Origin of the sequence: Marinobacter sp. NFXS11 (genome assembly GCF_040148675.1) — a bacterium.
In the GTDB taxonomy this organism is placed as follows: Bacteria; Pseudomonadota; Gammaproteobacteria; order Pseudomonadales; family Oleiphilaceae; genus Marinobacter.
The window spans coordinates 113,589-336,274 of the sequence record NZ_JAGDDV010000001.1; the positions used below are offsets into that span (position 1 = coordinate 113,589).

233 protein-coding genes (2 of these 233 cut by a window edge) are annotated in these 222,686 nt (G+C 56.6%); 134 read left to right on the forward strand and 99 right to left on the reverse strand.

Annotation, left to right across the window (positions count from 1 at the left end; translation table 11 throughout):
• Positions 1–859 carry the 5' end (the start) of a methyl-accepting chemotaxis protein gene (locus J3362_RS00535; RefSeq protein WP_349517623.1) on the reverse strand. The gene continues 1,157 nt to the left of window position 1, outside the view, so the window shows 859 of its 2,016 coding nt (coding positions 1–859); its start codon is at positions 857–859; its stop codon lies beyond the left edge, outside the window.
• A gap of 286 nt (positions 860–1,145) precedes the next feature.
• Here J3362_RS00535 and ubiU point away from each other — a divergent pair, with 286 nt between their 5' ends.
• The gene (gene ubiU, locus J3362_RS00540) at positions 1,146–2,141 is read left to right on the forward strand and encodes a ubiquinone anaerobic biosynthesis protein UbiU (protein WP_349517624.1); all 996 of its coding nucleotides are present in this window, start codon (positions 1,146–1,148) and stop codon (positions 2,139–2,141) included.
• Positions 2,142–2,154: 13 nt separating this feature from the next.
• On the forward strand, positions 2,155–3,045 hold the full coding sequence (locus J3362_RS00545) for a U32 family peptidase (RefSeq protein ID WP_349517625.1): 891 nt from the start codon (positions 2,155–2,157) through the stop codon (positions 3,043–3,045).
• A gap of 10 nt (positions 3,046–3,055) precedes the next feature.
• Here J3362_RS00545 and J3362_RS00550 read toward each other — a convergent pair whose 3' ends face one another.
• A complete protein-coding gene (locus J3362_RS00550; protein ID WP_349517626.1) occupies positions 3,056–3,523 on the reverse strand; it encodes a hypothetical protein in 468 nt (155 codons plus the stop codon).
• An 89-nt stretch (positions 3,524–3,612) separates the two neighbouring features.
• Here J3362_RS00550 and J3362_RS00555 point away from each other — a divergent pair, with 89 nt between their 5' ends.
• Both J3362_RS00555 and J3362_RS00560 read left to right on the forward strand, forming a co-directional pair.
• The gene (locus J3362_RS00555) at positions 3,613–3,975 is read left to right on the forward strand and encodes a DUF488 domain-containing protein (RefSeq protein WP_349517627.1); all 363 of its coding nucleotides are present in this window, start codon (positions 3,613–3,615) and stop codon (positions 3,973–3,975) included.
• Positions 3,976–4,087: 112 nt separating this feature from the next.
• On the forward strand, positions 4,088–5,179 hold the full coding sequence (locus J3362_RS00560) for a methyl-accepting chemotaxis protein (protein ID WP_349517628.1): 1,092 nt from the start codon (positions 4,088–4,090) through the stop codon (positions 5,177–5,179).
• A 65-nt stretch (positions 5,180–5,244) separates the two neighbouring features.
• Here the strand turns inward: J3362_RS00560 and J3362_RS00565 are convergent, their stop codons facing one another.
• From J3362_RS00565 to J3362_RS00585, 5 genes are all read right to left on the reverse strand, one after another.
• Positions 5,245–5,958 (reverse strand): succinate dehydrogenase iron-sulfur subunit, encoded by a 714-nt coding sequence (locus J3362_RS00565; protein WP_349517629.1) that lies wholly within the window; start codon positions 5,956–5,958, stop codon positions 5,245–5,247.
• A 128-nt stretch (positions 5,959–6,086) separates the two neighbouring features.
• Positions 6,087–6,566 carry a hemerythrin domain-containing protein gene (locus J3362_RS00570; protein WP_349517630.1) on the reverse strand — a complete coding sequence of 160 codons (480 nt, stop codon included), beginning with the start codon at positions 6,564–6,566 and terminating at the stop codon, positions 6,087–6,089.
• A gap of 274 nt (positions 6,567–6,840) precedes the next feature.
• Entirely contained in the window at positions 6,841–7,332 is a 492-nt protein-coding gene (gene ubiT, locus J3362_RS00575; RefSeq protein WP_349517631.1) for a ubiquinone anaerobic biosynthesis accessory factor UbiT, read from the reverse strand.
• Between the two features lie 68 nt (positions 7,333–7,400).
• Positions 7,401–8,060: a two-component system response regulator NarL gene (narL, locus tag J3362_RS00580; protein ID WP_349517632.1), complete on the reverse strand. Its 660-nt coding sequence runs from the start codon at positions 8,058–8,060 to the stop codon at positions 7,401–7,403.
• 17 nt (positions 8,061–8,077) lie between these two features.
• A complete protein-coding gene (locus J3362_RS00585; protein WP_349517633.1) occupies positions 8,078–9,937 on the reverse strand; it encodes an ATP-binding protein in 1,860 nt (619 codons plus the stop codon).
• A gap of 181 nt (positions 9,938–10,118) precedes the next feature.
• Here J3362_RS00585 and J3362_RS00590 point away from each other — a divergent pair, with 181 nt between their 5' ends.
• The 15 genes from J3362_RS00590 (at position 10,119) to J3362_RS00660 (ending at position 29,337) form a co-directional block, all read left to right on the forward strand.
• Positions 10,119–11,387 carry an MFS transporter gene (locus tag J3362_RS00590; protein WP_349517634.1) on the forward strand — a complete coding sequence of 423 codons (1,269 nt, stop codon included), beginning with the start codon at positions 10,119–10,121 and terminating at the stop codon, positions 11,385–11,387.
• A 122-nt stretch (positions 11,388–11,509) separates the two neighbouring features.
• A complete protein-coding gene (locus J3362_RS00595) occupies positions 11,510–15,253 on the forward strand; it encodes a nitrate reductase subunit alpha (RefSeq protein ID WP_349517635.1) in 3,744 nt (1,247 codons plus the stop codon).
• Positions 15,250–16,824 carry a nitrate reductase subunit beta gene (gene narH / locus J3362_RS00600; protein ID WP_349517636.1) on the forward strand — a complete coding sequence of 525 codons (1,575 nt, stop codon included), beginning with the start codon at positions 15,250–15,252 and terminating at the stop codon, positions 16,822–16,824. The genes J3362_RS00595 and narH overlap by 4 nt, the downstream gene beginning before the upstream one ends.
• A 10-nt stretch (positions 16,825–16,834) precedes the next feature.
• On the forward strand, positions 16,835–17,575 hold the full coding sequence (gene narJ, locus J3362_RS00605) for a nitrate reductase molybdenum cofactor assembly chaperone (protein ID WP_349517637.1): 741 nt from the start codon (positions 16,835–16,837) through the stop codon (positions 17,573–17,575).
• 23 nt (positions 17,576–17,598) lie between these two features.
• On the forward strand, positions 17,599–18,276 hold the full coding sequence (narI, locus tag J3362_RS00610; RefSeq protein WP_349519229.1) for a respiratory nitrate reductase subunit gamma: 678 nt from the start codon (positions 17,599–17,601) through the stop codon (positions 18,274–18,276).
• A gap of 190 nt (positions 18,277–18,466) precedes the next feature.
• The gene (locus J3362_RS00615) at positions 18,467–19,273 is read left to right on the forward strand and encodes a peptidylprolyl isomerase (protein WP_349517638.1); all 807 of its coding nucleotides are present in this window, start codon (positions 18,467–18,469) and stop codon (positions 19,271–19,273) included.
• 343 nt (positions 19,274–19,616) lie between these two features.
• Entirely contained in the window at positions 19,617–20,366 is a 750-nt protein-coding gene (locus J3362_RS00620) for a Crp/Fnr family transcriptional regulator (protein ID WP_349517639.1), read from the forward strand.
• A gap of 41 nt (positions 20,367–20,407) precedes the next feature.
• Positions 20,408–20,794 carry a putative zinc-binding protein gene (locus J3362_RS00625; protein ID WP_349517640.1) on the forward strand — a complete coding sequence of 129 codons (387 nt, stop codon included), beginning with the start codon at positions 20,408–20,410 and terminating at the stop codon, positions 20,792–20,794.
• A 36-nt stretch (positions 20,795–20,830) separates the two neighbouring features.
• Positions 20,831–21,232, forward strand: a complete 402-nt coding sequence (locus tag J3362_RS00630) for a ribonucleotide reductase subunit alpha (RefSeq protein ID WP_349517641.1) — start codon at positions 20,831–20,833, stop codon at positions 21,230–21,232.
• Positions 21,233–21,388: 156 nt separating this feature from the next.
• Positions 21,389–23,488, forward strand: a complete 2,100-nt coding sequence (nosR, locus tag J3362_RS00635; protein ID WP_349519230.1) for a transcriptional regulator NosR — start codon at positions 21,389–21,391, stop codon at positions 23,486–23,488.
• Positions 23,489–23,552: 64 nt separating this feature from the next.
• Complete coding sequence (nosZ, locus tag J3362_RS00640) at positions 23,553–25,448, forward strand: TAT-dependent nitrous-oxide reductase (protein WP_349517642.1); 1,896 nt, start codon at positions 23,553–23,555, stop codon at positions 25,446–25,448.
• 307 nt (positions 25,449–25,755) lie between these two features.
• A complete protein-coding gene (locus J3362_RS00645) occupies positions 25,756–27,024 on the forward strand; it encodes a nitrous oxide reductase family maturation protein NosD (RefSeq protein WP_349517643.1) in 1,269 nt (422 codons plus the stop codon).
• A complete protein-coding gene (locus tag J3362_RS00650) occupies positions 27,021–27,953 on the forward strand; it encodes an ABC transporter ATP-binding protein (RefSeq protein WP_349517644.1) in 933 nt (310 codons plus the stop codon). The genes J3362_RS00645 and J3362_RS00650 overlap by 4 nt, the downstream gene beginning before the upstream one ends.
• A complete protein-coding gene (locus tag J3362_RS00655) occupies positions 27,950–28,780 on the forward strand; it encodes an ABC transporter permease (protein WP_349517645.1) in 831 nt (276 codons plus the stop codon). Before J3362_RS00650 ends, J3362_RS00655 begins: the two co-directional genes overlap by 4 nt.
• Positions 28,781–28,794: 14 nt before the next feature.
• Entirely contained in the window at positions 28,795–29,337 is a 543-nt protein-coding gene (locus tag J3362_RS00660) for a nitrous oxide reductase accessory protein NosL (RefSeq protein WP_349517646.1), read from the forward strand.
• Between the two features lie 51 nt (positions 29,338–29,388).
• Here J3362_RS00660 and moaA read toward each other — a convergent pair whose 3' ends face one another.
• From moaA to J3362_RS00675, 3 genes are all read right to left on the reverse strand, one after another.
• On the reverse strand, positions 29,389–30,381 hold the full coding sequence (moaA, locus tag J3362_RS00665; protein ID WP_349517647.1) for a GTP 3',8-cyclase MoaA: 993 nt from the start codon (positions 30,379–30,381) through the stop codon (positions 29,389–29,391).
• A gap of 97 nt (positions 30,382–30,478) precedes the next feature.
• Positions 30,479–30,964, reverse strand: coding sequence for a hemerythrin domain-containing protein (locus J3362_RS00670; protein WP_349517648.1), 486 nt, complete (start codon positions 30,962–30,964; stop codon positions 30,479–30,481).
• A gap of 64 nt (positions 30,965–31,028) precedes the next feature.
• Positions 31,029–33,320, reverse strand: coding sequence for a nitric-oxide reductase large subunit (locus tag J3362_RS00675; RefSeq protein WP_349517649.1), 2,292 nt, complete (start codon positions 33,318–33,320; stop codon positions 31,029–31,031).
• Between the two features lie 261 nt (positions 33,321–33,581).
• Here J3362_RS00675 and J3362_RS00680 point away from each other — a divergent pair, with 261 nt between their 5' ends.
• The 3 genes from J3362_RS00680 to J3362_RS00690 are packed head-to-tail and all read left to right on the forward strand — an operon-like array spanning position 33,582 to position 34,688.
• Positions 33,582–33,806, forward strand: a complete 225-nt coding sequence (locus tag J3362_RS00680; RefSeq protein WP_349517650.1) for a hypothetical protein — start codon at positions 33,582–33,584, stop codon at positions 33,804–33,806.
• 23 nt (positions 33,807–33,829) lie between these two features.
• Positions 33,830–34,222 carry a YbaN family protein gene (locus tag J3362_RS00685; RefSeq protein WP_349517651.1) on the forward strand — a complete coding sequence of 131 codons (393 nt, stop codon included), beginning with the start codon at positions 33,830–33,832 and terminating at the stop codon, positions 34,220–34,222.
• Positions 34,223–34,250: 28 nt separating this feature from the next.
• Complete coding sequence (locus J3362_RS00690; RefSeq protein ID WP_014578197.1) at positions 34,251–34,688, forward strand: RrF2 family transcriptional regulator; 438 nt, start codon at positions 34,251–34,253, stop codon at positions 34,686–34,688.
• 43 nt (positions 34,689–34,731) lie between these two features.
• Here J3362_RS00690 and J3362_RS00695 read toward each other — a convergent pair whose 3' ends face one another.
• Positions 34,732–35,805: a fatty acid desaturase family protein gene (locus J3362_RS00695; protein WP_349517652.1), complete on the reverse strand. Its 1,074-nt coding sequence runs from the start codon at positions 35,803–35,805 to the stop codon at positions 34,732–34,734.
• A 54-nt stretch (positions 35,806–35,859) separates the two neighbouring features.
• A complete protein-coding gene (locus J3362_RS00700; protein WP_349517653.1) occupies positions 35,860–36,969 on the reverse strand; it encodes a ferredoxin reductase in 1,110 nt (369 codons plus the stop codon).
• A 190-nt stretch (positions 36,970–37,159) separates the two neighbouring features.
• Between J3362_RS00700 and J3362_RS00705 the strand changes: the two genes are divergently transcribed.
• Positions 37,160–37,786, forward strand: coding sequence for a TetR family transcriptional regulator (locus tag J3362_RS00705; protein ID WP_349517654.1), 627 nt, complete (start codon positions 37,160–37,162; stop codon positions 37,784–37,786).
• Between the two features lie 12 nt (positions 37,787–37,798).
• Here J3362_RS00705 and J3362_RS00710 read toward each other — a convergent pair whose 3' ends face one another.
• Complete coding sequence (locus J3362_RS00710) at positions 37,799–39,268, reverse strand: WS/DGAT/MGAT family O-acyltransferase (protein ID WP_349517655.1); 1,470 nt, start codon at positions 39,266–39,268, stop codon at positions 37,799–37,801.
• A 216-nt stretch (positions 39,269–39,484) separates the two neighbouring features.
• On the opposite strand from J3362_RS00710, the gene J3362_RS00715 reads away from it, so the two are divergent.
• From J3362_RS00715 to J3362_RS00735, 5 genes are read left to right on the forward strand one after another with little or no spacing between them, the layout of a single operon-like run.
• Positions 39,485–40,369 carry a bile acid:sodium symporter family protein gene (locus tag J3362_RS00715; protein WP_349517656.1) on the forward strand — a complete coding sequence of 295 codons (885 nt, stop codon included), beginning with the start codon at positions 39,485–39,487 and terminating at the stop codon, positions 40,367–40,369.
• 15 nt (positions 40,370–40,384) lie between these two features.
• Positions 40,385–40,765, forward strand: coding sequence for a CidA/LrgA family protein (locus J3362_RS00720; RefSeq protein WP_349517657.1), 381 nt, complete (start codon positions 40,385–40,387; stop codon positions 40,763–40,765).
• On the forward strand, positions 40,758–41,495 hold the full coding sequence (locus tag J3362_RS00725; RefSeq protein ID WP_349517658.1) for an LrgB family protein: 738 nt from the start codon (positions 40,758–40,760) through the stop codon (positions 41,493–41,495). The genes J3362_RS00720 and J3362_RS00725 overlap by 8 nt, the downstream gene beginning before the upstream one ends.
• A 24-nt stretch (positions 41,496–41,519) precedes the next feature.
• Positions 41,520–43,595 carry a TonB-dependent receptor family protein gene (locus tag J3362_RS00730; protein ID WP_349517659.1) on the forward strand — a complete coding sequence of 692 codons (2,076 nt, stop codon included), beginning with the start codon at positions 41,520–41,522 and terminating at the stop codon, positions 43,593–43,595.
• Positions 43,596–43,633: 38 nt separating this feature from the next.
• Positions 43,634–44,992, forward strand: coding sequence for a TrpB-like pyridoxal phosphate-dependent enzyme (locus J3362_RS00735; RefSeq protein WP_349517660.1), 1,359 nt, complete (start codon positions 43,634–43,636; stop codon positions 44,990–44,992).
• Here J3362_RS00735 and J3362_RS00740 read toward each other — a convergent pair whose 3' ends face one another.
• From J3362_RS00740 to tmpT, 5 genes are all read right to left on the reverse strand, one after another.
• On the reverse strand, positions 44,993–46,924 hold the full coding sequence (locus J3362_RS00740; RefSeq protein ID WP_349519231.1) for an alkaline phosphatase D family protein: 1,932 nt from the start codon (positions 46,922–46,924) through the stop codon (positions 44,993–44,995).
• Positions 46,921–48,480, reverse strand: a complete 1,560-nt coding sequence (locus J3362_RS00745) for a SpoVR family protein (protein ID WP_349517661.1) — start codon at positions 48,478–48,480, stop codon at positions 46,921–46,923. Before J3362_RS00745 ends, J3362_RS00740 begins: the two co-directional genes overlap by 4 nt.
• Positions 48,477–49,766 carry a YeaH/YhbH family protein gene (locus J3362_RS00750; RefSeq protein ID WP_349519232.1) on the reverse strand — a complete coding sequence of 430 codons (1,290 nt, stop codon included), beginning with the start codon at positions 49,764–49,766 and terminating at the stop codon, positions 48,477–48,479. Before J3362_RS00750 ends, J3362_RS00745 begins: the two co-directional genes overlap by 4 nt.
• Positions 49,767–49,805: 39 nt before the next feature.
• Positions 49,806–51,728, reverse strand: a complete 1,923-nt coding sequence (locus J3362_RS00755) for a PrkA family serine protein kinase (protein ID WP_349517662.1) — start codon at positions 51,726–51,728, stop codon at positions 49,806–49,808.
• A 405-nt stretch (positions 51,729–52,133) separates the two neighbouring features.
• Positions 52,134–52,787, reverse strand: coding sequence for a thiopurine S-methyltransferase (tmpT, locus tag J3362_RS00760; protein ID WP_349517663.1), 654 nt, complete (start codon positions 52,785–52,787; stop codon positions 52,134–52,136).
• 93 nt (positions 52,788–52,880) lie between these two features.
• Here tmpT and J3362_RS00765 point away from each other — a divergent pair, with 93 nt between their 5' ends.
• The gene (locus J3362_RS00765; protein ID WP_349517664.1) at positions 52,881–53,816 is read left to right on the forward strand and encodes a D-2-hydroxyacid dehydrogenase; all 936 of its coding nucleotides are present in this window, start codon (positions 52,881–52,883) and stop codon (positions 53,814–53,816) included.
• 48 nt (positions 53,817–53,864) lie between these two features.
• Here the strand turns inward: J3362_RS00765 and J3362_RS00770 are convergent, their stop codons facing one another.
• Complete coding sequence (locus J3362_RS00770) at positions 53,865–55,118, reverse strand: OmpP1/FadL family transporter (protein ID WP_349517665.1); 1,254 nt, start codon at positions 55,116–55,118, stop codon at positions 53,865–53,867.
• A 201-nt stretch (positions 55,119–55,319) separates the two neighbouring features.
• Between J3362_RS00770 and J3362_RS00775 the strand changes: the two genes are divergently transcribed.
• Positions 55,320–56,681 carry a YihY/virulence factor BrkB family protein gene (locus J3362_RS00775; RefSeq protein ID WP_349517667.1) on the forward strand — a complete coding sequence of 454 codons (1,362 nt, stop codon included), beginning with the start codon at positions 55,320–55,322 and terminating at the stop codon, positions 56,679–56,681.
• On the opposite strand, the gene J3362_RS00780 is transcribed toward J3362_RS00775, so the two are convergent.
• The 4 genes from J3362_RS00780 to J3362_RS00795 all read right to left on the reverse strand — a co-directional run bounded on the left by J3362_RS00780 (position 56,664) and on the right by J3362_RS00795 (position 61,442).
• Positions 56,664–57,713: an HDOD domain-containing protein gene (locus tag J3362_RS00780; protein ID WP_349517668.1), complete on the reverse strand. Its 1,050-nt coding sequence runs from the start codon at positions 57,711–57,713 to the stop codon at positions 56,664–56,666. The genes J3362_RS00775 and J3362_RS00780 overlap by 18 nt on opposite strands.
• A gap of 110 nt (positions 57,714–57,823) precedes the next feature.
• A complete protein-coding gene (locus J3362_RS00785; RefSeq protein ID WP_014578176.1) occupies positions 57,824–59,053 on the reverse strand; it encodes a DUF445 domain-containing protein in 1,230 nt (409 codons plus the stop codon).
• A 272-nt stretch (positions 59,054–59,325) separates the two neighbouring features.
• On the reverse strand, positions 59,326–60,060 hold the full coding sequence (locus tag J3362_RS00790) for a 16S rRNA (uracil(1498)-N(3))-methyltransferase (protein ID WP_349517669.1): 735 nt from the start codon (positions 60,058–60,060) through the stop codon (positions 59,326–59,328).
• A gap of 29 nt (positions 60,061–60,089) precedes the next feature.
• Positions 60,090–61,442: an adenosylmethionine--8-amino-7-oxononanoate transaminase gene (locus tag J3362_RS00795; RefSeq protein ID WP_349517670.1), complete on the reverse strand. Its 1,353-nt coding sequence runs from the start codon at positions 61,440–61,442 to the stop codon at positions 60,090–60,092.
• A gap of 251 nt (positions 61,443–61,693) precedes the next feature.
• Between J3362_RS00795 and J3362_RS00800 the strand changes: the two genes are divergently transcribed.
• The 7 genes from J3362_RS00800 to J3362_RS00830 all read left to right on the forward strand — a co-directional run bounded on the left by J3362_RS00800 (position 61,694) and on the right by J3362_RS00830 (position 66,159).
• Positions 61,694–63,430, forward strand: a complete 1,737-nt coding sequence (locus J3362_RS00800) for a type VI secretion system PAAR protein (RefSeq protein ID WP_349517671.1) — start codon at positions 61,694–61,696, stop codon at positions 63,428–63,430.
• Positions 63,427–64,035: a DUF2931 family protein gene (locus tag J3362_RS00805; RefSeq protein WP_349517672.1), complete on the forward strand. Its 609-nt coding sequence runs from the start codon at positions 63,427–63,429 to the stop codon at positions 64,033–64,035. Before J3362_RS00800 ends, J3362_RS00805 begins: the two co-directional genes overlap by 4 nt.
• Positions 64,036–64,120: 85 nt before the next feature.
• Positions 64,121–64,513 carry a hypothetical protein gene (locus J3362_RS00810; protein ID WP_202347840.1) on the forward strand — a complete coding sequence of 131 codons (393 nt, stop codon included), beginning with the start codon at positions 64,121–64,123 and terminating at the stop codon, positions 64,511–64,513.
• Positions 64,514–64,576: 63 nt separating this feature from the next.
• The gene (locus J3362_RS00815) at positions 64,577–64,933 is read left to right on the forward strand and encodes a hypothetical protein (RefSeq protein WP_349517674.1); all 357 of its coding nucleotides are present in this window, start codon (positions 64,577–64,579) and stop codon (positions 64,931–64,933) included.
• Positions 64,930–65,313, forward strand: a complete 384-nt coding sequence (locus J3362_RS00820) for a hypothetical protein (protein WP_349517675.1) — start codon at positions 64,930–64,932, stop codon at positions 65,311–65,313. The genes J3362_RS00815 and J3362_RS00820 overlap by 4 nt, the downstream gene beginning before the upstream one ends.
• Before the next feature lie 62 nt (positions 65,314–65,375).
• A complete protein-coding gene (locus tag J3362_RS00825; RefSeq protein WP_502882395.1) occupies positions 65,376–65,645 on the forward strand; it encodes a hypothetical protein in 270 nt (89 codons plus the stop codon).
• Complete coding sequence (locus J3362_RS00830) at positions 65,527–66,159, forward strand: hypothetical protein (protein WP_349517677.1); 633 nt, start codon at positions 65,527–65,529, stop codon at positions 66,157–66,159. Before J3362_RS00825 ends, J3362_RS00830 begins: the two co-directional genes overlap by 119 nt.
• Before the next feature lie 72 nt (positions 66,160–66,231).
• Here the strand turns inward: J3362_RS00830 and J3362_RS00835 are convergent, their stop codons facing one another.
• The 7 genes from J3362_RS00835 to J3362_RS00865 all read right to left on the reverse strand — a co-directional run bounded on the left by J3362_RS00835 (position 66,232) and on the right by J3362_RS00865 (position 73,447).
• The gene (locus J3362_RS00835; protein WP_148609100.1) at positions 66,232–66,978 is read right to left on the reverse strand and encodes an amino acid ABC transporter ATP-binding protein; all 747 of its coding nucleotides are present in this window, start codon (positions 66,976–66,978) and stop codon (positions 66,232–66,234) included.
• Positions 66,979–66,991: 13 nt separating this feature from the next.
• A complete protein-coding gene (locus tag J3362_RS00840) occupies positions 66,992–67,663 on the reverse strand; it encodes an amino acid ABC transporter permease (RefSeq protein ID WP_014578168.1) in 672 nt (223 codons plus the stop codon).
• Between the two features lie 91 nt (positions 67,664–67,754).
• Entirely contained in the window at positions 67,755–68,513 is a 759-nt protein-coding gene (locus tag J3362_RS00845; protein WP_349517679.1) for a transporter substrate-binding domain-containing protein, read from the reverse strand.
• A 252-nt stretch (positions 68,514–68,765) separates the two neighbouring features.
• Positions 68,766–69,635, reverse strand: coding sequence for a methylenetetrahydrofolate reductase [NAD(P)H] (gene metF, locus J3362_RS00850; protein WP_349517680.1), 870 nt, complete (start codon positions 69,633–69,635; stop codon positions 68,766–68,768).
• Positions 69,636–69,647: 12 nt separating this feature from the next.
• Positions 69,648–71,042, reverse strand: coding sequence for an adenosylhomocysteinase (gene ahcY, locus J3362_RS00855; RefSeq protein ID WP_349517681.1), 1,395 nt, complete (start codon positions 71,040–71,042; stop codon positions 69,648–69,650).
• 63 nt (positions 71,043–71,105) lie between these two features.
• A complete protein-coding gene (gene metK, locus J3362_RS00860) occupies positions 71,106–72,296 on the reverse strand; it encodes a methionine adenosyltransferase (RefSeq protein ID WP_349517682.1) in 1,191 nt (396 codons plus the stop codon).
• Between the two features lie 149 nt (positions 72,297–72,445).
• Positions 72,446–73,447: an ArsR/SmtB family transcription factor gene (locus J3362_RS00865; RefSeq protein ID WP_349517683.1), complete on the reverse strand. Its 1,002-nt coding sequence runs from the start codon at positions 73,445–73,447 to the stop codon at positions 72,446–72,448.
• Between the two features lie 236 nt (positions 73,448–73,683).
• On the opposite strand from J3362_RS00865, the gene tkt reads away from it, so the two are divergent.
• The 4 genes from tkt (at position 73,684) to fba (ending at position 79,293) form a co-directional block, all read left to right on the forward strand.
• Positions 73,684–75,684, forward strand: a complete 2,001-nt coding sequence (gene tkt / locus J3362_RS00870; RefSeq protein ID WP_349517684.1) for a transketolase — start codon at positions 73,684–73,686, stop codon at positions 75,682–75,684.
• Positions 75,684–76,718 (forward strand): type I glyceraldehyde-3-phosphate dehydrogenase, encoded by a 1,035-nt coding sequence (gene gap / locus J3362_RS00875; RefSeq protein WP_349517685.1) that lies wholly within the window; start codon positions 75,684–75,686, stop codon positions 76,716–76,718. Before tkt ends, gap begins: the two co-directional genes overlap by 1 nt.
• A 115-nt stretch (positions 76,719–76,833) precedes the next feature.
• Positions 76,834–77,994 carry a phosphoglycerate kinase gene (locus tag J3362_RS00880; RefSeq protein ID WP_349517686.1) on the forward strand — a complete coding sequence of 387 codons (1,161 nt, stop codon included), beginning with the start codon at positions 76,834–76,836 and terminating at the stop codon, positions 77,992–77,994.
• 234 nt (positions 77,995–78,228) lie between these two features.
• Positions 78,229–79,293 (forward strand): class II fructose-bisphosphate aldolase, encoded by a 1,065-nt coding sequence (gene fba / locus J3362_RS00885; protein ID WP_349517687.1) that lies wholly within the window; start codon positions 78,229–78,231, stop codon positions 79,291–79,293.
• Between the two features lie 2 nt (positions 79,294–79,295).
• Here the strand turns inward: fba and J3362_RS00890 are convergent, their stop codons facing one another.
• Positions 79,296–80,504, reverse strand: a complete 1,209-nt coding sequence (locus J3362_RS00890; RefSeq protein ID WP_349517689.1) for an MFS transporter — start codon at positions 80,502–80,504, stop codon at positions 79,296–79,298.
• A 224-nt stretch (positions 80,505–80,728) separates the two neighbouring features.
• Between J3362_RS00890 and J3362_RS00895 the strand changes: the two genes are divergently transcribed.
• Together J3362_RS00895 and J3362_RS00900 are read left to right on the forward strand one after the other, a co-directional pair.
• Positions 80,729–81,700, forward strand: a complete 972-nt coding sequence (locus J3362_RS00895) for a DnaJ C-terminal domain-containing protein (RefSeq protein WP_349517690.1) — start codon at positions 80,729–80,731, stop codon at positions 81,698–81,700.
• 13 nt (positions 81,701–81,713) lie between these two features.
• On the forward strand, positions 81,714–82,070 hold the full coding sequence (locus J3362_RS00900; RefSeq protein ID WP_349517691.1) for a chaperone modulator CbpM: 357 nt from the start codon (positions 81,714–81,716) through the stop codon (positions 82,068–82,070).
• On the opposite strand, the gene J3362_RS00905 is transcribed toward J3362_RS00900, so the two are convergent.
• The gene (locus tag J3362_RS00905) at positions 82,055–82,837 is read right to left on the reverse strand and encodes a substrate-binding periplasmic protein (protein ID WP_349517692.1); all 783 of its coding nucleotides are present in this window, start codon (positions 82,835–82,837) and stop codon (positions 82,055–82,057) included. The two genes, J3362_RS00900 and J3362_RS00905, sit on opposite strands and share 16 nt — an antisense overlap.
• Positions 82,838–82,906: 69 nt before the next feature.
• Entirely contained in the window at positions 82,907–83,083 is a 177-nt protein-coding gene (locus J3362_RS00910) for a DUF6435 family protein (RefSeq protein WP_108017796.1), read from the reverse strand.
• 205 nt (positions 83,084–83,288) lie between these two features.
• Between J3362_RS00910 and J3362_RS00915 the strand changes: the two genes are divergently transcribed.
• The 5 genes from J3362_RS00915 to J3362_RS00935 all read left to right on the forward strand — a co-directional run bounded on the left by J3362_RS00915 (position 83,289) and on the right by J3362_RS00935 (position 89,716).
• Positions 83,289–84,752 carry a DUF5666 domain-containing protein gene (locus tag J3362_RS00915; RefSeq protein ID WP_349517693.1) on the forward strand — a complete coding sequence of 488 codons (1,464 nt, stop codon included), beginning with the start codon at positions 83,289–83,291 and terminating at the stop codon, positions 84,750–84,752.
• Between the two features lie 82 nt (positions 84,753–84,834).
• A complete protein-coding gene (locus J3362_RS00920) occupies positions 84,835–85,683 on the forward strand; it encodes a DUF6502 family protein (protein WP_349517695.1) in 849 nt (282 codons plus the stop codon).
• A gap of 5 nt (positions 85,684–85,688) precedes the next feature.
• Positions 85,689–86,090 (forward strand): hypothetical protein, encoded by a 402-nt coding sequence (locus J3362_RS00925; RefSeq protein WP_349517696.1) that lies wholly within the window; start codon positions 85,689–85,691, stop codon positions 86,088–86,090.
• Between the two features lie 40 nt (positions 86,091–86,130).
• The gene (locus J3362_RS00930; RefSeq protein ID WP_349517697.1) at positions 86,131–87,648 is read left to right on the forward strand and encodes a DUF5666 domain-containing protein; all 1,518 of its coding nucleotides are present in this window, start codon (positions 86,131–86,133) and stop codon (positions 87,646–87,648) included.
• A gap of 127 nt (positions 87,649–87,775) precedes the next feature.
• Positions 87,776–89,716, forward strand: coding sequence for a methyl-accepting chemotaxis protein (locus J3362_RS00935; RefSeq protein WP_349517699.1), 1,941 nt, complete (start codon positions 87,776–87,778; stop codon positions 89,714–89,716).
• On the opposite strand, the gene J3362_RS00940 is transcribed toward J3362_RS00935, so the two are convergent.
• Complete coding sequence (locus tag J3362_RS00940) at positions 89,713–90,687, reverse strand: NAD(P)H-dependent flavin oxidoreductase (RefSeq protein WP_349517700.1); 975 nt, start codon at positions 90,685–90,687, stop codon at positions 89,713–89,715. The two genes, J3362_RS00935 and J3362_RS00940, sit on opposite strands and share 4 nt — an antisense overlap.
• Positions 90,688–90,813: 126 nt before the next feature.
• Between J3362_RS00940 and J3362_RS00945 the strand changes: the two genes are divergently transcribed.
• From J3362_RS00945 to J3362_RS00955, 3 genes are all read left to right on the forward strand, one after another.
• Positions 90,814–91,545: a DsbA family protein gene (locus tag J3362_RS00945; protein ID WP_349517701.1), complete on the forward strand. Its 732-nt coding sequence runs from the start codon at positions 90,814–90,816 to the stop codon at positions 91,543–91,545.
• A gap of 135 nt (positions 91,546–91,680) precedes the next feature.
• The gene (gene trhO / locus J3362_RS00950) at positions 91,681–92,700 is read left to right on the forward strand and encodes an oxygen-dependent tRNA uridine(34) hydroxylase TrhO (protein ID WP_349517703.1); all 1,020 of its coding nucleotides are present in this window, start codon (positions 91,681–91,683) and stop codon (positions 92,698–92,700) included.
• A gap of 21 nt (positions 92,701–92,721) precedes the next feature.
• Positions 92,722–93,453 carry a DUF481 domain-containing protein gene (locus J3362_RS00955; RefSeq protein ID WP_349517704.1) on the forward strand — a complete coding sequence of 244 codons (732 nt, stop codon included), beginning with the start codon at positions 92,722–92,724 and terminating at the stop codon, positions 93,451–93,453.
• Positions 93,454–93,518: 65 nt separating this feature from the next.
• On the opposite strand, the gene J3362_RS00960 is transcribed toward J3362_RS00955, so the two are convergent.
• The 5 genes from J3362_RS00960 to J3362_RS00980 form a co-directional block, all read right to left on the reverse strand.
• On the reverse strand, positions 93,519–94,466 hold the full coding sequence (locus J3362_RS00960) for a YbgA family protein (protein ID WP_349517705.1): 948 nt from the start codon (positions 94,464–94,466) through the stop codon (positions 93,519–93,521).
• A gap of 103 nt (positions 94,467–94,569) precedes the next feature.
• Complete coding sequence (locus J3362_RS00965; protein WP_349517706.1) at positions 94,570–96,813, reverse strand: glycosyltransferase; 2,244 nt, start codon at positions 96,811–96,813, stop codon at positions 94,570–94,572.
• Complete coding sequence (locus J3362_RS00970; RefSeq protein ID WP_349517707.1) at positions 96,810–97,868, reverse strand: lysylphosphatidylglycerol synthase transmembrane domain-containing protein; 1,059 nt, start codon at positions 97,866–97,868, stop codon at positions 96,810–96,812. Before J3362_RS00970 ends, J3362_RS00965 begins: the two co-directional genes overlap by 4 nt.
• A 65-nt stretch (positions 97,869–97,933) precedes the next feature.
• Positions 97,934–98,956: a DUF6160 family protein gene (locus tag J3362_RS00975; RefSeq protein WP_349517708.1), complete on the reverse strand. Its 1,023-nt coding sequence runs from the start codon at positions 98,954–98,956 to the stop codon at positions 97,934–97,936.
• 324 nt (positions 98,957–99,280) lie between these two features.
• Positions 99,281–99,940: a GntR family transcriptional regulator gene (locus tag J3362_RS00980; RefSeq protein WP_349517709.1), complete on the reverse strand. Its 660-nt coding sequence runs from the start codon at positions 99,938–99,940 to the stop codon at positions 99,281–99,283.
• 251 nt (positions 99,941–100,191) lie between these two features.
• Between J3362_RS00980 and J3362_RS00985 the strand changes: the two genes are divergently transcribed.
• Positions 100,192–101,328 (forward strand): alkane 1-monooxygenase, encoded by a 1,137-nt coding sequence (locus tag J3362_RS00985; RefSeq protein WP_349517710.1) that lies wholly within the window; start codon positions 100,192–100,194, stop codon positions 101,326–101,328.
• Positions 101,329–101,681: 353 nt separating this feature from the next.
• Positions 101,682–102,230: a lactoylglutathione lyase gene (gene gloA, locus J3362_RS00990; protein ID WP_014578143.1), complete on the forward strand. Its 549-nt coding sequence runs from the start codon at positions 101,682–101,684 to the stop codon at positions 102,228–102,230.
• Positions 102,231–102,236: 6 nt separating this feature from the next.
• Here gloA and J3362_RS00995 read toward each other — a convergent pair whose 3' ends face one another.
• The 7 genes from J3362_RS00995 to atzF all read right to left on the reverse strand — a co-directional run bounded on the left by J3362_RS00995 (position 102,237) and on the right by atzF (position 109,480).
• On the reverse strand, positions 102,237–103,190 hold the full coding sequence (locus J3362_RS00995; protein ID WP_108017784.1) for a DMT family transporter: 954 nt from the start codon (positions 103,188–103,190) through the stop codon (positions 102,237–102,239).
• Entirely contained in the window at positions 103,187–103,840 is a 654-nt protein-coding gene (locus J3362_RS01000; RefSeq protein ID WP_349517711.1) for a LutC/YkgG family protein, read from the reverse strand. The genes J3362_RS00995 and J3362_RS01000 overlap by 4 nt, the downstream gene beginning before the upstream one ends.
• On the reverse strand, positions 103,837–105,276 hold the full coding sequence (locus J3362_RS01005) for a LutB/LldF family L-lactate oxidation iron-sulfur protein (RefSeq protein ID WP_349517712.1): 1,440 nt from the start codon (positions 105,274–105,276) through the stop codon (positions 103,837–103,839). The genes J3362_RS01000 and J3362_RS01005 overlap by 4 nt, the downstream gene beginning before the upstream one ends.
• Positions 105,273–106,052, reverse strand: coding sequence for a (Fe-S)-binding protein (locus J3362_RS01010; protein ID WP_273044517.1), 780 nt, complete (start codon positions 106,050–106,052; stop codon positions 105,273–105,275). Before J3362_RS01010 ends, J3362_RS01005 begins: the two co-directional genes overlap by 4 nt.
• A gap of 151 nt (positions 106,053–106,203) precedes the next feature.
• Positions 106,204–106,473: a ComEA family DNA-binding protein gene (locus J3362_RS01015; protein ID WP_014578138.1), complete on the reverse strand. Its 270-nt coding sequence runs from the start codon at positions 106,471–106,473 to the stop codon at positions 106,204–106,206.
• Positions 106,474–106,928: 455 nt separating this feature from the next.
• Complete coding sequence (locus tag J3362_RS01020; RefSeq protein WP_349517713.1) at positions 106,929–107,621, reverse strand: GntR family transcriptional regulator; 693 nt, start codon at positions 107,619–107,621, stop codon at positions 106,929–106,931.
• 44 nt (positions 107,622–107,665) lie between these two features.
• The gene (gene atzF, locus J3362_RS01025; protein WP_349519233.1) at positions 107,666–109,480 is read right to left on the reverse strand and encodes an allophanate hydrolase; all 1,815 of its coding nucleotides are present in this window, start codon (positions 109,478–109,480) and stop codon (positions 107,666–107,668) included.
• Positions 109,481–109,832: 352 nt separating this feature from the next.
• Here atzF and urtA point away from each other — a divergent pair, with 352 nt between their 5' ends.
• The 19 genes from urtA (at position 109,833) to J3362_RS01120 (ending at position 127,894) form a co-directional block, all read left to right on the forward strand.
• Positions 109,833–111,140, forward strand: coding sequence for an urea ABC transporter substrate-binding protein (urtA, locus tag J3362_RS01030; RefSeq protein WP_349517714.1), 1,308 nt, complete (start codon positions 109,833–109,835; stop codon positions 111,138–111,140).
• A 108-nt stretch (positions 111,141–111,248) separates the two neighbouring features.
• Complete coding sequence (urtB, locus tag J3362_RS01035) at positions 111,249–112,847, forward strand: urea ABC transporter permease subunit UrtB (RefSeq protein WP_349517715.1); 1,599 nt, start codon at positions 111,249–111,251, stop codon at positions 112,845–112,847.
• A 3-nt stretch (positions 112,848–112,850) separates the two neighbouring features.
• Positions 112,851–113,975: an urea ABC transporter permease subunit UrtC gene (urtC, locus tag J3362_RS01040; protein WP_349517716.1), complete on the forward strand. Its 1,125-nt coding sequence runs from the start codon at positions 112,851–112,853 to the stop codon at positions 113,973–113,975.
• Positions 113,972–114,796: an urea ABC transporter ATP-binding protein UrtD gene (gene urtD / locus J3362_RS01045; protein WP_349517718.1), complete on the forward strand. Its 825-nt coding sequence runs from the start codon at positions 113,972–113,974 to the stop codon at positions 114,794–114,796. The genes urtC and urtD overlap by 4 nt, the downstream gene beginning before the upstream one ends.
• Entirely contained in the window at positions 114,796–115,494 is a 699-nt protein-coding gene (urtE, locus tag J3362_RS01050; RefSeq protein WP_088827170.1) for an urea ABC transporter ATP-binding subunit UrtE, read from the forward strand. The genes urtD and urtE overlap by 1 nt, the downstream gene beginning before the upstream one ends.
• A complete protein-coding gene (locus J3362_RS01055) occupies positions 115,491–116,387 on the forward strand; it encodes an urease accessory protein UreD (protein ID WP_349517719.1) in 897 nt (298 codons plus the stop codon). Before urtE ends, J3362_RS01055 begins: the two co-directional genes overlap by 4 nt.
• A 124-nt stretch (positions 116,388–116,511) precedes the next feature.
• Positions 116,512–116,814, forward strand: a complete 303-nt coding sequence (gene ureA, locus J3362_RS01060; protein ID WP_088827172.1) for an urease subunit gamma — start codon at positions 116,512–116,514, stop codon at positions 116,812–116,814.
• A gap of 156 nt (positions 116,815–116,970) precedes the next feature.
• Complete coding sequence (locus J3362_RS01065; protein WP_008175206.1) at positions 116,971–117,288, forward strand: urease subunit beta; 318 nt, start codon at positions 116,971–116,973, stop codon at positions 117,286–117,288.
• Positions 117,285–118,988 (forward strand): urease subunit alpha, encoded by a 1,704-nt coding sequence (gene ureC / locus J3362_RS01070; RefSeq protein WP_349517721.1) that lies wholly within the window; start codon positions 117,285–117,287, stop codon positions 118,986–118,988. Before J3362_RS01065 ends, ureC begins: the two co-directional genes overlap by 4 nt.
• 48 nt (positions 118,989–119,036) lie before the next feature.
• Entirely contained in the window at positions 119,037–119,579 is a 543-nt protein-coding gene (gene ureE / locus J3362_RS01075; RefSeq protein WP_014578127.1) for an urease accessory protein UreE, read from the forward strand.
• Positions 119,551–120,264: an urease accessory protein UreF gene (locus J3362_RS01080; RefSeq protein ID WP_349517722.1), complete on the forward strand. Its 714-nt coding sequence runs from the start codon at positions 119,551–119,553 to the stop codon at positions 120,262–120,264. The genes ureE and J3362_RS01080 overlap by 29 nt, the downstream gene beginning before the upstream one ends.
• Before the next feature lie 22 nt (positions 120,265–120,286).
• Positions 120,287–120,925 (forward strand): urease accessory protein UreG, encoded by a 639-nt coding sequence (gene ureG, locus J3362_RS01085; protein WP_349517724.1) that lies wholly within the window; start codon positions 120,287–120,289, stop codon positions 120,923–120,925.
• Positions 120,926–120,968: 43 nt separating this feature from the next.
• Positions 120,969–121,544 (forward strand): HupE/UreJ family protein, encoded by a 576-nt coding sequence (locus J3362_RS01090; RefSeq protein WP_349517725.1) that lies wholly within the window; start codon positions 120,969–120,971, stop codon positions 121,542–121,544.
• A gap of 170 nt (positions 121,545–121,714) precedes the next feature.
• Positions 121,715–122,512: a nuclease-related domain-containing protein gene (locus tag J3362_RS01095; protein ID WP_349517726.1), complete on the forward strand. Its 798-nt coding sequence runs from the start codon at positions 121,715–121,717 to the stop codon at positions 122,510–122,512.
• A gap of 243 nt (positions 122,513–122,755) precedes the next feature.
• Positions 122,756–123,949 carry a phosphoribosyltransferase-like protein gene (locus J3362_RS01100; protein ID WP_349517727.1) on the forward strand — a complete coding sequence of 398 codons (1,194 nt, stop codon included), beginning with the start codon at positions 122,756–122,758 and terminating at the stop codon, positions 123,947–123,949.
• Positions 123,950–124,157: 208 nt separating this feature from the next.
• On the forward strand, positions 124,158–125,300 hold the full coding sequence (locus tag J3362_RS01105; protein WP_349517728.1) for a reverse transcriptase family protein: 1,143 nt from the start codon (positions 124,158–124,160) through the stop codon (positions 125,298–125,300).
• A gap of 175 nt (positions 125,301–125,475) precedes the next feature.
• Positions 125,476–126,447, forward strand: a complete 972-nt coding sequence (locus J3362_RS01110) for a hypothetical protein (protein WP_349517729.1) — start codon at positions 125,476–125,478, stop codon at positions 126,445–126,447.
• A gap of 78 nt (positions 126,448–126,525) precedes the next feature.
• Positions 126,526–126,909, forward strand: coding sequence for a TIR domain-containing protein (locus J3362_RS01115; RefSeq protein WP_349517730.1), 384 nt, complete (start codon positions 126,526–126,528; stop codon positions 126,907–126,909).
• A gap of 10 nt (positions 126,910–126,919) precedes the next feature.
• Positions 126,920–127,894, forward strand: coding sequence for a caspase family protein (locus tag J3362_RS01120; RefSeq protein ID WP_349517731.1), 975 nt, complete (start codon positions 126,920–126,922; stop codon positions 127,892–127,894).
• A gap of 135 nt (positions 127,895–128,029) precedes the next feature.
• Here J3362_RS01120 and J3362_RS01125 read toward each other — a convergent pair whose 3' ends face one another.
• Positions 128,030–128,461, reverse strand: coding sequence for a tautomerase family protein (locus J3362_RS01125; protein ID WP_349517732.1), 432 nt, complete (start codon positions 128,459–128,461; stop codon positions 128,030–128,032).
• Between the two features lie 329 nt (positions 128,462–128,790).
• Here J3362_RS01125 and J3362_RS01130 point away from each other — a divergent pair, with 329 nt between their 5' ends.
• Positions 128,791–129,297, forward strand: a complete 507-nt coding sequence (locus tag J3362_RS01130; protein ID WP_349517734.1) for a hypothetical protein — start codon at positions 128,791–128,793, stop codon at positions 129,295–129,297.
• Positions 129,298–129,432: 135 nt separating this feature from the next.
• On the opposite strand, the gene J3362_RS01135 is transcribed toward J3362_RS01130, so the two are convergent.
• Together J3362_RS01135 and J3362_RS01140 are read right to left on the reverse strand one after the other, a co-directional pair.
• Complete coding sequence (locus tag J3362_RS01135) at positions 129,433–129,894, reverse strand: RDD family protein (RefSeq protein ID WP_349517735.1); 462 nt, start codon at positions 129,892–129,894, stop codon at positions 129,433–129,435.
• A 198-nt stretch (positions 129,895–130,092) separates the two neighbouring features.
• Positions 130,093–130,839, reverse strand: a complete 747-nt coding sequence (locus J3362_RS01140) for an NYN domain-containing protein (protein ID WP_219120611.1) — start codon at positions 130,837–130,839, stop codon at positions 130,093–130,095.
• 176 nt (positions 130,840–131,015) lie between these two features.
• Here J3362_RS01140 and J3362_RS01145 point away from each other — a divergent pair, with 176 nt between their 5' ends.
• From J3362_RS01145 to J3362_RS01170, 6 genes are all read left to right on the forward strand, one after another.
• Entirely contained in the window at positions 131,016–131,306 is a 291-nt protein-coding gene (locus tag J3362_RS01145; RefSeq protein WP_349517737.1) for a hypothetical protein, read from the forward strand.
• Between the two features lie 68 nt (positions 131,307–131,374).
• The gene (locus tag J3362_RS01150) at positions 131,375–132,037 is read left to right on the forward strand and encodes a hypothetical protein (protein WP_349517738.1); all 663 of its coding nucleotides are present in this window, start codon (positions 131,375–131,377) and stop codon (positions 132,035–132,037) included.
• A gap of 243 nt (positions 132,038–132,280) precedes the next feature.
• Positions 132,281–133,246 (forward strand): CsgG/HfaB family protein, encoded by a 966-nt coding sequence (locus J3362_RS01155; RefSeq protein ID WP_349517739.1) that lies wholly within the window; start codon positions 132,281–132,283, stop codon positions 133,244–133,246.
• Positions 133,243–133,566: a hypothetical protein gene (locus J3362_RS01160; RefSeq protein ID WP_349517740.1), complete on the forward strand. Its 324-nt coding sequence runs from the start codon at positions 133,243–133,245 to the stop codon at positions 133,564–133,566. Before J3362_RS01155 ends, J3362_RS01160 begins: the two co-directional genes overlap by 4 nt.
• Positions 133,559–133,906: a DUF4810 domain-containing protein gene (locus tag J3362_RS01165; protein WP_349517741.1), complete on the forward strand. Its 348-nt coding sequence runs from the start codon at positions 133,559–133,561 to the stop codon at positions 133,904–133,906. Before J3362_RS01160 ends, J3362_RS01165 begins: the two co-directional genes overlap by 8 nt.
• Positions 133,903–134,571: a DUF799 domain-containing protein gene (locus tag J3362_RS01170; protein ID WP_349517742.1), complete on the forward strand. Its 669-nt coding sequence runs from the start codon at positions 133,903–133,905 to the stop codon at positions 134,569–134,571. Before J3362_RS01165 ends, J3362_RS01170 begins: the two co-directional genes overlap by 4 nt.
• 285 nt (positions 134,572–134,856) lie before the next feature.
• Here J3362_RS01170 and J3362_RS01175 read toward each other — a convergent pair whose 3' ends face one another.
• A complete protein-coding gene (locus J3362_RS01175) occupies positions 134,857–135,066 on the reverse strand; it encodes a hypothetical protein (RefSeq protein WP_349517743.1) in 210 nt (69 codons plus the stop codon).
• Between the two features lie 62 nt (positions 135,067–135,128).
• On the opposite strand from J3362_RS01175, the gene J3362_RS01180 reads away from it, so the two are divergent.
• Positions 135,129–135,440, forward strand: coding sequence for a type II toxin-antitoxin system HigB family toxin (locus J3362_RS01180; RefSeq protein WP_349517744.1), 312 nt, complete (start codon positions 135,129–135,131; stop codon positions 135,438–135,440).
• Between the two features lie 5 nt (positions 135,441–135,445).
• Entirely contained in the window at positions 135,446–135,862 is a 417-nt protein-coding gene (locus J3362_RS01185; protein WP_349517745.1) for a helix-turn-helix domain-containing protein, read from the forward strand.
• Between the two features lie 23 nt (positions 135,863–135,885).
• On the opposite strand, the gene J3362_RS01190 is transcribed toward J3362_RS01185, so the two are convergent.
• Complete coding sequence (locus tag J3362_RS01190; RefSeq protein ID WP_349517746.1) at positions 135,886–136,428, reverse strand: nucleoside 2-deoxyribosyltransferase; 543 nt, start codon at positions 136,426–136,428, stop codon at positions 135,886–135,888.
• Positions 136,429–136,576: 148 nt separating this feature from the next.
• Here J3362_RS01190 and rho point away from each other — a divergent pair, with 148 nt between their 5' ends.
• Complete coding sequence (gene rho, locus J3362_RS01195) at positions 136,577–137,620, forward strand: transcription termination factor Rho (RefSeq protein WP_349517747.1); 1,044 nt, start codon at positions 136,577–136,579, stop codon at positions 137,618–137,620.
• An 87-nt stretch (positions 137,621–137,707) separates the two neighbouring features.
• On the opposite strand, the gene J3362_RS01200 is transcribed toward rho, so the two are convergent.
• Both J3362_RS01200 and J3362_RS01205 read right to left on the reverse strand, forming a co-directional pair.
• Complete coding sequence (locus tag J3362_RS01200; protein WP_349517748.1) at positions 137,708–138,220, reverse strand: MOSC domain-containing protein; 513 nt, start codon at positions 138,218–138,220, stop codon at positions 137,708–137,710.
• Positions 138,221–138,257: 37 nt separating this feature from the next.
• Positions 138,258–139,007 carry an SDR family NAD(P)-dependent oxidoreductase gene (locus tag J3362_RS01205; protein ID WP_349517749.1) on the reverse strand — a complete coding sequence of 250 codons (750 nt, stop codon included), beginning with the start codon at positions 139,005–139,007 and terminating at the stop codon, positions 138,258–138,260.
• Between the two features lie 281 nt (positions 139,008–139,288).
• Between J3362_RS01205 and J3362_RS01210 the strand changes: the two genes are divergently transcribed.
• Positions 139,289–139,732: a DUF4174 domain-containing protein gene (locus J3362_RS01210; RefSeq protein WP_349517751.1), complete on the forward strand. Its 444-nt coding sequence runs from the start codon at positions 139,289–139,291 to the stop codon at positions 139,730–139,732.
• 51 nt (positions 139,733–139,783) lie between these two features.
• On the opposite strand, the gene J3362_RS01215 is transcribed toward J3362_RS01210, so the two are convergent.
• The 3 genes from J3362_RS01215 to pyp all read right to left on the reverse strand — a co-directional run bounded on the left by J3362_RS01215 (position 139,784) and on the right by pyp (position 141,235).
• On the reverse strand, positions 139,784–140,218 hold the full coding sequence (locus J3362_RS01215; RefSeq protein ID WP_349519235.1) for a DUF3010 family protein: 435 nt from the start codon (positions 140,216–140,218) through the stop codon (positions 139,784–139,786).
• A gap of 27 nt (positions 140,219–140,245) precedes the next feature.
• Positions 140,246–140,590 carry a PBPRA1643 family SWIM/SEC-C metal-binding motif protein gene (locus J3362_RS01220; protein ID WP_219120594.1) on the reverse strand — a complete coding sequence of 115 codons (345 nt, stop codon included), beginning with the start codon at positions 140,588–140,590 and terminating at the stop codon, positions 140,246–140,248.
• 231 nt (positions 140,591–140,821) lie between these two features.
• A complete protein-coding gene (gene pyp, locus J3362_RS01225) occupies positions 140,822–141,235 on the reverse strand; it encodes a photoactive yellow protein (protein WP_349517752.1) in 414 nt (137 codons plus the stop codon).
• Between the two features lie 209 nt (positions 141,236–141,444).
• Between pyp and J3362_RS01230 the strand changes: the two genes are divergently transcribed.
• The 3 genes from J3362_RS01230 (at position 141,445) to J3362_RS01240 (ending at position 143,889) form a co-directional block, all read left to right on the forward strand.
• Positions 141,445–142,611 carry an AMP-binding protein gene (locus J3362_RS01230; RefSeq protein WP_349517753.1) on the forward strand — a complete coding sequence of 389 codons (1,167 nt, stop codon included), beginning with the start codon at positions 141,445–141,447 and terminating at the stop codon, positions 142,609–142,611.
• A 173-nt stretch (positions 142,612–142,784) separates the two neighbouring features.
• Positions 142,785–143,078 (forward strand): hypothetical protein, encoded by a 294-nt coding sequence (locus tag J3362_RS01235; protein WP_349517754.1) that lies wholly within the window; start codon positions 142,785–142,787, stop codon positions 143,076–143,078.
• 178 nt (positions 143,079–143,256) lie between these two features.
• Positions 143,257–143,889, forward strand: coding sequence for a DUF1294 domain-containing protein (locus J3362_RS01240; protein WP_349517755.1), 633 nt, complete (start codon positions 143,257–143,259; stop codon positions 143,887–143,889).
• 49 nt (positions 143,890–143,938) lie between these two features.
• On the opposite strand, the gene J3362_RS01245 is transcribed toward J3362_RS01240, so the two are convergent.
• The 3 genes from J3362_RS01245 to J3362_RS01255 all read right to left on the reverse strand — a co-directional run bounded on the left by J3362_RS01245 (position 143,939) and on the right by J3362_RS01255 (position 145,226).
• Positions 143,939–144,619: a flagellar basal body-associated FliL family protein gene (locus J3362_RS01245; RefSeq protein ID WP_349517756.1), complete on the reverse strand. Its 681-nt coding sequence runs from the start codon at positions 144,617–144,619 to the stop codon at positions 143,939–143,941.
• Between the two features lie 30 nt (positions 144,620–144,649).
• Positions 144,650–144,817, reverse strand: coding sequence for a hypothetical protein (locus tag J3362_RS01250; RefSeq protein WP_349517757.1), 168 nt, complete (start codon positions 144,815–144,817; stop codon positions 144,650–144,652).
• A 121-nt stretch (positions 144,818–144,938) separates the two neighbouring features.
• Entirely contained in the window at positions 144,939–145,226 is a 288-nt protein-coding gene (locus J3362_RS01255; protein WP_349517758.1) for a YHS domain-containing (seleno)protein, read from the reverse strand.
• Between the two features lie 171 nt (positions 145,227–145,397).
• Here J3362_RS01255 and J3362_RS01260 point away from each other — a divergent pair, with 171 nt between their 5' ends.
• The 3 genes from J3362_RS01260 to J3362_RS01265 are packed head-to-tail and all read left to right on the forward strand — an operon-like array spanning position 145,398 to position 146,232.
• On the forward strand, positions 145,398–145,619 hold the full coding sequence (locus J3362_RS01260) for a DUF4177 domain-containing protein (protein WP_014578093.1): 222 nt from the start codon (positions 145,398–145,400) through the stop codon (positions 145,617–145,619).
• A 3-nt stretch (positions 145,620–145,622) separates the two neighbouring features.
• The gene (gene yidD, locus J3362_RS19800) at positions 145,623–145,880 is read left to right on the forward strand and encodes a membrane protein insertion efficiency factor YidD (protein WP_502882398.1); all 258 of its coding nucleotides are present in this window, start codon (positions 145,623–145,625) and stop codon (positions 145,878–145,880) included.
• Positions 145,858–146,232: a TM2 domain-containing protein gene (locus J3362_RS01265; protein WP_349517759.1), complete on the forward strand. Its 375-nt coding sequence runs from the start codon at positions 145,858–145,860 to the stop codon at positions 146,230–146,232. Before yidD ends, J3362_RS01265 begins: the two co-directional genes overlap by 23 nt.
• Before the next feature lie 91 nt (positions 146,233–146,323).
• Here the strand turns inward: J3362_RS01265 and J3362_RS01270 are convergent, their stop codons facing one another.
• Both J3362_RS01270 and J3362_RS01275 read right to left on the reverse strand, forming a co-directional pair.
• Positions 146,324–146,530, reverse strand: a complete 207-nt coding sequence (locus J3362_RS01270) for a cold-shock protein (protein WP_104322724.1) — start codon at positions 146,528–146,530, stop codon at positions 146,324–146,326.
• A gap of 287 nt (positions 146,531–146,817) precedes the next feature.
• Positions 146,818–147,039: a tautomerase family protein gene (locus J3362_RS01275; RefSeq protein WP_070964573.1), complete on the reverse strand. Its 222-nt coding sequence runs from the start codon at positions 147,037–147,039 to the stop codon at positions 146,818–146,820.
• 174 nt (positions 147,040–147,213) lie between these two features.
• Between J3362_RS01275 and J3362_RS01280 the strand changes: the two genes are divergently transcribed.
• Complete coding sequence (locus J3362_RS01280) at positions 147,214–148,815, forward strand: winged helix-turn-helix domain-containing protein (protein WP_349517760.1); 1,602 nt, start codon at positions 147,214–147,216, stop codon at positions 148,813–148,815.
• 154 nt (positions 148,816–148,969) lie between these two features.
• On the opposite strand, the gene yfiB is transcribed toward J3362_RS01280, so the two are convergent.
• A complete protein-coding gene (gene yfiB, locus J3362_RS01285; RefSeq protein ID WP_349517761.1) occupies positions 148,970–149,779 on the reverse strand; it encodes an outer membrane lipoprotein YfiB in 810 nt (269 codons plus the stop codon).
• Between the two features lie 27 nt (positions 149,780–149,806).
• Positions 149,807–150,193: a DUF4398 domain-containing protein gene (locus J3362_RS01290; protein WP_088556500.1), complete on the reverse strand. Its 387-nt coding sequence runs from the start codon at positions 150,191–150,193 to the stop codon at positions 149,807–149,809.
• Positions 150,194–150,421: 228 nt separating this feature from the next.
• Between J3362_RS01290 and radD the strand changes: the two genes are divergently transcribed.
• The 5 genes from radD (at position 150,422) to J3362_RS01315 (ending at position 155,084) form a co-directional block, all read left to right on the forward strand.
• A complete protein-coding gene (gene radD, locus J3362_RS01295) occupies positions 150,422–152,179 on the forward strand; it encodes a DNA repair helicase RadD (protein WP_349517762.1) in 1,758 nt (585 codons plus the stop codon).
• Between the two features lie 89 nt (positions 152,180–152,268).
• Complete coding sequence (locus J3362_RS01300; protein ID WP_349517763.1) at positions 152,269–152,751, forward strand: FKBP-type peptidyl-prolyl cis-trans isomerase; 483 nt, start codon at positions 152,269–152,271, stop codon at positions 152,749–152,751.
• Between the two features lie 17 nt (positions 152,752–152,768).
• Entirely contained in the window at positions 152,769–152,891 is a 123-nt protein-coding gene (locus tag J3362_RS01305; RefSeq protein ID WP_349517764.1) for a hypothetical protein, read from the forward strand.
• Positions 152,892–152,981: 90 nt separating this feature from the next.
• Positions 152,982–153,971, forward strand: coding sequence for an aldo/keto reductase (locus tag J3362_RS01310; RefSeq protein WP_014578084.1), 990 nt, complete (start codon positions 152,982–152,984; stop codon positions 153,969–153,971).
• A 198-nt stretch (positions 153,972–154,169) separates the two neighbouring features.
• A complete protein-coding gene (locus J3362_RS01315; RefSeq protein WP_349517765.1) occupies positions 154,170–155,084 on the forward strand; it encodes a DUF4124 domain-containing protein in 915 nt (304 codons plus the stop codon).
• On the opposite strand, the gene J3362_RS01320 is transcribed toward J3362_RS01315, so the two are convergent.
• Both J3362_RS01320 and J3362_RS01325 read right to left on the reverse strand, forming a co-directional pair.
• Entirely contained in the window at positions 155,079–156,080 is a 1,002-nt protein-coding gene (locus tag J3362_RS01320) for an MBL fold metallo-hydrolase (protein WP_349517766.1), read from the reverse strand. The two genes, J3362_RS01315 and J3362_RS01320, sit on opposite strands and share 6 nt — an antisense overlap.
• The gene (locus tag J3362_RS01325) at positions 156,070–156,669 is read right to left on the reverse strand and encodes an NUDIX hydrolase (RefSeq protein ID WP_349517767.1); all 600 of its coding nucleotides are present in this window, start codon (positions 156,667–156,669) and stop codon (positions 156,070–156,072) included. Before J3362_RS01325 ends, J3362_RS01320 begins: the two co-directional genes overlap by 11 nt.
• An 83-nt stretch (positions 156,670–156,752) precedes the next feature.
• Between J3362_RS01325 and J3362_RS01330 the strand changes: the two genes are divergently transcribed.
• The 3 genes from J3362_RS01330 (at position 156,753) to J3362_RS01340 (ending at position 158,071) form a co-directional block, all read left to right on the forward strand.
• Positions 156,753–157,055 (forward strand): hypothetical protein, encoded by a 303-nt coding sequence (locus tag J3362_RS01330; RefSeq protein WP_349517768.1) that lies wholly within the window; start codon positions 156,753–156,755, stop codon positions 157,053–157,055.
• Positions 157,056–157,105: 50 nt separating this feature from the next.
• The gene (locus tag J3362_RS01335) at positions 157,106–157,573 is read left to right on the forward strand and encodes an AtaL-like protein (RefSeq protein WP_041645499.1); all 468 of its coding nucleotides are present in this window, start codon (positions 157,106–157,108) and stop codon (positions 157,571–157,573) included.
• Between the two features lie 63 nt (positions 157,574–157,636).
• Positions 157,637–158,071, forward strand: coding sequence for an SRPBCC family protein (locus J3362_RS01340; protein WP_349517769.1), 435 nt, complete (start codon positions 157,637–157,639; stop codon positions 158,069–158,071).
• A gap of 42 nt (positions 158,072–158,113) precedes the next feature.
• Here J3362_RS01340 and J3362_RS01345 read toward each other — a convergent pair whose 3' ends face one another.
• From J3362_RS01345 to J3362_RS01355, 3 genes are all read right to left on the reverse strand, one after another.
• Positions 158,114–158,566: an MgtC/SapB family protein gene (locus tag J3362_RS01345; protein WP_014578074.1), complete on the reverse strand. Its 453-nt coding sequence runs from the start codon at positions 158,564–158,566 to the stop codon at positions 158,114–158,116.
• A gap of 51 nt (positions 158,567–158,617) precedes the next feature.
• Positions 158,618–158,794 carry a DUF1328 domain-containing protein gene (locus J3362_RS01350; protein WP_349517770.1) on the reverse strand — a complete coding sequence of 59 codons (177 nt, stop codon included), beginning with the start codon at positions 158,792–158,794 and terminating at the stop codon, positions 158,618–158,620.
• 108 nt (positions 158,795–158,902) lie between these two features.
• Positions 158,903–159,106, reverse strand: coding sequence for a hypothetical protein (locus J3362_RS01355; protein WP_349517771.1), 204 nt, complete (start codon positions 159,104–159,106; stop codon positions 158,903–158,905).
• 72 nt (positions 159,107–159,178) lie between these two features.
• On the opposite strand from J3362_RS01355, the gene J3362_RS01360 reads away from it, so the two are divergent.
• Complete coding sequence (locus J3362_RS01360; protein ID WP_349517772.1) at positions 159,179–159,508, forward strand: rhodanese-like domain-containing protein; 330 nt, start codon at positions 159,179–159,181, stop codon at positions 159,506–159,508.
• A gap of 80 nt (positions 159,509–159,588) precedes the next feature.
• On the forward strand, positions 159,589–159,747 hold the full coding sequence (locus J3362_RS01365) for a PFL_1563 family small protein (RefSeq protein ID WP_349517773.1): 159 nt from the start codon (positions 159,589–159,591) through the stop codon (positions 159,745–159,747).
• A gap of 8 nt (positions 159,748–159,755) precedes the next feature.
• Here J3362_RS01365 and J3362_RS01370 read toward each other — a convergent pair whose 3' ends face one another.
• The gene (locus tag J3362_RS01370; protein ID WP_014578070.1) at positions 159,756–159,941 is read right to left on the reverse strand and encodes a hypothetical protein; all 186 of its coding nucleotides are present in this window, start codon (positions 159,939–159,941) and stop codon (positions 159,756–159,758) included.
• Between the two features lie 164 nt (positions 159,942–160,105).
• Here J3362_RS01370 and J3362_RS01375 point away from each other — a divergent pair, with 164 nt between their 5' ends.
• Together J3362_RS01375 and J3362_RS01380 are read left to right on the forward strand one after the other, a co-directional pair.
• Positions 160,106–161,245 carry a mechanosensitive ion channel family protein gene (locus tag J3362_RS01375; RefSeq protein WP_349517774.1) on the forward strand — a complete coding sequence of 380 codons (1,140 nt, stop codon included), beginning with the start codon at positions 160,106–160,108 and terminating at the stop codon, positions 161,243–161,245.
• 225 nt (positions 161,246–161,470) lie between these two features.
• Positions 161,471–162,778 carry an ATP-grasp domain-containing protein gene (locus J3362_RS01380; RefSeq protein ID WP_349517775.1) on the forward strand — a complete coding sequence of 436 codons (1,308 nt, stop codon included), beginning with the start codon at positions 161,471–161,473 and terminating at the stop codon, positions 162,776–162,778.
• Positions 162,779–162,838: 60 nt separating this feature from the next.
• On the opposite strand, the gene J3362_RS01385 is transcribed toward J3362_RS01380, so the two are convergent.
• Complete coding sequence (locus J3362_RS01385; protein WP_349517776.1) at positions 162,839–163,570, reverse strand: SDR family oxidoreductase; 732 nt, start codon at positions 163,568–163,570, stop codon at positions 162,839–162,841.
• Positions 163,571–163,592: 22 nt separating this feature from the next.
• Entirely contained in the window at positions 163,593–165,206 is a 1,614-nt protein-coding gene (locus J3362_RS01390; protein WP_349517777.1) for a GMC family oxidoreductase, read from the reverse strand.
• 186 nt (positions 165,207–165,392) lie between these two features.
• Here J3362_RS01390 and J3362_RS01395 point away from each other — a divergent pair, with 186 nt between their 5' ends.
• Positions 165,393–166,193 (forward strand): alpha/beta fold hydrolase, encoded by an 801-nt coding sequence (locus J3362_RS01395; RefSeq protein WP_349517778.1) that lies wholly within the window; start codon positions 165,393–165,395, stop codon positions 166,191–166,193.
• 46 nt (positions 166,194–166,239) lie between these two features.
• Here the strand turns inward: J3362_RS01395 and J3362_RS01400 are convergent, their stop codons facing one another.
• Together J3362_RS01400 and J3362_RS01405 are read right to left on the reverse strand one after the other, a co-directional pair.
• Complete coding sequence (locus J3362_RS01400) at positions 166,240–166,908, reverse strand: glutathione S-transferase family protein (RefSeq protein ID WP_008172445.1); 669 nt, start codon at positions 166,906–166,908, stop codon at positions 166,240–166,242.
• Between the two features lie 90 nt (positions 166,909–166,998).
• Positions 166,999–167,892 (reverse strand): patatin-like phospholipase family protein, encoded by an 894-nt coding sequence (locus tag J3362_RS01405; RefSeq protein ID WP_008172443.1) that lies wholly within the window; start codon positions 167,890–167,892, stop codon positions 166,999–167,001.
• Between the two features lie 154 nt (positions 167,893–168,046).
• Here J3362_RS01405 and J3362_RS01410 point away from each other — a divergent pair, with 154 nt between their 5' ends.
• On the forward strand, positions 168,047–169,642 hold the full coding sequence (locus tag J3362_RS01410) for a BCCT family transporter (RefSeq protein WP_349517779.1): 1,596 nt from the start codon (positions 168,047–168,049) through the stop codon (positions 169,640–169,642).
• Between the two features lie 71 nt (positions 169,643–169,713).
• Here J3362_RS01410 and ltaE read toward each other — a convergent pair whose 3' ends face one another.
• Positions 169,714–170,724: a low-specificity L-threonine aldolase gene (ltaE, locus tag J3362_RS01415; protein ID WP_349517780.1), complete on the reverse strand. Its 1,011-nt coding sequence runs from the start codon at positions 170,722–170,724 to the stop codon at positions 169,714–169,716.
• 134 nt (positions 170,725–170,858) lie between these two features.
• On the opposite strand from ltaE, the gene J3362_RS01420 reads away from it, so the two are divergent.
• The 5 genes from J3362_RS01420 to J3362_RS01440 all read left to right on the forward strand — a co-directional run bounded on the left by J3362_RS01420 (position 170,859) and on the right by J3362_RS01440 (position 174,498).
• The gene (locus J3362_RS01420; protein WP_349517781.1) at positions 170,859–171,314 is read left to right on the forward strand and encodes a GatB/YqeY domain-containing protein; all 456 of its coding nucleotides are present in this window, start codon (positions 170,859–170,861) and stop codon (positions 171,312–171,314) included.
• 116 nt (positions 171,315–171,430) lie between these two features.
• A complete protein-coding gene (locus J3362_RS01425; RefSeq protein ID WP_008172436.1) occupies positions 171,431–171,859 on the forward strand; it encodes an organic hydroperoxide resistance protein in 429 nt (142 codons plus the stop codon).
• Between the two features lie 296 nt (positions 171,860–172,155).
• Positions 172,156–172,851 (forward strand): VWA domain-containing protein, encoded by a 696-nt coding sequence (locus J3362_RS01430; RefSeq protein ID WP_349517782.1) that lies wholly within the window; start codon positions 172,156–172,158, stop codon positions 172,849–172,851.
• A 46-nt stretch (positions 172,852–172,897) separates the two neighbouring features.
• Positions 172,898–173,617, forward strand: coding sequence for a DnaJ domain-containing protein (locus tag J3362_RS01435; RefSeq protein ID WP_349517784.1), 720 nt, complete (start codon positions 172,898–172,900; stop codon positions 173,615–173,617).
• Between the two features lie 191 nt (positions 173,618–173,808).
• On the forward strand, positions 173,809–174,498 hold the full coding sequence (locus J3362_RS01440) for a transporter substrate-binding domain-containing protein (protein ID WP_349517785.1): 690 nt from the start codon (positions 173,809–173,811) through the stop codon (positions 174,496–174,498).
• 53 nt (positions 174,499–174,551) lie between these two features.
• On the opposite strand, the gene J3362_RS01445 is transcribed toward J3362_RS01440, so the two are convergent.
• From J3362_RS01445 to J3362_RS01460, 4 genes are all read right to left on the reverse strand, one after another.
• Entirely contained in the window at positions 174,552–176,450 is a 1,899-nt protein-coding gene (locus J3362_RS01445) for a PHA/PHB synthase family protein (protein WP_349517786.1), read from the reverse strand.
• Positions 176,451–176,475: 25 nt separating this feature from the next.
• Positions 176,476–177,219 carry a 3-oxoacyl-[acyl-carrier-protein] reductase gene (gene fabG, locus J3362_RS01450; RefSeq protein ID WP_349517787.1) on the reverse strand — a complete coding sequence of 248 codons (744 nt, stop codon included), beginning with the start codon at positions 177,217–177,219 and terminating at the stop codon, positions 176,476–176,478.
• A 108-nt stretch (positions 177,220–177,327) separates the two neighbouring features.
• Entirely contained in the window at positions 177,328–178,545 is a 1,218-nt protein-coding gene (locus J3362_RS01455) for a polyhydroxyalkanoate depolymerase (protein ID WP_349517788.1), read from the reverse strand.
• Positions 178,542–178,871 (reverse strand): 2OG-Fe(II) oxygenase, encoded by a 330-nt coding sequence (locus J3362_RS01460; RefSeq protein WP_008172419.1) that lies wholly within the window; start codon positions 178,869–178,871, stop codon positions 178,542–178,544. Before J3362_RS01460 ends, J3362_RS01455 begins: the two co-directional genes overlap by 4 nt.
• A 110-nt stretch (positions 178,872–178,981) precedes the next feature.
• On the opposite strand from J3362_RS01460, the gene mtgA reads away from it, so the two are divergent.
• Complete coding sequence (gene mtgA / locus J3362_RS01465) at positions 178,982–179,674, forward strand: monofunctional biosynthetic peptidoglycan transglycosylase (RefSeq protein WP_148609226.1); 693 nt, start codon at positions 178,982–178,984, stop codon at positions 179,672–179,674.
• A gap of 96 nt (positions 179,675–179,770) precedes the next feature.
• Positions 179,771–180,250, forward strand: a complete 480-nt coding sequence (ybiA, locus tag J3362_RS01470; protein ID WP_104270624.1) for a riboflavin biosynthesis intermediates N-glycosidase — start codon at positions 179,771–179,773, stop codon at positions 180,248–180,250.
• 40 nt (positions 180,251–180,290) lie between these two features.
• On the opposite strand, the gene tenA is transcribed toward ybiA, so the two are convergent.
• From tenA to J3362_RS01485, 3 genes are all read right to left on the reverse strand, one after another.
• Positions 180,291–180,959 (reverse strand): thiaminase II, encoded by a 669-nt coding sequence (tenA, locus tag J3362_RS01475; protein ID WP_349517789.1) that lies wholly within the window; start codon positions 180,957–180,959, stop codon positions 180,291–180,293.
• Between the two features lie 24 nt (positions 180,960–180,983).
• Positions 180,984–181,196, reverse strand: coding sequence for a hypothetical protein (locus tag J3362_RS01480; RefSeq protein ID WP_008172415.1), 213 nt, complete (start codon positions 181,194–181,196; stop codon positions 180,984–180,986).
• A 110-nt stretch (positions 181,197–181,306) separates the two neighbouring features.
• Positions 181,307–182,209 (reverse strand): DMT family transporter, encoded by a 903-nt coding sequence (locus J3362_RS01485; RefSeq protein WP_349517790.1) that lies wholly within the window; start codon positions 182,207–182,209, stop codon positions 181,307–181,309.
• Positions 182,210–182,321: 112 nt separating this feature from the next.
• On the opposite strand from J3362_RS01485, the gene J3362_RS01490 reads away from it, so the two are divergent.
• From J3362_RS01490 to J3362_RS01500, 3 genes are read left to right on the forward strand one after another with little or no spacing between them, the layout of a single operon-like run.
• Entirely contained in the window at positions 182,322–183,185 is an 864-nt protein-coding gene (locus J3362_RS01490) for a LysR substrate-binding domain-containing protein (protein WP_349517791.1), read from the forward strand.
• 57 nt (positions 183,186–183,242) lie between these two features.
• Positions 183,243–183,890 carry a DsbA family oxidoreductase gene (locus J3362_RS01495; RefSeq protein WP_349517792.1) on the forward strand — a complete coding sequence of 216 codons (648 nt, stop codon included), beginning with the start codon at positions 183,243–183,245 and terminating at the stop codon, positions 183,888–183,890.
• Positions 183,891–183,910: 20 nt separating this feature from the next.
• On the forward strand, positions 183,911–184,366 hold the full coding sequence (locus J3362_RS01500) for a DUF4112 domain-containing protein (protein ID WP_349517794.1): 456 nt from the start codon (positions 183,911–183,913) through the stop codon (positions 184,364–184,366).
• Between the two features lie 14 nt (positions 184,367–184,380).
• Here J3362_RS01500 and codA read toward each other — a convergent pair whose 3' ends face one another.
• Genes codA through codB form a run of 3 tightly spaced genes read right to left on the reverse strand, consistent with a single transcriptional unit; the run spans position 184,381 to position 187,574 of the window.
• Positions 184,381–185,637, reverse strand: a complete 1,257-nt coding sequence (gene codA, locus J3362_RS01505; RefSeq protein WP_349517795.1) for a cytosine deaminase — start codon at positions 185,635–185,637, stop codon at positions 184,381–184,383.
• Positions 185,638–185,666: 29 nt separating this feature from the next.
• Positions 185,667–186,290, reverse strand: coding sequence for a PucR family transcriptional regulator (locus J3362_RS01510; RefSeq protein WP_349517796.1), 624 nt, complete (start codon positions 186,288–186,290; stop codon positions 185,667–185,669).
• Complete coding sequence (codB, locus tag J3362_RS01515; protein ID WP_349517797.1) at positions 186,291–187,574, reverse strand: cytosine permease; 1,284 nt, start codon at positions 187,572–187,574, stop codon at positions 186,291–186,293.
• 262 nt (positions 187,575–187,836) lie between these two features.
• Here codB and J3362_RS01520 point away from each other — a divergent pair, with 262 nt between their 5' ends.
• The 3 genes from J3362_RS01520 to J3362_RS01530 all read left to right on the forward strand — a co-directional run bounded on the left by J3362_RS01520 (position 187,837) and on the right by J3362_RS01530 (position 192,203).
• The gene (locus J3362_RS01520) at positions 187,837–190,344 is read left to right on the forward strand and encodes a hypothetical protein (RefSeq protein ID WP_349517798.1); all 2,508 of its coding nucleotides are present in this window, start codon (positions 187,837–187,839) and stop codon (positions 190,342–190,344) included.
• Between the two features lie 13 nt (positions 190,345–190,357).
• Positions 190,358–191,002: an OmpA family protein gene (locus tag J3362_RS01525; protein WP_349517799.1), complete on the forward strand. Its 645-nt coding sequence runs from the start codon at positions 190,358–190,360 to the stop codon at positions 191,000–191,002.
• 121 nt (positions 191,003–191,123) lie between these two features.
• Positions 191,124–192,203, forward strand: coding sequence for a GGDEF domain-containing protein (locus J3362_RS01530; protein ID WP_349517800.1), 1,080 nt, complete (start codon positions 191,124–191,126; stop codon positions 192,201–192,203).
• Here J3362_RS01530 and J3362_RS01535 read toward each other — a convergent pair.
• The gene (locus tag J3362_RS01535) at positions 192,200–192,943 is read right to left on the reverse strand and encodes a maleate cis-trans isomerase family protein (RefSeq protein ID WP_349517801.1); all 744 of its coding nucleotides are present in this window, start codon (positions 192,941–192,943) and stop codon (positions 192,200–192,202) included. The two genes, J3362_RS01530 and J3362_RS01535, sit on opposite strands and share 4 nt — an antisense overlap.
• An 80-nt stretch (positions 192,944–193,023) precedes the next feature.
• On the opposite strand from J3362_RS01535, the gene J3362_RS01540 reads away from it, so the two are divergent.
• The gene (locus tag J3362_RS01540) at positions 193,024–193,416 is read left to right on the forward strand and encodes a DUF2784 domain-containing protein (RefSeq protein ID WP_349517802.1); all 393 of its coding nucleotides are present in this window, start codon (positions 193,024–193,026) and stop codon (positions 193,414–193,416) included.
• A gap of 13 nt (positions 193,417–193,429) precedes the next feature.
• Here the strand turns inward: J3362_RS01540 and J3362_RS01545 are convergent, their stop codons facing one another.
• The 3 genes from J3362_RS01545 to pdxR form a co-directional block, all read right to left on the reverse strand.
• On the reverse strand, positions 193,430–193,633 hold the full coding sequence (locus J3362_RS01545) for a DUF3185 family protein (RefSeq protein WP_349517803.1): 204 nt from the start codon (positions 193,631–193,633) through the stop codon (positions 193,430–193,432).
• 201 nt (positions 193,634–193,834) lie between these two features.
• A complete protein-coding gene (locus J3362_RS01550) occupies positions 193,835–194,563 on the reverse strand; it encodes a class I SAM-dependent methyltransferase (RefSeq protein WP_349517804.1) in 729 nt (242 codons plus the stop codon).
• A complete protein-coding gene (gene pdxR / locus J3362_RS01555; RefSeq protein ID WP_349517805.1) occupies positions 194,560–195,993 on the reverse strand; it encodes a MocR-like pyridoxine biosynthesis transcription factor PdxR in 1,434 nt (477 codons plus the stop codon). The genes J3362_RS01550 and pdxR overlap by 4 nt, the downstream gene beginning before the upstream one ends.
• Before the next feature lie 107 nt (positions 195,994–196,100).
• On the opposite strand from pdxR, the gene J3362_RS01560 reads away from it, so the two are divergent.
• Positions 196,101–196,703 carry a pyridoxamine 5'-phosphate oxidase family protein gene (locus tag J3362_RS01560; protein ID WP_349517806.1) on the forward strand — a complete coding sequence of 201 codons (603 nt, stop codon included), beginning with the start codon at positions 196,101–196,103 and terminating at the stop codon, positions 196,701–196,703.
• Between the two features lie 20 nt (positions 196,704–196,723).
• On the opposite strand, the gene J3362_RS01565 is transcribed toward J3362_RS01560, so the two are convergent.
• The gene (locus tag J3362_RS01565) at positions 196,724–197,188 is read right to left on the reverse strand and encodes a hypothetical protein (protein WP_053112824.1); all 465 of its coding nucleotides are present in this window, start codon (positions 197,186–197,188) and stop codon (positions 196,724–196,726) included.
• Between the two features lie 133 nt (positions 197,189–197,321).
• Here J3362_RS01565 and J3362_RS01570 point away from each other — a divergent pair, with 133 nt between their 5' ends.
• The 3 genes from J3362_RS01570 (at position 197,322) to J3362_RS01580 (ending at position 200,666) form a co-directional block, all read left to right on the forward strand.
• The gene (locus tag J3362_RS01570; RefSeq protein ID WP_062781459.1) at positions 197,322–197,645 is read left to right on the forward strand and encodes a hypothetical protein; all 324 of its coding nucleotides are present in this window, start codon (positions 197,322–197,324) and stop codon (positions 197,643–197,645) included.
• Positions 197,646–197,719: 74 nt separating this feature from the next.
• Positions 197,720–199,750 carry an alkyl/aryl-sulfatase gene (locus tag J3362_RS01575; RefSeq protein ID WP_349517807.1) on the forward strand — a complete coding sequence of 677 codons (2,031 nt, stop codon included), beginning with the start codon at positions 197,720–197,722 and terminating at the stop codon, positions 199,748–199,750.
• A gap of 10 nt (positions 199,751–199,760) precedes the next feature.
• Positions 199,761–200,666 carry a homocysteine S-methyltransferase family protein gene (locus tag J3362_RS01580; RefSeq protein WP_349517808.1) on the forward strand — a complete coding sequence of 302 codons (906 nt, stop codon included), beginning with the start codon at positions 199,761–199,763 and terminating at the stop codon, positions 200,664–200,666.
• Here J3362_RS01580 and J3362_RS01585 read toward each other — a convergent pair.
• The gene (locus J3362_RS01585; protein ID WP_349517809.1) at positions 200,663–200,938 is read right to left on the reverse strand and encodes a hypothetical protein; all 276 of its coding nucleotides are present in this window, start codon (positions 200,936–200,938) and stop codon (positions 200,663–200,665) included. The two genes, J3362_RS01580 and J3362_RS01585, sit on opposite strands and share 4 nt — an antisense overlap.
• Positions 200,939–201,129: 191 nt before the next feature.
• On the opposite strand from J3362_RS01585, the gene J3362_RS01590 reads away from it, so the two are divergent.
• The 6 genes from J3362_RS01590 to J3362_RS01615 all read left to right on the forward strand — a co-directional run bounded on the left by J3362_RS01590 (position 201,130) and on the right by J3362_RS01615 (position 209,345).
• Complete coding sequence (locus J3362_RS01590) at positions 201,130–201,990, forward strand: LysR family transcriptional regulator (RefSeq protein ID WP_349517810.1); 861 nt, start codon at positions 201,130–201,132, stop codon at positions 201,988–201,990.
• Positions 201,991–202,058: 68 nt separating this feature from the next.
• A complete protein-coding gene (locus tag J3362_RS01595) occupies positions 202,059–203,942 on the forward strand; it encodes a monovalent cation:proton antiporter-2 (CPA2) family protein (RefSeq protein WP_349517811.1) in 1,884 nt (627 codons plus the stop codon).
• 52 nt (positions 203,943–203,994) lie between these two features.
• A complete protein-coding gene (locus J3362_RS01600; RefSeq protein WP_349517812.1) occupies positions 203,995–205,695 on the forward strand; it encodes a BamA/TamA family outer membrane protein in 1,701 nt (566 codons plus the stop codon).
• A gap of 84 nt (positions 205,696–205,779) precedes the next feature.
• Positions 205,780–206,619 carry a hypothetical protein gene (locus J3362_RS01605; RefSeq protein WP_349517813.1) on the forward strand — a complete coding sequence of 280 codons (840 nt, stop codon included), beginning with the start codon at positions 205,780–205,782 and terminating at the stop codon, positions 206,617–206,619.
• A 153-nt stretch (positions 206,620–206,772) separates the two neighbouring features.
• Complete coding sequence (locus J3362_RS01610) at positions 206,773–208,152, forward strand: lipoprotein N-acyltransferase Lnb domain-containing protein (RefSeq protein WP_349517814.1); 1,380 nt, start codon at positions 206,773–206,775, stop codon at positions 208,150–208,152.
• Positions 208,152–209,345, forward strand: a complete 1,194-nt coding sequence (locus J3362_RS01615; RefSeq protein ID WP_349517815.1) for a hypothetical protein — start codon at positions 208,152–208,154, stop codon at positions 209,343–209,345. Before J3362_RS01610 ends, J3362_RS01615 begins: the two co-directional genes overlap by 1 nt.
• Positions 209,346–209,354: 9 nt before the next feature.
• On the opposite strand, the gene J3362_RS01620 is transcribed toward J3362_RS01615, so the two are convergent.
• A complete protein-coding gene (locus J3362_RS01620; RefSeq protein ID WP_349517816.1) occupies positions 209,355–212,630 on the reverse strand; it encodes a carboxyl transferase domain-containing protein in 3,276 nt (1,091 codons plus the stop codon).
• Positions 212,631–212,758: 128 nt separating this feature from the next.
• Positions 212,759–213,658: a DMT family transporter gene (locus J3362_RS01625; protein WP_349517817.1), complete on the reverse strand. Its 900-nt coding sequence runs from the start codon at positions 213,656–213,658 to the stop codon at positions 212,759–212,761.
• A gap of 134 nt (positions 213,659–213,792) precedes the next feature.
• Here J3362_RS01625 and J3362_RS01630 point away from each other — a divergent pair, with 134 nt between their 5' ends.
• The 3 genes from J3362_RS01630 (at position 213,793) to J3362_RS01640 (ending at position 216,531) form a co-directional block, all read left to right on the forward strand.
• Positions 213,793–214,689, forward strand: a complete 897-nt coding sequence (locus J3362_RS01630; RefSeq protein ID WP_349517818.1) for a LysR family transcriptional regulator — start codon at positions 213,793–213,795, stop codon at positions 214,687–214,689.
• 133 nt (positions 214,690–214,822) lie between these two features.
• On the forward strand, positions 214,823–215,449 hold the full coding sequence (locus J3362_RS01635) for an NAD(P)H-dependent oxidoreductase (RefSeq protein WP_349517819.1): 627 nt from the start codon (positions 214,823–214,825) through the stop codon (positions 215,447–215,449).
• Positions 215,450–215,565: 116 nt separating this feature from the next.
• A complete protein-coding gene (locus J3362_RS01640) occupies positions 215,566–216,531 on the forward strand; it encodes a zinc-binding metallopeptidase family protein (RefSeq protein WP_349517820.1) in 966 nt (321 codons plus the stop codon).
• A gap of 20 nt (positions 216,532–216,551) precedes the next feature.
• Here the strand turns inward: J3362_RS01640 and J3362_RS01645 are convergent, their stop codons facing one another.
• Entirely contained in the window at positions 216,552–217,121 is a 570-nt protein-coding gene (locus J3362_RS01645) for an NnrU family protein (RefSeq protein WP_349517821.1), read from the reverse strand.
• 125 nt (positions 217,122–217,246) lie between these two features.
• Here J3362_RS01645 and J3362_RS01650 point away from each other — a divergent pair, with 125 nt between their 5' ends.
• The gene (locus J3362_RS01650; protein WP_349517823.1) at positions 217,247–217,660 is read left to right on the forward strand and encodes a hypothetical protein; all 414 of its coding nucleotides are present in this window, start codon (positions 217,247–217,249) and stop codon (positions 217,658–217,660) included.
• A gap of 34 nt (positions 217,661–217,694) precedes the next feature.
• Here J3362_RS01650 and J3362_RS01655 read toward each other — a convergent pair whose 3' ends face one another.
• Positions 217,695–218,228: a prepilin-type N-terminal cleavage/methylation domain-containing protein gene (locus J3362_RS01655; protein WP_014578008.1), complete on the reverse strand. Its 534-nt coding sequence runs from the start codon at positions 218,226–218,228 to the stop codon at positions 217,695–217,697.
• Between the two features lie 72 nt (positions 218,229–218,300).
• A complete protein-coding gene (locus J3362_RS01660; protein ID WP_349517824.1) occupies positions 218,301–219,227 on the reverse strand; it encodes a helix-turn-helix domain-containing protein in 927 nt (308 codons plus the stop codon).
• 119 nt (positions 219,228–219,346) lie between these two features.
• On the opposite strand from J3362_RS01660, the gene J3362_RS01665 reads away from it, so the two are divergent.
• On the forward strand, positions 219,347–220,213 hold the full coding sequence (locus tag J3362_RS01665) for a DMT family transporter (RefSeq protein ID WP_108017681.1): 867 nt from the start codon (positions 219,347–219,349) through the stop codon (positions 220,211–220,213).
• Here the strand turns inward: J3362_RS01665 and J3362_RS01670 are convergent.
• From J3362_RS01670 to J3362_RS01680, 3 genes are read right to left on the reverse strand one after another with little or no spacing between them, the layout of a single operon-like run.
• On the reverse strand, positions 220,183–220,674 hold the full coding sequence (locus J3362_RS01670) for a nucleoside deaminase (RefSeq protein WP_227499637.1): 492 nt from the start codon (positions 220,672–220,674) through the stop codon (positions 220,183–220,185). The two genes, J3362_RS01665 and J3362_RS01670, sit on opposite strands and share 31 nt — an antisense overlap.
• A complete protein-coding gene (locus J3362_RS01675; protein ID WP_349517825.1) occupies positions 220,658–221,188 on the reverse strand; it encodes a hypothetical protein in 531 nt (176 codons plus the stop codon). Before J3362_RS01675 ends, J3362_RS01670 begins: the two co-directional genes overlap by 17 nt.
• Before the next feature lie 10 nt (positions 221,189–221,198).
• A complete protein-coding gene (locus tag J3362_RS01680) occupies positions 221,199–221,774 on the reverse strand; it encodes a demethoxyubiquinone hydroxylase family protein (RefSeq protein ID WP_349517826.1) in 576 nt (191 codons plus the stop codon).
• Between the two features lie 190 nt (positions 221,775–221,964).
• Between J3362_RS01680 and J3362_RS01685 the strand changes: the two genes are divergently transcribed.
• Entirely contained in the window at positions 221,965–222,414 is a 450-nt protein-coding gene (locus J3362_RS01685; RefSeq protein WP_349517828.1) for a pseudoazurin, read from the forward strand.
• Between the two features lie 48 nt (positions 222,415–222,462).
• On the opposite strand, the gene J3362_RS01690 is transcribed toward J3362_RS01685, so the two are convergent.
• Positions 222,463–222,686 carry the 3' end of a GGDEF domain-containing protein gene (locus J3362_RS01690; protein WP_349517829.1) on the reverse strand. 715 nt of this gene lie beyond the right edge of the window, so 224 of the gene's 939 nt are visible here — the last part of the coding sequence; the start codon falls outside the window, past its right edge; the stop codon is at positions 222,463–222,465.

The window sequence follows — 222,686 nt, forward strand, 5'->3', positions numbered from 1 at the left end:
CTCCAATTCGCAGGGTTGTGGTTGCGAACCAGTCAGAAGCGTCCAGTGCATACATGCCTGATGGGCTGCTGAACAGGGTTTCACGACGCTCCGCCAGGGCTTGGCTAGCCGCGCTCAAATGCTGATTCTCAAGGGCTTGTCGGGTCCTGTCGTCGGAGGCCAGCATCGCTAAAGCCTGGCTCAAGTAAGCTTCCTGTTGTCCGCCTAGTCCCGCAATGCGGGCGACAGAGGGCAAGTCGAATTCACCGCTCCGGATCATGGATGCGCCTGCGGCCCTCTCGCGCCCGGCCATCTCTACGACTTTGGCGAGGGCGTAATAGCCGTTTACCTCACGGGTTAATTCCGGATCGGTTGAGCGCCTGACAATAAGGCCAGTCCGCTCGATTAATCCCATAATCAATAACGTGTAGCGGGGGCCGGCGTTGCTTCGGTTGTCGACCGAGCGGCGCAGAGCATCCAGGTTGTCGAGCTCCCGGCGAACAGACTGAATGCTTGTTTCAACTGCCTGGTCGAAGGCTGTATTGGCCATCAGAGCCTCGATATCACGGTAGTAGGCTGAAACCCGGGTATCGGTTTGGCGCCGTTGTTCCGCAAGATCTTTCTCAGCCTGGCGGGCGACATCGCTTCCCGGCTTGCTGGCAATGAAAACCGCAGATCGACCACGCTCCTTCTGAAGGGCTTCGGTCACGGGATCACCGGCTTCAGCCAGTTCCACCATGGAGCGCAGTTGTTGCATGTCATCAAGCTTACCTTGATTCAGGACGATGCTTTCCGCTGCGAAAAACAGAATAACAAGCAGAGCCGGTACCACCAGTGTGATCAGCTTGCCCCGCATGGAGAGATTGTTGATAAGGTTCATAGTGAAGCCTGGGTTGGTCGGAAATTGTTTCCATTATCCAGATGTCGGGGGGGCTTTAGCTATTGGCGCGAGGAGGTATCTGTAGGGGTAGTTTCCGGGTTGTAAGCTGTTGTAAGCGATTGTTATCTGGTTGCTATTGAAGAGATTTATGGTGGGTGAGTAATGACACGTAGAGTACTACCTCAGAGGTATCAAGAAGTTTATGGAAGGCCTGCTGACAAAGGTCAAGGTGGCGTTTCGAGTTGCCGCGTAAGGTTGCGCTTCACATTGGCAATCGGAGAGCTCCATGGAACTCGTGTGCCCGGCCGGCAGTCTCCCGGCCCTGAAAACTGCGGTGGATAACGGCGCAAACGCGGTGTACTTCGGCTTCAGGGACAGCACCAATGCGCGACAGTTCGCCGGCCTGAATTTCAACGACAAACGCGCCGCCGAGGGCATTGAATACGCCCATCTCCGCGGTGCGCGAGTGTTCTGCGCGATTAACACCTACCCACAGCCGGATGGCTGGGCACATTGGAAGGGCGCGGTGGATCGCGCAGCGAGTCTGGGCGTGGACGCCATCATCCTCGCTGACATGGGCCTGCTGGATTACGCCGCCAACAAGTACCCGGATATCCCCCGGCATCTGTCGGTGCAGGGCTCAGCCACCAGCCATGAAGCGCTCTCATTCTACAAAGACAACTTCGACATTCGCCGGGCAGTGCTGCCCAGAGTTCTGTCGCTGGACCAGGTGCGTGGCGTTGCCAAGCACAGCCCGGTGGAGCTGGAAGTCTTTGCATTCGGCAGCTTGTGCATCATGGCCGAAGGCCGGTGTTATCTGTCGTCCTACCTTACGGATGAATCCCCCAATACCCGGGGCGCCTGCTCGCCGGCAAAGGCCGTTCGCTGGCAGGAAACCCCACAGGGGCTTGAGTCCAGATTGAATAATGTCCTGATCGACCGTTACGGCCCGGGTGAATCTGCCGGCTACCCAACCCTGTGTAAGGGCCGTTTCGAGGTGGACGGCAGCATTTACCACGCCATTGAGGAACCGGTCAGCCTGAACACGCTAGACCTTCTGCCCGACCTCCAGGAATTGGGCATAAGTGCCGTAAAAATCGAGGGCCGCCAGCGCAGCCCTGCCTATATTGCCGATGTGGCCCGCACCTGGCGCCATGCGCTTGATGATCTCGCATCCAGCCCGGACGGGTTTACGGTTGATCGTCATTGGCAGAATACCCTGGCGGGTCTTTCCGAGGGAGGCCTGACAACGCTGGGCGCCTACCACCGTAAGTGGAAATAGGGTTTTACCATTTATGATGAAACTATCCCTGGGGCCAATCCTGTGGTTCTGGTCCCGACAAACCGTATTTGATTTTTACGCCAACGCCGCCGAGTGGCCGGTGGATACCATTTATCTCGGCGAAGCCGTGTGCAGCCGTCGCCGCGAGTTGAAACCGGATGACTGGTTCGACCTTGCCCGTGACCTGAAAGCCTGCGGCAAGGACGTGGTGCTTTCCACCCAGACTCTGATTGAGTCTGAGGCTGACCTGCGCCGCCTGCGCCGAATCTGTGATCAGAACGAGTTTGCTGTGGAAGCGAATGATCAAAGTGCCTTGCAGGTGGCGATTCGTAACAACCTGCCCTTTATTACCGGCCCGTCCATGAATATCTACAACGTGGCCACGCTCAAGATACTGGCAAAACAGGGACTGAAGGGCTGGAACCTGCCGGTGGAACTTGGCAAGGAAACCCTGGAGCAATTGATCAGGGGCCTGGAAAGCGAAGGTCTGGACGTACCGTCAGAAGTGTTCGCCTGGGGCTTTCTGCCCCTGGCCTGGTCATCCCGTTGTTTTACGGCCAGGCATTACAATCTGCCCAAAGATAACTGTGAGTTTCGCTGCATCGAGCATCCCGATGGCATGGAATTGCGCTCGCGCGAATCCGAGGAACTGTTCAGGATCAATGGCATTTCCACCCTGTCCGGCTCGCGCTACGACCTGATGCGGGAGTTGCCGGACATGCAGCGCATGGGGGTGTCCACCGTGCGCTTGAGCCCGGAGCATTTGGACATGGATGAAGTGGTGAACCGCTTTGATCAGGCACGCCGGGGTGAGACGCCGGCGTCCGACCCGTTGCAGCTGGTGGAAGCGCCACCCTGCAACGGTTACTGGTACGGCAAGCCGGGAATGGAGCTGGTTGGCTAGCGCCAATCAGTCATTCAGGGGCTGAAACGCCGGGGAAGCGATCCGATACATACGTGCTGTGGCATTGAACGCAGTTGCCTGTCATTTCTGTGAACAGCCTGAGCTGTTCATTTGTGTTTTTACCCCTGCCGGCCTCAGCCAACGATGCAGAAAGTTGGTGGAATTCCTTGTCCAAGTCGATAAACCCTTTGGGTACTGTGGACATCAGGTCTTCGCGATCCTGTTCAGTCAGCTTCTGTTGCAGAATGAAGCTGTCGTGAATCTGCTCGGCATGGTTCGCAACAATACCATGTTGCCCCATGACGATGGCCGAATGGATCTGGCCCATGGCCGACTGAATGGATCGCATTTCTTCCCGTAGCAGGCGATCCAGTTTCTCGGTCAGCTTGGGAGTAACCGGTTCCGCTGCCGCGGCGGCGAATGACACGGTGAGACTCAGGATCAGTATGCTTAGCAGTGAGCCGCTTGTTTTTGTCATGATGATACACCTCGATCAATAAATGGCGAGTCGAATCCAAGCTAACATAGCTATAAATAGAATACATTTTTTCAGGGAGGTTAGAGATTATGGAAATCCGCCTGAAACGCGCCTATGAAGAGCCCGCCCGCTCTGACGGGCCGCGAGTGCTTGTCGACCGGATCTGGCCTCGTGGGGTGGCCAAACGCGATGCCGACATAGCCCATTGGCTGAAAGGACTGGCGCCCTCCACCGAACTGCGCAAGTGGTTTGGGCATGATCCCGAGAAGTGGCCGGAGTTCCGGGAGCGGTATCTGGAAGAGCTGAAATCAGACGACGCCGGCGAAGATCTTGAAGCGCTCAAAAAAGTGCTTGGAGAGCATGACCGCATAACGCTGGTATTTGCCGCGAAAGATACCGCGCACAATAACGCCGTTGCACTTCGGGATTTTGTTTTGAACGGCCTGTTCTGACCTTTTAGATCACCGCATTACCTCTCTTGATGCGTTGTTATTACAAATCCGTACAGCTTCACCTTTAAACATGTATAAAATATAAATCAAAATGATGAGCCGGAGTAACCTTATGAGTTTTTGGCCGTCCACAAAGCGTGCAGAGGCGCTGGAAGCGGAGCTGTCGGCATTGAAGAAGGCGTTTGCTGAGGTCAGTGAACAGAACAGAAGCCTGAACGCAGGGCTGGTAGATGAGCAGCGTGCTCTGGAGCAGAGCAGGGCGGAACTTCAGCTCAGTCGGCGCTTGATGGCCGGGCTCGGCCAGTTTGGCTCATCGTTGACAGAGCTAAAGGGGTCATTCAACCAGTTATCGGACCTGCTGGGTTCACGTCGCACCGAGGCACTGAAAACCCGGGATGAATCCGGCAGCGTCCGCGACAGTATGGCCACGCTGATTCAGAAACTCGGTGGTGCCCGGCAAAGAGCGGTGAATTCCGCAGGACAGATCGGGGCCCTGGAGGAAGAGACCGGCAGTATTACTTCGCTGGTGGACGTTATTGATGGTGTTTCCGATCAGACCTCACTGCTGGCACTCAACGCTAGTATAGAAGCGGCCCGGGCCGGCGAGCATGGCCGGGGATTCAGCGTGGTGGCAACGGAGGTCCGGAACCTGGCCTTTCGGGCCGGGGATGCGACCCGGCAAATCGACGATGCCATCAGCCGTATTCGCGCGCAGACTGCCGCCGTATCCGGCGCCAGCAAGGCAAACAGTGAGGAGATGGAAAAGCTTGCGGAAGAGGCTGAAACCGCAAGGGATCGACTCATGTCACTGATTGATCTGGCAGGCACTTCGTCGACCGCATTGGGGCGCGCCGCGTTGCTGGCGGAGATTGAGCTGGCTAATCTCGAAGAGCTGGAAATCAAGCTGACGGTTTATCAGATTCTTGCCGGGTTATCTGATCGTAAGGCAGATACTTTACCGCCGGAAACGGGGTGCCGGCTTGGTCAGTGGTACTATCAGGGTGACGGTAATGAACAATACGCCGGCCGGATGGATTTCCGGGCCATTGAGGAGCCTCATCGGCTGGTTCATGTCTATGCGATTGAAGCGGTGAAAGCGCACCATGAGAGTCGGCCCGAAGATGCACTAAGGGCACTGGAGGCCATGGAAATCAACAATCTCGATGTCATGACACGGCTGCGCCGGTTGGTGTCTCAGCCCTAGCGCCGAACCTGCGATCGATGGATCTGCTTCACCCTGTCGGGCTTTGTCATGGTTGGGGCTGGCGCTCAGACCTGTTCACGTAACAACATGGTTTTGATGTGACCGATAGCTTTCATGGGGTTGAGCCCCTTGGGACAGTATGCGGTGCAGTTGCCAATGCCCCGGCAGCGAAACACGCTGAACGGATCTTCCAGTTTCTCCAGGCGCTCCCTTGTGGCCGTGTCCCTGGAATCCACCAGAAATCGGTATGCCTGCAGCAGTCCCGATGGCCCGATGTACTTTTCCGGGTTCCACCACCAGGATGGGCAAGCGGAGGTGCAGCAGGCACAGAGAATACATTCGTACAATCCATCCAGCTTTGCGCGATCCTCCGGGCTCTGCAACCTTTCGATCGCCGGATCTGGCGTGTCGTTGATCAGCCAGGGCATGACACGCTCGTATTGTTTGAAAAACAAGGATTGGTCCACCACCAGATCCCGAATTACAGGCATGCCGGGCAGTGGGCGGATCTCCAGTATGTCTTTCTTGCCAAGAGCATCGGCTACCCGGGTAATGCAGCCCAGGCCGTTGCGCCCATTGATGCTGAGCCCGTCTGAGCCACAAACGCCCTCCCGGCAGGAGCGCCGGAACACCAGCGTGGTATCCCGGGTTTTCAGGTGCTCCAATACGTCCAATACCATGCGGTTCCGGAATTCGTCGCCAACCTCGACATCCTGGCTGTAAGGTACTTCGTCCTGTTCAGGGTTGTAGCGGTAGAGTCGAACAGTGAAGTTGGCCATGACATTACCTTTGCGCTGAAAAAGGGTATGAAATGAACCTTAGCAGAGGGTTGCTGCAGTGCTAATCCCGCTTGATTGGCATAGGTCATTCAGCGGGAAAGAAAACAGCATGGTCTGCACCTCTGCCCTCAGAACTGAAACCTCGGAAATAACACATCCCGTTCCAGGTAGATCTGCTCGGACAAGCTGAAATCCAGGGCTTTCAATTCCCGGTAGAACCGCTGCCAGGAGCGGCAGGCAGAGTCTGGAGCGCGGTAGTTGCACGTCATTCTGCGCAGGCTGTTCAGCTGCTCTTTGAGAAAGGAATGCTCTTCGTTCATTTGTGCGATCGGTGTGTCCGGGCGCGGTGGCTGGTCATGTTCCATGCGTTTAAGAACGTAGGCGTTCTCCCGCTCAATATGGTCGGTAAGACTGTGCTCCATTTTCTTGATGGCCAATGTAATGCCTTTGGGAACCTCAGGATTCGCCCTGTGAACTGCCTCAATCTTGCGAGCGAGACGGTGAAGCTCGGGCAGCTTTGCCAGATGTGCGGCATCGTAGCCTTGCAATATAAGTTCCAGCAGCACATCCGTATCCAGCTCTTCCATTGATGTTTGTTGATCATTCATTGCCGATCCTCCTCTCTTGCTTTAAGATATTTATAAAATACATGTTAATGAGTGTCAAGAACTGTTCTCATTTTAAAATGCGCGGAGAGGTAGCGATGACAAGTAATAAGCCTGAGCCTGTGAAAGACGAGATCTGGCAACAGCACTTGAGGTGGTTGGACCTTGTAAGCAATGAGTGCAAATCCAACCAGATTAAGCGGACACGTGAAAAACGCAGAAAAGATGGGGTAACTCGCGAACAGTAATGCGGAAGATGGCCACCCCCGGGCCCCTGTCAGATCAAAAACGCCTGTCGCAAGCTGAACTGCCATTCCAGACTGTCCAGCAGGTTCTTCAGACCGAGCCCCAGCTCAGTGTCTCCTTCAATGATCAGGCGTCGCTGGAAAAACAACTGGTCGGGATCCTGTCGGCGTTCCGCGAGCGTCCTGAACGCAGCCAGTGAACCGCGAATGGTTGCCTCGCCGGGGCCGTCGATCACCCGGAGGCGCCCGGCCCAGAAGCCGATTGTGATACCGGGTTGCCCGCCGTTCACCTCCAGGCGAATGCGGCGGCCCTCGAAGTCATCGAATTCTCCCTCTCTGATCGCCTGGGCAAACAGGCGATTCAGGGGCGCCTCGGCAGCCAGTTGCTTGAGGGGCACCGGGATTCTGCGATCAATGGCACCAAGCATCGGCGCGGGGGAGGGCAGGTACTCCCGAAGAACCAAAAACGTTTGCCGAATCAGGGGAGAGTCCAGGGAGGCAATTGAAGGTAGTGAAAAAGCCATGCTTTACTCCGGGCGGTCAGAAACCCGCACAGAGTAAAGCAAAGTGCTCTGGAACGATTTGATATAACTCAGCCTTTGTGGAGGCCTTCCTCCACCGCCCAAACGGCCACTTCCACCCGCGAGCGCAGGTTCAGTTTCTTCAGCAGGTGCTTCACATGGACCTTGACTGTTCCGTCACTGATGTCGAGCTTGCGACCAATCATCTTGTTCGAAAGGCCCTCGGCAATCAGACGCAGAATATCCTTCTCCCGCGGTGTCAGGCTGTCGAAATCCGGGCGTGATGCCTGCTGGGGTTTGTTGGAGCGCAGCGCTTCGGCCAGCAGAGTGGTCAGTCGGTCGCTGATCACCATCTTGCCGACCGCCGCCTGATGGAGCTGGTTGATCATGTCTTCCGGTTCCATGTCCTTCAGCAGGTAGCCGTCTGCACCGGCCCGGAGTGCGGCTACAACATCGTCCTCCTGATCCGACACGGTGAACATTACAATGCGGGAGCTGATGTTCTGTTCCCGCAGTTTCTTCAGGGCCTCAATGCCGTCCATTTCGGGCATGTTCAAGTCCATCAGGATCAGGTCGGGCTCCAGTTCAGTGGCCAGCCGAATGCCGTCGGCGGCGTTGCTGGCCTCCCCGGCCACGACTATATCGTTTTCCATGTCGATCAGCTGTTTGATGCCCTGGCGAAGAAGCGGGTGATCGTCGATCAACAGAATACTTGCGGGTGACTCAGACATCGGGTTCTCTCTTGTTGTCAGGCGTTTGATGCTTCTGTGGGAATCAGGTTACGGCTTTTGGGAACAAATCCCAGGGTGACTTCCACGCCCCCTTCATCCCGATTGCTTACCTCGACCTTACCGCCCAGCGTTCGGGCGCGGTCCTGCATGATGATCAGGCCGTAATGATTGACGGGCTGGTCGCTACCGGGCAGGCCCTTGCCATTATCCCGGATTCGTACCCGTACTTGCGGGGATTCGAACAGAACATCCACGGTTATATCCGTGGCATCTGCGTGTTTGACCGCGTTGGCAAGGCCTTCCCTGACAATCTGCAGGGTATGGATCTCTTCATTTGGTGACAGGGTCTGGGGCGGCAAATTGTACTGTAGCTCAACCGGCTTACCCAGCCGCTCGGAAAACTCTTCAATGGTTTTTTGCAGGGCAGTGGCAAGATCCGGCGTGTCCAGCTTCAGCCGGAAGGTGGCCAGCAACTCCCGGAGCTGGCGGTAGGCACTGTTCAGGCCGGTGCTAAGTTCATCGAGAATGGCCTCGTGGATTTCCCGCTGCTCGCCTTCGATGTTAAGGCGGCGCAACCGGGCAACCTGCATTTTCAGGTACGACAGTGACTGTGCCAGGGAATCATGAAGTTCCCGGGCGATCACTGTGCGTTCTTCAGCAAGGGTCTGCTGCTGCTCCTCGGTAATCTGCCGTTCCAGGAAAATGGCCGTGGCCAGCTGGTCGCTGAGGGTTTCCAACAGCCGACGAGAAGTTTCCGAGAGACCTTCTTCGGCCGGGTACCAGACTTCCAGCGTGCCCAGCAGCTGTCCGGGTGTCCGGATCGGCAGCAGGAGCCGACGACCGTCGTTGGATTCCACGGGCAGCTCGTCATAGGCCTCCGGCGTAACCAGGCAGGCATTGCAATGATGGTCGCGACAGTAGAAGGGCCGCTCTCGGCTGGCGGTCGTGATGGCTTGAATTGGCTCCGAGGACTCCTTGTCATGGAGATAGAGACGGATCGGGCCAATGCCAAGTAGCTGCTCAAGCTCCTGAAGCATGGGGATCGCCCCATTGCACAGATCGTGTTTGGCAAACAGGTCCCGGCTTGCGGAATGAAGGAGCTGAAGGGCCGCGTGGCTCCTTTCAAGCTCTTCCGTTTTCAGCCGGGCCCTCTCTTCCAGTTCGTGGTAGGTCAGAGCCAGCTCGCTGGTCATCTGGTCAAAGGCCTGGCCAAGCTGTGCCAGCTCGTCGGAGCCGCCCAGGTTGGCCTTGCGGGAGAAGTCCTGATCGCCCACGGCGATGGCGATACTGACCAGTTTGCGCAGTGGTCGCAAAATACGGTTTTTCAGATCAATGAACAGCGCCACGATGATAAGAATGGAGAAAGCCAGGCTGATGATCTGAATCAGGTGCAGCAGGTCGATACGAGCTTCGGTTCGCTGTTCAAGCATTTTCACCAGCTGGTCTACGTTATCAACGTATTGCTGTGTTGAGGCAAGCATGGCCGCTGAAACAGGCGTGCCCTGGTCGTGTTCCTGAAGGGCAGGCCGAAGCATGGTTTCCCAGGATTCCAGAATGATCTGGTACTGGGCGGCGAGCGGATGGTCGCGGCTCTCAGGGATGGCGTCGGTAATGCTGGTGTCAGCCAACTTGGTCTCATAGCCCTCCAGCATCGTCATGACCGAGTCTTCCACGGTCTCTGGAACGGCAGGTCCCGCGCTCCGGGCAAGCAACTGGAAGGCCCCCATGCGAAGGGCGCCCGCCAGATTGATCGCGGTGGCATTGCCTTCGATGCTTTTCGACACCGCAAGCGTGGTTGCCATGCTGACAAGGGCTGTCACCACCACTGCGCCGACGACGATTGCGATTCGGTTTACAAGCGGGCTTCTGGATTTCATTCGATCTCGTGCGCGTCAATGCGTTTGGCGGGGCAGAGTGGATTATGCCTCGCACCGGGATTCCGTGATACCTCCTTGAGGATAGTCAATTACCCCAATGGTTGGTAACCCATCATAATCTTTGACCCTTTTATGATCAAAAGATGAAACTTAAAAGCAGGTTTCCAGAAGAGCGACAGTAATGAAGTCCGAAACGGATCGTGCAGATGACCGGCTGGCGTCATTGGCAGTGGTGCTGCCGTTGGCGGTGGCGGGCTTTGTTGTTGCTGCCGGGTGCTGGACCCTGTTTGCGGTGGCCGGGGTCCATCTGCGTTCGGAACTGGATCTAAGCAACCTGCAGTTTGGATTCCTGCTGGCGATGCCGATGGCGGTAGGCGCGGCCCTGGCAGTTCCGGCTGGCCTGGCGGCGCAGAAGTTCGGTGCCCGCCGGATTATGCTGATCTGCCTGGCGGGACTGGCAGCCTGCATGGTAATACTCCTGACTACCGATACCTTTCCCGGCTATCTGATTGCCGCCGGCGGCCTCGGCCTGGCTGGCGGTTTCTACAGTGCCGGGCTGCAGTTCGTGACTGGGCACTGTGAATCCAGGCGCCTGGGCCTTGTGCTGGGGGTGTTTGGCGCTGGTGTGACCGGCGCGGGATTCAATTACTACCTGGTACCACTTTTCCATGAGGCCTTTTCCTGGCACGGGGTTCCGCTGGCCTATCTGATCGTGCTGGTCCTGGTGCTTGCGCTGCTTGTCATGCTCACCGATCCGGAAGACGCCGAGGCGGACCCGACTGCCGAAACATCGGTCAGGGTATTGCTACACCGCCTGCAGACGAAGCGGGCCGGTCAGCTTTGTGGCTATTTTGGCGTTGTCGCCGGCAGCTTCTTTGCGTTGGCCTTGTGGTTGCCGGATTATCTGTCTTCACAGTTCGATCTGTCAGTGGATTCCGGTGCGGGCCTGGCTCAATGGTTTGTTATTCCCGGAGCTCTGGCCCAGATCGTGGGGGGAGGGTTTTCCGACCGCTTCGGCAGTGCAAGGGTTGTCAGTCGCGCACTGATGGTCTGTCTGATGGCGCTGTTTGTTTTGTCCTACCCACCCATGACACTGTTTATTCAGGGCGTTGACGCCACAATCCGTGTTGAATTTGCTCTGCCCATGCAAGTAGAGGGTGTGTTTGTCGTTGCCCTCGGGCTGGCCATGGGCTGCACCATGGGTAGCCTCCAGCGGCTGGTTATTGTTGAAAATCGTTCGGTGGCGGCCTTTGTCGCCGGGCTGCTTCTGGTGAGCGCATGTTCGGTAGCCTTTGTGCTGCCGGTGATTTTCAGCAGCGTTAACCACTGGCTGGGTATCCGCAGTGCGGTCTTTATGATCCTCTTTATGCTTCTGCTTGGCTGTCTTTTCCTGTTTGCCCGGGAACGCCGCCGGCACGAGCGTGAACACCTTCTCCACACGGGGATATAAGCCGCCTACCACCAGGGTGGTAGAAACGGGTTATGAGGTAGTAACCACGCAGATTTCGCGGTTTTTCTCACACACAATGGTCTCAAATCGGAGAAACGATCCGGCAGACGGAGAGAGAGACCATGAGTCATTTGATCGATAAACTTAGTTACTTCAGGAAGAAGCGCGAGCCGTTCTCCAACGGCCATGGCGAAACCCACGAAGTCAGTCGCGAATGGGAAGACAGCTACCGCCAGCGCTGGCAGCACGACAAGATCGTGCGTTCTACCCATGGGGTAAACTGCACCGGCTCCTGCAGCTGGAAAATCTATGTCAAGAATGGTCTGGTTACCTGGGAAACCCAGCAGACCGACTACCCCCGTACCCGCCCGGATCTGCCCAATCATGAGCCCCGCGGTTGCCCCCGTGGCGCCAGCTATTCCTGGTACATGTACAGCGCCAATCGCCTGAAGTACCCGCTGATGCGCAAGCATCTGATGAAACTCTGGCGCGCGGCCCGGATGCAGTTCAACGATCCGGTCGAAGCCTGGGCTTCCATCGTCGAAGATCCGAAGAAAACCGCTGAATACAAACCCCGGCGCGGCATGGGCGGCTTCGTGCGTTCCAGCTGGGACGAAGTCAACGAGCTGATTGGCGCCTCCAACGTCTACACCGCCAAGACCCACGGCCCGGACCGGATCCTCGGCTTCTCGCCGATTCCGGCCATGTCTATGGTTTCTTACGCCGCTGGCAGCCGCTACCTGTCCATGATCGGTGGCGTATGCATGAGCTTCTACGACTGGTACTGCGACCTGCCGCCGGCCTCTCCCCAGACCTGGGGTGAGCAGACCGACGTGCCGGAATCCGCCGACTGGTATAACTCCGGCTACATCATTGCCTGGGGCTCCAACGTACCCCAGACCCGGACCCCGGACGCCCACTTCTTCACTGAAGTGCGCTACAAGGGCACCAAGACTGTTGCCATCACCCCGGACTATGCTGAAGTTTCCAAACTGTCTGACGAGTGGATGAACCCCAAGCAGGGCACTGATGCGGCTCTGGGCATGGCCATGGGGCACGTGATCCTGAAAGAATTCCACGTCGACAAGCCCAGCGAGTATTTCACCGACTACGTGCGTCGCTACACCGACATGCCCTACCTGGTCATGCTGGAAGAGAAAGACGACGGCAGCTTCGTGCCTGGCCGCTTCCTGCGCGCCAGTGACCTGGTGGACGGTCTGGGTGAAGAGAACAACCCCGAGTGGAAAACCATCGCCATTGATGAAGCTTCCGGTGAGCTGACTGCGCCTAACGGCTCTATTGGCTATCGCTGGGGAGAGAAGGGTAAGTGGAACCTGAAGCAGACCGCCAAGGGCTCCGACGTCAACCTTCAGCTGTCCATGGTTGAGAAGCACGACGACGTTGTGGACGTTGCCTTCCCGTACTTCGGTGGTATCGAGCACGATCACTTCAAGCACGTGGAAATCAAGGACATCCTCAAGCACAAGCTGGGCACCCGCAAGGTCCAGCTGGCGGATGGCTCCGAAGGTCGCGTGGTCACCGTCTATGACCTTATGGTCGCCAACTACGGTATCAGCCGTGGTCTGGGCGAGGATGACGGCGCCACCTCCTATGATGAAGTGAAGCCGTATACCCCTGCCTGGCAGGAAAAGATCACTGGCGTTCCTGCAGACAAAGTAATCCGTATTGCCCGCGAGTTCGCGGACAACGCTGACAAGACCAAAGGGCGTTCCATGGTCATCGTCGGTGCCGGTATGAACCACTGGTACCACATGGACATGAACTACCGTGGCCTGATCAACATGCTGATCATGTGTGGCTGTATCGGCCAAAGCGGCGGTGGCTGGGCCCACTACGTTGGCCAGGAGAAGCTGCGCCCGCAGACCGGCTGGCAACCGCTGGCATTCGGTCTGGACTGGCAGCGTCCTCCCCGGCACATGAACTCCACCTCCTTCTTCTACGCGCACTCAGGGCAGTGGCGCTACGAGAAGCTGGGTGTCGACGAGATCCTGTCGCCGCTGGCGGACAAGTCCAAATTCGGTGGCAGCCTGATCGATTACAACGTTCGCGCCGAGCGCATGGGCTGGTTGCCGTCTGCTCCACAGCTGAATCGCAACCCCCTGGGCATTGCCGCGGAAGCTGAAAAGGCGGGCATGGAAGTGTCGGATTACGTGGCGCAATCCATGAAAGACGGCTCCCTCGCCTTTGCCAGTGAGGATCCGGAAGCACCCCAGAACCATCCGCGCAATATGTTTATCTGGCGCTCCAACCTGCTGGGCTCTTCCGGCAAGGGCCACGAGTACATGCTCAAGTACCTGCTGGGTACCAAGAGCGGTCTGCAGGGCAAGGATCTGGGCCACGAGGGCGGTGCCAAACCGAAAGAGGTCAAATGGCATGACGAGGCGCCGGAAGGCAAGCTCGACCTGCTGGTGACCCTGGACTTCCGTATGTCCACCACCTGTCTGTATTCCGACATCGTTCTGCCGACGGCCACGTGGTACGAGAAGAACGACCTGAACACATCGGACATGCACCCGTTCATCCACCCGCTGACCGCAGCCACCGATCCGGCCTGGGAAGCGCGCAGTGACTGGGAAATCTACAAGGGCATTGCCAAAGCCTTCTCCAAGGCGACCGAAGGCCACCTGGGTGTCGAGAAAGACGTGGTTACCCTGCCGTTGCTGCACGACGCACCGGCGGAGCTTGGCCAGCCGTTCGATGTGAAGGACTGGAAGCGCGGTGAGTGCGACCTGATCCCGGGCAAGACCGCGCCCAACTTCATCACCGTTGAGCGGGACTACCCGAACACCTACGCCCGCTTCACCTCGCTTGGGCCGCTGCTCGACAAACTGGGTAATGGTGGCAAGGGCATCAACTGGAATACCGAGAAAGAAGTGAAGTTCCTGGGTGAACTGAACTACAAGCACATCGACGGCGCCAACGCGGGCCGTCCGAAAATTGAAAGTGCCATTGATGCCGCGGAAGTGATTCTGACCCTGGCGCCGGAAACCAATGGCCAGGTTGCGGTGAAGGCCTGGGCTGCGCTGTCCGAGTTTACCGGGCTGGATCACACCCATCTGGCGAAGAACAAGGAAGAGGAAAAAATCCGCTTCCGGGATGTTGTGGCGCAGCCGCGCAAGATCATCTCAAGCCCGACCTGGTCTGGTCTGGAAGACGAGCATGTGTCCTACAACGCCGGCTATACCAACGTTCACGAGCTGATCCCCTGGCGCACCCTCACCGGTCGGCAGCAGTTCTACCAGGATCACGAGTGGATGCGCGCCTTCGGTGAAAGCCTGCTGGTCTACCGTCCGCCAATTAACACCAAGACGGTCAGCAGCATGCTGAACCAGCGCAGCAACGGTAACGCCGAGAAAGCGCTGAACTGGATTACACCGCACCAGAAGTGGGGTATCCACAGCACCTACAGCGACAACCTGCTGATGCTGACTCTGTCCCGCGGTGGCCCGATTGTGTGGTTGAGCGAGGACGATGCGAAAGAACTGGCTATCGAGGACAACGACTGGATCGAGCTGTTCAACGCCAACGGTGCTATCGCAGCGCGGGCCGTGGTGAGCCAGCGGGTCATGCCCGGCATGGTGATGATGTACCACGCTCAGGAGCGGATCGTGAACATTCCGGGGTCCGAAATCACCGGCACCCGGGGCGGTATTCACAACTCGGTTACCCGGGTCTGCCCGAAACCGACCCACATGATCGGTGGCTACGCCCAGTATTCTTATGGGTTCAACTACTACGGCACCGTAGGCTCCAACCGCGATGAATTCGTGGTGGTCCGCAAGATGCACAACGTCGACTGGCTCGATGGCGAAGGCAATGACACTGTTCAGGAGGCTGTAAAATGAAAATCCGTTCCCAAGTCGGCATGGTACTGAACCTGGACAAGTGCATTGGCTGCCATACCTGTTCAGTGACCTGCAAAAACGTATGGACCAGCCGTGAAGGCATGGAGTACGCATGGTTTAACAATGTCGAGACCAAGCCCGGTATCGGCTACCCGAAAGAATGGGAGAACCAGGACAAGTGGAAGGGCGGCTGGATGCGCGACAGCTCCGGCAAGATCCGCCCGAAAATCGGTGGCCGTTTCCGGGTCCTGGCGAACATCTTCGCCAACCCGGATCTGCCCCAGATCGACGACTACTACGAACCGTTCGATTTCGATTATCAGCATTTGCACACGGCGGGCGACAGCAAGCATCAGCCGGTTGCACGGCCACGCTCGCTGATCTCTGGTCAGCGCATGCAGAAAATCGAATGGGGCCCGAACTGGGAAGAGATTCTCGGTACCGAGTTCGCCAAGCGCCGCAAGGACAAGAACTTTGATCAGGTTCAGGCGGACATCTACGGCCAGTTTGAAAACACCTTCATGATGTATCTGCCGCGGCTGTGCGAGCACTGCCTGAATCCGACATGTGTTGCCAGCTGTCCAAGTGGTGCTATCTACAAGCGGGAAGAAGACGGCATCGTGCTGATCGACCAGGACAAGTGCCGAGGCTGGCGGATGTGTGTTTCCGGCTGCCCGTACAAGAAGATCTACTTCAACTGGAAGACCGGCAAATCCGAGAAGTGCATTTTCTGCTACCCGCGGATTGAAGCCGGTATGCCCACCGTTTGCTCCGAGACCTGTGTCGGCCGGATTCGCTACCTGGGCGTGCTGCTGTATGACGCAGACCGCATCGAGGAAGTGGCGAGCACCCCGGGTGAGCACGAGCTGTATGAGAAGCAGCTGGAAATTTTCCTGGACCCGTTCGACCCGAAAGTGATCGAGCAGGCGAAGAAAGACGGCATTCCGATGAACGTGATCGAAGCTGCCCAGCAAAGCCCGGTGTACAAGATGGCCGTGGACTGGAAACTGGCCCTGCCGCTGCACCCGGAATACCGCACCCTGCCCATGGTCTGGTACGTGCCGCCGCTGAGCCCAATCCAGTCTGCGGCGGAAGCCGGCAAGGTCGAGTTCGACGGCATACTGCCGAAGATCGAAAGCCTGCGGATCCCGGTCAAGTACCTGGCCAACCTGCTCACCGCAGGTGACGAGAAGCCGATCGTGCGTGCCCTCAAGCGGATCATGGCCATGCGTCTATACAAGCGTGCCGAAACCGTAGAAGGCAAGGAAGATCTGCGTGCCCTCGAGGAAGCTGGTCTGACCAAGGCCCAGGCCGACGAGATGTACCGCTACCTGGCCATCGCCAACTACGAGGACCGCTTCGTGATTCCCACCAGCCACCGCGAGCTGGCGAAGGAAGCCTTCCCCGATGCCACCGCCCATGGCGAGCGCAACGGCTGTGGCTTCAGCTTCGGCGAAGGCTGCAACGGCGATAGCAAATTCAACATGTTCGGTGGCCGCAAACAGACCACCAGCATGGTCCAGAAGTTGTCGACCGTTAAGCAGGTTGACCCGAAACAGCTGCAGGAATAAGGAGGCCGACATGCAACTTTTAAAAGTACTGGCGCGGGTACTTGAGTACCCCACTGAAGAGCTCCAGGCCTCCAAAGATGCCCTCATCGCCGCTGTCCTTGAGGACAGCCGACTGCCCCGGCAGAACAAGGAGCAACTGCTGCGCTGCGTCGAGATGCTGTGCGATGGTGACCTGCTGGATATGCAGGAGAACTACGTCGGCATGTTCGACAAAGGCCGGGCCACGTCCCTGCTGCTGTTCGAGCACGTGCACGGCGAATCCCGCGACCGCGGTCAGGCCATGGTGGACCTGATGGAGGAATATCGCACCAACGGTCTGGAAATCGACGCCAGGGAACTGCCGGATTACCTGCCGCTGTTCCTGGAATACCTCTCCACCCGCCCCTGGGACGAGATCCAGAACTGGCTGGAGGACATCCACCATATCCTGGGCTTGCTGGGTGAACGCTTGTACCAGCGGGAAAGCTTCTATCACGTGGTGATGGATTCGCTGCTGAATCTGTCCGGACGCGCGGCAAACCGCCAGGAGCTGGCCCGGATCGTCGCCTCGGAAGAACGCGACGACACCCCGGAGGCACTGGACAAAGTCTGGGAAGAGGAAATGGTGAAGTTTGTTGATGATCAGGGCAGCTCCTGCAGTACCGGAAGCGTTGTAGGTCAGCGCCGCCGCGAACTGGAACAGACCCAGACCATCCACCTGAGTGATCAGCTGATGACGGACGCAACACCCCGTCAGGCAGGGCGCGCCTGACGGCGCAGGAGGAAACGGAAATGATGTCCTATCTGAATACATTGCTGTTCGGGGTTTATCCCTACATTGCCATCGCGATCCTGGTGATTGGCACCTGGGCCCGCTATGACCAGGGCCAGTTCACCTGGAAAGCCCATTCCAGCCAGATGCTGCGCAAGAAAAACATGGTGATGGCCAGCGTGCTGTTCCATGTTGGCGTACTGGTGATCTTCTTCGGCCACCTGGTGGGCCTGCTGACACCGCACGCGCTCTATGAGCCGTTCATGACCCCGGGCACCAAGCAGGTGATGGCAATCGTGGTTGGCGGGATCGCCGGCGTGATGGCGATTATCGGTGGCGGCATGCTCGCCTGGCGCCGGCTCACTGACCCGCGCGTGAAAGCCAGCAGCACCTTTGCGGATAACATGATTATCGTCATCCTGGTGATCCAGCTGGCACTCGGCCTGCTGACCATTCTGCCCACGATGGGTCACCTGGATGGCAGCACCATGCTCAAATTCTCTGCCTGGGCCCAGGGCATTGTCACCCTCCAGGGCGGCGTGGCTGGCTACATCGCCGACGTGCACTGGATCTACAAGACCCATATCTTTCTGGGCCTGACCATCTTCGTGCTGTTCCCGTTCACCCGCCTGGTGCATATGCTCAGCGTGCCGGTGGAGTATTTCGGACGGAAGTACCAGGTGGTTCGCAAGCGGGCGTGATCGGGTTTCAAAAGTGTCGGATTACGCGTGGCGGGGCCACGCTAATCCGACCTACATGACCCCGGTTCCAACTTTAGGCCGGGTTAGACGAAGTCGTAATCCGACAGCCAGCGGCCTAAGCCCCAAGCATTTCAAGTAGGTCGGATTAGGCGAAGCCGTAATCCGACAACCGAATCAAAAGGTGATCACAATGCAACTCATCCCCGTCGGCGAAGCCGAAAAACCCAGAAACCAGTTCCCGCCGGTCTACGTGGGTGAAACCCTCATCGGCGAAGACGACATCGCCCGCGAAATGCAGCACCACCCGGCCGAAGAAGTCGCCGAAGCCTGGCACGAAGCCGCCAGAAGCCTCGTGATCCGCGAATTGCTCCTGCAGCAGGCCAGCCGCCTCAAGCTTGAAGACATCGCTGACGAAGAAGACCGCATCGCCAGGGTGCTGGAACTCGAACTCAACGTTCCGGACCCCAGCGAAGAGGACTGCGAACGCTTCTACACCGCCAACCCGGGCCGCTTCCGCAGCCCCACACTGATGGCTGTCAGCCACATCCTTCTCGCCGCGGCGCCGGACGATGTTCAGGAACGCATCCGCCAGGAAGAGGCAGGCCACCAATTGCTGTCATCCCTAATCGACGGCCGTTCCCAGTTTGCTGGGCTGGCCAAACAATACTCCGCCTGCGAATCCCGCCACCAGGGCGGCAGCCTCGGCCAGATCAGCAAGGGCCAGACAGTGGAAGAATTCGAGCGCCCCGTCCTTTCACTGGAAGAGGGCCTCAACCCGGAACTGATCGAAACCCGCTACGGCTGGCACATCGTCCGCGTCGACCAGCGAATCGATGGCCAGCAGCTCCCGTATGAGCACGTCAAACCCCAGATTCGGCAGTACCTGAGCGAGAGCGTCACCAGACGGGCGTTTCGCCAGTACCTGCAGGTTCTGGCAGCGGAAACTGGAGTGGAAGGTGTGGATCTGGAGTTGCCTGACTCGCCGCTAATGCAGTAAAAGGCGCGCGATTAAAACCTGGAGACTGGCAGGAACCCCCTTTCCAAAACTGTCTGCAGCCATGGATGGCTGCAGTCAAGCGCCACATGGATGTGCCGCAAGGAGCGAGTTTTGGAAAGGGGGTTCCTGCCAGTCTGAGCTCCATATCAAATGCGCCAGGAACCCGGCATTAATGGATGCCTGTTTAACTCAAATTAGGTGGCAACAGAACACTTTGAGTTAGATCAATTACTCCCGAATAACCCCCCCAAATACCCCCATGGGGGGAGCGATTTTCACCCCGTATCCTTCTACTATGTAAATCATGATTTCGAATGCATGAATATGCAAAGAGGATAGCCCCATGGCACTGACCCAAGCAGCCCAAACCCGGTATACCAAACCCGTGCTTGTCGCCATCAACAAACCATTTGACGACGAAGACGGCCTCGAGGCCCTGCGCAGTCATCCATTGTTCTCGGAACTTACCGGAAAGGACCTGCAGCACCTGATCCAGCAATCCCGAAGAGTCCGTCTTGGCCATCACCAGTTGCTTTATCGTCAGGACATGCCGGCCCACAACTTCTTTTTCGTGCTCTCTGGCCGCTTGCGACTTTACCGCCTGGACTCCTCCGGCATCGACCGAACCCTCGATAGCATCGCCCCAGGCGACTGCTTCGCCGAAGTCATGATCTACGCCGATCCGCCGCGCTACGCCTGCTACGCTGAGGCGCTGAAATCCAGCGAAGTGCTGATGATCCCGGTCAAAGCCTACCAGGACATGCTGGAAAGCAATCCCCGATACGCCCAGGCGGCGCTTCGGCACTACGCCAAACGCGCGGTTTCCCGGTTCCACGACCTGGAGATCATGACCGTTCAGAACGCCCGGGACCGGCTGATCCGTTACCTGATCGACCTGCTGCCCAACGGAGCAGAAGAGGGCGGTGAAGTGGAGCTGCCGCTACCGAAGTGCCTGGTGGCTTCCAGGCTGGCCATGCAGCCGGAAACCTTCTCCCGGATTCTGGCGGACTTGAGATCCAACGGCCTTGTGCGGGTCAACCGCAGCCGGCTGTTTATCTCCGATCCCCGTCGCCTGATCGAGATCAGCCAGTAACCGCCAACTATCCACCCTCCAGGCTCCCAAAAGGAGGAAGCGTGAAAGCAAGAAAGCAGCGACCGCTGATCTACTCCTGTTCTGGCTGCTCCGATGTCGCACAGCTGGCCAACAATGCAGCAGTGAAGCTCGATCACGCCGGTGAGTTCGAGATGTCCTGCATCTCGGGCGTGGGGGGCAAGGTGGCCTCCCTGGTCAAGACCGCCAGATCCGGGCGCCCGATCACGGTGATCGATGGCTGCCCACTGCATTGCGCCCGCGCCTGTCTGGAGAACATCGGAGTAGAGCCCGATGAACATGTCCGCCTCTACGAATTCGGCTTCAAAAAACATTATGGACAGAGCTACGGCAACGACGCCGTGGAAGAAGTGTGCGACGAAATTCGCAGGCTTGCCTCGTCCAACCAGCTCATTGCCCGCCAGGCGTAAAGCGCAGCGGCCCGGAACCAGCAAGGATTCACCAGCATGATCAGCAGTTACAGTGACCTGATTCAGGCCTCCTACAGCCAGCAGGAACCCCAGCGCCTGCTATTCGTTTTCTGTCGGGCCGAGTTGCCGGACGAGGCTTCGCTGGAAGAAAAAGCCGCCTTTGAGCGCGGCGAGGGTGGCGCCCTGACGCCGGTAGTCTGCGTCGACAAAACGCCCGATGAGGCACCGGATTTCAATGTCCTTTCTGAGGAATCCCAAGCTACGGGCCAGGCCTGGGATGTGGTGTTCGTCGCCGCTATGTCCGGGCGTGGTGGCACGCCCCCGTCCACCGATGAGGCTCAGCAGCCGCTGACCATGATGGTGGAGTCCATTCGTCTTGGCCATATCAACAACTACCTCCCTCTCGATTCACAGGGAAACGCTGTCAGCCTGGGCTGACAGCGTTTATGGGATGGAACCATCCGCCGGGTGTATTCAATAAGAGGTATTTGATTTTCCTCTACTTCACCTAGGCTGAAGCAATAGGGCGTTTTTCTTCAGGAGTCTTCTGTGTCCGCTTTTTTCCGCCTCGTTTTCCTCTTGTTTGCCTCCGTCATGGCTCTGACTCTGGAGGCTGCGCCACTGTCTGAATACGAACCGGTGGCCGGTCGCCAGGTAATACAGCAAACGTTGCCCGGTGTAGATGCCGTGGTGCCCCGTGAGGGCAACCGGGCGATTCAGGAGCTGTATGCGGGAGATGAGCTCAAAGGGTATGCCTATCAGTCCCTGGATTTTGTCCAGACACCGGCCTATTCCGGTAAGCCTCTGAATATCGTCGTGGTCCTGGATACCGAAGGGAACATCGTCAATACCCGTGTTATCGAGCATCACGAACCGATTCTGCTTGTTGGTATTCCCGAGATCAAGCTGCATCAGTTTACCGACCAGTACGTGGGTCTGAAGGCAGATCAGCGGGTGACTGTTGGTGGAACCTCCACGGAACGCAAGGTGGCCGTGGACGGCCTGTCCGGCGCTACCGTCACGGTGATGGTAGTGAATGAGGTCATCATGAAGTCGGCCCACCGCGTTGCGGCTGAACTGGGCCTGGTTGAGAGCCTGAGCAATGCCCGTCCGTCACCCGCCAACATTCAGACCGACACCTTCGAGGAGAAAAGCTGGCAGACGCTGCTGGGTGAAGGTTCTGTACGCCGGCTCAAGCTTACCAGGGGGCAGGTGGATGATGCTTTCAAGGGCACTGCTGCGGAAGGCATTGATACCACGCCGAAGAAACAGCGTGGCAAGCCTCTCATCGACCTGTACACCGCTTATCTGGATGTACCCAACATTGGTCGCAACCTGCTGGGCGAGAGCCAGTTCCAGTGGCTGACCGGTGAGCTGAAAGAGGGCGAGCATGCGATCGCGGTCATGGCCAGGGGTGACTACTCCTTCAAAGGATCGGGCTACGTTCGCGGCGGCATCTTCGACCGTATCCAGATTCGCCAGTTTGGTGACACCTTTAACTTCCGTGACCTGGATTTCTACCGGTTGAGTGACGTTTATGCCGAGGGCATGCCGGAGTTTTCCGAGATGGCGATTTTCATTATTCGCCAGCAGTACAATTTTGACCCTGGCACCGAATGGACTCTGGAACTCACGGTCAAGCGCCAGACCGGTCCTTTGGACAGTGAGTTTCAGGTTTTCCCGCTCACTTACCAGTTGCCGGACCAGTACTATACCCGACCCGCACCAGTCATGACCGAAGAGGAAATGCTGGCGGACCAGCCCATGTGGGTGCAGGTCTGGTACCAGCGTGAATTCCAGATCACGGTATTGGGCATTGGCATCGGCGTGCTGCTGTTTATCCTGTTTTTCCAGGACTGGCTGGTCAAGAAGCCGAAGATGATGCGCTGGATCCGTCATGCGTTTCTCACCTACACCCTGGTTTTCATTGGCTGGTATGCCATGGGGCAGCTGTCCATCGTTAACGTGCTGACGTTTGCCAACAGTCTCATCAGTGGCTTCAGTTGGCAGACCTTCCTGATCGACCCGGTGATTTTCATTCTATGGGCCGTGGTGGCAGGCATCATCCTTTTGTGGGGCCGTGCGGTGTACTGCGGCTGGCTGTGTCCGTTCGGGGCGCTGCAGGAATTGCTGAACGAGATTGCCCGCAAGCTCAAGGTGCCCCAGTACACCGTGCCATTCGCTTTGCACGAGCGGCTTTGGGCCATCAAATACATCGTTCTTCTGGTGCTGTTCGGGGTGTCCCTGGACTCCATGGCAACCGCCGAGCGACTGGCCGAGGTTGAGCCCTTCAAGACCGCTATCACCCTGAAATTTGATCGGAGCTGGCCATTTGTCACCTATGCCGCCCTGCTGCTGGTGGTCAACCTTTTCACCCGCAAGGTGTTCTGCCGCTACATGTGCCCACTGGGCGCAGCGCTGGCGTTGCCGACCAAGCTAAGGGTGTTCGACTGGCTCAAGCGGCGCAAGGAATGTGGCAATCCCTGCCGGTTGTGTGATCACGAGTGTGAGGTACAGGCCATCCACCCGGACGGGCACATCAATTACATGGAATGCCATTACTGCCTGGATTGCCAGATGACCTATTTCGATGACCACAAGTGCCCGCCGCTGATCGTGAAACGACGCGGCAAGCGCCGGGGTCATAACGCACCGGGCCATCCGGAGGAGATTCCGGTGGTTCAGGTGACTTGAGCAGTCTCATAAAAAGAAAGCATGAGAAGTAAAACCGCCATTACCAATAACGGAGTTGGATGTTATGAAAAAGAAAGATGATCTGACCAAGTCTACCCCGGAACTTCCGGAAAGCGGCCAGAGCCGTCGCCGGTTCATGGGCGCAGCGGCACTGGCCGGCGTGGCTGGTGCAACGGGGCTTGGAGGTGCAGTGATGTCCCGGGAGTCGTTCGCTGCAGCCGCCGAAGAGGCCCGTAATAACTTTATTGTGCATCCCGGCGAGCTGGATGAGTACTACGGGTTCTGGAGTGGTGGTCATTCTGGTGAAGTACGAGTTCTGGGGGTGCCCTCCATGCGCGAACTCATGCGGATTCCGGTTTTCAACGTGGATTCGGCTACGGGCTGGGGTCTCACCAACGAAAGCAAGGATGTACTGGGGCACGATAACACCTTTCTGAACGGTGACTGCCACCACCCGCACATTTCCATGACCGACGGTCGTTACGATGGAAAGTACCTGTTCATCAATGACAAAGCCAACACCCGGGTGGCCCGTATCCGTCTGGATATCATGAAGTGTGACAAGATCACCACCATTCCCAATGTTCAGGCCATTCACGGCCTCCGGCTTCAGAAAGTTCCCAAGACCAAGTACGTGTTCTGCAACGCCGAGTATGTCATTCCCCATCCGAACGATGGCAGCGACACAACCCTTGAAAGCAGCTTCACCATGTTCAACGCGGTGGATGCGGAGACCATGGAGGTGGCCTTCCAGGTGATTGTTGACGGCAACCTCGACAACACCGACGCGGACTATACCGGCAAGTACGCCTGCTCCACCTGCTATAACTCGGAGAAGGCCCTGGATCTGGCCGGCACCATGCGCAACGATCGGGACTGGGCGGTAGTGTTCAACATCGAACGCATTGAGCAGGCGGTCAAGAACGGCAACTACAAGACCCTGGGTGATTCCAAGGTGCCTGTGGTAGACGGTCGTGCAGGCTCGGAACTGACCCGTTACATCCCGGTTCCCAAGAACCCGCATGGTCTCAATACCTCTCCGGACGGCAAGTACTTTATTGCCAACGGCAAGCTGTCACCGACGGCCACCATTATTGCGATCGACAAGCTGGATGATCTGTTCGATGGCAAGATTGAGCCGCGGGATACTGTGGTTGGCGAACCGGAACTGGGCCTTGGGCCCCTGCACACAACCTTCGACGGCCGGGGTAATGCTTACACCACGCTGTTTATCGACAGCCAGGTGGCCAAGTGGAACATTGCCGATGCCATCAAGCACTACAATGGCGAAAAGGTAAACTACATCCGCCAGAAGCTGGATGTTCACTATCAGCCGGGTCACAACCATGCCTCCCTGACCGAATCACGAGACGCCGATGGCAAGTGGCTGGTGGTGCTGTCGAAGTTCTCGAAAGACCGCTTCCTGCCGGTGGGGCCTCTGCATCCGGAGAACGACCAGTTGATCGATATTTCCGGCGAGGAGATGAAACTGGTTCACGATGGCCCGACCTTCGCCGAGCCCCATGACTGCATCCTGGTGCGTCGTGACCAGATCAAGACCAAGAAGATCTATGATCGTGACGACCCTTATTTTGCCTCGGCCCGCGAGCAGGCGAAGAAGGACGGCGTTACTCTGGAGGCCGACAATAAGGTTATCCGCGACGGCAACAAGGTTCGGGTCTATATGACGTCCGTGGCGCCAATGTACGGTATGACCGAGTTCAAGGTGAAGCAGGGTGATGAGGTGACGGTGTATGTGTCGAACCAGGACACCATTGAGGATGTCACTCATGGTTTCTGTATGGTCAACCATGGGGTGAGCATGGAGATCAGTCCTCAGCAGACGTCTTCGGTGACTTTTGTGGCGGATAAGCCGGGGGTTCACTGGTACTACTGCAACTGGTTCTGTCATGCGCTGCATATGGAAATGCGGGGTCGCATGATTGTAGAGAAAGCCTGATCCATTGAGGTTCCTGTCAGGGCTCCTGTATGGGTCCTGGCAGGCCTGCTGGTTGGGTGCGGCAAACCGATGGAACAGGGCTTTCCGAAACACGCCCGCAAGTACCCGCAAGCGGGTCCGGCCCGCAATCATAGATTGCGGTCGTGAGTCTGTCGCATGAAGCTTCGCTTCATAAGCGCTCGGCCTCACCCATGTAGGGCTCGGATCGGGCCATCCATGGCCCTCTACGGTTTCGGAGAGCCCTGTTCCATCGCTTTGCTCGAGGCAAGGTGTAGTTCTCCAAATTCCTTACTTTTGAGAAAAATTGATGTATCGAACCATGCGGTATGGAGTGGCTCTGACCGTCGCTCTGTTTTCGCTGACCGCGCAAGCGGACCTGCAAGAACGGCTTGATGCCCTGGAACCGGGCGCGAGCTTTGAGCTTCCTCCTGAGCAGATTTCGTCTCTGGCTATTCGGGTGCCCGGGGTGACTGTGTCTTGCCACCCAGAGACGGTGATTGACCCGGGCGGGCAGGGGAATGCGGTGGATATCGTCGCCGAGGAGGTGACATTTTCCGGTTGTGCTTTGCGCAACTGGGGCGGCAATCTGAATGAGCTGGATGCGGGGATTTTTGTGGCCCGGGAGGCCCGGGGCGCAGTGGTTGAGAACAACCATCTGCGGGGGCCGGCGTTTGGGGTCTGGCTGGATGCGACGCCGGATGTGACGGTGCGGAGTAATACGATTCGCGGTGATGACAGTCTGCGTCCGAATGACCGGGGTAACGGGATTCACCTGTTCAACACCACCGGGGCGCTGATTGAGGGCAATGATATCCGTCAGACCCGGGATGCGATTTACATCGAGACGGCGAATAACAACACGATCCGGGGCAATGAAATGGCGGATCTGCGTTATGGCATCCATTACATGTACTCGATGAACAATCTGCTGGAGAACAATGTCACCCGTAACACTCGAACCGGCTATGCGCTGATGCAGAGCAAGCGTCTGAAGGTAATCAATAACCGGTCTGTGAATGATGAGAACTACGGGATTCTGATGAATTTCATTACCCAGTCGGAGCTGCGGGGCAATGTGGTGACCGGGGTTTCCCAGGGCAGGACTGGCGGAGTGATGATTGAGGGAGCCGAAGGTAAGGCGGTGTTTATCTACAACTCCCTGTACAACACGTTCGAGGGCAATCTGTTTGCGGATAGCAATATCGGTATTCACCTGACGGCCGGTTCTGAAGACAACGAGGTGTTCGGTAACGCCTTCGTGAACAACCAGAGGCAGGTGAAGTATGTGGCCACGCGGACCCAGGAGTGGTCCAGGGATGGCAAGGGTAATTACTGGAGCGATTATCTGGGCTGGGATCGCAATCAGAATGGGGTTGGCGACGTGCCCTATGAGCCCAACGACAATATTGATCGGCTGCTGTGGAAGTATCCGGAGGCGAAGATTCTGATGTTCAGCCCGGCAGTGGATACCCTGCGCTGGGTGCAGGATGCGTTTCCGGTGGTGAAAGACGCAGGAGTTGCCGATTCCTATCCCCTGATGCGAATTCCCGCCGACCTGAAAACGGAGATCCGATGAGCTGTTTTCGTCTTGAAAATGTGAGTTACCGGTACGACAAGAGCCCGGTGCTGCAGGGCATTGATCTGAGTCTGGAGCCCGGTGAGATTCTGGGTCTGTTCGGCCACAACGGCGCCGGAAAGACCACATCGATCAAGCTTATCCTCGGCCTGATGCAGCCGACCCAGGGCGCGGTATCCGTGCTTGGTGGCCATGCCGGAGATCCTCAGGTTACCCAGCACATCGGTTACCTGCCGGAGAATGTGATGTTTTACCCGCAGCTGACCGGTCGGGAGATTCTGAGCCATTTCGCGCGGCTCAAGGGCGCTTCGTTAAGGCAGGTACCGGAGCTGCTGGAGCAGGTGGGTTTGAGCGATGCCATAGATGCCCGCACCAAAACCTATTCCAAAGGCATGCGGCAGCGTCTCGGGCTGGCCCAGGCGCTCTTGGGCAAGCCGAAGCTTCTCATGCTTGATGAACCGACCGTGGGGCTGGATCCGGTGGCCACGGCCGACCTTTACCGGCTGCTCCGGGATTTGCGCGATGGGGGCGCGGGGATTGTTTTGTGTTCCCACGTTCTGCCGGGTGTCGAGCCCTACATTGACCGGGCGGCGATTCTGACTGAGGGCGCACTGAAAGCGGCCGGTGATCTGGCCGCGCTCCGCAGGCAGGCGAACATGCCGGTAACACTGTCGCTGGATCCGGCCAACAGTGTTCGTGCACTTGAGAAGGTTGTCGATCGCTCGGCAAGTCGCAATGGTCTGATGGTGAAAGCCGACAATGGCCGGCTGAGGGTGGATGTACAACCGAGGGAGAAGATGGCTCTGCTGCAAACACTGTTCGAATCGGGTGAACTGGCTGATGTGAGTATTCACCAACCCAGCCTGGAGGATGTCTACGTGCACTTTATCGGTGCCGGTGGTCTGGCCCACAGGGGAGGCAGTCAATGAACAGCATCTGGACAATTGCCCGGAAGGAACTGAGTGACAGCCTGCGCAATCGCTGGCTGATGGCGATCTCTCTGGTTTTCGCCAGCCTGGCCCTCGGCATTGCCTGGTTTGGCGCCGCGGCCTCCGGTCAGGTTGGCTACGCTTCGACGCCAGCCACCATCGCCAGTCTCGCGAGCCTTGGAATTTTCCTGATTCCTTTGATCGCACTGCTCCTGGCATACGATGCCATCGTCGGCGAAGAAGAGGGTGGGACGCTTCTGCTGCTGCTGACGTACCCGCTGAGTCGAAGCCAACTGCTGCTCGGCAAGTTCCTTGGCCACGGCCTGACCCTCGCTCTTGCCACTGTGATCGGTTTCGGTGTCGCTGGCGTTGCCATTGCCGTGCTGGTGGAAGACGTTGCTATTGCCAGCCTCGCGGCAGCCATGCTGAGGTTTATTGGCTCCACCGTGCTGCTGGGATGGGGTTTTATTGCCCTTGCCTACGTGATCAGTGTTCGGGTCAGCGAAAAGCCCATCGCCGCCGGCCTGGCTCTGGCGATCTGGTTTTTCTTTGTGCTGATCTTCGACCTGATGCTGTTGGGGACCCTTGTGGCCAGCGAAGGCCAGTTCAGCGCGGAACTGCTGCCCTGGCTGTTGATGCTCAATCCCACCGACATCTACCGCCTGCTCAATATTGTTGCCTTCGGCGACAGCGCACAGCTCAGTGGCGTTCTCAGCCTGGGAGCCGACCTCCCCATTGGGGCCACCGGGCTGTGGATAGGTCTGGTGTTCTGGTTTGTCATCCCGCTGGCAGGCGCCCTGTTACTTTTCCGAAACCGCCGTATCTGAACGGAGCTGTCCCGATGAACACAAGAAAACTCAACTGGCTCCTTGCCGCCTTCGCAGTTGTTACGCTCACCGCCTGTTCAGGTGCCGAGGAGCAGTCCACCGGCAAGCCTGCCGCGGTCCATTTCGAAAGCGGCGACGAATGCCACGTCTGCGGCATGGTTATCGAGGGTTTTCCCGGCCCCAAAGGCCAGGCTTTCACTGAAAAAGACCACCAGGTTAGAAAGTTTTGCTCCACTCGAGACATGTTCGCGTGGTTCTTGCAGCCAGAGAATGCAAACCGTGATCACACCCTTTACGTGCACGATATGGGACAGACAGATTGGCAAAGCCCCACGGACGCTACCCTGATTGATGCCCGTGACGCTTTCTATGTGGTTGGTTCCAGTCGTACGGGCGCCATGGGGCCAACGCTTGCTTCATTTTCAGCAAAGGCCGAGGCCGAGAAATTCGCAGGACAATACGGCGGTAAGGTGTTGGCTTTTCAAGAAATCACCATGGACCACCTTAATAGCGGCATGGCAATGCATAGTATGGATGGAATGGACCGCCAGAAATGAAAAAGGGGTCAGATGAAAGTCTTCATCTGACCCCTTCGTTGTACTTGCCGCTTAGCCGCCGGTCATGTTCATGAAGCGGAGAATCTGCACATCACCATTCGCTGAAAAGTGATGCCGCTCCGGCTTCAGATCCATGGCGTTGATGATGGTCTCACGCAGTTTGTCATCGGTCACCGGGTTTCCACGCAGCACGCGGCGCAAATCCACCGAGTGCTCATTGCCGAGGCACAGAAGCAGCCGCCCCTCAACGGTTACCCTGACCCGGTTGCAGGTAGAGCAGAAGTTGTGGGAGTGGGGAGAAATGAAACCCACCCGCGTTTCGCTATCTTCCATCCGGTAGTAGCGGGCTGGACCGCCGGAATCCTCGGTTGCCGGAACCAGCTCGTGGTGCTTGCGGATAATGTCCCGAACCTCTTCGCTGGTGCACAACGCCAGGCCGCGATCGTGCTCGGAAATCTCGCCCAGGGGCATCTCTTCAATAAAGGTGATGTCCACCTGCTTTTTCCGGGCGAACTCGACCAGCTCGGGGACCTCTTCATCATTGCGGCCTTTCATGACCACGGTATTGATCTTGATGCCCCGGAAGCCGGCCTCCCGGGCAGCATCAATACCGTCCAGAACCTGCGAGAGTTTGCCGGTGCGGGTGATGTTGCGGAATTTCTCGGGGTCCAGAGAATCCAGGCTGATGTTCAGGCGGTGCATCCCCGCCTTGCGCAGCGGCTCTGCCATGGTGGCGAGCTGGCTGCCATTGGTGGTCATGGCGAAGTCGCGCAAGCCGTAGGTACCGATTTCCTTGACCAGCTCCAGAATGTCCTTTCGTACCATCGGTTCGCCGCCGGTCAGACGGATTTTTTCGGTACCGAGGTCGACAAAGCTACGGGCAACGCGAGCGATTTCTTCGAGGGTGAGAACCTGCTGACGGGGCAGGAAGGTCATATCCTCGGCCATACAGTACACGCAGCGGAAGTCGCAACGGTCAGTGACGGACAGACGCACGTAGTTGACAGTGCGACCAAAACGGTCTGTCAGCTTGTTCTGGGGCATCGGAAGGGTCCTGTTGCCGATTGTTTTTTAACCTGAGTATAGCCCAAGTATTGCAGATTGGATCACCAATTCCGATACCCCTCGGGAGGTAAGCCCATTACCCTTGGGCAGTCAGGCCGTCTATCCGGGCAAACAGCACCGAGTTTTCCAGAGCAATGTGCTCCTTCAGGTCTTCACGAAAAACAGCAATCTTTTCATAGAGCCTGCGCCAGGTGTTGCAGGCACCCTCGGGGAGGCTCAGATTATTGGTGAGCGTATCCAGGCGGATCAGGGCCGAATCGTGGCTTTCATGCTCTGCGCGCATGACGGAGATTGGACCCAACGCCATGCCGGATATGCCGCGGGAGATCATCGGGAACAGAATCTGCTCTTCCTTCGCCATATGGGTCTCCAGTTCCTCGGCCATCTGCGCAAGGTGAGCCGAGAGGCCTGCAGGGCAGTCGGTATGGCCGCCGTGGACCCTTTCCACCCGCTCGGAAAGCCGAACCAGTTCCGGTAGCTGGTCCCGGTGAGTGTCGTGATAGCGGGTAAGGATATGTTCGATCAACTCTTCATTGGATGCCTTGGTTACAGGTTCAGTCATTGTCATGACAGTACTCCTTGGTTGAGGTTCAGAAAGAGGGGCCATCCCTGGCCCGCACTCTCTATCAGGCGCTCAGCTCGCTGGCTGTTCCGCTCTCATCAGTTTCGAGGGCAACCGGCTCCAGGTCCGGGAAGAAGACCCCTTTCACCACTTGCCAGGTGACGGCGAGGGCACCGACGATGAAGACCACGTCGCCAATGGTTCTGACCCAGCGCAGGGTCTGCAGGATATCGCTCTGCATGAAGGCCTCACTGCGTGCGTACCACAGGCCCTCGCTGGCGCTGGCAATGAACTGGATGAAGCCGACCGGCAACAGACTGGTAAACAGCATCATTACCAGGCCAATGTTCAGCCACCAGAAGCCGACTTTCATTAGACGCTCGTCAAAGACAATGCGCGGGCGAATGTAGCGCAGGATCATCAGCGCGAAGCCCAGGGCCAGGAATCCGTAAACACCGAACAGGGCAGCATGGGCGTGTGTCGGCGTGGTGTTCAGGCCCTGGATGTAGTACAGAGCGATCGGTGGGTTGATCATGAACCCGAGTACGCCGGCACCCAGCATGTTCCAGAAGGCAACCGCCACAAAGAACGTCAGTGGCCAGCGGATGTTTTCCATCCACGGTGCACGGGACTTCAGGCGCCAGTTCTCCCAGGCTTCGTAACCGAGTACCACCAGCGGAACCACTTCCAGCGCACTGAAGGTGGCGCCTACCGCCATCACAGGCGTGGTGGTGCCGGCGAAGTAAAGGTGGTGGAAGGTGCCGGGCACGCCGCCCAGCATGAACAGGCTGGCGGATGCCAGGCTGGCCGATGTTGCCACGGTGCGGGACACCAGACCCATGCTGCAGAAGATGAAAGCCAGGGCAGCGGTAGCGAACACCTCAAAGAAGCCTTCGACCCAAAGGTGAACGATCCACCAGCGCCAGTATTCCATGATCGAGATGTGAGTGCGCTCACCGTAGAAGAAACCAGCGCCGTAGAACAGGCCAATGGCAACGACCGAGGCAGTCAGCAGGGCCAGCAGATTCTTGTCGCCAGGCTGGCGCAGGGCGGGAACGATGCCGCGGAGCATCAGCAACAGCCAGAACACGATGCCAAGGAACTTTCCGATCTGCCAGAGGCGGCCAAGATCGACATACTCGTAACCCTGGTGGCCCAGCATGAAGCTGAGGTTGGCCGGCATGATCTGGTTGATAGCAAGGAAGTTGCCAATAAAGGAGCCGACAACCACCGCGACCAGAGCCCAGAACAGGATATCTACACCGAGCTTCTGGAACTTCGGGTCCTTTCCGCCATTGATGATGGGGGCTAGGAACAGGCCGGCGGCGAGAAAACCGGTCGCAATCCAGAACATGGCGGACTGAATATGCCAGGTACGCATCAGGGAATAGGGGAGCCACTCGGAAGTATTGATTCCGTAGAAGCTTTGTCCTTCAACCGTATAGTGCGCAGTAAAGCCGCCCACCATGACCTGGAACGTGAACAGACCTACAACCAGCAGAAGATATTTGCCCAATGCTTTCTGGGACGGCGTGAGCCCGACTGCAGCCAGCGGATCCTTGAGCGGCGCTTCGGGTTCTTCATCCTCTTTGCGCAGGAAGGCCCAGGCCCAGATCAGGCCGCCAACGCCTGCAATTAAAAGCACCACGCTGATGAGCGACCAGACTATATTCTCTCCGCTCGGCCTGTTGTCGATCAGGGGCTCGTGCGGCCAGTTATTGGTGTAGGTAACGTTGCTGTCCGGCCGCTCGGTGGCGGCGGCCCAGGCCGTCCAGAAGAAAAACTCGGTCAGCCTTTCCCGCCGTTCCGGGTCCGGCAGGGTGTTTTCCTTCATGGCATAGTTTTCCCGCGTGGACTGCAGCAGAGGGTCAGCACCGAACAGGTTGTGATAGTAGTCGGCGGTCTGCTTTATCGCTTCTGCGCGCCGCTCCGAGACTTCTGCGGTGCCACGACTACTGTCGTAGGTGTTGGCGCGATACTCGGTTTTCAGTTCGTATTGCAAGGCGTTCTGTTGTTGCGCGCTGAGGCTGTGCCAGCCCTGTCCGTATTCTTCCCGGGCGCCTATTTCCAACCAGTTTTCCAGCTCCCTGTGCAACCAGTCGGCGGTCCAGTCCGGCGCCTGGTAGGCGCCGTGACCCCATATCGAGCCCAGTTGCATGCCGCCAACGGACTGCCAGGCCGTCTGCCCGTCAAGAATGCTTTTCTCCGTCATCAGGGTGTCGCCGTTTGCTGACACAACCCTGTCTGGAATTGGCGGTGCCGCGCGATAGACCTCGGCTCCGAAATAGCCCAGCAATGTGAATGTTGCTGCCAAGATCCCGATCAGCAAAAACCATAGGCGGCGGTATTTAGCCATGGTGCGCTCCCCCTGTTTTGCTCCGGTTGACGTGTTCTGATTTCATAGTCATTTCTCCTTAAACATTCATACAAAATATGTCTTTAATGGCGAAATATTGAATTGATGTATTTCAGGTGTCAACTTTTTCTAGGGGTATCCCCGAATGCGTAGGTGATTTAGAGGCGTTCGTGCAGAACAGCGCAATCTTTATGGTTGATTTCTTACGAGGGTGCGGCTATCTTAAAAAAGTAAATAAAAGATATGTTAAGGGGTGTGATTATGGATGACTTCGAAAAATGGCTGTTCGCGGCGAACAGCGCTCTGGGACTATCGGTGCTGGGTTTACTGATCACAATTGCGTGTGCCTACCCTCTGGCAGGTGCACTTGCGATGCCCGTTCAGATTGCGGCGCACATCGGGACGCTGATTTTCGCGGTCGGCATCAAGGTGGCCTATGTGGCACGACTCGTATTTCTTAGCCGTTTGGGCAGACCTGTTCATTGAATCCCGGTAGAATAGATGTAGTTATGAACCTTGGTGAGAACCCCGTGATGGGCGACCGTTTTGGGAAAACCGGATTTCGCATTCTTGCGTATATATCAATCGGTCTGGCATTTGCCGGGGTGATTTTGCCGCTTATGCCCACGACGATCTTTGTCCTGTTGGCCGCTTTTTTTGCCAGCAAGGGATCGCCAGCCTTTGCGCAGTGGCTTGAAGATCATCCGAGGTTCGGGCCGGCCATTGATCAGTGGCGCACACGCAGGGCGGTGCCGGCAAGGGCAAAGGTGTTGGCGTGCAGCATGATGACGCTTAGTTGGGGCATGCTGTTTGCGTTGGGCGCTTCCGGTTTGGTGCTGTTGATTTCTGGCGTATTTTTATGCGGCACCGCATGTTACTTGGTGACCCGCCCTTCTTACTGAACGATTGTCATAACGACTGGAGCTTTGAATGCACATCACCCGTTACACGGATTATTCACTTCGAGTACTGATTTATCTGGCGGTACAGGGTGATCGTCTGGCGACCATACAGGAAATCGCTGACAGTTATGATATCTCCAAAAACCACCTTATGAAGGTGGTGCACCAGTTGAACAAAAAAGGCTACATCGAGACTATCCGTGGCAAAAAGGGTGGCATGCGTCTGCACCGGTCCCCTTCGGATATCAGCATCGGCATTCTGGTGCGGGAAACCGAACAGGATCTGAGCATCGTTGAGTGCTTCTCCTCCAAGAATGCGTGCAAGATAACACCGGTCTGCGGTCTTAAATCCATGTTTGGGGAAGCACTGAAAGCTTTTCTGGAGGTGCTCGACAAGTACACGCTTGCCGACGTCATTCAGGAACAGCACAGACCCCAGCTTTTGAGATTGCTTCAGATAGCCTGAACCGGCCAGGTCCTCTTTCGCTTGCCTGGCCGGTTCGACCCGGTCAGGCCGCTCTGGCAAGCCCAGCCATTTTTCCGGGCAGGGAGTGCCTCAGTATCCTTTTGATGACTGTTCCGTACTGACTGGCAAAACTGCCGGTGTTGTAGTGTATGCCGTGCTTTTGACACACCGCCTGCACCTTTCCGGAAATTTCCGGATATCGGTGGGCAGGCAGGTCGGGAAACACGTGATGCTCTACCTGGTAACTGAGGTGACCACTCAGGATGTGAAGCCAACGGCCACCGGTGAAGTTTGAAGACCCGGTGAGTTGGCGCAGATACCAGTGGCCTTTGCTTTCGCCCTCGCACTCCTCCTCGGTAAAAGTTTCCGCATCCTGTGTGAAATGGCCGCAGAAAATCACGGTGGATGACCAAAGGTTGCGGATCAGGTTGCTGCCAGCATTTCCCGCCAGAACAATGGGCGCCACCGGTAAGGTGAGCAGCGGAAAGAACACGTAATCCTTGAAGGCCTGGCGGCCACCCTTGCGGGCGAACTCCTTCAGAAACGGCAGTTTTTCCCGCCAGCTGATTTCCCGGCTCCGCAGCTTCTCGGTTTCAAGTTCGTGCAGGCCCACGCCCCACTGGAAGAACACGCTCAGCAGGATGTAATTGATGAACTGCAGCGTGTGCCAGGGTTTCCAGGGTTCGTCATCGGTCAGTCTTAAGACTGCGTAGCCGTAGTCACGGTCCTTGCCGATGATGTTGGTGTAGGTGTGATGTTCATAGTTATGGGTGCGGCGCCAGGAGTCTCCTGTGCAGACCGTATCCCACTCGTAGGTCTGGGAGTGCAGGCTCGGGTCGTTCATCCAGTCATACTGGCCGTGCATCACATTGTGCCCAATCTCCATATTTTCCAGGATCTTGGCAATGCCCAGGGTTGCCGTGGCAGCAACGAACACCGGCGGCAGGAACCCGAACGGCATCATGATCCGGCCACCGGCTTCGAGACTCCGGTGTAGCCGGACCATCCTCCGGATGTAACGTGCGTCCCGCTCTCCGAGGTCCGCCAGAACCTCATCCCGGATCGCGTTCAGATCTGTTTCAAGTTCTGCAAGTTGCGCTTCGGTCATTTTTTTCATGGTCATACTCCCTGCGGTGCACTGAGGCTCCGCGATAAAATCGGGTGTTGGTTCTTAAAGGTCGATTGAGACCGGGCCCCGGGGTACGGAGATACAAAGCTGGACAGTCTCCTCGCCGGGGCCGGAAGCGTGGCCGGTCAGGCGGTTGATGACGGTACCCGTGGTTTTCCGGCAACTGCACTGGTGACAGATGCCCATGCGGCATCCGTGGCGAGGGGTCAGTCCGGCGGCCTCGGCGATTTCCAGCAGGGTGGCATCGCCCTCGGAACCGACCATCATCCGGCTGCCCTCAAACTGAACCTCACCACCGAGCGTTTCGTTCCCCAGGTTGGCACTTGGCACTGAGAAGAACGTGCTGTGGATATCCGCGTCAGCCAAGCCTCGCTCGAAGAGGAGGCCCTGGGCCAGATCCATCAGGCCTTTGGGGCCGCAGAGATAGACCTGCCGAGCCTTGATACCCTGCACTGCATCCAGATCCTGGCCACGCAGGTAGCGAGGTTCCTTGGACTCGTTGGTGGCGATGATATTAAGCGTGAGGGCGCTGTAGCGTGCCTTCAGGGCCAACAGCTTCTCCCGGGCGATAACGTCATCACGGGTTCTGACGAAATACAGCAGTGTCACCGGTGCCCGGTAATCCTGGGCCGCCATGGTCTCAAGCTGGCTCAACACTGGTGTGATGCCGCTGCCACCGGCAATGAACAGCGCCGGCCGGGCCGGTTCTGATATCAGAAAATCACCAAAGGCCTCGCCCAGACCGATTACCGCACCCGTGCGCAGGTCATCGTGGAGCCAGTTGGTCACCAGGCCACCGGGAAGGCGTTTGATGGTCAGCGTGACCAGTCCCTGTTCCTGCCAGAGCAGGGGTGAGCTCGAGAGGCTGAACGTACGGTTGCGTCGGATTCCGTCAACTTCAATACAGATGTTCACATGCTGGCCCGCGCGAAAGCCCGACCAGCGTCTGGCCGGCTTCAGAACCAGTGTCTTGGTATCCCGGGTTTCAGAAAGGATCTGCTCCACTCTGGCCGGTGTGTACTCTTGTACCCACATGGGGTTGATGCGTTCCAGCAGTGGGTCAAAAAACGCTTCCGGGTCATCCCGGTTGAATAGCTGCCTTCCGAGCCAGTGAAGGGCTTTTTGCGGGGTCTGTTTCGCTAACATGATCATTGCCTCCCTGAGGCTTTCTTCAATCCATGTGTACAAGTGTTCACTAATGTGTACGAATGTACACACGACTATGGAAACTAACAACGGCTGAACTCGTAATGGCTCAAAATGACAAGCATTCTGTACTTTTATTTTTTGGGATGTGTACACTTGTGAACCATTGGCTAACGGCAGGCGGCATGGATACAGGATGGCGGAAAAACAGCGAAGAAAGCCCGGTGAAACCCGCGAGAAACTGATGACCGCGGCGTTAACCCTGGTCGGCAAGGGCCGGCATTTCGCCAGCCTTGGTATCCGGGAAGTGACACGTCAGGCAGGCGTGGTGCCCACCTCGTTTTATCGGCATTTCCGCAATATGGACGATCTTGGGCTGCAGCTTGTGGATGAACTGGGGCTGGTGCTGCGCAGGATGATGCGAGAAGCCCGGGCGAATGTGTTGCAGGCAGACAAACTGATTGAGGAGTCGGTGGCCATTTTTATCAGCCACGCGCAGGCCAACCGGAGTTTTTTTCTGTTCATGGCCCAGGGACTGGCCGGTGAGAGCAGGGCAGTGCAGGAGGGTATCCGGAGCGAGATGCGTTTTTTTGCCAGTGAGCTAGCCAACGATCTGCGAAGGCTGAGATTGGTAGACCATCTGACCGACCAGGATCTGGACATGACCAGTGATCTGGTGGTGCGAAGTGTCGCCTTTAGCCTGACCGATCTGCTCGGCGTATCCGCCGATGATGACTATCAGATTGAGCAGATCAGGAAGCGGACCACCCGCTTCCTGCAATTGATTTTCGTGGGCGCCGCCCACTGGAAAAGCGCTGGCTGATTGTCCTTTGTATCAGTCCGCTTTACTCTTTTTCGTCGACGGTTTGCGCGGCACACTGGGCTTGGCCGCAGCTTTCGGTTTGGCCTTTGGCGGAAGAATCAGGCTTTCCAGTTCGTCCAGTGCTTCACCCGTGTAAACCGCAAGCCTCTGCATGCTTGGCAGGGTATCCCTGCAGCCCGTGTAACCGAAGTTCAGTGATCCGTCATAGCTCAGGCAGGTGATGTTCAAAGCGCCACCGTGAGTAATCAGCGATACAGGGTACATGGCTTCCAGTTTCGCGCCCTCGTAGTAAAGCGTTCTCTGGGGCCCCGGTACATTGGAAATGGTGACGTTAAATACCGGACGCATCCGACCGCCAAGGCCGGACATCAATTGCAGGATGTAGGGCGACATCAGGAGCATGGTGTACTGGGTGAGCGCGCTCTTGGGTAGCTTCTGCAAATGCTCTTTGGCCCTTCGCGTTGATGCCTTGATGTTTTGCAGGCGGGTCAGTGGATCGGCTTCGTCGGTCGCAAGCGAGGAGATCATGAAACTGATCTGGGTGCCTGTCCCTTCGTCATCAGACGGCCGGATGTTGACCGGTATGCCAGCGGTGAGGGGAACGTCCGGCAATTCATCCTGTTCCAGCAGAAAACGCCTGAGGGCAGTCCCGCACAGGTACAGAACGATATCGTTAAGGGAAGCGCCGGAAACGTGGGCAAGCTCCTTGATCCTGTCGAGCTGATAATGCTGGGTGGCAAACCGGCGCTGGCCGGTGACCCGGTGATTGATCTTGGACACGGGCCCCGTAAACGGTGCCGTGAGGCCATCCTCGGGGTGACGGACCGAATGCACCAGCCTGTTGCCTGCTTGTAACAAACGTGGCGCCATATCCGCCTGCAGTTTCAGTGCCTCCATGGCCTGTGAGACCGCGCCGGGCACGCTGGCCTCGGAATCGGATTTGCTGCCGCGCCGGCGCTCCGGCCGAACCGACCAGGGTGGCGGCATGTCCCGTTTGTCGGGATCGGTTGTCAGTACCCGTTGCATCAGGCGTACACCACTGATGCCATCAATCATGGAATGATGCATCTTGGTATAGAGTGCAAAACGGTTGTTCTCGAGACCCTCGATAACGTGGCATTCCCAGAGTGGGCGGGCAAAATCCAGGGGGTTGGAGTGCAGGCGCGATATCAGTATGCCCAGTTCCCGTTCACCGCCGGGGCGCGGCAGTGCCGAGTGACGCACGTGGTAATCCAGATCGATTTTCTTGTCGACTTTCCAGCCTGGCGCCAGTACCCGACCCAACAGCCCGGACCAGGCAAGCTTTAAACCCCAGGGGGGCGCGACATCGCCGGTTTCCTTCATGCGGGTCACCATGTCCCGGAGGAAGGTTTCAGGGGCGCCCTCCGGTAGCGAAAAGATCTGCAGGTTGCCCACATGCATGGGGGTGTCTTCAGATTCTACGGCCAGCCAAGAGGCATCCAGAGTTCCCAGGCGTTTCATTCCTTGTGCGTCTCCACCAGTGTCCAGGTATTTTAGTTATCTGATGCAAGTATACTTGCAACTGCTTCGTGACACGATGTTTCAGGTCATAAAGTTCCCCGGTTCTGCAGTGCCTTATCGCCTTTAACCTTTGCCGTTTTAGTCTCCCGAAAGAGGCGAGTGTGTGCTACTTTTCATCGGTTGGTTGCAGTAAAAACAAAAACATCCGGAGGCGTTGTGGAATCCAGCCCGCTTATCTCGGCAGGACTGCCGATTGCTCTGTTCATCATTATGATCGGTATCGGCATGACCCTGACGATACGAGATTTTCGCCAGGTGGCGGTGTATCCGAAAGGGATGATCGTCGGCACCATTGCCCAGATTCTTGTCATGCCGCTCATCGCCTTCATGCTGGCCACGTTGCTGGCGGTTCCGCCGGCCATAGCGGTCGGACTGGTGATCATCGCCGCCTGCCCTGGAGGCACCACCTCGAATCTGTTTGTGCTGCTCTCGCGGGGTAACATTGCCCTCTCCATAGTACTGACTGTCAGCGCCAGCCTGATCACCATTCTTACCCTGCCGCTGTTTACCAATATTGCCCTTCAGCACTACATGGGTACCGAGGAAAACATCGTGTTGCCGGTCTGGAAAACCGTGGGGATGCTGATTGGCATCGTGCTCTTCCCGGTAGCGATCGGGATGGTGGTTCGTACCCGCAAGCCGGAAGTTGCCCGTAAGGCAGAGGGCATTGTGAGCATCTTCGGCGGTGTTGTGCTAGCGGTGCTGATTGTGGCCCTGGTTTATGGGGTTCGTGACCAGATCTGGGAGCTTCTGAAACAGGCGGGGCCGGCAACCATCCTGTTGAATCTGGCCGGTATTGGTCTCGGTCTGGCAGCCGGCCGAATGGCGGGTCTGACCCAGCGGGAATCGCTGGCAGTGGCGGTGGAGCTGGGTGTAAAAAACGGCACCATTGCCCTCATGGTCACCCTGACTCTGCTGGAGTCCAGCGCCATGTCGATCCCGGCTGCGGTATACGGGGTGCTGATGTTCCCGATCGGCTTTGTTCTCGCCATGTACGGCCGAAGCATCATTCCCATTTCGACGGTACAGAGTAAAAACTGACTGGAGTCCTGCGTTATGCAGTTCCTGAACGGCATTACCCTTTTGCTTGTCTATCAGTTGGTAGGGGAGATTACGGTTCGATTGCTCGGTGTTCCCATCCCCGGGCCCGTACTTGGCATGGTGATGCTGTTCGTAACTTTGATGATACGGGGCAAGGCGCCGGAGTCTGTCGATCAGGCGTCCACGGCCTTGCTCAGTCATCTCTCGCTTCTGTTTGTTCCCGCTGGGGTGGGCATGATGGCGCATTTTGGCCGCATCGCCGACGAGTGGGTTCCGATAACCCTGGCGCTGCTCTTGAGCACGGTAATTACTATGGTCGCCACCGCCCTGATTATGCAGGTGACCACCCGCTGGTTTGCCAAGCCGCTTGCTGAAAAGGAGGGCGGCGATGAATGAGCCGGGCCTGCAAGACATCTGGGTATATCTCTCCGCATCACCGCTATTGGGGCTCACGATCACCCTGGTGGCCTATGGCCTGGCCTACCGGCTGTATCTGAAAACCAACTCCAACCCTCTGGCCAATCCGGTGGTCACGTCCGTCGCCATGCTCATTATCCTGCTGCTGGCGACAGGCACTTCCTACAGCGATTATTTTGAAGGTGGCCAATTTGTTCACTTTCTGCTCGGTCCGGCCACGGTGGCGTTGGCCGTTCCCCTGTACCAGCAGTTCTCCAGGCTTCGCCAGCTCTGGTTACCGGTGACGATTTCGCTTTTCTGCGGCGTTGTCATCGCTGCAGGCAGCTCTATCGGCCTGGCCCGGCTTCTGGGTGGGTCCACGGAGATCCAGATGTCCCTGGCCCCGAAATCGGCAACGGCGCCGGTGGCTATGGGGATTTCCGAAAAAATTGGCGGCCTTCCGTCGCTGACTGCCGTGTTGGTTGTTATCACGGGCATCACGGGCGCCGTTCTGGGCACCAAGCTCTTTGAGTGGATCCGGGTTCGTGATGACACCGCCAAAGGCATCGCCATGGGTGTTGCGGCACACGGTATCGGGACCGCCCGGGCGTTTCAGGTAAGTTCGCAGATGGGTGCATTTTCCGGACTTGCGATGGCGCTTTCCGCCTTCGCTACCGCCTTGCTCGTGCCCTGGCTGGTTGATCTGCTTGAAGCCTGGATCCCCGCCTGAGCCTGCTAACCCCGAGGAGACCCTTTGAACAGCAATAACTTGCTTGCAGCTATGGCGATGGCGCCTATCTGGTTGTCCGCGCCTTCGGCAGTGCTGGCTCAGTCATCAGGGGGCTCGGACGAGGAGCTGGTACTTGAGGTGACCTCTCCGAGGCTGGTGCGGGATCTTTATGAAACGCCCGCTGCGGTCTCGGTGGTCAATGCTCCGGACATCCGTGAGGGCCAGCAGCGTCTGCAACTGGATGAATCCCTCAATACCGTCCCGGGTCTGTTCTTTCAGAACCGCTACAACTTCGCCCAGAATCTAAGATTGTCTACTCGCGGGTTCGGCGCCAGAGCGCCCTTCGGTATTCGGGGTATCCGGATTCAGGTGGATGGCATCCCCTACACGCTGCCCGATGGCCAGTCCCAGATTGATGCCATTGATCTGGATTCCGCCCAGCGAATCGAGGTCATTCGGGGGCCTGCCTCGGTTCAGTATGGGAATGCCGCGGGCGGTGTGATCGATATTTCCACTGCGCTGGGTAATGAGCTACCCCAGGGCGGCCGGCTGCGGCTCGATGGCGGCAGTGACGATTATCGCAAGGCCGCGATACAGGGAAATGGCGTTGATGGGGATACCAGCGGTATAGCAACGCTTTCCTGGCTGACGTTTGATGGCCACCGGGAACAGAGCAAGGCAGAGAAAGCACTGTTTAACGCCCGTGTGGCACGGGATCTGGATTCTGAACGGCGGGTAACCGCTACATTCAACGCGTTACACAACCCGAAATCCGAAGATCCGGGCGGGCTTACCCTGGCTCAGGCCGAAGAAGATCCGGAGCAGGCCACCGCATTGGCCAAGAGGCTGGACAGTAGCCAGACCGTGAACCAGCAGACCCTGGGTGTAAGACTTGAAGATTCGGGCGTCCTTCCCGGCCAACTCACCCTCGACACCTTCTACACTCACCGGGATTTCGCGCAGCAGTTGCCGTTTCCCGGAAGCAGCCGCATAGCCTACGACCGGCACTTTTACGGCATCAGTTCCCAGTACCAGCAGGAATCGACTCTGGCCGGATTGCCCCTGGTGTGGGTTACCGGCCTGGATGTTCACCATCAGTCCGACGACCGGCGCCGCTATTCGGTGTCTATCGATGGCGATATCACCGGCCAGACCCAGGCGGAAAACCAGAGTGCCACCAATGTGGCGGTGTTTGGCCAGGGCGACCTGGCGCTGAGCGACGCACTCAACGTCTCCCTTGGCGTGCGGTTCGACCGGTTGCGTCTGGCCATTGACGACGACTGGCTGCAAGACGGTAACGATGATTCGGGCAACCGGACTTTCCGGGAATACAGTGGCGTTGCCGGTATCAGCTACAAACTGGCACCGGCGCACCAGGTATACGCCACCCTCGGTACGGCGTTCGAGTCACCCACCTTTACTGAGTTTGCCAATCCGAATGGCGGCGGCTTCAATCCCGAGCTGGAGCCGCAGCAGGCATTGAATCGCGAGCTGGGTATGCGCGGCATGCTTGGCCGTGGCCTCAGCTATGACATGGCCCTGTTCTCCATCCGGGTGGAGGACGAGATCCTGCCCTTTAACGTGGGCGATCAGACCTTGTACGAAAACGCGGGCGAAACCCGTCGCAATGGCTTTGAACTGGGTCTGGCCTGGGACCTTTCCTACGCCTGGCGGGTAACCAGCGCGCTGACCCTGGCGGATTACGAGCTAAGGGACTTTGTGGATGAGCAGGGCAACGACGCCAGCGGCAACGCCATTCCAGGTCTGCCGGAGCGGCTCTGGGTGAGCGAGCTGGAGTGGCGGGGTGCAGCCGGTCGTTTCGCGGCTCTGGAGTGGCAGTATGTGGGTGAATTCTACGCCGAAAACAGCAACCAGACCCTGGTGAGTGACTATTGGCTGGTCGGTATACGTGCCGGCGATTCAGTGCGCATGGCGGATCAGACCCTGAACCTGTATGCCGGGATCCGCAATCTGCTGGATCAGGACTACTTCAGTAACGTGCGGATAAACGCCAATGCGAACCGCCCGGTGGAAGACCGGGGCTATTTCGAACCCGCCCCGGGAAGAACTTTTTATGCGGGCCTGGAATGGGTATTCTGAGGGGCGATAACAACACAAACAGTAGGGATTTTTAATTCATGCAAACCAAGTTCCTTCTCGAAGAAAGCCAGATGCCGAAATACTGGTACAACCTGCAGGCGGATCTCCCCGAGCCGCTGCCGGCCGTCTTGCATCCGGGTACCCAGCAGCCGGTGGGCCCATCGGATCTGGAACCGTTGTTTCCGATGGCGCTGATCGAACAGGAAGTCACCACCGAGCGGGAAATCGAGATTCCTGAGCCGGTGCGTGATGTCTACAACCTCTGGCGTCCGGCGCCGCTTTACCGGGCCCATCGCCTCGAAAAGGCACTCGGCACGCCGGCAAAGATTTTCTACAAATACGAAGGCGTGAGCCCGGCCGGCAGCCACAAGCCGAACACCGCGATTCCGCAGGCCTTCTACAACCGCGAAGCGGGCATCCGTACCCTCACCACCGAAACCGGTGCCGGGCAGTGGGGCACATCGCTGTCCTTTGCCGGCTCCCTGTTCGATATCGACGTTACCGTGTTTCAGGTTCGGGTTTCCTACAACCAGAAACCCTATCGTCGCGCAGTCATGGAAACCTACGGTGCCAAGTGTGTGGCCTCGCCCTCGGAACTGACCGAGTTTGGCCGCAAGGTACTGTCGGAAACTCCGGACCACAATGGCAGTCTCGGCATTGCCATTTCTGAAGCGGTGGAACTTGCCGTAAAGGATCCGAACACCAAGTATGCCCTTGGCTCGGTACTGAACCATGTTCTGCTCCATCAGAGCATCATTGGTCTGGAAACCATGCAACAAATGGAAATGGCGGACTGTTGGCCGGACGTTATCGTTGGCTGCACCGGTGGTGGCTCCAACTTTGCCGGTATTGCCTTCCCGTTTATGGGCCATGCATTGAGGGGTGGTGAAAAGTCCCGGATTGTTGCGGTAGAGCCCTCGGCCTGTCCAACCCTCACTCGTGGGAAATACGCCTACGATTATGGCGATACCGCCCACATGACTCCGCTCACAAAGATGCACACTCTGGGCTCCGGCTTCACACCGCCGGGCTTCCATGCCGGTGGGCTGCGGTACCATGGTATGGCACCGCTGGTGTCCCACGCCAAGGAGCTGGGCCTCTTTGATGCGGTGTCGTATACCCAGCGGGAATGTTTCGAGGCCGGTGTCCTGTTCGCCAGGAACGAAGGTATCGTGCCCGCGCCGGAGGCCAACCATGCAGTGAAGGGTGCCATCGATGAGGCCCTGCGCTGCAAGCGGGAAGGCAAGGAAGAGGTGATCCTGTTCAACCTTTGCGGCCATGGCCATTTCGATATGGCGGCCTACACCTCCTACTTCGCCGGTGAACTGAGCGACCACGAATACGACGAACAGGAACTGGCCATGGCCCTGTCCGGGCTGCCCTCGGTCAACGCCTGATCAGTCGTCTTTAGCCCGCCGCTGAAACACCGTACCACCGCCTCCGGCATCCAGTTGCCGGATGGCGGTGGGTGCACCCTCGTCATCCAGCCGTACGTCTCCGATGCCTGCCCCGTTCCACAGCCGCTCACCGGCCTCCCGGCCCTCGGGTAGCCTGGGAGAAATCCACATGCGCCGCCTTTTGGTAAACCAGTTCAAAGGGGACCAGGGCGCGAACAGCCAGCGATTTAGCCGGTCCAGCCACTCCAGCAACGCGTTGGGGAACTCGTTCTTGATGCCGCTACTGGTGATCTGCCAGACATGGGGGCCGTTCTGCTTGTGGCGCAGCCGCACATCGTAGGCAAACGAATAGTGAACATCGCCTGAGAGAATCACGAAGTGTCTGGGCGTTCGGGGGTGGCCAAAAATATTCAGTAGCACACTGGCCGCGCCCCGATGCGCCATCCAGTTTTCAGCATCCACCAACAGCGGCTTGCCAAAGAAGGTAAACACCCGCTGGATCATCTCGATGAGCTTTACCCCGAACATCGGCGCCGGCGATACCACCACCACGGCGTCCTCGCCCATGATCTCGTGCTGGAAATCGGTCAGTGATTCCCAGTCCATCAGGCCGGATGGATGGCTACGGCGGATCTCACTGCGCCAGCGATGAGTGCGTGTGTCCAGCACCACCAGTCGGGGTGAAGTGGGCAGGCTGTAATGCCAGTGTTGAAAGTGTAACAGCTGGTCGATCAGATCATCCTGAATGGCCTTATGCAGCTCGTGTTGCCCGTTGCTGGACTCGAACAGCCTTTGACACTGTTCGATCAGCTGCCCGAAATTGCCAGGCTGGTTGCCCCAGCCCTGGCACAAAAGATAGCCCAGCAGCGCATTGCCAATGATGCGCCGGGAAAAGGGGTGTTCGTAAGCGGTGGTTTCCCAGAGCGCGGAGAGATTCCAGTCGTCCGTCACGTCATGATCGTCAAAGATCATATAGACAGGCACGTTGGCCATGGCCCGCGCTGCCTGTGGAAGGCTCTTGCGGAACTCGTCGATGGCGGCCTGTTCTTTCCGATAGCGCGCCAGCTCGTCCGGGTCATCGACCGGCTCAGCACTGGTCACACAAGCCCAGGGTTCCGGGGACCAGACCAGCAGATACATGGCCATCACCTCGGCGAAGGAAATCAGGTGATTGCCGGCATTGGCGGTGGTGAACACCGGTTTGCGGACGCCACCGAAGAAGCGCTCGGTAAGGTCTTCATTGAATTCGGATTCCGGCAGCAGTTCATCCCGGTGGTAATAGGCATTCGCCACCGAAGTCAGTTCCTTGCTGTGCGAGAGCGAGGCGCCTTCCAGCACCTCTTGGTAAAGGCCCAGTTGGTGAATGACACACTGGATGGCATGCAACATCGGGCCGGCCACATCATCGGCGTAAACCTGGTCGCCGGTCATCAGTAGCAGAGACGGGACGTCCTCAAGCTTCTGTGCCTTCTGCAGTTCTTCATCCACCCGAACCAGCCCGTCAGGAGAGGGGTGGTGGGGTCTTCGGCAGGAGCCGTGGAGTATCCGGTCCAGCCTTGATTTCAGGGTAAAGCCCGGCCGCTCGCCGCCCTCGGGGCAGAGATGTGGAGCCCAGGTCCGGATCCAATCGCAATCCTCTGAGCCGTCGACGGTGAGCCCCAGGTCGTATTCCAGCCGAGTGTCCTGTGGAAGAGCAGCCTCAGGCGTGATGGTCAGCAGATTCAGCCAGGCTCTGGCACCTACCCGAAGCCGGGTCACCTCTGAATCCGCCAGCGGGCGGTCCAGGAGCAGACCTTCGCCTTGGAAAATTTGCACAGTGAAGGAGGCCCGCTCAATTGTGACGAGCCATAAAACAATCGAGTCAGGCGCGGAATGACGAAGTATAGGTCCTGCCAGTACCCCGTCTGATTTGCCACCAGGCTCCAGGTTCAGTCCTCCTCAACTTCCCTGGGTGGGCAGTGGTGGTCCTCCACCATGGTGCCATCGTCCACGCTCTCGAGGTGCACATCAAAGCCCCATAGCCGATGCACGTGCCGCAGGACTTCGTCAGTTTCCTTGCCCAGGGGGACGCGGTCCACAGGTATGTGGCGCAGGGTCAGGGAGCGGTCGCCGCGCACATCCACATTCCACACCTGAATGTTGGGCTCCCGATAACTCAGGTTGTACTGGCGCGCCAGTTTCTCTCGCAGGTCCCGGTATCCGGGGTCGTCGTGGATGGCGGTTACCCGGTAAACGTCTTCCTGATCATCATTCTGGATTGCAAATAGTTTCAGGTCCCGCATTACCTTTGGAGAGAGGAACTGTTGGATAAAGCTCTCGTCCTTGAAGTTCTTCATCGCAAAATGCAGGGTTTCCAGCCAGTCACTGCCAGCGATGTCCGGGAACCACTCCCGGTCTTCGTCTGTTGGGTTTTCGCAGATCCTGCGCAGATCCGTAAAGATGGAGAATCCAAGTGTGTAGGGGTTAAGACCGGAATACCACGGGCTGTTAAATGGCGGCTGGTACACCACCGCCGAGTGGCTCTGGAGAAACTCGAGCATGAAGCCGTCGGTCACCAGCCCCTTGTCGTACATGCGATGCAGCAGGGTATAGTGCCAGAAAGTGGCCCAGCCTTCGTTCATCACCTGGGTCTGGCGCTGGGGATAGAAGTACTGGCCCAACTTCCGCACGATGCGGATGATCTCCCGCTGCCAGGTTTCCAACAGGGGCGCGTTCTTCTCGATGAAATAGAGAATGTTTTCCTGGGGCTCCTCCGGGTAGCGCTTGCGACGCCTTACCGGGTCATCATCGTCGTCTGGTTTCGGAATGGTGCGCCAGAGGTCGTTGATGCGCCGTTGCTGGTATTCCTCACGCTCCTTCTGACGCCGTAGTTCCTCCGAGGCTGATATCGGTGCCGGTCGCTTGTAACGGTCCACACCATAGTTCATCAAGGCATGGCAGGAATCCAGAATTTCCTCCACCGCATCCACGCCGTGGCGCTCCTCGCATTCAGCAACGTAGTGGCGGGCAAACACCAGGTAATCGATGATTGCGCTGGCGTCGGTCCAGGTGCGGAACAGGTAGTTGCCCTTGAAGAAGGAATTGTGGCCATAGGATGCGTGCGCAATAACCAGGGCCTGCATCGGCAGGGTGTTCTCCTCCATCAGGTAGGCGATGCAGGGATTGGAGTTGATCACGATCTCGTAGGCCAGGCCCATCTGCCCACGCTGATAGCCCTTGGACGTGCTGAGAAACTGCTTGCCGAAAGACCAGTGATGGTAGCCGACCGGCATGCCTACGGAGCTGTAGGCGTCCATCATCTGCTCCGCGCTGATCACCTCGACCTGATTTGGGTAGGTGTCCAGACCGAACTCGGCGGCGCACTTGGCAATTTCGTCGTCGTATTTCTGGATCAGCTCGAACGTCCATTCAGAACCCGTCGAGATAGGCTCCCGGGCTCTGGGCTGGTCACTTTTCGGCAGATTGGGGCGGTCCATGAGGTTAGTCATGCGGCTTTCCTCTCGAACAACTGGCGGAACACCGGGTAGATTTCGCCGGGGTCGGCGATCTGTTGCAAGGCAAAGGCGTTAGGGAACTGCTCCTGGATCTTCTCGTATTCGTACCAGAGCATCTGGTGGTCCTGCGGTGTGATTTCCACATAGGCAAAATACTGCACCAGGGGCAGGATGTTGTCGGCCAGGATCTTGCCGCACACCGGGGAATCGTCGTTCCAGTTATCGCCGTCTGATGCCTGGGCCGCGTAAATGTTCCATTCTGCCGGGGAATAGCGGGATTCAATAATCTTGTGCATCAGCTTCAGGGCACTGGAGACGATGGTGCCACCGGTTTCACGGGAATAGAAGAACTCTTCCTCGTCCACTTCCTTGGCGCTGGTGTGGTGCCGGATGAAGACCACTTCGATCTTCTTGTAGTTCTTCTTCAGGAACAGGTACAGCAGGATGAAAAAGCGTTTGGCGATGTCCTTGTGCATCTGGGTCATGGAGCCAGATACGTCCATCAGACAGAACATCACGGCACTGGTGGCCGGCTGCGGCTTTTTCAGATGCTGACGGTAACGCAGGTCGATTTCATCAATAAACGGAATACGACGGACGTTCGCTTTCAGTCGCGCGATTTCCTCTTCAAGAACCTGAATCTGATCCTCGTGACTGAACGCCGGATCCAGATCTTCGGGCGCCGATTTCAGCGCTTCCAGCTGTTTCTCCAGATCCCGGATCTTCTTCTTGCGCGCGCCTCCCAGGCCCAGGCGCCGGGCATGGGCGCCGCGCAAAGAACGCACAACGTCCAGCTTGGCGGGTACTCCGTCGGTGCTGAAGCCGGAACGGACATACTTGAAGGCTTCGGTATCCTTTAGCTTCTTGCGGGCCAGATTGGGCAACTCCAGGTCGTCGAACAGAAAATCCAGGAATTCCTCCTGAGTAATCTGGAAGGCGAATTCATCCATGCCCTCGCCGTCAGGGCTGGCCTTGCCCTGCCCGGACCCCTGGCCCCCGCCACCCTCGGGCTTGGGGATGGTGTCACCGGCCACAAACTCCTGATTGCCCGGATGCACCACTTCCCGCTTGCCGCCCTGGCCGTGGTGGAAGATGGGTTCTTCGATGTCGCGGGACGGAATGCTGACCTTCTCGCCCCGTTCTATATCTGTGATCGAGCGCTTCTGAACTGCGTCCGACACCGCACGTTTAATGTGGTGGCGATAGCGGCGTAGGAACCGTTCCCGGTTCACTGCGCTTTTGTTTTTACCGTTCAGTCGCCGGTCGACTATGTGGGTCATTCCCATGGCGTTACTCCAGCTCAGTGAATGGTCACTGACTTAGTGAGACTTGCGAACTCGCAGGTACCATTCGGCCAACAGCCGAACCTGCTTCTCCGTGTAGCCTCGGTCGACCATACGCTCGACGAACTGCTTGTGCTTGTTCTGATCTTCCTGGCTTGCTTTCGGGTTGAACGAAATCACCGGCAACAGATCCTCGGTGTTCGAGAACATCTTCTTCTCGATCACGGCCCGCAGTTTTTCGTAGCTGAGCCAGGACGGGTTCTTGCCGCCGTTGTTCGCCCGGGCCCGTAGTACGAAGTTGACCACCTCGTTGCGGAAATCCTTCGGGTTGGAAATGCCCGCTGGTTTCTCGATTTTTTCCAGCTCTTCGTTGATCGAGGAGCGGTCGAGGATCTCGCCGGTGTCCGGATCCCGGTATTCCTGATCCTGAATCCAGAAATCGGCATAGGTGACGTACCGGTCGAACAGGTTCTGGCCGTATTCGCTGTAGCTCTCGAGGTATGCGGTCTGGATTTCCTTGCCGATAAACTGCACATAGTGCGGTGCCAGGAATTCCTTGATGAACCGGAGATACTTCTCATGAGTTTCAGCAGGGAACTGCTCCTGTTCGATCTGTTTTTCCAGAACGTAGAGCAGGTGTACCGGGTTGGCGGCTACTTCGGTGGTGTCAAAGTTGAACACCTTGGACAGGATCTTGAAGGCGAAACGGGTAGAGAGCCCATCCATACCTTCCATCACGCCAGCGGCGTCACGGTACTCCTGGATCGATTTGGCTTTGGGATCGGTGTCCTTGATGTTCTGACCGTCATAAACCCGCATCTTGGAGAAGATGCTGGAGTTTTCCGGCTCCTTGATGCGCGAGAGCACCGAGAACTGGGCCAGCATGTCCAGGGTGTCTGGCGCGCAGGGAGCACCTTCCAGGGAGCTGTTGCTCAGCAGTTTCTTGTAGATCTCGATTTCTTCCGTCACCCGCACGCAGTAGGGCACCTTGACGATATAGACCCGGTCAAGGAACGCCTCGTTGTGCTTGTTGTTGCGGAAGGTCTGCCACTCGGATTCGTTGGAGTGGGCCAGGATTACGCCGTCGAAGGGCACTGAGCCCATGCCTTCGGTGGTGTTGTAGTTGCCTTCCTGGGTGGCGGTCAGCAGTGGATGTAGCACCTTGATCGGTGCCTTGAACATTTCCACGAACTCCAGGAGGCCCTGGTTGGCTTTACATAGCCCGCCGCTGAAGCTGTAGGCATCCGGATCATCCTGGGAGAAATCTTCCAGCATGCGGATGTTTACCTTGCCCACAAGAGCGGAAATGTCCTGGTTGTTGTCGTCACCGGGCTCGGTTTTCGAGACGGCGATCTGGTCGAGTACCGAGGGGTACATTTTTACAACCCGGAACTGGCTGATGTCGCCGCCGTATTCATGGAGGCGTTTAACCGCCCAGGGTGACATGATGTTTTTGAGATATCGGGCGGGGATGCCGTATTCCTCTTCCAGAATCTGGGCATCTTCGGCCGGATCGAACAGGCCAAGTGGAGATTCATTCACTGGCGAGCCCTTGATGGCATAGAAGGGCACTTTTTGCATCAGTGCCTTGAGCTTTTCCGCCAAGGAGGATTTACCACCGCCCACGGGGCCAAGCAGGTAAAGAATCTGTTTCTTTTCTTCCAGGCCCTGGGCGGCATGGCGGAAGAAGGAGACGATGTTTTCTACGGCGTCTTCCATGCCATAGAACTCGGAAAACTCGGGGTACCGCTTGATGACCTTGTTGGAAAATATTCTTGAAAGCCTCGGATCTTTCGAGGTGTCGACGAACTCTGGCTCGCCGATGGCAATTAACATTCTCTCAGCGGCCGTGGCGTAGGCCGTTGGGTCCTTCTTGCAGATCTCCAGGTATTCCTCCAGGCTGTATTCTTCTTCCTGAGTACTCTCATACCGGTCTTTGAAGTGCTGCAGTATGCTCATAGATTGCCCTCGCTCGCTGTATCTTCAGCTTTCAATTCACGCAATTTCCCCGTTGCAGTCAGTTCCGCCCGTCTGGACGGTGTAGTTAGTTATGGGTGGAAGGAATGGATACTTACAAGCCTGTGCACGATCTTGTCGAGGTCGGCTTGCTTACTTTGAGCTTAGTTCACGGTTCGGGAGTTGGACAGTGTGTGAGTGGTTAAGGTTCATTAAATTATGTTAGGCGGGTGTGTTGGTTTTGTAGCTTGCCGGGTTTCTGTGGGGACAGTGTGAGGGGGCTGGAGTGCACCGGGTGGCTTTCTGACAACGAATTGGCAACTCGCTTCGCTCAGACATCAAATTCGTTGTCAGAAAGCCACCCGATACACTCCGATCAGGCCACGGAGGCGACCGCCTGAAGGCAGGCTAGAGTTTGGTTAAACGGAATACGCTTTCTGAGGCGTTTTCCAGGCCTTTTCTCTTTGTAAACGGATGATCCTTGGCCAGGGTGTTGGTCAGGATGTGTTCGATCCTGTAATCGTCCTGATAGAGCTCCTTCACTTCCTCGTCGCTGACGTTGAACGGCGGGCCCTTGATTTCGGTATCGTAGTCCAGGGTGATCAACAGGATTCTGGTGCCGTCCGGGATGATGGCGGTCAGGTGGTTTACATAGTCTTTGCGCATGTGTGGCGGAAGTGCAATCAAGGCGGCCCGGTCGTAGACCAGTCGGACGTGTTTGAGATCTTCCGGTACCAGTTGGAAGAAGTCGCCGCACCAGAGCTGCAGGTTGTCGTGTTTGAAGGTGATGAAAGGCTCGCCCGGGTGAACTTTGGCTTTCTCGCCGGCTTCTTCGAAGAAGTCCTTGCAGGCCAGTTCGCTCAGCTCTACACCAATGATCGGGTGGCCGCGGTCGTGGAGCCACCACATGTCGTGGGCCTTGCCGCAGAGGGGGACGAAGACGGCATCGGTGCCTTTGCCTGCCAGTTCCGGCCAGTGGTCGTGGAGGTATTGGTTGACTGTGCCCTCGTGGAAGCCGATTTCCTTTTTGGCCCAGCGTTCGTGCCAGAATTCATGTTCCATGGTTCATACCCTGTTCGTGCTTGCACATCTTGAGTTTTGGACGTTTATCTCAGTCTACCCTAATCTGTGGCCATCTGGATTCAGGAGAAAAGTATGAAAGCGGTGTTCCTTGATGCCAAAACCCTTGGCGGTGACGTGGATCTGTCGCCCATCGAGTCGGTAACCGGCGGGCTGAAGAAATATGAACGGACAGCGCCGGATGAGGTCCTCGAACGCATACGAGGGTTCGATACCGTCCTGGTCAATAAAGTCGTGCTCACCCGTGAGCATTTCGAGGCCTGCCCCGAACTCAAGACCATCGCCGTGGTGGCGACCGGCCTGAACAACATTGACCTGGCGGCGGCGAAGGATCACGGCATCAAGGTGATGAACGTGACCAACTACGGACGCTCCACGGTGGCACAGCACACCATGGCGCTGATGCTGGCTCTCGCCACTCGGTTGCTGGATTACAGTCGCGATGTGCAGGCAGGGCGCTGGGGCAAAAGTGACATGTTCTGCCTGATGGATCATCCGATCATGGAGCTGGAGGGGCGCACTCTCGGAACTGTCGGCTACGGCGACCTGGGCCAGGGTGTGGCGGAGCGGGCCGCGGCGTTTGGTATGAAGATTCTTCTTGGAGCTCGGCCCGGGCAGGAACCGGGTGTGGTCGATGGGTATTCGCGAATTCCACTGGACGAATTGCTGCCCCAGGCAGACGTGCTGTCGCTGCACTGCCTGCTGACCGATGAGACCCGGGATCTGATCGGTGCCCGCGAACTGAAAATGATGAAGCCCGACTCGTTGCTCATCAACACCAGCCGCGGAGGCCTGGTGAACGAACAGGCGCTGGCGGATGCGCTTCGCGCCGGCGAGATAGGCGGCGCCGGTTTCGATGTGTTGACCGAGGAGCCACCCCGAAACGGCAATCCGCTGCTAGCGGACGATATCCCGAATCTGATTGTTACCCCGCACTCGGCCTGGGCCAGTCGGGAAGCGCGGCAGAGGATCGTCGGCATCACCGCTGTTAATCTGAAATCTGTGCTGTAACAGCAAAGCACCGGAGGATCCGGGGCTTTGCAGACTGGCCTTGGGAGATCAGTATTTCCAGCCCACGCTCACCGAGGCGCCCAGCTGGTACATTTCCAGATCAATGGTCTGGTTCGGTGCCAGCGGGTTGGGACCGGTCACTGTCTTGGCCGGGGAATAAAAGGCCATGCCAGACACATCGAGGTTTTCACTGAAGCTGTGGGAGAATCCGCCAGTGAAGTGCCACTCCTGAACGCCCGGCGCCAGGATGTTGAACAGCACATCTTCGTCGGAAATAGGATTTTCTCCATAGCTGACGCCGGCCCGCCAGGCATGCGCCGGTGTTTGCTGCCACTGCCAACCCAGCTTGACGATGGTCATGTCGTCCCAGCCAAAGCCTGCGCCGTTATCATCGCCGAGCTGTGCGGTTTGCAGATTGGGCAGCAGCGGGTTGCCCACGCTGTTGATCTCGCTGTAACGGATGTGCTGGATATCCAGCAGGAACCAGTGGTTTTCAAGTCCGGACCAGGCGATACCCGCGTTGAACATCTGGGGAATGTCGAAGTCGCCCTGTTCCGCAAAAAGGCCGCGGTATTTGTCGAACTCGTTCATCTTCAGAATGTTGCGCCAGCTCAGGCCGCCGCGGAGGGTGTCGGTGATTTCACCTTGCCAGCCGATCTGGTAACCGTAACCCCAGGCATCGTCGGTGCCGTTGTTGGAAAGTGCGCCCGGGTCTGACGAGAATGGCGCGAAACTCTGCAGGCCTGCAGCCTCAAAACGCTGATAGGCAATGACTGGTGAAATGCCGAAGGCCTGGTTGTCGGAGAACTCCCAGGACCAGGTCGGAGCAATAAAAAGCTGTTCGAGGTTTACGCCGGTTCGGCCTGCGTAGAAAGGCCCGCCGCTTTCACCAGAGTAGTCGGTGTTCATGCCACCATTGGCAAACACCGAAACGCCGAAACTTGTGGTGTCGGAAAGTTCCCGATTAAAGCCCAGGTGGGGGATAACGAAACCGTTGCGGCTGCTTTTGTAAGTGCCCGGCTGCAATGAGAACGCAGGGGGAGGAGAGGCCGGACCCTCTACGGTGTATTCCCGCCGGGGCGAAAAAACTTCGAATCCACCGTCAATCCGGTTCCCTACAAAAACCATACCGGCCGGGTTGGTTGCCGCTGCAATGCTGTCCTGGGACAGCGCAGTGCCTGCGCCGGCCATGCCTTTACTGATGGTGCCGTAGCCGTGACTGAAGTAGCCGTTGGTGGCCAGGGCAGTCACCGGGGATAAGGCGGTAAATGCAGCAACGCCCAGAGCAAGTTTGATTCGCATGAGAAAATACCCGATCAGAAAAATACCATTTCTTGAATAGCGGCCTTTTTACAGAAGATCTGTTATAAGAGGAAGTAATAAATGATGATATGGTTATATTGGATGTGTAGCCCTCGCAAACTGCCGTTAATCGGCCATACTCTGGTTACACCGGATATCTGACTGATAATCTGAACAAAACACGGAACGACAGGACCTAAAGTGGCTTCATTCCAATTAAAAGACCGGCTTCAGGCAGCTGAGCGCTGGATTCTGGCGAATCCCAATCCGCCCCAGAGTTGGCCCTGGACCTGGTTGTACAAGGTCGGCCGCACTGCCTATGCGATGGCTCGGGATGTTCTCAGTGGACAATTGACTCTTCACGCCATGAGTCTTGTATACACAACCCTGCTAAGTATCGTGCCTCTGCTTGCCCTGAGCTTCTCGGTCTTGAAGGCGCTGGGTGTGCATCAGCGGATGGAGCCGTTCCTGTTTCAGTTCTTTGAACCGCTGGGGCCGCAGGGGATTGATCTTGCCGAACAGATCCTGGGCTTCGTCGATAATATGAAAGTCGGCGTGCTGGGGTCGGTCGGCCTGGCGCTGCTGGTCTATACGGTGGTCTCGCTGCTCCAGAAAATCGAGCGTTCCTTCAATATGATCTGGCGCGTGCCAGACATGCGCTCGATGGCACAGCGATTCAGCAATTATCTGAGCGTGATCATGGTGGGTCCGCTTCTGATGGTTTCGGCCATCGGCGTCAGTGCGACTATTTTTTCCTCAACCATCGTCCAGAAGCTCATCGAAATTGAGCCGTTCGGCTCGGTGATTCTTGTGGCCAGCAGGTTCACCCCGTTTTTCCTGGTGGTTGGCGCTTTCACATTCGTCTATGTATTCATGCCCAATACCCGGGTCAAGCTCCGTTATGCGGCCATCGGCGGTCTGGTGGCCGGGGTATCCTGGCAGGCGGCCGGCATGCTGTTCGCCTCATTCGTTGCCGGGTCTGCCAAGTACGCGGCAATCTACTCCAGTTTCGCAATCGGTATCATTCTGCTGATCTGGATCTATCTGAACTGGATGATCCTCCTTCTGGGCGCCAGCATCGGGTTCTATCTGCAAAATCCCGGCTCCGTGGCCAAGCGGCGTGAGGTGCAACTGGCACCAGAGCTGCAGGAAAATGTGGCGCTGGCGACCATGTGGCTGGTGGCCAAGCCCTTCAGCGAGGGCAAGCCCGCACCCCAGCAGGAAATACTGGAATATGAGCTGAGAGTGCCGGGTGAGGTAACCCGGGCAATCAGTGACAAATTGATCCGTGCCGGTTTACTGAGTCTGGCCGGGAGCCAGGGCGATCGACTGGTGCCCGGAAGGGCGCTGGATCTGATAACGGTCGGCGACGTTCTCAAGGTTGTTCGCCACGACGAGGACCGAATTGTTGATCGGCTCCCGAAGGTGATTCCTGCCGAATTGGTGGGAGCCCGCAAGGTGGAGGAAACACGAACCTTTGCGGAGTTGTTGCGCGGCGATGAGGCAAAGGAAAAGCCAGGAACCGTGGCGGAGAGGGAGCCCGTCTCAATTTCTGACAGTTGAGCGGCCGCCTTCCCGAAGCATCTTCTGCAGCGCGTTGCGTATGTTGCTGATCTGATCCGGGGTCAGGCGCACCACTTTTGGCAGATCCTCTTCTGCGAGGTTGCGCTGATGGGCGTGCCTGAGTACTTCCCGGGTGCCAATAACCATGCCGTCCGTCAGCGGGGTGTGCTTCTGTTTTGGTGCTGGCCGTTCCGCGGCCAGAAGATAGGCATGGTACTTGGGAGGAAGGTTCCACTCGTTCGCAAGGAGCTGGCAGGTAGCCCACTGGTACCTCGCCAGGGCATGCCGAATAAGCGCCGGCTCCGGTTCGCCGGTTGCTGTGCGCGACCGGCAGATACGCTGCAGCTCACGGCGGATCGTGATGTACGCCAGTGAGGGCAGCAAGCCCACCATGAAGTGTGCACTGGTGTCTTCGCCCTGGGTTCTGGCAATGAGTTCTGCGGCCCGCGCGCATGTCAGGCCCCAGCGCCAGCCGCGCTGACCAAACAGCGCCTCCCGGCTGTTCCTTGCGGCCATCATGGGGCGCATAACCGCCGCGGAAATGACGTTCCGGATACCATCTACCCCCAGCACAAATACCGCCTGGTCCACCGATTCAATGGCGTGTTCGCTGGTTCGGAAGTAGGGGCTGTTGGCAATCTGAAGCAATTGATCGGTCAGGGAGGGATCACCAAGAATGATCTCCGTGAGCCGCTGGCGGTCGGTGGACTCGTCGGACAAGGCCCGCATGAGCATGGGCAGGCTCATGGGTTGCCGTGGGAGTTCTTCCATTTTGTTGTTGGTCAGGCGCTGATGCAGTTCCTCCAGCACTTGGTCATAGGAGGAAAGATCGGTCCGCAGAGTTGCGGGCTCGGCGTCCAGCAGCCAGCAGAACAGGTGCTCTTCCAATTGCTGGGCCAGTTCCGGGCCTGTGTCTGGCGTGTCGTTGGCAGGGTTTTCCGCGGATGGATTGAACAGCCTTGCTTCCGGAGCGGGTGGCGCAGACTGCTTGGGTGCGAATAATCCTGAAATCCAGGAGAGAAAACCTGGCATCCGTTGCCTCCGGGTCGAACCTGTTCGAAGTAATGAACCTCCGTTTCTGAGAGTATAGATGTACGACGCATCCTTGCACAGGTTTTAAGCCCGTGAATTACTGCGGGAATTTACAGGAACGATTCTCCAAACACGAACACCAACTGGCAGATGCCAGCGCCAAAGCCGAGGAATGCGCCTACAAGAATCAGTTTGATTTCATCTTCCTGGAAACAGGGCCGGAGAAGGTCCTGGAATTCTTCGGAAGACAGGGCAATCATTCGCTCGACCATAATGGATTCCACGGCCCGGGCCCGATCCTTCTCGAATACCGGGTTATTGAACGATGTCTGCGAGATCTCGATGGCTTTTTCGCCAACCTTGTTCTTGAGGGTGGCAAAGCCGGTGGGCCCGAAGGCCATCTGGGTCAGCGCCTTGCCCATGCCGGCGGTTTCATCCACCAGCGGTTTGATGTGCTTCTTGACCATGTTGCGGGCGCGATCACCCTTGGGCCCATCGAGAATCGCGTTGATGATGTTGCCAACGGTGAGAATCTCGTGAGTTACGATGTGGCAGAACGACTCTGCCACGGCCGGCTGGCGTTTCAGGAACAGGCCCTGAATCCGGAAGGGGCCGACTTTTTTGGCGTGCAGCGGCCGGAAAATCACGTTCAGGGCAATCCAGTTGGTCGCCCAGCCCACCAGGAGACCAAAGAACGGCAGCACCCACCAGCTCGGATAGACATACCAGACCGCCATCTGGATAAGGCCGAACAGGAAGCCGAAATAGAGCCCCGAGTTGATGATGAACCGGAATTCCACCTCGCCGCATTCAATAAAGATCCGGTTCAACAGCTCTTTGTCGCTGGCCAGGCGCTCGATCACCATGCCTTTGATGTCCAGCAGGTCCTCGATGTTGTCGGAAACGTCTTCCACCAGGTTGTCCACCAACTGAGGCGTGGACTTGCGGACCCGATCGTAGACCATCTTCCGGGCGGAAGCCGGGAGATTCTCCCAGAAGGTGGGGTATTCCTTGAGCATCATTTCGTCCACGTATTCCTCGATGCGGGGTTCGACAGAGTGGACGATATGGGTGGCGAGAACTTTCGGATCGATCTGCTGGAAGATTTCCCGAACGGTGCCGATCTTTGAAATGGTGGCGTCGACACTGATGGCCGCCATTTTGCGGGCCTTCGAGGGAATAATGCCTTGCCAGCCAAGCAGCGGTGGTTTGCCGATGAATTCCAGGGGGTAGAAGGTCATCTTGATGGCAAGCCAGTTGGTGGTCCAGCCAATCAGGGCGGCAATGACCGGGATACTGAGGTATTGCCAGAATTCTTGGGTGCTTAGCAGGCTTGTCATCCTGATACTCGCGTTTTTCGGTTGTTATGCTCTGGAGGTTGCTACGCTGAGTGGAGGCCTTTCCAAAACACGCTCCTTGCGGCACATCCATGTGACGCTTGGGCTCCGCCATCCATGGCTCCGCACAGTTTTGGAAAGGCCTCCCCTCAGCGCAGCCCAGACGATCGAAATAGGATCGGATTCGTTTTCGGACGCAATGGATAATGTTGCCGCCCCCTCTCCATGTCAATGACTTGGGTGCCGACATGAGACGGCGGTACGGTTGGTAACGGTCAGCCGCCGATGTCGCCCCACAGCCACTGGCACAGCGCCATGGCTGCCACCGGAGCGGTTTCGGTTCTCAGTACCCGGGGACCGAGGGCGACCGGGAGGAAGCCTTCGTGTTCCGCCTGGGCGATTTCCTCGGGGGAGAGACCGCCTTCGGGGCCAATCATGAGGGCCACGCGTTCCGGCGGGATGATGGACTTGAGGGCGTGTTCGGTGCGGTGGTGCAACACCAGGCGTACCTCGCAATCCCGGCTGTGTTCCAGCCACTCGGAAACGGTCATCACCGGCAGGATCTCGGGCACCCGGGCGCGACCGCATTGCTCGGCGGCGCTGATGGCGACGGATTGCCAGTGGCGCAGGCGCTTGTCTTCCCGGTCACCCTTGAGTTTTACGTCGCACCGTTCTGTGCTCAGCGGCACGATTCGGGTAACGCCCATTTCCACCGCTTTCTGCACCGCATAGTCCATGCGGTCACCCTTGGAGAGGGTCTGACCGAGGACGATTTCCAGAGGGGATTCGGTGGCGTTTGCCTGCGGCGTGCCCACCTGGACTTCCACGTTCTTCTTGCTGGCGCTGGTAATGGTGGCGGGGTAGTCGTTGCCATCGCCGTTGAACAGTCGCAGTTCCTGCCCCGGCTGCATGCGCAATACCCGGCCGACATGTTGCGCGGCGTTGTCATCAAGTTCTGCGGTGCCGCCCTCGCTGAGGGCGGAATCGGTGTAGATGCGGGGTATGCGCATGGGCTGGTCTCTCAGGTTCCTGGCAGTTGTCAGTCTCGAACCGCGATCTCGATGCCTTCCGTTGCAACCTGGGCCAGGTGGCGAATCTGCTCTTCGGTGATCACGTAAGGCGGCATGAAGTAAACCACATTACCCAGGGGGCGAAGCAAGGCCTGGCGCGTTAATGCATGCTGGTAAACGCGAATGCCACGGCGTTCCTGCCAGGGGAAGGGCGTTTTCGACGCTTTATCTTTCACCATTTCCACAGCGAGGGTCATACCGTGCTGGCGGATGTCCCCGACATTGGGGTGGTCCGCAAGATGTGCGACGGATTCGGCCATGCAGGTAGAGAGCCTGCGGTTGCTTTCGATGACGTTGTCATCCCGGAAGATGTCCAGGGTAGCCAGGGCTACCGCGCAGCCGATCGGGTTGCCGGTATAGCTGTGGCTGTGCAGGAACGCTTTGAGGGTTTCATAGTCGTCGTAGAAGGCGTTGTAGACGTCATCGGTAGTCAGCACTACGGACAGAGGCAGGTAGCCGGCGGTGAGCCCTTTGGACAGGCACATGAAGTCCGGCGTGATGCCCGACTGTTCGCAGGCAAACAGGGTGCCGGTGCGGCCAAAGCCTACCGCGATCTCGTCGGCAATCAGGTGCACGCCATATCGGTCGCAGGCTTCCCGCAGTTTGGTGTGATAAATCGGGTGGTGCATGCGCATACCGCCGGCGCACTGGATCAGTGGTTCCACGACCACGGCACAGATTTCGTCGTGCTTTTCGGCCAACAGCTTCTCCATGGCCTCAAACTGACGCAGGGCGTAAGCTTCGTCGGTTTCTCCGGGCTCTTTATTAAAGGCGTCGGGGGAGGGTGCGGTCAGTACTTCCATCAGCAGTGGCTGGTAGGTGTCTTTGTAGAGCGAGACATCGCCAAGCGCGAGAGCCCCCAGGGTTTCACCGTGATAGCTGTTGCTCAGGTTCACGAAGTTCTTCTTGCCTGGCTTTCCGTGGTTCTTCCAGTAGTGGAAGCTCATCTTCAGGGCGGCTTCGATGGCTGAGGAGCCGTTGTCGGCATAAAAAGCCTTGTTCAGGCCCGGCGGAGTAACCTCTATGAGGCGCTCGGACAGGTTGACCACCGGCTCATGGGTAAAGCCGGCCAGAATAACGTGTTCCAGCTTGCCGATCTGATCCTGTATTGCGGCGTTGATTCTCGGATTGGCGTGGCCGAACAGGTTGACCCACCAGGAGCTGACGGCGTCTATAAAGCGGTTGCCTTCAAAATCTTCCAGCCAGACACCTTCGCCCCGCTTGATGGGCACCAGGGGCACGGCGCCTTCGTGGTCTTTCATCTGGGTGCAGGGGTGCCACACGGATTTCAGGCCGCGGGCGACGAGATCGGCATTACGCATGGTGAGTCTCCGGTAAGTCAGTCAGGTTCTCAAATATCGGCTGTTAACCTGTGCGAATATTACAGTTAACAGCGGATGTCGGCCACCCGGATTTCAGGCCGACCTGGCCCGGTATTTCCTGACGTTTTCCACCTGTTTGATTCCATCACACTCTGAGATCGAACGATTTGGCCGGAAGAGTGCTTCGGTATAAACTACCGGCCTACACTCGAAGGGCCAGGATGGCCCCGCAAAAACGCAGAGGACGCGACATGAGTAAAGCGATTGTTCTGCTCGGAGACCTTGGCTCCGATCACGAAGGTTTCCCGCCCACGCCGGTGATTGCCGGTTCCCCTGATGTCCTGATTGATGGCAAGCCCGTCGCCCGGGTAGGCGACCCGCTGGCACCCCATTCCAAACCCAAACATCCGCCCCATCCGCGCACCATTACCGGTGGTTCTGCAACGGTCATGATCAATGGCAAACCGGCGGCGGTGACAGGTGGCGCGATTTCATGTGGCGGTGTGACGATCGGGTCGGGGTCTGTGGTTATTGGGGATACCCACATGCCTGCGTCATTTTCGGGAGTATCCAGCGCCCCTGCGAAGTTGGGCAGGATCTTTGATGCTGCAGAATCCAAGAGTGGAGTTGAGGGTCTTTTGGATGCAGAAATGAAGACTGGGCCATCTCAATTGCGAGACGGTAGTCGTGCCGATGACGCCGATTTGAAGCATAGTCAAGATAAGATTCTTACTCGTCCTAACAAGCGAGATAAATCTGGAAATTCGCTGAGAATAGGCATCTTCTTCGATGGAACTGGCAACCACAAAGACAACGACAAACACCTGCCAGATAGGGATATTACCAATGTCGCGAAGTTGTTTGATCTATACGAGTCTGGAGCAAATTCAGAGCGGATTTACATCCCCGGGCCAGGAACGATTGCCGGGCATATCGCGCCAGACGGCTTTGACGCTCGCGAAGACATAATTGGTTTGGCCTTGGGGGTAGGTCCCGAAGGGGGCCACAAACGGATTCAGACAGCGATCACTGCACTCAACGACATTCTGGACGAAAGTAAGCCTGATGTAGTTGTGTTGGATGTTTTCGGGTTTAGCAGGGGAGCCGCGCTGGCCCGGCATTTCGTGAATCTCGTTAATGAGTGGCCCGCCTCAATAATTTTGCCAGAGATAAATGAGCCGAGCCTGTCAACGTCGGTAGTTAGCTTTCGTAAGTTAAATGCGTTTCCTCGCGATATCACTGCAAGAGTCGGATTTATAGGATTATTCGATACTGTAGGAAGCTTCTATCTTCCCGGAAATCAAAATAACCTGGATTTTAATGTCAATCTCAGGCCGGACAGTGCCGACAGGATTGTTCATCTGACCGCTCATCATGAGATCCGTAGAAACTTCCCCCTTTCGAGTATTCGGGAACCTGCTGGACTTCCATCCAATTTCTCAGAGATAGCATTGCCGGGTGTCCACTCGGATGTTGGTGGGGGTTATGAAAATCCGGTTGGAGGTATCCAGAATCACGAAATCTTCACTGTCAGAGTCTTTTCTGGTCACGGTATGAATTATCGGACAATCCAGAGTGCCCAGAAAAAAATTGAAGCGCTTAACCGAAATGATCACCGCAACATCCAGGCTCGCGTTGAGGGCACCGATGTAATCGCGGAGGAGAGGCGAGCAACTCGAAAGGAATTGGCGATTCATGCTCTTCACCTTATGTATGAGATGGCACTATCAGAGGGCCTGCCCATGTCGCCTATGGGTTTGTCAAACGCCAACCACAGAATCCCCGATGACCTTAAGAAAGCTATTGACGCTTGGCAGGAAGCTGGAGCCAACCTCTTTTCCGCTAGGAAGTATTTGGGGAAATACATGCATACCTCACATCGAGAGGATGTATTGCCTCACCTTCCTGAGAACTCTGGTAAGAGAAGGATCTTCTATAACAGGCCCTCGTTAGCCGTCCAACAACAAGAGGTCACTGCACGACCATGACAAAGCACGTTGCAAATTGTCTCGCCATCAGCCGCCAGATGGTGTTGTTGGTGTTGATCACTGGCCTTGTTGCCTGCTCTTCGGAGAGAAAAACCTATGAATACACCGTCATCGTCTCCGGGGGGCCATCCGGGTGGCCGGTCTGGGTTGAAGAGGTAACCCTGAACGGCGACCGCAGAATACCCGGTGGAGCAATCAGTTACGGGTATGATCAAACGCCTCCAACTGGCGGCCGAATTGTTATGGACCCGGCACCAGTTCCGGAACTGATCGAAGCCCGCTGGTTTTCGCACAGGGAGCAGAAATTTTACGAGGTCTCGCTACCCATGCCCGAGGAATTCAGTGAGACCGTTGCCGAGTGGTTCGAAGATTATCCGACGCCGAAGTATGGGCATTACTTTATCGTTGGCTTCTCAGGCAAAGGCCAGGCTCTGGCGTGGTGGCGAGCATCGTGTCGGGATTGCGCGGGTGACGAAGATTCAGGTTTTGCCGCCCCGGTAATCGACGAATCACGTGCTGAAGCTGCAAATGGTGACCCCTCCGGCTATCAAGCGCAGGTGCAGCATTACATTGACAAAGGGGTCATCCCCGCGCCCGCCAGGTAGGACGTTGAGCCGTCGTTACGCAAAAGAGAAATGCGTAGTGAAGGTGACGCCATGATGGGCACCAATATCACTTAGGTCATTGCTGATGATCGAGGCACTCACAGTTATTTCAGCGTTCTTGGGGATTGCCTCCATGATAGGCGGCTTACTGGGAATTCTGTTTACAGTGACAGTAGCGTTTTCGAGGATACGCGTGGTAGAGGCCAAGATTGCCGCGCCCGGCGCCTACCTGGATATGACAAAAACTCTGTGGGGCGATGGCCCCTGGGGAAGGTGGATTCGTGCCATGAACGTCTGGTCCTTTTTCACCTACAGGAATCTCCCTGTGATCGGTAGCAAAGTTGCGTTGCGAATGGGTACAGAGGATAAGGCGACTCCCAGGAATTTAAAGCTGTGGGCGCTTATCCCTGTCAGCTTTACTTTTGTCTGCGCAATGATCTTTGCATTGTCGGCAATTTTTTTGGTGATTGTTGAGTGAAAAGTCGCCCGCTGTGAGCAGCCCCTTTTTCTCTTACAAAACCGAGCGATGGGGCGAGCAACCGTGAGTGATGAATGGCGAATCTTTGCAGCACATGTGGTGGCTGGAGGCATTCTGCTGAACCTGTTGTTCATCTTTGTGATCGTGACCATGGGTTTTCGTTATGCCCAAAAAATAGAGCAACGAGTCGCGAAGCATTCTGGCAGTCTTTCCAGTACCAGCCAGATCTGGTCAGAGGCGCTTGTCGGTCGTCTCGTTTCTGCCGCAAGCGAGCATCGACGTTGGGCGACTCAGATGTTCCGCTGCCGAGGCTCTGGCAAGCGTGGTGTCTGGTGCCTGTGTTGTCGATGTATGGAGTGCTCGCGGTTGTTCTGCTGGCGGGTATATTTATGCAGATTGAATAAGAAAACCCCGAAATGATTTATACGTTGGCGCATATTGGTTATCTGAGTCTTTTTATTGGACTTATGCCCTTACTCCTTATCTTCACGCTCGGTTTTCGCTATACGGTTTTGATTGAAGCTCGGGTGGCGACTGAGAGAGGAGGTATTTCAGCGGCAAGGTACATTTGGCAAGGAAAGATCATTGGGCGATTGATGAGAAGCAGTAATGTATTTGCTTATCTGATCTTCCGAGCGATTCCCTCTCCGTTTTTCCAGCAACGCGCGTCTTTACTAGGCGATCCGGCCGTGCCCTTGCCGCGAAGTTGGCAAGCCTGGGTTATAACGCCAATGCTTCTCATGTATCTGGCCGTCATTACCACCCTGGTCGCCAATTTGGTGATCCAGTCTATGAGATGAGATACATTAAGGTTGTCATATGACAACCTTAATGTATATTATTTGCCCAAGGAATGGCAAGAATGCCCCGCAAGAGACACGCGAACAAATATATTGAAGAGGCCGTGGCTTACGCCGAATTACACGGCTGGCGGATCGAGATTAGAAAGGGCCACGCCTGGGGGCGGATGTATTGCCCGTTCAATACCAAGGATTGTCGGTGCGGAGAGTTCTGTGTTGCCAGTATCTGGAGCACGCCCAAAAACTCGCAGAACCACGCAAAGCAGATTCGTCGTATCGTTGATAACTGCACCGGAAATCGAAATGCTGGAGGTAAAGACCATGAATCGTGAATATGACTTCACGCTCACATTTTCAGTTCCAACTGGTCTTGAACAAGAGGCTCTGGAATCCGCGCTGTTTGAGTCGGGTTGCGACGATTCCATCATTGGCCTTGGCCAAAAAGGCCGGCTGGCTTTGAATTTCACCCGGGAGGCAGAGTCAGCCGAAAAAGCCATGCTGAGTGCACTTCAGCAAGTAAAGAAAGCAGTGCCAGAAGCCCGGTTGGTCGAGGCAGGCCCGGACCTTGTTGGTATCTCCGATATGGCTAGCTTGTTGAACTTCTCCCGCCAGAACATGCGTAAACTCATTCAAACTCATCTGGCCAGTTTCCCGTTGCCGGTCCATGAGGGCGCGAGTGCGCTCTGGCATCTGATAGATGTGCTGACCTGGTTCTCCGAAACGCAGAGAAGAGCGATTCCGACTGATTTGATGGACGTGGCCGGAGTGAGTATGGGCGTGAATCTCGTGAGGGAGGTACGTCGGGTTGATCATCAATTACAGGCCCAACTGGACAACATTGCCTAAGATGCCGTTGCGAGACTGGACACGTTCAAGAAAAAAGCCCCCGCAAGCGGAGGCTTTCGAAACCGGCTTGGCTCAGTGCGCAAGAACCCGCGAAAGAAACGCCTGGGTGCGTTCGTTCTGTGGGTTGTCGAACACGTCATGGGGTTTGCCCTGTTCCACGATCGCACCTTCGTGAATGTAGATCACGCGGTCAGCCACTTCCCGGGCGAAGCCCATTTCGTGGGTAACGACCATCATGGTCATGCCTTCCTTGGCGAGCTCCCGCATAACGTCCAGCACTTCACCGATCATTTCCGGGTCCAGCGCTGAAGTAGGCTCGTCGAACAACATCAGACGCGGCTCCATGGCTAGGGCCCGGGCGATCGCAACCCGCTGTTGCTGGCCGCCGGAAAGCTGGCTGGGGTATTTATCAGCCTGGTTGCCGATACCCACCCGGTTGAGCAACCGCTCGGCGGTAGCGTTGGCAACGGTTTCGGGGGCATCCTTGACCTTCTGGGGCGCCAGCATGATGTTCTTCTTCACCGTGAGGTGAGGGAACAGGTTGAACTGCTGGAACACCATCCCGACTTCCTTGCGGATTTCCGCCAGGGATTTTGGGTTGCCGCTCTTGGGCGCAAGATGCTGACCGTCCACCTCCAGTGTGCCGGATTCATATTCTTCAAGGCCGTTCACACAGCGAATCAGGGTGGATTTGCCGGAGCCACTGGCGCCGATAATAACCACCACTTCGCCCTGTTCAACGGTAAGATCAATATCTTTAAGGACATGCAGTTTCCCGAAGTACTTGTTCATGCCCTTCATTTTTACAATCTGAGTCATGGGTAACGTTCCTTCAGACAGAAGCCAGTCCGCGCCGCTCAACGAAGCGGAGAATGATGGACAGGGACAGGGTGATGGCCAGGTAGAGGATCGCCACCACAAAGTACACTTCAAATGCGGTAAAGGTGTTGGCGATGTAGATCTGACCCTGACGTACCAGCTCACCCACGCCAATCACCGAGAACAGGGACGTGTCCTTGATGCTGACAATGGCCTGGTTACCCAGCGGTGGAATCATCCGGCGGAACGCCTGCGGCCAGACAACCGACCAGAAGGTCTGGGTACGGGACAGCCCCAGGGAAAGCCCGGCTTCGGTCTGGCCCTTGTCGATGGACTGAACGCCACCGCGGACCACCTCGGATATGTAGGCGCCGGAGTTCAGGGCGATGGCCGCAATGCCGGCTGTCAGGGGATCAATAGGACCACCGATAAGGTCGGGCAGGCCGTAGAAAATAAACAGGACCTGGACCAGGATCGGCGTGCCACGAAAGATTTCGATGTAGGCGGTTGCCGGCCACCGCAGGAACCACTTCTTGTTGATGCTTAACAGGCCGAAGAATATGCCCAGAGCAAAACCGATTAGAAGACCGCCGAAGGAAATCAGCAGGGTGTAGGGTATCCCTTTAATCAGAAAAGGGATGGAGTCGATGGCAGCCTGCCAGTCGAACTGAAACTGGAATTCCACAGTGAGAGTCTCCGCAGAGTTTTGGAGTCACGAAGTGCCGGAGCGGGGGTGCCCCGGCACAGGGAATCAGACCTCTGGGGTCCGGGAGCCCTTACATGCCTTCAGGCATGGGGCCAAACCACTTCTCGTAGATGGTCTTGTAGGTACCATCTTCCTTCATGGCAGCTAGGGCGTCGTTTACGTCATCAACCCACTCACTGCCACTCTTGAGGGCAATGCCATACTGCTGGCCTTCGTACAGCGGGCCGACGGTTGTCACTTTGCCTTCACCTTTGGTGCGGGCAAAGTAGCCTACGTTCGGCGCATCGTAGAACACAGCATCAATGGCGCGGGACATCAGGGCCATGTACATGTCAGAGCTGCCCGGGTAAGGGGTTACACCGTCATCGGCGTCAAGGTTCTTGACCAGGTAGTCATAACTGGTGCTGCCAATCTTGGTGCCGATTTTCTTGCCTTCGAGGTCGTCGAATTCGCTTACGTCGTCATTTCCCTCGCGAACGAGGATGCGCAGACCCGAGTCGTAATACGGGTCGGAGAAATCGACGATTTCTTCACGTTCTTCAGTAATGGTGATGCCGGCAATGGCAATGTCTACGTTACCGGTTTGCAGGGCCGGGATGATGCCGTTGAAATCCATGGTGTTAAGGTCAATCTCGAAACCGGCACGGTCGGCGACTTCGCGGATGATCTCCATGTCGAAACCGATCATCTCACCGGTTTCCTGGTCCATCATTTCAAACGGAACGAAACTCGGGTCAGTGACGACGCGCAGGGTTTCTGCGCTCACGGTTCCTGCGGCAACGGTCAGTGCGAGACTGGCGCTTACGGTCTTCAGCCACTTCGTGCTCATACATTCTCCTTTTCTTTCTTATGAGGCTCCATTTGCCCGGTAAGGCAAGCCGGACCAATCACTGCTGTTAACTGCGATCTCCGGGGAGCGTTGATGGAACTGCATCACATACACTCTAGACTATTACGCAGATGTGCACAGGAAATCAAATGCTTGGCGGGAAGGTTTGACCGGAAGGGGAACGAAAAAGGGGGTCAGATGAAAGCGTTCATCTGACCCCCTGTTCATGGCGAGAATAAAAGCGCTGACGCTTCAGAAAGCAATCTTCTCCCGCTCGCTAATGCCCAGGTTCTTCCAGATGCTGATGCTGGGTTCCACCTGGTTCAGGGTATAGAAATGCAAGCCCGGCGCGCCGGCCTTCAGTAGTTTCTCGCACATCTCGGTGACCACTTCTTCACCAAACTTGCGGATGGAATCGCTGTCGTCGCCGTAGGCTTCGAGCTGTTTGCGAATCCAGCGCGGAATTTCCGCGCCGCACATGTCCGAGAAACGAACCAGATTGGAGAAGTTGACGATGGGCATGATGCCCGGTACCACCGGAATGGTAACGCCCATTTTCTCCAGCCGGTCGATGAAGTAGAAGTAGCTGTCGGCATTGAAGAAGTACTGGGTGATGGCGCTGTTGGCGCCAGCGTGAACCTTGCGGGCAAAGTTCTTCAGATCTTCTTCGGCATTGCGGGCCTGAGGATGAAACTCAGGGTACGCCGCCACTTCAAGGTTAAAGGTGTCGCCGCTGTGCTCGCGGATAAACTCCACCAGCTCATTGGCGTAGCGCAGCTCACCGGCGGCCCCCATACCGGAGGGCATGTCGCCCCGCAGGGCGACAATCCGGTTGATTCCATGCTCTTTATACAGATCCAGCAGCTCGCCGATTTCCTGGCGGGTGCCCCCGACGCAGGAAAGATGCGGTGCCGTGGAAATGCCCTGGCTGTGCAGGTTGAGCACGGTCTCGATGGTACGGTCCCGGGTGGAACCACCGGCGCCGAAGGTGACCGAGAAAAAGTCCGGGTTCACCTCGGCCAGCTGGTTGCGCACGTTCTGCAGCTTTTCCTTGCCCTGGTCGGTCTTGGGCGGGAAAAACTCAAAGCTGAAACGGCGCTTGAACTGTTTCTGGGATTGCATCTGTTTACCCGATCAGTACTTGTAGCTTTCTGGCTTGTACGGGCCTTCGACCGGTACACCGATGTATTTGGCCTGCTCCGGCGTCATCTTGGTGATCACGCCACCAAAGCCTTCCACCATGGCTCGGGCCACTTCCTCGTCCAGGTGCTTGGGAAGAACCTGCACATATACGCCTTTTTCACGGGCATCTTCCGGAAGATCAGCGAACTTGCGCTCGAACAGATACATCTGGGCCAGAACCTGGTTGGCAAAGGAGCCATCCATGATCCGTGAGGGGTGACCGGTGGCGTTGCCCAGGTTTACCAGGCGGCCTTCGGACAGCAGAATCAGGTGGTCGTTGGTGGCCTTGTCGCGGTAAACAACGTGCACCTGCGGTTTCACCTCGTCCCATTCCCAGTTCTTGCGCATGTAGGCGGTATCGATCTCGTTGTCGAAGTGACCGATGTTGCATACGACCGCGCCAGACTTGATGGCTTTCAGCATGTGCGCGTCGCACACGTTCATGTTGCCGGTGGTGGTGACGAGAAGATCGGTGTTCTGCAGCAGATCGCGGTTCACGGCAGACTCGGTACCGGTGTTCACGCCGTCAACGTACGGAGACACCACTTCGAATCCGTCCATGCAGGCCTGCATCGCACAGATGGGGTCGGCCTCGGTCACTTTTACAATCATGCCTTCCTGGCGCAGCGAAGCAGCAGAGCCCTTGCCTACATCACCGTAGCCGATCACCAGGGCTTTCTTGCCTGCCATCAGGTGGTCGGTAGCGCGCTTGATGGCGTCATTCAGGCTGTGGCGACAACCGTATTTGTTGTCGTTCTTGGCCTTGGTGACCGCGTCGTTCACGTTGATGGCCGGTACCTTCAGAGTGCCCTCGCGCAGCATTTCCTGCAGACGATGCACACCGGTGGTGGTTTCTTCGGTCACGCCGTGGCAGTTAGCCAGGATTTCCGGGTACTTCTCATGGAGCAGCGCGGTCAGATCGCCGCCGTCGTCCAGAATCATGTTGGGTTCCCAGCCGTCTACGTCGGCTCCGACGGTGCGCTCCAGGCACCAGTCGTACTCTTCGTCGGTTTCGCCTTTCCAGGCAAACACGGGAATGCCCTGCGCGGCGATGGCTGCCGCGGCCTGGTCCTGGGTGGAGAAGATGTTGCACGAGGACCAGCGCACGTTTGCACCCAGTTCAATCAGCGTCTCGATCAGCACGGCGGTCTGGATGGTCATGTGGATACAGCCCATCACGTTGGCGCCTTTCAGCGGCTGCTCGGATTTGTACTTCTCGCGGAGCTTCATCAGCGCCGGCATTTCGCCTTCAGCGATGTTGATCTCCTTCCGGCCCCAGCCGGCCAGGGAAATGTCGCGAACTTTGTAGTCGTCAAAGCTGTTCAGTTTTTCTGCGGGAGTGCTCATGGTGTTCTCCTGTCAGTCAGTTTGGCTTGGGCGTATGCCTGATGACATACGCCCGAAATTGGTTTAGATACCAGCAGCATCCTTCAGGGCCGCGGCGCGATCGGTCTTCTCCCACGGGAAGGCAGTGAAGGTCTTGCCGCCCACCGTCATTTCATAGGGGTCGCGGCCGAAATGGCCATAGGCTGCGGTCGCCCGGTACATCGGGTGCAGTAGGTCGAGCATGTTAGTGATCGCATACGGGCGCAGATCGAAGTTCTGGCGCACCAGTTCAATGATCTTGTCGTCGCTGATCTTGCCGGTGCCGAAGGTGTTCAGGGAGATAGACGTCGGCTGAGCCACGCCGATGGCGTAGGAGACCTGAATCTCACACTTGTCGGCCAGGCCCGCGGCAACGATGTTCTTGGCTACGTAACGGCCGGCGTAAGCCGCGGAACGGTCAACCTTGGACGGGTCCTTGCCGGAGAAAGCGCCGCCACCGTGGCGTGCCATGCCGCCGTAGGTGTCTACGATGATCTTGCGGCCGGTCAGGCCACAGTCACCAACGGGGCCACCGATGACGAACTTGCCGGTCGGGTTGATATGGAACTGGGTGTCCTTGTGCAGCAGTTCGGCTGGCAGCGCGTGCTTGACGATCAGTTCCATCACCGCTTCTTTCAGGTCTTCCTGGGTCACGTCTTCATCGTGCTGAGTGGACAGAACCACTGCGTCGATACCGGCAACCCGACCATTTTCGTAGCGGCAGGTGACCTGGCTCTTGGCGTCCGGGCGCAGCCACGGCAGCAGGCCGCTCTTGCGGGCCTCGGCCTGGCGCTGAACCAGACGGTGAGAGAAGGTGATCGGCGCCGGCATCAGCACATCGGTTTCGTTGCTGGCATAGCCGAACATCAGACCCTGGTCGCCAGCGCCCTGATCTTCCGGCTTCTTGCGGTCGACGCCCTGGGCGATATCGACGGACTGTTTGCCGATAATGTTGATGATGCCGCAGGTGTCGCCGTCGTAGCCCACTTTCGAGGAGGTGTAACCGATGTCCTTGATCACGCCGCGCACCAGGTCTTCCAGATCTACCCAGGCACTGGTGGTGATTTCACCGCCAACGATGGCCACACCGGTTTTTACCATGGTTTCGCAGGCAACGCGGGCATGGGGATCGTCAGTCAGGATGGCGTCGAGCACGGCATCAGAGATCTGGTCTGCCAGTTTGTCCGGATGGCCTTCAGAGACCGATTCGGAAGTGAAGATGTTGTAGTCAGCCATAACACATGCTCCTCTGTGAGCGATTCAAATTCAGTCCGGTAAGCGACTTTCTTAAAGCGCTTTCCGGTATCGGGTTTGTTGATTTGTGTGAGGATACGTAAAACTACGTATCCGTATATCAAAATTTGTTGATATTGCGATCCAGGTCGTCAAATCTGGCCGCCGTGTTTCCAGAATTCCCGAACCTGAACCTGGAAGCCGTTCCGCAAGCCGATGAACAACTGCTCTCCGGCAACCAGGCCGGCGTCCGCTGCCCAGGTTGTGAGCTCTTCCGGTTCAAAGCCCAGCCAGAGATCACCGCAGTTTGTTTTTGCCCAGTCCTGGTCGTGACTGCACAAATCGCTGATTACAAAGCAGCCGCCGTTGTTCATCAGCGCTGCGGCATCCAGAAAGATGTCCGCGGGGCTGGGCACGTGGTGCAGAACCATGTTGGCAACCACCAGGTCAAACGCATCGCCCCGGGCCAGCAGGGTATCGGTAACGCCCTCAATCAGGTCAATGTTGTTCAGTCGTTCATCAATGCAGGTCCGGGTTGCTTTGGCCAGCATGTCACGGCTGTTATCAAGGGCCACCACATGCCCGCAAAGCTCGGCCAGCACCGGCAGGAAAGCGCCTTCACCGGGGCCGATTTCCAGAGCCGCCTGCCATTCATGCTTGCGGGACCTCTTGCGGATCATTTCCGCCACCGGTTCGGCATAAAGATCGAAGGCGGCGATTAGCTCCTGCTGCTCCCGGAACTGCTCGGCATGGCGAGCAAAGAAAGCCTGGGACTGGTCTGCGCGCTGTGTGCGGATGGCCTCAATGCGCTCCTGCAGATGCGGCGGCAACGGCACCCGGTCTACCGCTTCGAATATCTGTCGAATGGTCTGGTCAGTCGGCTTGTCACTGTCCAGATGCAGCGGACGCCGATAAAAAATCGCATTGCCTTCCCGCTGGGGCTCCAGCAGCCCAGCCTTGTTCATCACCTTCAGGTGGTGGCTCATGCCGGACTGGCGCATATCAAACAACTGGCTGAGCTCCAGAACCCCGAACGTATCCCGTCTCAACACACGCAGAATCTCCAGGCGCAACGGATCCCCGCTTGCTTTGAAGATCGGGGCCAGTGCCTCCACGGAGGACAGGTTGTCGGCGTGTGCGTTCATGGATGTCATGGGGACGAAGTGTAGGGTGCTTCGGGTGGTCAATCAATAGGCATATCAAAAAATTTTGATATAGGTTTATCGGTCTTTGAAATCAGACCCTTTCGGAAATCCGCAGGCAAACAATCGTGAAACAGGCACATGCCGATTTGCCCCGGCACACACTAATCGGCGAAAATACGCGCCTCATTTTGATCGCCCTTTAATCACTACGAATTCTTTTCCTGCAAAATACTGGAGAAACGTCAATGCCGTCTCGTAAAGATCTCGCCAACGCCATTCGCGCGCTGAGCATGGATGCGGTTCAGAAAGCCAAGTCCGGCCACCCGGGTGCGCCCATGGGTATGGCGGATATCGCCGAGGTACTGTGGAACGATTACCTGAACCACAACCCGGCCAACCCTCAGTGGGCCAACCGCGACCGCTTCGTGCTGTCCAACGGTCACGGCTCCATGCTGCAGTATTCCCTGCTGCACCTGAGCGGTTACGACGTTTCCATCGAAGACATCAAGAACTTCCGTCAGCTGCATTCCAAGACGCCGGGTCATCCCGAATACGGCTACACCCCGGGCATTGAAACCACCACAGGCCCCCTGGGCCAGGGCATTGCCAATGCCGTCGGTTTTGCGATTGCCGAAAAGTCCCTGGCGGCGCAGTTCAATCGCCCGGGCCACGAGATTGTTGATCACTACACTTACGCGTTCCTCGGCGACGGCTGCCTGATGGAAGGCATCTCCCACGAAGTGGCGTCTCTGGCCGGCACCCTGGGTCTGGGTAAGCTGGTTATGTTCTATGACGACAATGGTATTTCCATCGACGGCGAAGTGGACGGCTGGTTTACCGACAACACCCCGCAGCGCTTCGAGTCCTACGGCTGGCAGGTGATTCCGGCCGTGGATGGCCACGATTCTGACGCTGTCCGCGCTGCCATCGAGGCGGCCCGCGCTAACACAGACCAGCCGACTCTGATCTGCTGCAAGACCATCATCGGCTTCGGCTCCCCGAACAAGCAGGGCAAGGAAAGCTGTCACGGTGCCCCCCTGGGTGATGACGAAATCACCCTGACCCGCGAGCAACTGGGTTGGCAGCACGGTCCGTTCGAAATCCCGGCCGACATTGCCAGTGCCTGGAATGCCCGTGAAAAAGGCGCCGCTGCCCAGTCCGAGTGGGAGCAGAAGTTCGCGGCCTACGAAAAGGCCGAGCCCGAGCTGGCTGCGGAATTCAAACGCCGCATGGCCGGTGATCTGCCTGCCGACTTTGCCGAAAAGGCCCAGGCTTACATCCAGGAGTGTCAGGACAAGGCCGAGACCGTGGCTTCCCGCAAGGCTTCCCAGAACACCCTGAACGCCTACGGCCCGCTGCTGCCGGAACTGATGGGCGGCTCCGCCGACCTGGCCGGCTCCAACCTGACCATCTGGTCCGACACCAAGGGTCTGACCAAAGAAGACGCCAGCGGTAACTACATCTACTACGGTGTGCGTGAATTCGGCATGGCCGCCATCATGAACGGCATCGCCCTGCACGGTGGCTTCGTGCCCTACGGCGCGACCTTCCTGATCTTCATGGAATACTGCCGCAATGCCGTGCGCATGGCCGCGCTGATGAAGCAGCGTTCTATCTTCGTATTCACCCATGACTCCATCGGCCTGGGCGAAGACGGCCCGACACACCAGCCGATCGAGCAAATGGCGAGCCTGCGTACCACGCCCAACATGAGCATGTGGCGTCCGGCGGACACTGTGGAGTCCGCAGTAGCCTGGAAAGCAGCCCTCGAGCGCACCGATGGCCCAACAGCTATGGTGTTCTCCCGTCAGGGCCTGCCGGCACAACCGCGCGATGCCCAGCAGCTGGCGGATGTGGCGAAGGGCGCCTACATCCTGTCCGACAGCGAAGGCACACCGGATCTGATCCTGATTGCCACCGGCTCCGAAGTCGCCCTGGCACAGGACGCTGCCAGCACGCTGCGCGAGCAGGGTAAAAAGGTACGCGTGGTCTCCATGCCGTCCACCGATGTGTTCGATGCCCAGAGCGCCGAGTACAAGCAACAGGTTCTGCCGCTGGACGTCACCAACCGCATTGCTATCGAAGCCGGCATTGCCGACTACTGGTACAAGTACGTTGGCCTGGACGGTCGCATCATCGGCATGACCACCTTTGGTGAGTCCGCCCCGGCCGGCGAGCTGTTCAAGGAATTCGGCTTCACCGTCGACAATGTCCTGGAAGTGGCTGCTGAGCTGCTGGACGCCTGATGACAGACTCTGCGCCTTTTCGCATTGCCATCAACGGGTACGGCCGAATCGGCCAGTGCGTGTTGCGTGCGCTTTATGAAAACGGCTTCCGCGACCACCTGCAGGTGGTCGCCATTAATGAGCTGTCGGACATCGACACCATTGCCCACCTGACCCGATACGACTCCACCCATGGCCGCTTCCAGGGTGATATTTCGGTGTCGGGCCAGGACCTCATGGTCAATGGCGATGCTATCCGTGTTTTGAGTCATGCTGACCCGGCCGAGCTGCCCTGGCGCCTGCTGGATGTCGACCTCGTGCTGGAATGCTCCGGCGCCTTCTCTGATCGGGCGACCGCCCAGAAGCACATCGATTCGGGTGCCACGCGCCTGCTGTTCTCGCAGCCGGCCGAGTCAGACGTCGATCGCACCGTGGTCTATGGCGTCAACCACGCCGACCTAACGGCAGACGATGTGATCGTTGCGGCGGCTTCCTGCACCACCAACTGCCTGGTGCCGGTGATCAAGGTGCTGGACGAAGCCTTCGGTGTGGAGCAGGGCAGTACTACCACCATTCACGCGGCAATGAATGACCAACCGGTCATCGACGCCTACCACCATCAGGACCTGCGCCGAACCCGCAGCGCCCTGCACAACATCGTTCCGGTGGAAACCGGCCTCGCCAAGGGCATTGAGCGGCTGCTACCCAACATGGAAGGCAAGTTCAGCTCGGTGGCCATGCGGGTACCGACCATGAACGTTTCGGCCATCGACATGGTGGTCAACGTGGGCAAGGCAACCGACGTGGCAACGGTGAATACTCTGTTAAAAGAGGCCGCCAACGGCCCATTGAAGAGCATACTCGGCTATACCGACGAACTGCTGGCCAGCTCCGATTTCAATCACGACGCCCATTCCGGCGTGGTAGACGGCGGCCAGACCCGGGTAACCGGGGGCACCATGGTGAAAGTGCTGTGCTGGTTCGATAATGAGTGGGGGTTCGCGAACCGGATGCTCGATGTCAGCCGTAGCTGGCTGACGAAACACAGAACCTGATTGTCGGTTATCGCTGCGCTCGAACCGACCTACCGTAGGTCGGATTGAACGTAGTGAAAATCCGACAGCCAGACCAGATTTCAAGTGTGCAAGATCTGATCAAGGGAAGAACGTTATGGCCATCAAGAAAATGACCGACCTTAACCTCGCTGGCAAGCGAGTGCTGATCCGCGAAGACCTGAACGTGCCGGTCAGGGACGGCAAAGTCTCCAGCGACGCCCGCATCCGCGCGTCACTGCCGACCATCAAGGCCGCCAAAGACGCCGGTGCCAAAGTCATGCTGATGTCCCACCTCGGCCGCCCGGAAGAAGGCGTGTACGACGAAGCCTCCTCCATGAAGCCCGTTGCCGATCACCTGACCAAAGTACTGGGCCAGGAAGTTCGCCTGATCAAGGACTACCTGGACGGTGTTGAAGTGGCTGATGGTGAAGTGGTTCTGTTCGAGAACGTTCGCTTTAACAAGGGCGAAAAGAAAGACAACGAAGACCTCGCGAAGAAGTACGCCGCCCTGTGCGACGTCTACGTAATGGATGCCTTCGGCACTGCCCATCGCGCCCAGGCTTCTACACACGGTGTTGCAAAATTCGCTCCCGAAGCCTGCGCCGGCCCGCTGCTCGCGGCCGAACTCGAAGCCCTTGGCAAAGCCCTGGATAACCCGGCCAAGCCCGTGGTTGCCATCGTTGGCGGCTCCAAGGTTTCTACCAAGCTTGACGTGCTGAATGCACTGGAGAAGGTTTGCGACTCCATCATTGTCGGCGGCGGCATCGCCAACACCTTCCTGGCGGCAGCTGGTCACCCGGTTGGCAAATCCCTGTGTGAACACGACCTGATCGACACCGCCAAAGACATCGCCAGCCGCGTTGAAATCCCGCTTCCAGTAGACGTGGTTGTTGCCAGCGAGTTCGCCGAAACCGCAACCGCAACCGTCAAGAACATCTCCGACGTCACCGACGACGACATGATCCTCGACGTAGGCCCGGAAACCGCCGGCAAGTTCGCCGACGTATTGAAGAACGCTAAAACCATCCTCTGGAACGGTCCTGTAGGCGTTTTCGAATTCGACCAGTTCGGTAACGGCACCAAAGCCCTCGCAGATGCGATCGCCGAAAGCGACGCCTTCTCCCTGGCCGGCGGTGGTGACACGGTCGCCGCCGTTGACAAGTACGGCGTTGCTGACAAAATCTCGTATATCTCCACTGGTGGTGGCGCCTTTCTGGAATTTGTAGAAGGCAAGACGCTCCCGGCAGTAGCTGTACTGGAAGAACGAGGAGAATAAAAACAAGCACGGTTCTGGCCGAATAAAACGCAAAGCCAGAATCGCAAGGCAGGTGGGGGCCGCTTTCCGGGACTGTCTGCAGCATGGATGCTGCAGTCAAGCGTACAGGGACGTATTCACAGCGTGTTCCGGAAAGCGGCCCCACCTGCCGCAGCAGACTCCCAAGCCAGATCAGTAGAGTCCTGCAAAAAAACAGAATTCAACTACTCAAAGTCCAAATGAAGGAGACGACCCATGGCCCTGATTTCGATGCGGCAAATGCTGGATCACGCCGCCGAGCATGGTTACGGTGTGCCAGCCTTTAACGTCAATAACCTGGAACAGATGCGCGCCATCATGGAAGCCGCCGACAAAACCGACTCCCCGGTGATTGTCCAGGCGTCCGCCGGTGCCCGTAAATACGCCGGCGCGCCCTTCCTGCGCCACCTGATCCTGGCGGCCATCGAAGAATTTCCGCACATCCCGGTGGTCATGCACCAGGATCATGGCACCAGCCCCTCCGTGTGCCAGCGCTCCATCCAGCTGGGCTTCAGCTCCGTGATGATGGACGGCTCCCTCGGTGAAGACGGTAAAACCCCCACCGACTACGAATACAACGTCGACGTAACCCGTCGCACCGTTGAAATGGCCCACGCCTGTGGTGTCTCCGTAGAAGGCGAGCTGGGTTGCCTGGGCTCCCTGGAAACCGGCCAGGCCGGTGAAGAAGACGGCATTGGCGCCGAAGGCACCCTGGACCACAGCCAGATGCTGACCGACCCGGAAGAAGCGGCCGACTTCGTCAAGAAAACCCACGTTGATGCCCTGGCAATCGCCATCGGCACCAGCCACGGCGCCTACAAGTTCACCCGTCCGCCGACTGGTGACATCCTGGCCATCGAGCAAATCAAAGCCATCCACAAGCGCATTCCAGACACCCACCTGGTTATGCACGGCTCCAGCTCCGTACCCCAGGAATGGCTGAAGATCATCAACGAATACGGTGGTGAGATTCCGGAAACCTACGGCGTGCCGGTTGAAGAAATCGTAGAGGGCATCAAGCACGGCGTGCGCAAGGTCAACATCGACACCGACCTGCGTCTGGCCAGCACCGGCGCCGTTCGTCGCTTCCTGGCTGAAAACCCGGCCGAGTTCGACCCGCGCAAATTCCTGAAGGAAACCATGAAGGCCATGACCGAAGTGTGCATCGCACGCTACGAAGCCTTCGGTTGTGCCGGCAACGCCAGCAAGATCAAGCCGGTTAACCTTGAGCGCATGTTTGAGCGTTACGCTTCTGGCGAGCTGGACCCCAAGGTCAAGTAAGCTTAAGAGACCGGGACCTGATTGGCCTCCGCATTGCGGGGGCCTTTTTGTTTGTGGCGCCAGGCCGCAAGGAAAATGAGCAGTCCCAGGGTTGCCGTCGTGGCCCCGACGTAGCCCGTCGACGACCATCCGAAGCCTGCTGTGATTGCCATTCCTGCCAGCCAGGGCCCAAGGGCGTTGGCAACGTTAAAGGCGGCGTGGTGGGAGGCTGCTGCAAGATTCTGGGCGCCGTGGGCGACATCCATCAGATGGGTCTGCAACGCCGGACCGAGGGCGCCCATCATGGCGACAAGGAAACAGGCAACCAGCAATATCGGAAGCGTGCCGGTGGTGGAGGGAAATACCAGCAGGATGCCGGCACTTAGCAACAGAATAACGCCAACTGCCTGAAATCCCAGGCGATCGAACAGCCAGCCACCCAGCAGATTGCCGGTAAAACCGCCCAGCCCGAACACCGCAAGAGCGAGTGGAATCCAGTACTCCTCAACTTTGGTCACTTCCAGCAATGTCGGCGCCAGATAGCTGAACACGGCGAACATGCCAGAAAACCCGATAGCACCGATGGCGAGAGCGAACCAGATGCCGGCCCGGTTGAACGCGCGAATCTCGCTGAACGCGCCCTTTCGTTGTTCCTGCGGGTCAGCCGGCAGTACCGAGATCACCATCGTCAGGGTGACTACGGAAATGAGCCCCACGAACATGTACACATAGCGCCAGTCCAGAGACTGCCCCATCCAGGCCGCCATCGGATTGCCCAACAGTAGTGCCAGAGTCAGGCCCATCATGACGCGGCTGACCGCTTTCGCCCGTTGATGGACCGGCACCAGGGAGGCCGCCACCAGGCAGGCTACGCCGAAATACGCACCGTGGGGGAGGCCGGCCACAAATCGAGCAATCATGACCCCGGTGTAGTCTTCGGCCAGAGCGCTTGCCAGATTGCCAACCGCATAGAAAGCCATTAGCCAGATCAGCAACTGGCGCCGGAAAAAGCGTGCCCCGATCACGGCCAGCAGCGGAGCGCCCACCACAACGCCCAACGCATAGGCACTGATCAAATGCCCCACCTGTGGTTCGGTGACGCCGAGATCCTGTGACACATTGGGCATCAGACCCATGATGGCGAATTCACCGGTGCCGATGGCAAAGCCACCCAGTGCCAATGCGAATTCGATCAGAAAAATCCGGAGTCGTGTGGCTGGTTCGCTGCTCAAAAAGCTCTCCCTGAGGCCGCTGGAAAGAGTAAAACCGGCAATTGTCACCTTTACCGGGACCAGATGCCATACGAACCATCACAGTGACCTGGGCCACAACTTCTGCCGTGTTTGATCTATCGCAACTGGATCGCAGTGGGTGCTTGTAATTTTGCTGACAGCGTCAACTATAGGTATCAGAGATCAATTGTTGATCACCATGATCATCTGTAACGAGGAGCGCCATGGACTTCAAAGACTATTACGCCGTACTCGGTGTCAGTGAGTCTGCCTCCGCCGAGGAGATAAAAAAAGCCTACCGAAAGCTGGCACGGAAATACCATCCGGATGTCAGTAAGGAAGAAGATGCCGACACCAAATTCAAGGAGGTGGGCGAAGCTTACGAAGTACTGAAAGATCCCGAGAAGCGGGCGGAATACGACCAGCTGCGTAAATACGGTGCCAGGGCGGATGGTTCTTTCGAACCGCCTCCGGGCTGGCAAAGCGGGGCCGGTTTCGGTGGCGGGGGTTACACCGATGCCGACGCCCGTCAGTTCAGCGATTTCTTCGAGGAGATCTTCGGTGGTGGCCGCCGGGGCGATTTCTCCGGGGGCTTTGGTGGTGGCGGTTTCCGCCAGAACATGAGAATGCGCGGTGAGGATGTTCACGCCAGGATTGCCCTGTTCCTGGAAGAGGCGTTTCACGGCTGTGAAAAACAGATCTCTTTCGCCGTTCACGAGGTGGATGAGCATGGTCGGGTGATTCCCCGGCAAAAGACCTTGAAGGTGAAGATCCCGGCCGGCATGCGCGAGGGCCAGCATATTCGCCTCAAAGGCCAGGGTTCGCCGGGCATTGGCGACGGGGAGCCGGGTGATCTGTTTATTGAAGTGGAGCTGGCACCCCATCCACAATTCGCGGTGGAGGCCCGGGATGTGTTGGTCACAGTGCCGATCGCTCCCTGGGAAGCGGCTCTGGGTGCAACGGTGACCGTGCCAACCGTTGGCTCAAAGGTAAATGTAAAAGTGCCCAAGGGCTCCACCAGCGGTCGGAAGCTACGGCTCAAGGGCAAGGGCTTCCCCGGCAAACACCCGGGCGATCAGATTGTCATTCTGCAGATCGCCATGCCCGAGAAACACAGCCCAGAGGCCGAGAAGCTCTACGAGCAATTGGCAGAGGCCGAGAAGAACTTCAATCCACGCAGCAAGCTTCACGTGTGAGCGGGAGTAAGGTATGAGCAAGAAAGATCATGTGCTGACGGTAGAGGTACTCGACCAGAATGGCAGCACCTTCACCCTGCGTGAAATCTGCGAGCGTGGCGAGTGCCATGCAGAGTTCGTTATCAAACTGGTCAATTTCGGCATCATCGCCCCGGTGGAAGATTTGCCCGAGACAGTTCATTGGCAGTTCGACATAGCAGCACTCAGCCGGCTGCGCAAGGCCCAGAGACTGCAAAGGGATCTGAAAATGAATCTGCCGGGGCTGGCCATGTCGCTGGAATTGCTGGATGAAGTTGAAAGCATGCGCAGGAAGGTCGCGCGTCTGGAACAGCGGCTGGCCCAGCTGTCTCCGGATCAGGGCGCTGGCTGAGCGCTGAAAATCCTTTCGAGGGTGCCTGCATCGCGCATGTGGGCGATGGCCTGGTTGAATCGTTCCAGCTCGAGGACCACGGGTGATGCCTTGGACAGCCCTATGTAAAACGGCAGGGCTTCGAAAGGGCCATCTGCGTAAGTAAGCCGCTGTCGCAAATCGGGGAATTCAACCATCGAAAATTCGGCTGCAGGTTTGTTAACCAGAAATACGTCTATACGTCCCAGATCGAGGCGGCGGAGGTTGCTCAAAATGTTCGGGGCCTCTTCAACCACAAGATCGAATTCATCAACGGCTTGATTGAACCTTTCACCGTAGTTGAATCCGGCTGTTACACCGATACGGACACCTTTGAAGTCGGCAAAGTTTTCAAAGCTGTGATCGAAACGCCTGTCTGCCTGATGCCAGACCAGGTTTTTGTCTTCATGAACAAAATCGGTAAATGTCAGGTAGGCTGCCCGTTCATCGTTCCGGGTCAGCAGCATGACGCCATCGTAGTCGCCGGTTTCTGCCCATAACAGGCAGCGTTTCCACGGTAACAGCCTCAGCTGGAAGTCGACGTCCAACCTTTCTCCGAGTTCCTTGAATAACTCGACGGCAATACCGCCTTCGGGCACAGAGTCAATCTCTCCCAGTGTGTAGGGGGCCCAGGGATCTTCGCAGAACCTGAGCTGCGCGAGCCCCTCCGCCGAAGCGGATTCTGCGAAAAATATCAGGGCTGAAAACGTTAACAGGAACCCTGCAAAGACACCCGGGAGAACTTTCATGGCTATGCCAATTTGCCAGTTGCACTTCTTATGACAAATTGTAGAACCCGGTGGGCTTCTGTGCCGGTGTTATTTTTCCTGTGAAGAAAGCTGTTGTATCTCGGCGTAGATTTTCTCGGCCTCCTCCATGAGGGTTCCATGGGTCCGCAGGTCGCCATTGCGCTGTGCGTCCAGTGCTTTGGCAAGTTTCGCCTCGTATTGTTTCTGCAGTTTTTTCTTCGGATCGCCTTTCAAAAATCCCAACATCGTAATGAACCTGTTTTGGCTGAACGTTCAAAGATTTACGTTTTTTGCTCCATAAAGTTCACAAAATGTTCATGATCAAAAACTGGACAGCTTCAGAGAATGGGATTAAATTCCCAAATAACCAATTGGGAAAAATATCCCAATTTACGGTTGGGTGGTTAAGCGTGGTCGCCCGCGGACGCAATAACAAGCCTGGAGAAGAACGATGAATCGCAAACCTTTAGCAATTGCAGTGAAATTGGCCATGACCGGCGCTCTGGCCGGTGCCCTTGCCGCTTGTGGTGGGGGTGGCTCCGGAGACACCTCCACCAGTGGCACCTCATCGGGTACCAGTGTTGGGGCGGTTTCCGGCTTCGGCAGTGTTTACGTTAACGGCACCCGCTTTGAAACCAATGGCAGCGTTAGCAGCGACGATGGCGTGGAGCGCGAAGATCAGCTCGAAAAGGGCATGATCCTCAAAGTTGAGGGCGACTGGGATGACCGTGGCCAGGGCAGGGCCGACAGGGTCAGTTATGACGATACCCTGCGCGGACCGATTTCCGGCATGAGCTGGGATGAGGTTACCCGCACCGGAACTCTGACCATGCTTGGCCAGAGCATTGCCCTGGATGGCCAAACCGTCTTCCGCGGCGCGACGCCTACTGCCCTTGCCGACAATCCCCAGGGCTATCGTGTAAGGGTCAGCGCCTGGCGCCTTGAGGATGGCAGCTTCCGGGCAAGCTTTGTTGGTGCCAGGGCCATTGGCCTGGAATTCGATGACAACAACGAAGTAGAAATTGAAGGCGTTGTTGCCGATCTGGACACAAGCGCCCAGACCTTCACCATCAACGGTTTCCTGGTTGATTACACCAGCGCTGTCGGCGATGACGGCTTCTCCCTGGACGATCTGGAAAACGGAATCGTGGTGGAAGTGGAAGGCTACCTGGACGGCAACACCATCATGGCCGAGGAGATCGATGATGAGGACGACCTCTTCGACGATGATGACGATGTCGAAATCTCCGGAAGCATTTTTGACTATGACGCAGCCAGCGGTCAGTTCTCGGTAAATGGGGTGCGAGTCCAGATTAATGGCGGCACCGAATTCGACGATCTCCGCGAAAGCAGCCTTGCCGATGGCCTCTTTGTGAAAGTGGAAGGCGAATTCCGCAATGGCGTCCTGGTGGCTGAAGAGATCGAAGGCCGGGAGTCGGATGCCGAGCTGGATGGTCGCATCGAGTCTCTTGATCTGACCAATGAAACCATGGTCGTCAGCGGCGTCCGGGTCCATCTGACCGGCAATACCCTGATTGATGACGACGACGATGACGAAGATGACCGTCGCAGTCGCGTCCAGGATATCCAGAGCCTGCAGGTGGGTGACTATCTCGAAATTGAAGGTCGCCAGCAGAGCAGTGAAGGCGGATTCCTCGAGGCCATCAGCATTGAACGCGAGGATGACGACGACGATGACGATTTTGAGCTCGAGGCACGGGTGAGTGCCATCGGAGCCGATTCCATCACCATCATGAATCTTGAGGTGCTTCGCAATGGCTACAGCCTGTCCGGTATCCAGATTGGTGATGAGGTGGAAATAGACTATCGCCAGACCAGCGGTGGTCAGTATGAGCTGACAGACAACGTCGAACTCGAAGACAGCAGCGATGACGATAGTGGCAGCGATGATTGATCAGTGAACTGCCGGAGCGGGCCGGGGTGTCGTCGGCCCGCATTCTGGCTTTCGAAGTCGCTATGGGAATACAATCCCAAACATGAAAAAGCCCAACCCCCTGCATAAAGCGCTGTTCCGCATTCTGCGACCTCTGGCGAGGTTGCTGTTGCGCAACGGTATTCCTTTCGGTGAGTTCTCCGAGCTGGTTAAACGTGCCTACGTGGAAGCAGCTCTGGAAGACTTTGCCGACGGCCGACGAAAGCCCACGGATTCACGCGCTGCGGTCATGACGGGGCTGACCCGCAAGGAAGTCAAGCGCCAGCGGGAGATCCTGGCAGGGGAAGATACCGGGAGCCGTGATGTGCTTCATACCAACCGGGCGTCCCGGGTGGTATCGGGTTGGGTCCACGATGCGGTCTTCCAGGCCAAAGACGGAGAGCCAGCCATGCTGTCTTTCGACGGGCCGGGGAGTTTCAGTGAACTGGTCAAGCGTTACAGCGGTGACATGCCGCCCCGCGCTGTACTGGATGAACTGCTTCGGGTAGGCGTGGTTTCGGTTGACGGCGAATCGGGACGCCTGCAATTGCAGCAAAGGGCCTATGTTCCGGCCGGAGACAGCGAGGAAATGCTCCAGATATTTGGCGAGGACGTATCAGATCTCATAGCGACCATTGATCATAACCTGGTCAGTGACGAGTCCGGGCAGCCCCCGCTGTTCCAGAGAACCCTGACCTACAACAACATCCCTCCGGAAGTGATGGAGCGCTGGCGCAAGCACGCAGCCGCCCAGTCCCAGGCACTGCTGGAACAGCTGGACAAGTGGCTTGGTCCCCATGACCGCGATATATCGGGTCATGAGCCTGGCAGTGAGTCCGGGGATCCGGTCCGCACCGGCGTGAGCATCTTCTTCTTTGAAGAGCCTGCCGGAAAAGATCCGAAAGGAGATTGAGTGCTATGAGTCTCACGAGGCAGCCGAACATTATTTGTCGCTGGGAGCCAACGGAGCTTGCAAGCACCATACTTTCCGCATCGTCCCGGCAGGTGATTCGCTCCTGGATCAGCTCCAGCGAGTTTCTCGATGAGCATCACCACCCGGTCATGCTGATGACCGACAATCGTTCAACGAACTCTTTCAGCTATCTGGTACGGGCGACCAACCCGGAGTTTGCTCCGACAGTGGTTCTGAATGAACTGCTTCGTAAGGGCGTCGTTGAGTCCCTGGATAACGGTTACCTCTTGCTTAGACGAAGCGTTTACGCGCCGTCGCAGCCCCGCCTGCACGGTGAGTCACGGATCAACAAAGTGTTCAGGCATGAAGACGAAATTCCTCGCAGGCGTTATAACGATGTTTACTGAAGAGCACCGGCCGGGAACGCCGGACAGGGAGAAAAAAGCTATGAAACGGCAACTCCGCAATCGTGTTTTCGGGCTGGCAGCTGGTACGGTGGCCTTTGGTGCGATTTCCGCCTGCGGTGGCTCTGGAGACGGAGGCCTGGATATCGCCGATGGCGGGATCCGGGGCACAGGCTCAAGCGTTGGTCCGGTTTCCGGATTCGGAAGTGTTTTTGTTAATGGCGTTGAATTCAGCACCGATGACATTCCGAATCGGGAAGTGGAAAGCAATGACGGCATCACTGCTGAAGGCCTTCTGAGTGAAGGCATGATTCTCAGGGTTGAAGGCGAGTGGTTTGATGATGGCAAAGGCACGGCCGAGAAGCTCAGTTACGACGATACGTTGCGGGGTCCGGTAGACCTGGTAACTGCCGATCCAAGTGGTGCCGGTGAATTCGTGACCCTTTCAGTGATGGGGCAATCCGTGCGGGTTGATCGCCAGACGGTGGTTCGCGGCACAACTTACGCCACACTGCTTGGCGAACCCTCTATCACAGATCATGTCCGTGTCAGCGCCTGGCGTCAGGCCGATGGCTCCTATCGGGCCGGCTACATTGAGGTCATCAATCCGGATCTGACTAGTATCGAGTTGGAAGGCACATTGTCAGCGGTGGATATATCGCAGAATCAATTCACGATTGGCACGATCACCGTTGAATATGATGAGAACAGCGTCAGTTTCGGATCAGACCTGACCGAGGCGAACCTGATCGACGGCGCTGTCCTGGAGGTAGAGGGAACCCTGTCAGGAAGCGTGTTGACTGCCGCTACCATTGACCGGGACGACGCCCGACGCTTCAGTCGCAGCAGTGCCGACGATATCGAGTTTACTGCAATCATTGATGCGTCTTACGCGCCTTCCGGCGCTGGCACACTTCCCGGCGAGTTCACCATGGGAGGTCTGACCGTTCGGGTGACAGATGCAACCGAACTGGATGACAGCATTACTCTCGACGAGCTTACCGAAGGCCTCCTGATTCAGGTGGAGGGGCAGTTCGTCTCGGATACGGTTGTTGAAGCGGAGGAAATTGAACTGCGGGACGGCAATGCGAAAGTTAAAGGAGTGGTTTCTTCCCCTGCTGACAATGCGTTCTTTATCGGTGGCGTTGAAGTTCGGGTGTCATCGACAACTGCCTTCACCGTTGAGGATGGCTCCGGTATTTCATTCCAGACTCTTCCCATCGGCGACACAACAGTGGAGGTGGAGGGTATTGAGAAAGAGCAGGGTGCAGATGTATTTATCGAAGCCTTGAAGGTAGAGGTCGATGACGAAATTTCAGATTTCGATGATCGAGATCTTTACGAGTTGGAAGGGAAGCTTACGAACATCACTCCCAGCACCATCACGGTTCTCGGTGTATCGATCGATGCCGGGCCAGCGGCTTACGACAGTAATACTCAGAGTGAAATTATTGATCTTTTTGATGATGGCGAGCTTTTGATTCTCGAAGTTGAATATTCGAGGAACGGGAACAACTTCATCGCCGACGAAATCGATCTAGAAGAAAGCGATGACGATTAACTACAAAACCCGTACATAAATGCGGCCCACTCCGGCCCGGGTTTTGCTATACATACGGACACGCCAGGCAGGGACGCTGTTGCCGACTGTGCAGGATGCATGAAGCACACATGCTAGCGGAGTCCGTATGTCACTCAGTTTTATCCGGCGGCTGATTTCTAGCCGCCTTCTCCGACCGGTTTTTGTTGTTCTGGTCGTTGCCGGTCTGGTTCAGGTCCTGGTCAGCCAGTGGTTGATTTCCAGCCAGGTAGAGCGCCTGGTCGACACCGCAGGGTCCGCGCTTGAGGCCAGCAGCCAGCAGGTCAGTGCCTCCTTCGGGGACACCCGTGAAGATGTCCGATCCCGCCTGGAGACCATGCGGCAGAAGACCACCGAGGAACTCTCCGCCGAACTCACCCGCCAGCAGACGGCGCAGCAGGAACGCGTTGCCGGCAACGTTCGCACCGCTGTCATGGCGGAAGCCCAGGGGCTGGCCGATGTCCTCGCCGCTGTTGCGGCCCCGCTGATCTGGGATCGGGATGTCCCCCGCCTCACCGATCTTGTCGAACTGGCCGACGCCCGTGAATCGGTTCTGTTCGCTGTCTATTACGACCAGTACGGTGATCGACTGACCCGTTATGTGGACCGCACCGACGATCGGGTGCGCACCTTAATGGAGCAGGGGGAAGGTCGTGGTGCGGCAAATCGGGTCCTGGATGCGGCAAGCCGTGACCCCAACGTGGTAATAATTACCGCCGATATCGCTCCCCAGGGTTCTGCCATTGGTCAGCTGAAGCTGGGACTGTCGCTCGAAGGCATCAACCAGGACCTGGCGGCCCTGGAGCAGGAATTCAGCGCTACCATCACCGGCAGCATCGACGCGCTGCACGACACCCTCGAAGCAGAAACCGAGCAGGTTAACCAGCGCCTTCAGCAGCAGCTGGCGAGCATGGACGCTGACACTCGCTCCAGAATCCAGAACACGGTGGAGGCGTTGAATACCGAAGCGTCGAGCCTCTCCGCCAATTTGAGCATGTTGGCAATCGGTTCCGTGGTGGTTCTGATCCTGCTGGTGGCCCTGGTGCTCGGCGGAGGCTTGCTGCCCAGAGTATTCCGTTTGAGCTCGGCGATCTGGGGTATTGCCGATGGCGAGGCCGATCTTACTCGCCGGGTTTCCATGAAAGGCAAGGATGAGCTTACGGAGATGGCCGAGGGTGTAAACCGGTTCATTGCCCGTATCCAGGAACTGGTCTCCGACGTCAAAGAGTCGGCCGAATCGGCTGCCGGCCAGGCCCAGGCTCAGGGAGACATAAGCCGCAGTGCCGTGGCCGCAGTGAATCGCCAGGAGCAGGACGTGGCCGAGGTGTCCGGCACCATGGACGCCATGTCCCGCAGTATCTCCGAGGTGGCGGAGAACATTCAGGATATTGCCGGCTCTGTCAGCAACGTCAGTTCCGAGAGTGAGGCCACCGCAGGCATTTCCCGGGAAGTGCGGAACCGACTGGATCAGGTGGTTCGCAATGTTGAGCAGGCGGTGGAAGCGGTCAATCAGCTGGACCACCAGAGCAAGGAAATCGGATCGGTGCTGTCGGTGATCGGCGCCATCGCAGAGCAGACCAACCTCCTCGCTCTTAACGCCGCCATCGAGGCCGCTCGCGCCGGAGAATCCGGCAGGGGTTTCGCGGTTGTGGCCGATGAGGTCCGCACTCTGGCGAGCCGGACCCAGGAATCCACCACTGAAATCCAGTCGATCATCGAACGCCTGCAGCAGGGTAGTCGACAGGCGGTCAGCGCTATAGGTGAGGTGTCTGGCCAGGTTGCGGAATCCTCTACGGAGTTCCGTCGGGCCGATGAACATTTTGACCGGATCAACCAGTTGCTCAGCAGCCTTCAGGACCGGGCCATGGCCATTTCATCCGTGGCAGAAGAGCAGGGCAGGCATGCCAGTGAAGTCAGTGTGAACGTGAGCGATATTGCCGGCTCCTCCCGCGAGACGGTGGAAGCCATTGAGCGCTCCGATGAGGCCAGCGGCCAGATTGCCCGGACCCTGACCTCGCTGAAGGATAAAGCCTCACAGTTCCAGGTTTAGTGCCCTTTGGAGAACAGGCGCTCCCGGGCGCTTTTGTACTCGTCGGCCAGTCGGCTCACCAGCTCGGGGACGGTCAGCACATCATGGATCTGGCTGACCCCCTGGCCGGCGGACCAAACGGTTTTCCAGGCCTTGGCCTCATCATCAATGGGCTTCAGTTTTTCCCCGTAGTTGATCTCGCCGGCCTGGTTCAGCTTGTCCATGGGAAAGCCGGCTGCCTCCAGACTCTGGCGCATGAAGCTGGCAGGCACACCGGAAACCGCCGGTGTATGAATGATATCACCTGACACCGCCTCAATGATCATGTTCCGGTAGGCCTCGTCGGCCCGGGACTCAACGGTATTGATAAACCGGGTGCCCAGGTAGGCCAGGTCCGCGCCCAGGGCCTGGGCCGCCAGCAGGTCCTCACCATGGGACAGCCCGCCGGCCAGCAAAATGGTGCCATCAAAGACTTCCCGGATTTCATGCACCAGAACAACCGGGTTGATGGTGCCCGCATGGCCACCGGCACCCGCCGCCACAGCGATGATGCCGTCAACACCAGCCTCCGCAGCTTTGCGGGCGTGCTTCTGGTTGGTCACATCATGGAACACCACGCCGCCGTAGCTATGTACCGCCTCCACCACCTGGCTGGCAGCACCCAGGGAAGTGATGATGATCGGTACCTTGTGTTTTACGCATAGCTCCAGGTCGGCCTGCCAGCGAGGGTTGGTCCGGTGCACAATCAGGTTCACGGCGTAGGGCGCCGTTTTCGCTTCCGGATTGGTGCTTCGGAAAGCCGCCAGCTCTTCGTTCATCTGGACCAGCCACTCCTCAAAGCCTTCGCTGGTACGCTGGTTCAGGGCCGGGAAGCTGCCAACGATGCCCTGCTTGCAGCAGGCAAGCGCCAGTTCCGGGCCAGAGATCAGAAACATGGGCGCGGCCACCAGAGGCAGTGAGAGAGAGTCTTTCAGAGACGCAGGCAATGCCATGAGAATTCCTTAATTTTTGTTGGAACTTTTGTAGGATATAAAGGATCTTAGCGTGCCACGCCCGATCTGAAAACGGTCGCGAGCTAATTAATTCCGGAAACCAGAAACACAATAAGGAGTTCATTCATGGGTGAAGCAAAACGTCGCAAGGAAACCGGCGCACCGCCTCCCAGAAAAGCAAAATCCAACAAGCCGCTCTATGCGGGCATCGCTTTGCTGGTTCTGGCAGCTGTACTTCTGGGCGTTTTTTTCCTGACTGCCGCACCGGAGCCTACCTCTGATGAATTGCCAGTGGCAGCGCCCAATGCCGATGAGTTCCCAGCCCAGCTGGACCAGTACGGCGTATCTGTCGGCCCCGAGGATGCCACGGTTGTGGTTCGTGAATTTGCCGATTACCAGTGCCCCGCCTGTGGCAACTTTTCCTCTGCCACCAAGCAGCTGAAGAAGGAATATGTAGAACCGGGCAAGGTTCGGTTCGTCTACTTCGATCTGCCATTGCAGCAGCATCAGAACGCCATGCCAGCGGCCCAGGCGGCGCGCTGTGCCGGTGATCAGGATGCCTACTGGGCCATGCATGAACGCCTTTACGATTCCCAGACCGAGTGGAGCAGCTCGAACGATCCGGTTGCCACCTTTACCCGCTACGCCGATGATCTGGGCCTTGAAGAACGGCGCTTCCGCCGTTGCATGACTACCGAGTTGCACCGTGAAGCTGTCGAGCAGAGCCGCGAGGTGGCCATGCAGCTTCGGGTCACCAGCACACCCACGGTTCTGGTGGATAACATTCGCCTGACACGTCCCGGCTGGGGACAGCTTTCTGCCGTGGTTGAGCGTGAACTGGCCACCGAGACGGACTGACGTCTTGATCCCCGGGTAACCCCGCACTTGATCGTGAGCCTGAGTTGGTTAAAATTTGCGCCCTCTCAGGCTCCCGCCTTTGATGAACCCTGAAACCATGCTCCGGATTTACGGTCCGGCCCGCAGGAGAACATGATGAGCAACAGCGTTGTTGTCTGCGCACTGTACAAGTTCGCAGTCCTGAATGATTACAAATCCCTCCGCCAGCCGCTGCTGGATCTGATGCTTGATAAAGACGTGCATGGCACTTTGCTGCTGGCGCGCGAAGGCATCAACGGCACTATTGCGGGTAGCCGCGAAGGCATTGATGCCGTGAAAGCCTGGATCGCCAGCGACGAGCGGTTCGACGGCATTGATTACAAAGAGTCCTATGTGGACATCCAGCCGTTCAAACGCACCAAAGTGAAGCTCAAGAAAGAGATCGTCACCATGGGTGTGGACGGTATCGATCCGAAGCGCATTGTCGGCACGTATGTGGATCCAAAAGAGTGGAACGATCTGATTTCCGATCCGGACGTGGTGTTGGTGGATACCCGCAACCAGTACGAAGTCGAAATCGGGACCTTCAGGAATGCCGTCAATCCGGCCACGGATACCTTCCGGGAGTTCCCGGAATACGTGAAGCAGAACCTGGATCCTTCGAAGCACAAGAAGGTGGCCATGTTCTGCACAGGCGGTATCCGTTGCGAGAAATCCACCGCCTATCTCAAGGAGCAGGGTTTTGAGGAGGTCTATCACCTCAAGGGCGGCATCCTGAAATACCTGGAAGAGGTACCGGAAGAGCAGAGCCTGTGGCACGGAGAGTGCTTTGTTTTTGATGACCGGGTAACGGTTAACCACCGGCTGGAGCGTGGCGATTACGACCAGTGCCATGCCTGCCGCAGGCCGATTACCGAAGAAGACAAGCAGCGCCCCGAGTATGAACAGGGTGTGAGCTGCCATCAGTGCATTGATTCGCTGACCGAAGAGCAGAAAGTTCGGTTTGCCGAGCGTGAACGCCAGATGCGTCTGGCGGAGGAGCGGGGCGAAGCCCACGTGGGCGGGGAAGCCGCTCGCATCATTGCCGAGCGCAAGGCCCGGAAAAAGGCCGAAAGAGAACGTCAGGCCCGGAAAAGCCTGGATGGCGAGAGGGCGAGAAGCACCGACGGGGCCTGACCAACCCAGAAAGGAGACTTCATGGATTTACGACAGGCTGTAGCCATTACCGCAGTTGTTATCGCGCCCCTTGCCAGCGCGCAGGACGCCGATAACTGGAAGGGCGAAACCGAACTGGGTGTGTTGATCACTTCGGGCAATACCGAAGAGACCAACATCAAGGGCCGCCTTGGACTGGTCCATGAAGTCGAAACCTGGCGCAACACCGGCGAATTCCGCACGAACTATTCAGAGACCGACGACGAAACCACCGCCGAGAAATATCTTGCCGCCCTGGAAACCAATTACAAGTTTTCAAAGAACCAGTACTGGTTTCTCCGGGGCTCCTACGAGGACGACCGCTTCTCCGGCTACGATTTCGAATCCTCAGCAACCACCGGTTACGGAAACCGGGTGTGGAACTCGGGTGATCGCTCGTTCCTGGATCTTTCAGTCGGTGGCGGTTACCGCTACAACAAACTGGAAATGGTGAATGCCCAGGGCGACGATGCCGAAGAAGAGGCGATCGCACGCCTGGCAGGCCAGTTTGATTATGCCCTGTCGGAAAATTCCCTGTTCCGCCAGAAGTTGAGCACGGAAATCGGCCTGGATGAGAACAACACGGTGACCGAATCGGAAACGTCGCTGCAGGCGAACGTGGTGGGGAACCTCTCCATGAAGGCAGCGTTCCGGGTTAAACACCTATCGGATCCACCCGCAGGATCCGAAGACACCGACACGGAAACCTCACTCTCGCTTATCTACGGTTTCTGATTGAACGCATGAACTTAGGGTCAGATGAGATTTTCATCTGACCCCTTTTTCATCTGACCCCGATTTTATACGTCGTTTCGCAGACCCAACTCATCGGGATAAGGCGTCAGGTATTGCTGAGCATGCAGGTAGTCCACCGGCTCCCTTCGCTGGGCCATGCGCAGCAGCGTCATGGGAACCACCAGCGGTACTTCGCCCCGATGGTAAGCCTCCATCTGTTCCATCAACACCTTGCGGTCTTCATCGCCCATGGAATCCCTGAGATAGCCCATCAGATGCTGCATGGCGTTCATGTGTGAACCCCGGCTCACCTTCTTGCTCATGGCCTCCATGAACTGGTGGATATAGCGTTCAGCAATGTCTTCCAATGGCTCTGACTTCAGATCCCCAAGCATCGGACCGAGCTGTCGGTAGATCTTTTCGGAGTGAGCCAGAAGCTGGAATTTGTGGCGGGTATGGAATTCAATCAGCGCCTTGGCGGAGAGCTTGTCTCCGGCCACGTTCTGCATCCAGTCGTCGTAGGCGAAAACCCTCTCAACGAAATTCTCCCGGATCATGTTGTCGTTCAGTCGGCCTTCCTCCTCCACCGGCATGAGCGGGTAGGCCTTCAGCAGCGCCTCGGCAAACATGCCCCGGCCATCCCGGCGGGTTACATTGCCATCCTCGTTGTGTACCTTGATGCGTTCCATGCCACAGCTGGGGGACTTGGCCATCAGGATGTAGCCACGAAGGTCTGTCAGGGTCGGCATCACCTGTTCGATAAAACCCTGCATGGCGTCGGTGTGATCCGCCGCGCCTCTGGTTTCAATCAGACGAAGGCCATCGCTGTATTCGCGCAGTTGGATGGCCGGGCGCGGAACGCCCAGGCCGGCTTCCAGCTCCGGGCAGATGGAGCGGAAATCAAAGTGTTTCGAGAGCACCTGGGTGCAGTAGCGGGAATGCTTATGGCCGCCATCATGGCGAACTTCCTTGCCCAGCAGGCAGGTGCTGATTCCGACGGGGATGCCGCTCACGTTAGTCTCCGATAATTAACCAGGTCTGATAGGTAAAACTGTTTTTGTAATACGTGAATTCAGTCTAGCCCGATCAGGCCGCTGCGGAAAACTGTAACCCCACCTATTCAGGATGGATTATCGAGCCTTTTCGTTTCTTCGCGGCCATGGCGAGTGTGGTGGCGTAGATGGTGCGAACGTCCGTGGCGAACTGCTCTACTGAGTAGTCCCTGGCAAATTCCAGGGCCTGTTCGGAGAGTTTTTCGCGCAGCTCGTCGTCTTCCAGCAGTTTTTTGACCTGCGCGCGCCACTGGTCCTGTTTTTCCGGCGTCTTGAAGCCGTTGAACCCGTGTCGGACCACGTCTTCAATACCACTGGAGCGAACCGCTACGACCGGCAAACCGGCAGCCATCGCCTCCAGAATCACCATGCCCTGGGTTTCGGAGATGGAGGCGAACAGGAAAGCATCCCCCAGTCGGTACCAGGTGGCCATTTCGTCCGGCGGCACGGCACCAACGAGGGTGAAGTGTTGTTGAAGTCCCAGGTCTTCGATCTTCTTCTGCAAGCGGTCCTTCTGGTGGCCATCGCCGATCATCAGGAACCGGAAGGGCACATCGGTTTCGCGCCGCAGGGTATCAATGGCCTCAATCATGAAGTCGATGTTTTTCTCGTTCGAGAGCCGGGAAACACTGACAAACACTTTCTCATTCTTGAGCTTCAGCTTCTCCCGGAGTTGTTCGACGTCCTTCTCCTGAACCTCCTGGAACTTGTGATATTCAATGCCGGTAGGCTGCACGAAGGTCGGTGTTTTAACCCCGATCATCCGCAGGTATTCCTCCGTGGAGTAGGTAGGCACGATCACACCGTCGCACTTGTTGGCAAAGCGTTTGATCAGCGCGTGGGAAATCAGGTTCCGGAACAGCATGCCCGGCAGCGGCACGAAGTGGGCGTAGTGCTCCAGGCGGGTATGGTAGGTGTATATGGCCGGGATATTCAGTGTGCGAGCCACGAACAGGCCCAGCGACCCCAGCCAGAACGGATGGTGCAGATGGATAATATCCGGCTTGAACGCCCGTACCCGTTTGCGAATCCGCCCGAGGAAAATATTGGCCAGCCGGAATTCCCGCTTCTCGCCCATGGCCAGTAGTGAAGGCACTCGTAAAACGTGGGCTTCGGTTTCCGGCTGCCCCTTGTAGCGGGGCGCCACTACCAGCAGTTTATCGCCAAGCGCTTCCAGGCCCTGCCGCAGCCGTTCAATGGAAATGGGTACCCCACCGATGAAGGGCAGATAGTTGTTGGTAAACATGGCCACCCGCATCGGTTTGTCCAGCCAGGGCGAGGGGTCCAGATCATAGTCCGGGTAATAATCCTTGCCGATGAAAATGGCGCCGTACAGCTTGATCGCTATGGCCGCAAACACGGCGACGATAAGAATAAAGTTCAGATAGCCGGTATAGAACAGCGAGTAGATAAAGAACCACAGGCTTTCCAGACGCTTCAGGATCGGGTGCTGGCCCACCTTCAGCCGCTGGAGGCTGTGGCTTACCTCGCCGTCGGCGTCCACGTTCACCCGCACGTAGTGATAGAAGCTGGTGTCATTGTTCATCACCAGGCCACCGGCACCCCCGGTCGTCACAAACGTGGTCTCGCCTACCTGCTCCTCGGCATAGAGCGAAAGATTGGCGGAAAATACCCGGTCAACGCCATGGTCCTTGATCGCGGCCAGCAGGGCATCCCGGAACTCGGGGGGCGCCAGGTAATCGTCTTTCTGATCGAACGGGGCATTTTCGTCCGGGTGCAGGGGAGGATGGCCAATGAACAGTATCCGTGCCCGGGAGGTGTCCTGGGCCAACAGGTCTTTCAGCCACCGGATCTGCCAGCGCCAGGGTGTTTTGCCGGTGCTGTCCAGGAAAATCAGCCGGCTGTTACCGGCCTCGATACTGAAGAAGTGCGGGCCGAAGTGATCGTAGAATCGGAAACTGCCAAAATCTTCGTACTCGTGAGCACCGAAGGTGAGCAGATAGGGGATCTCCAGGTGGCTCAGAGTGCCATAAAGTGCCCGGTACTTGTCTTCGCCGCCACCACTGACAGCGTTCCCCGCCGAAACCAGAAAATCGAGCCCGGATCGATTCAGTTCCGGAATGATGCGGTCCTCGAAAATGCCTACCGAGTTATTGATGTTGCCCACCACCGCAAAACTGAACGGCTCGCCGGGCTCAAGTGCCTGATAAATCCGTTCTACCTGCTCGGTGTGAACCCCCTCGAAATCCTCCGTGAACAGATTCAGATAGGTTTTGTAGCCAACCAGCAGAAACACCACCAGAAGACAGAGGTAAAACAGCAGCTTGAGTGGGTTGCGGAAGATCATCCGGCTCTCCTGCGATTGGCAACAAGTTCCTTCTGTAGCACCACCAGCCCGATAATCATGCCCAGATAGATGGTCAGCAGGCGCCAGCAGACGATGACCAGAATCAGGTGGTTTCCCGAGAGGATATCCCGGAAGAAGCTCCCGAAAACACCCTCCGAGATGCCTGAGGCGCCCGGCGTGGGCGAGAAATACATCACGAAGGTGGTCACAACCAGCAGGCCCACGGACATCACATAGTCAACACTGTAGTCCAGGCTGTGCATCAGCAGGGCCGGGAAGCTGAACAGGCTTAGCAGAAATATGGCAGTGAACAGGATGGACAGCCAGACGAACACCGGAGCGCCGCGCAGATAATCGCCAAAACTGCGTGACAGCCGCAGCATCTCCCGGCGCGCCTTGAACTGCCAACGCCGATGGCGGGGTTCACTGATCAGATGGAGCCGACGCGCCGCCCTCAGCAGCCGGGTCAGGGGGCCGATCAGCCAGCGGGTCCGGAACAGCAGAACCAGGAAAAAGCCGAGGTACAACACAATCAGAACTGCCAGAGCCGTGCCGATATCGCCAGTGATGGAATTGCCGTCGAGGGGTTTGAGTGTGAGGAGGAATACTGGCGTCAGCGAAAATATGAACAGCACCGCCAGGATCGTCCGGATCGTGGTCGCAGCCGTCGCCCGCCCAATCGGAACGCCATGGTGGCTCAGAAACCAGATCTGGGCGAAACCGCCACCGGTGGCCATCGGCGTGATGTTGGAAAAGAACAGATTGATAAACACCAGCCGCACCATGGCCGGCAGGGAAAGCCGGTGCCCCAGGGCTCTCAGCGTAAAGTAGAGCCGAAGGCCATCCGAGATGAAATAAACCAGCAAAAGGCCAGCCACCGATAACAGGGTTCCCGGAGCGATCAGCCTGGTATCGAAGGTAAGGGTGCGCTCGGCAAACAGATGGTAAACGGCGTAAAGCCCGGCAGCGGTAAGCGCCAGAAACAACAGACTGAACATCGCCAGCCTTTTTCCCGAAGCGCGCTTTGAGTAGCTGATTTCAGTGGAGTCAGTCATGGGCTGCCCGTCAGAGTGAGACGGGCAGTTTACAGGGTAGGGTGTGGTCGGTGTCCAGTGTCGGGCTAGTGGCCATACACCATCATGGTGGTGTTGGTGATGGCGAAGTCCGTGAACTGAACACTGCCGATACTGGTACCGCCCATCTTGAAGACCGGCATATCAATATCCGCCCGGAACTCAACATCGTGCACCGAAAGCCCGTCGTTGCCCGAAGCGGCACTGGTGCCTCTGGACAGCTTTGCAGTGGCACTGGCCATACCGAAATGGCCCAGCGTGTCATCGCCGCGCCGATTATGAATCTGAAGTCCTTCAATACCCACCGCGGCAAAGTTGAACAACAGAATCACATCCGCCGCATCCCAGTTCAGGCTGCCGTTGGTGATCTCGAAATGAGTATCCAGCTGCAGTTCGGAGCCTGAGACCTCGTTGCCGTTCGCCAGAGTGCGCGTGGAATCGCCCCCGTTACGAATCACCAGATCCGTCGGCCCGATGTGACCTTGCAGAAGAACGTCCGAGAACAGCGTCGCCGAACCCTCGCTGCCTGAAGTGGTCACACTGTCTACCGCCAGCTCAAAATCCACCGCCTGCAGGTATTCATCCAGACTGGTCGGATCGCCATAATCGGTTGCACCGAGGTGCATCACCAGATCACCGCTATTGAACTGCTTGCCAAAAGAGCCCGCGACGGAATACTTCGCCACAGCATCGGCCACATCCGGATTGGTTGGGTCCAACAACCCCGCATCGGCCCGCCGGGCAATCTCCGAAAACCCGTGCTCCAGCACCTCCCCATCGCCGGCAATATCGATCGTCAGCTTCATGTTATCCAGCACCGTATCGTTCTGCCCGGATAACCGCAGCCCGTTCACATTCAACGAACCTTCATCAATCCAGCTGAACCGATCAATGCTCAGCTTGGTCTCCAGTTCTATCGTCACACCTGCCTGACCGGTAACACCGGACAACGTGCCATCATCCAACGGCCTGAACTCTGCCATCGCTGGCAATGGGAGCGAGAGGGCGAGCACCCAGAGCGAGAGAGTGGAAGATGTGGTGTTTCGACGACAGGCTAGTGACTGAGTCATGGTGGCCCCAAAAGTCTGGTTTGTTGTTTTTAGCGGAGAGCGTTAAATGCTCCCCGGGCCGCAGGGGGACAGCACAACCTATGCAGCAAAAACTCTGGTTTGTTACAGACTGTTACGATAGGGCTTGAAGTGAGAAAGATCCGTGAGCTCTGTCACACGAAGAGGCCACCGGAGAGGTTGGGGCAAAGCGGGCGGGAGGTCTTCCCAAAACTGTGCGGAGCCATGGATGGCGGAGCCAAGCGTACAGGGAAGTATTCACAGCGTGTTTTGGGAAGACCTCCCGCCCGATTTGCGGGCACCAAAAGTTGAAGGGTGAAACTCGGACTACGAAGCCAAAGCCTGCTGAATAAGAGACTTCTGGTGCTCCGCAAACTCCCGTATCAACGCCTGCGCCTTCTCAGAATCCCGCGCCAGAACAGCCTGCGGCAGATTGGCAAAAAACTCACTGGTCTGCGTCAAACCTCGACGATACCGATCGGCACTTAGATAATAGGCCCGACTGACCGCCGGCTTGAAATTCGACAGCGCCTCCGTGAGATAAGGATTCCCCACCACCTCACAACAGGCATCCATCACACCAAAACTCGCCTCAACCACCCCGGAGATGTCGGCAGAGCCATCGTTTATCTTTTCAACAACCTTGCTCACTGCCCCAAGCACCAGAGGCTTGTCGCGTTCCTGCCAGCGCTCGCACAAACGCACCGCCATCATCATCAGCAAGTGCATATAAACGTCGTAGAGCTCCGAGGCATGGGCCGCATCCAGCCGGGTTGCCGAAGCGCCCTTACGGGGCGTGATCTCCACCAGGTGCCAGCGCTCCAGGGTGTAAAGGGCTTCCTTCACCGATGCCCGGCTCACCTTTAGTTCACCGGCGAGCGTGGCCTCCTGAATCCGCTCACCCGGGCGAATCTGCCCGGTCATGATCCGTTCTGCCAGGTAATTGGCAATCTGCTCGGCCAGTGTGTTCGGCACCTGAAAATCCATAAAGGCTCTCTGGACGGGTCGTAAAAACCGGTCGACTGCTGCGGTAAGCCGACCGGCGGAAGAGTGTATGCGCATGAGTTTATCACAGCCTCGGAGTGCGATAGCGACAACGCCTTGATTCGGCGGGGCTTCCTGACAATTGTCAAAAAACCTCGCCAGGAATGTTGACGACTGATGTATTGTAGGACAATAATGCACAAAACAGCAGGTGATCAGAGTTTCACCAACAAGCATTTGATGGAGAGAACCCAATGAGCACAACGCAGTTATCGGTAAATCGAGAGGCCACCCGCCGAAGGATCTTGCTGACCCTCAAGAAGTACAGCTACCTGATCGCCATGGTGCCCCTGTTGCTGCCGCCTCTGCTGCTGGCCGCCGGCCAGGCCACTGATCTGGTGAACCTGTTTTCCTGGGGCGTCCCCGTGGTCGTGTTCGGGATCATTCCGATCTTGGACATGCTGCTCGGCAAGGATTCCCTGAACCCGGATGAAGAAACCGACGTGCCGCGGATGGTCGGCGAACGGTTCTATAAAGCGATTACCCTGGGCTGGGTGGCAGGCTTTGCAGCCTTACTGGTCTGGAGCATGCTGGAACTGGCTTCCGGCACCTTCAGCCTGGTGGGCAGTATTGGCTGGATCGTCTCCATCGGCATCGTCGGAGGTCTAGGCATCAACGTCGCCCACGAACTCATCCACAAAGACGAAAAACTCGAAACCCGGGCCGGGGGCTTCCTGCTGTCACTGGTCTGCTACGCCGGCTTCAAAGTCGAACACCTGCGCGGCCACCACGTACACGTCTCCACACCGGAAGACGCCTCCTCGTCCCGTTACAACCAGTCCCTCTACAACTTCCTGCCCCAGGCCTACATGCGCAACTTCCTGAATGCCTGGAAACTGGAAGCCGAACGCCTGCAACGCAAAGGTTACAAAGCCCTCAACTGGCGCAACGAACTGATCTGGTGGTACAGCATCAGCGCCCTGGCACTGGCTGGATTCACCATCGCCTTCGGCTGGCTCGGCGCCGTCTTCTTCCTGGGCCAGAGCTTCATCGCCTTCACCCTGCTGGAAATCGTCAACTACCTCGAACACTACGGCCTGCACCGGAGAAAACTCGAAAACGGCCGCTACGAACGCACCGGCCCCGAACACAGCTGGAACAGCAACTACTTCCTCACCAACGTCTTCCTGTTCCACCTCCAACGCCACAGCGACCACCACGCCTGGGCAAAACGCAGATACCAGATCCTCCGTCACCACGACGTAGCCCCCCAGCTCCCGGCCGGCTACTCCGCAATGATCGTCCTGGCCATGTTTCCCCCACTTTGGCGGCGGGTAATGAACCCAAGGGTAGAGGCCTATTACAAAGGCGAAGAACATCAACTTGCCTGAAGCAGGCGGGCAAAACTCCCAGCAGTCTGAACAGGGGGCCGGCAACAAAGTGAGCCGGCCGGGGTATGAGGGGTAATTTCTGCAGGGAAACGAATGTCTGAGCAAAGCGAGTTCGGCTTCCCGAAAGAAATTACCCCTCATGCCTCGGCCAGCCCCCAAACCCAGATCGGCCTGAACCGATAGGCCACAAAAGCTTCAGAGCGTCTCTGAAGAAACGCCGGCGTAAAAAACCGGCCCTCAAGACCCCGGCGGTTCGTCTCTGGCCCCGGGGTCTTTTTTCACGCCCTTGAAATCTCCCTGAAACGCACACAGGTATAACCTTTGAATCCTGCGAAAAAAAAGGGAAAACCAACATGCCCAAGCATTTCGAACAGGCCCCTGGCCTATACGAAGAAACCGTTCCCGAAACCGAAGGTTACGTCTTCAACCAGACCATGATGCGCATCAAGGAACCCGAGCGCTCCATGGACTTCTACACCCGAGTGATGGGCATGCGCCTCGTTCGCAAACTGGACTTCCCCGAAATGAAGTTCACCCTGTATTTCCTTGGCTACCTGGACGATCGCCAGGCCGGCCTCGTGCCGCAGGACGATGCCCACCGCACCACCTACACCTTCGGCCGCGAAGCCATGCTTGAACTCACCCACAACTGGGGCACCGAAGACGACAACGACTTCGGCTACCACAATGGCAACGACGAACCTCAGGGTTTCGGCCACATCGGCGTAGCGGTGCCAGACGTTTACGCCGCCTGCGACCGCTTTCAAAAGCTCGGTGTGGAGTTTGTGAAAAAGCCGGACGACGGCAAGATGAAAGGCCTGGCCTTTATCAAAGACCCGGACGGCTACTGGATTGAAATCCTGCAGCCGGACATGCTTGAGAAACAGCGCAAGGAAGACTGATCTTCCTTACTCCGCACCGGCCTCCTGGCCGGCTGCGGGTTTACGACCGTAGCGGGAGGCCACCACCACCGCTGCGGTCAGTATCAGTGCCCCGGCAATACCAATCGGCCCCAGAATCTCCTCCAGAAACACCCAGGCCAGCAGGGCTACAAACAGCGGTTCCAGAGTCACAATGATGCTGGAGAGCGTTGCCGGTGTCGTTTTCATGCCAGAGAAAAAGCACACATAGCCAATACAGGTTGGCACCACCCCCACATACACCACCATCAGCCAGTGCCCGATACCAAGGGTTTCCAGCCCCTCGAACCCGCCAGACAGGGCGACCACCGGCAACAGAATCAGCGCCGCCGTGAAGAAGCAGATAAACGCCGTCGTAAACACCGGTGTGCCGGCAGAGCTGTAACGGCTGGTGAGCGTGAAACCGGTGTACACGCAGGCGGCCAGCAACGCCACCAGAATGCCCGCAAGCCGGAGTGTACCGGTGGTGTCCATATCGCTGAGAACCAGCATGCCCGTGCCCGCGATGGCCGCAAACAACGACAGAACCGTCAAAAGGCTGGGCTTCTCTCCCAGAAGAGGCGCAGCAAGAATTGCCACCAGCACTGGCGGAAGGCAGAGCGCGATCAGGGTGGCGATGCCGGCACCGGTGAGGTCCACGGCCAGAAGGTAGCTGCCCTGGTAGAACGCCTGGAAAAGGCCAAGGGCTGCCAGCGGAATCAGGGTCTGGCGTGTGAGGCTCCGCAGGGAACTGCCGGGCACTTTTGCGCCCGGATTGGCCCGCTCAAGGCGTGCCTGCTCCCGTCGCATCAGCAGCCAGAAAAACGGCAAGGCCACGGCCAGTCGCAGGAAGCCCAACGTAATGGCCTGCAGTTCGGTACCGGTAAACAGAAATTTCGCAACAATGCCCGTGGTCGCCCATAGCAGGGCAGCCAGGGCGATCAACAGGGCGCCTTGGATCATTCAATAATCAACACAATCAGCTCTTTGGGACCGTGAACACCGTAGGCAAGGGTTTGCTCGATGTCAGCGGTTTTGGAAGGGCCAGAGATTAGCAGGGCATTGGTCGGCATGCCAGCGGCCCAGTTCTGGGCCTTCATGGCTTCGTGGAAGGTGGTATAGAGCTCAGAGGCCCGTAGCACGGCAATGTGCACCGGCGGCACCAGGCTCATGAGCCGTGGCTCGTCCTCGTTTGGCCACAGGATCAGCGAGCCGGTTTCGGCAATGCCGCCGCGGGTGGACGTAATGCTGGCGTCCACCTCGTTGAACAGGTGCGCCTGCCAGCTTTCGATAGGCTCGTCGTAGATCAGCAGTTCCGGCAGATCGTTACGACCGGCAGAGCGAAGGGACTGTCCGATTTCGTGTTGCTTCGGAATCAGCAGATTCCTGGCGCCGCGGGTGTTCAGCACCTCGGCCAGGCGGTCCATCCACATGTCTTCGGTGCAGTGGTGCACCTCGCCGTGGACCGACTCGATCATCTTCTCGAACCGCTCGATACGCTCCTTTGTCGACCAGTCATCCCGTACCAGAACTGAAAAGTTGCACTCCGGCACCGTCAGTTCACCGCCAGTTCGGTTGCGCAGACGCTGAAGAATCGTTTCCCGGGAACTCATTGGCCACGCTCCTTCATCCGCTGGTGCAGGGTTTTGGCCGCCAGTTTGGGCGCAGTGCGGTAATCGGTCCAGGCGCCGGCTTTCGAGGGCTGCAATGCCCTGAATTTACTGGCGGCACCGGTGCCGAAGCGATAAATGCCGGGGGTGGCGTGCATCCAGGCCCAGCCTTTCCAGATCATCGCTTCCATGGAGCTTCGCTTGGCCCCGTGGCCACGGACCTTGGCAGGATGGAGTTTGTCACCATCCACGGATTCCTGGCGCAGTCGCACCAACAGATCGGGAATGGGGATTTTCACCGGGCAGACCTCACCGCAGGCGCCACACAGGCTGGAGGCGCTGGGCAGGTGCCGGCCTTCGTCCAGGCCAATCAGGTGCGGCATCAGGATCTTGCCGATCGGGCCCGGATAGGTGGTGCCATAGGCATGGCCGCCTACCCGTGTGTACACCGGGCAGTGGTTCATGCAGGCGCCGCAACGGATGCAGCGCAGGGTGTCCAGCAGCTCGTCGTCCTGGTAGATCGACGAGCGGCCGTTATCCACCAGCACCAGATGCACTTCTTCGGGCCCGTCCAGCTCCTCGGCCTTGCGCGGGCCGGAAATCATGTTGAAGTAGGTGGTGATGTGCTGGCCGGTAGCAGACCGGGTCAGCAGGGCGAGCAGGGCAGAGACGTCCTCCATGCTCGGCACCACCTTCTCGATACCGGTAACGGCAATATGGCACTTGGGCACCGTGGTGGTCATCCGGCCGTTGCCTTCGTTTTCCACCAGGCACAGGGTGCCGGTCTCCGCCACTGCAAAGTTAACCCCCGAAACGCCCACATCGGCATTCATGAACTTTTCCCGCAATTGTAGGCGGGCGCTGGCGGTTAGGTATTCCACATCGTTGGAGAGATCCGTGCCGGTTTTCTCGTGCAGCAACTGAGAGATCTCGCCGGTGTTCTTGTGAATCGCCGGCATGATGATGTGCGATGGCGTTTCATCCGCCAACTGCACAATGTACTCGCCCAGGTCCGATTCCAGGGCTTCGATCCCCTGTTCCTCCAGGTAATGGTTCAGCTCCATTTCCTCGGAGACCATGGATTTGCCCTTGATCACTGTCTTGGCATCCCGGGCCTTGCAGATATCCCGCACAATCCGGCAGGCCTCGTCGCCGTCCACTGCCCAGTGCACCTTGATGCCGTTTTCGGTCAGCTTTTTCTCAAGCTGCTCCAGCAAATCTGGCAGATTGGCCAGGGCGCGGAGGCGAACGTTGGCACCGAGATCCCGAAGGGTTTCCAGATCCCACCCCTCGAACGCCGTCTTGCGCTTGGACATCAGCCCATCCATGGCGCTGCGGAAATTCTTGCGGATCTTGGGGTCGTGAATGGCCGCCTGAGCCCGCGGGTGGAACTCTTTTACGTCGATGTGATGCCCAGTGTGCTCGGCTGTCTCACTCATGACTGCTGCCCCCCTTTGCCCTGGGTGCGCGACCACAGGAAGCTGAGAATGTGCTGGCCTTCAACAGGTTTCTGGTTCTTCTCGGCGTAGCCGGCGATGTTCATCAGGCAGCCGCAATCGGTGGTGACAAACTGCCGGGTGCCGGTATCCACCAGTGCGTCCACCTTCTCGCTCACCATGGCGCTGGAGATCTCCGGGTGGCGAACCGCAAAGGTGCCGCCAAACCCGCAGCATTCCTCCGGCCGGATCTGCTCCACCAGGTTCACGTTTTTGAGTTGGCCCAGCAGTTTTGGTCCAACTTCGGCCACGCCCATTTCCCGGCGGGCGGAGCAGGAGGTGTGCATGGCCACGGTGGTGGGTTCACCCAGATCTTCCAGTTTGATGTGGCACACGTTGAGCAGGAAATCCGTCAGCTCCCAGACCCGGCCCGCAACCTCAGCGGCTTTCACCTCATCCGTGGTGTCCTTGAACAGGTCGGGGTAGTGCTTGCGCATCATCCCGCCACAGGAGCCGGATGGCACCACAATGGGCCAGTCGCCGGGGAACAGGTCGAGCTGCGCCCTGGCTACTGATCGGGCCTCGTCGTGGTAACCGGAAGTGTAGGCTGGCTGGCCACAGCAGGTCTGGTTCTGGGGAAACAGCACTTCAATGCCTTCACGCTCTAGAAGTTCCACGCCGGCAATGCCCGCATCGGGGTAGAACATGTCCACCAGACAGGTGCCGTAGAAATAGACTTTCGCAGGTTTTGCAGGATAAACCTTGATCGGATCAACCATGTGCGGATGCTCAACGGTTTTTGAATTGTTATCCAGCAATAATAGGGTGGCGAGCGCGGTGTTGCCAGACGACTTTATGGGCAGCCGGAAAGAGGAAGGGAGGGGATTCAGGAAGAGGAAGGGCAGCGGCAGCGCGCCACTGCCCGGGGTATTACTTCACGGTGAGGCGCGCGGCATTTTTCTCGATGGTACGTTCGCCAATGCCCTTCACATTTGCCAGGTCTGCGGTAACTGCAAAAGGACCATTCGCTTCGCGATAGGCAACGATCGCCTCGGCCTTGCTCTGGCCAATGCCGTTCAGGCTGGCGAGGGTAGCCACATCGGCTGTGTTGATATTGATAGCGGCGTCCTGGGCGTAGGCAAAACCGGTAACCAGGCTGAACAGCAGAATAAGAGTTGCGAAAAGCGGTGTGCGCTTCATGAATTCAAGCTCCTGAGATTTGCATTTATGGTTGTGTGCCAGGGCGCAAAGCAGCAGAAGCGAAATGTAAGAAGAGAGCAGAAATGTCTGTGGGTATGGGAAGTGCACGGACGGGACCACATTCCTTGTGATCCCCGATTCCGTGGCTGACCCCTGCCTGTTCCCTCAGGCGTGCGACTCATCCTGAGCGCGTCTTCCCTGTGACCATCCCTGTAAGCCCTGATCCTTCGGGCAACTCCCGAGCCGCGGAGGGCTCTTCCCTGGAGTTCTCGTCCTTGAGCCAACGTTCCTTGCTGGCTTGTCATCCCTGACACTGATCATTCTACTGTGTATCGAATTCCTACCTATCGGAGAATCGCTCCATGGTTTGTGCGATATATCTTACGAATCTGTAAGCTTTTCGGCGGGTTCAATTATGAACCTGAGTTCAGTATTTTCGGGGCCTGAGAGGCAATTCATTGCTCACTGCGGTGGGCGGCAGCCGCCTCGCGGATGCGATCCATGGTGATAACCCGCACAGCCTTCTGGCTGGCACGGATATGACGGGTGAGACGATCCGCCGCCTCGCTCGCCTGCCCGTTGCGCAGTGCCTCCAGAATCGCGGCATGCTCCACGTAAGTGGCATCGATACGCTCGTCCCGGCTGAAGTCCAGGCGCCGCACAATCCTCAGCCTGTCGGTGATCTCACGATGAACTCGTGTCATCTCCCGGTTTCCGGCAGCGGCCACCAGATCGCAGTGAAAGCTCTCGTCCAGCATCCTGACGGTGCTGCCCACCGCGCGTTCGGATGGGTGGTCCGGGTTCCAGAGAGCTACCAGGGTTCGCAGCGCTGCAGGCTCTTCAGGCAGGTTGCAGATCTTGTGCACGGCCGCCCGTTCGAGGGTGATGCGCAGGTCATAGAGTTCTTCCACCTGCTGGAAATCAAATGGCTTTACCTGCCAGCCACTGCGGAACAGCACCTCCACATGGCCCTCCCGCTGCAAGCGGTAAAGTGCCTCCCGCACCGGTGTCCGGCTGGCGTTCAGGCGGGTTCCGACATCCCCCTCGCTGAATCGGTCGCCGGGGATCAGGCGGAACTCGAAGATGTCCTCTTTCAGGGCCTCATAGACCCTGTCGGCTACGGACTCTTTTCGTCTAGGGTTTGCCATTGGCACCGTTTCCCCTCGTGGGGCGCCAGATTGCCCCGGTATGGTCAGGCTCTGGAGGCGATATAGGCACGCCAGCCACCGAACTCTGTTACGTCCTCTGCACCCTCGAATCCGTAGCCCTCGCAAACAAAACCGTTTACCCACCGGCCATCAGCCAGCTCGACGTTGCCAATGCCCAGAGGCGCAGGAATCAGATCCACAAAGGAGCCAAAGGCAGAGGCAGGCATTTCCCAGACTTCCACAATGATTTCCCTGCCTTCGCCAGGGGCCGCCCGTTTCAGCCCGGGCTTCGGCGGTGTGGTGTTTGGCAGGGCGAACAGCCGGTAGTTGGCGGACGTTGTGGTTTGCTCAAGCAGAACCGCATAGCGCTCACTGAGCTGGGTGTTCAGGGGCATGCCACTGAGGTGAGCGCCTACTACCGCCACCTGCACCGTGGGCGTTGAAATGGCGGCCCCCGGGGTTTCCTCCGGGCGGGTTTTGTCGGTGGCGCCCAGTTTGGTGGGGTGGGCGTTCAGCCACTGGCAGGCCAGGCGTTGCAGTTCAGTGTCTTTCCAGGCGCCGCTGATCAGGGTAACGCCAAAAGGCAGGCCGTCGTCCCGGAAACCGGCAGGAACCGCGAGCGCACTCATGTCGGCCAGGTTCACGAAATTGGTGTAGGTACCGAGTTGGCTGTTCAGTGCAACCGGGTCCGCATTTACCGCCTCAATGGTGGGAGCCGTCGGCGCCGTGGGCACCAGCAGGGCGTCCACATCGGCCAGCAGTTCATCGATCTGGCGCTGCAGCTCTTCCTTGCGGTACTGGGCCTTGAAGGTATCCGTGGCGCTGAAATGCCCGGCCTTGCTGATAATGCCTTTGACCACCGGGTTCATATCATCGCCGTGGCTGGCCATGAACGATTCCACCGCCGCGTGGCGTTCAGCCACCCAGGGGCCTTCATAAAGCAGTGCAGCCAGTTCCAGCATGGGGCTGAAATCCAGCGGCACAAGTTCCACATTCTGTTGTCGCCACTGGCTGATGGCGGTATTCCAGGCCGCTTCCGCCTGCTGATCACCAAACCATTGCGGGTGGTCGGGAATCGCCAGTCGTTGGATGGGGCCGGGCCGCCGAAGGGCGGGGCCGTCCAGAGGCAGCGCATAGGGGGCCTTGCGGGAAAACGCATCATCGGCATCGAAGCCCGCCATGGTATCCGACACCAGACCGGCGTCATTGACGGTCAGCGCAAAAATGGACACGCAATCCAGTGAGCGACAGGCCGGCACCACGCCGCGAATGCTGAACAGCCCTTTGGTCGGTTTCAGCCCCACCAGATTATTCAGCCCGGCAGGCACCCGGCCGGAACCGGCGGTATCGGTACCTAGGGCAAAAGGCACCAGGCCTCTCGCAACCACAGAAGCCGAGCCGGAGCTGGAACCGCCGCTCACCACGTCCGGTTTGAAACTGTTGGGCACCGCGCCGTAGGGAGAGCGAGTGCCCACCAGGCCGGTGGCAAACTGGTCCAGGTTGGTTTTGCCGATGACGATGGCGCCGGCGGCCTTGAGCCTGGCCACGGTGGTGGCGTCTTCTTCCGGGGTATAGGCAAAGGCCGGGCAGGCCGCCGTTGTCTCAAATCCTGCCGCATCAATATTGTCTTTCGCGGCAAACGGAATGCCGTAGAGCGGCAGACTGGCTATCTCTCCACGGGCGTTCTGGAGCTTCTGTTTCAGCTCCAGAAGGGCCTTATCCAGCCCCTTCTGGTCCAAAAGCGAGATCCAGGCAACGTCTGTTGCGTCCAGGCCGGTCAGTAACTCACCCAGCAATGACTCGGGCGTAGCGCCCTCTTTATAGGCGTTCTGCCAGTCCTTGATGGTCCATCCGAGCATTGAAGGCATTGGTCATCCTCATGTGCGTAATCAACTTGTATACATGTGGAATGGCAATGCTTGTGCCATTTGCGGATTTTTCTTGATAGTGACCAGAAAACATAAGGTTATGAGTGTTTTTGAGGCAAAAGGCGGTTCAGGTCTGCCCGGATCAGGTGCGGTCGCACCAAAAACGCTCAGGAATGCTGCACTCCAGAGGCATATTGAGGAGCACGGATGCCTCTGGTTTGCCTTGTATACTAGATAACTAATTGTTTTTTAATGAGATATGAGGGGTGTGGAACAGCAGATGCAGAGGCCCTGCTGCGTTTTAAGACGAACTGCATACCTAACTAAGAAAAGGACGCCTGAAATGACTATTAAAAAACACGTGAAACTTGGCCTCTCTGCACTCGCACTGTCCATCTCTTTCAATTCCATGGCGGCGGAAGATCCGATCAAAGTGGGTATCTTGCACTCGCTGTCCGGCACCATGGCCATCAGTGAAACCGTTCTCAAAGACACCGTTGAAATGCTGATCGAACAACAGAACGCCAAGGGCGGTGTGCTCGGTCGTCAAATGGAAGCGGTTGTTGTAGACCCGGCTTCCAACTGGCCGCTGTTCGCTGAAAAAGCCCGCGAGCTGCTGGCCCAGGAAAAGGTCGACGTGATCTTCGGTAACTGGACCTCGGTTTCCCGTAAATCCGTACTGCCGGTGGTGGAAGAGCTGAACGGCCTTCTGTTTTACCCGGTTCAGTACGAGGGTGAGGAATCCTCCGAAAACGTCTTCTACACCGGCGCTGCGCCCAACCAGCAGGCGATTCCTGCGGTGAACTACCTGATGAACGAAATCGGCGTGGAGCGCTGGGTTCTGGCAGGTACCGACTACGTTTACCCGCGCACCACCAACAAGATCCTTGAGACCTACCTTATGGACATGGGTGTGGCCAAGGAAGACATCATGATCAACTACACGCCTTTCGGCCATTCCGACTGGCAGAACATCGTCTCCGACATCAAGCGCTTCGGCTCTGCCGGCAAGAAGACCGCAGTAGTCTCCACCATCAACGGTGATGCCAACGTGCCTTTCTACCGCGAGCTGGGTAACCAGGGCATTGCGGCCTCCGACATCCCGGTTGTTGCCTTCTCCGTGGGCGAGCAGGAACTCTCCGGTATCGACACTGGCCCGCTGGTTGGTCACCTGGCCGCCTGGAACTACTTCATGAGCGTGGACAACGACGCCAACTACGACTTCATCGACCAGTGGATTGAGCACACCGGCAATGATGAAGCGGTCACCAACGACCCGATGGAAGCGCACTACATTGGCTTCAACATGTACGTGGAAGCGGTCAAGAAGGCCGGCACCACTGACGTAGACGCGGTAAAAGACGCCATCATCGGCGTAACCGTGCCCAACCTCACCGGTGGCTACGCCGCCATGATGCCCAACCATCACATCACCAAGCCGGTGCTGATCGGCGAGATCCAGGACAACGGTCAGTTCTCTGTGGTCTGGGAAACCTCTGGTCTGGTCGCGGGCGATGCCTGGTCTGACTACCTGCCGGGTTCGCGGGACATGATTGCAGATTGGCGCAAGCCGTTGTTCTGCGGAACGTTCAACACCGCAACCGGCACCTGTGGCGCGTCTGCGGGCGAAATGGCCGCTGAAGCCGAGTAAGGCCAGGACAGCATAGCGCTGTGACTTAGCACCACGGACAACCGGAGGTGGCAGGTGCTGCCTCCGGCTGTTGCCCCGCAACACGCTTGAAACAGACAGGACACTCTCATGAGCATCTGCCGATCGCTCACATTGCTGCTTATCGCCCTGTTTTCCCTGCTATCGCTACCTGCAACGGCGCAGGAAGACGATCCTGGCAAGGCTCTGCTGATCAATCTCGCAGAGGCGCCGGCCAGTAAAGTGGAGGAGGCGGTGAACGCCATTGTCAGCAGTGGTGATGAAAGAGCCAGGGGCTGGCTCGAAGCCTACGGAAATAACCGCCTGAGCCGGGTAAAAGACACCGGGCAGGTTGTATTGGTACTGAACAACCGGGGCAGGGACTGGGAAATTGCCGATCCGCTGACCGGAGAGAACATGGGTGAAATGTCCCGCCGTGAGCTGGACAGAGTCGCCATCAATAACCGCATACGGGGCCAGCTTGAAGGCATACTGGCCATGCTGGACCTGAATGCCAAAGACCCGGATGTGCGCGAAGCCTCCGCACAGGACATGATGGGCAAAGTGGATGCTTCCCTGGTTGAGCCACTGGAAGCTCAGCTGGCGAAAGAAGAAGACGCGGCCGTCCGCAACCGCATTGAAGAAGCCCTGGCCATCTACCGGGTGGGCGAGGGCAACCTGGAGGCCGTGGACGTGCTCGCCGGCAGTCTTCATCCCCGGGCCCGCGCCGCTTTGAACGAAGCCGTTCGCGGTGACAACGAGGCGCTGGCTCAACGTGCCGCCAAGGCCCTCGAAAGCATTGAACAGAAACTCAAACTGAACCGCGCCGCCGAGACCCTGTATTTCGGCCTGTCTCTCGGCTCGGTCCTGGTCCTCGCCGCCATTGGCCTGGCCATCACCTTCGGCGTGATGGGCGTGATCAACATGGCCCACGGCGAACTGATCATGCTGGGTGCCTACACCACCTGGGGCATGCAGCAACTCTTCCCCGGCCAACCTGGCCTGGCTCTGATCCTGTCGATTCCCGCCGGCTTCATGGTGGCGGCCACCGCTGGCATCATCATTGAACGCAGCGTCATCCAGTACCTCAAAGGCCGGCCGCTGGAAACCCTGCTGGCCACCTTCGGTATCAGCCTGATCCTGCAGCAGCTGGTGCGCACCGTGATCTCGCCGCAAAACCGCACCGTGGTGACGCCGGAGTGGATGAGCGGCTCCCTGGTGATCAACGACGCGCTCTCGCTGACCCTGAACCGCCTCTATGTATTGGCCTTCGCATTGATTGTCTTCGCCGGGCTGATGCTGATCATGCGCAAGACCCGCCTGGGTCTGGAAGTGCGTGCCGTTACCCAGAACCGGGCCATGGCCCGTTCCATGGGCATCCGCGCCACCCGGGTGGACATCATGACCTTTGCCCTCGGCTCCGGCGTGGCCGGGCTGGCCGGTGTGGCGCTTTCGCAGCTCACCAACGTGGGCCCGAACCTGGGCCAGAACTACATCATTGATTCGTTCATGGTGGTGGTGTTCGGCGGCGTGGGTAACCTCTGGGGCACCCTCATTGCCGGGCTTTCCCTGGGCACCATCAACCAGCTGCTTGAACCCTGGGCCGGTGCCGTACTCGCCAAGATCATCGTGTTGGTGTTCATCATCCTGTTCATCCAGAAACGGCCGAAGGGATTGTTCCCTCAAAAGGGCCGAGCGGCAGAAGGCTAAGTTATGTGGCTAACTAGACCCTTACAGGAACGTTCAACCCAGATCTTTCTCGGCGTGCTGTTCTTGGCCGTGGTGCTGGTGACCTTCCTTCACCTGTTCATGCCCCAGGACAGCGCCCTGCACGTGAGCGCCTTTACCGTCACGCTGCTGGGCAAATACCTCTGCTACGCCCTGCTGGCAGTGGCGGTGGACCTGGTGTGGGGTTACCTCGGTATCCTCAGCCTGGGCCACGGCGCCTTCTTTGCCCTCGGCGGCTATGCCATGGGCATGTACCTGATGCGCCAGATTGGTGACCGGGGCGTGTATGGCGACCCGATCCTGCCGGACTTCATGGTGTTCCTGAACTGGCAGGAGCTGCCCTGGTTCTGGCACGGGTTCGACATGGCCTGGTTCGCCTTCATCATGGTGCTGCTGGCGCCGGGCCTGCTGGCCCTGGTGTTCGGCTTCCTGGCCTTCCGCTCGCGGGTGACCGGGGTATACCTCTCTATCATCACCCAGGCGCTCACCTTTGCCCTGATGCTGGCCTTCTTCCGCAACGAGATGGGTTTCGGCGGCAACAACGGCCTCACCGATTTCAAGGACATTCTCGGCTTCAACCTGCGCACCGACGCCACCCGCCTCGGGCTGTTCATCGCCACAGGTATCGCGCTGGCCATTGGTTATGTGATCTGCCGGGGCATTGTCACCAGCAAGCTGGGCCGAGTGAGCGTGGCCTGCCGGGATGCCGAAGCCCGCACCCGCTTCCTGGGCTACCGGGTGGAACGGGTGCAGCTGTTCGTGTTCGTGGTCTCCGCCATGCTGGCGGGTGTGGCCGGGGCGCTGTATGTGCCTCAAGTAGGCATCATCAATCCCAGCGAATTCTCGCCTCTGTTCTCCATCGAGATCGTGGTGTGGGTGGCCCTGGGTGGCCGCGCCACCCTCTACGGCGCAGTGATCGGCGCCATCCTGGTGAACTACGCCAAAACCGTGTTCACCGGCATCATGCCGGACGCCTGGCTGTTCGCCCTCGGTGGCCTGTTCGTGCTGGTGACCGTGTTCCTGCCCAAGGGCATTGCCGGGCTGCTGCAGAAGCGCCGCAAAGCCAGGACAGACGACGATACCCCCACCGCGCAGGAGGCTGCTGTATGAGCTTGTTCCGGGAGCTGACCGACCGCGAGCATGTGTTCGAGTTTCTGACCCAGGTGCAGTCGCCGGTGGACGTGCGCCACGGCCCCATCCTGTACCTGGAAGACGTAAATGTTAGCTTTGATGGCTTCAAGGCCATCAACAACCTCAACCTCACCATCGACGACGGCGAGCTGCGCTGCATCATAGGCCCCAACGGCGCGGGTAAAACCACCATGATGGACATCATCACCGGTAAAACCCGCCCGGACACCGGCTCGGTGTGGTTCGGCAGCCGCCACAACCTGCTCACCATGAACGAGCCGGACATCGCCAGCCTGGGCATCGGCCGTAAGTTCCAGAAACCCACGGTATTTGAAGCGCTCACCGTGTTCGAAAACCTGGAGCTGGCCATGGCGACGGACAAGCGGGTGTTTCCCACCCTTACCGCCGTGATGAAAGCCGAATACCGGGACCGCATCGACGAAGTGCTGGAAATGATCGGCCTGGAATCCCTGCGCGACCGCCTCGCCGGCATCCTCTCCCACGGCCAGAAGCAGTGGCTGGAAATCGGCATGCTGCTGATGCAGAAGCCCCGTCTGTTGCTGGTGGACGAGCCGGTAGCGGGCATGACCGAACAGGAAATGGAACGCACCGCCGAATTGCTCACCAGCCTCGCCGGCAAACAGTCCGTGGTAGTGGTCGAGCACGACATGGGCTTCGTGCGCTCCATCGCCCGCAAGGTGACCGTGCTGCACCAGGGCAGTGTGCTGGCGGAAGGCTCCATGGACCAGGTCTCCAACGATCCGGAAGTGATCAAGGTCTATCTCGGGGAGGAGGCGTAATGCTGAAGATTGAAAAACTCAACCAGTTCTACGGCGAGAGCCACACACTCTGGGATCTCGACCTGGACGTGCCCCAGGGCCAGTGCACCTGCGTGATGGGTCGCAACGGCGTGGGCAAGACCACCCTGATGAAATGCATCATGGGTGAGGAAACCACCAAGAATGGCAGCATTGAATTTGCCGGCGACGTGGAGCTCACCAAAAAGAAAGTCGAGGACCGTTCCCGCCTGGGCATTGGCTACGTGCCCCAGGGCCGGCAGATCTTCCCGCTGCTGACCGTGGAAGAAAACCTGCGCACCGGCCTGGCTGTGCGCAAGGACGGCAGCAAGAAAATTCCCGAGCGGGTGTACGAGCTCTTCCCGGTGCTGAAAGAAATGCGCCATCGCCGCGGCGGTGACCTTTCCGGAGGTCAGCAACAGCAACTGGCCATCGGTCGCGCGCTGGTGATCGAACCGCGCCTGCTGATCCTCGACGAACCGGGCGAGGGCATCCAGCCCAACATCGTGGCCCAGATCGGCGAGGTAATCCGCAAGCTCATCGAGGAAGACGGCCTGACCGTGCTTTTGGTAGAGCAGAAGCTGCCGTTCGCCCGCAAATACGCCGACCGCTTTGCCATCCTCGACCGTGGTCGCCGGGTGGCGGAAGACGAGATTGCCGGCCTTACCGATGAACTCATCAAGAAGCATCTGACGGTATGACGGTCTTCGAGCGCATAGAACCTGCCCACGACTCCGGCCATCGCTTCGACGCAGGTCGGCGCTGGGCGGCGTCCATTGCCCTGGGTTTCGACGCCCGGCCGGATGGCAGCAACACCGCTACCCGCATGACCCACGTGCGTCATCAAGGCCCATTGCGGGTGCAGCGCCCGTTCTACCCGGAAGGTCGCAATGGCTGCTGCCACGTGTACCTGCTGCACCCACCGGGTGGGCTGGTCAGCGGCGATGCCCTGAGCATCGAAGCCCGGGTCGGCGAGGGCGCCCATACCCTGCTGACCACCCCGGCCGCCGCCAAACTCTACAAGGCTGACAGCCACGGCGTCGCCTGGGCCCAGCACACCCATCTGAAGGTGGAGCAGGGCGGCATTCTCGAATACCTGCCCCAGGAAACCCTGGCTTTTGATGGTTCCCGGGGCGAACAAAGCACCACCATCGAACTGGAAGCCGGCGCCCGATGCATCGGTTGGGAAATCCTCGCCCTCGGCCGCCCGGCCAGCAAATTGCCGTTTGTTTCCGGCCACCTGGAGCAGAAATTCCGCCTGCTGATGGACGGCCGCCCCCTGTGGCTGGAACGCCAGCTTATGGACCCGAACCACGCCCGGTTCAAAGGCCACTGGGGCCAGGGCGGCGCCACCGTGCAGGCTACCCTCTGGGTTGTCGGCCTGGAAGACGAAGCCGCCGCCATCGAAGCACTCAGAGAAACCCTGCCGGAGAAGAAACGCTGGGCCGTCACCCGCCGCAGGGGCGTGGTGCTGCTGCGCTACCTGGGGCAGGAACGAAACGAAGCCTGGGCGATATGCCAGCAGGCATGGGAACTGATCCGGCCAAGACTCACCGGCCAGCCTGCCAGCGTTCCCCGAATCTGGCTGACCTGAATTTGTGCAGGAACAGTGTGGAATGAGCTGTTCCGGTACCAAGAGCTAAAGGCCAGCGAGAGCGGGCCAAAAAACGTAGGTCGGATTAGCAAAGCGTAATCCGACAAACAAGCGGAGAACAAAAATGGAATTAACGCCAAGAGACAAAGACAAGCTGCTGCTGTTCACCGCAGCCCTGCTGGCCGAGCGCCGAAAAGCCAAAGGCCTGAAGCTCAACTACCCGGAAGCGGTGGCCCTGATCAGCGCCGAAATCATGGAAGGCGCCCGTGAAGGCCGCACCGTGGCCGAGCTGATGACCGCCGGCACCGAAGTCCTCACCCGCGAAGACGTGATGGACGGCATCGCCGAAATGGTCGACGAAGTGCAGGTGGAAGCCACCTTCCCCGATGGCACCAAGCTAGTCACCGTCCACAACCCAATTGTTTGAAAGGCCAATGAGAAGCTACCTGCGTTGCCGCTGCGGCGTTAAAAGAAGGCTCAAAATGCTCATTTATACGCGCATAAACTGCGCTTTTTCGCCTTCTTTTGCCTTGCATCGGCTGCCTCGCCAACGCTTCTCATCGGCCTTTACAGGAGGCTATTTATGATCCCCGGTGAATACCAGCTCAAAGACGGCGACATCGAACTCTGCGAAGGCCGCGAGCGCATCCAGATAGACGTGGCCAATACCGGCGACCGCCCGATCCAGATCGGCTCTCACTACCACTTTGCCGAAGCCAACCCGGCGTTGGATTTCGACCGCGCCAAGGCCCGTGGCTACCGCCTGGATGTGGCGGCCGGCACGGCCATCCGCTTCGAACCCGGCCAGAGCCGGGAAGTGACGCTGATCCCGTTTGCGGGTGGGCGTGAAATCTACGGTTTCCGGCAGGAAGTCATGGGCAAACTGGAGGGCCAGAAATGAAAATTACCCGACAAGCCTACGCCGACATGTACGGCCCAACCACCGGCGACCGGGTACGGCTCGGCGACACCGACCTGTGGATTGAAGTGGAAAGCGACGCCGCCCACTACGGCGACGAAGTAAAATTCGGCGGCGGCAAGGTTATCCGCGACGGCATGGGCCAGAGCCAGCGTGCCGATGCCGCCGTGATGGACACCGTGATCACCAACGCCCTGATTCTGGACTGGTGGGGCATCGTTAAAGCCGACGTAGGCATCCAGAAAGGCCGCATCGCCGCCATCGGCAAGGCCGGCAACCCGGATACCCAGCCGGACGTGACCATCGTGATCGGCCCCGGTACTGAAATCATCGCCGGTGAGGGCAAGATTCTCACCGCCGGCGGCATTGACGCCCACATCCACTTCATCTGCCCCCAGCAGATCGAAGAAGCCCTGATGAGCGGCATCACCACCATGCTCGGTGGCGGCACCGGCCCGGCAACGGGCACCAACGCCACCACCTGCACGCCGGGCCCCTGGCACATTGGCAAGATGCTCCAGGCGGTGGATTCCCTGCCCATGAACATCGGCTTCCTTGGCAAGGGCAACGCTTCCCTGCCGGAATCCCTGGAACTGCAGATCCAGGCCGGCGCCATTGGGCTCAAACTGCATGAAGACTGGGGCACCACCCCGGCCAGCATCGACAACTGCCTCACGGTGGCCGACAAATACGACGTGCAGGTGGCGATCCACACCGACACCCTGAACGAATCCGGCTTTGTGGAAGACACCCTGGCCGCGTTCAAGGGGCGCTGCATCCACACCTATCACACGGAGGGCGCCGGCGGCGGCCACGCACCGGACATCATCACCGCCTGCTCCAAGGATTACGTGCTGCCGTCGTCCACCAACCCGACACGGCCCTACACCGTGAACACCATCGACGAACACCTGGACATGCTGATGGTGTGCCACCACCTGGACCCGAACATCCCGGAAGACGTCGCCTTCGCCGACTCCCGCATCCGCCGCGAGACCATTGCCGCCGAGGATATCCTGCAGGACATGGGCGTGATCTCCATGATCGCTTCCGACTCCCAGGCCATGGGCCGGGTGGGCGAAGTGGTGTGCCGCACCTGGCAGACCGCCCACAAGATGAAACAGCAGCGCGGCCTGCTGCCGGAGGATGAAGACCTGGGCGCCGACAACCTGCGCGCCAAACGCTACATCGCCAAGTACACCATTAACCCGGCCATCACCCATGGCATTGCCCATGAAGTGGGTTCCGTGGAAGTGGGCAAGCTGGCGGACCTGGTGCTCTGGAACCCGGCATTCTTTGGTGTGAAGCCGGCCACCATTCTCAAGGGCGGCATGATTGCGGCCGCACCCATTGGCGATCCGAACGCCTCTATTCCAACGCCCCAGCCGGTGCATTACCGCCCCATGTTCGGCGCCTTCGGCAAAGCCGCCAGTGCTACCCGCCTTAGCTTTGTGAGCCAGGCTGCGATTGATGCCGGTATTGGCAAGGAGCTTGGCCTGGACAGCCCATTATCCGCCTGCAAGGGCGTGCGTGACGTGCGCAAGGGCGACATGAAACTGAACGACGCGTGCCCGCACATCACCGTAGACCCACAAACCTACGAAGTGCATGCCGATGGCGAACTGCTCACCTGTGAGCCCGCCACCGAACTGCCCCTGGCCCAGCGCTACCATCTCTTTTAGTCAATACAGCTCAAGGCTGTTCTGAGCCGGGAATAAGAGGACATTTTTATGTTGGAACTGATTGAACGCATCGGTGACGTGAAATCCACCGGCATCGATACCAGCGAGATTCTGGACAACCTGATCCTGCCATACGAGCTGCGTATCCGTGGCCGGCTGCGCGCTACCACCGAAACCAACGTGGACGTGGGCCTGTTCCTGGATCGCGGCCCGGTGCTGCGGGACGGCGACCTGCTGCAGGCCAGGACCGGCGAAATCGTACGCATACGCGCCGCCGAAGAACAGGTAGTGACGGCCCGCATCAAGTCCGGCCAGCCCCTGGCCCGCCTGTGCTACCACCTGGGCAACCGCCACGTAACGCTGGCCATCGGCGAAGACGAGCAGGGCAGCTTCGTGCGCTTCCCGCCGGATCACGTGCTGGAAGAGCTGGCCGAGCGCCTGGGCGCCACCGTGGTTCACCACACCGCCCCGTTTGATCCCGAGCCCGGCGCCTACTCCCAGGCTGGCCATTCTCACGGACACGGCCACAGCCATTCACACGATCACGACCACGGGCACAGCCATGGCCACAGTCATAAACACACCCACTGACGGCGCCACCCCGCAGGTGGACGACCTTGCATTGCTGGGCTTGATGCAACTGGTGAGCCCGGCACTGCCCATCGGCGCCTTCGCCTGGTCCCAGGGCCTGGAAAGCGCCTTCGAACTGGGCTGGGTGAACAACGAAGCGGAACTGGCCCAGTGGATTGAAGGCGTGCTGGAAGACGGCCTGAGCCGCTGCGAACTGCCCCTGCTGGTGCGCCTGCAGACCGCCTGGGCCGAAGGCGATGCCATTGCGCTGGCAAAGTGGAACGACTGGCTGCACGCCACCCGGGAAACCGCCGAACTGAGCGACGAGGATACCCGCCTGGGCGGTGCCCTGGTCACCCTGCTGCGCAACCTCGAGCTGCTGCCAGAGCCACACCTGATTCCGGAAGAGCCGGGCTACATCACCATGTTCGCCTGGGCCGCCCATAAACGGTTTGTGCCCGTGCGCCAGACGCTGCTCGGCTTCGCCTGGGCCTGGCTGGAAAACCAGCTCGCCGTCGCCTGCAAGGCCTTGCCCCTGGGGCACACCGCCGCGCAACGCATCATCGAACGGCTGCGCCCACAACTGGTGGCGGCAGTAGACACTGCCCTGAAACGAAACGATCACGAACTCGGGCCCATCCTGCCGGGACTGGCGCTCGGGAGTGCCTTACACGAAACACAGTATTCACGGCTTTTCAGAAGCTGAATAACAATTGAGGAGATCTGCCATGACACATTGTCTGAGAGTTGGAGTCGGCGGCCCGGTTGGCTCCGGTAAAACCGCGCTGCTGCGCCAGCTGTGCAAAGCCCTGCGGGACCACTACGACATCGCCGTGGTGACCAACGACATCTACACCCGGGAAGACGCCGACTTCCTCCTGCGGCACGAAGCCCTGGCCGCAGACCGCATCCTCGGCGTGGAAACCGGCGGCTGCCCGCACACCGCCATCCGCGAAGACGCCTCCATGAACCTGGCGGCCATCGACGATCTGCAAAACCGCCACCCGAACCTGGAACTGGTGCTGGTGGAATCCGGCGGAGACAACCTCTCCGCCACCTTCAGCCCGGAACTGAGCGACCTCACCCTGTACGTGATCGACGTCTCGGCCGGCGACAAGATCCCCCGCAAAGGTGGCCCCGGCATCACCAAATCCGACCTGCTGATCATCAACAAGATCGACATCGCCGAACAGGTGCACGCCTCCCTGGATGTGATGGAGCGCGACAGCAAGAAAATGCGCGGCGAACGCCCCTTCGTGTTCACCAACCTGTACGACGGGGTAGGGCTGGAGACGATTATCAGCTTCATTCTGGAGCGGGGCATGTTACCGGAACGCCGCCCTGAAAAACTGGCGGAACCCGCCTGAGCCAACCGACTTCGAACGACTTGAGAACCATCAGGAGATAACCATGAAATTCACAGCCAAACTCCTCACCGCTGCCGCGTTGCTGACTGCCTCCGCCACCGCCATGGCCCACTCCGGCCACGCCGAAGGCGGCTTTACCAGCGGCCTGCTGCACCCCATGCTGGGCCTGGACCACCTGCTGGCTATGGCGGCCATCGGCTTCTGGAGCGTGCGCCAGAGCAACCTCATGAAAAACGCCACCCCCGCTTTCGTGATCGGCGGCATGATTCTCGGCGCCACCCTCGCCTGGGGCGGCCTGAGCCTGCCGGGCGTGGAAACAGGAATTACCTTCTCCGTACTGGTCGCGGGTATCCTGATTGCTACATTGGCGAAACTGCCGACGGCTGTGGGTGGCATTCTGGTTGGTGCGTTTATGCTGTTTCACGGTTTTGCGCATGGGGCAGAGATGCCCGCAGGCGCGACACTTGCCGCTTACCTGGCTGGCTTCTCCATTGCTACGCTCGCGATCACTTTGGTTGGCCGTGGGCTGGGTAGCTTGATGCTGAAAGCTGATAGCCGGTTCAGTCGTGGGGTTGGTGGTGTTCTGGCGGTTGCGGGGGCGTACCTCGCGGCTGCTTGATACGCATTTCAAAACCACCAAACGCAGACAAGAAAGCCGCTCGGGAAACCGGGCGGCTTTTGTTATATGTGGTTTACTAAATTTTACGTCTGACAGGTAGGAAGTTTCCTAAGGATTAGGCTAGTGTGTAGTTATAAGAAACGGATAGACGCCGCTGTTAAGGATGACGGATGGACTACAACCAGATATTGCAAACCCTCCAGAACAACATTCCGGCCCAGATTTGGTATCTGATTCCGTTCTTCCTCGTTGCGGTCGTCATCAAATCGGCTTGGTTCAAAGGAAAGGCTGGGGAGGCAGTTGTTAACCTTTCCGCCAGACTGTTTCTCGATAAAACCCGCTATCACCTCATTAAGAACGTCACCCTGCCCACGGAAGACGGCACCACCCAGATCGACCACATCATCGTTTCCCGGTACGGGGTCTTTGTGGTGGAAACCAAGAACATGAAGGGTTGGATCTTCGGTAACGCCAAACAGCGGTATTGGACGCAGAAGATCTTCAAGCACTCGCAGAAATTTCAGAACCCGCTGCACCAGAACTACAAACACGTTAAGACACTGCAAAACCTGTTGGACCTGAGTGATGAGCAGGTTTTTTCGGTAGTGGTCTTTGTGGGGGATTCGACGTTCAAAGCGGCCATGCCAGAGAACGTGACTCACGGTGGTGGGTATGTCCGTTTTATCAAAGCCCAAACCGAGCAGCGGCTGTTGGATGCTGAGGTTCAGAAGGTGATCGAGGCCATTGAATCCGGGCGGCTGGCGGTTACGTTCAGCAATCACCGGAAGCACGTGGCGCATGTGAAGGAAATTGCGGCTAAGAAAAGCAGTGAGCCACGGTGTCCGAAGTGCCAGGGTGAGATGGTAAAGCGCACGGTGAAGCGCGGAGAGAATATTGGGGAGGAGTTTTTTGGCTGTAAGGCATTCCCCAAGTGCCGGGGAATGGTTGGTGCTTCGTTATTGCAATAACAAATCTGTCAAATCATTACGGCGGGATCAGAGTGTCAGCGCAGCTTAGGGTATTGATTTAAATTAATTAATTGGCGAAATCTGAGCTTTTGGTTTTGAGCTTTTATTGACGCTCAAATGATTGCAATAACGAAGTGCGCTAACTAATAACTGTTATATTTGTGCCATAGCCCATGATAGCTAGTGCCAATGAGAAACGAGCTCTGCCTAAGGGTTCTCGATAAAAGAACAGGGAGACAAAGTGTGGCCATCGAGGAAATTCCTAGAGTGAAGCAGTGGCTGTCGCAATTTGACGCAGCTCTGCCTGACCAATATTTGGCTAGCTATCTTTTAAAAAAGATGCGCTTTGTGCCGTTTCAAGAGGTTGAAGAGTGGTTGCAAAAGTCCGTTGAAGGGCTGATCGAGGATATCGAAAAAAAAGAAGGTAAGAAAGCTCCAATCGCAATTTTCCCTGTAGCAAAGCCATTTATTAATAAGTTCAATGCTGAAAAAGAAAAAAAATCAGCTAATGATAGTGCAGGAAGGATTTCTCACGCATTAAAGAACTTAGAGCGAAGGTTGCCAAAGCATGTGGAGCTTACTCCGCGTGATGATTCAATGCGCGCTCGTAAAGTAAAGCACATAATATATGTCGATGATTTTATAGGAACCGGCGACCGTTTTATAAAGTCGTGGAGGAACATGGTTTCAGCGCGAATCAAATCATGGTGCTCTCGTGGTTGGTGCAAAATATGGGTATTATCTTTTGCTGCCCATAAAACCGGCTTAAATAATATAGCAAATCAAATAAGGCCAATAGAAAAGTCAAGGCTAATGGCTAACCTTGTTGTTGAGAAGTCATTCTTAGCCGAAAATAAGGAGCTCGTACGACTTGCTGATAGTTATGGGTGTAAGTTAAAAAAATATGATGCAAGGTTTGGGTATGGGAAGTTATTAAGCCCGATTATATTTCAGCATGGTTGTCCAAATAACGTGCCGGCAATATTTTGGTCAAGCGGAAAAAGGGGTTGGACACCTTTATTTCCAGAAAGAAGCGTACCTTCAGAGCTTTATACGTTATTTAGCTTTGACATGACCGCTGAAACTACAGCAGAGGAACTATGGATGGTCGGCCATTATGATTTGGCTGTATCAATTGTCAATCAGATAGAGCAGTATGGTGGAGATCACCAGCTCGTAATGATTTTAGGGTTTCTGGAAAAGAAAAAAGATATTGAAAGAATTCGGAATGTTTTGGTGTTGACTACTAAGGAAATGTTTGAAAAATTAGACAACCTGCGCCACCACGGACTTATTGATTCGGGCAATAAAGTAACTCATTTTGGCGTAGAAATTCTAAGAAGAGGCAAAAAGAACACTGAATTAAAGCAGGATAATGATGACGCCTATAATTATTTTTATCCTGCGTCGTTTTTGGGGTTCCAACGTGAAGTTTAGCCGTCGGTGGTGTAATGCCATCACCAGCACGCTTTGGAGGGGTGAACCCTTTGAAGCGTGTAGAGCGCGGAATCCGTTGCTCATTGTGGTAGCCCTCGCTGGAGTGAACTATGCCTCGCGTTTTAAAGCGCGTGGTCTCCGCTTGGGGCTACACCCAGCCTTTGCTTTAAAACGCGAGGCATACCCTCACTTACGTGAGGTGAAGTAAATGAATCGTTGGAATCCCAATTTTTATTATAAAGAAGGTATAAAGCGCGGGTTTAATCCCGAGTATCTAGATAAGCTTATAGAGCAAGGCAGGAAAATCCAAGAAAAGAATATCCCTGTTTTATTCTCGTTGGCCCATTTAGCTAGTTGTTCTCGCACTCAATACTTAGAACTGCATTCCTTTGTCGCGCGAACGGAATATGGCCAGGAAGGTTATCCATATAGAAATTTCCCTATAAGGAAGCGCAGTGGTGGCAAAAGATGGATATCTGTACCTGCCCCACCATTAATGGCTGTTCAGTCATGGATTAACAGAAATATACTAAATGGTATATCGCCACATCCTGCAGCTTTCGCATATGTTAATGGAATTAAATCTCCCTTAAAGGCTCACGCAGAGAAACATTGTGACGCTGACTGGATACTTAAAGTAGACATAAAAAATTTCTTCTCGAATATATCCGAAAGGCAGGTATATCGAGTATTTAGGTCTCTATCCTATTCCAAGCTTCTCTCTTTCGAAATGGCCAGATTATGCACCCGGATCACTCCCGGTAGAACCGGGAAAAGATGGAACATTGACTGGAACGAATCAGGAGTAGAGGGATATTCCTGTACTTGCTTAGGAAGTCTGCCGCAAGGAGCCCCGAGCAGCCCTGCATTGTCTAACCTCGTTTGTCGTGAACTGGATACCCAGCTCCATGAATTAGCTTTAAGTAAAAATGCAACATATAGCCGCTATGCGGATGATCTCTGCTTTTCGTTCATCAAATCATCTCGCGATGAAGTATATCAGTTCAAAAGGGAAGTCAATAAGGTCCTTTGGGATAATTCCTTTACTGAGAACCCAAAAAAGTCACATATTATTCCGCCTGGCGCTAGGAAAATTGTAACTGGCCTAATTGTGAATAGCGATAGACCATCTATTCCGCAGGAGCTCAGAGATATTATTCGAATGCACCTTTTCTATTCTGAAAAATTCGGGATTCCTAAACACTGCAGAAAGCGAGGGTTTAGGTCTGTTATTGGATTTAGAAACCACCTGAAAGGTTTAATTATGTACGTTTATTCTATTGACCCAAAAAAGGGAAATGAATTTTTGGAGAAATACAATCGATTGCCTTGGTTAGAGTTTGAGATATAGATATTGGGTTTTATTATGAAACGGTGGTTTGCTGTTGCGCGAAAAATATAACAAATACAGGTAAGGGGCGGTGCACTTCCCCCACTTCAGTAGACACGCATCGATAACTACTGGACTTACCCCGGTCCTGACGTCGCGCCTCTGCTGTTCGCGTTAGATTTACAAGGAGAATTGCATGACTTCAGTTGGAGGGATCGAGCTCCATTATTATTTGGAAGATGGCAAGCACTCCATGGATGCTATTCTTCGCAATCGCTGTGAGGCTGAATTACTCGCGATTTTTCATGAGGTTGCCTCTACTCTTGGGTTGTCAGTCCAGATCGATGCTCAAGCGCTTGCAGAAGGTGGCTTGAGAGAGATTTGGAAATGGGCAGGAGAAAATTCCGGTCAGTTGAGTGTTATTCTCTCCGTTGTGGCGCTTCTTGTCTCCCTTGCACCACAGATATACGAATCAGAGGAAGAGGCGCTTAGCAAAGAACTAACAGAACTTAGTATTGAAGAAAAAAGACTCCAAATTGAAAAGCTGCGCCAAGAATTACGTGAAGTGGAACCCAGGACTGAGAATGCTACACGAGACAACGCTGTTCACTTGTTGAAAAAGGAACCGAAGATAGTTGTCAGAAGGTCGAACTTCTATAAGAATTTAAGTGGTCGTGATGACCTAGAATCAATCGGGATTTCCCCTCTAGATCAAAACCTCAATCCTTTTGCCCCAGAAAGAAACGTTCCCAAGGAGCGATTCCACCATTTCATACTGACTTCGCATTCGATAAAGCCGTTAATTATTGAGAACGCCAATATCGAAGTTGTAAGCCCTGTATTGAGAGAGGGGCGATACAAGTGGAAAGGAATTTATGATGAGCAGGTTATTGGCTTCACAATGCAAGATTCAGCTTTTCAGCACCAAGTTTTAAGAGAAGAAGTCACGTTTCAACATGGCACGTTTTTAGAGTGTGTACTCAATGTTTTTAGAAAGCTGGATGAGGTTGGTGAGGTCGAGATAACCGGTTATGTAGTGACAACTGTAATTCGCAAATATGACGAAAGGCAGTCGATCGAGACTCCGCAAGGAAAGAGTTATAAGCACGCTCAGAAATTGCGAGCCTCCCAATCAGACCTCTTCGGAGACGGCAAGCAAGAAATCTAGCGAATTGAAGCAAGGGACGCTCATGGCGTAGCGCCCCCGCTGCATGCGTTAGGCATTATCATCACGAAGGAGTATAGAATGAGCAAGAAACGTATTTTTATAAGTTTTGCGATGGAAGACAAGACACTTCGCGACTTTCTAGTGGGGCAAGCAAAGAACGAGAAGTCTCCATTCGAGTTCGTAGATATGTCTGTTAAAAAGCCTTGGGACTCTGCATGGAAGACAAATTGCCGCACGAAAATCAAAGGCTGTGACGGCGTCATAGTGATAGTAACTAAGAATACAAAAAATGCCGATGGCCAGCTTTGGGAAGTTAAGTGCGCTAAAGAAGAAGGTATACCGCGCCGTGGAATATATGGAAGCTCAACAGACCGCCCAGCGACTTTGCCCACAGAACTTCAGGGTACAAGGGTCGTTAACTGGACGTGGGACAATATCAAAAGCTGGATAGATACCCTATAACGGAGGCATCATGAGAAAGGCTCTGGTTGTTGGAATTAATCACTATGAGCATGTATCGCCTCTCTTTGGATGTGTTGATGATGCTCATGCAGTAAAAGCGGCTCTAGCAAGAAATGGAGATGGCTCCATAAACTTTGACGTTCAAATATTTACCGGAACCGGGCCGACGGACCAAGTAACAAGAGGGCAGTTGAAGGACTATGTAGAACAGCTATTTGAAGGTGATAGTGAAATTGCACTCTTCTACTTCGCTGGCCACGGGTATATTGAATCAACTGGTGGTTACCTTATCGGCAGCGACTGCAAACGAGGAGATGATGGTCTCTCGCTAAATGATATTCTTGCCATTGCTAACAGGTCGAAGGCGCGCAATAAAATCATCATCTTGGATAGCTGCCATTCAGGTATTGCAGGCACTCCATCCACAAGCGGTGATAATGCTGTCATTTCAGAAGGCGTCACGATTCTTACCGCCTCGACTGCAGAGCAGTACGCTACAGAAAAAGATGGCAGGGGTGTTTTTACAACTCTATTCGTAGACGCATTAAATGGTGTTGCTGCCAATTTGCTTGGCGACGTCAGCCCAGGCGGAGTTTATGCCTACATAGATCAATCTCTTGGAGCATGGGAACAAAGGCCTGTTTTCAAGACAAACGTTAAGAGCTTTGTGTCTTTAAAGAAGGTTCAGCCAACCGTGCAACTTTCTGACCTCCAGAGACTAACAGAGTTGTTCCCGTCTCCTGGCCATGAATTTAAGCTTGATCCATCTTTCGAACCCGAAATGAAGGGCCGTGACGAAGGAATGCCCCCTCCCGATCCTGAGAATACGCGTACCTTTGCAATTTTGCAGAAGTTCAATCGCGTTAATCTGGTTGTCCCTGTGGGTGCACCACACATGTGGAATGCAGCAATGGAAAACAAAGGGTGTCGCTTGACTGTGCTCGGTGAACACTACAGGCGTCTTGTAGAAAAAGGGCGTATCTAGGGTGCTTAAAGCCTCACAAGTGGGTAAGCTGCCGGTACTACGCTGCGTTTCGTACCGGCAGCTTACCCAGGGCGTTAGGAAAACTGGGACAGATCTATTTTTCGTATGAAAACCGGTACATATCTATTATTGCGGTTATTTGGGTAAACTGGCCCGCTTTTCCGGAGTCATTCCCTTTTCCCACTCAGCTTCATCGCCCGGCGCTGGCAAAAACCGCCCAAACTCGATCATCTGCGCTGCCGGAATGTCCTGCAGATAGATCCAGACGTCCTCAGCCGTTATGCCCGCAACTCGAACTATCTCTTCAAGCATCTGGCTCATCAGGGCCTGTTTGATCTCAATGCTTCTGCCATCCCGCACCAAGCCGTGCACATACACCTGAGGCGCGGTGTTCATTCTGCCACCCACGAAGTGGTCGCCCTCATCGGCCGCTGAAAACAGAACCTGGGCAAAGAACCGGGGAGCGCCGGTTTGGGCATTATGGGCCGCTGTTATGGCCTCGGCGATCTGTGATTTCTGCTGCGGCGACAGAGACAGATTCGCGACCGTGACGGTGTAAGTGGGCATGGGAAACTCCTGCCATGGGTTGTACGTTTGCACTGGATCTCGCCACTATGGGGGTGAGGCGGGCTTGTTTCACTATAGCAACGCGCATCTGCCTGGCCCCGGCGATTTACGCTGCTGATCACGGTGGGGCGGTTGCAGGTGAGTGAAGAGGGTGTGGTTGCTGAGATTATTGAGCTGCCGGTTTGATCAGATGGGAGGACCCTGACATGCTCCGGTTTCTATAGGTTTCAAATTCGATCCTCACCTAAGTCGATAGACCGCCGAGTTAGATAGGGCGAAGCCTTTAAGGGCCCCGCCTGCCGTATTCGCAACCTTCGGTACGACAATTAATGATTAAGATTCTATCTGTGTCCTTCGCTCTTTCTGTGGCGACTTTTTTACTGATTTTGGCAAGCCCGGTAATTGTTTCGGAGGGAGGGCAAAGACTGGGGCCTTCTCCATATGCAGAGAGAATTGATGAGCTGTATGAAAGCATGAAGGGTGCAGGTAACTCACCATATTCGCAGGAGTGGCAGGAATTAAAGGAGCTAAATCAGAAAAACAATGATTGGTTTGAGGAGCGCCGTGGAGAACGGGGAGGTGCTCCAAGCCTAGGCTATTTTGATGTTCTGCAGGAGATTAGCTCTGCTATCACCTTTATTCTGATCTTGGTTTGGGGCGTTGGTTATCTGCTTACTTACCGGTTCTTTGATGGTTATTGGTCGCTGCTGATTTTGGTTTTTCCATCACTGATGTTTGCTCTGAGAATTCTCTCTTTCCAAGCCTTTGTTTCGATAGCTCTGTCGGTACTGGTTGTCTATTCAGTCAAGACTTTAAGGAAGAGAGGAGCAGCTTAGAGAAAACCGGGACAGGTCTATTTTTCGCGACATAGACCTTTCCCGGTTTCGGTTCCTTATATATGTGAAGGCAGTCTTATGCCTTGCTCTCCGTATTTAGCTGTCCTTCTCTGCACACCTTCCGACATGCGTATGTCAGGTGTCGAACGAAACGGGTTTCGGTGCCCGGTGCTTCTTCCGCACGACCACTGTCCCCGCGAGCTTGTCATGCCAGCCCTGCTTGCGGGAATCAAAGGCCACCCAGAAATAGCCAAGACCAAGAGGTATCAAGGAGAGGTAGTATGCCAGGTAGCGTCCGATCAGTTGACCAGTTGTTGCAGCATTGCCAGTTTTGGCATCAACAATTTTGGCGGAAACGGCCATTTTCCCTGGTGTTGCCTGTTTTGATATCCAAAATAGAATCACAGCTACAGCAGGAAATACCCAGGACAAAAGAAAATCCATAGGCCCAACAATTAAACTTGTACTATCCCAATAGGACTCACCATAGAACGCGGTGAGCAAGGGAAACACAATTATACCTATCAAGATAGAATCGATCAGCGTTGCGCCAGTTCGAGCCCAAAAGCCGACGTATTCCAGGTCATCATATTCCATACTTCATCCTTTAAATTTATGAGTTTGCTTCCCGTGCGGGCCAACTGTGAGGTGGCCTTCTTCAGTGAAGTTTGGCATTACAGGGCGTAAGTTACCAAGCTAACTACAATTTGCACACTTCAAAAAATGAAACAGATTGTTACCGTAAAGATGAGTCTTATCAGCTGGGCCTGAATCAGAGGGTAAACCGGGACAAAGCTATTTTTCTGGGCTTTTGATATGCAAGACGTTCTTATCTCGCACACTCATCTCGAAGAGTTCACTGGCTCGGATAAGATCGCTCAGCTTCTTGTACCCGTAGTTCACGGGGGAGAAAGAGCTGTTATTAGAAATATACTGGCCAACTTTTCCTAGATGCGCCCAACCATCATCGTCAGCAGTCTGTTCCACCGCAGTTCGTAGGGTTCGGACTAGTACGGTGTCGCCCCTCAGTTGATTACGGCCCCATTTGGTTTCCACGGTTGGTTTTGGCGTTCCACCGTTGCTGACGTTATCGGGTTCCTCTGTGTCTTCGCGCAGGTTTTCTGTGTAGATGAATTGCGAGCAGGCGTTCACGAAGGGCATGGGGGTTTTGCGCTCGCCGAAACCAAAGACGGGCAGACCGGCTTCGAGAATTCGCATTACCAGGGGCGTAAAGTCGGAATCACTGGTCATGAGGGCGAAGGCATCGACGTTGCCGCTGTAGAGCAGGTCCATGGCGTCAATGATCATTGAGGCATCGGTAGCGTTCTTGCCGGTGGTATAGGCAAACTGCTGAACTGGCCGGATGGCGTTGGCGTGGAGCTTTTCGATCCAGCCACCCAGTTGCGGACCGTTCCAGTTTCCGTGGGCATGGCGCACGTTCACAGCCCCGTATTTGGCGAGTTCCTGGAGTACCCCTTCGATGGATTGGTGACTGACGTTGTCACAGTCGATGAGCAGAGCGATTTTGTAGTTGCTATTCATCGTGTTTGAGCTGTCCTTGTCTCAGATGGTGGTTCTGAATACTAGCAGTAAAGCCGGAACCTCGGAAAACCGGGGCAGACCTATTTTGGATGGGATTAAGGGCATAGAATTGGCGAATAGTATCGACTGGGTGCGGATGTGCACTCAGACAACAGCCGCAGCTACAGGCCGTTCATATGAATGTGGATAAAGCAAAAAAGCGTATCGCAAAGCAGGTCAAGAAGGGCTTTCACGGCTATCCGTTGGTTTCGCTGGAGTACTTCGGCAAAACCCCCGATTCAGCCAGCGAGGTTGTGATTTCGTATACCGAGGAAGAGGGCGCGGAACCCCAGAAGCAGGCGTTCGCAAGTGGCGGTGATGCCAGGGAAGACGAAACCATTCAATCCACACTCCTCAAAATCATTGAACGGGCGGATGCAAAAACGGTTACTGAGATTGACGGTATTTCCACTGTCCGTGAAAGCTGAAGCTCGGGAAACCGGGTGACCGTTGAGAATCGGGACAGGCCCATTTTCTTAAAGCGTTCGACATAACCATGCACAGCAGCAGCCTGCGAGGCAGCGATTTCAAGATCACCCACCATGGCGAGGCCATTCCGCACGCGGACTTGTTTTCGTCGTTTCAGGATACCGATCGCCTTGGCATCGTTGTCCCTCGTCGGTTTGAGGGCATTGGTGCAATGACCCTCATCATGGCCTACGTTACCGCCTTCTATGACCGCTATCGCGAGCGCGGGCCAGAGTTTTATGCCTACCCGGATTTCTTTACGTTTCAGCGGGAGGCCCCCTGTGCCGACTATGGCATGTTCGACATCTGGCCAAACCACAAGAACGTCCGCGTTCCATACGACGCTCAGCAGACCGCCGAGGCCATTAACGGGCGGGGCGTGAACGTTTTACTGGTTCCCGACAACGAGGGGCGAGAGGTTGCGATCTCACCGGTTGAACGGGAAAGCGCCATGCGCAATGTCCAGCAGTGCTTTGCCTACTCGGAGTCCGGTACTGCGGCGTTGTCCGATCTTGTTATCGAGTGTCGGAGTGAGTTGCTCCGCGACTATGCATTGTCCGTTCTCGACTCCCTGCCTGCCGACGAATCGATGCTGGAACAGCGCAGGCAATGGGAGGCGCGACTGGCCGGCGACACCTTGCGCCAAACGTTTCGCAAATTGGACCTTGATGCTGCGTTGCGGAAGATCTGACGTGAACAGTGTCCGGCGGTTTTCCTAAAAAAGATAATAGAAGCAGAGTTTTTTGACGAGAACGTACTTTTCGGTTTTTCCATGTTGTAGAGTATCGGCTCTGGCAACATGTAAGGGATGACAACTGGTTCAGAGAAGAACCATCTTCCACGTCTTAGTAAGCCATCCCTTCTCGTTTGTTTAATTTCTTTGTATCGGCTGCAATCAGAGTCACCGTTCTTTGGAAGTATAGGAGTCCAGTCCATGAAAAAAATAATTCCCTGGCTAATGCTCGGGGTTCTTTCAGGCTGCGCTACGCAAGCGCCTCAAATGAAAGAAGTTGAGCCGGCTGTATCTGCGGAGCAACAGCGTGAGGCGCAGCAGGCCGCTTTAAAGGCAAGCAAGCCGAAGGCTTTGAGTCTCAAAAGGAAGATAGCTGTTGGTCGCCTTACCAACGAGACTAATTATGGTCGGAGTTTGTTGCGCTCAAACGCCGAGGATCAGCTTGGCTCCAAAGTGACGGATATGTTCCTTCAAGCCTTGGCAAATAGCGAAAGTTATCTGGTATTTGAGCGGCCAGATATTGAGCTATTGGCCAAGGAGGCAGAACTCTCCGGGCAGGAAATCTCAATCACAGGTGTTGATACTCTGGTTATCGGTTCGTTAACCCAGTTTGGGCGAGCCACAACCGGCGAGCGAGGGTTCTTGTCTTCGTCAAAAAAGCAGGAAGCGACGGCAACAGTCGACCTCAGGTTGGTTGATGTGAAGACTGGTCGGGTATTTGCGTCTGTTACGGGGTCGGGTTCTTCATCCACTGAACAGGCTCGCACGATGGGGTTCGGTTCCGCTGCAGGATATGACGGCAGCCTGAATGATCAGGCTATTGCCGCAGCCGTCACTGCAGCCGTAGATAAGATGACAGGCTTGTTTCTCGAGAAACCCTGGACGGCAGATCTGCTGGCGCAAGAAGATGGTCTGATTTACATCAGCGGGGGGGAGAATCAGGGTGTTCGTGAAGGGATGGTTTTCACTATCGAAACACGGGGCAAGAAAGTGAAATCTCAGACCACGGGCACGACGATATCTCTTCCGGGCAAGGACGTCGCAGAGCTTAAGGTGATTAGTCTGTTTGGAGATGATCCTCTTGATCAGGGGGCGATTGGAGAAGTCTTAAAAGGCTCTCTGAAAGGCTACGACCTCAGCGATCTGCGCGTTAAGGAGAAGAAATGATGAGGGTTTTATTGGTATCGATGGTTTGTCTCATCTTGGCGGCTTGTGTCCAGGCTCCGTCGCGAAACACCCAAGTTGTGGACGATCGCCCAGGCCTCGCTTTCGAGGTGAATTCGGTGGCTGCAGAATACTATGAGCTAAGGATTGATGGAGTGTCCTATGGTTATGTACGCGAATATCTGGCTGGTGAGAACTTGCTAAAAATCATTGATGGAACTCATCAGGTAGAGCTTCTTTCGGATGGAACGGTGGTTTTTCAGAAAGAAGTGTATCTGGGTGCAGGTACGAACCGGATTCTGAAGGTAGGCAATTATGACTGACAAACGTTTTATTATGTTCTCATTGCTGGTTGTGTTGACGGGTTGTGCCAGTAACCAAGGTCTTTATGAGTGGGGACAGTACCAGGAGACATTGTTTGTGGTTTACCACGAACCGGAGCTCAAAGAAGAGGCTCTGAAAGGCTATCTTGAATTTGTTGAAACAGGCGGAACGCCGCAGCATCCCATTGCTCCCGGCCTTTACGCCGAAGCCGGCACGTTTATGCTCGAGCAGGGCGAAGTAGATTCCGCAATTAAGTACTACAAAATGGAATACGAAGCATGGCCTGAGAGTCAGCCGATGCTGGGTATGTTGATTGAGAACTTGGAGGCCAGAAAATGAATACGTTGAAGCTGAGTCTCGTGTTTTTCATCGTCGCCCTGGTCACAGGCTGTGCCACGCCAGGAAATCCGAATCGCCTGAACGCATTTCATGATGCGGCACCGAGGTCTGTTCTGGTGGTTCCGCCTGTTAATATGACCACGGATGTGCAGGGGACGACGTCGGTATTGGCAACCTTGCCATTCTATCTCGCTGAAAAAGGTTATTACGTTTTTCCCGTGAATACGGTTAAAACGCTACTGGAGTACGAAGGTTACTATGAGCCAGCAGAAGCACATGCGGCAGCGCCGGAACAACTGGCGAATTTGTTTAAAGCGGATTCCATACTCTATGTGACAATTCACGAGTGGACATCGCGGTACATGCTGCTAGCAACAACAACTGAGGTGGATTTCGAGTACCGGATTGTCAATGCCGACGGTACAGAGCTCTGGTCTGCACGGCAGCAAATGACTTACACACCGGATAACAATAGTTCCGGAAACCCTTTGATTGACCTTATTGCCATGGCGGTCACTGCGGCAGTCGAGAGAGCTGCGCCCAATTACCTGCCACTTACGCGGCAGGCGAATTCGTTGGCATTTTACGGGCCTAACGGCGTGCCTCCAGGGCCATACAGCCCGGTGTATGACCAGTACTATAAGCAGTTGAATGGTGCTGAATAGTTTTGGTGTTCGCGCCTTCTGTTTGACTTTAAACGGCCCCTTCTGGGGCTGTTTTTTTGGGCAAGCCTATGTGCTGAGAGGAAAAATCTAATGAATCATAAAGGCTCACTTACTACTTGGGATGATGCCAAGGGCAGGGCCTTTCCGCTTCATGGGAGATGCCCGAGTGGGCGCAAGCATTGCACCGGGAGTCTAGCTGGCGGCTGCACTGATACTGGCGTTTTCGTGATTCCCGCCGGCCTGTTTCATCAGAAATATCTGCCGGTCGTGACCGTCATCCGTTCTCTATTTCGAACAAGTGTACAAAAAGCGCAACAAACGCCTCTCGCTCGTTAACCGGTGAACGCCGGCCAAAAATCGCTGCACGCCCAGAAAGTTCTCTTCACCTTCACAGGCGATAAGTGCATCTTTTCGTTTTTCGCGCGCATCGTGTTGTTCGAATTTCACGAGGTCGCTGACCTTCTCATCTTCGGCCAACGCATTTGCCGGTTTCAAGAGCACGTTTCCTTTTTTGAAACTCCATGCTAAAGTTTCTAAAAAGGAAACAAGGACGTTTTGTGCATATAATTTCAAGAAAGCCGTTCAACGATGCGGCCAAGAAGTTCCCCAATGATCAGGACGCGCTGGTGAATACCTACACCACGTTGCGAAATGGGAGGTTCGACACGCCTGATCAGTTGCGCCGGGTTTTCCCGTCGCTGGACAACTTCAAATACAGGGACAAATGGTGGGTTATCGACATTGGAGGCAACAATTTGCGGCTGATTGCCTTCATTGAGTTTCGTGATAATCGCATGTACGTGAAACATATTTGTAGCCACGCCGAATACGATCGGCTGACCGACAAATACCGTCGGAATAGGGAGTGAGGCTTATGTTATCGCCTGCTTTTTTAGAAATCAGAGAAGCGTTGGCTCAGGTGCCTTTTGTCGCCCATATTGAGACTCAGGACGACTATGAGCGAGCATTGGAGCTTATGGATCAGTTGGTGGACGACTACGACGCCAATAGACTGTTAATTGAGGTTCTGGCTGTCAGCATTGAGCGCTGGGAGGACCAGGCAGCGGAATTTTCTGACTTTAATGCGGCTGTCGCTGAAACTGACAGAGGTGTTGCCGTACTTAAAACCCTGATGGCCCAACACGGGCTTGGGGTTGCTGATCTGCCAGAGCTGGGGTCAAAGGGCAATGTGAGTAAAATTCTCAATGGTGCTGAAGGAAAAAAACTGACCCGCAGACACATGGAAGCACTGGGCAAGCGGTTTGGGGTGTCTCCGGTACTCTTTTTCTGAAAGAGAGAAAAACCGGGACAGATTTATTTTTTTATCGCCCTCACGCAACGGCGGAACAGCTCGGCCGAAAAGTACCGGTGTTCGCCGGGCTGCTCTGCCACGAAGAGCTGGCCACCGGAACTGTAGATTCCGCCCTCGATCATCAGGTTGTCGCTCATTTCAAAGTCTTCAATGGTATGGCCCAGTTCGTCCAGGTCGGTGGCGCCTGCTCGTTCCCGGTAATATCGGCTTTCGAGGGTAAACCCGAAAGCGGGTTTACCTTGTCCGATCATATAACCCACCTCAAAAACGGTGCCCGGGTCCGCGCTGATGCCGCGGAAGGGGGTCAGGTTGGCGATGATGGCCTCGCAGCTGTCCATCAGTTCCCGGTTGGCCCGGTAGATCCGATGCCCGCGCCTGAATTTCGCCTCGTTGGCGGACAGTGCCAGTTCAGTATCCAGCGGGTCTATGCCCTCCAGTCCGTTTTCCTGAAGCAGGCGTTTTTTCTCGGCCACGATGGCCTGATGTTCAGCGGCGGGGAAGAATACTTCCGGGCCGGCGAGGTAGATTCGTTTTGGCTTCGTCATGGGTGCCTCATAGAGCTGATGAAACTGCAGGATAGCATCCAGTATTTTCGAGGTAGCAGAAATGGTGCAGCGTGGTCATACTCGCCAGCCTGTTTTCACGTTCTTTCGTGACAGTTCGTATGAGTGAAAATCGGGACAGACTTATTTTGTGCACACTGGTGTTTTGCCTTGGGCTGTGTTTGTCGAAAAATATCTATCAAACAAGAGCTATCAAACAATCATGACGAGAAAGACATTAGGTTTAACCGGAACACGAAAAAAAGACCCTAAACCAGTGGCTACGGAAACCGAAGCTATGGTTCCGGTTGAAAGTGAGGCTGATCCACAAAAACGTTTTTTAAATGCTGTGGCTATCAATCCCGCGCCGGGGATTCGCCTGGAGTTGGGTTCCGAACAGCTCACGGTGCGCGCGATGGATTTGATCACGCCAATTGGCATGGGGCAGCGAGGTTTGATCGTTGCGCCGCCGGGGTCTGGAAAATCGACGGTTTTAAAACATATTTGCCAGGCGGTGGGAAAGGCGTATCCCGAGATTAAACTTTACGCGTTATTGATAGATGAGCGACCCGAAGAGGTCACTGACTTCAGGCGTAGCGTCCCGGCTGAGGTACACGCTTCTTCTTCGGATGAAAGCTATGCGCATCACGTTCGCGTTGCCGATGAACTTCTTGATATCGCTCGCCAACAAGCGGGCGAGGGTCGCAACGTCATGATTGTGATTGATTCTCTCACGAGGCTATCGCGTGTGCATAATGCGGAGCGAAAGAGCAGCGGTCGTACTATGTCTGGCGGGGTGGATGCTCGAGCGATGGAGATACCGCGGAGGTTGTTTGGCGCTGCACGAAACATTGAGAATGGCGGCTCGCTGACCATTTTGGCAACCGTTCTGGTGGATACCGGCAGCCGTATGGACCAGGTTATCTTTGAGGAATTCAAGGGCACGGGGAACATGGAGCTGGTTTTATCGAGAGACGTTGCGAATCAGCGAATCTTTCCCGCGCTGGATATTTCGAAAAGCAGTACACGCCGTGAAGAGCTGCTGTTGGATCCAAAAGATTTAAACAAAATAAGAGCATTGCGCCGGGCGCTTGGCGGTCTCAAACCGCTAGAGGGCACAAAAAAGTTGGTTGAGCTGCTTGAGAAGTACCCCACAAACGCCGAGCTTCTGAAAAACATCCCCGGGCCAGGTTAATGATGCGTGTGAAAACCGGGGCAGATAAATCCGTACTCTGGAAACAGCGGTTGTTTCCCGGTCACGATGGCCCGGTGCGCTGATGGCTCAGGGCTGATCCTTTTGGGGTAATAGCAACGCCTGCACTTCGTCACCAAGAGCCAGCTCACCCCCTTCAACCACTCGTGTAGTAATGCCTCCATGCCCGCGCATGGCGTTGTACCCACCAGGCCCGAGGGCCGTCTCCATCTTGCTGCAGGGGTGGCACAGGCCCGTGTATTCCAGCACCACACCACCAATCCGGAACCGTTTGCCTTTCAGGGCCAGCAGGTTCAGGCCAGAGACGACGATGTTGCGCCGGAAAACCTCGGGGTCAATGGCTCCCCGCTGCAGGCACGAGGCAATGGCATGCAGGTGTTCTTTCTGGATCAGGGTCACCTGCCGTTTGCTGGTGTCGCGGCCCTTGAATCGATCCCCGTCCAGCCCTTTGCCCGGGGTGACCGTCGCCCTCTGGAGCACCTCCATGGGCTCACCGCGTGCAGGACGGATTCCAATCCACTCAACGCGGCCGCATTGAGGCAGTGTGTCCAGCAGGGTTTGCATTGGGGTCGATTCGGGCATGGGCTTTATAAAACTCCTTGGGCGATGAGTTGGTGGCTCAGGACAAAACCTGGCCGCCGTCCACCACGAGTGTCTGGCCGGTAATCCAGCGGGCCATATCGGAGGCCAGGAACAACGCGACGTCGGCGACTTCCTCAGGCGTGCCAAGGCGCCCGAAGGGAATCCCTCCGCGAATACGCTGGTAGAGCTCCGGATTGTTCTGCCGGGCCTGATCCCAAACGCCGCCCGGAAACTCGATCGAGCCAGGGGCAATGCCATTAACACGCACTTTATGCGGGGCCATGGTCACCGCCAGGCTGCCGGTGTAGTGAGCGACGGCGGCCTTGATGGCTGCGTAGGGGGCGGTGCGTGTCGAGGCGTGCAGGGCGGCGATGGAGGCAATATTGATGATTGTACCCCCGGTTTCCTTAAGCGCAGGCAGGCAGATATGGCCGGCGCGAACCGTGCCCATCAGATCCACTTCAACGCTGCTCAACCAGCCTTCTTCGTTGTCCTTCCGCCCGAACGCCGAGGCGCAATTGACCAGCACGTCCAGGCCGCCCAACTCGCCCATGGCGTTCTGCAGATAGGTTTCCAGCTCGGCCTTGTCGCCGATGTCGCAGGGGGCCACATGCAGTGCCAGCCCTTCGCTTGCCACTTCTTCTGCCAGAGCGTCCAGGGACGCCTGCCCGCGGGCGCACACAGAGACGCTGGCCCCGGCCCGGGCGAACCCCAACGCGATTGCCCGGCCAATACCCTTGCTGCCGCCAGCGACGATGACGCGCCGGCCGTGGAAATCAAACATCATTGAATGCTCCTGTTTTCCCATAAGGTTTGGTCTCGCCCTCGGGCATCGCAAACTGTTTTGTCTAGGTTCTACCAGGTCATGGCTCGCTCGTCGAGCAGATCGCCTATCATGAAAAGTTGGGTGATGAGAGTGTGGTCTATGTGCCGTCAGAGCCGCCAGAAGACTGGCAGGGAGAGACCGGCTTCATCGATGGAGCGCTGATGCCAAGGCAGGCCAGGGGTATGATCAGGTGAGCCCAGGTTCTCGTATCGTCTTCGGATAATGATCACGGGAATAAAGGCATGAGTTTCAATCTAGTCGCCACAACAAGGCAAGCCACTCTGACAGTGGTGCTTTCGCTTATCACACTGACGACTCACGGGGCCGACATGAACAGGCTGAACGACTACCAGTGGAAAAACCGGCTTATCCTGGTTCAAGCCGCCAGTGAGAATGGCGGCGAGATCGAAACACTCAGGAGTGCCCGGGCAGAGATCGATGACCGGGATGTTGTCTGGTTTGTGAGCACCGGGTCGGATGTGGTTTCAAATCAGAAAGCGGTTTCGGGCAGCCTCCAGAGCGACATCAAGGCTGTTCTTGAAGAGTCCCGTTCGTATGGCCGAGTCCTGTTGATCGGCAAAGACGGCGGTATCAAAAGCCGCGAATCCAGTCTTGACCTCGGCGCCATTTTCCGCCGCATCGACGGCATGCCCATGCGCATTCGGGAGATGCGAACCAGCGATTGAATCTTGTGGAGCCACCACAGGATTCAATGCTCCGTTACACCCTCCCAGGCTTCAACGGCCTTGCAGCTGGCCCACATAGGCAGCGATAAAAGCCGTTTCCTGGAAGGCCTTCAACCCCGTCTCCGCAAACGCAATAGGCAGCGGGTTGGCCGCCAGGGTGGACTTGATGAGAGCGGCGGGAAGCAGGGTAACCGTCAATTCGATGTCGGTGATCAGTTGAATGGCCGCTTCCATTTTGAAGCTGACAGCACCACCGGCAAATTTGCCTTTGGGCATCCGCTCTTTGATCGCGACATGGGCCACGCTGTACTCGGCCATTAACACGGCAAAGGCTGCCTGGAACTGCTTCAGGTCTTCACGGCTATGGTTTTTTGGCAGTGACAGTTTGCGCACCTTGCATTCCGGCAGGTTGAACTGCCCCCTGTCCATATTCAGCAAACACACCACTGCATCACTGCCGGTAAGCTCAACGCCGCAAACAATCATAGCCATTTCCCCCGTGTCCGCCTGTTATCAGCCGCAGCACTTCTTGAATTTGAGCCCGCTACCGCAGTTGCAGATGTCGTTGCGGGAAGGCGATTTTACGGTGGTAACCGTCCCGCCTTTGGTCAGGATAGCGGTGAGTTCGGTAATGGACTCAACGGCGCCCTCGCGGGTATCCACCGAAATGTTCGCGTACAGCTTTGCCTTCGCCACCTGCGCTTCGACTTCCTGCTTACGCGCGTCACTGGTTACCACGAGCGTAAGCGGGTATTTCTTGCTGCCACTCTTCTGGCTGGCGTTGGTCTGAAAGCCGCCGTAAGCGGTGTGGTGCTGGCGTGCGTCCTGCCGGCCTTTGAAGAAAAATTTATCTGACATGCTGAGATCCTGATGGGGAGAATGCCCGAGCTACTGCCGGGAGGAGTCTTTTAGCATGCTTATGGAGACGGCGATATAGGGAGATGCGAATCCATCGAGAAAGCCCGACGCAAATCGAAAAGAACCAGGTGATCGGCTCCAGGGGTTGTTGAAGGGCAGTTTACGCAGGGTGGAGTGATTACCCCAAGTGCAGAAAGCCCGTAAACCCCAGCGGGAATGAACCGAACAGGTCTACTGACGCTGCTCCCGAGTCTCATTCAGGAGCTTCCGCTTGATCAACAGCCAATAGGTGTCCTGGCTGACAGACTTGATCATTATGATTCGTACCTTGGTCGGTTCCATCTGATAATCGAACACGTACTCGAACACAGCATTGAATTCGCCTGTTTCCACCCCTTTGAAGAAGCGCCCGGAAAACTCGTCGCTGTTGGTGCACGGAGCAACGTCGTTGAAGAAATTCCGGCCAATCACATCGTCGGGTCTTCGGCCGGTCAGTTCAGATTCCGCGATGTTGTAACGCAGGATGGTGCCTTCTGCGTCCAGCTCAATGGCGCCGAACATGAGGTTATCGATTTCCGAATCACTCAGGCTGGACATCGCATTTTCGAGGTCTTCCACTTCAAACTTCACGCGTTTCACTTTCATTCGGTGCACCCCTTACAGCAACAGATAGGTTGTCAAACCTTACGTACAAGGCGGGAAATCGGTGCACGGATAAGCGGCTACTGACAATTTTTTACATAAGCCCCAGCCAGGCAAACGTCGTTTTTTAACAAATCAGCGTAACCGTTGGTAATGAGGTTCATGTGCCTTCGTAGCGCCAGACCTGTATTAAACGCCGTTGAGTCCTGACCATGCCGCTTTCCCGTTCTAATTGCATCGTAACCCTGCAGCACTTGGTGGCTGCGACGCTGGCTGCCGACCGTGGGGTAGCCGTAAACGAATTGCTGCTTGATTTACAGGCCAGCGACCATTTGCGGGATGGCCCAGCCGCTCTGGATTCTCTGGATGAGCTGGCGGTTGCCCGTAGGGTGACGGAATTCTTTGAGCTTGAGAGAACCGGCGCTGAGGAATGGCTGTTGCGGCGCCATCGATTGAGCGAATGGAGTGAACTGATTTGTGACAACCTCAACGATGGCACGCTCGATCAGATCTGGTTCCGTTCTGGCGGCACCACGGGCGAACCAAAGTTGGTGGCCCAGAGGCTTGCTCACCTTCTTTCGGAAGTCCGGGAAATCAGAGAGATTGTTGGTAATGCCCGGCGCATCATTGCCCTGGTGCCCCTGCATCATATCTATGGATTCATCTGGGGACCGCTGCTGAGTGAGGAACTGAACCTGACGCTTATCCACGGTGGAGAGGCTGTTGAAGAAGCCCATCACAACCTCCAGCATGGCGACCTGCTGCTGGCCGTTCCGGAATGGTGGCAGTATCTGGGCAGTGCCCGCCATGCGCTGCCGCCGGGAGTGATCGGCGTGACGTCGACTGCGCCTTGCCCACCGGAGGTTGTTCGGGCGGCTCTGGCGAAGGGCTTGGAGACGATGATTGAGGTGTATGGCGCCAGCGATACCGGCGGCATTGCATGGCGCACGGAGACCGGGCGTGGCTTTCAGCTATTCCGACATTGGAAGAGGCAGGATGGCGACCATTTGGTGTCTGATGCGGGCACTGTCGGCCTGTTACCCGATCACGTTGAATGGCAATCAGAGCGTACCCTGATTCCCCTGCGGCGGCGAGATGAGGCCATCCAGGTGGGCGGTGTCAACGTCTGGCCAGACCGGGTCAGAGCCTTCATTGAAAGTCACCCCGGGGTCGAGAGCTGTTCTGTGCGTCCGATGGCGACCGACCATGGCACGCGCCTGAAAGCCTTCATTGTTGCCGAACATCCTGGAAATGATGGTTTGAAAGCCGAACTGCGTGAATGGCTGAAGGCGAATCTGACAGCCCCCGAACGCCCTATCAATTTGACTCTGGGCGATGCGCTGCCCCGGAATGCCATGGGAAAACTCTGTGACTGGTAACAGTGTTGACCTTGCTCCCGTGACGGTTTTGTGACCTTTCCTTGATCGACTTTTTACCCAGTCGTGACGGCCGCGTAAGCGTTCCTGGTTAGTCTGCATTCTGATGCTGCTGGCCTTCAGGTATGGGGGCGGCAGTGTCGAATAGACACTATTTCCAATAAGGAGAATGCACAATGAAAAGCCTGACAGCGACGCTTTTGGCTCTCGGTACCGCCCTGGCCCTTATGGCCCCGGCCCATGCAGACGACATGGATAAGGGCAAAAAGGGAATGGACGACACCATGATGCAGGATGACATGAAAGATGACGGCATGGCCAAAGACTCCATGAAGTCCGACACCATGGACACCATGCATGACGGGATGAAGACCGAAAGCATGATGGATGAGGACATGAAGAAAGAGGATATGGAAAAAGACGCTATGAAAAAGGATGGAATGTCCGAGGGGGATAAAACATCAATGTGATGGCCGGAAATTTTCCTGGCTGTAGTGGCAAGCTTAGCGTTGGTGAGCTTGCTATGAACTGAGGGGGTAGCCGGAGTAAAATCTCGTGAAGTATCACGGAAAGTCCGCTCTTGAGTTTGTTTCAGTGCTGCGGGCTTTTTGTGTCAGGCACAAAACTAACTATCCAGGGAAGAAATAAGTGAATCAAAAAGGCTCACTCACCTCATGGAACGATGGCAAGGGCTTCGGTTTTATCACACCGGAAAACGGGGGTGAGCGTCTGTTTGCTCACATCAGCGCCTATAAGGGGCGGGGCAGGCCCTTGGCCAGCCGTAAGGTCGTTTACTCGCAGACCAAAGACGAGAAAGGGCGGTTAAGAGCGGCCAGTTTCCAGTACGCCGGCGTCGCACGTCACCGCGCAGCGGTCGCGCCCGGAGTTTGGTTTGCGCTGTTGATTGCTGCGGCAGTCGGTGGGGCGGTGTCGACGTTGTATCTTTCGGGCTATGTGCCGGTTCTTTTGCCGGTGGCTTATGGGGTGATGAGCCTGGTTACCTTCTTGATGTACGCGATCGACAAAGGAGCCGCCGAGAGTGGCAACCGGCGCGTGCCGGAGGGACGGCTACACCTTTTTGAACTTCTGTGTGGCTGGCCGGGTGCGCTGGTGGGCCAGCAATTCTTTCGTCATAAAACCCGCAAAACCTCGTTTCAGGTGGTCTTCTGGGTTTATGTGATCCTCAATCTTGCGGTGCTCGGCTGGCTGTTGTTCTGGCCTGATGCCGAGTTTGCGCGGCAGGCGCTGGAGATTAAACCGGTCATTATGACGCAGAATTGAATCGGGGCATACGATCTGCGTCTGAGTTGGCCACGAAGCACGTCAGAGGCTACTCCTTGAGCCGAACGAGCAACCGTCCATCCTGGACCTGGATGAAGTCCACGCCGGCTGCAAAGGATTGCCAGAACCCCGGGGTGGCACCGAACTCGTTGACCAGATCCACGTTCTTGAGGTTGCCCAGCCAGGCGTTGGGGATGGGAACGCCCATCAGGCTCACTCCCTTTAACTTAACCAGCGGGCGACCGTTGGCAAAGGAGAGTTCAACTCCTGCATTTACTCGCACCGTTCTGCCGCCGAGTACAGGGAAACCCTCTTCAAAAGGCACGAGAAGCACCGCGCTCAGAAGATCGTCCGAGAGATCGACGGCAAGTCGTTGAGCCAGATCGGTGTTGTTGGCGAGCATGCCATTGAGTTCCCGCTCGCTGAAACGTACCTCCCGGCTGGCACCGACTTCACTGTAGGGCTCCGGCTGCAGCGGACCGCCAGATTCACCGCCCCGGGTATCAATGCCCAGATTATTCAGTTTGGTGTTGAGTGAATCCTGTTCACTGGCATTCAGGGTTACGGGTTCTAAGTTGTCTGGGAACACATAGTGGCTTAACCACCAGTAACCAATGCCGACAGTGGCAACGATGGTGAGCAGGACAATGCCGAAGACATGCAGGCCACTGAAGCCCTTCTTTGCGGGTGGTGGCGCGGATGCTGGTTTATCGTCGGTTGTTTCATTCATTGCCGATGACACCGCTTTAACGCGGTGGTTTTAGTTCCCTTTTTTGAATTTCGCTTTGCAATTGCCGCTCATGCACATGGTGCAGTAATGCTCACGGTCCTCGTGCTCGGCGCCCTCTGCGATCTTGATGCTGCAGCCGTTGCAGAGCAGAACGGCAACGTCGCCTTCAAATTTCACAATAGCGTGTTCGTATTCCATAAGACACCCCGGTCCTGATTAAAAATGCATCATGAGTAGTACGGTATTTGCAGCGGGGCAGACCGCTGGCGGGCTGCTACCCCTGGCGTGTTTGAGATTAAACCGAGACCAATTCTTTTCGTCATTCCAGAACCTTTGGCCAATTTACGTCTGCCTGCTGAATGAATCCTTCGGTGTCCTTCAGCCATCGATCCTGAACAGATTGGTTGTAGTTCAAATACAGGCGGCCATCGCGGATGGCCCAGTGTTTTGGATCGCCTTTGGCGAGGTAGCCTTGAGTCACCGCCCAGGCGCAATAACCGCCCGCCCCGGTATTGCTCAGCAGGCCGGTATAGACGGCAGGCTGAGAGGCCCAGGCGCTGGCGGTAAAGAGGAGTGCAAGGGTGATGAATGTCAGTTGTCTGTTCATGTTTGTTGTCCCCTCGGATTCGAGTCTCATCACAAAGATTCGCTTGGCAATTTCAGATATGTGCGTTGATAAATCCCAGCCGTGAACTGTGAGGTTTATCGCGCTGAAAATTTGGGATAGGCTTTCAAGTCCCTCAAATCAGGGACAAATGTTTAAACATAAGGAAATGGAATGACGGCTCAACGTTTTACCGAATACAAGATGGTCCATATTTCGGAAGGTGGCTGTGGCACGCTCCTGCTCGGCTCCTCTGGCCTGCCTTTGAAAAAAATTGAAGCAGAATTGAATCGGTATGCCGCCGAGGGTTGGCAGGTGGTATTCCAGGTTCTGGAGATGAAGCGTTTCTGGCTGTTCTGGCAGCGTGAATCCGTGATTGTGACCCTGGGGCGCTAACCGGTGCTGCAGGCGTTAGCGCTGAAGGCCATCGGGTTTTATCGTCGGACAGGCGGTGGTACCCGATGGTTTGGCATCGACTGCAATTTTGAGCCGAGTTGCTCGGCTTATTCCGAGGAAGCTATTCGCCGGTTCGGTCTTCGCAAGGGAGTGGTGTTAACGTTTCACCGTCTTCGCAGGTGCAACAGGCCGGACGCGATCTGTAAATGCATTGAGCCGGTCACGGGGGATGTCGGGCATGTTGAGACAAGAAGAGGTTGATGCCGAGGAAGAAGCCCTCAGAAAGGCGATTCGAGAACTTTCAGAAGAACAGCGAGTGGAATTCTACCGGAAGGCCGGGAAAGCGGTGAAGGACCCGGATACCTACGCGGCACTGAACTGGTTTTTTATCACCGGACTGCACCATTTTTACCTGGGGCGCTGGCAATGGGGGCTGATGGATATTGGCGCTTTGCTTGTTGCTATCGGGTGTTTCGTCGCTGGTTTGGTTTTGCCCGGAGTTATACTGCTTGCGATCGTTTATTCCTGGGAGCTGTGGCAACTTTTCAGATCCCAGATTATTGTCCAGGACTGGAATAATCGGCTTTATCGGAATTTGTTGCGGCGCTATTAACCAACGAAAAACGGGGCGTTAATTCACTTCTGGTTTTCGATAAAAAAGGCAGCCCTGAGGCTGCCTTTTTTGATTACGTTTTGGCTGTTATTTACAGGCCAATAACGTTCTCTGCCTGCGGGCCTTTCTGGCCCTGAGTCACGGTAAACTCAACTTCCTGGCCTTCGGCCAGAGTTTTGAAACCGCCACCCTGAATATTGCTGTAATGAACAAAGACGTCTGCGCCGCCTTCACGAGTAATAAAACCAAAACCTTTTGCTTCGTTGAAGAACTTAACGTTGCCGGTAACTGTAGACATAAATAGCTTTCCTGAATTCAATCAATAAGGTGCCGCCAAATGATCGTTGTGATCTTTGATCAGCGATATGCGGGAAACAAAAAAACGTGCAGGATCAAAAACAGGACAAAAGGTGTGACAACACAAGAGGTCTTATTCGTGAAATGCTTTGCTAAATCTTTCCAACGGAAGAGACAGTACGCTAATTAATAGGCCCTGCATAGCAAAGTTTCATATATTGGGAAAATAACTTTGTTACAGTTTTCCGGCGAAAGATGGGCCGGTGTGGTGACCGGCCCATCTTGACCTCAGGCAGCAGAGGCCTGGATTTTGTGGACGTCGTCGCTGCTGAGGGGTTTTCCTCCGATTCCCCATTCTCCTTCGCTCACTTCATTGATGACTACCCAGGTCAGACCTCGCATGGCTTCGCCTTCAATGCCTACCATGGCGTCGGTGACTTTCGCGATCATCTCCTGCTTCTGTTTCTTGTCGAATACGTTTTCAATCAGGTTGATAGTGACTAATGGCATGGTGGTGCTCCTTTCTGTGGTTGAAAGCCCCTTGATGGGGGCGTGAAAAACAACCTGAGATCAGTCTACGATGTTGCGCCAGGCGATACTTGGGGAGGATGTGGAGAATATGTGGAGAATCTCGGGGTGTTGTCTGCTAATTTAGAAAGTAGCTAGCCATAGCGGAACAGATCCATGATTTTCAGTTTTTCTGATTTTCAATTGGACACCCATCAGCTCCAGCTGCGTCGCGCCGGCACAGCCCAGCCCCTGGAACCGCTTGTCTTCGATTTACTGACCTATCTGTTGACTCATCGAGACCGTATCGTGAGCCGGGCGGAACTGCTGGACCAGCTTTGGTCCGGCAAGGTTGTTAGCGATTCCGCCGTGAGCAGTGCCATCAAAGCTGTACGCAAAGCCTTGGGGGATGACGGGAAGACTCAGGGCTTCATTGCTACATTCAACCGTCGCGGCTATCGGTTCGTGGCCAATATGGATGCGTCCGAGCTGCTTGCTCAGACCTCTGGCCCGGATTTCATGGAACAGAGTGCTGCGGAGGCGCACCAGGAACTGGCTGCCGCCTGCCTGTTTTCGTCCCGCAATGAACGGGAGAAAGAGCAGCCCGTGCTGGTGGTGCTTCCGTTCGCGCACGCAGTGGGCGTTGATCAGATTGCCTGGATTGCCGAAGTGCTTTGCGAAGATATCAGTATTCACCTGGCCCGCATTCCCGGGTTTTTCGTGCTGTCTCGCAACACCACCTTTCAGTATCGTCACCGCGAAGTGAGCATTCAGCAAATCGCAAGAGAGCTGGATGTGGATTATGTCATCGAAGGCTCGGTGTGGCCCAAGGGGGACAATCTGCGAGTCGGAGTCCAGCTACTGGACGCGGCGAGTGGCAACATGCTCTGGTCGGATCGGAAATTAATCCCGGCGGAAAGCCTGAACGCACTGGAAGAGGAGGTCGTTCGCGAGATCGTGAGCCGGATTGAACCCCAACTCAATCGGGCTGAGCTGATCCAGCTCCGGAAGCGACGCACGGTGGATCTGGGTGCCTGGGCACTGTATCGCCAGGGACATGCCATTCTTGGCCAAAAAGGCTGGAGTGAGGACAGTTTCACCGAAGCTGCGAACTTTTTGCGACAAGCGATCCAGCGGGATCCGGAACTCGCGTTTGCCCATGCCTATCTTGCCTTGATTATCGCCATTGGCCATCTGGTGGGGCTCATCCGTGGGCATGAATGGCTAATTGAGGCCGCGCAATCAGCTGAAAAAGCCGTGGCCCTGGACGGTCAGGATACTGATGTTCTGGGCTATGCAGGTTGTGCGTTTGCCGATATGGGGGATCTGCAACGGGGCGTCGGCATGTTAAGGCGCGCAGTGGAACTCGATCCGAGTAACGCCCAGGCGATTGCCGCATTGGGAGCGGCCATGATTCGCCAGGGTGAAGTTCAGGGCATCGATTTTATGCTTCGGGGCATGAAGATCAGCCCGCGTGATAATCGTCGCTCTGCCTGGGGCGCGTTGCTCGCCCGGGGGATGCTCAATTTTGGCCAGATTGACGATGCCATTCGAACAGCCAGCGATGCCTGTCGCTGTGATGACCGAATTTTCCTGCCCAGAGTTGTACTCGCCATTGCCCATATTCACGAGGGCAATATTCCGCGGGCAGTCGATGCCCTGAGCGATGCACGTCGTATCCGGCCGTCTCTGGGCCAGAGAGACATCGCCCGCTTTGCCAGTCGCGCTGAGATGGCATTGTTACAAAAATGTGGCTTGCTGGCGGGACTGTCGTCCTAGGAACATTCGAGGGCTGGCGGCGTAAACCGCTTCGGCCCGACTAAATGGATTGGGCTGGGACGGTCCGACAAAACCGGGTGCGGGCCCTGATAATTAACCATGACCTCACCCGGTACGGCAGACTTAACTGATTACAGCTACACGAAATCGCTTCCTAGCGTGTTTTTATATTGCCGTCCGCGTCGGAAATGACTATTTCGACTCGCCGGTTCTGTTGGCGCCCTGCCGACGTTTCATTGGTAGCCACCGGGTATTGTTCGCCGAATCCCTGCACTTCGATCCGAGCGCGACTAATACCTCTATCCATCAGGGCCTCTCTTACAGCCTCAGCTCGACGCTCTGACAGTTGTTGGTTGTAAGATTCTGCTCCGGTGCTGTCCGTGTATCCCTCCACGCGTACGCGACGGTTTTCATATTCAGCCATGAAGTCAGCAAGGCGACCCACGGTGGTTTCACCGGCCGGCTTCAGTTCAGCACGATTAAGGTCGAACAGAACGTCACCCAGGGTAAGTACCATGCCACGGTCTGTTTGCTCAGCCTGCATGGCTTCCATCTGCCGGCGCAGTTCGGCGGCTTCCTGCTGGGCCGCTTGAGCCTGTGCAGAGCGCGCCTGCAACTCCAATTCCTTGCGCCGTTCTTCGGCGGAGTTTATCTCTTGCTGCAGCCGGGCACGTTCGGCCTGTTCCCGGGCAATCTCGGCGTGGCGGTTGGCGAGGTAGGCCGCATGCTCGATTTCCGCGGTGCTGGCGCCCTCTTCCAGTAATCGCTCAGCGCGGGCAAGCTGATCCCTGGCGGCTCTCAACTGGCGGTCGCCACTGCGGGCAACGTCTGGATCGGTTCGAATATCCTCATAGGCTGCCTTTGCTTCGTCAACCATCTGATTGTCCTTGGGCGTACTGGCACATCCGGCCAGGAAGATGGAAAAGCCGACAACCATGCTCAAAGTCATGTATCGATTGTTCATATCAATCTCCTGTTTAAACTGGCGCCCTTACTGGCTTCCATTCATGCGTTGGCGAAGAGACTCAATGTTCCTGTTGATTTCTTCCACAGCCTGTTTGGCTTTCGCAGTATCGGCACGCGCGCCGGCCAGCTGAGCATCGACTGATGCTTGTTCCAAAAGGTGCAGTGCTTTCTGATAATTCTCCTCGCTCATTTCATCGTCGATGAGCTCTTCGGCATCGGCAAGCTTGTTCTGGGCCTGATTCAGGAGCACTGGCTCAAAGTTTCTTGCGTCGGATGACACCGCTTGTTGAACGGAAGATTCGGCGGCTCGCATTTGAGAGGTGGGGGGCTCCACGGAGCCTGCGCAACCGGTGATAGCGACGGCTATGCCGGCAATCCCGACGGCGCCCAATATCGACATATAATTGCTCATGCAATATCTCCTTGTACTGGAAAACGGAGGCCTGACTGATTCCTTTAATCCAGTCAGGTTGCTGATCTGTGGTAATGGACCTGGAGGAGAACTCAGGGTATCTGTCAGCTCAAACGCCTCTACTTCCTCAATTCAAAGATAGCAGTCAGTGGTGTTGTGCACATGAGCATTTATCAATGAACATTAAGAGCCGAAACACACTGTCTGAGAACGAGTAAGCCCTCCAAAATGAACGCTCCTTTCAAACTCCGGCCTTACCAGCAGGAAGCGGTTGATGCCACGCTGGCTCATTTTCGGAAAACCGATGAGTCCGCCGTTATCGTGCTGCCAACCGGTGCTGGGAAAAGCCTGGTTATTGCCGAGTTGGCACGTCTCGCGAAGCGAAAGATCCTGGTGGTAACCCACGTAAAGGAGCTGGTAGAGCAGAATCACGGCAAGTACCAGAGCTACGGGTTAACCGGCGGAATTTTCTCCGCCGGGCTGAAGCGGAAGGAAAGTCACCACCAGGTGACCTTTGCCAGTGTGCAGTCGGTATCGGCGAATCTGGATCAGTTTCGGGACGAATACTCGCTGGTTATTATCGATGAATGCCATCGGGTCAGCGGGGAAGAAACCAGCCAGTATCAGCGCATCATAGAGCTCTTGCGGCAACAGAACGATTCTCTGAAAGTGCTCGGGCTGACTGCGACGCCTTACCGTCTGGCCATTGGCTGGATCTATCGCTATCACTATCGGGGCTTTGTTCGGGGCGAGGATGACAAGCCCTTTCAGCACTGCATTTACGAGCTACCGCTGAGTTACATGATCAACCGGGGGTATCTCACCCGGCCGGAGCTGGTGAACGCGGCAGTGGCGCAATACGATTTCTCTGCGCTGCCCCAGGACCGCTTTGGCGAATACGCCGAGAGGGACGTTAACCAGCTGCTGAGCAAACATAAGCGCGTGACCCGGGCGATCATTGAGCAGGTTGTGGAGGTGGCTGCCGAGCGTCAGGGCGTGATGATCTTTGCGGCCACCGTGGAGCATGCGCGGGAGGTCGCCGGGTACCTGCCAGAACACGAAACTGCCCTGATAACGGGCGCCACCGATCTGAAGGATCGGGACTTGCTGATTCGGCGCTTCAAGCAGCGGCAGTTGAAATATCTGGTGAACGTGTCTGTACTCACCACGGGCTTTGATGCGCCCCATGTGGACTTTATCGCCATTCTTCGGCCCACCCAGTCGGTGAGTCTCTATCAGCAGATAGTAGGCCGCGGGCTTCGTCTGGATGAGGGTAAACAGGATTGCCTGGTGATCGATTACGCCGGCAACCATGTGAATCTGCATCATCCGGAAGTGGGGGAGCCAAAGCCGAACCCCGACAGTGAACCGGTGCAGGTGTTCTGCCCGGGATGTGGGTTTGCAAACATTTTCTGGGGCAAGACTGACGGTGAAGGCCTGGTGATTGAGCATTACGGGCGTCGTTGTCAGGGACTGCTCGAGCCGGTTGACGGGGTTCAGGATGAACGCCCGCAGCAGTGCGATTACCGTTTCCGCTTCAAGGAGTGCCCGCATTGCGGGGCCGAGAATGATATCGCAGCCCGCAACTGTCACCAGTGCCAGAAAGCCATCATCGACCCGGATGATCAGCTGAGAGATGCGCTGAAGCTCAAGGATGCCATGGTCATCCGCTGCGCCGGGATATCGCTGGTTGCCGATGGCAGCAAGCTGAAGATCACCTATCACGGGGAAGATGGGGAAGAACTCGGCGAGTCGTTTGATTTCAGCAAGCCGGGCCAACGCGCTGTTTTTAATAAACTGTTCGGGCGTCGTTTTGCCAATAGCCAGGCCCCGAAAGCGTTCAGTTCAGTGGGTGAGGTGCTTGATTTACGGGCCCTGTTGCCGGCACCGGATTTCGTGATTGCGCGGAAGCAAAAGCACTATTGGCGGGTGCAGGAGCGGGTTTTTGATTATCAGGGGCATTACCGGAAAGCGAATGAGGTGTAGGCCCGGTTTTCCTGTACTGCATTTCCTTGCCTGCAGTCAGCTCCGCTGCTCGTTATAATGGCGTACCTCAAATCATCGAAGAGAACCCTATGCCAATCGAAAAGAACCAGGTCGTCCTGTTCCATTACAGTGTGCGTGATGAGCAAAATAATGTTGTTGAAGACTCCCGCGGCGGTGAGCCGAACGCCTACCTGCATGGCCATGGCGGCATCATCAAGGGCCTGGAAGAAGCCCTGGAAGGTCGCGATGCCGGCGATACCTTCAGTGTGACTGTCACTCCCGATAAAGCCTATGGGCCCCGCAAGCCCGATGCCATCCAGCGTGTGCCGATCAAGCATATGATGGGGGCCAAACGCTGGAAGGCGGGCATGGTTGCTCAGGTACAGACCGAGCAGGGGCCTCGCCACGTGGTTGTTGCCAAGGTGGGCCACAAATTTGCCGACGTTGACACCAACCATCCGATGGCCGGCAGAACCCTGACCTTTGATATTGAGGTTATTGACGTGCGCGCCGCGACCTCGGAAGAAATAGCCCACGGCCACGCGCATGGCCCGGGTGGGCATCACCACTAAGTAGCTGGGAGGCAGGCATGCAGATCGGCGTGATTGCAGATACCCATAGCAAAATGCGTCCAGAAGCCCTGGAAGCCTTGAAAGGCTCGGAGGTCAGCGAAGATGGGGTCGTTGGCGAGCTTATTAAGCTGCCGGGTTGAATTCACCCGTTGTTCCTCCCATGTCTGTGTTAGGTAGCAATCAAATTACCGCGTTCTCTCCAGATGAGTTCAGAGGCAAGAGGAGGAAGCATGGATAAGCGTACATTCGGCAACACCGACATTCAGGTAACGCCCGTCGGGCTCGGCACCTGGGCCATTGGCGGCTGGATGTGGGGTGGAACCGACGAAGCCCAGTCCATCGATACGATCCACAGGGCGATCGATAAAGGCATTGGGCTTGTGGATACGGCGCCGGTGTATGGTTTCGGTCGTTCCGAAGAGATTGTGGGCAAGGCACTCTCAGATGGCCGGCGGGATCAGGTGGCTCTGGCCACCAAGGTGGCCTTGAACTGGAATGATGATCACGACAAGGTCTGGCGCGATGCGAGTGCCTCGCGGATCGAGCGGGAAGTTGAAGATTCCCTCAAACGCCTGCAGACCGACCGGATCGATATTTATCAGGTCCACTGGCCTGATCCGAAGACGCCGATGGAGGAAACTGCGAGGGCGCTGGAAAAGCTATACCAGGCGGGAAAAATCCGCGCCATTGGCGTGAGTAATTTTACGCCATCTCAGATGGATGAGCTGCAAAAGAGCGTGCCCCTGCATAGTTTGCAGCCCCCGTATAACCTGTTTGAACGGGAGATCGAACAGGATATTTTGCCGTATTGCCGGGAAAACGGCATTGCCACCATCACCTACGGCGGTCTTTGCCGCGGCTTTCTGACCGGCAAGATGCGGGAAGACACTCAGTTCACCGGTGACGACTTGCGCAAGAATGATCCGAAGTTCCAGGGCGATCGCTATCGGCAGTATCTGAATGCCGTGGCCGAACTGGATGCGTTCGCCCGAGAGCGGTACCAGAAAAGTGTATTGGCGCTGGCCCTGCGCTGGCTGGTGGATCAACCCGGCGTCACAACAGCGCTGTGGGGCGCGAGAAGACCGGAACAGCTGGACCCGGTTGACGAAATCGACGGCTGGTCTCTCGACAAGAATGCGATGGCCGAAATTGATGGCATTCTGGATCGGTGCATTACTGATCCGGTAGGGCCTGAGTTCATGGCGCCGCCGACCCGTTAATTCTCCGCAGAAAAACCGGGTTCTTTGCAGTGACCAATGGAGAGACTGCAGGGAGCCCGGTAAGCCTGTCACGCGAAGCGATCATGCGTGTTGGCATATCCTGCCTTTCGCTGTACCTTTTTAGCTACCGCAACTATCTCTCATCTCTCGGTCGGGTAAGGCGCAGTGTTTAAAAGGTTAAGGAAAGCCGTGTATCCAGTGGTGGTTTTAACGCTGTTTACGATGGCTGCGTGCCCGGTTTCTGCAAAGATCTATAAATGGGTGGATGAAAACGGCCAAGTGCATTTTGGCGATCGGCAGGATAACCGGGTCGCGCAGGAAGTGGTCAATGTTAAGCCAGGTGTCTCTGAATGGTCGCGTTTTGAGATCGATATCAGAACTGTTGATGTTGAGCTGAGCGAAGCGGAACACCAGCAGATCGTTGAAGGCGTTAACAACGTCTATGAGTTCTTCGACCGGGTGATGTCTTTTGATATGCACCGGACGGTGCCGGTCAATATCCTGATTCTCAAAGACAGCGCGGCATACCGTAACTACCTCGTCCGTCAGAACAGGGGCATGGCTGTTGCCTCTTATGGGCTTTACATACCTTCCGAACACCAGATCGTCGTCTATGTTCGTAAAAACAGAAACCTCACCTTCAAAACCATCAAGCACGAAGTAAGTCATGCGGTTGTCGATACCATCGTTCCCTATACGCCAGCCTGGCTGAACGAGGGGTTGGCAGAGCAGATGGAGACCATTGAGCGCGATGAATCCGGCTTGTATTTTGAGCGTCACCGTGAAAATCAGTGGGTGGTTGATCAGGCGCTTGAACGGGGCCGTCTGGCGGGCATCGACCAGCTATTGAAGCTGCCAAGCAACAAGTGGCGTCACTCAGATCTGTCGGGGCGCGGAAGCCTGCGGGCCCAGTCTGGCCAGTTCGTGTATTTCCTGATGTCCAAACCTACCCGAAGAAATTTTGTGGTGCGGCTAATGCACAACTTTAATCGGGGTGATCGCACCATCTCCTATTATCTGGTCAACGACAATTACATTGGTGGTGTAAGCATGCTGGCCCTCGACTGGCGGCGCTGGTTGCACGATCAGGGAGAGGGCGTCGTCAGGTTATAAGTTCGAAGCCGGCGACCAGACTTCCCCGTGCTGCATCACCCGAAAGTCCGTTTCGTTCAGCCCTTGTCGCTCCAGGGCGGCCCTTAGCCGTCGGGGCGGCTCGTCCATGGGCTCGTCGGTGAGCACGAACGTGCCCCAGTGCATCGCCACCGACTGTCGGGAACCGATATCTTGATGAATGCTCACCGCCTCTTCCGGGGCCACGTGCACCGGCGCCATGAACCAGCGCGGGTCGTAGGCCCCAATGGGCAGCAGCGCCAGATCAATTGGCGAGAACAGCTCGCCGATTTTCCTGAAGATTCCCCCGTAGCCGGTATCGCCGGCGAAATAGAGCCGGAAACCGTCGATCTCCAGTAGCCAGCTGCACCAGAGTGAGGTGTTGGTATCCGTGGGGGTCCGGCCGCTGAAGTGCTGAGCCGGAAGGCAGAACACTTCGCGGTCGCCAGGCAGGGGCTCGGATTGCCACCAGTCCAGTTCCACCAGGTTATGGATTCCCCGTTTCTCGAACCATTGCTTAAGCCCTCGGGGAATGCAGAAGCGCAGGTTATCTCCGAAGCGCCGGTGTAACTGGCGCACGGTGTTCTCATCAAGGTGGTCGTAGTGGTTGTGGGAAATCAGCACCAGGTGAATCGGCGGCATGTCTGCTACCGTCAGGGCCGGCGGTGTGTAACGCTTCGGCCCGACCAGTTGAAAGGGGCTGGCGCGTTCCGACAGTACCGGGTCGGTGAGCACGTTCAGACCACGATACTGGAACAGGAACGAGGCGTGACCCAGCCAGACCAGTTGTGGTTCTTCGGGCGGGCTCATCAGGGAATGCGTATCTGGCCGCAGCAGCGTGAAGCGTTTTCCCTTTGGGAAGTTGCGACCCGGGGCCAGTTGCCAGCGCATAAAATCGCCAATGCCATGTCGGGGGACTGGCTCCAGGTTGCGGTACCTGCCCCGATAGAAATGCGGTTCTGCAGCGAGAGCGGCAAGGCGGTTACGGTCAACGGTCATGGATCGGACTCTCATTCTTGCCAGGGGCCAATGCCAGTAGCTCCTGCAACATGCTGTAGCTTAATCCCCAGATGCAGGCATCCTGGTAACGGCAACAGGGCATGTTGAGTGTGCCCAGGGGCGTGCGCCAGGAACGTCGGCCCTGGTTCGCGTCTGCGCCGAGGTAGTCCATCGGCACCCAGACCGCTCGCTCGACTTCATGATTCGTTGAGACCGACTTCGGTCCCCGCCACTCGAACACATAGGGGGTAACCACCATCGGACGCCAGCGGCTGTGATGGCGGGTGACCAAGTCGGACAGCCGGATGAGAAAGCGGCCGTGGCGCCTCAGGTCCATGCCGGTTTCTTCCAGTGTTTCCCGCTCGGCAGCAGCCAGGGCAGATGCATCTTCAGGTTGCAGGCGGCCTCCCGGGAAGGCCATGTCGCCGGACCAGGGATCACCCTCTCTGCGGGCCCGCTGGATAAAGAGAAGCTCCTTGCCGCCGTTTTCTGCGGTTCGAAAGATAAGGGCGACGGACGCTCGGGCGAACCGGCGCCGAAACGGTATCTTGTGGGGGCGCAATTGGCTTACCCAGGACTTCGAGGTCACGAAAGCCTATCCTTTGGTAATGGTAGGTTGTAGTTAAACACATCCTGCACAGGCTAGATGCAATATTGAAACGGGAGAGTGAAATGCAGTTTGTGATCGGTGGAATTTTTGTACTTATCGTCGCGTTTTTGGTCTGGCGAAGTAAAAACAATACCGACCCTGTCGATCAGGCCTGTGCCTCGGAAATAGGCGCGCTGTTCAAGTCAAACCGGGATCCAGCGCCGCAGGCCATAGCCGATATTTTTGTAAAACATAATATTCCCCGTTCGCAATGCCCGAGGGTTGGGCGAATGGTGATTGCGCAACTGAACAAGAACGGGCTGGAGCCAGACGATTCCAGGATCGCCATGATCAAGGTCAGGGAGGCTTATACGAGGGTTCCGTAGTGGCCAAAGGGCTGGCAAAGTGTTGTGGATAGCACCCGACAGGAGGCCAGATGACGTTCGAGCATATCGTTCAGATAAACGACCTGACCAAGCCAGAGCTACCGGTTCTGACCCGATTCCAGGTGTGGGAGGGGCTGGTGCTCAGGGCCCGGCGCCCGGACAAGTTCCTCGTTGGTGTCGATGATTACGAGATTCTGGATCAGGGCCCGGCTTACCTGAAGCGTAGCCTCCAGCTGCCGGGACTGCAGGTGGTCGATGAAGTCACTTTCTGGCACGAGGCAAGGATAGAGTATCGGACCCAGCCAACGGCCACCCTCCCGGCCGCAACACTTGTCATGGATATCGAAGAGCCCGAGCCGGCATCACTGTTTGTCCGTTTCCGGTATGAAACAGCGAGTATTGAGAACCGCGGTGATTCGATGCCCTATGACCAGTATCTTGAACAGGCCTATGTAGCCACAGACATTGAGACGATTCAGATCATTCGGCAGTTGGCTGAGACAGGGGTATTCTGCTAAATCCCACTCGTTTGATGGAGTGGGAACGTATCCTGTCTGTGAGCCCACAGTTGAGGAGTAGCCATGTTTCGCATTCATGTCGAACGAGTTCTCGAGAAGGATATCGAGTCAGTCTTTGAAGCCATCTCTGATCACGCCCGCTACGCTCGGTTTCCGGGGGTTAGCAAGTCTTTACTGATTGAAGAGGGTAGTGACGAGAAAAATGGCACTGGCGCCCTGAGAATTATCGGAGCGGGCCGGCTCGAGCTCACTGAGCGTATTACTCGGTTCGAGAGGCCAAACCGAATGCACTATCAAATTGAAAAATCGAGCCCGTTCGGCGTTCAGCACACGAAGGGAGAGATTGTTTTAAAGCCAGAAGGTGAACAGACTCGGGTAACCTGGGTTTCTGAAGGGCATGTGCAAGTGCCGCTGCTGGGTGGGGTAATGGACCGATTGGCTGAGCGCAGCTTTTCGAGGGCTTTCAATTCTCTGCTCAAGTCTATTGAGCGGCTCTAGGATTTCAGCTCAGCCGGGACGACATGCTGGCCTGCCAGTCAGTCATTCCTCGATCATTTCCCGTTCAAATCGGCCCAGCACAACCATGATAATGAGTGCCAACACGGTCACCATGCTGGCAAGAACCAGCGTGCCCAGACCGCAGGCGACACCGATCGCTCCGCAAATCCAGATGGAAGCGCCGGTGGTAATGCCCTGAACGCTTCCGCGGCTTTGAATAATGCAGCCGGCGCCGAGAAATCCGATACCGCCGATCACACCTTCAACGATCCGCGACGGGTCTATCCGGGCCGAAGGATCACCTTCTGCGGTCGTCATCAGGATATGCAGGCCAATCAGAATGAATGCAGAGGCTCCTACGGAAACCAGCATGTGAGAGCGGAGCCCCGCGGGTTTCCCTCGCAGTTCCCGCTCAAGCCCGAGCACCAGCGCCAAACCGGCGGCCATGAGCAGGCGGACAATGATGTCCAGTGGTGGGATTTCACTCTCGAACATGCGAGGTCCCCAACGGAAAGGTTAAGTGTATTTTGGCGTTCGGGACATGCCCTAGACTTTGGGGCCCTTGCCCCGGAAGACGTTCACTAGTAACGATACAACCAGCAGTACCAGAAAAATGAAGAACAATATCTTCGCAAAGCCGGCGGCCGTTCCTGCAATACCTCCAAAACCAAGAACACCCGCAATGATCGCGATTACCAGACAGACGATAGCCCAATAGAGCATTTGCCATCCTCCTTTTCAGGGTTGTGGTCTAACCGTGGCACGCGGATGGGCAGTGCGCAACTTTCAGGCGTCTTTGTGAAGGGATAGTAACGGGGCATTCATCAGACATCAGAGCTCGACAAACCGTGGCACAACCATGAGCCCCACACCCACTGCCAGCATCTCCCAGGCGCTGCCGGCCAGGTAGGGATACAGGATCATGGCAATGCCGCAGTATCGGGTGACGATGTTTTTCCTGCGCCGGCCATACATGAAATATGCGAAACCGATGCAGCCGAACAGCAGCGACAGGAAGATGTCAGCGGTTTCCATGCGATGAACTCCTCCGGTAAGTTTACTCGTATAGACTAGTGGTAGAGCCTCAAAATAGGGAGCAAGTTAATTATGAGAGTGTCTTTTTCAGTGAAAGCGGTGCTAATCCTGTTATCACTTGTGCTCGCACCGATAATAGCGCAAGCGAAGCCCGTGTGGATCGATGTCCGCACAGAGGCGGAACATCAGCAAAGCCACATAGAAGGGGACCCGCTGATTCCGCATGACCAGATTGTTGCAGAGGTTACCGAGAAGTTCCCGGACAAAGACACAGAGATCAATCTCTATTGCCGCAGTGGCAATAGGGCAGGTAAAGCAAAATCGGCTCTGGAACGTGCCGGCTATACAAATGTTGAAAACAAGGGGAGCCTGGCTGAGGCGCGTGAAGCGCGCAGTCTATAGGGAGCGAACAATTTTTAGCCACTTCTGGTATGATGGAAAGCTTATGTTGTTAATTAAGCCATCCTGACCTGGATACCATTATGAGCAAGAAACCCGAGAAAGTTACGCTGACCTCAGCTGCGATTGAAGAACAGACCGCCGCCTTTTTAAAAGCGGGCGGATCCGTGGAATATGTCGGCAAGGGCAAAAGCGGACAAGTTGCCCCCACGGGCTCAAAGCAGATCAGCCTGAAAAAGTAACGCCTATCTCAGTGACGAGGATTACTCTGATCGGGGGAGGACTCGTCATCTGAGGCGTTGTCATTCGATGTGAGGTAGTAATCTTTCTCATCGAATGTTTTCACATCAGGATCTTCAATGTAGTTTTTGCGTTTGCCCCGATACAGCCAGACGGCGATGATCGCGACAATTACTGCGAGCACAATCCATTTCATTGTTATCTCCTCCACAAGGTCATCGTTCTTATATTGAGCACCTTGCAGAGTGATCCGTCAATGTAACTTGCACATACGCTTCAGAGAGGTTTTGAGGGGCATTTGAGCAAATTGCTGTTCGAGCCTTTACTTGATGTATAGACAGCAAAGGTGTCGTACAGATCATGGTGGAATCATTCGGTGCAGATTTGATTGAGCAACTCCGTCGCAATCTTGGCGATGCCTTCCAGGCTGTGTCCGGCGAGAATCTCGACTGGGGTGCGTTGCTGGTAGAGATACTTGGCCAGCTGCTGGTTTCTGTAATCTACCTTGGCGTATTCCTCGGAGTTTATCTGGTTCTGATAGCTGCCATCAGGCTGGGGCTGGGTGAGCGGCGAACCAAAACCCCTCTTTACACCCAGATGCGCAGCGGCCTGCGCTATCTGGCGGGGTTGGGTGCGCTGGTGGTTATTCTTGCGCAATTCGGGGTTTCTCCTGAGGTTCTCAAGGCGATGGCGAGGGCGGGTTTCATGGTCCTCGGTTTCTATGTGGTCTGGGTCGTTTTTCGGCGGCTGATCAAGGACGGTACTTCACGCTATCGAATGGATCCTTCCATCCGGCAACTGGTCGAGAATCTGTTTGCGGTTATCGCGGCAACCCTTGCGGTGGTAACGGTGCTTGCCCAGTTCGGTTTTGATGTGGTGTCGATTATCGCCGGTCTGGGCATCGTCGGTATTGCCGTTGGTTTTGCAGCGCAATCAACTCTCTCCAATTTCATTGCCGGTATCACCCTGCTCATTGAAAGGCCTTTTCGGATTGGTGATTGGGTCACCATCAACGGGCAAGAGGGCAAAGTGGTCAAGATTGCCTTGCGAACTACCTGGCTGCGAACCCGGGACAATATCTTCACGATGATTCCAAACGACAGTGTTGCCTCCACGGATATCATCAATTACAGCGCAGAGGGTGTGACCCGCCTGAATATTCCGGTGGGAATTGCCTACAAGGAATCTGCGAAGGCGGCGAGGGAAGTGCTGATGCCGGTTTTGCTGGCGCATCCCGAAGTTTTGCAGGGCGCTGGCATGGAGCCCCGTGTTTTGCTCAAAAGCCTTGGTGATTCGTCAGTGAACCTCGAAGTCAAAGTGTGGATAACGCCGGATAACCTGGATGTTCGGCCCAGAATCATGGCCGATATTCTCGAGCAGATGAAAGAAGCCCTGGATGCCGCCGGTATAGAGATTCCCTTCCCGCATCTGCAGCTGTTTATTGACGATGCAAAAGGATTGAAGCCGGTTCTCGAACCCTTCTACAGGCTACGGGGATAAAACGGAAAATCCTTGCAGGCAGCCCTTTGGATGCTTGCATCTTGTGACTCCAGATCCTTTCGCAATCGTCTTGATAGCGGAGGGTCAGGCTCGCTTCCTGGCCTGTAAGGGTCTAGATTGTTGTGTATGGAAACTAATTTCCGCGTTTGGCTGGGACACTCTGGTCTGACGCATCGGGTTGTTGCCAATGCCCTTTGCGTTGTTTCGAATACAAAAGGTTAATTTATGGCGATCACACCGGAATCCAAAATGTCGCAGGAAGTGCTGGCCTGGCGCGATCCCTCCATGGACTCGGTTCTAGGAACGGAAACACCCAAGGATCCAAACAAGGGCTATATTGCCCTTCTTGGCTGGAGTATTAATGCGATCAAGGCGGCTCAGAAGTTCGATCGCCGCTATATCGTGGTTGCCCCGGATTGGGCTGCCGATTTTTGCACGGCCAATAATATTCCTTTTATCGCCTGGGATTTTGTTCGCCTGAACGATCGCTCTATGGAAATCGCTGAAAAACTGAAAGCCGAAGGCGTGGATGTTGCTGTCCCTTTGTTCGAGGAGACAGTTGAATGGTCCGGAGCGATCAATTCCGTGCTGCTCGACAATCCCCGCATGTATGGCCAGTCGATTCTGTTCCGGGACAAGGCGCTGATGAAACGTCGGGCCCAACTTGGTGGTATTCGCGTCGGGATTTTCGAAGAAGCCCACGAAAAGGATGACATCATTCGCTTCATGAAGCGGGTTAACCAGACGCTGCTCAAACTGGATGGTGACCCGGACGATCCGATTCACGTGAAGGCGTTCGATAAAGCCGGCTGCCTGGGTCACCGCATGATCCGCACGCTGGAAGAAATCGATACGATTCCGGACGAGGAATACCCCCTGCTCATGGAAAGTCACCTGAGTGGCTGGGAATTCGCTGTTGAGGCCTGGATCCATGATGGCAAAATCAAGTTTCTGAATATTTCAGAGTACGTCACCTTGGGTTACTCGGTGTTTGTTCCTGCCACGAAGGAACTTGAAAGCTGGCGCGAAGCTATCACCAAGCAGATCGAGTTGCTGGTCAAAACATTTGATATCCAGTTCGGCCTGATTCATCCGGAGTACTTCGTGACCAGCGACGGTACCATGTACTTTGGCGAAGTTGCGTATCGTCCACCCGGGTTCAAGGCCTTCGAATTGATTGAACGCGCGTATGGATTCAATGCCTACCAGGCTTCCATGCTGGTGTTTGATCCCAAGAGCACCAAGGAAGAGGTCGATGCCTTCTTCCCCCGCGAGGTGGTCGATGCCAAAGGTTATGCCGGCTGCTTCGGTGTTTATCCGAGACGCCGCGTGGTGAGCAAGCTGGAAATGCCCAAAGAGTGCATTGAGCATCCTTACTTCGAGTCTCACGAGCTGGTGGCCCCTGCCGAGGAAACAGTTCCGGACCGATCCGCTTTCGGTACTCACTGGGGTCTTGTGTTCTTCTTCGGGGATGACCCGATCAAGATGCGGGATCTGCTGAAATCGCAGGAAGATCTGGACTTCTACGTCTAGGAACGACAGGAGCCGGCTGATACCCGGCTCCTTATATTCCGACACAGCTTCTACGGGGCGTTACCAATTCTCTGAGAAAGGCCGCGCATCCAGCTCGAAAGTCCAGGCTGAGGGTGGCTGGTTGTGTAGCTGCCAATAGATTTCCGCGAGATCGTCGGGCTCGATAATGCCGTCCTCGCCCTTGCTCGCATAGAGGTCCGGCAAAAATTCTGCCGTGGCTTCATTGCGGATGAGGCCATCCACCACCACGTGCGCGACGTGTATTCCTTGAGGGCCCAATTCCCTTGCCATGCTTTGCGCCAGGGCGCGCAGCGCATGCTTGCCGCCAGCAAAGGCCGCAAAGCCGCGTCCACCGCGGAGGCTGGCGGAGGCCCCGGTAAAGAGGAGTGTTCCTTCATTGCGTTGCAGCATTTTCTTTGCCACCTCGCGCCCGACCAGAAACCCGGCCAGCGCGCACATCTCCCAGACTTTCCGGTAGACCCGGGTGCTGGTTTCGCAGATATCGTATCGGACGTTTCCGCCCACGTTGAAGACGGCCACCCGTATTGGGCCATGCTCTGACTCAACGCGTTCAACCAGCTCAATGACCTGGTCTTCGTCCCTTGCATCGGAGTGGATGGCTGTCGCGCTCGAGCCGAGAGCCTGAATTTCCGAGCTGAGAAGATCAAGATCCCCGCGCCGGCGGGTGACCACAAGGTGGAAGCCTTCCTTTGCAAAGCGCCGGGCGATGGCAGAACCTAGGTGGTCGCCGGCCCCGATGATTAGAGCAACTGGTTTGTCTTTTGTTGTCATTTTGGCACCTGTAGTGAGGCCTTTATCCGTCGGTTCGAATCGTATCGGCGATCTTTTCAGCAATCATGATCGTCGGGGCGTTGGTGTTACCACCAATCAAAGTCGGCATGATCGAAGCATCGACCACTCGCAAACCCTCAAGCCCGTGAACCTTGAGGCTCGGGTCAACCACGGCCAGATCATCTATGCCCATCTTGCAGGTGCCTACCGGGTGATAGATCGTATCAGCGCGGTCGCGAATGTGGCGTTCCCATTCCTCATCGCTCATGCCGTCGTGAACGCCGAACATTTCGGATTGGCGGTACGGCGAGAGTGCAGGGCCTTCCAAAATCTCCCGGGTGATTTTGGCGCCTTTGATGGTCAGATTCAGGTCGTCCGGATCGGACAGATAGTTGGGATCGATGCCAGGATTGGCCATCGGATCGGCGCTGAGTAGAAAAACACGCCCCCGGGATTTTGGCCGCAGGTTGCAGACGTGGCAACTGAAGCCGTGGCCCCAATGCAGTTTGCGGGCGTGATCTTCAACGATGGAGACGACGAAGTGCAGTTGCAGGTCCGGCTTGTCCTGCTCCGGGTCAGACTTCAGGAATGCCGCCCCCTCTGCAAAGGGTGAGGCAATCATACCCGTCCCATCCGTTCGCCATTGGAGGGAATGGCGAAGCATGTTTTTCATGCCCGTTAAACTGAAGCCAAAGTTATCGGTATCGGCGGACTTGTAGGCCAGAATGAAATCCAGATGATCCTGCAGATTTCGGCCGACGCCCGGCAGCTCGTGAACCATGGGAATACCGTGCGGGAGAATGTCTTCAGGGTTTCCCACTCCGGATAGCTGTAGTAACTGCGGGGAGCCGAAGGCACCAGCGGATAGGATGACTTCGCGGTTTGCTGAGGCCGTGAGCGATCGGCCCTTGAGTCGATACTCAACGCCTGAAGCACGTTTTCCGTTAAAAAGAATTCGGGTCGCACGGGCACCGGTCACAACCTTGAGGTTGTTGCGCTGTTCCATGATCGGATACAAATATGCCGCAGCGGTGGAGCAGCGTTCACCATTGCGTTTGGTGTCATGAAACTGGGTAACTTCATAGAGGCCAACGCCCTCGTTGTCGCCCGTATTGAAATCGTCGCTTGCGGGATAGCCGTGCTCTTTAGCCGCCTCGATAAAGGCTTCGGAAATGGGCCTTGGTGATCGCTGTTTGCAAACATGCAATGGGCCATCGGCCCCATGGTATTCGCTGGCTCCACCTTCATGGCATTCCGCTTTGAGGAAGTAGGGCAAAACATCATCCCATCCCCATCCGTCGCAACCCAGCTCGGCCCACCCATCATAATCCGTGCTATGTCCACGCACATAAAGCATCGCGTTGATCAGGCTGGAACCTCCCAGCCCACGGCCTCTGGGCTGGAATCCCCGACGCCCAGCCAGCTCCCGCTGCTGTTCTGTATTGAGCGCCCAGTTATTGATCTTGCCATGGCCGGGCATGATCGCGACCACACCAGCTGGCGCGCGGGTCAGCAAGTGATCGCCCTTGCCACCTGCCTCCAGCAGACAGACGCTGACATCGGGGTCTTCACTCAATCGCGCCGCCATCACGGCGCCAGCCGATCCGCCACCTACAATGATGTAATCAAAAATCATACGGTCCCCGGTTCCTGTTTTTGTTTTGGGTGTACGCTTTCCTGAGCCAGAAAAGGCAGCAGCCAGCGAGATGCAGGATCAAGGTTAGACCATCGCTTGGCTAAGCGCCTCTCCGGGGATGGACAGACGTCTGAAAGCATAGGATGCTATGCTGATCCGACAACAAACAACAAAAGAGGATGTGTGATGGCTTTCGCCGAGGTAAATGGCCAAAGGCTTTACTACGAAGACACTGGCGGGACTGGACCGGTTGTGGTGTTCTCGCACGGTCTGCTGATGGACCACGAAATGTTTGCTCCGCAGGTGTCGGCGTTTCGCGATCGTTTCCGTTGCATCACCTGGGATGAGCGGGGGCATGGTCTCACCGCCGTTGCCCAGCCAGAACCCTTCAGTTACTACGATTCGGCAGATGACCTGGCTGCACTGCTCACGCATCTGGGCGTAGAAAAAGCCGTTCTGGTAGGGATGTCTCAGGGTGGCTTCCTGTCACTACGGTGTGCTCTGACTCATCCTGATCGGGTGGCCGGCCTGGTGATGCTGGATAGCCAGGCAGGTACCGAGCAGGAAGAGAAACTGCCCCTCTACCAGCAACTGATCAGTTCTTTTATGGAGCAGGGGCTGACCCCGGAAGTGGGTACCACCATTGCCAACATCATTCTGGGAAGTGATTACCCCGACAGTGACCATTGGAAGGAAAAGTGGAAAACGATGTCGGCGGCAAACATCGGCAACAATTTCCAGACGCTGGCAAGCCGCGATGACCTGACAGAGCGTCTTTCAGAGGTTTCACAGCCCACGCTTATTATCCATGGTGATGCTGACATTGCGATTCCGATGGAGCGGGCACAGGTGATGGCGGACAAAATCCCGAATGCCGAACTAGTCGTGATTCCCGGTGCCGGGCATGCTGCAAATCTGTCACACCCGGATCCGGTAAATCAGGCATTGGATAATTTCTTGAAGCGACTATTCCCCGGAAGCCAATAGGCCAGGCAGCTTAACTTTCGGGGTCTCCGACCTGCCTTCCCGGGCTTCAGGCGAAGTCGTAATCACCGCCTTTCTCGAGCGCCCTCTGATAGGCCGGTCGGGCATGAACGCGTTTGACCCATCCGCTGATGTGAGGGCGGTTCCTGCCGACAATGCCCCTGGCTACGGAAGCCTCAAGCGGGAAGCTCATCTGGATGTCCGCCGCGCTCAGTTTGTCCCCCAGGAACCAGGTGTTCTTCGCCAAATGGCTTTCCACGAAATCCAGGTGGGTCTTGATCATCGGGCCGATAAACATCTCGTTGGTTTTGTCCGAAATGCCTTTGGCGACAGGTTTAACAAAGAACGGCATCGGGCTGGTTTTTACCTTTTCGAAGACAAGGCGCAACACCAGAGGCGGCATCAATGAGCCTTCGGCGTAGTGCAACCAATAGGTGTAATCGAGCCAGGCTTGCCCTCCGCTCTCCGGGAGCATGGTGTCTTTGCCGTAGGTGTGCGCCAGGTATTCAATGATGGCACCGGATTCGGCCACCACCAGATCGCCGTCTGTGATCACCGGGGATTTTCCAAGCGGGTGCACCTTTTTCAGGCTTTCGGGGGCCAGCATGGTCTTGGGATCTCGCTGGTAATGCTTGATCTCGTAGGGAACACCCAGTTCTTCCAGCATCCAGAGAACGCGCTGTGAGCGGGAATTGTTGAGGTGGTGAACTGTAATCATGCGCAAGCTCCGTTCGCATTGAAAAATGGTCGGGTGTGAAGAGTAGTCTGCAAAGAGCGTTTTGGTTCACCGCTGGAGGTGATTAAGTGGCTAATTACGATTGCGCACCGCAAAGCCGTGGCGCCTGAGCTCCTTCAGAATCTCGGGCACTTTGAAGGGCATCAACGTTCGCGTTGTTTTCAGAAGGCTGATGGCAACATGCATCCGTTTGTACCAGAGTACCTGGCGGATCTTCTTCTTCATCGGGTGATAGCCTTCCCGATAAAGCTCGTCAACGCGGTCGGCGTTATTCGTAAGGCTGTAGTCGCTCAGGTCCAGAGGTACCGATATGTCGGCATGCTTCAGCTGCTTGCGGGTGTTGAAATCGATGCCAATGTTGATGGCGTTGGAAATGACATCGAAGGTGTTGTCCGGCTTCGGATAACGGCTGACATGGCTGAGATCAACGGCCACCGTAATACCTGCACCCATTTTGGCCAATGGCGAAATGGGGACGTTTTCCACCAGCCCCCCGTCCACCAGAATCCGCCCATCGATTTCAACAGGTACAAACAGGCCGGGAACCGCCATTGAGGCGCACACGACATCCGCCAGATTGCCTTCCCGGAAGATCAGCTGTTCGCCGGTTTCGATGTCCGTGGCACAGATGGCCAGCGGAATCTCGGCGTCCTCGATCCGGACATCGCCCAGATCGCGGTGAATCATCTCCCGAATGGCGTTGGTGCTGAACAGCCCGCCGCGCTCAAAGGTAAAGTTGATGATTTTGGAGAGGTTCAGTGTTGAGCAAATGCTGAGGATGGATTCCGCCGGGCGGCCGAAAGCGTAATAGCTCGCGATAAGCGCGCCGGCGCTCGTACCCGAAATGCAATGAATCTTGATTTGCTCTTCTTCAAACGCTTTCAGCACACCAATGTGCGCAATGCCTTTGGCAGCGCCGCCTCCCAGAGCCAGACCGATGCGGGTGTTAAAGGGGTTGAGTTTCATCAGCGGGAACCTTCAGGCGTTGCGAGGATTCGTTAGGCACAATTCTAACAGAGTTGGAAATTTTAATTCTTAGAGTTCAAAATATTGGGGTGGCACTTAGAGAGGTAAACTTTCCAACCGACTGCCGGGTTATGCAGTCATAGGAGTCCTCACATTGGGTGACGTGATTTCAGACGATTATCAGACCGACTACGTAGCCGGTCAGGATAATATCGAGAAGTTCGGCTTCGATATCCACAACATCGTATTTCCGTTAACCGCAATCCTGATTGTTGCCTTCGTTGTCGGAACACTTATTTTCCCTGCAGGTGCAAAGGAGTTGCTCGATAGCGCCAAGAATGGTGCGATCGCTGTGTTCGACTGGGGCTTTCTACTCAGCGCAAACCTGTTTGTTGTTTTCTGTCTGGCCCTTATTTTCATGCCGGTGGGCAAGATTCGGATTGGCGGGCTTGATGCCAAGCCGGAATTCTCTCTGCTGTCCTGGTTTGCCATGTTGTTCGCAGCCGGTATGGGTACAGGGCTTATGTTCTGGTCGGTTGCCGAGCCGGTGGCCTATTACACCGACTGGTATGGAACGCCCCTGGGTGTTGAGCCAAACACTGCTGAGGGTGCCCGCCTTGCGATGGGCGCAACCATGTACCACTGGGGTCTGCATCCCTGGGCAATCTACGCGATTGTCGGGCTCTCGCTGTCGTTTTTTGCCTTTAATAAAGGCCTGCCGCTAACCATTCGCTCCGCCTTCTTCCCAATTCTGGGAGACAAGGTCTGGGGGTGGCCCGGCAATGTCATCGATACCGTGTCGGTACTGGCGACCATCTTTGGTCTTGCAACCTCGCTGGGGTTTGGCGCCCAGCAAGCGGCATCCGGTATTTCCTACCTGTTTGATATTGAGGGAGGCCTGAATATTCAGGTGGGCGTGATCGCCGGCGTTACGGCTGTTGCTACCCTCTCCGTTATTCGGGGGATCCATGGTGGTGTCCGGATTCTCAGTAACGCGAACATGATCATGGCCGGGCTGCTGCTTCTGTTTGTAATATTTGCCGGCCCCACACTTGCCGTGTTCCAGTGGCTCTGGGATACGTCGGTCTCCTACGCGTCCAATATGTTCTCGCTCAGTAATCCCTTTGGCCGCGAGGAAGACACCACCTGGTTCCATGGTTGGACGGTCTTCTACTGGGCCTGGTGGATTTCCTGGTCACCGTTCGTAGGTATGTTTATCGCGCGGGTATCCCATGGCCGAACGGTGCGTGAGTTCGTCACGGCGGTTCTGATCATCCCGACCATCATTACTCTATTCTGGATGAGCGCATTCGGAGGTGGCGCGCTTAACCAGGTTCAGAACGATATTGGCGTGTTGGGTTCCGATGGTCTTACCGAAGTGTCGTTGGCCATGTTCCAGATGCTGGAAAATATCTCACTGTCTGGAATCACCTCGTTTATCGGGATCACTCTGGTGTTGACGTTCTTCGTCACATCCTCAGATTCCGGTTCCCTGGTGATTGATAGCATCACGTCTGGCGGCAAGACCGATGCCCCGAAAGCCCAGCGCATCTTCTGGGCGGTCACTGAAGGGACCATTGCCGGGGTGCTTCTGTTCGTTGGCGGTGAACAAGCCCTTAACGCTCTGCAAGCTGGCGCCCTGAGTGTCGGGCTGCCGTTTACGCTGGTGCTGTTGGTGATGACCTACAGCTTGTTCAAAGGCCTTCATCACGAACGCCGCTTGCTGATTGCCGAAGGCAAGATGGTTTAACCCCAGGCTGATATCAGGTAACGCTGGAAGGGCCCCTCATTGAGGGGCCTTTTTTGAGCGAGAGTATCCGGTCAGGACGGGTAGAATTGCCGGATGGCCGTCAGCAGCGTGTCGACATCCTCACGGCTGACATCCTGGTGGGTCACAAAGCGGATCGGGTCGCCGGCCGTAATCAGGATGCCCTGTTGGGCCAGGTAGTCTTTCAGCTGTGACGCCTGGCCCGCCTTGCACCTTGCGTAAACGATGTTGGTCTGGGTACTGGCCGGGTTGACCTCAAGTTCCGGAATCTTTGCCAGGCCGTTGCTCAGGTATTCGGCGTTTTCATGGTCCTCGAACAGTCGAAGAGGCCCCCTTTCGAGCGCGATACGTCCCGCGGCGGCCAGAATGCCGGCCTGGCGCATGCCGCCTCCCACCATTTTGCGCAGCCGGGTGGCCCGCTTGATGAATGATTCCGATCCCAGCAGCAGCGATCCAACCGGTGCGCCCAGGCCTTTGGAAAGACACACGCTGACGGAATCATAGTGCCGGGTTATTTCGGTGACATCGCAGTTTGATTTCACGGCGGCATTGAAAATACGGGCGCCGTCCAGGTGCAGAAGAAGCCCGTGTTCGTCGCAGAACGCACGGGCCTGCGCCTGGTACTCAAGGGGCAGTACTTTGCCTCCGATGGTGTTCTCAAGGGAGAGCAGACGGGTGACGGCAAAATGAAAATCGTCCGCCTTGATCGCGGCCCGGGCTTTTTCCAGATCAATGCTCCCGTCCGGCTCGTTCTCGATCGGTTGGGGCTGGACACTGCCCAGCACCGCCGCGCCTCCGCCCTCGTACTTGTAATTGTGAGCGGACTGGCCACAGAGATACTCATCGCCACGGCCACAATGGCTCATGATGGCAAGCAGGTTGGCCTGAGTGCCTGTAGCAGTAAAAAGGGCCGCTTCGAAGCCGAGCCGCAGGGCGGCGTAGGCCTGCAGGCTGTTGACCGTAGGGTCGTCGCCATAGACATCGTCTCCTACCTCGGCGCTGGCCATGGCTTCGCGCATCTCGGGGGTAGGGCGGGTCACAGTATCGCTGCGGAAATCAATCATTGTTCCTGGCGCCTTTTCTTTCCTCGGGTGTCTGCATTCTACAGTGCAGCATGAATCATGGAATTCCCACCCTTTGCATTATTCCCGATTCGTCCCCATAAACCAGAACAAAGCCAAACAACAGGAGATCAGCAATGACGGCACCAACCCTTAAGGAACAACTGAACAGCGCGGTAAAAGAAGCAATGCGGAACAAGGACAAAACCCGCCTGGTTACTTTGCGCATGGCTCAGTCTGCCGTGAAGCAGATCGAGATTGATGAACGCCGCGAGCTCAACGACGAGGATGTTCTCAAGGTGCTGGACAAAATGCTCAAACAGCGCCGCGACGCTGCCAGTCAGTACGACGAAGCCGGCCGCGAGGAACTGGGCGATAAAGAGCGAGCGGAAATGGTGATCATTGAAGAGTTCATGCCGGCGGCCCTCAGCGAGGATGATCTTGACGGGTTGATTCGGATGGCCATCAGTTCAATGGATGCCCAGGGCATGCAGGACATGGGCAAAGTGATGAATGAACTGAAACCCCAGGTACTTGGCCGGGTTGAGATGGGGCATTTGAGCAAGAAAGTGCGGGCCGCGCTGGCGGGTTGATCCAGTTAACCATTTCTATCGCATAAAACGGGGCAACGCGGCGTTTAGAAAATCGTCGCGCGGAAATGCCTCGGAAGGTATTTCTGTTCAAATTCGAAGCGAAAAAGGAAAGCGTTATGTCTATCGAACAAGTGCTCTATCGTGCCCATGCAGAAGCAACCGGTGGTCGTGACGGCCGTGCCATTTCGTCAGACGGCATTCTTGATGTAGAGCTGGCAACCCCGAAAGAAATGGGCGGTGCCGGCGGCAAGGGGACCAACCCGGAGCAACTTTTTGCTGCAGGCTATTCCGCATGCTTTATCGGCGCCATGAAATTTGTGGCCGGTCGCGACAAGCTCAAGATGCCGGAAGATGCTTCCATTGAAGGCGTGGTTGGCATCGGCCAGATCCCCAATGGGTTTGGCATTGAAGTGGAATTGCGCATCAGCCTCCCGGGTATGGACGACGCCGAGGCCAAGCAGCTGATCGATGAAGCGCACAAGGTTTGCCCATATTCCAATGCGACCCGTGGCAACATCGACGTAACACTCAACCGGGTAGGCTGATACCCGGTTTGCATCCAGGTTCGGAACCTGGATCTACCAATCGAGCCTGAGGCTTGCCAGCAGGGCATGCTTCAGGCTCAGCCGCTCATTTGCCGTGATCAAATCCCGGAAGATCCCGGAGATTACAGCAGACGCCTTGCTGCCAAGCCATAAAGACAGTATGCGGCTACCTTCCTGATTTGGTACCAACGCCCTGTTTTCCCCATGCGTTGCCCTCGCCAAACCTGTGAATTACGCGATCTATGCCCTACTATTTTAGCGTCAGTTTTTTCAGCCGCCGTGATTTTCAGGAGCCTATGTCCGATAAAGAGCTACGCACCCGATCCGACAAACAGGCGATCGACCAGTTTATCAATGAGGTTCGCACGTTGCCCAAGCAGGGTGGCGGGCAGGGGCGGCTGATTTTCGCGCTGGACGCGACTGCAAGCCGGGAAGCTACCTGGGACCAGGCCTGCCATCTGCAGAGCGAACTGTTTATAGCAACCCGGGATCTGGGTGGCCAGGCCATTCAGCTCTGCTACTACCGTGGCTTCGGTGAGTTCAAGGCCACGGGGTTTGTGACCGAAACCGGGCAGTTGCTGAATCTGATGAACGGCGTTTCCTGCCTCGGTGGGCGCACCCAGATCAGCCGGGTATTGGCCCACGCGGTGAAAGAGACCCGTGCAAAGCCCGTCAAAGCTGTGGTGTTTATCGGTGACTGTTGCGAGGAGCCGGTGGACGAGCTCTGTCATACCGCCGGGAAACTGGGAATGCTGCGCACACCGGTGTTCATGTTTCATGAGGGCAATGATGCCCATGCGAGGGCGGTATTCCAGCAGGTGAGCAAGCTTTCAGGGGGCGCATACGCACCCTTTGACCGTAACAGTCCTCAGGTGCTCAAGGATCTTATGGCGGCGGTTGCGGTCTATGCTTCCGGGGGAGCCAAGGCCCTGCAGGATTTTTCCAGCCGCAGTTCCCCGGAAGTGAAGCGCCTGACCAGCCAGATCCGATAGTGTTTGTGAGAATCCATTGATGGGCCGGTGTGCCCGGGGTATTTGAGTGCCTTTAACGCTTGTTGCCATCGTTGTCGCGGTTGTGGCTTGGGTGTGGTTGCGCAATCAGCCTGCCAGTCAGCGCAATGCCGCCATTCTCAAGCTGGCTCTGCTGGCCGGTATCGGCATCGTCGTCTTGCTGGCTGTAACCGGGCGACTGCATTTTGTCTTCGCCGGTTTGGCCTTTCTCTATCCTCTGTTGCGTCGCCTGCTGCCATCTCTATTGCGTGGTGGGCTCGGTCGCGTGGCCGGCGGTGCCGGGGCCAAGTCGGGCAACCAGTCCCATGTTTCCAGCGATATTCTGGAAATGACTCTGGACCACGACTCGGGAATCATGAGCGGCAAGATCATCAAGGGCCCGATGGAAGGGAGAGAACTGGCGGAGCTAAGCGAAAGCGAGTTCCTCGAGCTATTGCGCTATTGCCGCGGCCAGGACGAGGATTCTGCCCGGCTCCTTGAAACTTACCTGGATCGCCGGTTCGGAGACTCCTGGCGAGCAGACGATGAGGCGGCCTCTGAAAGCGATCGGTCGGGCGGCAGTGGCAATACGGGCGGCCCGCTTAGCGAGAGCGAAGCGCTGGACATTCTGGGGCTCGAGCCCGGAGCCAGTCGGGAAGAGATCATCAAAGCCCATCGGAGGATGATGCAAAAACTTCACCCGGACCATGGTGGCAGCAATTACCTGGCGGCGCGCATCAATGAGGCCAAGGAGTGTCTCTTGGGCTGAGGTGCAGCCTGATTTGCAGGCATTTGCTCAGAGTGATTGGTCGCATCAATCAGAAATACATCGACAATTATCAGAATGTGCTACGTTTCAGGTATCTGGGACGGTAAGTACAGATCCTTACGGAAAACCAAGCGAGCCTGGACGATCGTGTGCGTATGAAGTTAATGCGCTCAGTCCCATGGAGCGGAGCGATGTATCTGTCACACTTTGCAGTCTTCATTAGCCTGCAACTCTTCTTTTCCAGCCTTGCGGCGGCTTCGGTGCCTGTCGCCGTTGGTGAGGGATTGAAGGGCGTGATCGGGTACTCCGATGGCAAGCTCTATGGGTCTCTGGCGCCGCTCTACGAATGCGTCTTTGATCGCGCCGACATCCAGCCCGAGTATATTCAGGTACCCCTGAAAAGAGGGCTCGGGTATTTGCACGCGGGAAAAGTCTCGATGGTTCTGCCCCTTGCCCAGAGTGAACGTAGGGACAGAATCGGCGAGTTCGCCGGTGAATTGTTTTCGGCGGACTATGTTTTTGTCTCGAATCGCCAACTTCCGCCGATATCTGAAACCTCGGGCCTTAAATATGGGCTGCCTCGGAGCTTTGTTGGTGAACAGTTCATTACCGACGAAAACCCGAGAATCGAAGAAGTCACAGAGTGGTCCCAACTGGTTGCCATGCTTCACTATGACCGCCTGGATGCGGTCGTTTTGCCTGCGCTTCTGGTGGAAGATCTCTTTGGTCCTGATGTGGTCAAGGTATTCCAGCAAGCAGCGGGGACCCTCCCGGTTTCGCTTTATCTGTCTCGTGCGAATCTGGAGAGTGAAGATGTGGGCAAGATCAAGCGCGCAGTCAGAAGTTGTCGCACCGGTGACCTGGTTTCCGAGATGCGTTAGGGAGCTTTCGCCGGCCCGCTATTCCAGAGTTGCCCGCTCAGTCCACGGATGCTTCACTGCGTGACCTTCTCAGGTGATGGCGTTTTCTGCTTCGCGGAACCCGATTTCCCGCGTTGCGGTTGCCGCCGCTTCCGGACTGCCGGGCTTGGCGGTGCCGGCTCGTTGCGCAAGTAAGCCCCGGGCGCCGGTTCAATCACAGGCAGATTGCCCTCTCCCGGAATGCGAGCCTTAACCTTGCCGCCACCGTACTGCTCGGCCCAAGCTACCCAATCTGGCCACCAGGAGCCCTCAAACTGCTCGGCACCTTTCAGCCATTCCCCTGGACTGGCTGGATTGTCTTCGTTCAGACGATAACCGTACTTCTTCTTTTCGGGTGGATTGATGATGCCGGCGATGTGCCCTGAACCGCCGAGGACAAAGCGCAACGGGCCGCCCAGGTTACGTGCGCCTTTGTAGCAGGAGATCCAGGGTGCGATGTGGTCCTCAATGGCGGATGCAAAGTAGCTTGGGACCTTCACCTTTTTCAAATCGATCGGTGTACCCGCCAGTGTAATACCCCCGGGTTCACGCAGTCGGTTGTTCAGGTACATATTGCGGAGGTAAAAGCTGTGCATGGCCGCTGGCATGCGGGTGGCGTCCGAGTTCCAGTACAACAGATCAAAGGGCGCAGTGTCGCGGCCGAGAAGATAGTTATTGACGAAAAAAGACCATATCAGGCTGTTGGCCCGCAGCATGTTGAAGGCCGTTGCCATGGAAGCGCCTTCAAGATAGCCCTGTTTGTTCATGGCTTTCTCGATTTTGGCAATCGAGTCCTCATCAATGAAGACTTCGAGATCGCCGACTTCCGAGAAATCCATCATGCTGTTGAGAAACGTCGCGCTTTTTACGCGATCATCCCCGCGAGCCGCCAGCCAGGCAAGTGTGCAACTAAGCAGGGTGCCACCGATGCAGTATCCAACCGTGTTGATTTCTCGCTCACCGGTTGCCTGTTCAATGGCATCCATCGCGGCAACCGGACCTTCGAGCATATAGTCTTCAAAGGTCTTGTATGCCAACTCTGGTCCGGGATTAACCCAGGAAACCACAAATACGGTGTGGCCCTGTTCCACCCAATAACGGATGAACGATTTTTTCTCGCCAAGGTCGAGGATGTAATACTTGTTGATCCAGGGCGGTATCACCAGCAAAGGCCGGCGATGGACGCTCTCGGTGGTCGGCCGGTATTGGATGAGTTGCATCAGGTCGTTCTGGAACACCACGTCGCCGGGTGTGTTGGCCAGATTGTCGCCCACTTCAAACGCATCCGGATCGGACATGCGAAAAGGCATCGGGCCCTTGCCCTCGTCCAGATCACGCAGCAGGTTGGCGAGGCCTCGCAGGAGGTTCTTGCCTCGTGTCTTGACGGTTGTGCGCAACACTTCCGGATTGCTCAGGATGAAGTTGCTGGGGGCGAGGGCGTCTGTTATCTGGCTGGTGAAAAAACGGACTTTCCGTTTATCGTGCTCGTCCAGATCCCGGACATCGTCGATGGTGTCCATCACCCAGCGAGTTGACAGTAAATACGCCTGCTTGAGGGCGTTGAAGGCTATGACGTCGTTCCAGGCCTGGTCACGGAAGCGACCGTCGCCAGGCTCTGGTTCTGCCACGGTCAACGGTTTCTTGCCAATACCGCTGGCCAGAATGCCAGACCAGAACAGACTGGTGTCCTTGAGCAGCCGCATCTGTGCAAACAGAAGCGTGTCTGGCTGGGTTGCAAGCTTGCCGGTCAGCGTCACGAAGGGCCTGGTCATGCTGCCTACGCTGGCCGGATTGGGCGGGCCACCCCTTAAACGGCGCATGACAGAGCGCTTTAGCAGGCGGCCACCATGGACACCCACTCGTGCCAGAGAGCGGCTTACCACATTGGGTTCGAAGTCAGGCGTTGATTGCTTTTTTATTGGTTTATCAGCCATTTTTTCGTCTTCTGCCTTTCAACTGTTACATGTAAACGCCGCCGTTTACGTTGATTTGCTGGCCGGTGATGTAATCCCCTTCTGCGGCCAGGAAGACCACGGCGCGGGCAATTTCCTCCGGCTTGCCAAAACGACCCATCGGAACCCTGGCAATGATCTGTTCACGGATATTCTCCGGAACCTGGGCCAGCATTTCGGTTTCAGTGAAGCCTGGGGCAATGGCATTGACCGTGATGTTGTACTTTGCCATTTCCAGCGCCAGGGTCTTGGTAAACGCAATAATGCCCCCCTTGCTGGCCGCATAGTTGGCTTGCCCGAAGTTGCCCGCCTGCCCGACGAAAGATGTGATGTTGATAATGCGACCGTATTTCTGATCCATCATGATCTTCAATACTTCGGAGCAAGTGGCGTAGACGCTTCCCAGATTGGTGTCGAGAACGTCATTCCAGTCGTCGTCGGTAAGCTTCTTCATGGACTTGTCTTTGGTGATGCCGGCGTTGTTCACCAGGATATCGATGCGGCCCCACTGCTCCTGGACCTGGCGCACCAGGCTGCGTGCTTCCGGCATTTTTGACAGGTCTGCTTTGAAGGAGAGTGCTCGTACGCCGGTTGCCTCAATTTCCCTGGCGACTTCTTCGCCTTCAGACTGGCGGGAGCGGTAGTTGATGGCGACGTCGGCGCCGCGTTGGGCAAGTTGCAGTGCGATGTGACGACCGATGCCGCGAGAGGCACCGGTTACGAGGGCGACCTTCCCTTTGAGATCCTGCATGACATCCTCCCTGGAGCTGTAGCTCGCTTTGAGTGTTATTTTTTATTATTCATAACCTCATTCAAGCTAGCAGAGCTCCTGAAAAGCGACAAGAAAACTTGATGCATGTCACACTTCTCGGATGAATGTCTTGAGCCGTGGTGCAATGGATTCGCGCCATTGGCTGCCGTTGAAGACGCCGTAGTGGCCAACCCCCTTTTGCAGATGGTGCAGACGCCTGGCATCCGGGATGTTCACGCACAGGTCGTGGGCGGCCCGGGTCTGTCCTGGACTGGAAATGTCGTCTTTCTCGCCTTCGATTGTCATCAATGCCGTGTTTTCAATGGCGGCCGGGTTCACTTTTCGGCCGCGATGCATGAAACAACCCCGGGCAAGGTGAAACTCCTGGAAGACACGTTGGATAGTGTCCAGGTAATACGTGGCCGGCAGATCCATAACGGCGAGGTATTCATCGTAAAACTCACGATGACGCCTGATCTTCTCGACTTCCTTATTCCGCATGGACTTGAACAGGCCCCGGTAGGCGTCAACGTGGCGGTCGAAGTTCATGTTCACGAATCCGGTCAGTTGCAGAAAGCCGGGATAGACTTTCCGCATGGCTCCCGGATAAGGCGCGGGCACAGGGTGAACCAGATTGCGCCGGAACCAGGCCAGATTGTGTTTCGTGGCCAGCTCACATGGTGCGGTGGGGTCGACGCGTCCATCTATGGGGCCGCTCATCAGGGCGAGCGAGCGTGGTGTCGCGGGGTTATTATCCTCGGCCATGATGGCGGTAGCCGCGAGCACCGGCACTACCGGTTGGCAAACCGCCAATACATGGGTGTCCGGCCCAAGCTCTTCAATGAAATCGATCACGTAGTCGATATAGTCGTCCAGCCCAAAGTCGCCAGCGGAGAGAGGAACCCTGCAGGCATCACGCCAGTCCGTGATGTAGACGTCGTGGTCTGGCAGCATTTCCTTCACAGTGCCACGCAGCAGTGAGGCAAAGTGCCCGGACAAGGGCGCAACGATCAGGAGTTTCGGGTCATCGGGGCGAGATACGCTGCGCTGGAAATGCTTGAGCTGGGCAAAGGGTTTGCGTTTGACGATGACTTCACTGATGTCGACCTCCTCCCCATCGCACACCGTTGTGTGCAGATTGAAGGCCGGTTTCGGGTAGCGTCGAGTCAGGTCGCCGAACACGCCGTAGGCGGAAGCAATACTGCGAGCGCCAGGCAAGCGGGACAAAGGGCTGAGAGGATGCCTGAGCAATTTGCTCTGTGCGTCTGTCATCATGCGCAAGGGCATCAGCGCGGCACGGCTCATTTCATGGGCAAAATACATCATGATACTGTCCTGCTTGAGTTATGGAGTCCGGAAGTCAACGCAAAACTCAACAGCCATCGATTTCCGCGCTCGATCTTTGATACCCGATGCTGATAGAGATCCGGGCGAAACAGATACAATCTTCCAAAAAGGTTGAAAATGTTCTTGTCGCAGATGAATTCGCCACCGGCTTTGGGTTTGGCCAGAACCCAATTGAGTTTATAGAGCCGGCCCTCGGAAACCATGTCCACGTGCGGCCCTACCTTGTGGCCTTCTGGATATCGGACGAGGTATATATTCAGGCGTCTGGAATGAAAGAGAATCCGGGTTTTTACTTTTGCAGGCATGGTAGTGGCATACGCTCTTGCAGAATCGCTATCAGCAGTTTGCGCGCTGTGCGGCCCGTTGGTCAATTATGGCCGGGAACTCGCTCGTACAAAGATGAGGATTTGAACTGATGGCCAGAGCATCAGGTGGTCGCAAGCTTTTGCGATGGTTTTTGCTGCTATGCGCTGGCGCTATCGTGCTGGTGCTGTTGGTGGTTCTGATGTTTCGGTTCGTAAATCCACCCACCTCGGCCTTCATGCTGGGTTATCAGCTTCAGGGCGCGAACAAATCCCTCGCCCACGAATGGGTGCCCATGCGCGAGATCTCTCCCTGGATGCCGCTGGCGGTGGTTGCCAGCGAGGACCAGCGATTCCCGCATCATGTGGGCGTGGATTTTGAGGCGGTTCGCCAGGCGCTCTCGGAGTACCGGGCCGGCGACGGGCTTCGAGGAGCCAGTACTATCACCCAGCAAACGGCCAAGAACCTCTTTCTCTGGAACGGGCGTAGTTTCATTCGCAAGGCCATTGAGGCGGGGTTGGCGCTTGTAATAGACGGCCTCTGGTCAAAACAGCGGGTACTGGAAGTTTATCTGAATATTGCCGAGTTTGGCCCCGGAATTTATGGCGTTGAAGCCGCCAGCCAGGCCTACTTCGGCAAGCCTGCCCGTCACCTCACCGAGTACCAGGCCGCGCTGCTCGCGGCCGTACTCCCGAATCCGAAAGTCCTGCGGGTCAATTCGCCATCGTCGTATGTGTTGGAACGAGTGGCCTGGATTCGGGGCCAGATTGCACAGCTGGGTGCTGGATACCTGCGAGATCTCTAGTCTTGCAGATGAGCAGATTTATTGGCGTGACCCCTGGCGCGGACTCGTTGATACTAGGGGTATTGCAGGACCACTTATTTTTAAAGGATTGCACGAATGTCTCTCTTCCCCGACGACAACGGCGAGAACGATCTGTTCATGTCACGAACCGACCCGGAAAACCCGCTGGGCACCCATGCGCCCTATAGTTTCGAGTTGGAAGGCAAGATCTGGCCAACCGTGGAACACTATTTCCAGGGAATGAAGTTCACCGACGACAACCGCCAGGAAAAGGTGCGCAACGCCGATACGCCCGGCAAGGCAGGAAAGCTTGGGCGGAAGCGCCACAAGAGCCTGCGTCGGGATTGGAAACAGGTGCGCGAAACCGTTATGACGCGGGGAATCTACGTGCGTTGCCGAACCCACCCCGAGCTGGCAGAGGCTCTGCTGGATACCGGCGACACGAAAATCGTTGAAAACAGCAATTTCGATTATTTCTGGGGTTGTGGCCGGGATCGGCGGGGTGAAAACCGGTACGGGAAAGTGTTGATGAACGTGCGGGCGAGGTTGCGGGAAGAGCGGGCAGCGCAGGCTTGAGCGCCAGCCTGCGCGCCAACTGCAACACCGGTAGCGCAGGTCAATCGCTCTGCTTCAGGCCCATTTCCCAGAAATCAATTTCAAGCCGGGTGGCGTCGCTGAAAATCCGGCTCAGCTCTTTGAAGCGGGCAGGGGAGACTTCGGCCAGTCGCTCATTGAGCCAGCGGATCTCTGCCTGCATGGCGTCCTGGAACTCGTCGCTCTCGTACATGGCGATCCAGGCGTCGTAAGGGTTGCTCTCACCCCGAATCGTTTCCGCCCGGCTGTTCAGCCAGTTGGCGATTTCACCGTAACCCACCATGCAAGGCGACAGGGCAACGTGGAGGTCTAGCAGATCACCACGGTTGCCGGTATCCAGAACATAGCGCGTGTAGGCAAGTGTGGCGCGGGCTTCCGGTAGTTCGGCCAGCTCTTGTTCGGAGATTCCCCATTCCTTGCAGTAGCTGATGTGCAAATCCAGCTCCACATCCACAATGGCCTGCAAACCTTCCTTGGCCTGGCGGAGATCCGACAGTGTCGGGCTTTTATAGGCTGCAAGAGCAAAGGCACGCGCGAACTGGATCAGGAACAGGTAGTCCTGCTTGAGGTAATGCTGGAACGCTTCGGGCGCCAACGACGCATTACCCAGTTGCTGCACAAAGCTGTGCTCAATGTAGGCTTGCCATTCCGTCTGACAGCTCTTTTTCAGGTCTTCGAACTGATAAGGCATGCTTTCTCCTGGAGGACGGTCGACTCAGTAACAGGAATTCGGTGACGAGTCCGGGTTGATCTCACCGGCGACTTCTTCCGGATCAATGCCGTGACTGACCAGTACTTCCCGCACAAAATTCACCTGCGCGAGAATTCTGTCAGCATCGTCGCCGTATTCGAACCGATTGATTTCGACCGGTTGGGGCATGAAGGTAAAGGCGGTTTTCAGGGCGGTGAGCGTGTCTTCGTCGGCCATTGGCATACTCCTCTGCGGTTTGAGTTACACAAGAGGAGTATACGCATGTCTTCCGGGAAAGGCCGATAGGCAGCCTTGGACTGGTCGTCTTGCTCGACGATCTGTCAGGTTCAGGCTCGTCGACGGCTGGCTGCCACCAGCGAACCAAGAACTACGAGCATCGCAGCCAGCGGAAGCCGCCAGTCTGGCGCGGCAATCCCGGCCAGTACCAGGAAAAGAGCGGCCAGCACAGGTACCGCATAGGCCAGGCTGCCCACCAGTGCGGTAGGGCCTTTCCTCAATGCCAGATCCCAGGCCACCATGGCCAGGCCATATGGACCCAGACCCAGGGCGACACCAGCGGCGAGCGCGGTTCCTGAAGGCAGCACATGGGCGGAGCCGGAAACGGTATCTGCGGCTGCGGCTCCGGCGCCAGCCAGAAGGAACAGGCCTGGCATTACGGGAGCGATCGCTACGGGTGTTGCCTGGCAGATCCAGGAGTAAAGGGCCCAGCAACCCCCAGCCAGAAGAGCCAGCCCGTAACCGGTCAGGTTGCCTGAAAAACCATTATTCAGGGCCTCCGGGCCCAGCAGCAAAGCCGCGCCGGAAAAGGCAATCAGTGCCCCCGCTATAACCGGGAGCGCGATCCGCCGATGAAAGGCCCACTGGCTGATCAGGATGAACATCACCGGCCAGGTATAGGTGATCAATGACGCCTCTGCGGTGGGTGCCATGCCCAGCCCGGCCAGGTAGGCGCCGACCGCCCCCAGAACCAGCAAAGGCACAAGACCGAAAATCACCAGTTTCCATTGCCAGGACACTTTCACAGATTTACGCGCTTCGCGGCCCCGGAAACTCATGGGCAGCACGGCCAGTGCGCCACTGATCAGGGCGATGGTCGTAAGCTGGAAGGGCGGGATGGACCGCGCTGCATCGACCAGCAAAGGGGCAATAGCCCAAAGAACGACGGCGACCAGAGCCGCGATGATGCTAAGGATGTTGGGCAGACGTATGGGCGCGTTGACAATCCTCATGGGCAGTCCTCCTGTAGCTGGTGTGTTGTGATCTGACAGCGGGAGGATATACTCGCTTGAGATATCACAAAAACAACGTTTAGTGATTAAAAGCATCACAGGAGTTGATGAATTGCGTCCCCGTATTCTGGATCTGAACGTGCTGCAAACACTGGTGGCCATTGCTGACACGGGAACGGTAACGGCGGCGGCTGACCGGCTTGCCTATACCCAGTCAACCGTCAGCATGCAGTTGCATCGCCTGGAAGCCCTGTTGGAAGTGTCCCTTCACGAGCGAGAGGGCCGGCGTATTCGGTTTACCGCGGAGGGCGAGCAAATGATCGGTTACGCCCGGAAGATGCTGGCCCTTAACAACGAGGCACTGGATTCGCTCAGGCAGCGGCAGGTATCGGGGCAGCTGAGCCTGGGTATCCCGGAAGACTATGCGTTTCTGCTGACCTCCGTTCTCTCCCATTTCAGCCAGCTGTTCCCGGCGGTTCAGCTGCAGGTTATCTGCGGATCAAGCGTCAGGCTGCTGGAGCAGGTGCAGGCTGGTGAGCTGGACCTGGCGGTTGTGACCCGTCAGACCCGCTCTCCGGGTGGGGAAGTGATTCGCCGGGAGCCACTGGTGTGGGCGGTTGGCGCCGAGAAACAGCCGTCCCTTGCAGATCCCATTCCTCTCGCGCTTTACTCGCCCGGCGCTGATGTGTTCAGAGAGGTGGCAGAACAGGCTCTGTTTTCTGCGGGTCGGCAATGGCGCCTGGCCTACTCAAGCCAGTCGATGACAGGATTGATGCCCGTTGTCGTGGCCGGATTGGCGGTGGTGCCCGTAACCCGCGATATGCTCACACCCCAGCTGCGGGTTCTGGACGAACGAAGCGGTATGCCGGCTCTGCAATCCATCGAGATGGCCCTGCATCGGCCGTCGGGCCGTCCGACTGAACCGGCCCGGCAGATGGCAGAGTTGATCCGGGAACATCTGGCGGGAGATGGCTGATCTGTCTCCATGTTAGGCTGGCAGTATCGTGTCTAAACGCAATGAACGGGATACCCCATGAAAACGATCAACATCGACATTGTTTCCGACATCGCCTGCCCCTGGTGCGCGATTGGTTATGCGCGACTGGAGCAGGCCATGAAACAGTTGGCGTCGGAGTATGAATTCGGCCTGCAATGGCACGCGTTTGAACTGAACCCGGACCACTCTGGCACGGGCGAGCCCATCCTCCCGGCCCTGGCCCGCAAGTACGGTCGAAGTGAGCAGGAAATGCGCGCGACCCAGGACCAGATGATGGCGGTCGCGAAAGATCTGGGCCTCAACTTTGAAAAAATGCAGGAGCGCTTCACCTGTAATACCTTCGATGCCCATCGGCTGGTGAAGTGGGCGGCTGAGCAGGGCAAGCAGACGGAGATGAAGCAGGCGCTCTTCGAGGCCTACTTTGGAAAGGCGGAAGACGTTTCAGACCAGGGCGTGTTGCTGGCCTGTGTCGAGAGCCTGGGGCTGGATCGCGCGAGGGCAAAGCAGATTCTGGACTCTGATGAATTCGCCGACGTGGTGCGCGAGGATGAAGCAACCTATCAACAGGCCGGCGTTTCTGCGGTGCCAGCGTTTATCGTGAATGGTAAATACCTGATCTCCGGCGCCCAGGAACCCGACACCCTGGTTCAGGCATTCGAAGAAATCAGCGCAAAGCCTGAGTGAGCGCCTTCGTTGGAGAGAGAATGTCGAAACCATCCGAAGCCCGGCAACGGGCCATCCTGGCACGGCTGGAGAAGTTCAGCCGCTTTACCGATAGCAACATCGCTATTCCGTTCACCAATGTACGGATTGGCGCGGAGGCCGTGATTGGCCTGCTGCCCGTGGTGGGGGACGCCGTGGGCCTGGTCCTGGCCGGATACGTACTGGTGGAAGCGCAGCGAGCGGGCGCCACCAAGGCGGTGAAGATGCGCATGTTGCGGAACATGGGCATCGACTTTCTCGGCGGGCTGTTGCCAGTGGTAGGCGATGCCTTCGACGCGGTTTATAAAGCCAACACCCGCAACACCCGTCTGCTTCGTAACTACCTGGAAAAGGAGTTGGCGATTGAACCACCGCCTCCGCCTTTCCCCTGGCGGACCGTGATTGGTTTATCCGTGCTGTTCTCTGTGGTGACCGGTGGCCTCACGCTTTTATTCTGAGCCGCATACTGCTCTTAAAGCATCAGGCCGGTTTCCGGGTGGGAGGCCTGCCGCCGGACCAACACCTGCCCGTCCCTTACAGACGCCAGCACCGGTCGCTGCCCGAGTAGCACTTCATAGGGCGTGGCCCCTTGAAGAACCACGCACCGTGCTGGCATCCCTTCGTCAAGGCCATACTCATCAAGGTCAAGCGCAGCCGCGCCATTCTCGGTGATCAGCTCCAGTGAACGGTCGATCCAGCTCATGCCCAGCATATGGCAGGCGTGCAGGCCGACATCAAGGGTCCGGAGCAGGTTGCCATTGCCCATTGGATACCAGGGGTCGCGAATTGAGTCCTGGCCAAAGGCGACTTTCAGTCCGGCATCAAGCAGCTCGGGGACCCGGGTGATGCCACGGCGTTTGGGATAGCTGTCGAATCGGCCCTGCAAATGCAGGCTTTCAGTGGGCATGGAAAGAAAGCGCAGGCCTGACTTTTTCAGCAATCGAAACAGGCGGCTGCAGTAGGCATCGTTATAGGAGCCCATTGCACAGGTATGGCTGGCGGATACCCTGGAACCGTAGTCGAGTCTCAGGGCCTCGGCGGCCAGAACTTCGAGGAACCGGGATTCCGGATCATCAATTTCGTCGCAGTGAACATCCACCAGTCGGTCGTTTTTATGGGCAAGCTCCATCAGCCAGCGAACCGACTCTGCACCGTAATCCCGGGTAAACTCGAAGTGGGGAATGCCACCAACCACATCAGCGCCGAGACGCACGGCTTCCTCCATGAGCTCACGCCCGTTTTTGAAAGACCAGATGCCCTCCTGGGGAAACGCGACGATCTGCAGGTCAACGAAGGCTGCGGTCTGTTCGCGAACCTCAAGCATGGCCTTGAGGGCAGTCAGGCTCGGATCAGTCACATCCACGTGGGTACGCACGTACTGGATGCCATGGGCGGCAAAGAGCTTCAGCGTCTGGCTGGCGCGGCTGATCACATCGTCGTGGCTCAGGGTTGTCTTACGCTCGGACCAGCATTCAATGCCTTCAAACAGGGTGCCGCTCTTGTTCCAGCGCGGCTCCCCGGCGGTCATGGCGGCGTCGAGATGGATGTGTGGCTCCACGAAAGGGGCTGTGACCAGATTTCCTCCGGCATCCAGTTCGCCTTCATTGACGGTGGTATTTTCGGCTTGGGCGGTGATACCTGAAAAGCGTCCGTTGCTGATCTCAAGCCGGAATAGCCCATCCCGGCCCTGTAGACGTGCGTTCGCTATTGCGTTCAATGGTTTAGTCATTTTATCTCCGGTCAGTGGCTAACCCGCATCTATGGTTTCAGTAGCAGGTGTGCCAGTAACAGTGTTCTGAATTGTTCTGTCGGGGTGCCCTGGCCAGCCATTGATTCACTGAGCTGGTTCATTCGGTTGCGTATTGTGTTTCTGTGGCAGCCTAATGCTTCTGCCATGGCACTCTGGTTGCCCCGGCAGGCGATCCAGGCATCGAGCATGTCGGCAGAATCGGCCAGAAGGTCATGGTCCATCTGCTCGACCGATGTATTTTCGGACCAGATAATGGCCCTGCCGATTGCCTCTGTGACCTCCACCATGGGCAGAGAATAGGGCTGTTCGAACAGAGGTATCGCAAGCTCGTCGGCCAGCCGGCATAACGTGTTGGGCAGTTGACCAATGTAAGCATCTCCGGTCAGGACAACGAGTCCGGAGACATTGCATTCCTTGCCCTCATACAGGCATTCCGCCAGATTCTGGGGGCTGCGATGTCGGCTGATGCCGGTAACAAAAACCAGTTCGCCACCTTTGACCCAGCTCTTGAACGAGCGGTTTTCCGCTACATAGGGCCAGCGTACCGGGTTATCCCCGGCGGACTCCCCTCCCCGGAGCCGAATGGCATCCAGGCCGGGGAGATGTGGCACCTTCCGGCATCGCAGCGTCACTCAGATTGCTCCCATCACCTGAGCTTTACGCTCACGGACCGCTTCGCTTACAACCAGAATGATGCTGTAGCTCAGGGCCGCGACGAGAACACCCACAATGGGCGCAATCCAGGGAGAAGTATAGGCGGCTGCGGAGCCGATGGCGTAGGCCGCGAGCCCAGCGAAGTTGAAGGCTGGCAGTGTAACCGTGGTCAGGTCCGGATACTGGCGTTTATAGCCGACAAAGTAGCTTGCCATGATGACGCCACCGATCGGCGGGATAAAGGTGCCGAGCAGAACAAGGAACGGTATCAGCCATTCGTACATGCCCAGTACCGCCAGAACTGTCCCGATCGCGGCACCAGCAATGGTCACCGACTTGCGGCGGCGGGTACGGATCAGATTGCAGCCCGCGACCGCAAAGTTGTATACCGTGTTGTCCTGGGTGGTCCAGAGGTTCAGGAACAGCATCAGGATACCAAGTGTGGCCAGGCCCTGGGCGACCATGATGTCGACGATGTCGGCTTGCTGGTAAACGAGGGCACCAAAGGCGCCGATCAGGGTCATCAGACCGTTGCCAAGGAAGAACGCAAGCAATGTGGCGATCACAGCGGTTTTGCCGGATTTCGCGAAGCGGGTCCAGTTGGTTGCCTGGGTGCCGCCACTGACAAAGGTGCCGAAGACCAGCGTGATTGCCGCTGCAACGCTCATCTCATTGGTCGGGGTAATAGCCAGCAGCCCGGACAGGCCGCCGGCATCGGATGTGGCGATGGACATACTGACGGCGACCAGAATAATCATGGCGGGGACGGCAACCCTCGATAGCCACTCCAGTCCTTGGTAACCGATAAACGCAGTAACACAGAAGGCGAACCCGAACAGCACCATCAGCGGCGTTGTCATCCCTTCCGGCATCCCGGTGAGTTTGACCAGCAGAATTGCCATAGTGGCCGTGCCCCAGGCGTACCAGCCAATCTGGGTGAAGCCCAGAATAAAGTCGGACAGCTTGCTGCCCAGCTCGCCAAAGGTGAACCGGCTCATCAGGGCTGTGTTCAGACCAGTCTTCGCGGCGATATAACCCAGCCCTGCTGCGTACAGCCCCAGCAGCAGATTGCCGACCGCCAGAACCATCAGCATGGTGGAAAAGTCGAAGGCAACACCAACGCTGCCACCCGCCCACATGGTGGCGGTAAAGAAAGTAAAGCCGAGGAGCACCAACCCCATGGACCAGACGCTTTTGCGCTGATCCATGGGAACCGGGCTTAAGGGATAATCCTGTTCTTTGGGTGTAGGTTCAGTGGTCATGACGATCTCTCCGTGTCTTGGGTAACACGAAGGGAGTTGGCAACGTTTGTGCCATGGAGGCTTTTCGGGTCGAATCTTGCGGCGTAGTCCGCCAGATATTGTGCATAGTGCACAAAGGCACTGTTGAAGAGCCTTTGGCAGGAACCTCTCTGCTTCAATACGGTGCGATCTGGTGGCGGAGTTACTCCTTTGGTGCGTCAGGCGCCGGCAGCAAACTGGACTACACTTCCAATTACTCCTTTGGCGAGAAGGAATTCACTCAATGACCAGGCGCGGTGCCAGCTACACCCTGTGGGTTGCCATCGCACTTGGCATCGCTCCGGCTGTGGTTACTGGCCACATTTCTCCTTTTTCCATATTTGACGAGCGCTTTGGGCTTGAGGTTGAAAGCCTGATGTTCCTGCCCCCAGAGCTCTGCCTTGTCGTTTTCGTTGTTGGAATCGCGGCGTGCGTTGTTCTGCGACGCTTTGTCCTGATGCCACTGCTTTTGCCCTGGTTGGCGCTGGTCTTTTTCCCTCCTGAGAAGCTGACTGAACAGTTTCCAAGCGCCTGGGATGCCCAGGAGAGGCTCTACGAAAATGAAAAGCTCGCCAGAGAAAGTGCTGAGCTACCGGACCTGAACTCACTCCGAAGCAGGATTGGTGAAATAGATCATACTGACACGGGGCTGTTCCGTTTCGAGCGCGCCGAACTACTGAGCGAGTTAGACCAGCTTTCAGAACGGAGTGGTGCCTGGGACACGAACGTCAGCCAGCGGGCTGCCAAAATTGCTGTTCAGATAACGGCATTGAGGCTGAAGATCGGCCAGGCTAACTCGCACCTGAGTATGATTGATAAGTCGCTGCGTGATCTGGCCATAGTCTCGCGTTTCAGCCTTGGACTGGCGAACAAGGTGTTGGGGGAGAAGCTCAGGCAAGGGCGAAACAAGGTTATCCGCCACCGTAATGCTCTGGAAACCACTCGCCGGGCATTGAGGGTGGAGCTGACATCGATCCAAACAGCACGATCGGATACTGAGCAGGCTCTGACACAGCTGCGGGACCTTGATGCACGAATCAGCACCTATCTCTGGGCAAGTGATGCTTACAGGGCCTGGCAGATTTCCATGACTTACAAACTGCTGTGTCTGGCAGTGTTGGTGGCTCTGCTCTGGGTCTTTCCTATGGGATCTACGGTTTACCTGTCGCTTCTGGGCGTTTCGCTGTTCGCCGCAGTGTTTTATTCAGAAGGCGCCTTGGGCTACAGGCTCTGGTTGATTGTTCAGTTCTTGATGCTTTGCTTCGCGCTGCGCATTGCGCGCTTGTTGGTGCGGGAGAATATTCCGTTGCTTCGCAGGCAGTCGGGATCTTTTCTATTGCAGACTTGCCGCAAAACACTGGTCTTTTACCTGCCGTTCCTGACGTTGCTGGCGCTTGGTCTTGCAGCCTCCTGGCAGGTTGAGCGATGGGTCGATAATCAACTTTACAGTCTGGAATTCATGGCGGACTCCGACCCGAAAGCAAACCGGAGGCAGAACATCGATAGTGCCATCAGCGCCTATTTCGATGAGCAGGAAAAGGCCGCTTTCGGAATGCTCGACAGCCTGGATGCGCAGGCAAAGTCGTCACCGAAAGCCGTGGCTGCCGCAATTATGGCGTTTTATGAAACAGAGGTACCCGAGACCTTGCCAGATATAGAGCCAGAAATGGCGCCACCGGGGTGTAGTGGCTTTCTGCCCTGGGTTTTCCAGACAGCGTCATGCGCAGAAACGTCGGTCAAGGAACCGCTGAATGAAGCCTATGCCGACAGGCGCGAGGCGGAGCGCGAGAGGCTGGATCGAACAACGCAGGGTTATGCGGAGCTTGCCCGAACCGGCGCTGCCAACCTTGTTGATGTTGCCCGAGAGGACTTGAGCTCGACTTTCCACGATACGGAAACGGCGATAAAGAAGCAGTTGGGTCTGATCTACGCTGTTGTTGATATCTATGCCTGGGTCTCCTGGTTTGTCTTGATCCTCGTTGTCATCAAAAGCCTGATGTATATTTTTGCCCGGGTGTTTTTCGGAGCGCAGGCCAATGGCGAGCGAATGATTCAGTTTGAATCGGAGCCAGAGCCCAGACAATCTGGTCGGGTGAGGGATGTGCCAGATCGGCTCGACCTGACCCCTGACATGGGGGAGCTGATGTACGTCAGCAAACGCTATGATTTTGCCAATGCGCCGCCTGATGAAGTAACTCCCCAGGCGCAGAAGGCTTTCTTCTCTCGGTTCCTGCGCGGTGCCTGGCATATGAACCGTATCTGGACAGGCGCCCGTGTTGTCGGGGCGGCGCCATACCGGCGCTTGCCTGCTGATGAGCGTATTGTGGTCTGGACCCTCAAACCGGGTGATGCCGTGATCTTTTCCTGGAAGCAGTTTGTGGGCATGAGCGATAGCATCGGTATACGCACGAGGTACAGTTGGCAACTTGCCTCTTTGGTGTTTGGCCGGATGTTTTATGTGGTTGCTTGCGTGGACCCGGATGCATCGAGCGATGGCACCTTGTTGCTGTCTGCCCGGGGCAGCGATGGCACCGATGGTCGTGAAAGTCCCAGTAACAGCCCTGATCAGCTACTCGCATGGCAGACCACTACACGGTTCGAGATGCACGCCAATCTGAATTTCCGGAACGTGTACCGAAGCGGTGTCCAGATTCGAGCCTTTGGCAAGGATCTGGCTGTCACGCATTCGAATGTGCAGCGTCAGCGATCAGGAGCAGCGCGGTTCCTGACTTGTTTTTTAATGCCGGTATAACGGGGTAGCCGCGATGAGAAGTGCTTTGACCATGATCGGATTCATTCTGGTCGCCATAGCCTTTTACGTTCTGTGGACCAACCTGAGCGCGCGTATCGTCGCGGTTGAGTCTGACACAGGCAGTTACATCTATACAGATTCGGATACCCCTGATGAGTTGGAATCGCCGCTTCAAAGTCCGGGTTTGGAAGCGTTGAATGACAGGTTGGTCAGACTGGAGTTGTTACAGCGTGAGAATGCAGACGCGATCAGCGCCTTGTCTGAACGTCTGGACCGTTTCGAAGCCGCTATCTGCCGTGGTGAAGACTGTGGTCGAAGAATGTTGACCCGGGAAACGGTATTTTTCGCCCTCAACGACAGTACACTCAGTGACGAAGCGAAAGACCGGATTGATCGTCTGATGGCAAGAGTGAGTGAAGGCGCTCTCATTTCGCTCAGGGGCCAGGCTGACGCTGTTGGTGAGGAAACCTACAATTATCTGCTTTCGCTACGCCGGGCCGCGGCTGTTAAACGATATATCGATGCCGTGCTGGCCGAGTCGGATCATACCGGCAATCCTTTGATTACGATTGATGGCACTGGTGAGGCGCTTTCGGATGACTCCGATGAATCTGAAGACCCGGCCCGTCGAATGGTCGAAATTCTGATTTTCGAGTGAGGCCTGCGCCAAAATTGTAACAGTGGTATCTCTTTCAATACGCTTATTTACTGGTGGTCAGAGCGAGAATTTGTTTAGATTCGGCATGTACAGGGAATTAAGTGCGCTGTGAGCTCTTTTTATGCCGACTCCTTCGGTTGAATCAAATACCGTATCCCCCCGCGACATGCTCATGCTGCGACTCTCCATCGTGGTGGGTGGCATTCTGATCTCTTTGTTCATGATTGGAGACCTTCAGTTGATTCCCCCGGAACTGGCGGGCTCTTACATCACCAGCAGAGCCCTCATTCAACTTCCGATTCTTGCTGGCTTGCTTGCTTTCACTTTTGCGCCGCAATTTCTCCGTTTCGCACAAACGGCCTTCCTGGCGACCGTTCTCAGCATCACCTATGCCAATTACTACCTCATCCACGTGGCCTGGGAGCAGGCGGCATTCAGTTTTCCTTACGAGGGTACGTTGCTGTACGCCTTCTTCGGTTTTTTTGTTTTCGGAATGAAGTTCCATTACGCGCTGACCGCGATGGTGCTCAGTTCGCTGGGATTTGTTGGCTTGATGGCCATGGATTCCGTTTATGGCGAGCGAACCTGGATGAATGCCGGGTTCGTGGTGGGCTCACTGTTTGTCGGTGTTATCGGCCGGCACAGGATTGATCGATTGCTGGGGCAGCTTCAGGATGCCAACGAGCAGTTGGTTGGCCTGAGCACCGTCGATGGACTGACCGATCTATTCAATCGCCGGGCTCTTATGAGTGAATCCGAGCGTTTGTTTGCTCTGCAGCGGCGCTCCAATCAGCGACTCGCTGTGTTCATGATGGATCTTGATCATTTCAAGCAGTTCAACGATCACTATGGTCATCAGGAGGGCGATCGGGCCATCCGTATCCAGGCCGATATCATGAGGCAGGTGTTCAAACGACAGACGGATATACTCGGGCGATACGGTGGCGAAGAATTCATGGCTGTGATTGACGGCGAGCATGCTGACCGTTTTGAACACCTTGCGGGAGAGATTCTCAGAGAATGGCAGGAGCTTGCGGTGCCAAACGAGGATAGCCCTGATAGCAAGGTGCTCAGCTGTTCCATCGGGATTTGCCAGGGGCTTGCCAACGAGTTTGACTCAATCGACGACATGATCCGGAGGGCCGACGAAGCCCTTTATTGCGCGAAAAAGCAGGGCCGTGCCCGTTATGTAATGGCCTAGTCTTCGGGCCTGTGTTCGAACAGACTGCCCAGCCCCGACTGGGGAGTGAGCTTGCCGCACAGTCGCAAAGCCTCCCAGAAACTGACCTGATTGGCGGTCAGTATCGGTTGCCCGATTGCTTGCTCCAGATCGGTGAGCCAGGCCGAAGAGTGGAGAGCCGTGTCTGGCATCAACAGGGCGTCGGCGTCTTCCCTGACGTTAGCCAGGGCGAATTCGATAACTGCGTTTTTCTCAAGCAGTCCGACTTCCGCGGCTGTGATGATGCCGCGGCTGGCCAGATGCACCACCTCGATATCGAAATGATTCAGGAACGCCCGGAATCGCTGCGCGACCTCTCCAGGGTAGGTGGCGGCGATGGCCACCCGTTTGGCGTCAATGGCTTTTACCGCTCTGGCAAATGCCATTGCCGTTGTGGACGCGGGCACACCGAGCAGTTTCTCGAGCGTGTCTATTTGCTGGCGGATGCCGTCGAGGCCGAGTACAAAACTGGCGCTCGTGGAGGTCCACACTACCGACTCAATCCCCGAATCAGCCAGCTTTTCTGCACCTTTTGAGAGACGGCTGATGCTGCCCATCTCAGTGAGGGCCTCAACGGTATGGGCGTCCTCAAGGAAATCGGTGTGAATGAGAGAGACCTGCGCCTGAGGTTTTACCATAGAACCCATCAGGGGATAATCGTCTTCGGCCGCATGGCCCGGGTAGAGGAACCCGAGTCTGGCTGGAGTCGGGGTGTGGCTCATAGATCGCTACCTCGCTCGCAGTAATTGACGTGTCCTTACAATAGACCAAAACTGGTCTCACCACTCTGTGGAGATGAGCGATGGATACCTCCTGGTTCCTGATCTTTGCCGATGCGCTCCTGATCCTGCACACGATGCTGGTGGGCTTCGTCATCCTGGGGCTGGGGGCCACATTCGCCGGTTATTTCCTGCATTGGCGGTGGGTGCGCAATTTCTGGTTTCGCCTTAGTCACCTGACGGTAATTGCCGTTGTTGTTCTGCAATCCTGGCTGGGTGTGTTATGCCCGCTTACGAGCTGGGAAATGGCGCTTCGGGCTAAGGCAGGGGAGGCGGGCTACGAGGGATCGTTCATCCAGCACTGGCTGCAGTCTATCCTGTATTACAGTGCGCCGGATTGGGTGTTTATTATGGCGTACACGGTTTTCGGATTGCTCGTCCTGGCCAGCTGGGTTCTGGTCAGGCCCGAGCGGTGAAAAACAGGCAGGGTTAGTTCTTGAAAAATGCCAGGAAAGCGCCGGCTGCGGCCGAGGCGGCCCCGCCGATCAGATACCACATGGTCTGGTCTGTAAAACGTCCCGTCACTGTTTCGGTCAACTGGTTCCCCAGTGACTGGGTTGATTGGTAGCCGAAATAGAGCAGCCCGACGCCAACCACCAGCAAAACGATACCGACCAGCTTTGAACTTCCCATTGAATTCTCCTTTCAATTGAGGCCGCCATTCAGCGTCCCTTGGATTCAGGGAAGCTTGCCATCACAGTCTGGGTTTTCCAACTGCAGACGCGACAGGAAATTCACATAGGGTGCAAATCTTACTAGCCGAGCCAAGCTGGCTACCGGCTTGGGATATAGACATGTGTCCTGTAGGCAGGCGGTATTGGTCACATCGAGAACTCAGGATGAGCCTTCGGGTTCGGAGGGGTTTTGATTTTCTGGCCGCTGAGCTTTCCGAGTATTTTGAACCACAAAAATAATCGATTGGGGCGGTTGGCCCTCGTTCGCAGGTTCCCTGATTTCTCCCAACGTCAATCCGGATGTCCTGAAAAGATTGATCCAACCGGTGAGCGTTCGGAAATACCAGGGAGCCGGGTCGCCGAAATCGCCGGGAAGACCAGCCCAGGTTCCGGGCTTCCAGCCAGTGGCGTATTCTCCTTCATGGAAAAAGGCGACAGGGTGGAGAGTCTGGATGACGCACGCACCGCCGGGATTGAGAAGTTTGGGCAGGACCTTGAGAAACGCGTTCACCGAGGTGTCTCCCAGCAAGGCAAAGTTGTTCACAACAAGATCAAACGTGCCCAGATCAGCATTTTCCAGTTGTTCGTAGTTGAGGACCCTGAAGGTTTCCTCTCCCTGTTGCCGGGCGTATTCGATCAATTCCGGCACGGCATCTGTTCCGGTGCCTCGGTAGCCAAGGCGCGTTAATTCTCTGATCAACCAGCCCTCGCCACATCCTGCGTCGAGAATTGAGCCGCCCGAGGGGGCGTAATCCTCAATCACTCTTAAAACACTGCTGCTGGAGAGATTGCCCGGCGCTCGAATGCCTGCTTGTTCCACGGCCTTGATCCAGGGCGAGGCATTTGAGTTCCATGCGGTAAGAATCTGTTTTTCGTACTTTGATGTCATGGTTTGGTGAGCCCCGATCGCAGGGTGTTGATGCATTCTCTGATCTCGCGCTCGTTGGCGCTCGCAAATCCCATTACCAGGCCGGTTCTGCGGGAATCTCCCAGAAAGTGCGCGCTCAGCGGTGTACTGCCAAATCCCCTGGCTTTCAACCATTGGCTGAGCGCCAGGTCGTCAAAATCTCCTTCAAGTACCAGATGCATCCCCGCGCTTTCCGCCACCGGTTGAGCAAGTCCGCCGAGCTTTTTCGTAACCTCGCTTTGGAAGAGTTGCCACTTGTCCCGGTACAGCTGACGCATCCGGCGGAGATGGCGTGTGAACTGACCACTCTCAATGAATTCGGCGATGGTTGCCTGGACAAGAAGAGGGGTCTCTCCACCACTGATCTGCTTGGCCCAGAGCAAGGGTTCGACAACCGCTTCCGGAACCACCAGATAGCCGATGCGCAATGCTGGTAGTAACGTTTTGCTGAAACTGCCCATGTAGAGCACGGGCGAATTCTCGTACAGGCCTTGAATGGCAGCGAAGGGCTTGTTGTAGAAGTGGAACTCGCTGTCGTAGTCGTCCTCGATGATCCAGCATCCGTTTTGCTGGGCCCATTGCACCAGAGCCATTCGCTGGGAAAGGTCGAGGATGCCGCCCATGGGGTATTGGTGCGTGGGCGTGCAGAACAGGAGCTTGGCCCTGGCAGATTCAAGGCCCGGCAACGCTTCTACATCCAGGACGTGGTTCCTGAGGGGGATTGGAATCACGGGATTGCCCAACCGGCCCAGCGCGTTCCGGGCGCCACGGTATCCCGGATTTTCACACAGGACACTGTCGCCCCGTTGGAGGAAAACGTCGGCAATAAGCGAGAGCGCCTGCTGCGCGCCATTGGTGATTATGACTTGGTGTTCTTCGCAGCGAACCCCTCGGGACGTTCTGACGTAAGCGGCGATGGCGCGCCGCAGGGGCTGGAATCCCTGGATGCTGTCATACCCTCTCAGTGTTCGCCGGCTTTCCTGGTGGTGCAGGATCCGGTTCCAGCTGCGGATGGGGAACGCATCCAGGTCTGGCAAGCCCGGCTGGAAAGGCAAACGGGCGTCTTCAACAGGCTTCGGCGTTCCCGCTGGAAGTGGCGGCAGCGGTGGCAAATTCATGGAAACGCCACCGGATTTCTCCAGGCCCTGCCCTGAGGGGTTTATCGCTGATTTGATGTCTTCATGGACAAAGATCCCCTTGCCCGCTCTGCTGTGAAGAAAGCCCTCCGCCTTGAGCTGCTCATAAACGGCGTTCACCGTATTGCGGCTGATGCCAAGATCCTTCGCCATCTGGCGGCTGGGCGGAAGCTGGCGCCCGGGTGGGTAGCGCTGGTCGAGTATCCGTTCGGACAACCGTTGATACAGCTGATGCTGCAGCGGGTGCACGCTGTCCAGGCGAATATCATCGATCACATCAACTGGTCCTATAAAAAGTCACAATCTGGATCTTTCGATGGTATCAGAAGTGCCTTTCAATAGAAGTACATTTTGTGAAGTGCAAGACCGGAAAGGAGCTTCTGATGACAACGACTGATTTGACCGGGCCCAGCGCCTCCCCGCTGACTTCCTGTCCACGCAGCAGGGTGCAGAGGGCGGTAAAGCGAGCCAGCTATGACAGGGAAACAGCCTACAGGCTGATTGATCGGCTCAAAACGGCGCATATAGGATTTGTGGAAGATGGCGAGCCTCGCATCATCCCGATCACGGCCTGGCGACTGGGCGACGACCTCTATGTGCACACGCTCAAAGGTGGACGATTGTCCCGGCGTCTGGAATCCGGCGCATTGCTCTGCATTTCCTTCGCCGTGACAAATGAATGGGTGATGACAAAATCGGCGTTCAACCACAGTGCCAACTACGAGTCACTGGTGTTGTATGGCCATGCTGTGCCGGTCACGGACCATGCCGCCTTTGATGCCGCGTTCCGTGCCATCATCAACCAGATCGAGCCGGGTCGATGGGAGCAGGTAAGGGCGCCGAACGACAAGGAAAGAAAGGCAACGGCGCTGTTCCGGATCCCAATTGATGAGGGAGCCTTCAAAAGCCGGACTGGTGGCCCGAATGATGATCCTGAAGATATGGCTCTGCCCGTGTGGCATGGATTGATACCAACCGGTGTTTAACCTGTCGATGAAACGATACCTCAAGGGCCAGCCTGGTCTTTGGGAGCCATCTTCAAAAACAGGCCCAGGGATGCCAGCAGCAGGGCGGTGCTGACGATGATGGCAACGGGATAATAGAGGTTGCCGGCGAGTTCCAACTGACTGTATTTGATGATCATGATCAGCCCTTCAAGCGACATGGCAACGCACACTGTTCCAATAAAACGCGGCAGTGTGCGTCTCATCATGGTTATGACGTCGTGGGATTCTGAGCGCCCGCTGTACTCGGAGCGTATCACCATGGCCAGTTCGTAAACTGCGAGAGCGATGATGCTGCCATTAACGCCCTTGATCAGGGCCTGCATAAGTTGCTGGCCAGACTGGAGGGCGTCGATCACTTCCAGAACGGTGGCACTGACCAGAGTGAAAGCAAGCACGAAGAAAACCAGCGAAAATAATCGGGCGAATAGTGCCCTGACCGGAATTGCGGCCAGCATGTTGACCATAGTGTTTAACCCCCAGCGTTGATCAAGTCAGACGCAGGCTACTGACAAGAGCCGTTGATTTCGCTTAAGGATTACTCATTCTCTGGTAATCTGATGGATCAATCCTGACGACCCCCGGAGCGACTCGAGCCTAGTGTCTGAAGACCCTTTGAAAACCCTGTCCGACCTTGCCAGCGATGCCCATGCCCGCATCCAGGCAACCCATCAGCACATCAATCCGGTGGTAGAGGTTCGCCGTGGTATGCGTGATGCCGGTATACCGGCGGATGTGATGACCATTGACTGTCTGCGCACCCGCCGCAGGATTACGCTGATCCTTCACGATGAACAGCCGGGCACTCTTCTGTACCAGTTCGTGACCATTGAAGACGAAGTGGGGAACGACTTTCAGCAGATGGCGCTCAACGACATGACAACCACCAAACTGTTCGAGTGGATTCAGGAGTATTTTGGCTAATTTGCGCAGCTCCAGGCCCACCCTGAAGTAAACTTGGGGTAACCAATAACAATAGACAGACAAGGTTTCCCCATATGCCACTATCCCGAAAGCTTCTTCTCGCTCCTTTGCTGGGCATTGCCCTCGTCATGACGGGTTGCGATTCCGGTCCCGATTCTTCCGCAGCCAACAGTGCCGGACACACTGCGCCGACCGCGACGACAGAGCAGGCCAATCGGGATGTGTTGGACCAGCGACCATTCGATAACCGTGACGATTTCGAGAACGCGCGACGCGGACTGATTGCCCAGGACCCTGAACTGGTCATTGATCATCTGGAAGGCGGTGAAGTCTGGAACATGCCGGCCTACGGATTTATCGACGAGGATGGAGAAAACGCCCCGGCCTCGGTCAATCCAAGCCTCTGGCGCCAGGCTGCCCTCAACAACATTCACGGGTTGTTCAAGGTCACCGACGGGCTCTACCAGATCCGGGGTTACGACCTGGCGAACATGTCGATCATCGAAGGCGAAACCGGGTGGATCCTGGTGGATCCTCTGACCGCCCGGGAGACTGCCAGCAAAGCCTTCCTGTTTGCTCGAGAACATCTGGGCGAAAAGCCGGTGCGGGCGATTCTCTTTACCCACAGCCACATTGATCACTTTGGCGGCGCGCAGGGCATTCTCCAGCACCTTTCGGACGAGGAAAAAGCCAACCTGCGGATTATCGCGCCAGAGGGCTTTGAGGAGGAGGCAACCAGCGAGAACATCATCGCCGGCCCTGCCATGACACGCCGGGCCATGTTCATGTACGGCAAGCGTCTGGATCGGGACGAACGCGGCCATGTAGGCACTGGTCTGGGCAAAGGCCCGGCTTTTGGCACCTTTGGCTTTGCCCCGGCGACGGATCTGATCAGCGAAACCGGTACGGAGCTGGAGGTGGACGGCGTGCCGATGATTTTCCAGATTGTCTCCGGATCCGAAGCGCCTGCAGAGTTCACCTTCTACCTCCCCGAACAAAAGGCCTTTTGCGGTGCCGAGCTGGTCAGCCGCAATATGCACAACATCTACACCCTGAGGGGCGCGAAGGTTCGCGATGCCAAGCTCTGGAGCAGCTTCATTGACGAGGCAAAGACCCTGTTTGCCGACGCCGATATCTATTTCGGTAGCCATCACTGGCCGCTGTGGGGGCAAGAGAATATCCAGGATTTCCTGGCGGTGCAGCGGGATACCTACAAATACATTCACGATCAGACGGTGCGTTTGATGAACCAGGGTGCGACGCCGCGGGAGATAGCGGAGCAGCTCAAACTGCCGCCGGAGCTGAATCGGGCGTTCCATAACCAGGGGTACTACGGCACCGTGTCTCACAACGCCAAAGCGGTGTACCAGCACTACCTGGGGTGGTTTACAGCGAACCCGGCTCAGCTAGATCCACTTCCGGAAAGTGACTCGGCCCAGCGTTATGTTCAGATGATGGGTGGCGCTGAAAAGGTTCTGGAAAGAGCCCGCGAGGATTTCGAGGCAGCCTCTGCCATGGGTGCCAGTGAAGGGCGCGACACCTACCGGTGGCTGGCGGAATTGCTCAATCAGGTGGTCTTTGCCGAGCCAGGGAATGACGATGCAAAACAGCTTTTGGCCGACGTCTATGACCAGCTTGGCTATCAGGCGGAATCCGCACCCTGGCGCGACTTCTACCTGACAGGGGCATACGAGCTGCGCCATGGTTCGCCGGAAGAGGGCATCAAACCGGCGATGATGAGAGAAGTGCTGCTGAACACGCCGGTATCCCTGTTCTTCGACAGCATGGCGGTGCGGCTGAAGGCCGAAGACGCAGAAGGGGAGAGCGCCGTCATCAAAATTACCTTCACGGATCTGAAGGAAAGTTATCTGCTGACTCTGAAACATTCCGTGCTTCACAACCGTCTGGTTAGTGAGGACACGCCCGCTGACGCCACATTGAATCTGACGCGGTCTTTGTTTGTGGATCTGTTGATCGGCCGTGCGGGGCTGAAGGAACTTCTGTTCAGCGACGAGATCAGCTTTGAGGGAAGCCGGCTCGACCTGATAGGCTTTTTCAGTATGCTGGACAAGCCTCAGGGCCGGTTCAATATCGTTACACCCTGATGAGTACCTTATGAAATCTGTTGCACTTCTCGATGGTGGCCTGGGCCAGGAAATCTACCGCAGGGCCATGAATGTTACGTCACTGCTCTGGTCAGTGGCGGTAATGCGGGAGCAGCCGGACGTGGTTACCGATGTCCATGCTGATTTTATCCGGGCGGGCGCCCGGACCCTGACGCTGAACACCTATGCTGCAACGCCCACACGACTTGCCAGAGAAGGTCTTGGTGACGAGATTGGAGCGATACATCAGCGAGCGTTCGAGGTACTGGAGCGAGCCATCGAATTAACCGGCGCAGACGTTGATATCGCCGGTTGCCTTCCACCCCTGGTTGGTAGCTATCGGAGCCAGCCTGACCGGACCTTTGAGGATTTGAAGTCGGAGTTCGACATCCTCGTGAAATTGCAGGCTGGGGCTGATGTCTTCCTTATCGAAACCATGACGAACTCGCTCGAGGCGAAAGCTGCCTGTGCCGCCGCCGCTGAATCAGGCAAGCCCTTCGGTGTGGCGTTCCGGCTGGAAACGGATGGCAAGCTTCGGTCCGGGGAAACGCTTGCAGAGGCTGTCGAAGCGGTTAAGCCGTTAGGGCCAACAGCGGTCATGCTCAATTGCTGTGATCCGGAGTTGATCTCTGAGGCAATGCCCGAGCTGACCGGCCTTTTCCCTTGCGCGGGTGGTTACGCCAACGCGTTCAAAACAGTTGAGCCAATGGCCGGCGGAGCGCTGGTGGATGAACTGGAAGCCAGGCCGGACGTTTCGCCCGGGTTGTATGCGCTGCAGGTGAAACAGTGGTTGGATGACGGCGCAGGTGTTGTTGGCGGCTGTTGTGAAATCACGCCCCAGCACATCAGCCATCTGGCCGATGTGCTGACAGGCGATTATAACCTGGTACGGTTCTCAGAATTGGCCCGCAGTTAGCCGGCGAGGCGAGGACTTTTTGTCCTGCGCGCTTCCATGGCGCGTTTGGAGCGACGTGCCTCGATGTATTGCATTGCATCGTTCCGGATAGGAAGGTGCAGGGCGCCTTCCAGATCATGCCGGTCATAGCCGAGATCCGACAGTGTGTCATCTTTTTCTTTCAACAATGACTGCGCCATACGGCGGAACTGCTGGCGCTTGGAATATCCCTCGATCCAGGATGTAATCGGCTGCATTGCGGAGTTTGTGTGATGCTCTGTGCTCTTCAACATGTTTACGGCCCCGACGGTTGGTGAATGGCTTGCAGCAGCTCGTTTGGAGACGTCGTTTAACTCGCTCACGGGTGCCTACAGCCCGTATTCTGGTACTGTCTCTGCCTTCAATCAAACGAAAAGAATTTAAGATCTCGTTCAGCTATGCTTAAGGCAGTTGCAGGCCACAAACCTAGCCGTAAGGTCCGTCCATGAATATGCCTCTGCTTGATAACGATGTGCTCCGGAGTTTTGTTGCCATTGCGGAACACGGCACGTTCACCAGTGCTGCCAAAGCCGTGCATCGCACACCCTCAGCCCTCAGTATGCAGATCAAACAGCTTGAACAGAACCTCGGCAAAACCCTGTTTATCCGGGAGCCCAGGAGAGTCACTCTGACTGCAGAAGGGGAGGTTCTCCTCGATTACGGGCGCCGCTTGTTGCGACTGAATGAAGAGGCCGTGCAGCATTTCATCTCGCCGACACTTGAGGGCAAAGTGGGCATTGGCACCTCCGACGACGTTGGCACCCGGATTTTGCCCGAAGTGTTGGCAGAATTTGCGCGATCCTATCCGGCAGTGCTCGTGGACGTTGTGGTCGGTTCCAGCAAACAGAATCTCGCTCGTCTGGACGCCGGTGAACTGGATATGACCCTGGTGACCGTGGCCGACGAGGGGCGTATTCCCCGCGGTGAGGTGGTCCACGAAGAACCGCTGGTCTGGGCTGGGCGTGAAGCTTGCTCGGCTTACCAGCGGTCCCCCCTCCCCATTGCCATGGCTCATGAAGGATGTGCCTGGCGCCGTATGACCCTGCGTGCTCTGGACAAAGCCGGCATACCTTACAGAATCGCCTATACCTGCGAGCATTGTTCCGGTCAGGAGGCTGCGATGCTGGCGGACCTTGCCGTGGCACCGTTTCCGAAAAGCCTGATTCGCCCGCCCCTCAAAGAGATTGCCGGTGACAGCTTGCCGGAAATTGGCTTCTATCAGCTGGCGCTGGTGCGGCGGGGTTCAAATCCTCTTAACGACGCGCTTGCTTCCCATGTGAAAGAAGCGTTCCAGGGTCTACGCTAAACGGAGCTGCCAGGAATGGCCTTTTGCACACCCTCTAGCCGCCCGACTTTGAATCAAGGACATCATTGATGACAGTTTATTTCGTCCAGGCCTTTATCTACCTGGTCGCAGCGGTGATCGCTGTGCCCCTGGCAAAACGTTTGGGGCTGGGATCCGTCCTTGGCTATCTCGTGGCCGGTGTGGTGATTGGACCGGTCACGGGGTTGGTGGGGCAGGAAGCCAATACCATCCAGCATTTTGCCGAGTTTGGCGTCGTCATGATGCTGTTTCTGGTTGGCATGGAGCTGGATCCCAAGGCGCTTTGGGCCATGCGTGTCCGTCTGGTCGGCCTTGGTGGACTCCAGGTGGTGCTGACGGCGGCAACTGGCATGGCTGTGGCGGCATGGTTGGGGCTGCAGTGGCAGACAGCACTTGCGGTTGGGCTGATCTTTGCTCTGTCGTCCACGGCGATCGTCCTGCAAACCCTCAACGAAAAGGGGCTGGTTAAAACTGAAGGCGGGCGCAGTGCTTTCTCCGTTCTGCTGTTTCAGGATATTGCTGTCATCCCGATGCTTGCGCTGATCCCCTTGCTGGCACTGCCGGAACTCATGGACGCCGCGGGTACTTCCAATGGCAACGGCGGCAACCTGAACCTTGTGGACAGCCTTCCCGGCTGGGCCCATGGGCTGGTTGTGGTCGCGGCCGTCGGTGCCGTGATTGTTGGTGGCCATTTTCTGAGCCGACCCCTGTTTCGCTATGTGGTGCAGTCGGGCTTGCGTGAAGTATTCACCGCCACGGCGCTGATGTTGGTCATCGGGATTGCGGCCCTGATGAGTCTGGTGAATCTGTCACCGGCGCTTGGGGCGTTCCTGGCCGGTGTCGTTCTGGCTAACAGTGAATTCCGGCATGAGCTGGAAGCGAACATTGAACCGTTCAAGGGACTGTTGCTGGGCCTGTTCTTCATCACCGTTGGCGCGGGCATCAACTTCGATGTGTTGTCTGAGCAGTGGAGTACGGTGGTGTCACTTGCGGTTGCGGTGATCGCCGTCAAGGCCGCGATTCTGCTTGGCCTGGCGTTGCTGTTCCGGGTTCATGGCAGTAATGGCTGGCTGTTCACGCTGTCCCTCGCACAGGCTGGTGAGTTTGGCTTTGTGCTTCTGACCTACAGTGTCCAGAACAACGTGATTCCCATGGAAACGTCACAGGTCCTCTCACTGGTGGTGGCGCTGTCGATGTTCCTGACGCCGTTGCTGTTTATCGTGTACGACCGGATTGTGTTGCCCCGTTATCGTCGTTCACAAAACGACGAGCGGGAGGCGGATACCATCGATGAACAGGCGCCGGTTATCGTTGCTGGTGTTGGTCGCTTCGGCCAGATTGTCTGCCGGCTGTTGCGGGCCAATAATGTTCCCATAGTTGCATTGGACCATGAGATCGAGCAGATCGAGAATCTCAGGCAGATCAATATCAAAAGTTTTTTCGGGGATGCGAGCCGACCGGATTTGCTGGAAACCGCAGGCATCGAACAGGCCCGCCTGCTGGTCGTGGCCATCGACGACCGTGACCGTTCGGTCCAGATGGTGGAGCATGTGAAGCAGTTTTTCCCCGGTGTCTGGGTGCTGGCCCGTGCTTTTGACCGTGGTCACGGATACCGGTTGAGAGAGGCTGGTGCCGATGATGTGGTGAGTGAAACCTATCATTCGGCTCTGGAACTTGGCGGCCATGCGCTAACCGCCATGGGTGTGCACCCGATGCGTGCCCGCCAGATGACCTGGGCTTTCCTGGATAATGAAAAGGCCCACGAGGATGAGCTGTTCGACGCCTGGAAAGAAATTGAGGAAGGCATCCGGTTCAGTCCCCGCTACGGTGAACTATTCATGAAGCTCGAAGAAGCGCTGAGCAGCGCCATGCATCGGGACTGGGAAGAGCCAAAGCAGGAAGATGTTCCCATATGGCGACCGCCAGACCGCTGACAGTGAAGTAACGCTGGGCTAGATTATTGTCTATGCGGCTGCAGAGGTCAGTATGGTTTTCAGGAAAATACTTTTTGTATCAGGGCTGGTTTTCGCCGGATCTTGCCTTGCTGCCGAATCGCGCAGGGATGACTGCATTACCAGCACTATCCAGCCGGAAGCCATTGATCTGGACACGCCGAGGGATCAGCTCGCCCGCCAGAACGATCTGATGATTCCGGAGGGTGCGCGCATTGGCAGCATCCGAATTCTTCGTCGTCCCATCTTTGATACCACAGACCCTGAGCAGGACAACGCGCTCTATCGAACTCTGAACGCGCTCAACACGCCTACCTGGGAGTCCGCCTTGCGTGCCCAGTTGGTGTTTGAAGAAGGAGATGTCTACGAGCCCGAACTTATCTCCGAATCCGAGCGGGTGTTGCGCCAGCGTGAATATTTGACCGCTGCCTGGGTAGGCGTAACCCGGGTTTGTGGCGACGAGGTTGAGGTAAGCGTGCTCACCAGGGATACCTGGACACTGTTTCCGAGCGTGGGGGTATCGCGATCCGGGGGCGAAAATACCAGCAACTTTGGGCTGTCTGATCCCAACTTTGCCGGGTCAGGCAAGAGCCTTGGCATCGGCTATGCGAAGGACCCGGACCGGACTGAAACCAGTCTGTTTTTTGATGATCCCAACGTCTTTGGTTCGCATTGGCAGGCGGGGTTCTCCTTCGACGAGAGAAGCGATGGCCGGGGCCGAGGCGCCTACGTTGAGAGGCCTTTCTTCAGCGAGACCACCGACTGGCGTTTTGGCTTGAACGGCATCGATGACGTAAGGGAGGAATCCCGCTATGTCGGCGCGGAGGCCATTGCAAATTATCGGCGTAGCCAGGAGTTCTTCAGTATCGATGGAGGCTGGCGCCTGGCGGAGAGGGACGGCCGGCAACTGAGGATGCTCGCCGGCTACCGCTACAACGCACTCATGTTCGACCGTTTACCCAACGAACCCAGTCTCGACATCCTCCCCGACAACAGGACCCTGAGTTACCCCTGGATTGGCTTTGATTACCGCCAGAACCGTTTCCGTGAAATGACCAACCTCACCCGGCTCCAGAGGGTGGAGGACGTGCGAGATGGTTTTATATGGCGAACCGAGCTGGGCTACTCCGGCAGCGGGTTGGGTGCCACGGAAGATCGGGTGGTTCTCAACATGGATTTCCAGGATGTGCTGCATGCTTCGGAGACCAACTACGCCAGCTATTCCTTCAGCCAGAGTGGCACTTACCGTCTCGACGAGGATCGGGTGGAAAATCTGCTGGGCACAGTGAGCGTTCAGTACTTCCATGGCGGCTCGGAGCGCTGGAACAGCTGGTACACCAACCTCGCGTTCACCGCAGCGCACAATCTCACCGCCGATCAGCAACTGCTGATTGGCGGTGAGAACGGTCTGCGCGGCTATCCCAGTGAGTACCAGCAGGGTAATCGTCGCGTGTTATGGACCCTGGAGCGGCGTTATTTCCCGGACTGGCATCCGTTCAAGCTGTTTAGGGTAGGCGGTGTAATGTTCACCGACGTAGGCCGCGCCTGGTTCACCGACGACCGGAATAGTGGGCCGGACGAAGGCGTGCTGAAAGACGTGGGCTTTGGCATGAGGCTGGCCTCCAGCCGTATCGAGGTGCAACGCATGCTGCATCTGGACTTTGCCTTCCCGCTGGATGGCGACGACAGTATTGATGATTTTCAGGTTTTGTTGAGGGGCCGGAGCCAGTTCTGAGCCAACTTGATATTGATCAATTGGCCAATCCATGATCACATTACTGATATGTAATCAGGTCCTGATGTCGCAAAGGTAAAAAAAATGAAGTTGTTGTTGGGTTTCCTGCTATTCGCCTTCTCTTCGGCTGTTCTCGCGTCTAACTCCCTTGTTCGTATTGATTGTCAGCAAGATACAAACGGTGCGGCAGTCTATCTGGACGGTGTCTATCAGTTCGAATGCGAGGATTATGCAAAACTCCCGATTCTGACAACCGCGGGCGCCCATGAGCTGCGAGTGGTGCGTGCGGTCGGCCGGGAATTCGAGCAGGTATTCGTTAAAAGCATTGAGCTTCGTGCCGGTGTGCCTGAGCGGGTTCGTGTTTCGCTGCCAGAGAAAACCCTGACAGCGTATGGCCAGAAGCAGGAAGCCCAGCGCAAGGAAGAGGCGAGATTGGCCGCAGAAAAGGCAGAACAGCGACGTCGGGAGCAGGCCCGGATTGCCGCTGAAAAGGCCGCGCAGGAGCAACTTGAGAAAGATCTGGCGAGTGCTCGAGCTGGAAATGCCGCCGCAATGGAGCGCATGGCACAGAGGTATCGCGCGGGGGAGGGTGTGCCCGCCAACGCGCAGACAGCTTCCGAATGGGAAGCGAAGGCGGAGCGTCAGAAAAAGATTGATGATCTCGAGGCAAGCAAGATGGAATATTTCGCGATGTCCGAATCCGCGCTTCTCGGGATCTATGGCGATGACCCGGGTTCGTCCCAAATTATTTCGGCCCCATGGATCGTGGCACCGACATTCACTGCAGAACTGCTTTCAACTCCGGTAACAACCACGGACCAGCAGATCAAGGACAGCAGGCTGGAAATATTGCGTCGCCAAACGGCTGCGGCCCGCTGGGCGAACCCTGATTCACTGGTCGCGAGGGTCGCGGACAAACTCTGACGCTTCTTCGCCGTGAAATTCCGCCTGCTTTTTTCTGCCCTGGCGCTTTTGGCGTTGGGAGGCTGCTCCAGCTTAAGCACGCTTGAGTTGGAACGTTTTCGTGCAGCAACACCGATAGAACCGGATGAACGCTTTTCGGACCTGAGCAGGTTGGTGACAGGAAAACAGGGCAGTGATGCAGACTTCCTGATTGAACTATCGAAGTACCGCACCGCTCCGTCCTATAAATGTCGGCACCCGGCCTATGCCTTCTATTTCTCACAAAGGCTGGGTGAGTCCCTGGACTATAGTGAGTGCCCTTCATCCGTCCCTTTCTATCTGCTGGATCGTGAAAAAGGCGGGTACCAGGTCTCCATAGCGCCGAACCTTGTCCGTAGCATTCACATAATGTTTGCCTCACCGGGTGAGTCTGTTGCTTCCCAATTCGGTCATCTTTCCATTCGACTCATCGTCTGTCCCTTCAGATCCGCAAGTGATGACGAGTGCAACGAAAACATCTTTGATCACGTGGTCCTTGGCTACGGTGCCCGCATAAACGAACTTGAGATGAGTCTGATGAAAGGGGTTTTCGGTGGCTACGACGCCCATCTGACGGGCTTTTCGTTTATGGAAGCCTACCGAACCAACACGTTACTTGCAGACAGAAACCTGTTCTCGATCCCCTTGAATCTGAGCCCAGAAGAAACTGAACAGGTGGTTCGAGAGCTATCAGAGATTCACTGGAGCTTCAGGGGCGACTACCGTTTCTTCACCAATAATTGCGCCACGCTCCTGCAGGATACCCTGGCTGGCTTGCTTGAACAGGCGCCGACTGAACCCCCAGTAGCTGGCAATCTGGAGACGGGGTATCTGCGGCCCGACTCTTTTTTCCAAGCGCTCAGGCGCAGCGAACTTGCTGATGACCGTGTTCTTGCATCTCTTAAAGAAGCTGAACGGGAGGGATACTACTTTCCCAGCACACGTCCCTATTACGAACGGGCGTTCGAACTGGTCAGCCAGACTGCTGGTTGGGATGCCCCCTCGTCACTCGATGAATACCTTCGAACCCCGGCGAAGAAGCGCCTGCTGATAGCGCTGAAATCCGATGCGCTGTTGGACGTTTACTCCCATGATCAGCGTGCCCGGGAAGCTCATACGCTACTGGAAGAGAGGGCTCTGATCAGCCTTGAACAGGCCCGCCTTCAATCCTTGATGAGTCTTTTGGCCGATCCGGAGATTATGGCTTCCCTGCAGAATGGGTTGAATGCAATGGAGCACGATATCCATCGGCGGTGGCTTGAACAGTGTGTCCTGCAACCGGTACTGAAGCTCCAGGGACGCTTGCCAGTTTCCAAGGGAATACCGGGCCCCGAGTTTATGCGGCTGTTCCCATCGGTTGGGACAGACTGCGATCAGACAGAGTCACTGGTCGTTGCCAAACGGCTGGTTAACGACTGGCTGCCCGAAGATCATCTGAGCGTTCGGGCGTTGAGAAGTTTCAGTCTTGAGATCGAACAGACCCACGAAAACCTTGTCTACCTGAGGACGCTGTAATGACGACCGTTCGCCAGCCCGCTGTTCTGCTTGCACTTGTCTTGGCTGTTGTTGCCCAGACAGTAGCAGCCAATCAGCCAAAACCCGGCAGTGACAACATGGAAGAGATGTTAAAGCAGCTTGAAATGCTCGAGCAGCTGGACCAACTGGATCGTCAGGACTTCAGCTCTGCCGTCGATAAGGCCTATGAATGTGCGGACGCTGGGGATTTCTCCTGCGCCGACCGGCTGCTCAAGGAGGCGGAGCGTCTGGTTTCCAATGAATCGGCTCGAAAGCGGCTGGTAGAAGCGAGAGAGTATCGAAAAGAAATGTACGAAATCGCCGAGGAAGAGAAAAAACGCCTGGCAATGGAGCGTCGGGTCCAGGAGTGCAGTGCGAGTTGTCCGATTCGGGAAGAGTACGAAGACTGTGTCGACGGCTACCAGAATCCGCGCTACTGCCGCGAGCCCTCTTACGATCAGCCCTCCAGTTCCAACTCGAATAACACGATGATGATGCTTAACCAGACGGTACAGCAGTTCAAACAGTTCACCGAAAATCAGTTGGCCCAGCAGCGACAGCAGCTTGAGATGCAACAGCGTATGTATGAAGAGCAAAGGCGCCGCCAGGAGGCCATCAAACGTCAGCAGGAGCAACAGCAGCGCGAGATGGAACTTAGGCGCTCTCAACAGCTCGCCGAAGCAGAACGCATGGAAGCTGAGCTGATCGAGAGGCGACAACGTGCCGAAGAAGAGCGTAGACGGCTTGAGGAACGCCGACAGGCTGAGGAAGAAGCTCGTCAAAGGGCGGAAGAGCGCCGTCAGGCTGAAGAGGCCCGGAGACTGGCACGTCAGCAGGAAATACTGGAGCGCCAGCGTGCGCGAGAGCGTGAAAAGGCAGAGCGCGAGGCTCGTCGGGCCGCTTATCTGGCAACAATGCAGCAGGGTATAAAACTCTATGGCCGATCTTGTCCGGGTCCCTCCAAGCACGTTTTCGGAAATGTCCCAAGCATCAAGCCGGAAGCGGTGGGATGCCTTGATGTCTATTTCGAAGTCTATTGCCCGGGCTCCGCAAGTGTTCAGCATCGTGGTGTTATGGACACGATGTTGAACAATGTGAACGGTTGCTACGGTGACACAGAGGAAGTGCCTGAGACCTTGCCGTGTGCAGCGCGTGAGTTTCGGGTTAAAGTCACTCAAGTGACCAGTTGCTGATCCCCGCGTTTACCAGGTATCCACATAACGTCCATTTCCGCGAGACCCTGCAGCGGAAGTAGAATTCAGACCCCGAACCAGCCACGCCCGCGTCTCGTGCGGGTCGATGACGGCATCGATCTCCAGATAGCTGGCTACGTTGAGCGCTTTACCCTGCTCGTAGGCTTTTGCGACGAAGGTGTCGAACATTTTCTTTCGCGATTCCTCGTCGGGCTGGGCGGCCAACTCTTTGGCCATGCCCAGGCGCACTGCCCCTTCCCAGCCCATGGGGCCGAATTCGCCACTTGGCCAGGCTGCGGTGAAAAAAGGCGTGAGCATGCTGCCCGCCGCCATGGCCTGGGCTCCAAGGCCGTAAGCCTTGCGCAGAACCACGGTGAAGAAAGGCACGGTTAAATTGGCTGCCGCCACAAACATGCGGGAAACATGGCGAATGGTTGCCTTCTTTTCGGCCTCAGGCCCAACCATAAAACCGGGCGTGTCGCAAAGTGACACGATTGGAAGGTTGTGGGCGTTACAGAGCTGCATGAAGCGGGCCGCCTTGTCGCCTGCGCTGGCATCGACCGCTCCACCCAGGTGGGCCGGGTTGTTGGCGATCAGGCCCATGGGACGACCTTCAATACGGACCAGCGCCGTGATCAGGCCTGGCGCAAACTGGCTGCGGAGTTCCAGGACACTGTCCTGATCGGCCAGGGTTTCGATAACCTGGCGGATGTCGTAGACCCGCATGCGGTTTTCCGGAATCAGGTGGCGTAGCCGTCGTTGATCGTCGCACTGCCAGTCTTCCAACGTGCCCTGAAAGTAGGACAGATATTTCTTCGCCACACTGACCGCTTCAGTTTCGTCCTCGACCAGTACATCAATCACACCGTTGGGCCCCATGACGGAAATCGGCCCCACTTCTTCCGGGCTGAACCGCCCTAGGCCGCCGCCTTCGATCATGGCGGGTCCCGCCATCCCCAGATTGGCGTCTCTGGTGGCAATGATGGTGTCGCAGCAGCCAAGCAGCGCCGCGTTGCCCGCATAGCAACGGCCGGACACAATACCGAGCGTGGGGACGACGCCGGAGAGCCGTGCCATGCTGACAAAGGTATGACAGTCCAGAAATGAAACGCCGTTGGCGTCGGTGTCGGATGGGCGACCACCACCGCCCTCTGCAAAAAGAACCAGAGGAATTCGCCATTGCTCGGCCAGAGCGAGAATGCGGTCTGCCTTGCGGTGATTGGCCAGTCCCTGGGTGCCGGCGAACACCGTGTAATCGTAGGCCATGGTGGCGCAACGGCCTGCCTCGGCGCCAAAGTCCGGGGCGTTCACGGTGCCGATAGCGGTAATCAGGCCATCCGCCGGGCTCATTTCAGCCAGCTTGTCCGCCGAACGTCGGCGCCGCTGTGCCGCCAGTGCAAGAGCTCCGTATTCGTTGAAGCTGTCCGGGTCGAGCAGGTCTTCAACGTTCTCACGAGCGGTTCGCTGAGCAGTTTTACGCCGTTTTGCGACCGCCTCCGGTCGGCGCTGGTCAGTCAGCAGGTCATGACGCTCCAGAACCTCGGCGAGATCGGCCCGGATGTACTCCAGATCAACCGTCTCTTCATTCTGAATGCCGCCGGCGTCGACGTCGGCTGGTTCCAGATAGACCAGTGCCTGCCCGTCGTTCACCGTTGTCCCTGGTTCTGCGACAACGGTGTGGATGATGCCGGAGTTGGTTGCCTTGACCACAAACTCCATTTTCATGGCTTCAAGCACCGCAATCGGGTCGCCGATGGCGACGGAATCTCCTGGTGTTACATCGATACTGACAACCGTGCCTGAACTGGGCGCTTCAATGCCGATGGTGCCCGCCGGTGCGGGTTTTGCAGCCACGCTTTCGGCGTCCTCCGCAGTATATCTGTTGCCAAAGTGGAGGTGCGGATGGGTGGTTTTGGTTTCTTTCGGGATCAGGGTTTTCAGGTTGTCTTCGACAAAGCGGGTGGTAACAGCCCAGGTTTCCACGCCGGAATGGCGGACCAGATTCTGCAGCAAACCAATATTGCTGCTGACACCAGTTAGCCGGAATTCGCACAGGGCGCGATACAGCCGCCGAAGTGTTGAAGGGTAATCGCTGCCATGGGCAACCAGCTTGGCGAGCAGGGAGTCAAACGAAGGGCTGATGGTGTAACCGGCGTAACCATAGCCATCGACCCGTAAACCCGGGCCAGACGGTGGCTCGTAGGTGCTCAGTGTGCCGGTAGCGGCGGTGGCATGACCATCGGCGTGGAGCGTTTCGCTGTTGATTCGCGCCTGAATCGCGAAGCCCCGCACGGGCGGTGCCGACTCAAGAGCCAGATCAGTGAGGCTTTGGCCGCCAAACAATTGCAGCTGGGTTTGAAGGAGATCAACGCCGGTAATCTCCTCGGTGATGGTGTGCTCTACCTGGATGCGGGGATTGGCTTCCATGAAATAGAAACGGCCGGGGTGGTCCTCGTCCACCAGAAACTCAAAGGTGCCGAGACCACGGTAGTTAACGGCGCCGGCCAGTTTCAGGGCGCAGTCGATCATGGCATCCCGGATCGAGGCGTCCAGTAAAGGACTCGGTGCAATCTCGATCAGCTTCTGATTTCGCCGTTGCAGGCTGCAGTCGCGCTCCCAGAGGTGACTGACGGCTCCGGTACCGTCGCCGACTATCTGGATTTCGATGTGTCTCGCCTGACTGATCAATTGCTCAACGTAAAGTGATCCGTTGCCGAATGCGGCCTGAGCCTCGGACTGGCAGCGCTGGAAAGCCTGCTCAAGCTCTGCTTCAGTGTGAACCGCCCGCATGCCCCGGCCGCCGCCACCGGCAATCGCCTTGAGCATAAGTGGTCCATGCTCATCCAGGAAAGCTTGGGCTTCGCTCAGGCCCACCGGCTTGTTGATTCCCTTGATCAGAGGAACGTCGCAGCTCTCTGCCAGAGCCCTGGCAGCCGACTTGTCGCCAAACGCCTCCAGCACCTTCGGCGACGGGCCAATAAACACCAGTCCGGCCTGTTCGCATTGGCGGGCAAAATCGGCGTTTTCCGCCAGAAATCCGTAGCCCGGATGGACCGCATCGCAGCCATGGGCTTTTGCAAGGTCTATCAGCTGTGCCTCATCAAGATAGGCCTTAACGCCACGGCCTATGAGAGCCACTGCCTCATCGGCCATACGGGTATGCAGACTGGCGTCGTCGTCTTCAGAGAAGACGGCCACAGACCGCAATCCCAGTTCGTTGCAGGCTCGGGCAATGCGGATCGCGATTTCGCCGCGATTTGCAATCAATACGGAGCGAAAAGTCATGGTGCCTTGTTCCCCGGGGTGTGATTTTTATTTTTGGCGACAGAAGCCACCATCCTAGAAACGGCATCCGGATCAGGCAAATGAATTTGTTTGAGGGTTGGTTATGAATGCCTTTGATGACTCAGGTTTCAGGGCTCGTTGGTTTTCGTTCTGTTGCTTATCCGGAGCCCCAGGATAACCACGAGGGCGCCAAGCCAGATGCCAACTGAGTAGTGCTCGTTGAACCAGATTACGCCAATCAGTAACCCGAACATGGCGGCGACTGCGCCGAGCTGACTGTAGAAAACCGGGTTGGAGCGACGCTGGAGTTCAAAGGCGCAGAGGTAGGTCAGCGCAGTTAAAAGGCCCTGCAGAATGACAATACCAAGAAGGTAAGATCCTGTGCCTACGGGAAAAATGGGCGTCCCAGTCAGACCTGCAAACAGGCCAAGCGTCATAGCTGAAGCCAGCAATGTGCCTGCAGCGAGGACCATGGGCTTTACTGCATCAGGCCATGCCACTGAGCGGTAGACGTTGCCAATCGACAGCATGGCCGGGATGATCAGTCCCATGGCAAACCACAGCAGGTTAGGGCTGTTGATCTCTGAATGACGTTGCAGCACGATCCAGGCGCAGGCAATGACCGCAATCGATAGCCCGGCCAGTTTGATCCAGCTGCGTTTTTCGAGCCCCATGCCAGTGGCGATCAGAAACGTAAATATTGGTGGCAGGGCATACATGATGCCCGTGAATCCTGCCCCCAGTTTTGTCACCAGATAAAACCCGATGACATTCGGGACCGCGATACCGGTCAGACCGCTGATAAGAAAATAGCGGGTCAAGCGACGCTCCAGCAGAGCGCGGCGTTTTTGGGAGCATAAGAGCAGAACGGCTCCTGCAATGAGCGTTTGCCAGAAAGCATAAGTGACGGCCGGCATACCCTGGGATGTTGCCGCTTTTGCCAGCGCCAACATCAGCGCGATCAGAAATCCGTTGGCCAGCAGAAGTCCCCAGACCGCGGCCTGGGGCGGGATAATTGCACGCTGCATAGAGGCTATCATCACTAATTGCTCCGGGTTGTGAGGGGCATTACCGTGAGCCAGTTTGCCGTAATTGATTCAGTTGATAATTGGGCGCATCCGAACAATACTCCTTCCAAATCAGAAATAATTGGGAGTATTCAGTGGCCACTGACAAGCTGGTAGCAATGAATATCTTCAGACGCGTGGCGGAGCTGGGCAGCTTTACACGGGCTGCGGACGACCTCGACATCACCGCGGCGACGGTCAGCAAACACGTTGCTTTTCTGGAGCGAGACCTCGATACGAAGCTGATCAACCGAACCACTCGGCGGATGAACCTGACCGATGCCGGGTTCGCCTTTCTCAAGCGTACCCAGGCCCTGTTGGATGAGCTGGAAGACGCAGAACTTGAGGCAAGAGGGTTTCAGGCGGAGCCAAGGGGGACAATAAGGCTGAATGTGCCCATGTCCTTTGGGCTGACCCACATCACCGAGGCTATCGACAGTTTTCTGAACCGTTTTCCCGAGATCGACATCGATTTGCAGCTCAGCGATCGCATGGTCGATCTGGTGGAGCAGGGCGTTGATATCGCCATCCGGGTTCGCAGCTCCCTGGCGGATTCAAGTCTTCTTGCCAGACCACTCAGAAAGTCGAGGAACATCGTTTGTGCATCCCCGGAGTATCTGAAGGATATCCCGGAGATTCACGCCCCAGCGGATCTGGCCAGGCATAATTGCTTGACGTTTACTCTCCACGACAGGCCGAGGGTTTGGAAGCTCGGCGATCAGGAGGTGATGGTCAGCGGCAACTATCGAACAGACAGCAGCCTGGCAATCCGCCAGAGTCTTTTGAGAGGGGCTGGTATCGGGTACCTACCACGCTTTCTGGTGCAGCAAGATATTGAATCAGGCTCCCTGATTCCTCTGCTGCCGGGCTTTCCCCCGGAACCCTACACCGTATTTGCCCTGTTTCCACCCGGGCGTAAGCAACCCACGAAGGTCCGCCTGCTGCTTGATCACCTCGATCAGCATCTGGGAGAGAAGCCTTACTGGGAATAATTTGGGTATTATTTCCAATAGGGAAAAAGTTTGATTCGATTGCGCCTGTTTATTGGGGCGTCGGAATTGCCTACCTTCAATGTTCCTGTTGATAGCCGCGTTGTTGAAAGCGCCACTGTTTTGGAGGTTCCCAATGAACATACATGAAGCCCTGGACTGGCGTTACGCCGTCCGTGAATTTTCACCCGAAAAACTGGACAGCCACACTGTAGATACGCTGGTTGATGCGGCTCGCAAGAGCGCCTCTTCCTATGGACTGCAGCCCTACAAAATCCTTGTCGTTGAGAGCAAGGCGGTTCGGCGGGACCTGCTGGCCTACTCATTCGGCCAGCAGAAAGTGTTGGACTGCTCGCATCTGATTGTTTTTGCGGCCCAGACGGATATTGGCGATCACACAGTGGACCGTTATGTCACCCAGTTTGTGAAAACCCGGGGCGTGCCTGCCGACGATATCTCGGGCTATGTCGAACATATGAAACAGGCTCTTGCGGCCAAATCCCGAGTGGAAAAACAGGCATGGGCGCATCAGCAGGCCTACATTGCACTGGGCACCCTTCTCACTGCTGCCGCCTCAATGCGGATAGATACCTGCCCGATGACCGGTTTTGATCACAGGGCCTATGATGAGGTGCTCGGATTGTCAGGTCTGGGTCTTGAGAGTTCGGCTATTGTCGCGCTGGGCTACCGCAGTGCCCGTGACAGAACGTCCGGACTACCGAAAGTGCGCTTTGATTACGACGAGTTGGTGATCAGAATGTAAGTAGTAGTCCGTTCGATTTGTGGTACTGGCTGGTGTTCCGTCGCCATAGGGTATAGGTTCGGGGGAACGGCAATTCATTTTCAGGCACGCTGCCGTTCAACAGGAGCTCCAGCTCTATGAAGGTTTTTTCCAACCCGGTTGGTTCCGGAAATCTGTGGTTTGACAATCTGACCACCGCCCAGGGCACACCGGTCGCTTACGACCCCCAAGCAAGAGCGTTCGTCCCGATGCCACCGTTTTGTGTGAACCGGGACATTATCGGCTGCAACTGGATTGCTCCGGAGCAGGGGGCCTTCTGTCGCTCCTGCGCGATGACCGCGCTGGCGCCAGACCCGAATATTTTCAATGCCATGCCGAACTGGGCTGAGACTGAAGCGGCAAAGCGCTGGGTGCTGGATAATCTCGGCCGTTGGCACTGGTTTCGCCCTGAGGATCCGGGCACGCGCCCGGTTTTCCACATGTTGGCCGAGGGGCTGACCCCGGTTGCCATGGGGCACGCGAACGGCGTGGTAACCATCAGTGTCGCAGAGGCGGATCCCGTGGTTCGTGCCACCCGACGGCAGGCCCTGGACGAACCCTATCGAACCATGGTCGGCCACATGCGGCATGAAATCGCCCATATGCTCTGGTGGCGCCTGAGCTTGCGTGAAGACTTTCTGGATGCGTTCCGGGAGATGTTTGGTGATGAACGCGCCGATTATCCGGCGGCCCTTGAACATCACTATCACAAAGGTCCGCCGGAAGACTGGAGGCTGTTCTATCTCACCAGCTACGCCTCGGCACACCCGCACGAGGACTGGGCGGAGACTGCGGCACACCTGCTGCACCTGACGGACATCACCGACAGCCTGGTGTCATCCGGTCTGACCTCGCCCGAGGTGCCGAGACAGGGTTGGGATCCCTACTCGGAGCCCGACACGGCCATGCTGATCAATGTTGCTGCGTCACTGGCCATCCGGGTTAACCATGTGAACCGCTCCATGGGACTGTCTGACCTTTACCCGTTTGTCCTGTCCGAAACGGCGCAGCGCAAGCTTGCGTTCGTGCACGATTGGTTGCGCCGCGGGGCCCAGGGCCTCTAGTCCAGGTGAACGCCGGTCAATCAGGCCGGCGACACGCCAAAGAGCCACTGGTGGGCCCACACCACCATAACCACATACACGGCAAGGCCCCCAACGATCGCAATGACGTCATTGGCTTTGGTGGCTGGCAACGTTGTGATGGCGCGCTGGGTTCTGCGCTTCATGGAGATCCGGTCGGCTACCGCCCAGGCAAGGAAGGAGCCGAACAGCAGAAGGTCGTGGAGCATCCCGTTCGCCAGAAGGTGAGCCAGAGCCCAGAGTTTGACGGCAATGAGCATGGGGTGCTTCAGTTTTGCCTTGATCTTACCCGGGAGGTAGGTGGCGAACAGCAAGGGGAACACAGGTACCAGGAGCAGGAAGGCCACATGCTTGAGCCACGCCGGCGGCATGTAGATCACCGTCGGATCCATCCGGGCGGCGCCGTAACCCCAGACGATCAGAACCAGACCGACGAGGGACACCACGGAATACAGTCCTTTGAAGGCTCCCTCCCCCATGGACGCGTTCAGCCGGTTGCGCAGGGGCTCGTTTATGATTGAAAGCGAATGCACGCCAAGAAACAGAATGAGACCAACGATCAGGGTGGTCATTTGCAAAACTCCTTTTGGCTTGAGCGACAGGGTTGTCTGATTGGCAGGGCGCTTTCATTGGAAAGCCCATTTGTGTGAAATCCAGATAAGTATAGGAAACCGGGACAGCAGATGCCTGAGCGTTTATGATCGGCGATCTGATTCACCGGATTGAAAAGGCGCCCATGAAGTTTCCCAAGGTCACTGTTGTACTGGTATCTGCCGCCCTGCTGTTTGTTCTATGGGACCAGACCCGTGAACAGCCCGACCCCATCGATGCAAACCGCCTGACCAATCTCCGGGCCAATCCCGTTGAACTCAGTGCCGCAGTCGACTGGATTTTCACCCAGATTCCGGACTTCTGTTCAGACGCCACGGGCGAGGGCAGTGGCACGAAGGTTCACGCCGATTGCGTCGAAAAAGCCGAGGCAAAAACCTCTACTTGCCGTCGGATACTTTACGATCGATTCCCGAGTGTTGTTGCTTCAGAGGCGACTTTCCGCGATGTTTCGCTCACGGCGATGGCGTGCCTTGTGCCCCGTTCAGGCTTGGTAAAGTAGGCTGCATTCAACCGATTTTCGGATAAGACGTGTGTCAGCATTCCGAGGTTATCTGTGTCACCGTGCATTCCGGATCGCCGAAGGAATCGTATTCGACATAGCAGCCGGGGCCGGCGCCAGATCCTGCAGGCAAAGAAAAGCCTACACGGGTGTACTGGTTGTCGACGAAGGTCTCCAGGGAGGAATCGTTGGCGTCCACCGAGATGTAATCAAGCATTGTTAGCGTATCATCCGCCTCGGCGCGGCTTTCTGGGCACAGGTTGCGCCAGTCGACTTCCGAGCGGCCCGCTTCAGTTTCTATTACATAGTTAGTCTGTATTCCGCCGGGATTGCTCGCTGCTGGGGACAGCCCCTGAGCATAGGCCTTGCTTCTTACAATTCCGATGGTGCTTTTCATCGTGCCTTCCAGTGAATCCAATGCGGCCAGGCGGGCATCGGTTGAGAGGTCCGAAAATCGTGGCAGTGCAAAGGCGGCCAGAACTCCAAGAATGACAACGACGAGAACCAGTTCGATCAGCGTAAACCCGTCTGCATTCGGCTGTTTTTCGGGGCGAGTTGCGATGGCCATGGATAGTGCTCGTCTGAAGGCTTTGATAAACAAAGCATTATTTCATGAAGTCTGAAACGGATCCATGTTGCTTCATTGATCGGACCCTGAGTGGGATCGATAGCCTGAAGGGCTGACTCCGAACCTGGACTTGAACGCCCGGCTGAATTGACTGGAATCATTGAATCCGCACGAGAGCGCAATGGCGGTGATTTTGTCTCGGCTGTTCCGAAGCCGGTCGCGAGCCAGGATCAAGCGTTGTTCCTGGACATATTGATAAGGCGCACAACCGAACGTAGCCCTGAAAAGCCGGGCAAAATGATAGGGGCTCAGGTTGACCCAGCTGGCCATTTCGGCAAGCGTTAATGACTGATCCAGATGGGCATGGATGCGTTCCTGCAGTATTCTGCGGTACCGAAGTGACAACTGCCCCGTGACGTCCGGCAGTGTCTGTCGGACGCTGGAATGGCGGCTGACAACCTGGAGGAGAAGCCATTGTGCCAGGTGGTCCATGGCCATGGTCTGGCCGGGAGCTTGCCAGTCGCTGAGTGCCAGTAGCTTGCCGGCCTGGGCGAGAACCGGATCCTCGGCGTGGTACAGCTCGCAAAGCTGACGCTTGTCCGGATCGGCATCCCAGGTCTGTTCGGCGCACCGGGCGATGTCCAGATCATTGAAATAGAGATGAAAAAACTCGAACTCTCCGCTGATTTGCCAACTTGAGCGGCTGCCTGCCGGGAACAGGCAAACGGCGCCCGGAAAGCCCTGGCTGACAACCTTTCCGTTCAATACCCTTCGGGCCTGCTCGCCCTTGTCTATGTAGATGCTCAGAGCATGGTGTCTGGGCCGCTCGTAACGCACCTCGCCCTGACGATTCTGCCATTGCGCCAGAGCCCGCCCCTGATCCAGTTCAAGCATTCGCTGCGGAGCGACGCCAGCCGTTCTCAGGGTATCGACAATGTCGCGATTGGCCGGCTGCAATTGCTTTGGGCATTCGGGCATGGGTTCGGAATCAGTCTGCATAGGGAGCCTCCGCAAGAATCATCCATGGTTCAGCAGGATCTGACAAGTTTTGGTGTGGCTTGTGCCCTATGCTCGTGCCTGCTCAACGATTGTTCCCGATAGCAACAGGAATCAACGCCATGCCCATCTCTGTTCACTATGGTTTGACGGTACTGATCTGGGGGCTCACCTGGACAGCGATTCGTTTGCAGGTTGAAGCGGCGCCGGTCGATCTATCCGTTTTCTACCGATTCGTTATGGCCTCTGCCGTCGCATTGCTGGTTGTCACTCTGGTGCGCAGGCTGGAAAAACTGACCCTCAAACAGCACGGCTGGCTGGTGCTGCAGGGGGCAACCCTGTACAGCATCAACTTCCTGCTGATTTATCGTGCGGCTGAATCCATGACAAGCGGTTTGCTGGCGGTGGTGTTTTCTTTGGCCGCTCTGTTTAACGCGCTGAATGGCTGGCTCTGGTTGCGCCTGAGACCGACTGCCCGGCTCTATCCGGCAATTTCTCTGGGTATCACGGGCGTGGCCCTTCTGTTCTGGCATGATCTGCAGCTTGGCAATGCCACGGCGACCAGCATTCTGTTCGCAATTGCCGGAACCTTCTGGTTTTCCATGGGTAACCTGGTCAGCATCAAGGTGCGGATGTCAAAGGTGCCGCTCTTCCTGGCAAACGCGTGGGCCATGGTTTACGGCGCGGTGATTCTTGGCATCTGGTGCCTGATTCAGGGTGTGGAATGGGTGGTCCCCACTGCGGCGACATTCTGGGGAGCAACCGTCTTCCTGGCGGTGCCCGGCTCCATCATTGCCTTTTATTGCTACATCACCGTTATCCAGACTCTCGGGGCCGACAAGGCTGGCTACGCCACCGTGCTCTTCCCGGTGGTCGCCCTGAGCGTGTCGACCTGGCTCGAGGGTTTTGAATGGACAGCAACCGCGGTGCTGGGCGCATCCCTGGCCCTGCTTGGAAATTATGTTTTGTTTCGATCGGCCAAAGCATAACGCTGGTGTAGCTCGCGCACTGCGTCTGCCAGCGCGGGGAAGGGGCCCTCGGTGGGAACGCCCGGAACCACCTGGTTGATTGGCAGGGTTGCAACGGGCGGTGGCGCCACGTGCAGTTCGTCCAGCCAGGTTGAAAGCTGCTCTGACGAGCTTGCGTAGACGATGCGGCCGAGCCCCACCCAACCATGGGCAGCCGCACACATCGGGCAGTGTTCGCCCGAGGTATAGACCGTTGAAGCTGCTCGCTCGTCCGGGGTCATGTTGGCAGCCGCCCAACGGGCTATCTCAAACTCCGGGTGGCGGGTCTCATCACCGCCAGCGGTTTCGTTGTGTCCTTCGTACCTGACGGCACCGGTCTCATCCACCAGCACAGAGCCAAACGGCGGGTTCCCGCTATCAACGGCCATTGAAGCCAGTTCCACGCAGCGGGCAAGATGTTTCATTTCAGTTTCGTAAATCATCGTTCCTCCTTTCCGTGTCTCCGTTGAGAATCTGCTCTTGCACATAAAACCGCGCTTGCTCCGTCGGTAGAGACTCCATTGCGAAGGTCAATGCCGACCAGACCAGAGCCATCATGACAGTCTGTAGTGAAACGCTGCCATCGGCGGGCAGTATTTGGTCGTCTGCCAATAAGGCGTTGATGACCTGCAGGAGCTCGGGCGAAGAGCGGCAATCCTCAACAGTTGCAGGGATTGATGGTGCATCCGGGGAGACGTGTTCAAAGAAAAACGTTTGGGCCGCTCGGGCGTATCCGGCACGAAAAGACTCCTGGTTCGAGCGTTCGATGATGTTTCCCATCGCACTGCAGATGGAAGCCGCGATCACGATGCCCGAGTAGCTTCCGGGTGCGTCGTGGCGAAGCTGGCGTTTCGATCGGAATTGTTCGAGCCGTTTCGAGATGGCAGTACCGTACTGGGCGATCTCGTCCACCATTTCAACGCCGCTGTCATCAAAGGGTTTGGATATCAGGCTCATGGAATGACTCTCAAATCAGTCGGGCAAACTGAACAGCCGCTTTGGAACCGGCCCCCACGAGCCCTGTCCATAGCCTCAGAACAAGACTAGCCTCAGCGGATCGATATTGCCCGGCTTCGTCACGATGGTGGACTTCGTCGAGCCGGCATTTCTCGAATCCTGCAAGTATAGCCTGCTCCGACTCGCGCCATGCATGCGGAGAAAGCGTTTTGATCTGCTCCTGGTAGTGCAAGTCAACAAAGGTTTCCACGGCTTCGATCGTGGCGAAAACCGCCTGTTTTCCCATCAATGCCGGGATAAGACCCGTCAAAAAGCCGGCCAGGCGCCACAGTGGCAGCAGCAGGCTCGGGCGATAGCAGCACTGAAGCTGGTTAAAGAAGCGCAGATGCTCGCTCTCCGAGGCCAGGTGCTCCGTCGCGAAATCCAGCAGCTCTTTTCGGGGTCGCGTCGCCAGAATTCCCCGGTAAATCCACACTGCACCGGTTTCTCCCGCATGACTGCAGCGCAGCTCCTGCTCGAACTGCCGGCTTACTCCAACCTGGGAGAGCTGCTGGTGGTGTATGCCGTCGATCTGTAGTTCCGCCATTATTCAATATCCGCAGACACGATGGCAGTTTGTACGAAACAGACCCTCATTGGTTCTCAGGACCGATCCGTGGCGAACGAGTGGTGTCATTCCCATAAGGATATGCCCTTAGAGTCGAAAGGGATCCTGATGTGGGTAGGATGCGTAGTACTTAGTGCTTTCAATGACCAACCAATGAGGTGAAGTCACTATGAAATTAACGCTTAAACACACCGTTGCTGCAGTCGCGCTCGCTCTGATTTCCGGGGTTGCGATGGCGGCAGAACACGTCGTTGAAATGAAGAATTCCGGCGCTGACGGCGCCATGGTCTTTGAACCGGGGTTTGTGAAGGCCGAGCCTGGCGATACCGTCAAATTTGTTCTTGTCGATCCAGCACATAACTCAGTGTCGGTAGAGGTGCCTGAGGGTGCCGAAGGCTGGCAAAGTGCTATCAACGAAGGCATTACGGTAACGCTCAACGAAGACGGCGTCTATGTGTACAAATGCACTCCCCACGCCGCGTTGAACATGGCAGGTGTCATTCAGGTAGGCGAATCGGTCAATTACGACTCTGCGAAAGCCGCCGTGGATAAGCTCACTGCAGCCGCTGCAACGAACAAGGACCGTCTGACCGGTTACTTTGAGCAAGTCCAGAAGTAAGTTAATCGGGATAGAGGCCGCTCAGATTACTGCGCGGCCTTTTCTATTTTAATCGAAGACAATTCGATTACGGCCGTCCCGCTTCGCTTTATAGAGTCGCTGGTCGACCAGATCCAGGAAATCGGCGATGCGGTCGTCGCGTGAGGGAATCACAGTGCCTATTCCCATGCTCATCGTAACCTTTTTACTGTTCGGGCTGTCTCCCTGGGGAATTTGTTCCTCGAGGAGCAACTGACGGCAACGTTCAGCCACACTGATGGCAGCTGACGTGT

Excerpts from the sequence above, each read along its gene's own strand:
- J3362_RS00930 (WP_349517697.1), top strand. The coding sequence starts at position 86,131 with ATGAAACGGCAACTCCGCAATCGTGTTTTCGGGCTGGCAGCTGGTACG.
- J3362_RS00955 (WP_349517704.1), top strand. The coding sequence starts at position 92,722 with ATGGATTTACGACAGGCTGTAGCCATTACCGCAGTTGTTATCGCGCCC.
- J3362_RS01335 (WP_041645499.1), top strand. The coding sequence starts at position 157,106 with ATGACGTTCGAGCATATCGTTCAGATAAACGACCTGACCAAGCCAGAG.
- J3362_RS01445 (WP_349517786.1), bottom strand. The coding sequence starts at position 176,450 with ATGGCTGATAAACCAATAAAAAAGCAATCAACGCCTGACTTCGAACCC.
- J3362_RS00820 (WP_349517675.1), top strand. The coding sequence starts at position 64,930 with ATGATTTATACGTTGGCGCATATTGGTTATCTGAGTCTTTTTATTGGA.
- J3362_RS01535 (WP_349517801.1), bottom strand. The coding sequence starts at position 192,943 with ATGAGCCACACCCCGACTCCAGCCAGACTCGGGTTCCTCTACCCGGGC.
- J3362_RS00565 (WP_349517629.1), bottom strand. The coding sequence starts at position 5,958 with ATGGCCAACTTCACTGTTCGACTCTACCGCTACAACCCTGAACAGGAC.
- J3362_RS00980 (WP_349517709.1), bottom strand. The coding sequence starts at position 99,940 with ATGGATTTTCAGGTGCCGAACACACTGGCCGAGCAGATTGCCAATTAC.
- J3362_RS00690 (WP_014578197.1), top strand. The coding sequence starts at position 34,251 with ATGCACATCACCCGTTACACGGATTATTCACTTCGAGTACTGATTTAT.
- ureE (WP_014578127.1), top strand. The coding sequence starts at position 119,037 with ATGTTGGAACTGATTGAACGCATCGGTGACGTGAAATCCACCGGCATC.
- trhO (WP_349517703.1), top strand. The coding sequence starts at position 91,681 with ATGAGCAACAGCGTTGTTGTCTGCGCACTGTACAAGTTCGCAGTCCTG.
- J3362_RS01355 (WP_349517771.1), bottom strand. The coding sequence starts at position 159,106 with ATGGAAACCGCTGACATCTTCCTGTCGCTGCTGTTCGGCTGCATCGGT.
- J3362_RS01155 (WP_349517739.1), top strand. The coding sequence starts at position 132,281 with ATGAAAAAAATAATTCCCTGGCTAATGCTCGGGGTTCTTTCAGGCTGC.
- J3362_RS00995 (WP_108017784.1), bottom strand. The coding sequence starts at position 103,190 with ATGATCCAAGGCGCCCTGTTGATCGCCCTGGCTGCCCTGCTATGGGCG.
- J3362_RS01135 (WP_349517735.1), bottom strand. The coding sequence starts at position 129,894 with ATGGAATATGATGACCTGGAATACGTCGGCTTTTGGGCTCGAACTGGC.
- J3362_RS01480 (WP_008172415.1), bottom strand. The coding sequence starts at position 181,196 with ATGGCCGACGAAGACACGCTCACCGCCCTGAAAACCGCCTTTACCTTC.
- J3362_RS00545 (WP_349517625.1), top strand. The coding sequence starts at position 2,155 with ATGATGAAACTATCCCTGGGGCCAATCCTGTGGTTCTGGTCCCGACAA.
- J3362_RS01645 (WP_349517821.1), bottom strand. The coding sequence starts at position 217,121 with ATGACCACCCTGATCGTTGGTCTCATTCTGTTTCTTGGCGTGCATTCG.
- J3362_RS01620 (WP_349517816.1), bottom strand. The coding sequence starts at position 212,630 with ATGACTTTTCGCTCCGTATTGATTGCAAATCGCGGCGAAATCGCGATC.
- ureC (WP_349517721.1), top strand. The coding sequence starts at position 117,285 with ATGAAAATTACCCGACAAGCCTACGCCGACATGTACGGCCCAACCACC.
- J3362_RS01190 (WP_349517746.1), bottom strand. The coding sequence starts at position 136,428 with ATGACGAAGCCAAAACGAATCTACCTCGCCGGCCCGGAAGTATTCTTC.
- J3362_RS00780 (WP_349517668.1), bottom strand. The coding sequence starts at position 57,713 with ATGCCAGGTTTTCTCTCCTGGATTTCAGGATTATTCGCACCCAAGCAG.
- mtgA (WP_148609226.1), top strand. The coding sequence starts at position 178,982 with ATGGCCAGAGCATCAGGTGGTCGCAAGCTTTTGCGATGGTTTTTGCTG.
- J3362_RS00550 (WP_349517626.1), bottom strand. The coding sequence starts at position 3,523 with ATGACAAAAACAAGCGGCTCACTGCTAAGCATACTGATCCTGAGTCTC.
- J3362_RS00675 (WP_349517649.1), bottom strand. The coding sequence starts at position 33,320 with ATGGCTAAATACCGCCGCCTATGGTTTTTGCTGATCGGGATCTTGGCA.
- metF (WP_349517680.1), bottom strand. The coding sequence starts at position 69,635 with ATGCAATCCCAGAAACAGTTCAAGCGCCGTTTCAGCTTTGAGTTTTTC.
- J3362_RS01440 (WP_349517785.1), top strand. The coding sequence starts at position 173,809 with ATGTATCTGTCACACTTTGCAGTCTTCATTAGCCTGCAACTCTTCTTT.
- ureG (WP_349517724.1), top strand. The coding sequence starts at position 120,287 with ATGACACATTGTCTGAGAGTTGGAGTCGGCGGCCCGGTTGGCTCCGGT.
- J3362_RS01365 (WP_349517773.1), top strand. The coding sequence starts at position 159,589 with ATGAGCAAGAAACCCGAGAAAGTTACGCTGACCTCAGCTGCGATTGAA.
- J3362_RS01605 (WP_349517813.1), top strand. The coding sequence starts at position 205,780 with ATGAAGTTGTTGTTGGGTTTCCTGCTATTCGCCTTCTCTTCGGCTGTT.
- J3362_RS00615 (WP_349517638.1), top strand. The coding sequence starts at position 18,467 with ATGCAACTCATCCCCGTCGGCGAAGCCGAAAAACCCAGAAACCAGTTC.
- J3362_RS00705 (WP_349517654.1), top strand. The coding sequence starts at position 37,160 with ATGGCGGAAAAACAGCGAAGAAAGCCCGGTGAAACCCGCGAGAAACTG.
- J3362_RS01625 (WP_349517817.1), bottom strand. The coding sequence starts at position 213,658 with ATGCAGCGTGCAATTATCCCGCCCCAGGCCGCGGTCTGGGGACTTCTG.
- ubiU (WP_349517624.1), top strand. The coding sequence starts at position 1,146 with ATGGAACTCGTGTGCCCGGCCGGCAGTCTCCCGGCCCTGAAAACTGCG.
- J3362_RS01615 (WP_349517815.1), top strand. The coding sequence starts at position 208,152 with ATGACGACCGTTCGCCAGCCCGCTGTTCTGCTTGCACTTGTCTTGGCT.
- J3362_RS00630 (WP_349517641.1), top strand. The coding sequence starts at position 20,831 with ATGATCAGCAGTTACAGTGACCTGATTCAGGCCTCCTACAGCCAGCAG.
- J3362_RS01090 (WP_349517725.1), top strand. The coding sequence starts at position 120,969 with ATGAAATTCACAGCCAAACTCCTCACCGCTGCCGCGTTGCTGACTGCC.
- J3362_RS00835 (WP_148609100.1), bottom strand. The coding sequence starts at position 66,978 with ATGACTCAGATTGTAAAAATGAAGGGCATGAACAAGTACTTCGGGAAA.
- J3362_RS01485 (WP_349517790.1), bottom strand. The coding sequence starts at position 182,209 with ATGAGGATTGTCAACGCGCCCATACGTCTGCCCAACATCCTTAGCATC.
- J3362_RS01595 (WP_349517811.1), top strand. The coding sequence starts at position 202,059 with ATGACAGTTTATTTCGTCCAGGCCTTTATCTACCTGGTCGCAGCGGTG.
- J3362_RS01185 (WP_349517745.1), top strand. The coding sequence starts at position 135,446 with ATGTTATCGCCTGCTTTTTTAGAAATCAGAGAAGCGTTGGCTCAGGTG.
- J3362_RS01320 (WP_349517766.1), bottom strand. The coding sequence starts at position 156,080 with ATGACCGTTGACCGTAACCGCCTTGCCGCTCTCGCTGCAGAACCGCAT.
- J3362_RS00915 (WP_349517693.1), top strand. The coding sequence starts at position 83,289 with ATGAATCGCAAACCTTTAGCAATTGCAGTGAAATTGGCCATGACCGGC.
- J3362_RS00720 (WP_349517657.1), top strand. The coding sequence starts at position 40,385 with ATGCAGTTCCTGAACGGCATTACCCTTTTGCTTGTCTATCAGTTGGTA.
- metK (WP_349517682.1), bottom strand. The coding sequence starts at position 72,296 with ATGGCTGACTACAACATCTTCACTTCCGAATCGGTCTCTGAAGGCCAT.
- J3362_RS01235 (WP_349517754.1), top strand. The coding sequence starts at position 142,785 with ATGAAAAGCCTGACAGCGACGCTTTTGGCTCTCGGTACCGCCCTGGCC.
- fba (WP_349517687.1), top strand. The coding sequence starts at position 78,229 with ATGGCCCTGATTTCGATGCGGCAAATGCTGGATCACGCCGCCGAGCAT.
- J3362_RS00685 (WP_349517651.1), top strand. The coding sequence starts at position 33,830 with ATGAACCTTGGTGAGAACCCCGTGATGGGCGACCGTTTTGGGAAAACC.
- pyp (WP_349517752.1), bottom strand. The coding sequence starts at position 141,235 with ATGAAAGTGAAACGCGTGAAGTTTGAAGTGGAAGACCTCGAAAATGCG.
- J3362_RS01000 (WP_349517711.1), bottom strand. The coding sequence starts at position 103,840 with ATGAGTTCCCGGGAAACGATTCTTCAGCGTCTGCGCAACCGAACTGGC.
- J3362_RS00725 (WP_349517658.1), top strand. The coding sequence starts at position 40,758 with ATGAATGAGCCGGGCCTGCAAGACATCTGGGTATATCTCTCCGCATCA.
- J3362_RS00655 (WP_349517645.1), top strand. The coding sequence starts at position 27,950 with ATGAACAGCATCTGGACAATTGCCCGGAAGGAACTGAGTGACAGCCTG.
- J3362_RS00710 (WP_349517655.1), bottom strand. The coding sequence starts at position 39,268 with ATGAAACGCCTGGGAACTCTGGATGCCTCTTGGCTGGCCGTAGAATCT.
- J3362_RS01215 (WP_349519235.1), bottom strand. The coding sequence starts at position 140,218 with ATGATTGTTTGCGGCGTTGAGCTTACCGGCAGTGATGCAGTGGTGTGT.
- J3362_RS01220 (WP_219120594.1), bottom strand. The coding sequence starts at position 140,590 with ATGTCAGATAAATTTTTCTTCAAAGGCCGGCAGGACGCACGCCAGCAC.
- tkt (WP_349517684.1), top strand. The coding sequence starts at position 73,684 with ATGCCGTCTCGTAAAGATCTCGCCAACGCCATTCGCGCGCTGAGCATG.
- J3362_RS01245 (WP_349517756.1), bottom strand. The coding sequence starts at position 144,619 with ATGAATGAAACAACCGACGATAAACCAGCATCCGCGCCACCACCCGCA.
- J3362_RS00910 (WP_108017796.1), bottom strand. The coding sequence starts at position 83,083 with ATGTTGGGATTTTTGAAAGGCGATCCGAAGAAAAAACTGCAGAAACAA.
- J3362_RS01105 (WP_349517728.1), top strand. The coding sequence starts at position 124,158 with ATGAATCGTTGGAATCCCAATTTTTATTATAAAGAAGGTATAAAGCGC.
- J3362_RS01420 (WP_349517781.1), top strand. The coding sequence starts at position 170,859 with ATGACGGCACCAACCCTTAAGGAACAACTGAACAGCGCGGTAAAAGAA.
- J3362_RS00905 (WP_349517692.1), bottom strand. The coding sequence starts at position 82,837 with ATGAAAGTTCTCCCGGGTGTCTTTGCAGGGTTCCTGTTAACGTTTTCA.
- J3362_RS01005 (WP_349517712.1), bottom strand. The coding sequence starts at position 105,276 with ATGAGTGAGACAGCCGAGCACACTGGGCATCACATCGACGTAAAAGAG.
- J3362_RS01520 (WP_349517798.1), top strand. The coding sequence starts at position 187,837 with ATGACCAGGCGCGGTGCCAGCTACACCCTGTGGGTTGCCATCGCACTT.
- J3362_RS00805 (WP_349517672.1), top strand. The coding sequence starts at position 63,427 with ATGACAAAGCACGTTGCAAATTGTCTCGCCATCAGCCGCCAGATGGTG.
- J3362_RS00750 (WP_349519232.1), bottom strand. The coding sequence starts at position 49,766 with ATGACCCACATAGTCGACCGGCGACTGAACGGTAAAAACAAAAGCGCA.
- J3362_RS01305 (WP_349517764.1), top strand. The coding sequence starts at position 152,769 with ATGCAGATCGGCGTGATTGCAGATACCCATAGCAAAATGCGTCCAGAA.
- J3362_RS00920 (WP_349517695.1), top strand. The coding sequence starts at position 84,835 with ATGAAAAAGCCCAACCCCCTGCATAAAGCGCTGTTCCGCATTCTGCGA.
- J3362_RS01540 (WP_349517802.1), top strand. The coding sequence starts at position 193,024 with ATGGATACCTCCTGGTTCCTGATCTTTGCCGATGCGCTCCTGATCCTG.
- J3362_RS01250 (WP_349517757.1), bottom strand. The coding sequence starts at position 144,817 with ATGGAATACGAACACGCTATTGTGAAATTTGAAGGCGACGTTGCCGTT.
- J3362_RS01350 (WP_349517770.1), bottom strand. The coding sequence starts at position 158,794 with ATGCTCTATTGGGCTATCGTCTGTCTGGTAATCGCGATCATTGCGGGT.
- J3362_RS00800 (WP_349517671.1), top strand. The coding sequence starts at position 61,694 with ATGAGTAAAGCGATTGTTCTGCTCGGAGACCTTGGCTCCGATCACGAA.
- J3362_RS01680 (WP_349517826.1), bottom strand. The coding sequence starts at position 221,774 with ATGGCGGAACTACAGATCGACGGCATACACCACCAGCAGCTCTCCCAG.
- J3362_RS01575 (WP_349517807.1), top strand. The coding sequence starts at position 197,720 with ATGCCACTATCCCGAAAGCTTCTTCTCGCTCCTTTGCTGGGCATTGCC.
- J3362_RS00970 (WP_349517707.1), bottom strand. The coding sequence starts at position 97,868 with ATGACTGACTCCACTGAAATCAGCTACTCAAAGCGCGCTTCGGGAAAA.
- J3362_RS01330 (WP_349517768.1), top strand. The coding sequence starts at position 156,753 with ATGCAGTTTGTGATCGGTGGAATTTTTGTACTTATCGTCGCGTTTTTG.
- J3362_RS01650 (WP_349517823.1), top strand. The coding sequence starts at position 217,247 with ATGATCGGCGATCTGATTCACCGGATTGAAAAGGCGCCCATGAAGTTT.
- J3362_RS00660 (WP_349517646.1), top strand. The coding sequence starts at position 28,795 with ATGAACACAAGAAAACTCAACTGGCTCCTTGCCGCCTTCGCAGTTGTT.
- urtC (WP_349517716.1), top strand. The coding sequence starts at position 112,851 with ATGTGGCTAACTAGACCCTTACAGGAACGTTCAACCCAGATCTTTCTC.
- ubiT (WP_349517631.1), bottom strand. The coding sequence starts at position 7,332 with ATGGCTTTTTCACTACCTTCAATTGCCTCCCTGGACTCTCCCCTGATT.
- J3362_RS01665 (WP_108017681.1), top strand. The coding sequence starts at position 219,347 with ATGCCCATCTCTGTTCACTATGGTTTGACGGTACTGATCTGGGGGCTC.
- J3362_RS01270 (WP_104322724.1), bottom strand. The coding sequence starts at position 146,530 with ATGTCTACAGTTACCGGCAACGTTAAGTTCTTCAACGAAGCAAAAGGT.
- narL (WP_349517632.1), bottom strand. The coding sequence starts at position 8,060 with ATGTCTGAGTCACCCGCAAGTATTCTGTTGATCGACGATCACCCGCTT.
- ahcY (WP_349517681.1), bottom strand. The coding sequence starts at position 71,042 with ATGAGCACTCCCGCAGAAAAACTGAACAGCTTTGACGACTACAAAGTT.
- J3362_RS01675 (WP_349517825.1), bottom strand. The coding sequence starts at position 221,188 with ATGAGCCTGATATCCAAACCCTTTGATGACAGCGGCGTTGAAATGGTG.
- J3362_RS01150 (WP_349517738.1), top strand. The coding sequence starts at position 131,375 with ATGCACAGCAGCAGCCTGCGAGGCAGCGATTTCAAGATCACCCACCAT.
- J3362_RS01160 (WP_349517740.1), top strand. The coding sequence starts at position 133,243 with ATGATGAGGGTTTTATTGGTATCGATGGTTTGTCTCATCTTGGCGGCT.
- J3362_RS01125 (WP_349517732.1), bottom strand. The coding sequence starts at position 128,461 with ATGCCCACTTACACCGTCACGGTCGCGAATCTGTCTCTGTCGCCGCAG.
- J3362_RS00925 (WP_349517696.1), top strand. The coding sequence starts at position 85,689 with ATGAGTCTCACGAGGCAGCCGAACATTATTTGTCGCTGGGAGCCAACG.
- J3362_RS01080 (WP_349517722.1), top strand. The coding sequence starts at position 119,551 with ATGGCCACAGTCATAAACACACCCACTGACGGCGCCACCCCGCAGGTG.
- J3362_RS01345 (WP_014578074.1), bottom strand. The coding sequence starts at position 158,566 with ATGTTCGAGAGTGAAATCCCACCACTGGACATCATTGTCCGCCTGCTC.
- ureA (WP_088827172.1), top strand. The coding sequence starts at position 116,512 with ATGGAATTAACGCCAAGAGACAAAGACAAGCTGCTGCTGTTCACCGCA.
- J3362_RS01660 (WP_349517824.1), bottom strand. The coding sequence starts at position 219,227 with ATGCAGACTGATTCCGAACCCATGCCCGAATGCCCAAAGCAATTGCAG.
- narH (WP_349517636.1), top strand. The coding sequence starts at position 15,250 with ATGAAAATCCGTTCCCAAGTCGGCATGGTACTGAACCTGGACAAGTGC.
- J3362_RS00560 (WP_349517628.1), top strand. The coding sequence starts at position 4,088 with ATGAGTTTTTGGCCGTCCACAAAGCGTGCAGAGGCGCTGGAAGCGGAG.
- J3362_RS00965 (WP_349517706.1), bottom strand. The coding sequence starts at position 96,813 with ATGATCTTCCGCAACCCACTCAAGCTGCTGTTTTACCTCTGTCTTCTG.
- J3362_RS00585 (WP_349517633.1), bottom strand. The coding sequence starts at position 9,937 with ATGAAATCCAGAAGCCCGCTTGTAAACCGAATCGCAATCGTCGTCGGC.
- urtD (WP_349517718.1), top strand. The coding sequence starts at position 113,972 with ATGAGCTTGTTCCGGGAGCTGACCGACCGCGAGCATGTGTTCGAGTTT.
- J3362_RS01430 (WP_349517782.1), top strand. The coding sequence starts at position 172,156 with ATGTCCGATAAAGAGCTACGCACCCGATCCGACAAACAGGCGATCGAC.
- J3362_RS00845 (WP_349517679.1), bottom strand. The coding sequence starts at position 68,513 with ATGAGCACGAAGTGGCTGAAGACCGTAAGCGCCAGTCTCGCACTGACC.
- J3362_RS01455 (WP_349517788.1), bottom strand. The coding sequence starts at position 178,545 with ATGATGTATTTTGCCCATGAAATGAGCCGTGCCGCGCTGATGCCCTTG.
- J3362_RS00785 (WP_014578176.1), bottom strand. The coding sequence starts at position 59,053 with ATGACAAGCCTGCTAAGCACCCAAGAATTCTGGCAATACCTCAGTATC.
- J3362_RS00700 (WP_349517653.1), bottom strand. The coding sequence starts at position 36,969 with ATGATCATGTTAGCGAAACAGACCCCGCAAAAAGCCCTTCACTGGCTC.
- J3362_RS00770 (WP_349517665.1), bottom strand. The coding sequence starts at position 55,118 with ATGCGAATCAAACTTGCTCTGGGCGTTGCTGCATTTACCGCCTTATCC.
- J3362_RS01585 (WP_349517809.1), bottom strand. The coding sequence starts at position 200,938 with ATGTTGAAGAGCACAGAGCATCACACAAACTCCGCAATGCAGCCGATT.
- J3362_RS00975 (WP_349517708.1), bottom strand. The coding sequence starts at position 98,956 with ATGACTCAGTCACTAGCCTGTCGTCGAAACACCACATCTTCCACTCTC.
- J3362_RS01600 (WP_349517812.1), top strand. The coding sequence starts at position 203,995 with ATGGTTTTCAGGAAAATACTTTTTGTATCAGGGCTGGTTTTCGCCGGA.
- J3362_RS01530 (WP_349517800.1), top strand. The coding sequence starts at position 191,124 with ATGCCGACTCCTTCGGTTGAATCAAATACCGTATCCCCCCGCGACATG.
- nosR (WP_349519230.1), top strand. The coding sequence starts at position 21,389 with ATGGCTCTGACTCTGGAGGCTGCGCCACTGTCTGAATACGAACCGGTG.
- urtA (WP_349517714.1), top strand. The coding sequence starts at position 109,833 with ATGACTATTAAAAAACACGTGAAACTTGGCCTCTCTGCACTCGCACTG.
- J3362_RS01165 (WP_349517741.1), top strand. The coding sequence starts at position 133,559 with ATGACTGACAAACGTTTTATTATGTTCTCATTGCTGGTTGTGTTGACG.
- J3362_RS00555 (WP_349517627.1), top strand. The coding sequence starts at position 3,613 with ATGGAAATCCGCCTGAAACGCGCCTATGAAGAGCCCGCCCGCTCTGAC.
- J3362_RS01300 (WP_349517763.1), top strand. The coding sequence starts at position 152,269 with ATGCCAATCGAAAAGAACCAGGTCGTCCTGTTCCATTACAGTGTGCGT.
- J3362_RS01055 (WP_349517719.1), top strand. The coding sequence starts at position 115,491 with ATGACGGTCTTCGAGCGCATAGAACCTGCCCACGACTCCGGCCATCGC.
- J3362_RS01200 (WP_349517748.1), bottom strand. The coding sequence starts at position 138,220 with ATGCCCGAATCGACCCCAATGCAAACCCTGCTGGACACACTGCCTCAA.
- J3362_RS00645 (WP_349517643.1), top strand. The coding sequence starts at position 25,756 with ATGTATCGAACCATGCGGTATGGAGTGGCTCTGACCGTCGCTCTGTTT.
- J3362_RS01425 (WP_008172436.1), top strand. The coding sequence starts at position 171,431 with ATGTCTATCGAACAAGTGCTCTATCGTGCCCATGCAGAAGCAACCGGT.
- J3362_RS01590 (WP_349517810.1), top strand. The coding sequence starts at position 201,130 with ATGAATATGCCTCTGCTTGATAACGATGTGCTCCGGAGTTTTGTTGCC.
- J3362_RS01380 (WP_349517775.1), top strand. The coding sequence starts at position 161,471 with ATGGCGATCACACCGGAATCCAAAATGTCGCAGGAAGTGCTGGCCTGG.
- tenA (WP_349517789.1), bottom strand. The coding sequence starts at position 180,959 with ATGCCTTATCAGTTCGAAGACCTGAAAAAGAGCTGTCAGACGGAATGG.
- J3362_RS01020 (WP_349517713.1), bottom strand. The coding sequence starts at position 107,621 with ATGGCAAACCCTAGACGAAAAGAGTCCGTAGCCGACAGGGTCTATGAG.
- narJ (WP_349517637.1), top strand. The coding sequence starts at position 16,835 with ATGCAACTTTTAAAAGTACTGGCGCGGGTACTTGAGTACCCCACTGAA.
- fabG (WP_349517787.1), bottom strand. The coding sequence starts at position 177,219 with ATGCAGGATCTCAAAGGGAAGGTCGCCCTCGTAACCGGTGCCTCTCGC.
- J3362_RS01375 (WP_349517774.1), top strand. The coding sequence starts at position 160,106 with ATGGTGGAATCATTCGGTGCAGATTTGATTGAGCAACTCCGTCGCAAT.
- ybiA (WP_104270624.1), top strand. The coding sequence starts at position 179,771 with ATGTCTCTCTTCCCCGACGACAACGGCGAGAACGATCTGTTCATGTCA.
- J3362_RS01130 (WP_349517734.1), top strand. The coding sequence starts at position 128,791 with ATGATTAAGATTCTATCTGTGTCCTTCGCTCTTTCTGTGGCGACTTTT.
- J3362_RS00695 (WP_349517652.1), bottom strand. The coding sequence starts at position 35,805 with ATGAAAAAAATGACCGAAGCGCAACTTGCAGAACTTGAAACAGATCTG.
- J3362_RS01670 (WP_227499637.1), bottom strand. The coding sequence starts at position 220,674 with ATGATTTACGAAACTGAAATGAAACATCTTGCCCGCTGCGTGGAACTG.
- J3362_RS00810 (WP_202347840.1), top strand. The coding sequence starts at position 64,121 with ATGATCGAGGCACTCACAGTTATTTCAGCGTTCTTGGGGATTGCCTCC.
- J3362_RS00900 (WP_349517691.1), top strand. The coding sequence starts at position 81,714 with ATGAGCAAGAAAGATCATGTGCTGACGGTAGAGGTACTCGACCAGAAT.
- J3362_RS01120 (WP_349517731.1), top strand. The coding sequence starts at position 126,920 with ATGAGAAAGGCTCTGGTTGTTGGAATTAATCACTATGAGCATGTATCG.
- codA (WP_349517795.1), bottom strand. The coding sequence starts at position 185,637 with ATGACTAAACCATTGAACGCAATAGCGAACGCACGTCTACAGGGCCGG.
- J3362_RS01340 (WP_349517769.1), top strand. The coding sequence starts at position 157,637 with ATGTTTCGCATTCATGTCGAACGAGTTCTCGAGAAGGATATCGAGTCA.
- J3362_RS01635 (WP_349517819.1), top strand. The coding sequence starts at position 214,823 with ATGAACATACATGAAGCCCTGGACTGGCGTTACGCCGTCCGTGAATTT.
- atzF (WP_349519233.1), bottom strand. The coding sequence starts at position 109,480 with ATGCTCGGATGGACCATCAAGGACTGGCAGAACGCCTATAAAGAGGGC.
- J3362_RS01170 (WP_349517742.1), top strand. The coding sequence starts at position 133,903 with ATGAATACGTTGAAGCTGAGTCTCGTGTTTTTCATCGTCGCCCTGGTC.
- J3362_RS01095 (WP_349517726.1), top strand. The coding sequence starts at position 121,715 with ATGGACTACAACCAGATATTGCAAACCCTCCAGAACAACATTCCGGCC.
- J3362_RS01110 (WP_349517729.1), top strand. The coding sequence starts at position 125,476 with ATGACTTCAGTTGGAGGGATCGAGCTCCATTATTATTTGGAAGATGGC.
- J3362_RS00895 (WP_349517690.1), top strand. The coding sequence starts at position 80,729 with ATGGACTTCAAAGACTATTACGCCGTACTCGGTGTCAGTGAGTCTGCC.
- J3362_RS01145 (WP_349517737.1), top strand. The coding sequence starts at position 131,016 with ATGAATGTGGATAAAGCAAAAAAGCGTATCGCAAAGCAGGTCAAGAAG.
- J3362_RS01275 (WP_070964573.1), bottom strand. The coding sequence starts at position 147,039 with ATGCCATTAGTCACTATCAACCTGATTGAAAACGTATTCGACAAGAAA.
- J3362_RS01360 (WP_349517772.1), top strand. The coding sequence starts at position 159,179 with ATGAGAGTGTCTTTTTCAGTGAAAGCGGTGCTAATCCTGTTATCACTT.
- gloA (WP_014578143.1), top strand. The coding sequence starts at position 101,682 with ATGCCCAAGCATTTCGAACAGGCCCCTGGCCTATACGAAGAAACCGTT.
- J3362_RS00765 (WP_349517664.1), top strand. The coding sequence starts at position 52,881 with ATGAAAGCGGTGTTCCTTGATGCCAAAACCCTTGGCGGTGACGTGGAT.
- J3362_RS00620 (WP_349517639.1), top strand. The coding sequence starts at position 19,617 with ATGGCACTGACCCAAGCAGCCCAAACCCGGTATACCAAACCCGTGCTT.
- J3362_RS01395 (WP_349517778.1), top strand. The coding sequence starts at position 165,393 with ATGGCTTTCGCCGAGGTAAATGGCCAAAGGCTTTACTACGAAGACACT.
- J3362_RS00670 (WP_349517648.1), bottom strand. The coding sequence starts at position 30,964 with ATGACTGAACCTGTAACCAAGGCATCCAATGAAGAGTTGATCGAACAT.
- J3362_RS01210 (WP_349517751.1), top strand. The coding sequence starts at position 139,289 with ATGAGTTTCAATCTAGTCGCCACAACAAGGCAAGCCACTCTGACAGTG.
- J3362_RS01265 (WP_349517759.1), top strand. The coding sequence starts at position 145,858 with ATGTTGAGACAAGAAGAGGTTGATGCCGAGGAAGAAGCCCTCAGAAAG.
- J3362_RS00595 (WP_349517635.1), top strand. The coding sequence starts at position 11,510 with ATGAGTCATTTGATCGATAAACTTAGTTACTTCAGGAAGAAGCGCGAG.
- J3362_RS01385 (WP_349517776.1), bottom strand. The coding sequence starts at position 163,570 with ATGACAACAAAAGACAAACCAGTTGCTCTAATCATCGGGGCCGGCGAC.
- J3362_RS00940 (WP_349517700.1), bottom strand. The coding sequence starts at position 90,687 with ATGGCATTGCCTGCGTCTCTGAAAGACTCTCTCTCACTGCCTCTGGTG.
- J3362_RS01500 (WP_349517794.1), top strand. The coding sequence starts at position 183,911 with ATGTCGAAACCATCCGAAGCCCGGCAACGGGCCATCCTGGCACGGCTG.
- J3362_RS01390 (WP_349517777.1), bottom strand. The coding sequence starts at position 165,206 with ATGATTTTTGATTACATCATTGTAGGTGGCGGATCGGCTGGCGCCGTG.
- J3362_RS01230 (WP_349517753.1), top strand. The coding sequence starts at position 141,445 with ATGCCGCTTTCCCGTTCTAATTGCATCGTAACCCTGCAGCACTTGGTG.
- J3362_RS01495 (WP_349517792.1), top strand. The coding sequence starts at position 183,243 with ATGAAAACGATCAACATCGACATTGTTTCCGACATCGCCTGCCCCTGG.
- J3362_RS00680 (WP_349517650.1), top strand. The coding sequence starts at position 33,582 with ATGGATGACTTCGAAAAATGGCTGTTCGCGGCGAACAGCGCTCTGGGA.
- J3362_RS01640 (WP_349517820.1), top strand. The coding sequence starts at position 215,566 with ATGAAGGTTTTTTCCAACCCGGTTGGTTCCGGAAATCTGTGGTTTGAC.
- radD (WP_349517762.1), top strand. The coding sequence starts at position 150,422 with ATGAACGCTCCTTTCAAACTCCGGCCTTACCAGCAGGAAGCGGTTGAT.
- narI (WP_349519229.1), top strand. The coding sequence starts at position 17,599 with ATGTCCTATCTGAATACATTGCTGTTCGGGGTTTATCCCTACATTGCC.
- J3362_RS00795 (WP_349517670.1), bottom strand. The coding sequence starts at position 61,442 with ATGCGTAATGCCGATCTCGTCGCCCGCGGCCTGAAATCCGTGTGGCAC.
- J3362_RS01550 (WP_349517804.1), bottom strand. The coding sequence starts at position 194,563 with ATGACATCAAAGTACGAAAAACAGATTCTTACCGCATGGAACTCAAAT.
- urtB (WP_349517715.1), top strand. The coding sequence starts at position 111,249 with ATGAGCATCTGCCGATCGCTCACATTGCTGCTTATCGCCCTGTTTTCC.
- J3362_RS01140 (WP_219120611.1), bottom strand. The coding sequence starts at position 130,839 with ATGAATAGCAACTACAAAATCGCTCTGCTCATCGACTGTGACAACGTC.
- moaA (WP_349517647.1), bottom strand. The coding sequence starts at position 30,381 with ATGCCCCAGAACAAGCTGACAGACCGTTTTGGTCGCACTGTCAACTAC.
- yfiB (WP_349517761.1), bottom strand. The coding sequence starts at position 149,779 with ATGAACAATCGATACATGACTTTGAGCATGGTTGTCGGCTTTTCCATC.
- J3362_RS01545 (WP_349517803.1), bottom strand. The coding sequence starts at position 193,633 with ATGGGAAGTTCAAAGCTGGTCGGTATCGTTTTGCTGGTGGTTGGCGTC.
- J3362_RS01580 (WP_349517808.1), top strand. The coding sequence starts at position 199,761 with ATGAAATCTGTTGCACTTCTCGATGGTGGCCTGGGCCAGGAAATCTAC.
- J3362_RS00735 (WP_349517660.1), top strand. The coding sequence starts at position 43,634 with ATGCAAACCAAGTTCCTTCTCGAAGAAAGCCAGATGCCGAAATACTGG.
- J3362_RS01655 (WP_014578008.1), bottom strand. The coding sequence starts at position 218,228 with ATGGCCATCGCAACTCGCCCCGAAAAACAGCCGAATGCAGACGGGTTT.
- J3362_RS00650 (WP_349517644.1), top strand. The coding sequence starts at position 27,021 with ATGAGCTGTTTTCGTCTTGAAAATGTGAGTTACCGGTACGACAAGAGC.
- J3362_RS01115 (WP_349517730.1), top strand. The coding sequence starts at position 126,526 with ATGAGCAAGAAACGTATTTTTATAAGTTTTGCGATGGAAGACAAGACA.
- J3362_RS00935 (WP_349517699.1), top strand. The coding sequence starts at position 87,776 with ATGTCACTCAGTTTTATCCGGCGGCTGATTTCTAGCCGCCTTCTCCGA.
- J3362_RS01460 (WP_008172419.1), bottom strand. The coding sequence starts at position 178,871 with ATGCCTGCAAAAGTAAAAACCCGGATTCTCTTTCATTCCAGACGCCTG.
- J3362_RS01400 (WP_008172445.1), bottom strand. The coding sequence starts at position 166,908 with ATGATTACAGTTCACCACCTCAACAATTCCCGCTCACAGCGCGTTCTC.
- J3362_RS01290 (WP_088556500.1), bottom strand. The coding sequence starts at position 150,193 with ATGAGCAATTATATGTCGATATTGGGCGCCGTCGGGATTGCCGGCATA.
- J3362_RS00880 (WP_349517686.1), top strand. The coding sequence starts at position 76,834 with ATGGCCATCAAGAAAATGACCGACCTTAACCTCGCTGGCAAGCGAGTG.
- J3362_RS01280 (WP_349517760.1), top strand. The coding sequence starts at position 147,214 with ATGATTTTCAGTTTTTCTGATTTTCAATTGGACACCCATCAGCTCCAG.
- J3362_RS00590 (WP_349517634.1), top strand. The coding sequence starts at position 10,119 with ATGAAGTCCGAAACGGATCGTGCAGATGACCGGCTGGCGTCATTGGCA.
- J3362_RS00945 (WP_349517701.1), top strand. The coding sequence starts at position 90,814 with ATGGGTGAAGCAAAACGTCGCAAGGAAACCGGCGCACCGCCTCCCAGA.
- J3362_RS01560 (WP_349517806.1), top strand. The coding sequence starts at position 196,101 with ATGACAACGACTGATTTGACCGGGCCCAGCGCCTCCCCGCTGACTTCC.
- J3362_RS01065 (WP_008175206.1), top strand. The coding sequence starts at position 116,971 with ATGATCCCCGGTGAATACCAGCTCAAAGACGGCGACATCGAACTCTGC.
- J3362_RS01565 (WP_053112824.1), bottom strand. The coding sequence starts at position 197,188 with ATGGTCAACATGCTGGCCGCAATTCCGGTCAGGGCACTATTCGCCCGA.
- J3362_RS01310 (WP_014578084.1), top strand. The coding sequence starts at position 152,982 with ATGGATAAGCGTACATTCGGCAACACCGACATTCAGGTAACGCCCGTC.
- J3362_RS00865 (WP_349517683.1), bottom strand. The coding sequence starts at position 73,447 with ATGACATCCATGAACGCACACGCCGACAACCTGTCCTCCGTGGAGGCA.
- ltaE (WP_349517780.1), bottom strand. The coding sequence starts at position 170,724 with ATGATTGATTTCCGCAGCGATACTGTGACCCGCCCTACCCCCGAGATG.
- J3362_RS01255 (WP_349517758.1), bottom strand. The coding sequence starts at position 145,226 with ATGAACAGACAACTGACATTCATCACCCTTGCACTCCTCTTTACCGCC.
- J3362_RS00570 (WP_349517630.1), bottom strand. The coding sequence starts at position 6,566 with ATGAATGATCAACAAACATCAATGGAAGAGCTGGATACGGATGTGCTG.
- J3362_RS00745 (WP_349517661.1), bottom strand. The coding sequence starts at position 48,480 with ATGACTAACCTCATGGACCGCCCCAATCTGCCGAAAAGTGACCAGCCC.
- J3362_RS00755 (WP_349517662.1), bottom strand. The coding sequence starts at position 51,728 with ATGAGCATACTGCAGCACTTCAAAGACCGGTATGAGAGTACTCAGGAA.
- J3362_RS00790 (WP_349517669.1), bottom strand. The coding sequence starts at position 60,060 with ATGCGCATACCCCGCATCTACACCGATTCCGCCCTCAGCGAGGGCGGC.
- J3362_RS01205 (WP_349517749.1), bottom strand. The coding sequence starts at position 139,007 with ATGATGTTTGATTTCCACGGCCGGCGCGTCATCGTCGCTGGCGGCAGC.
- J3362_RS01260 (WP_014578093.1), top strand. The coding sequence starts at position 145,398 with ATGACGGCTCAACGTTTTACCGAATACAAGATGGTCCATATTTCGGAA.
- nosZ (WP_349517642.1), top strand. The coding sequence starts at position 23,553 with ATGAAAAAGAAAGATGATCTGACCAAGTCTACCCCGGAACTTCCGGAA.
- gap (WP_349517685.1), top strand. The coding sequence starts at position 75,684 with ATGACAGACTCTGCGCCTTTTCGCATTGCCATCAACGGGTACGGCCGA.
- codB (WP_349517797.1), bottom strand. The coding sequence starts at position 187,574 with ATGACCACTGAACCTACACCCAAAGAACAGGATTATCCCTTAAGCCCG.
- J3362_RS01015 (WP_014578138.1), bottom strand. The coding sequence starts at position 106,473 with ATGAAGCGCACACCGCTTTTCGCAACTCTTATTCTGCTGTTCAGCCTG.
- J3362_RS01370 (WP_014578070.1), bottom strand. The coding sequence starts at position 159,941 with ATGAAATGGATTGTGCTCGCAGTAATTGTCGCGATCATCGCCGTCTGG.
- J3362_RS01010 (WP_273044517.1), bottom strand. The coding sequence starts at position 106,052 with ATGGTTGATCCGATCAAGGTTTATCCTGCAAAACCTGCGAAAGTCTAT.
- J3362_RS00825 (WP_502882395.1), top strand. The coding sequence starts at position 65,376 with ATGCCCCGCAAGAGACACGCGAACAAATATATTGAAGAGGCCGTGGCT.
- J3362_RS01405 (WP_008172443.1), bottom strand. The coding sequence starts at position 167,892 with ATGAAACTCAACCCCTTTAACACCCGCATCGGTCTGGCTCTGGGAGGC.
- J3362_RS01685 (WP_349517828.1), top strand. The coding sequence starts at position 221,965 with ATGAAATTAACGCTTAAACACACCGTTGCTGCAGTCGCGCTCGCTCTG.
- J3362_RS00985 (WP_349517710.1), top strand. The coding sequence starts at position 100,192 with ATGAGCACAACGCAGTTATCGGTAAATCGAGAGGCCACCCGCCGAAGG.
- tmpT (WP_349517663.1), bottom strand. The coding sequence starts at position 52,787 with ATGGAACATGAATTCTGGCACGAACGCTGGGCCAAAAAGGAAATCGGC.
- urtE (WP_088827170.1), top strand. The coding sequence starts at position 114,796 with ATGCTGAAGATTGAAAAACTCAACCAGTTCTACGGCGAGAGCCACACA.
- J3362_RS01525 (WP_349517799.1), top strand. The coding sequence starts at position 190,358 with ATGAGAAGTGCTTTGACCATGATCGGATTCATTCTGGTCGCCATAGCC.